We start from the raw sequence: 230,686 nt of genomic DNA, 5'->3' as shown, positions 1-230,686 counted from the left end.
TCACGTCGCCGTCGTGGACGACATATTCCTTGCCTTCGGAACGCAGCTTGCCTGCGTCGCGCGCGCCGCTCTCGCCCTTGAACTGGACATAGTCCTCATAGGCGATCGTCTCGGCGCGGATGAAGCCGCGCTCGAAATCGGTGTGGATCTCGCCCGCGGCCTGCGGCGCCTTGGCGCCGACCTCGACGGTCCACGCGCGCGCTTCCTTCGGGCCGACGGTGAAGAAGGTGAGCAAGTGGAGCAATTTGTAGCCCGCGGTGATGACGCGTGCGAGGCCGGTCTCCTCAAGTCCCAGCTCGGCGAGGAACTCACTGCGATCTTCAGCGGGCATCGTCGCGATCTCGGCCTCGATCGCCGCCGACACCACGACGGCTTCTGCGCCCTCGGCCTTCGCCTTTTCGAACACCTTGGCGGAGAGTTCGTTGCCGTTGGCGGCGTCTTCCTCATTGACGTTGCAGACATAGAGGACGGGCTTGCCGGTGAGCAGCTGCGCCTGCGCGAAGACACGAGCTTCCTCGATATCTCTCGGCTGGGTGAGGCGCGCGGGCTTGCCCTCGCGGAGCAAGTCGAGCGCCTGGCCGAGCACCGAGGCGGCGACCTTGGCTTCCTTGTCGCCCTGCGTGGCTTTCTTGGCAAAGGCGGGGACGCGCTTCTCGAGGCTTTCGAGATCGGCGAGCATCAGTTCCGTTTCTACGGTCTCGGCATCGGCGATCGGATCGACCTTGTTGTCGACATGCTGGATGTCGTCATTCTCGAAGCAGCGCAGCACATGGACGATCGCGTCGACTTCGCGAATGTTGCCGAGGAACTGGTTGCCGAGGCCCTCGCCCTTGCTCGCGCCGCGGACGAGGCCGGCAATGTCGACGAAGCCGAGCTGGGTCTCGATGATCTTGGCCGAACCGGCGATCTCGGCGAGCTTGTCCAGTCGCGGATCGGGTACCGCGACGTTGCCGACATTGGGCTCGATCGTGCAGAACGGATAGTTCGCCGCCTGCGCCGCGGCCGTCTCGGTCAGCGCATTGAAGAGCGTGGACTTGCCGACGTTCGGAAGCCCGACAATGCCGCAGCGGAAACCCATGAAGCGCGATCCTGTGTTGAAAGAGCCGGGCGATGCCGGCAAGTTGCGCGCTCGATAGGCGCAAAGCGCCGCGGTTTCCAGTCCGGAGCAAGCCCGCCTCGCCGCGCGTTGAGCTGGAATGCTAGTCAAGCTTCTCGATTCCGCCGCCGCGCGACTGATGGGCATCGAAGGTGCCGATTTCCGCGAGCCCGCGGGCGAGCCGGCGATGCTTCCACCGGATTCGGTATCGTGGCGCGTGTTCCGCAATCCGGTGACGATGTATATCGGCGGGATCGCCGCGGTTTTGCTCGAACTGGGCGAGCCGCGCGTGCGCCACGGCGTGTGGGACCATAGCAGCTTCAAACGCGATCCGGCCGGCCGGCTGCGGCGTACGGGGCTCGCGGCGATGATCACCGTTTACGGCGCGCGCAGCCAGTTCGAGGCGCTGGCCGCGCGGGTTCGGCGCATGCATGCGCGCGTGCAAGGCGAGACCGACGATGGCCGCTTTTATGCCGCCAATGACCCCGAGTTGCTGCTTTGGGTGCAGGCGACCGCCAGCTGGGCGTTTCTCGAAGCGTATAGTCGCTATGCCGCGCCGCTCGGGCAGGTGGAGCGAGACCGTTATTATGCCGAGGCCAGGCCGGGCGCGGCACTCTATGGCGTCGAGGCGCCGCCAGCGAACGAGGCCGGGATGCAGGCGCTGATGGCGCGGATACGGCCACAGCTCGAACCGTCGCCGGTGCTCGACGAACTCATCGCGATCCTGGGGACTGCGGACATCCTGCCGCTGCCGCTGCGGCCGCTGCAAAGGCTGGGCGTTCGCGCCGCCGTGGACCTGCTGCCGTCGGTGATGCGCGGCCAGCTCGGACTGACCGGTCACCGGCTCCGCCGGCACGAACGCGCGTTGCTCGGGCTGCTCGCGAAGGGCGCTGGACGCTTCGAACTGCCGTCGAGCCCCGCGCGACAGGCTGCGGCACGCCTCGCCAACGTCCGGCGATGCGGACCGGCCGGGTTGGCTACGTCTTAGTATTGTATGGTTGCTTGACGCACCCCCGTTCATCTGCGGTACAGGGGCGCCGGGCCTTGTCAGGCATAGAGTATTCAAGGAGCAGGGAATGATTCGCCGTCACATGATCATGAGCGCCGCCGCGGCGACCTTCGCGCTTGCGAGCTGCAGCGGGAGCGATGATCCCACTCCCACCCCGTCTCCCACGGCCACCCCGACACCAACGCCGACTGCGTCGCCTACCTATACGGCGTTCCCGCTGGCGGCCGCGGCCTCGTTCAACACGATCAATGCCTCGACCAGCTATACCGGTGATCCGGCCGGGGCAGTGACGCTGGGCGTCGCGACCACCGAGGTGGGCCTGTCGAGCCGTCTGAGCCTCGCCACCAGCAACGCGATCGCCACGGCGACCTATGTGATCAACGAGAATGGCGAGGAATCGCGTTTCGTCAACGCCAACGTCACCACCGCTCCCGCGCCGGGTGTGACCGAGTTCGTGTTCCGCACCACCGACACGGCGACTGCGGGCAAGTTTTCGCAGCTCGAGTTTCTCAACAACACCATCCCGTCGCAAGTGACGAGCAACACCGCGCTGCAGCTGACCAATCTCAGCTACGCCAATTGGTGGCGCGGCGATTCGACGACGGGCGCCAAGCGGATCACCACCTCGGTATTCGGCTACCAGACCGTGCTGACCGATATGCCGAAGACCGGCACGCAGGCCTATACGTCGACCGTCGTCGGCCGGCTGGTTGGCGTCAACGGCGGTGTCACCACCGTCGCGCGGATCGGCGGCACCGTCACGGTTTCGGTCAACTTCTCGACCGGCCTCGTCGATATCGCGCTCACGCTCGACCAGACTCCGCAAGGCGGCGCGACGACTGCGTACGGCACCTTCACTGCCCAGGGCGGGATTTCGACCGGGCAGAACCAGTTCCAGGGCAGCTTCACCGGCAGCCCGACGCTGTCGGGCACGCTCACCGGCGGCTTCTTCGGCTCGCAGGGCAAGGAGATCGGCATTGCCTTCGCAGCTAACGGTACCGTCGGCGGGGGCAATCAGCGCCTCGTCGGGGTGATCGTCGGCAAGAAGTAAGCTTCGATCAGAACAGCGAAGGGGCTCCGGGAAACCGGGCCCCCTTTTTCTTGCGCTCAGTCCTGCAGCCGCAGCGCCACGTCGCTCATGAAGCGCGCATCGTTGCCGCTCGCGAGCCATGACGCCTCCGCGGCGATCGCACCGAGCAGGTCGGTGAGCGGCTCGATCTCGGCCTTGGCGTAGTTGCCCAGCACATAGCCGGTCACCCGGTCCTTGTGCCCGGGATGGCCGATCCCGATCCGCACCCGGCGAAAATCGGGGCCGATATGCGAGTCGGTCGAGCGCAGCCCGTTATGCCCCGCGGTGCCGCCGCCGATCTTCACCTTGACCTTGAACGGCAGCAGATCGAGCTCGTCGTGGAAGACGGTGACGTCGGCGGGCGCCAGCTTGTAGAAGTCCATCGCCGCGCGGACGGCGCGGCCGCTCTCGTTCATGAAGGTGCCGGGCTTGAGCAGGGTCACCTTGTCGGGGCCGATCCGTCCTTCCTGCGTCCAGCCCTGGAACTGCTTCTTCGGTGCCGGGAAGTCGTGCACTTCGGCGATGGCGTCCGCCGCCATGAAGCCGACATTGTGCCGGTGCATCGCATATTGCGGTCCCGGATTGCCGAGACCCACCCAGAGCTGCATGCCTAAACCCCAAAACAAAATCGCCCCCGCACCTAGGATGCGGAGGCGATTTTTTCACCCAGGAAAGTTCGTGCGAGCGATTACTCGCCCTCGGCCTCGCCGGCTTCGCCCTGGCTGTCGCCTTCGCTCGACTTGAGCGCGGACGGCGCCACGATCGTCGCGATGGTGAAGTCGCGATCGGTGATCGCCGAAGTCGCACCCTTGGGCAGCGTGACTGCCGAGATGTGGATCGAATCGCCGACTTCGACGCCCTTGAGCGAAATCTCGATCTGGTCGGGGATCTCGGATGCGTCGACGACGAGCTCGAGCTCGTGACGGACGACATTGAGCACGCCGCCGCGCTTGATCCCGGCCGATTCTTCCTCATCGATGAACACGATCGGCACGTTGACGTGCACGCTGGCATGCTCGGAGATGCGCAGGAAGTCGACATGGACCGGACGATCGGTCACGACGTTGAAGGTGACATCCTTGGGCAAGGTGCGCTCGCCATTGACCATGACGACCGAGTTCATGAAGTGCCCGGTGTTGAGCAGCTTCATCAGCTCGCGTTCGCTGACATGGATGCCAACGGGGTCTGCCTTGCTGCCGTAGATAACGGCGGGGACGCGGCCTTCACGACGAAGCGCCCGGGAGGCTCCCTTGCCAACCCGGTCGCGCGTCTCGGCCGACAGCGTAAGCGATTCGCTCATGTGTCGTTCCAATGCGCTAAAGTGTTTCAGTTCATGCCGGGCAGGCCTCCAGGGATGACCCTGCCCGGGCAAGCGCGCGCCTCTAGCGGAAATGCGGGTAAAGTGCAACCGATCCAATCCTCCCCCCTCCGGGGGAGGATCAGATCTGGAATAGTCCCTCCGCTACACCAGTTCGGGCAACAGCGCCTCGAGCTTCTCGAAGCTCTGGCTCCAGCCTTCCTCCATGCCCGACAGCGCCGGCAGCAGCTTTTCGCTCACCTGCTTGATCACCGTCGTCATGTGCATCGTCGTGCCGCCGCCGGCCGCGTCCTCGAACACGAAAGTGGTGACATGCTCGATGCCCCAGCTGCCGTCCGCTTCCTGGAAGGCGCGCAGCATTATCGAGAGCCGGTCGGGTCGCTCGACCTCGAGAAATTCACCGAAGCACGGATTGGTGCCGTGCGGCTCGGGCCCGCGCATGTCGATCCGGATCTTGCCGCCCGGCCGCACGTCGCTCTCGCAAAAGGGTACGTCGAAATGGTGCGGCCCCCACCAGCGCGCGAGATGCTCGGCCTTGGTCAGGCAATCGAAGACGAGGTCGCGCGGCGCGGCAAAGGTTCGGACGATGACTAATTCGGAGCCCACGCCGGACTCGGTCACAATGGCGTTCATTCTTGCTCTCCTTCTTCCTGCAATCGCTTCAAATAGCTGTCGAGATCGTCGAACTTCTCTTCCCAGAAGCGGCGATAGGCAGTGAGCCAGTCGCTCGCCGCCTTGAGTGCTTCCGCCTCGAGCTTCGCCGGACGCTGCTGCGCCGTGCGGCCGCGCGAGATCAGCCCGGCGCGTTCGAGCACCTTGAGATGCTTGGTCACCGCCGGCCCACTCATCGCGAACGGGCGGGCGAGTTCGCCGACAGAGGTTTCGCCCCGGGCCAGCCGGGCGAGGATCGCGCGCCGGGTCGGATCGGCCAAAGCGGCGAAGGTGGCGCTTAGCGGGTCGGGTGCGAGAATCATATAACCTCCTGGTTAAATAACCTATCAGTTAAATGAGGAGTGGAGTCAAGCTGCAAAACTCCGCTTCCTACAAGGAGGGACAGGGGGGCGACCCGGGGGAGCCCATCGAGCCGCAGCAAAGAAAAGGCCGGGCATCAGCCCGGCCTTTTCTACCACCCCGAACCCTCCCTTGCAGGGAGGGGCAGGCTCAATAGTCGACGCGCTCCGCCTTGAGCCCGCGCTTCGCCAGCTCGGCCTGCACGCCGGCATTACCGGCAAGGTGCCCCGCGCCGACCGCGACGAATACCGTGCCCGGCGCCTTCATCCGCTGCGTCAACCAATCCGCCCATTTGGCGTTCCGCCGGGCGAGCAGCGCGTCGGCCAGCTCGGGCGCGCGGGCCAGATCCTCGTTCATCAGCCGGGCGAGCCCGTCGGCATCGCCCGCGCTCCACGCCGCAACCATCCGGTCGATCGTCGCGCCGGCCTTGGGCAAGTCGTCCAGCGTATCGATCAGCAGCGCGCGTTGCGCCGCGATCGGCAGCCGATCGAAATAGCCGAGTTGCTCGCGCGCCGTCTCGAGGCCGTTCACGCGCTTGCCCGCGGCGCTCGCCGCGGCGGTAAGCACGGCCTCGGCGCCGTCCTTTTCGTCATAGCCGAGCCGGCGCAGCGGTGCCGCCGACAGCATCGTCGCGGCCAGCCACGGCTCGGCGCGATCGAGCGCTTCGGGCGACAGCCCCATCTCGGCAATCGCGGCGCGGAACCTGGCGGCCTCGGCGGGCGGCAATTGGTCGGGCAGGGCAGGGCCCGCATTCGTCATGCCGAGTTCGCCGACCAGCGCCTGCATCTCGGCCTCGGGCGGCATCATCAGTTCGAGCACCAGTTCGTTGCTCGCGTCGAACGCGGTCTTCACGCCGTCGTCGAACCAGCTGAGCCCGGGCTTGAGCATATGCACCGTCCCGAACAGATAGATCGTGGTGTCGGCGTCCTTGACCACCCACAAGGCAGGGTCGGCGTGGTTCGCCGCCTTCTTCGCCTCGCACCCGCCCAGCGCCAGCAGCGCCGCTCCAATCAGCAATTTCCGAAACATCGCGCGACAGGAGGGGATCACTGCATCCTTGTCAACGTGGGCATCGCGCGCCAAAGCACGGCGCATATGTCCGAACCTCTCAGCTTCCAGCGGATGATCCTGAAGCTCCATGATTACTGGAGCGAACGCGGCTGCGTGATCCTCCAGCCCTATGACATGCGTATGGGCGCGGGGACCTTCCACCCGGCGACGACCTTGCGCGCGCTCGGCCCCGATCCGTGGAATGCCGCCTTCGTCCAGCCCTGCCGCCGCCCGACCGATGGCCGCTATGGCGAGAACCCCAACCGGCTCCAGCATTATTACCAGTACCAGGTGATCCTGAAGCCGAGCCCGCCCGATCTGCAGGAGCTCTATCTGGGTTCGCTCGCGGCGATCGGGGTGGACTTCACGCGCCACGACATCCGCTTCGTCGAGGACGATTGGGAATCGCCGACGCTCGGCGCGTGGGGGCTGGGCTGGGAAGTCTGGTGCGACGGGATGGAAGTCACCCAGTTCACCTATTTCCAGCAGATGGGCGGGTTCGATTGCAAGCCGGTGGCGGGTGAGCTGACCTACGGGCTCGAGCGGCTGGCGATGTACATCCAGAACAAGGACAGCGTGTACGACCTCGCGTTCAACGATGGCGGCGTGACCTATGGCGACGTGTTTCTCGAGAACGAGAAGCAGATGTCGAAGTACAATTTCGAAGTTGCCGATACCGAGACCTTGTTCGAAGGGTTCCGCAAGGCTGTTGCCGAGTGCGAGAATTGCCTGACGCAGAACGTGCCGATCGCCGCCTATGAGCAGGCGATCGAAGCCAGCCACACCTTCAACCTGCTCCAGGCCCGCGGCGTCATCTCGGTCGCCGAGCGCCAGGCCTATATCGGCCGGGTCCGCGATCTCGCGAAGGGCAGCTGCGAGGCGTGGATCGCCCACATGACGCCCGTCTGGGCCGAGAAGTATCCGGAGTGGTCGCTGTGACCGAAGACTTCCTTCTCGAACTCCGCTCCGAAGAGATTCCGGCGCGGATGCAGGAAAAGGCGCGCACCGACCTCGCCGCCTTGTTCGACGCGCGATTGAAGGCGCTCAACCTCGCCTTCGACAGCATCGAGAGCTTCGCCACCCCGCGGCGTCTCGCATTGATCGTCCGCGGCGTCGCCGAGACCACCACCGCGGCAACCGAAGAGCGCAAAGGCCCCCGTGCCGACGCGCCCGACGCCGCGATCCAGGGCTTTCTGCGCTCGACCGGTCTCACCCGCGACCAGCTCGTCGCGCGCGACGACGGCAAGGGCGGGCAGGTGCTGTTCGCAGTGATCGAGCGGCCGGGGATCGTCGCCGGCTCGGTGCTCGCCAGTGCCACGACCCACGCGATCCACAATTTCGCCTGGCCCAAATCGATGCGCTGGGGAGATGCTTCGGTCTCGACCGAGAGCCTGCGCTGGGTCCGCCCGCTGCAGGGCATTGTCGCCTTGCTCGGCGACAAATTGGTGCCGATCGAAGTCGCCGGGCTCAAGAGCGGCGCGCAGACCGTAGGCCATCGCTTCCACCATCCCGGCGTGATCACCATCGGGTCGGCGAACGACTATGTCGAGAAACTGCGCGCCTGCCACGTGATCGTCGACGGCGCCGAGCGCCGCGCGATCATCGCGGTCGGCGCCAAGCTGGCCGCGCGCAAGGCGGGGCTGGAATTGGTCGAGGACGAAGGCCTGCTGTTCGAGAATGCCGGCCTGACCGAATGGCCGGTGCCGCTGCTCGGACGCTTCGACGCGGATTTCCTTTCGGTGCCCCCGGAGGTGATCCAGCTCACTGCGCGGGTGAACCAGAAATACTTTGTCTGCCGGGATGGCGAGGGCAAACTCGCCAACGCCTTCGTCTGTACCGCGAACATCGACGCGAGCGACGGCGGCGCGCGGATCGTCGAGGGCAACCAGAAGGTCCTCGCCGCACGGCTGAGCGACGCGCGCTTCTTCTACGACACCGATCTCAAGACGAAGCTCGACGACCTCCGGCCCAAGCTGGAAAAGATCGTTTTCCACGAGAAGCTAGGGACGGTGGCGGACAAGGTCGAGCGTATCTCGAAGTTCGCTCGCTGGCTTGTCGACGTGGAGGTCGTGCGAGCACAAGATCAGAGCCCGCAGGCGAAAACCACGCTTTACAACGACACGTTCAAGGCTGCGAGCTGGTCCAAATCAGATCTAGTCACCGGCATGGTCGGCGAGTTTCCCGAACTGCAGGGCCTGATGGGCGGTTACTACGCCGCTGCGCAGGGTGAGTCAGCGACGGTCGCTGAGGCGATCCGCGACCATTACAAGCCGGTCGGGCAGGGGGACGAGATTCCAACTGCTCCAGTCACTGTGGCGGTGTCGCTTGCGGATAAGCTGGATACGCTAGCGGCTTTTTTCGGCATTGATGAACGGCCTACGGGCTCGCGTGATCCTTTCGCGCTTAGGCGAGCCGCACTCGGGATCATTTCTATCATTGTCGAAAACGGGCTTCGGGGTTCGTTGCGAAAAGCCTGCACGAACTTGCCCATTCTCGGTCCGGCTACCGATGCATTCGTAATCTTCGAACGAATTTACGGGCACGGTTTTGAGGAGCGTGGAAATAGGCTGCAAGCTGCGGAGAGTGATAATCAGAATCTGTTGGCAGTTGCCAATCAGATCATTGATTTCATTGTCGACCGCCTCAAGGTCCAGCAGCGCGAAGCCGGCGTACGCCACGACCTGATCGACGCGGTGTTCGCGCTCGGCGGTGAGGACGATCTCGTCCGCCTGCTCGCCCGCGTCCACGCGCTGCAGGCGTTCGTTACCACCGGGGACGGCGCCAACCTCCTCGCCGGCTACAAGCGCGCCGCGAACATCCTCAAGAAAGAGGGTTTCGACGGCACTGATGTCGATGTCGGCGGCAATATCTACGAGGCCGCGCCCGCCGAATCCGATCTGATCGAGGCGCTCGACGCCGCCGAACCCCGCGCCGAGGCGGCGATCGCAGCGGAGGATTTCGAAGCCGCGATGGCCGCGCTCGCCACGTTGCGCGGGCCGATCGACGCGTTCTTCGAACAGGTGACGGTGAACGATCCCGATCCCGACAAGCGCATCGCCCGGCTCGGCCTGCTCGCCCGGGTTCGTGCCGCGGTACACAAGGTTGCGGACTTCTCGCGGATCGACGGATGACGCCGGCAGGAGGGCATGAGATGATCCATCCGGCGATCTTCATCCTGTTGTTCCTTTTCGCCTTTCCGTTCTTCTGGATCGCGGTCATCGGCTTCATCGCGCGGCAGGGCTGGCGCGAGATCGCCGCGGCCTATCCGGCGACCTCGGATGCGCCGCCGTCCGCCCGGCGCGTCCGCTTCGGCAGTCTGAGCATCGGCGGCAAGCTGATGTCGCCCAATTATGGATCGAGCATCGACGGCTGGTTCGCGCAAAGCGGGTTCTGGCTGCGGCCTTTCCTGCCGTTTCGCCCCTTCCATCCGATGATCTTCATTCCCTGGGCGCGGGTGGAGTCGGTCGAGCAGGAGCGCAAGATGCTCAGCAAGGCGGTCCGCGTCCGGCTGGCCGGAAACATGCCCGATCTGTTGCTGCTGGGATCGCTCGGACGCGCTGCGCTCGAGCGCAGATAGGGGCAGAACCGCTGCCGTCGTTCGATACCGGACTCGCCTGCGCGCCGGTTCGTGTTGCGACGCACAAAGTTGCGGATTCTTTCGAAGATCGAAGGCTGATTTATCTGACTTATTGCGCACCCGAAACGGACGATTTCGCCTAACCTTTCCCAGCCTTTGGCCGTCCGGCGCGGGCGGGGCACCTGACAACGCAATCAGAGCTTCCGCCTTGTTCGCAGCCGCGGTAGGCGCCTTCCATCCTGGGGCAGTGCCTCCAGCAGAAGGACCAGGGATGACGCAGTACGTGTACCGCTTCGGCGGCGGGGTTTCGGACGGCGGTCAAGGCGACAAGAATCTGCTCGGGGGAAGGGCGCCAATCTCGACGGCATGGCCGCGATCGGCCTGCCGGTCCCTCCCGGCTTCACGATCAGCACCCCGGTCTGCGCGCTCTATTACGACGAAGGCGAAAGCTTCCCCGACAGCCTCAAGGCCGAAGTCGCCACCGGCATCGTCCATATCGAGGCAGTGACGGGCAAGAAATTCGGCGACCCCGCCGATCCGCTCCTCGTTTCGGTCCGCTCGGGCGCGCGCGTGTCGATGCCCGGCATGATGGACACGGTGCTGAACCTCGGGCTGAACGATGCCACCGTCGTCGGGCTCGCGCAGATCAGCGGCGACGATCGCTTCGCGTGGGACAGCTATCGCCGCTTCATCCAGATGTATTCGGACGTCGTCCTCGGGCTTGATCACGATCGCTTCGAGGAAGCGCTCGAGATTGCCAAGGAAGATAATGGCTTCAGCCTCGATACCGAGCTGACCGCCGCGCATTGGCAGAAGCTCGTCGCCGAATACAAGGCGATCGTCGAGGAGCTTTGGGGCAAGCCCTTCCCGCAGGACGTCCACGATCAGCTCTGGGGCGCGATCGGCGCGGTGTTCGGATCGTGGCAGTCCGAGCGCGCCAAGGTCTATCGCCGCCTCAACGACATTCCCGGCGACTGGGGCACCGCGGTCAACGTCCAGGCGATGGTGTTCGGCAATATGGGCGAGACGTCGGCCACCGGCGTCGCCTTCACGCGCGATCCCGCCAAGGGCGACAACGCCTATTATGGCGAATTCCTGATCAACGCGCAGGGCGAGGACGTCGTCGCCGGCATCCGCACCCCGCAATATTTGACGCGGGCGGCGCGCGAGGCGGCAGGGGCCAAGCCGCTGTCGATGGAAGAGGCGATGCCCGAGGTCTACGCCCAGCTCGCTACGGTCTTCGAGACGCTCGAGACGCATTATCGCGACATGCAGGACATCGAGTTCACCGTCGAGCGCGGCAAGCTCTGGATGCTCCAGACCCGCTCGGGAAAGCGCACCGCCAAGGCCGCGCTCAAGATCGCAGTCGACATGGCGAACGAAGGGCTGATCACGCAGGAAGAGGCAATCCTGCGCGTCGATCCGATGGCGCTCGACCAGTTACTCCACCCGACGCTCGACCCCAAGGCAGTGCGCGACGTGTTGACCAAGGGTTTGCCGGCGTCACCCGGCGCCGCATCGGGCTATGCGGTGTTCGACAGCGACACCGCCGAGAAGCGCGCCGCCGCGGGCGACTCCGTGATCCTCGTCCGCGTCGAGACTTCGCCCGAGGACATTCACGGCATGCACGCCGCCAGAGGCATCCTCACCGCGCGCGGCGGGATGACCAGCCATGCGGCGGTGGTTGCGCGCGGAATGGGGCGTCCGTGCGTCTCGGGTGCGGGCACGCTGGGGATCGTCGCCAAGGAGAAGCTGTTTCGGGTCGGTGGCCGCGAAGTGCGCGAAGGCGACACGATCACGATCGACGGCACCACCGGCGAAGTGATGTTCGGCGCGGTCCCGACGGTCCAGCCCGAGCTGTCGGGCGATTTCGGCACGCTGATGCTTTGGGCCGATGCCAAGCGCCGGCTCAAGGTGCGCGCCAATGCCGAGACGCCGCTTGATTGCCGTACCGCGCGCGAGTTCGGCGCCGAGGGGATCGGGCTGTGTCGCACCGAGCACATGTTCTTCGAACAGTCGCGGATCACTGCAGTGCGCCAGATGATCCTCGCCTCGGACGAGAAGGGGCGCCGCGCCGCGCTCGATAAATTGCTCCCCGAGCAGCGCAGCGATTTCGTCGAGATCTTCGAAGTGATGGCCGGGCTGCCCTGCACGATCCGCCTGCTCGATCCGCCGCTCCACGAATTCCTGCCCCACGAGGAAGCTGAGTTCGAGGAAGTCGCCAAGGCTGCCAACATCGGCGTAGACTTGTTGCGCCGCCGCGCGGCGGAACTGCACGAGTTCAATCCGATGCTCGGCCATCGCGGCTGCCGCCTCGGCGTGACCTATCCCGAGATCTACGAGATGCAGGCGCGCGCGATCTTCGAGGCGGCGATCGAGGTGGCCGAAAAGTCGGGCGCGGCGCCGATCCCCGAAGTGATGATCCCGTTGGTCGCCACCCGCCGCGAGCTCGAGCTGATGAAGATCGTCGTCGACAAGGCGGCCGAGGCGGTGTTCGCCGAGAAGGGGCGTCGAATCGAATATCTGGTCGGCACGATGATCGAGCTGCCGCGCGCCGCCCTGCGCGCGGGCGAGATCGCCGAGGTCGGCGCGTTCTTCAGCTTCGGCACCAACGATCTCACCCAGACCACGCTGGGCGTGAGCCGCGACGACGCGGCGCGCTTCCTGACGACCTATGTCGAAAAGGGCATCTACGCCCGCGATCCGTTCGTCTCGATCGACGTCGAGGGCGTCGGCGAGCTGATCAGCATCGCCGCGGAGCGGGGCAGGGCGACGCGCCCCGACATAAAGCTGGGCATTTGCGGCGAACATGGCGGCGATCCCGCCTCGATCGCGTTCTGCGAAGCGACCAGGCTCGATTACGTCTCGGCCTCACCCTATCGCGTCCCGATCGCGCGGCTGGCTGCGGCGCAGGCGGCGCTCACGGCAAAGTGACTCTGGGCTCCTGCGAAAGCAGGAGCCCAGAGTCAGAGGCGATCGCTCGCGGCCGGGGCCTCATGCTTTTGCAGGAGCCCCGAGTTTCAATAGGGATCGACCGTACGTGTCGGCGTCACCACGGTCGCGCCGGTCGCAGCGCGAAGCCGGGCATTCTCCGTCTCGAGTTCGCGCAAGCGGCGTTGTGATTCGCGCAGCTCGGCGCCGGTCTCGTCGCGATAGGTGCGGTGGCGCAGCTCTTCGTCCTGATAGCGATCGCGCCACTTGCTGCGCCCGGATCGCGCGGCCAGCCCGAAGAAAAATCCCGCCACGAGCGTGATGCCCAAAGCGATCAACTGCGTGGCCGTGTCGAAAGGCAATCCTTGCATCGCTCGATCTCCTGTGGCGGCGGGCAGGCTAGTCCGCCCGTGCCGCCGATGCCACCGTAACGATCGAAGCGCGAATTAGCTCATTAGCGCATCGTTGATCGAACAGGCCGCCGGCCCGAGGATCACGATGAACAGCACCGGCAGGATGAACAGGATCAGCGGGATCGTCATGATGGCGGGCAGCCGCGCGGCCTTTTCCTCGGCGCGCATCATCCGCTCGTTGCGGAACTCGGCGGAGAGCACGCGCAGCGCGGACGCGAGCGGCGTGCCGTATTTCTCGGTCTGGATCATCGTGGTGACCACGCCCTGGATCGCATCGAGATTGATGCGATTTGCCAGATTCTCGAATGCCTGGCGGCGATCGGTCAGAAAGCCCAGCTCGATACCGGTCAGCGAGAATTCCTCGCCGAGCTCGGGATATGCCTTGCCGAGTTCCTTGGAAACGCGCGCGAAGGCAGCGTCGACGGTGAGTCCCGCCTCGGCGCAGATCACCAGCAGGTCGAGCGCGTCGGGAAGCCCCTTGCGAATCGCGTGGCTGCGCTTGGTGATCTTGTTCTTGAGATAGATGTCGGGCGCCTTGTAGCTCAGGATGAAGCTGACTGCGACGAGGCCGTATTTCTTGAACGCGCTCCAATCGGCGAACATGTCGGTGCCGTAGACCAGATACAGGATCGGCCCGCCGATCACGATCGGCAGCACCAGCCGGCCGAAGATCACTGCGACGGCCCATTCCTTCGAACGGATGCCGGCCTGGAGCAGCTTGGTCTGGGCGACCTTGATCTGGCTCTCCTGCAGCACCTTCATCGAGGAGAGCAGGGCGCGGATCCGGTCGGTCGTCTCGTTCTTCGTGACGAGCTTGGCCCGGCGCTTCGAAGTCGAGGCGGTGATGCCCGCCTTGAGCTGCTCGCGGCGGTCGTTGAGCGCCTTGACTCGCTTCGCCATGGGATCGCGCACGGTCGTCGCAGTGTAGATCGCGAACACGACTGCCGATGCGGCGACGGCGCTGAGGATCGTTGCGACCCAGAGGACGTCGACGCCGAGCAGAGTGGGGCCAGTGGAGGGTGCCATCATCAGATCTCGAAATTGACCATTTTGGCCATGATGAAGGCGCCGAGCGACATCCAGATCAGACCGCCGCCGCCTGCGACCATCAGCCGCTCGTCCTTGAAGAAGTTGAGCATGTAATTGTTGTTGATGAACCAGACGAGGCCGAAGACGATGAACGGCAACGAGCCGACGATCAGCGCCGAGGCCTTGGATTCCGACGACATCGCCTTGATCTTGAGCTTCATCTGCGCGCGCTTGCGCAGCACTTCGGCGAGGTTGGCGAGCGTCTCGGCGAGGTTGCCGCCGGTTTCGCGCTGGATCGCGATGGTGATCGTGAAGAACTGGAATTCGGGGGTGCCGAGCCGGTCCGCGGTTTCCTGCAGCGCTGCATCGAGCGTGCGGCCGATCTTCATCTTGTCGGAGACCGCGCGGAACTCCTCGCCCACCGGGCCGGCGACTTCCTGGCCGACAACGCCCATCGTCTCGGTGATCGGCAGGCCCGAACGCAGACCACGCACGAGCAGGTCGATCGCGTCGGGAAATTTCGAGGTGAACTTGCTGATGCGACGCTTGATGAAGAAGCTCACCACCTTGTGCGGCAGTCCGACGCCGACGAACAGGCCGAGGAACAGCGCCAGCCAGATCGGCGCGCCCTTGAGATAGAGCAACGCGCCGGGAATCAGGATCAGCCCCAGCGTGACCATGCCGTACTGGCTCAGCGACCAGCCCTTGCCGGTCATGTTGAGGCGCTTCTGGAGCAAGGCCGGGTTGGGCAGGAAGCGCGAGGCGGCGAGGTCCATGCCGCTCGTCCCCTTGTTGGTGACGCGGCGAATCTGTGCTTCCATCGCCACCGCGCCGGCGGTGCCCGCATGACGTTCGCGCACGCCGGTCAGTCGACGCGCACTCGCGCGCGCCGTCGACGGCCCGGAAAGGGCGATCACCATCAGCGACAGCACCAGGAAGGTGCCTCCACCGAGCATCAAAACCGGCAGCAATTCCACGCCGAGGTGCCTCCGAACCCGTTATTCCGCGCCCAAAATTGGGCGCGGAACGATTACTTCTTTGCCTTTGACGGCATCTTGACCCGGATCTTGTCGAACAGCGAGCTGCCCTTCGATCCCTTGGCCGGCTTCGCGGCCTTGTCGTCGCGCTCGCCCGAATCGGTGATCGCGGTGATCCGCGTCGCCAGTTCGGCCAGCGGCGCCAGCGATTTGGCCGACTTGCCGACTTCGGCAAGCGGCTTGCCGAGCTTGGCGGCCTGCGCCGCGACCTTTTGCTCGAACGGGATCAGCACATCGATCTTGCGCTCGATCGAGCCTTCGAAGTCCTTGCGGCTGATCTCGAGCATCGCCTGCGGCTGCACCTTGTTGGCGACGACGATCACCTGGGTCTGCGGCGCGTTCGATTTGAACCAGCTGAGGATGCGGATCGCGTCGCGCGCAGCGGCGAGGGTGAACTCGGTCACCAGCACCGCCACCTGAATGTCGGTGATCAGATGCGGATGGTTGACCAGCATATTGCGCGGCAGATCGACGACGGTGCATTCGAAGGCACTGCGCATCTCTTCCTGCAACTGATAGAATGCCGCGCCATCGGTGAGGACGGGCGCGTTGATCGGGGCCTCGGCCGAGAGCACGGCGAGACGCTCCGACGCCTTTACCATCGCGCGTTCGATGAACAGCCCGTCGATGCGGCTCGGATTCTCGATCGCGTCGGTCAGGCCACGGCCCGGCTCGAGGTCGAGCGCGAGCGCGCCGGTGCCGAAATGCACGTCAAGATCGAGCAGTGCGGTCGTCCGCACATGCTTGTCGCTCAGGAGCCAGGCCAACGAGGTCGCGATCGTCGATGCGCCGCAACCCCCGCGCGTTCCGATGACCGCGACCGCGCAATGCGGCACATCGCTGCCGGTTTCGGTCAGCTTCGGTGCGTTGAGGGCGGCCTGGGCTTGCGCGAAGGTGTCGCGCAGAGCGTCGGGGTTCAAGGGCTTGAGCAGGTAATCGTGGATGCCGCTTGCCACCAGATCGCGATAGAGACGCACGTCGTTGACCTGCCCCGACGCGATCACGATCGTGCCGGGCTCGCAAACCTCGGCGAGCGCGTTGATGTCGTTGAGCGGATCGCCTGATTCGGAAAGATCGACGAACAGCACGTTCGGGCTCGCCGAGACCGACAGGGTCTGGACCGCATTGCGCAGCCCGCCCTTGTTGACCTTTTCGGGAGACCAGCCGAGCTCGACGGCGATCGGCCGAAGCGCCTCGGCGGTCGTCTCGTCGCAGACGAAGGCGATGAAAGGTTCGCGATGCGCAGTGCGCGAGGGATTGAAGGGCGCGTTCACTGCTTGCCTCCAGCGCTGTCGCCCTTCACGGCGCCGCCGGCTCCCGACGGCGTTGCGCGGCGATAGGCGTTGACGGCCTTGGCCGAGGTTGCCGTATCAGAAAGTGGCGAGCCGGGCGCGCCGCGCACCAGGTCTATTGGATCCGCTATCATCGCGGCGAGATTGCTGTTGGTCGCGCAGCCGAAGTTCGCGCTGGTGCTGGCCGAATAATCCGGCTGGAAGTCGGGCGAATGATCCGGGCAGTTCGGCACGCTGGCCGTGGTGCGGGTGACGACGACGCGGGCAGTGCCCGGCCGGATTTCGCCCACCGTCACCGGCGCCTGATCGGAAAGCACCAGGCCGTAGCGATCGGCGTGCGCGGCTATCGCGTTTCGCACCGCGTCGTTCTGGCTGGCCTCGTCAACGGCGATACGGTCGCCGTAGCGAAGCCCCATCGACCCGAGCCAGCCGGCGAGACGCTGGCCTTCGCCTTCGGCAAGCCCGTTCCCGGCGGTCTGCACGTCGAACACATAATCATTGCGCTCGACGACGGGCTGATACACCGAGTCGAGGCCGTGATTATTCGTTCCGCACGCGCTCAACAGCGCGAGCGGGACGAAGAGGAGGGGGGTGAAGCGCGACAACATTGCGATCTCCTCAGGACATCAGAAGCCGAAGCCGGGGGCGGCGGTTGCGCCCTTCTTCGGCCTGGACGGGGCGGGCGCGGCCTGGGCAGGCCGGTTGGTTCGATCGATCGGTGCGGGCATCGTCTGGCCGGGCGCGAACGCACCCACCGCGGGCACAGCGCCCCCGGGTGGGGCCATCATGGGCTTGGGTCGATCGCCATTGGCACTGCTGCCGCTGAGCTGTCCGCCGATGATGCGTTCGAAATCGTTGGGCGAACGGTAGCCGTCGGTCGGCAGCACGATCTGGTTTGCGTTCACCGGCTTGACCAGATACGGCGTGATCACGATCACCAGCTCGGTCTCGTTGCGCTGAAAACCGTTCGACCGAAACAGCGTCCCCAGGATCGGGATGTCGCCAAGACCGGGAGTCTTGCTGATCGAGTTGTTGTGCGAGTTCTGCAACAGACCGCCGATCACCATGCTCTCCCCCGAGCCGAGTTCGACCGTGGTCTCGCTGCGACGGGTGGTGAGCGCGGGGATGCTGGTGCCGTTGAACTGAACGGCACCCGCGGAGGATAGCTGCGACACCTCGGGCCGGACGCGCATCGAGATGCGGCCGTCGGCGAGCACCGTGGGCGTGAAAGCCAGGCTGACGCCATATTGCTTATACTCGATCGTCGTCGTGCCGAGGCCCTGCGCGATCGGAATCGGGATTTCGCCGCCGGCGAGGAAGGTTGCCGTCTCGCCGGATAGAGCAGTCAGGTTCGGCGTGGCGAGCGTGGTGACCTGACCGATGGTCTCGCCGAGGTCGATTGCCCCGAGCACGTCGATGCCGAACAGCTTTCCGGCAAGGCCGAGCGTTGAAAAGTCGGATCCCTTGGCAAAGTTGGTCACCGAGGTGCTGCGCGGGTTGATGAATTGGCCGGTCGTCGGATCATAGGGGCCGGTGATCGTGCCGCCGCCGGGAACCGGGATGGTCGCGGTGGGGAACTGGGCGAGATCGGCCGCAGTGAACGAGCCCGGATTCCGGCCTGAGGCGACGCCGAAGCCGAAGCCGCTGGTTTGATCCCGTGTGGTCACGTTGACGCCGACATTCTTCATGAAGCTGCGGCTCACTTCGGCGAAGCGCACTTGCAGATTGACCTGCAGCGGCGTCGCCGTCTTGAGACGGTTCATCACCATGTATTTGAGCTGGGCGCCCGGATCAGAGACGTTGACACCGGGATTGAGTGCGGAGAGCACGAAGCGCTGCGCCTGTTCGCTATCGGCGGGGGAGGCGACCGTGCCGTTGAGCACCGCCAGCTGACCGACCGTGGTGACCGTGATGTCCGCCTCGGGCATCGCCGCTTTCATCATGCGATCGATCGATGTGACGTTCTGCGCGACGCGAACGCTGGTCGAATAGACGACGGCGCCGCTGGCGGCGGTCGCGAAGATCGTCGCTTCGCCGAATTCCTTGCCGTACAAGTGAATCTGGCGCGCATTGGCGACGTACACGTCGGCCACGCCCGGGTTCGATGTCCAGACATTGGCTACATTGGCAGGCAAGGTGATCAGTTCGCCCTCGCCGACCGACAGCAGGACCTCGCGGGTCGGACGCTGGGTCCCGACCGGAAGGTTCGCCACGCGCGCCTTCTGACGCGATTGCGCCATCACTTCGGCCGGGAGGCTCATCGCCATCCCCGCCATCACCGTGGCGCCGAGCGCCCGGTTCAGGAGAGTCTTGGTGCGCATGTTATTTGTTTCCCCCCAGCTCGACTTCGGTCGCGCTGCTGCCGCGGACAACATTGACCACCGGCCCCTTCTTCTTCTCTGCGCCACCCGGATAGCCGGGCATCGCCATCACGGCCTTTGCCGCGCCGTCATCGGCCTTGCCGGGGACGGTGCTGCGCTGGAAGCGCGACACGTCGGCGCCGGTGGCGAAGCCGCCACGGCCCTCCATCGGACGTGCGGCGGCACGCGCCAGCATTTCCTTTTCCTTCTTCGGATCCCCGTCGGCGGGCACATCGACGTCGCCATTGGCGATCGCTTCCTCGAGCTCGCCCTGATTGTCGGCGATCGAGCGCAGCGACAGCGAGAGCTGGCCTACCGTCTGGGCGACGGCGAGCTTCTCGGCGATCTTGGGAGTCGCCTCGACAGTGACCGTCGAGAAAGTGACGACGACAGAATTGCCCTTGTCGTCGGTCTGCTTGTCCGTCCTTTGATCGGTGGCGAGCACGCGCAGGTTGCGCAGGATCGTCTCCGATGCCTTGAGCGGCGGACCATCGCCGCCGCCGGAGACCGTCTGGGTGAGCATCAGGTCGATACGGTCGCCCGGAAAGACGAAGCCCGAAACATTGGCGCCCTGCGCGGAAACGGGAACCGTGACGGCACGCATGCCCGGCCCGAGTGCGGCGGCGAGGAAGCCGCGATCACCGGGCTTGACCAAGGCGCCCTGGGTGATCGGCTGCCCGGCGGTGATTGCGAAACGGACGACCGTGCCCTGCAGCTTGGCGGGTTCGGATTCGCCCTTGATGTAATAGGCGCCCTCAATGAGCTCCTTCGGCCACGCCACGTACTTGAACGACGTGGCGTCGAGGATCGTGCCCACCGGCAAGGCGCGGGTCGCGACCATCACTTCGGTGGTGCTCTGCGGCGCAGCGACCGGAATCGCACCGGCGGTCGGCGTCGGCGCGCCGAGCACGAGGCTGCGCGCCATGAACGCGGTGATCGCAGCGACAACGAGTGCGCCTACGAGCAGAATGAGCTTGCGTGCATCCATTTCGCTTCAAGCCTTTTCAATAACATGGCCGGTCGAGGCGCCGGCGTTAAGCATCACGTAAACTGGTTAAAAATCGGTTCGCGAAGAATCAGCAGCGTCGAAATGGCGATCGCCACCCCGTACGGCGTCTCGGGAAGGATCCCGCCGCGCCGCGCCGCGCGCATCGCGCCGATCAGTCCCACGCCGATCGCGCCGAGCACGATCATTACGCCCAGTCCGGCGAACACCGGCTGGCTGGCGGCCAGCGCTACGAAGCCGGGCCACCCGGCCCAGCCGAGCGCGAGCAATATTGCGAACGCGAGCGCAACCGGCGCGATCGTCCGCCACGGAAGCGCAGTGATTCCGCCGCGAAGCTGCGTCCAGCGCTCCGCCAGCATCACCACGGTCAGCGCGCCCCCGACGAGCGACATCAGCACCAGCATGCCGAGCAGCGGCTGTGCGGGCAGCCACAAGGCCAATGCGGCGAGCAGCTTGACGTCGCCGCCGCCCATTTGTCCCAGCGCATAGGCCCCGACGAAAAAGGTGAGGACGAGGCTGGCGATGCAGAGCTGGATGGCCACGTCGGGCCAAAGTCCCAGCCCGTTGGCCCACCACCAGAGCGGCGCGAGCAGTGCGATCGCGGCATTCTTCCAGTTGGCGATGTTGCGCGAGCGCGCGTCCTCGATCCCGGCCGAGACGAGAAGCAGGCCGAGCGCGCTCAGCAGCAAGGTAAGAAAGACATCCCCCATCCCGCCTGAGACCTAGACGGGATGGCTTATCAAAACGTAACCAACCCCCATGGCAACTTCCCGTATACACCGCCGTTCCATTCCCGCCGGCGCCCGCATCGACCGCTGGACTGCGCCCGATGGCTGGGAGCATCGAGTATTCGACTGGCGCGCCGACGGGGCGGCACGTGGCTCGATCCTCTTCCAGGGCGGGCGAGGCGACATTTTCGAGAAATATCTGGAGAGCTTCGCGCATTGGCATGCGGCAGGCTGGAACATCACATCGTTCGACTGGCGCGGGCAGGGCGGCTCGGGCCGGCTCACGCCCGCGAAGAACTGCGGCCATATCGAGCACTATGCCGATTATGTCCGCGACCTGGGCGATTTCTGGGCGGGGTGGGCGCCGGGCAACCCGGGGCCGCGCGTCGCGATGGGCCATTCGATGGGCGGCCATCTGGTGCTGCGCGGCCTGGTCGAAGGCGTGATCGCACCCGACGCCGCCGTGCTCGTCGCGCCGATGCTGGGGTTCAAGCCCGGGATCTTCGGCCCCTTCGCCGAACGCGCGGCGCGGCTGCTCGGCGGCCTCGGCAATCCCGCGCGCCCGGCCTGGAAGGGCAACGAGAAGCCCTATACCACCGAGACCCGCGCGTCGCTGCTCACCCATGATCCCGATCGCTATGCCGACGAGATCTGGTGGCAGACGCACGATCCGTCGATCCTTACCGGCCCGCCGAGCTGGCGCTGGGTGATCGAGGGCTTCCGCTCGATGCGCGAGCTTGCCGCCGATCCGCGGCTCGCCCAGATGCGCGTGCCGACGCTGATGCTGGTCGCCGAGCATGACGGGCTGATCGACGGGCGGGCCGCACTTGCACTCGCCCCGACCCTTTCCGACGTCCATCTGGTGCGCTTCGGCAAGGAGAGCGCGCACGAGATCCTGCGCGAGGTCGATGCGGTGCGCGACCGTGCGCTTGGCGAGATCGATGCGTTTCTCGAGAAACGAGCACCGCAGGCGTGAGCCGATACGACATTGCCATCATCGGGGCAGGGATTGCCGGGGCCAGCCTTGCGGCCGAGGTGGCGCCGCATGCGCGCGTGCTGTTGCTCGAAGGCGAGGACCGAGCCGGCTATCACGCGACCGGGCGCTCGGCGGCATTCTGGTCGGAAACCTATGGTGGGCCGGACATTCAACCCCTCACCACTGCCTCTGGCCCGTTGCTGGCGGCGGGCGGCTTCCTCGAGCCGCTCGGCTCGCTGCATCTCGGCCGCACTGCCGAGCAGGCGCAGATCGAGACGTTTCTCGCCCGGTTCGCAGGCTCGGGCGTCGCGCTCAGCGCGATCGACCCGCGCGAGATGCTGCCGGGGCTGCGCCCCGAATGGACGCTCGGTGTGTACGAGCCGAGCTGCGAATATATCGATGTCGGCGGGCTTCATGCCGCGTGTCTCGCCGCCACGCGTCGGGCGGGTGGCGCGCTCGTTCTATCGGCCGGGCTGGAAGCGGCCGCTCGCGAGGACGGCCGCTGGCTGCTCGAGACCCGCGCCGGGCGCTTCGAAGCCGACATCCTCGTCAACGCCGCGGGCGCGTGGGCCGATCCGATTGCGGCGATGGCGGGCGCGCGGCCGCTCGATATCCAACCCTATCGCCGCACCATGCTCCAGCTGCGTACCGAGCCCGCGCCGCCGCAGCGCTGCCCGCATGTCGCGCATATCGGTGGCAGCTTCTACTTCAAGCCCGAGGCGGGCGGGCGGCTATGGCTGAGCCCGCACGACGAGATCGCCAGCGACCCCTGCGACGCCGCGCCCGAAGAGCTCGACGTGGCGATCGCGATCGATCGGTTCGAGCAGGTGGTCGACTGGCGAGTCGCCGCGCTCGAGCACAAATGGGCCGGGCTGCGGAGCTTCGCCCCCGATCGGCTGCCGGTCTATGGTTTCGACCCCACGGTCGAAGGGTTTTTCTGGTGCGCCGGGCAGGGCGGTTTCGGCATCCAGACCGCGCCTGCCGCGGCGAAGCTGGCGGCGGCGCTGCTGCTCGGGCGGGCGCCGGACGCGGAAGTCGCGCGGATCGACGCGGAGCGATATTCCCCGCGGCGGTTTTGATCTATGTTGGGGTTCCGAAACGATAGCTGGAGTCGACCATGGCGCATAAATTCGTGATCGAGCAGAACAAGGCTGGCGAATATGTCGCCAAGTTCAAGCACAATGCCGAGACGATTTTCTGGACCGAAGGCTATTCGTCCAAGGCGTCTGCCAAAAACGCGATCGAATCGATCCTCAAAAATGGTCCGGCAGCGCCCGTCGAAGAGGACTGACGCTCGCCAGCGAACATCGTTCCCGTTGGGGCGCTCGCGCGCTTGCCGTTACGGAAACCACGCTTCCGAGTGAAACGCCGGATTTCTGTGGTTCTCGACGGATTTCGCTCGCTGCGAATCGCGCGCGGTGATAGATGCACGCATCATGCAAGGTACTGCGCTTCCGTATCAATTTCAGATCGATGTCGCCCGTGAGGACATCGATTTCATGGGGCATGTCAATAATGCCAGCTATCTGAAATGGGTGCAGGAGGCGGTGATCAGCCACTGGCGGGGGCTCGCGCCGCCCGACGCGGTTGCGGGCCATCTCTGGGTCGCGCTCAAGCACGAGATCACTTATCGCCGCCCGGCTTTCCTCGACGACGATGTCGTCGCTACCGTGCTGCTTGAGAAGGTCCAGGGCGCGCGCGCCTTTTACGGGACCGTGATCAAGCGCGGCACCGAAGTGCTCGCCGAGGTCAAGTCCAGCTGGTGCTGCCTCGATGCGGAGACGCTGCGTCCCGCGCGTCTTACGCAGAATGTCATCGAGCGCTTCTTTCCGAAGTCCGACGATTAATGATTGCACCCTGAAAAGTTGTCCGTAGGGCACCCTGCTGCTCTCGAAAGTCGCAACCCATCCACCGAATGGAACTTGTCCCGCCCGGTGCCACAAGTTGTCCGGGCCTTGAGGGGCGTGCGAGCGTGCTGCGCGGACTGCTCACACGCAGCTAAGCACGGTCAATCTATCAGTGAAGCCAGCTCAGTGATTGAACAGGTGAGTTCTCAATGAGGGCGATTGAATTCAGCGAGCCGCGTCCAGCAACTCGTTGACGCTCGGGAAGGGGGTCGGATGGCCAGCTCGATAGTGATCAGGATCATGTCGAGGAGCGAATAGTGACACATTGGCCTCTCGCGGCCTTCGCTCGCGTTGACGAGCTGCTTGATTCGAACCTCTTTCCGAAACCTCTGGGTCCGCAAACGGGATCCAGAACGCTGGCCCGTCAGCCCTATGAATTTGGACGCGTGGTTGGCGAAGGGTATAATAAGTCACTGGTTTATAGGACGCAAAACTCGGGTAGAGCGGTGCTGAACGCACAGGGTATCCGCGAATCACTTCAGCGTCAGCGACATGCCTTGCAGGAAGTGGCGGCGAAACAGCACGAAGAGCAGCACCAGAGGCAGGGTCTGGAGGACGGCACCGGCCATCACTGGGCCGGCATAGCCACCATATTGCTTGCTGAAGGTCGCAAGTAACACCGACAGCGGCATTCGTTCCACGTCGGAAATGACGATCAATGGCCACAGGAAGTTATCCCAGGTACCGGTAAAGGTGAACAGAGCGACGATCGCGATGATCGACTTGTTGAGCGGCACCACGACCTTCATCACCGTCTGCCACAGGCTTGCTCCATCGAGCCGGGCGGCGTCGAAATAGTCCTCGGGCATCGACTTGAACGATTGCGACATCATGTAGATGCCCCAGCCCGACATCATCGAGGGCAGGATCAGCGCGCCGAGAGAGTTGAGCAGGCCCAGCTGTTTGACCAGCACGAACAGCGGCAGGATGAACATCGTCGTCGGCACGACCATCTGGAGCAACAGGAAGCTGCCGAACAGGCCGCGCCCCGGAAAGCGCAGCCGGGCGAGCGCGAAGGCGATGAATGCCGAAGAGAGCAGCACCGAAGCCGTCACGCTGAGCGTGACGACGGCAGAGATCGCGAGCGCCTGCAGGAAGGGGCGGTCGAGCTTGTCCGCAGTCGCAAAGAGAAACCGGAAATTCTCCAGCGTGAAGTCGCCCTCGAACAGGCCGGTCGTGTAGATTTGCGCGGTGGGCTTGAGCGACGCTGCAACCATCCAGGCGAAGGGGTACAGCCAGGTCAGCGCCAGCGCATAGATGGCGAGCGTCATCGCCCAGCCGCCGATGCTTCGCGTGCGGACGATCGCGCGCAATTGTTCGATCATGCGAGCACCACCTTTCTCTCGAACAACCGCCGGGCGAGCACCACCAGCAGATAGCTGATCAGCGACACGAGGATGCTCATCATCGCGGCGTGGCTGGGCTGGAGCCGGCGGAACGCCGTCTCGTAGATCATCATCTGCGGCGTGACCGTGCTGTCGCCAGGGCCGCCGCCGGTGATCAGAAACGGCTCGGTAAACAGCCCGAACGACACCAGGATCGCGAAGACCAGCACCATCATCAGCTGCGGGTTGATCATCGGCAGGGTGATGCGCACCAGCCGGGTGAGCGGCGAGGCATGATCGAGCCGCGCCGCATCGTAGATTTCCTTCGGGACCGCCAACAGTCCAGAGTAAAGGATCAGGCCGTAATAGCCGACGAATTTCCACGCGACGACCAGCGCGATCGCCAGCATTGCCAGTGTCGGATGGTTGGTCCAGGGGATGCGGATTCCGGTCCCATCGAAGATCAGGCTGTTGAGCGGGCCGGTCGAGCTGAAGATCTTGGTGAAGACCAGCGAGAGCGCGACGCCCGACGAGACGTTCGAAAGCAGGAAGCACAAAGCGATGAACGCCCTGCCGCGGCCGACATGCTGGAGCCCGAAAGCGACGAGCAGCGCGCCGCCGAGCGCGATCGGCACATACATCGCCAGAAATCGCAGTACGTTCCACAGCGCCTGGAGGAATTGCGGATCCTGCACGCTGGTCACGAGATTGTGCGCGCCGGTGAACACCGGCTCGTCGAAGAAGCGCCACTGGGTGACGGACAGCTTGGCGAGCCAGAAGAACGGATAGGCCCAGAAGATCGCGGCGAACAGCAGATAGACGCCCGCGAGGGCCAGCCCCACCGCCGCCTCGCGCCGGAAGCGCGGCCGCCCGCTCACATCCGCACCGCGAGCATCTTGTTCGTCTGCGCAACCGCCTGCGCCAGTGCCGCAGCCGGGCGCTGCTGCCCGGTCATCAGCGGTTCGACGAGCTTCGCGGTCATGATCTTCTGGATGTCGATGGTGTGCTCCGACAAGGCTGGCGGCCGCGCGCTCGCCACATGTTCGGCATAGGCACGGGCGATCGGGCTGGTGCGGTAGTAATCGGCGAAGCGCGGATTATCGAGCAAGTCGCCGCGCGCCGGCGACAAGCCGGTACGCCGCAGCCAGAGCAGGTTGAGATCCTCCTCGCCCAGCACCCAGGCGAGAAACGCGAACGCCTCGCGCGCCACCAGGCTAGTCTTGAAGATCACCACGCCCTTGCTGTCGGAGAAGGTCGAGCCCGGGCCGCCTGACGCAGCCCGTGCGACCATCGGCCCGACTTCAATGCGCGACAGCGTCTGCGGATAGAGCTTGGCGAAACGCTCGACATCCCAAGGACCGCGCACTGCACCGGCCGCGAGACCCGAAACCAGCGGTTCCTCGGCGTCGAAGTCCAGCGCCGTCCAGCCGCGGCGGAACATGGCATCCATGAACGTCGCCGCCTCGAGCCCCGGCTGATTGTCGTACAGCGCCCGCGCGCCCTCCAGATAAGGTCTTCCGCCCGAAGCGGCGTAGTAGAAGGAAATGAAGTCGAACCAGCGATCCGCCCAGGATCTGCCCGCGACCACCTGCATGCCGTAGCGCGATCGCGATCGGGCATAGCTTTGGCAAAAGCGATAGACCTCGTCATAGGTGCGCGGCGGTGCGCCGAGACCGTGTGCCTCCAGCAGGTCCGCGCGCCACCACAGCAAGGTCGGGCTCGAATAGATCGGCAGCGCGCAGACCTTACCGTCCTGGGTCCAGCCTGCCGTGATCGCCTGCATGTGGCGCTTGGCAATCAATTCGGCATAACCCGGCATCGCCGCCAGATCCTCGACCTGGCTGAGCGCCGCGAGCTGGACCGCGAAGCCCGAAAAGATGTTGGTCGACAGGTCGGGCTCGGTGCCCGCGACCAGCGCGGAGAGCACCGTATCTTCCGAGCTGCCCGCGGTGGGGATCGTCGTAAAATGGACGGGGAGCCCCATTCCCGACGCGTTCCAACGCGCCACGGCAAGCTTCCAGAACCCTTCTTCCGCGTCGTTGGGGGCCACCCAAAGACGAATCCTGTCGGTCCGCTTCTCGGCGTGTTGCGGCGAACAACCGGCGAATAACGCCGCGCCGCCGCCAAGCGCCAGCCGCAGCAGGTCGCGCCGGGCCGTCATGGTAGCCGCGTTCCCTGGAGCGCGCGCAGAGCGAGCAGCCCCTCGACCGTCGACTCGGCGCCTGAATCGAGATTGGCGGAAAGGGGCGCGTTGATCCCATCGAGCACGCGCCCGGTCGCCGGATCGTACATCGCGCGGCCCGCCTCGTTGCGACCCGACAGCCACGACCCCAGACGACGCGCGGTGTCGCGGTAGCGCGTCCGGCCTGTCTGTCGATAGGCCTCCATCGCGGCGATAACCATCGGGCTGATGCCATAAGCGATCTGGGGAAAACGCTGTATTTCAACGGCTTCGGTGCGATCCTTCACTGTGCGCAACGAGAAGCTGGCCAGCATCCCGTGCTCTAACAGGTATGGATAGAAGTAATCGATTTCGCGCAACGCGCTCGCGCGAAAGTCGCGCCGGCCGAGCAGTTCGCCGGCGCGCAGCAGCGCATAGGCCTGCGCATTGCCCCAGCCATGCCACTGGTTGCGCCAGCTCAGATGCGCGCCATAGGGGAAGGTTGCGGCGTCGCCGACCTGCATCGCCATCAGTCCCTCGCCGAGCCGCTCGATTAGCGCGCGGGTGCCCGCGTCACGCGTGCGCCGATAATGCGGGATCAGTCCGAGCAAGGCGGTTGAGGCGGCATCCGCGCCCGAACCGAAGGGCAGCCAGTTCGGGACGGCGATGCCTTCGGCGTCAACCAGCGCGCGGCGGTCAACGGCCAAGTCGCGCTTCAGATTGGCGACAAGGCGATCGGTGGCGCGCCGCGCGCGATCGGCCGTCGGCCCGCCGGCGGGCAGGCGCTGGAGCGCCGCTTCGAGGCCCCAGAGAGCCCGCAGAGACCACCAGTTGAGCTCCGCGCGCGAAGTCCGGTATTCGCGGTTGATCCGCCCGTCCGCCCAGATGAAGTTGTAAAAGTAGCCGTTATCGGCCTGCATCTGCAGCACGAAGCGGGCCATGAGATCGAGCTGGTGCAGACGAAGCGGTTTGACGCTCGGCGCCGCGGCCAGCAGCAGCATTCCGCGCGCCACGTCGTCGACGCAGGCATAACCTTCGTTGGGCTCGATCGCGAAGCGATAGTCCGGCGCGGCGCTGTAGATGTTGAGCACGCCCACCCGCTTGCCCCCGACTTTGGTCTCGGCGAAGAGATGGTCGAAATGGTCAAGCGTGATCCTGGTTTCGCGGCGCTCGGTCGAGAGGGCTGCCTGGGCTGTAGTCTGAAGCGCGGGAGCGGCGCCGAGCAGCAGGAGCGCCGCGGAAAAGGCGAGGCGAGTTCCGGCAAACACGCCGGTTCTCACTGCGTTAGCATTGCTTTGCGGGGCTTCGGACGTGCCGAACATCAGGTGCAGATAGCCCCTCTCAAACCCCCGAATAACGAGTGGCTGTTAAACGATAAACAGTCGCGGTTGTGCGTGTCAATCGGGCGGGCTAGGCTCGGCCAGAGCAAGGATATTGGAGAGAAAGGTGCGGGCGAAGCGGGCCACCCTCAAGTCGATCGCCTCCGCGCTTGGCGTGACCCCGACTTCGGTGTCCAATGCTTACAACAATCCTGCCAAGGTTTCCAGGGAACTCCGCGAGCGCATCATCGAGCATGCGCACTCGGTCAATTATGATGGTCCCCATCCGACCGCGCGGTCGCTACGCACCGGCCGCTGCGGAGCGATCGGCGTGCTGTTCAACGATCCACTGAGTTACGCCTTTACCGACGCACATGACATCACGTTCCTGCGCGGCATCTCTTCGGTGTGCGAGGAAAAGGGCGCGAACATCGTCCTGATCCCGCTCAAGAACAGTCGTCCCGAGCAACGCGACACCCTGACCGCGATGGTCGACGGCTATATCCTCAACGCGCCGTACAAGAGCCACCCGACGATACGCGCAGCGCTAATGCGCGGGCTGCCGACGGTGGTGGTCGACTTTGATGCACCCGAATTCGCCAGCGTGCAGACCAACGATCGCGAGATGATGCGCGCGGTGACCGCGCATCTGCTGGCACTCGGTCATCGTCGGGTAGCAATCGTCACCTTTCCCCGTTCGGAAGGCGATGGCGAGATCGTGTCGCTCGACCGCAATTTCTCCGAAGAGAATTATGTCGTGCACGAGCGCATCGCGGGCTGCCGGGAGGCATTCGACGCCGGGCAGGTTCCGCTGGAGGGAATATTGGTCTGTGAAATGCAGAACAACGAGGACGGCGGAAAGCAGGCGGCGGAACGGTTGCTGCACCGTCGCCCAGACCTGACCGCGCTGATCTGCTTCTCGGACAGGCTGGCGCGCGGCGCCATCGCCCATTGCCTGGCGGCTGGCCTCGCCGTCCCGCAACATATCTCGGTGACCGGTTTTGACGGACTCGACCCGCCTGGGCACCAGCCCCAGGCAATCCGCCTCACGACAGTGCGGCAAAACGCCTTCGAGAAGGGCCGCAAGGCTGCCGAGCTGCTGATGCGCGAAGGCGGTGCGGGCGTGCTGAAAGCCTGGATCCGCGCCGAGCTAGTGATTGGCGAAAGCAGTGCCCGGGCCTGGGAGTCGCGCGACCAATGACAGCATTGGTCCTGGCAGGCGTTGGCAAGAGCTACGACGGCGTCGAGACGATCCGCGGGATCGATCTGGAAGTCGCGGCGGGCGAGTTCGTCGTCCTGGTCGGCTCGTCGGGCTGCGGCAAGTCGACGGTGTTGCGCATGATCGCAGGGCTGGAGGACGTGTCGGCCGGCACCATCCGGATCGGCGAGCGCGACGTCACCTATGCGCCGGCCGCGGCGCGCGGCGTGGCGATGGTTTTCCAGTCCTACGCGCTCTATCCGCACATGACCGTGCGCGAGAATTTGAGCTTCGGCCTGCGCAACATGAGGACGCCGCGCGCCGCGATCGCGGCGCAGGTCAATCGCGCGGCGACGATCCTCGAGCTCGACGAACTGCTCGATCGGCTCCCGCACCAGCTTTCGGGCGGACAGCGGCAGCGTGTGGCGATCGGCCGCGCCATCGTCCGCAATCCCACGCTCTTCCTGTTCGACGAGCCGCTGTCGAACCTTGACGCCGATCTGCGGGTACGGATGCGGCACGAGCTCTCGCGGCTCCACAAGCGGCTGGGCAGCACGATGATCTACGTCACGCATGACCAGGTCGAGGCGATGACCCTTGCCGATCGGCTGGTTGTGCTCGACCAGGGGCGCATATCGCAAGTCGGCACGCCGCTCGAAATCTACGACCGCCCGGCGAACCTCTTCACCGCCGCCTTCATCGGCAGCCCGCGCATCAACCTGCTCGAGGCGACTTTGATCGAGCAGCAGGGGAGGGCGGGGCTGTTCGAGCTGGCGGGCGGCACGCGGTTCGCGAAGCGATGCAGCGGGCTGCGCATGGGCGACCGCACGACGGTCGGGCTGCGGCCTGAACATGTCCGCAGCGATCCGGTTGCGGATGGCTTCGCGCTTGAGCTCGAAGTCGAGGCGATCGAGGCACTCGGTCACTCGACCTTCGTGTACGGGCATCTGGATCACGGCGCCGAGTTCCGCGCGAGGCTCGAAGGTCATCAAGATGTCCGCACGCCCGGACGGCTGACGATCTATATTGATCCCGCGCGGCTCCTGCTGTTCGACGCGGACGGCAACGCGATCACGACCCTGGACACCTGAGCGCGAGGTCACGGCGACCTGTTTTCGCAACTTGCTTGATTTAGGTTGATCGTTAAACGTGAAGTATCCCGTGGCTCGAATGCTCGCACAGATGGGCAGCGCCACAGCGGAGCAGAGGAGGATGCGCCCCATGAAAGCCCCGGAACGATTCCGCCTGATCGGCATGACCGCCATGGCAACGATCCTGATCGCTGCGGCACCTGCCGGCGCACAGGCGCTGGAAGACAGCCAGAGCAACGGTCCTGCCGCGCAGACCGGCGACGCAGCGAGCCAAAGCGAGGATGACATCGTGGTCACGGGGCTGCGCGAGAGCCTGCGGCGCGCGACAGACATCAAGCGGTCGGCCGACAATATCGTCGATTCAATCGTCGCCGACGATATCGGCAAATTGCCCGACCAGAACATCGCCGAGGCGATCCAGCGCATCCCAGGCGTCACCATCTCGCGCGACAATGGCGAGGGACAGTTCATCACCGTGCGCGGCCTCGGCCCCGCGTTCAGCACCGCGCTCTACAATGGCCGTATTCTCGCAACCGAGAATCAGGGCCGCGAGTTCAGCTTCGACATCCTGCCGGCCGAACTGATCAATCGCGTCGATGTCTCCAAGACTCCAACCGCCGCGCAGGTCGAGGGCGGCATCGCCTCCACCGTGGACATGTACACCGCACGACCGTTCGATCTGGGAACCAAGCTCGTCCTTTCAGCCCAAGGCAATTATGACAAGCTGCGCGGAAAGGTCTCGCCTCAGGCGTCGGGCCTGTTCAGCACCACCTTCGCCGATGGCGGTCTCGGCATTCTCGCCGCCTTCTCCTACATCGATCGCAAGATCGAGGGCCGCCGCATCTTCACCGATGGTTGGGAAGCCAATCAGAGCCTCGACTTCAACCGCGATGGCACGCCCGAATATACCGGCGTCTCGCTTCCGACCTATGTCGAATATGGCGCCAACTCGACCAGCCGCAAACGCATTTCCGGGCTGCTCAGCGGTCAAGCCAAGCTATCGGATGCGCTGACATTCACGGTCGACGGGCTCTATTCGAAGCTCGACGTCAACGACGATAACAAGGTGTTCTTCGTCTATGGCGGACCCGGCGACGTCCGCGCCGGGACGGTCGACGCGAACAACACTCTTACGAGCTATACCGGCATTGCCTCCGGGCCCATGATCACCAATCAGATTCGTCCCCGCCTCGCCGAAACCTACCAGGTTGGCGGCAATCTGGAATGGAAGCCCGATGGCCCGCTGTCGGCATTCCTCGACGTGTCCTGGTCCAAGGCGACCGACGACACCGGCGGGAACCAGGCATGGTTCGAAAGCAACCTGGCTGCGCCCGGCTATTCGGCTGCGGCGGTGCAGATGCAGCTACAGGACGGTCTCCCCGTCTATTCAGGGTTGGGCAATTTCCTCGACACCTCGAACGCACGGCTGGGTTACATCACGTTCGAAGGCGTCAGCATTTCGGACGAGATCTACCAGATCAACTCGCAGCTCAAATATGAGGCCGAGGCCGGGCCGCTGCGTCGGATCACGGCCGGCTTCAACTATTCTGATCGCAAGAAGCAGCGCTTCTCCTACAAGACGCCGGATGGGCTGCAGAGCGTGTTTGGCGGCATCCCGGTGCCGCAAAGCGTGTTCGGCGAGCCGGCGGACGCGAGCGATTTCCTCGGCATCGACATGTTCCCGAGCGGCTTCCCTGCCTACAGCGCGCGAGAGATCGCGGCCTATCTGCTCACCGATGCCGCGATCGCCGCGACGGCGAATCCCACTGCCACGCGCGCCGCATTGGCAGCGAACGGCGGCAGCCTGGATGTTGCGCTGATACCCAGCAACAGCGGCTCGGCGCAGGAGCGCACGATCGGCGGCTTCCTCCAGGCGTCGCTTGGGGGCAGCTTGGGCGCACGCAACTGGTCGGGAAATATCGGCCTGCGCTACACGCGCACCGACGTCACCTCGCGCGGGTTCGGGCAGGAAATCCTCAGCATCACCACGCCGCCGGGATTGGACCCGATCGTCAACCTGTCCGCGCCGCAGCCGCTGACCGAAAAGGGGTCGTATAGCGAGTGGCTGCCGAGCGCCAATTTCAAGATCGACGTAGTAAGGAACCTGGTATTCCAAGCCGCGGTGGCGAAGACGCTCACGCGCGCGACACTGAGCGATCTTCTGCTCATCCGAAACATCAACCCGCGGCCGCGCGAGCGCGCGATCACCGACGGCAATCCTGACCTTCAGCCGATGGTGGGGTGGAATTACGATGCGGCGCTGACCTGGTACATCGACCGTTCGAGCTATCTGAGCGTGGCCGTGTTCCAGAAGGATCTGAAGAATCTGAGCGAGTCGGTCACCACCACCATTCAGGTTCTCGGCCTCGATTTCCGACGGACCCGCCCGGAAAATGTGGGCGATGACCGGATCCGCGGCCTGGAACTGTCGGGCCAGTACACCTTCACCGGACTGCCGGCGCCGTTCGACGGCCTGGGCTTGCAGGGGAATGTCAGCTTTGTGGGGGACGAGGGCAACACGTACAACGTCGTCGGCTTCTACGAAAAGGGGCCGCTGCAGATGCGGCTCGCCTACAACCACCGCGAGGCGTACGAGCAGACCGCCCAAGGCAATCGCGGTCAGCCTGTCAACGTCGCGGCCTACGGGATCTGGGATGCCAGCATCAACTTCGCGTTGAACGACCGGCTCACCCTGTTTGCGCAGGGGCTCAACCTCTTCAATGAGAAGACCTTCCTTTATTCGGTCTTCGAGGAGCGGACGATCTCCTACGAGACTTATGGCCCCCGCTACGCGCTCGGCGTCCGGGTGAACTTCTGACGACTACGGCAGCGCAGGCGTAACTTAACACGAGCGCGCATAGCCGCCGCCAGGAGTGGATATCGCGTCGGACTAGCCGCCAAAGTCACCCACGCTGGATCTCCTCCAGCGACGCATAGGGCGTATCGCTCCGCGCGGCTACGATCGCGGCCCCATCCGCGTTGGGCAGATCGCGCACCATCCGCAGGCCGAGCCGGACCGCCTTATACTCGCCGTTCGCGCCCTCGAGCGTGCAATCCCAGCGACCGGTATTCACATCGATCGGCCGAATCTTGACGTCGTACGCCCTCGCGTCGCGTACGATTTGCGCTGGCGCATAGACCGCGCTTGTCTTGGTAAGCCGTCGCACTATCGTCGCGATATGGCCCGATTTTCCTCGATGCTGATGCAGGGACGGTTGCAGGACATGGTGCGTATCGTTTCGCGCGAGGGGAGGATAAAACATGCAGATCGCTCGCTTGAGTCTCGGCGCGCTGTTGCTGACGTCGGCGGCAGCACCCGATAGCGGCCATGGAGTCTACGACGCGTCTGGCATCGAGGCGCGTGTCGTCGCCCGCTGCTCAGCGTTGGTGGCGCGGGAATTTGGCGACGATGTTCAGATCATCTCGGCCGTACATGTTGACGCGGCAGCGCCCGGAACCGTTTCCAGCGGATCGGGTCGGTCGTTCGCGTCGGGCATTCCCGCGCATTGTCGCATCGAGGGCATGATCAACGCTCGCATGGGTGCCGAGGGCAAAGCCTATGGCATTGGTTTCGCAATTGCGCTGCCGGACCAATGGAGTGGGCGTTTCCTGTTACAGGGGGGCGGGGGGCTCAACGGCAGCGTCGCGCCACCGCTGGGCAATGTCGCCGCCGGCGATGTGCCGGCGCTTGCGCGCGGCTTCGCCGTCATCAGCCACGATAGCGGGCACAAGGGCGCGGTATTCGACGCGAGCTTCATGGCCGATCAGCGCGCAGCGCTGGACTTCGCCGAGGCATCGGTGCGCACCGTGACCATTGTCGGCAAAGCGATCACTACCGGATACTATGGGAAGCCGATCGGGCACAGCTACATGGCCGGCTGCTCGACTGGCGGGCGCGAAGGGATGCTGGCATCGCAGCGCTACCCCGAATTGTTCGACGGGATCGTCGTCGGCGCGCCGGCGATGCGTACCGGCGACTCCAATCTGGCGATCGCCTGGTCCGCGGTGCAGTTCAATCAGGCCGCGCCGCGCGATAAGGACGGGCTGGCGATCGTCCCGCAAATCTTTCCATCTTCGGATCGCAAGCTGATCCTCAAGGGCATGCTCGATCAGTGCGATGCGCTGGACGGGCTCGCCGACGGAATGATCATGAACCAGGCCCAATGCCGTTTCCAGCCCGCCCGATTGCGGTGCAAGACAGGCAAGGCTGAGGGGTGTCTGAGCAAGGCACAGGTCTCGGCGCTGGATCGCGCCTTTGCCGGGCCAAAGGACGCGGCGGGCTACCCGGTCTACACACCGGTTCCTTATGATACGGGTATCGTCGATGCGGGAGGTTATCTTCCAACTGGTGCACCAGGCGTGTTCGGTCCGGCGCCGCGCGAACTGACGATCGATCTCGATGCGCGTCTCCAGGCAATCCGAGCCAACGCGGCCCAGCGTCTGACCGACACACATGTCTGGACCAACCTGAACACGTTCCTCGGGCGCGGCGGGAAGATCCTGTTCTATCACGGCGTCAGCGACGCCTGGTTTTCCGCACTTGCGACATGGAACTATTGGCAGCGCGCCCGGGTGACGAACGGCCCGGCATGGGACGCCGCAAGCCGTTTCTACATGGTGCCCGGCATGGGGCATTGCGGGGGCGGCAATGCATTCGACAATTTCGATCTGCTCGGGCCGGTGGTCGACTGGGTCGAGAAGGGCAGGGCGCCTGGCGCAGTGCTGGCCTCGCGCCGCGGACCCGCGAAGGAAGAACGGCCGATGTGCCCGCACCCGAGCTATCCGCATCATGTAGGCGGTGACCCGACCAGACCCGACAGCTTCGAGTGCCGCGCGCCAAAGAGCTGATGATGGCCGTTTGACCCAGGCGCCGAATATGCGCCGTGGGCCGGGGAAGCGCCGTCGATTGTCCCAACTGCGTGTCCGCATTATGACGCGAGCGGCGCCTGACATGGGGCAGGCCGTGCCGGCTGACCGCCGATCTCTGGTGTCGAAAATAGAACGACATGCCGAGGGCTATGTCCAGGTTATCAGCACCTTTACGTCAGCGCCACCGCTACGCGCTACAATGAAGGAATGAGGGTCTTCCAGCGCTGATCGAGCTTGGACCGGGCGTTCTCCGGAGTCGCCCGCGAGACGAAGGAGAGGCCGCGCAGTGCTACATTGTGTCCGCTGAGCAGGCGACCGGTCACGGTGTAGCCAAGATCGTAAAGTGCAACATCCTCATGCGGTACGCCGTCGGTGAGAAACCGCGTGATGATCACCACGGGTAGCCGCTCGTCGCCGCGGCTGTCGTCCGGCATGTGCGCCGCCTCGCGCGCCTTGATGAGGGCGCTCTCGAACCATTTTGCTTCGATGCGAGGCTCTCCGGTGGTTTCCACCGGCGCCACTTTCAGTGCGCCCGGAAGTAGGATCTTCTGGCTCTGTATGGACTGCCCGGTGGAAGCGGGTCTGAGTGCGAGCTCCCGCCTTCCGCTGTCTCCGGCGAGGAGCAGCAGCGTCGCTGCCTTGGCCGATGTCTGCTTGGCTTCCGCGCTCTTTGCTGCCTTGCTCTCGCTTCGCTCGCTCCAGCCGTTCCAAAGAGTCAGAGCCGAGATCGTGACAGCGATCACCCCCAGGACTTCACCCAGCGTGATCCAGCGGCGCCGGATCGCAGCTGCTTCTAACGCGCGCTGCTCGGCACGTATGCCGGAGTTCGCCTGTTCGGCCGCTTGCTCGCCAGGAATATCTTCGCTCACAGCGGCGTTCCACCATCTGCGGGGGGAGCGGTCAAGCGTCACGCGAGGCGATCGGTCGCGCGCACCCACCTGTTTCTCTGTTCGCCTGAACTGGCATCGTGCCTTTGGGCCGAAGCAGCGTTAGCCTGTCGCCCTGCAGGTTCCTGGATACTCCCCTGGCATTTCTCAACGCCCGCTTTCCATCATAACGAACACCCGGTGGGAAGCGGATGCCAGCCTCGCTCGGTCAATTTCGCGAGTACGAACACGCTTGCATCGTTACTCACGAGATCAGGAGGTCAGGTGCCAATCAACACGCCTTGATATACCGGGTCTTCCAGAGCTCGCCCCGCACCCATTGCTACGCACATCAGCGCATTTTCCGCGACCGTGACGGGAAGCCCGGTTGCCGTTGATAGTACGACATCGAGGTGGTCAAGCAGGCTGCCGCCACCCGTCATGACGATACCCTGACCATGAATGTCCGAGGCCAGTTCAGGCTCTGCCTTTTCGAGCGCGGAAAGCGTCGCTTCTACGATCTGCGCAGTCAGTTCGGCAAGGAAGTGGGAGATTTCTCCCTGGCTGACCTCGACCTCTGCGGGCATGCCGTTGACCAGATGACGCCCCCTGACCGTCGTTATCGCTCCAACACCATCTCCCGGTGTTTCGGCGGTTCCGATTTCCATTTTTATCCGTTCGGCGGTGACTTCGCCAATCATCAGGTTGTGCTTGCGCCGGATACCCAACGCAATCGCGTCATCCATCCGATCGCCGCCGACGCGAACGGACGCGCTATACGCCAGTCCTCGCAAAGAGAGGATTGCGACCTCGGTCGTGCCTCCGCCAATGTCTACAACCATGGCGCCGATCGGCTCGGTTACGGGCAAACCGGCGCCAATCGCGGCAGCCATAGACTCTTCAATCAGGTACACTTTACGGGCGCCAGCGTTCGTGGCGGCCTGCTGGATTGCACGCCGCTCCACCTGGGTAGCACTGCTAGGGATGCTGATGGCGATCTCGGGGCTGCGCGCGAACCTGCGCGGTCCGCCGCGGGCCTTGTCGATGAAGTACTTGATCATCTGTTCCGCCACTTCGATGTCCGCGATCACTCCGTCGCGAAGCGGACGGATTGTACGGACATTGTCAGGGGTTTTGCCCAGCATGAGCTTTGCCTCCGCACCGACCGCGCGCACGCGGGAGATCCCGTTGATCGTCTCCATCGCCACGATCGAAGGCTCGCTGAGAACGATCCCTTTATCGCGCAGATATACCACCGTGTTCACGGTGCCGAGGTCGATCGCAAGGTCGTAGGAGGCACCAGGAAAAAAGCGAGGAAACCGCATTGAAGTCAATCTGTTGCGTCGCCAGAGGCTCGAGGTCGAGCGAACTGCACATCGACCGCGTGAAAGCATCCGGTGGGCCCGCACCGAAGGCTGGTCAACCCGGTTAGCGGCTGCCTGAGGCGCGGTGGCGCTCACTTGAAGTGTTTCCACCCGTCAACGTGGCCTTCCGACGCAGCCCCCCGCGCGGATGCCGCTTGGCCTCGTGGAGGTCTACGTCTGCGCTTCCTGCTCTGGTGGGGAAAGCGGAAGGGTCGTGAGCGACTCCGCGAAATCCGGCGCGCAGGTGGAAGCCCGTGGCTTTTGGGCCGCCCCCCCGCGCGAATTGCCGTCCGTTTTCGTGTTGGAACCACGACGCGATCGACCAATTACGATCTGTCGCTGGAGTGGTATCTGTCACCGGTCAGTTATCTGAGCACCGGCGGCTTCTACAAGAATCTGAGTGACTTCCTCGAGCTTCAGACGCTGCTGGTCGAGCGGTTCGGGCGTGTGTTCCAGGACACCCGCACGCGCAACGGCCAGACGGGCTATATCCGCGGGATCGAGGCAGGCGGCCAATATTCGCTCGATTTCCTGGGCGGTTTCGCCTCAATCTGGTGGACCGATCCGTGCCTACAACACGCGAAGCACATGCGACCTTTCGGGCGCAACGGAACGCACAGACGGGTGGACGCCTGGGGCCGGTGGCTGTGGCGGCGCGTCGTTGACGTTCTTCAAGCGGCAATGCAATAGAGCGCGTCGTGACGCCATCATCGGTGCCCGCTGGGCGAGGGTGCGGCCAATGCGGGCATGATCGGGCGTCCATCGACTATCGCTGCCGAAAGCCAGATGTGGGCATGAAATGTTGAATGGCGGCGGTCTCATTTCACTGTTCGCCGAATTGCGTCCGGCGTTGGCGCGCTTTCTCCAGAGTCGCGGCGCTTCGCCGGACGAAGCGGAGGACATCCTCCAGGACGTGAACATCAAATTGCTGGCGGAGCTGCCCGGCCCCGTTTCGCAGCCGCGCGCCTATCTCTATAAAATGACCAACAATCACTTCCTGCTGCATAGACGCACGGCTGGCCGGCGTGAGCGCCGCGAAGAGGATTGGATGAGCGCGCATGGCGGCAACGGAGAGGCGGATGGCCAACCGTCGATCGAGACCGAACTCATCGCCAGGGAGCAGCTCGCAATCCTGCAGCGGCTTCTGGATGACCTGCCGGAACGGACGCGGATCATCTTTCGCCGCTTTCGGATCGACGGAGAGCCGCAGCGAGTGATCGCGGGCGAACTCGGCATCAGCGTCAGCGCGGTCGAAAAGCATCTGGCGCGCGCCTATGAAGCGATTTCGGCCGCGAAGCTTCGGTTGAATGAGGATCATCCGGGCCGGCGGAGTCTCACAGGGGAAAGAGGCCGCCATGTCATCTGAGACGTCGGAGAGCATCGAGGCGCGCGCGATCGAGTGGCACATCAGGCTACGCGACGGCGATGACGCAATCTGGGAGGAATTCGCCGAATGGCTCGCGGAAAATCCGTGCCATGCGGCTGCCTATGACGCGATCGAGCAGGCCGATCTCGCACTCGATCCCCTGCTCCCGCACGTCGTCATCCGCGAGGCGGCAAATGATTCCGAGCACCATGTGGAGGCGGAGCCGGAGCTTCCGGCGCGCGGCGGATGGCGCTGGGGCCTGGCGGGCGGTACGCTCGCGGCCTCCATCGCCGCGGCTTTCCTGTTGCTCTCCCAGGCCGGATCCAGCCGCTACGAGGTCGCGACCCGACCGGGCGAGCGGCAAGTGGTCCAGCTCGATCCGGCCACGCAGGTCACCCTGAACGGCGCTACGCGCATGACCTTCGACCGCGAAAATCCCCGCTTCGCCTCGTTGGCCAAGGGGGAGGCGCTCTTCCAGGTCCGGCACGACAGCGCCCGGCCGTTCCGGCTCGAGGTGGGCGACAACATCGTCGAGGACGCTGGGACGGTGTTCAATGTGGTTCATGAGACCGATGAAGTCCGGGTGGCGGTTGCCGAAGGGAAGGTTGTCTACAATCCCGGCCGGGGCGCAGTGCCATTGGACGCCGGTCAGGCATTGGTGGACCGGGGCGCCTCTGAATCCGTCGCCGTAACCCCCATTCCGGTCGAGCGCGTGGGCTCGTGGAAAACCGGATCGCTGGTCTATTCGGTGGCCCCGCTCTCGCGAGTCGCGGCCGATCTGAGCCGTGCCATGGATGTACCGATCACCGTTGCGTCCGGCCTGGCCGATCGGCCGTTTTCGGGAACGATCATGCTGGATGGCAGCGGTTCCGAACAGCTCCGGCGCCTGCAGCTGGCCCTGAACGTGCACCTCGACAAGGGGCCTGGCGGGTGGGTCATGAAACCGGCCGGCAGTGCGGGGCAATAAGCGGGCGGCGGCCGTCGTCGCTATCGCATTTGGTCTCGGCGCAGCCGATGCCGCCCGGGCGGAGACGTTCAACATCGCGCCGGGTCGGCTCGGCGAAGTCGCAGCCGCCATTGGAGCGCGGGCAGGGATCACCGTCGCCGTCACCGACCCCGAGCTCGCCGGGCGGCTCTCTCCCGGAGTGCGCGGCACCTTTTCCGTGCGCGCCGCGCTGGAGCGCGCGTTGCGGGGAACAGGCGCCGAGGCCGTGTTCTACGACAGAGTCACCGTCAGGATCATAAGGGCCCGGGCGAAACCGCGCCCGGTCAGGCAGAAGCCGGCAGTGATCCCACTGCCAATGCCCGATCCGCCCGCCGTACCGGACGAGATCGTCGTCACTGCCAGCAAGCAGAATATATTGCTCGAAAACTATCCGGGTTCGGCCAAGATAATCGATTTCGAGCCCGCCTGGCTTTCGCGAAACGGGGCGAGAGGAACCGCCGCGCTGACCGAGACGCTGCCGACTCTCAGTTCGACCAATCTCGGCCGCGGGCGCAACAAGCTCTACGTACGCGGCATCTCCGACAGCAGCTTCAACGGACCCACACAGGCGACGGTGGGGCAATATCTCGGCGACGCGCGGCTCAACTACAATGCGCCGGATCCCGACCTGAACCTCTACGACCTGAAGCGCGTCGAGGTGCTCGCCGGCCCGCAGGGAACGCTGTATGGCGCGGGTTCGCTGGGGGGGGTCGTGCGGCTCGTTCCCAACGCGCCGGACAGCGCGGAGGCCTATGCGACAGCGTCGACCGGAGTCAGCGCGACGCGCTTCGGCGGCATTGGCGGCGACGCCGCCGCGATGCTCAACCTTCCGCTCGCCAAAGGCCGGATGGCGCTGCGTCTCGTCGTCTACGGCACGCGCGAGCCCGGCTATATCGACGATCCCTCGCGAAATCTGCGCGACATCAACGACAGCCTGAGTTTCGGCCAGCGGCTGATGTTCCGCATGGAGGATCTGGCGGGATGGACGATCGACGCCGGGATGGTGGTCCAAAACATCAAGACCGACGACGGGCAATATGTCTTGCGTGGCGATCCGCCGCTCGAGCGCAGCAATGCCCTCGCGCAGCCATTCCGCAACGACTACCGCCTGGCCTATGTCACTGCGCGGCGCCCGGTGTTCGGAGGCACCGAACTCGTCTCGACGACATCCTTCGTCCTGCACGATCTGAAGACGGTATTCGACGCCACCGGCTCCGACGGAACGACTTCGCCCCGGCGTTTCGAAGAGAAAAACAATATCGCCCTCCTCTCCAACGAGACACGGCTCTGGGGCGGCGGTCGGCGGACGCCGTGGGTGGCGGGGATGGCGGGAATCTACAGCGTGAGCCGTCTCTCGCGCTTGCTGGGATCGCCTGACGATCCGAGCCAGATCGCGGGCGTGCGCAACCGGCAAGTGGAATTCTCGTTGTTCGGACAAGCCTCGCATCCGATCGCCTCGTCGCTGATCGCGACCGGCGGCGGGCGATTGACGGTGTCTGACGGCGCGGGAACGCTGCTCGACGCTGTCGGTGGCGGAGAGGAGGAGTCGTCGCGCGCGCGAGTGCGTTTTGCGGGGAGCGCGGCGCTCGACTGGCACCTGTCACCGTCGCTGTCGGCCTTCCTCCATTATCAGCAGGGGTTTCGCCCCGGCGGCTTCGCGGTGGCATCCGGATCGGTCGTAGAGAGCCAGGAATTCGAGGCCGACGACCTGAGCCAGATCGAACTCGGCATTCGCTGGCGAGACAAGGCGCGGGACCGGCTGTCGATCCGCGCCGCGATCTTCGGTGTCGACTGGAACCATGTCCAGGCGGATCTCGTCGACGATTCGGGGCTTCCCGCCACTGCCAATATCGGCAGCGGCAGGGTCTACGGGCTGGACGGCGAAATTACGTGGCGCGCGCTGCCGGCCTGGACGCTTACGGTGGCCGCCTTCCTGAACTACAGCAATTTGATCGGGACTGCCTCGGCGGCCGCGAACGCCGATGCAATCACGCTGCCGAACGTCCCTCGGGACGGGGTGCGGGTTGGCAGCCAATGGCGGTTCGAACTGGCACGCGATGTCACGCTGACGGGCGAGGCTTCGGCGCATTATGTCGGCCAATCGCATCTGGGCGCGACCCCGCCGCTGGACGTGATGCAAGGGCAGTATCTCGTCAGCGCAATCGGCGCCCGGATCGACTTCGCGCGCTTCGGCATCTCGCTGGACATCTCGAATATCGGCGATGCGCGCGCGAACACCTTCGCGTTCGGCAATCCCTTCGGGCTTGGCCGTCAGAACCAGGTCACGCCGTTGCGGCCGCGGACTATCCGGCTGGGGCTCGATGCGCGCTTTTGAGAGCCCGTAAGCTACTGAGTTAGCAAGGCGCGGGCGCGCTCCGCATTCGCGCGCAAATACACCCGCATTTTTTTGGTGAGGGTCTTCCGACCTGTCGGTGTCTCAGGGCGGAAGGAGAAAGCCCTGATGTCCGAAGAACTGACGCCGCTCGAAAGGGCGGTGGTCGCCTTGTCGCGCAAGGATCCGGTCTCGAGCCTGCGGCCGAACAGTCGCAAGCGCGGCTGGATCCTCGGACTTCCGACCGCTCCGCTGCCGCTCGCCAATCCGCGGCTCGAGGCGCTGCGCCGCTATGCGATCCTCCGCCGGGTGCACGGCGCTGCACGGATCGGAGCCGAGCGTGAGCGGCTCCAGGAAACGGGCTTCAGCCGCCAGAAAATCGAAGAAGTCGATGAGCTGGTTGACCCATCCCGGAAGGAGCGACGCGCGCGATCCAGGGCCGAGGGAAATCTCTTCATCTTCGATGGAAGCTGTTTCCCGGCGGTCCGCTGGAACTGAACTGACAGAAACAACCAACGTGGTGAGACTATTCATGAACTTTACAAAGACGATGTCCTGCGGTGCAGCGGTGATCATGGCTGTTCCGCCGTTCCTGTGGTCCGGTGCAGCGTTGGCTCAGACCGAGATTCCGGCAGAGGCGGAGGCCGCGGTCCCGGTACAGCTTGAGAGGTCCGGGTCCGAGGAAGGCGGAGATCATTTCTCGATTGGGGTCGGGGCGGCCTACATGCCGGTCTATCAGGGGGCGGAGAAATATCGGTTCCAGCCCTTGCCGGCGATCGACATTCAGGTCGGACGCTTCTTCGTCAATTTTCAGGACGGGATCGGCGCCAATCTCTTCGACAGCGAGAGCGTGACAGTAGGCGTGGGCCTGACTCCCGCGGACGGATATCGCAAGAAGGATGCGCCGCCGGGGATCGGCAAGCTTTCGATGGGACTGGGTGGGCGCGGCTTCGTGAAACTTCGCCAGTTCGGCTTGGAGGCGACGCTCGGCGGCACCAAGATCCTCACCGGCAGCACCAAGGGCGTCCTCGTCGATGCGAGCCTGTCCTACCCCGTGATGATCAGCGAGAAGCTGACGCTCAATCCGTCGATCGGGACGACCTATGGCGATCGAAAGCACAATAATCGCTATTTTGGAGTAACTTCTCAGCAATCGGTCGCATCAGGTCTTCCGCAATTTCGCGCTGGAAGCGGCTTCATCGATGCGAAGGCGGACCTCGCCCTCCGTTATCGTCTGACCGATCGGATCGGTGTGGGTGTCGTGGGCGGCGTCACGACCCTGTTGGGCGACGTCAAGGACAGCCCGATCGTCAAGCGGAAGACGCAGCCCTACGGCATCGCGTTCGTCAGCTACAACTTCTGAAGCGGCCGTTCGGGGCGCTCCCGTTTCCCCCCTTGCGGGGGCGCCCCTCCTGTTCTGCTGGCGCATTCCCAAGAGCGGCGCGTCCACTTCCAACGTACCGACGTGCGGAGTTCCTTTCTGGTGGTTAGACGGTTTTCGGGTTTCATGCTGGTGCCTTTCGCATTGATCGGCGGATGCACGCTGCAACCCGCATATCAGCGCCCGACCCTCGATCTGCCGGGCGCCTGGAGCAATGCTCCTGCCGAAGCGCCGCAGCCGGCTACGGTCGAACGTGAGGGCTGGTGGGCTCTGCTCGGCGATCCGGCCGTCGACCAGCTCGTGGCGGCCGGCCTGCACGATAATCCGACGCTCGCGGAGGCGGCGGCGCGTGTCGATCAGGCGCGGGCGGTGGCGAGCGTGGAGAATGCGCGCCGGAAGCCGAGCCTGGGCGTCACGGCAAACCTGTCGGGCGCGCGGGACCGCGCCGGCTCGGGCAGCGCGACCGTGGCGCAGGCATCCGGAGACGTCGGTGCCAATCTGGCGTGGGAGCTTGATCTCTGGGGTCGACTCCGCGAGACCGCGACCGTCGCGCGGCATCGCCTGACCGCGCGTACCGCGGATGCCGAGGCTGCGCGTCTGTCGATCGTCGCGGAGATTGCTGACACGACGCTCGCGCTTCGCGCATGCACGCTTATCCATGCGATCCGCGAGCGCGACATCGGCTCGCGCGAGGTGGAAGTGAAGATCATCCGGGCGCGGCTGGAATTCGGCTATGTCGCGCCGGTGGCGGTCGCCACCGCGCAGAGCAATCTGGCCTCCGCGCGGACCGAGAGGATCGCGCAGGAAGAGATTTGCCGGCGTCTCGTCGACGCGCTGGTCGCGCTCTCGGGTCTGGATGCCGCGACGATCTTGTGGCTTCTGCCCGGAGACACGCGGGCGCAGGACGCTATGCAGATGCCGGCGCCGCCACCCTTCGCACCCGCGTTGCCCGCCACCATCCTCCTCGGGCACCCCGGAGTCGTCGCTGCCGAGCGCGAAGTTGCGGCCCGTTGGTCGGAGATTGCAGTGGCTCGCGCCGAGCGGCTTCCGCGGATCGACCTCACCGCACTGCTCACCGGGCAGTGGCTTCGGGCGCTCGGATCGAGCGATTCCTATGCCAGCGGTTCGATTGGCGCCGGTGTCACGGCTCCGCTCTTCGACGGCGGTGCCGGCGCCGCGAACGTGCGGCTTGCCGAAGCGGCGTACCGCGAGGCGGTGGCGCAACTCGTTTTCGCGCTCCGAACCGCCATCCGGGACATCGAAGATGCCCTGGCCGCACAGCAATCGGCTATCGCGCGCATCGAGACCGCAGGCGAGGCGCTTGCGGCCGCGCGGTTCACGCTCTCGGCCAGCGAAGCCCGCTGGCGCGCAGGTTCGATCGCACAACTGGAGCTCGAGGAGGCGCGCCGCCAATCCAGGCGGGCGCAGGAGAGCGCCGTCGTTGCCGCGGCCGACCGGGCGCGAGCGTGGGTCGCGCTCGTGCGTCGGACCGGAACCCCCTGGCAGGACGCCGGCCGCGTGCCGGCTGATATTGTCGACTCTGGAAACGGGAAGGGTCGTCAATGAGCGACAAGATGGTTGTGATCGAACGGGGGACCGCTGGTTCGCGATCGATTGCCGGGCGCGTGATAGTGATCGCCGTCCTTCTGGCAGCGCTCGGCCTTGGAGGGTATCTGCTGTGGCCACAGGCCTCGCCGCCGGCCGCGGCCGCGCCACGACCCAAGCTGACCGTCACCGTCGTCACGCCGAAGCGCGTGACCTTGCCGCGACGTCTCACCGCATCGGGCGTCGTCGCGCCTTGGCAGGAAGCGAGCATCGGAACCCAGATCGGCAGTTACCAGCTGATCGACGTGCGCGTGAATGTCGGCGACGAGGTCAGGCGCGGCGAAGTGCTCGCCCGGCTCAATCCCGCTTTGTTGCGCGCCGAGGAGGCGCAGCTGCTGGCGCGCCACGAGCAGGCGGTAGCGAATGACCGGCGCGCCAGGGGGCTGCAGGCAAACGGTGCCATCAGCGACCAGGAAGTGCTCCAGTTCGCGACCGAGGCGAAGACCGCCGCGGCGCTCCTCGCTGCCAAGCGCCTCGAGCTGCGCTACACCTTCGTCCTTGCCCCGGACGACGGCGTGATCACCGCGCGCACCGCTACTCTGGGCGCGGTGGTACCGTCCGGGCAGGAACTGTTCCGCATGATCCGCAAGAACCGGCTCGAGTGGCGCGGCGAACTGACCGCCGCGCAGCTCAATGCCGTCGCCAGGGGGCAGCGGATCGCGCTCGTGCTTCCTGACGGGAGCAGGGCGAGCGCGGTGGTCCGCCAGACCGCGCCGGCGCTGGATGCCGGCTCGCGGCTCGCCATCGTCTATGCCGATCTCGTGCCGGGCAGTCGGGCGCGGGCGGGGATGTACGTGACCGGCGAGATCGCTTTCGGGACGTCGCCGGCGCTCGCGGTGCCGGCCGAATGCATCGTGATCCGCGACGGACGCAGCTATGTCCTGCAAGTCGCCGGGACGGTCGCAGCCCCGCAGGTCGTGCTACGGGGCGTGACGACCGGCAGACGCGATGGCGAGACGGTAGAGATCCTGCGCGGCCTGCGCGGCGAGGAGCGGCTCGTCCTCAGGGGGGCGGGGTTCCTCGGCGACGGAGATGTCGTTCGCATTGCCGGCGCGCGTGAGGCCCGGCCATGAATTTCGCGGCCTGGTCGATCCGCAACCCGATCCCGTCCATCCTGCTGTTCGTGTTGCTGGCCATTGCGGGCGTTCGCGGGTTCAGCATGCTGGCGGTGCAGGACCTGCCCGACATGTCGCTGCCGTCGATCTCGGTCGTCGCGGCGCTTCCGGGCGCCACGCCGGCCCAGCTCGAGACCGAGATCGCACGCAAGGCCGAGGACGCGCTAGCCGCGCTGGACGGGCTGCGGCACGTCACCACCTCGATCACCGACGGCAATGTGCGGATCGAGGCGGCGTTCGATCTGGATAAGCCGCTGTCGGACGCGCTGATCCAGACCAAGGACGCGATGGACGGCATCCGGTCGGATCTGCCGGCCGACATGCTCCAGCCCACCGTCAGCGCCGTCACCTTCGCCGCGGCGCCGGTGGTCGTCTATGCGGTCGCATCCTCCCGCCTGGACGAGGCGGAACTCTCCTGGTTCGTCGACGACAGCCTGACCAAGGCGGTCCGCGCGATCCCCGGGGTTGGGCGCGTCGAACGGCTGGGCGGCGTCCAGCGCGAGGTGCGGGTGACAGTCGATCCAGCGCGTCTGATCGCGATGGGTGTGACGGCGGGCGATGTTTCGCGTGCGCTGCGGGCAGTGCAGCAGCAATCATCGGGAGGCCGTACGCAATTGGCTGGCGCCGAACAGGCGATCCGGACGGTCGCGATTGTCGGGCAGGCATCCGAACTGGCGGCACTGCCGATCGCCTTGCCCGACGGACGCCGTCTGCGCCTCGATCAGGTCGCGACCATCGATGACCGCCCCGGCGAACGCACCCAGGCGGCGTCGCTCAATGGAAAGTCCGTCATCGGCTTGCGGGTCTATCGCGCGCGCGGGGCAGGGGAGACCGAGGTGGCGAAAGGCGTCACTGCGGCTCTCGACAAGCTGAAGAGCCGCATTCCGGGTCTGACCCTGACGCCGGTCGGCGGATCGGTCGACTATACGATCGAGCAATATGAAGGCTCGATGGCGATGCTCTATGAGGGCGCGTTTCTGGCGATCCTCGTCGTCTGGTTGTTCTTGCGCGATTGGCGGGCGACGCTGATCGCCGCCACCGCATTGCCGCTTTCGATCCTTCCGACCTTCGCCGCGATGCAATGGCTAGGCTATTCGCTCAACACGCTGACGCTGCTTGCCCTCGCGGCGGTCGTCGGGATCCTCGTCGACGATGCGATCGTCGAAGTGGAGAATATCGAGCGGCATCGGCGGATGGGCAAACCGGTCATGGAGGCTACCGAGGAAGCGGTTGCCGAGATCGCCAAGGCAGTGATCGCGACGACGATGACGCTCGTCGCGGTGTTCCTGCCGACTGCGATGATGTCCGGCTTCGCCGGGCTCATCTTCAAGCCCTTCGGGTGGACGGCGGTGATCGCGGTGCTCGCGTCGCTGCTGGTCGCTCGCCTGCTGACGCCTATGATGGCCGCTTATCTTCTGAAAGGAGACGCGGCGCCCGAGCCCGAGAGCCAGCGCTTTATGCGCCCGTATCTCGCGGCGGTGCGCTGGTGCCTCGACCATCGGAAATCCACCATCGGGGCGACGCTCGCTTTCCTTGCTGCGTCGATCGCGCTGCTGCCGTTGATCCCGACGGGATTCCTGCCCCCGGACGACCGCAGTACCACCGAGCTGTCGATCGAGCTCCCGCCGGGCGCCGCGCTTGGCACGACCGTCGCGGTGGCCGAGGAAGTGGGCAGGGCGCTCGGGGACGTGCCGGGCATCAAGGGCATCTTCACGACAATTGGGCAGGCGGGAAGCGACGGAGATGACGCCAGTGGGATCCGTCTCGCATCCTCGACGCTGCTGCTGGCGCCGCGCGGATCGCGGCCCTCAAAGTCTGCGATCGAAGCGATGGTTCGCGACCGGCTGGCCAAGATACCCGGCGCGCGCTTCACCGTCGGCGACGGTACCGCCAGGCTCGAGCTGATCCTCGCCGGCAGCGATTCGCGTGCCCTGGCGGCGACCGCACAGCGGCTCGAACGCGAATTGCGAGAGGTTGGCAGCCTGTCGAATATCGCCTCGACCGCCAGCCTCGACCGGCCTGAGATCGTGATCCGGCCGGATCTCCAGCGCGCGGCCGAGCGCGGCGTCACCACCGACGCGATCGGCGAGGTTGTCCGGATCGCGACGAGTGGCGATTTCGACGCGCAGGTGGCGCGGCTCAACCTCGACAACCGGCAATTGTTCATCCGCACCCGGATCGCCGACGAAGCGCGGCGGGACCTGGAGACGCTCGGCAATTTGCGCGTGGCCGGGCGCGACGGGCCGGTGCCGCTTGCAAGCATCGCCGTCATCGCGATCGAGAGCGGCCCGTCGCAGATCGATCGCTATGATCGTGAACGCTACATCACGGTGACCGCGGATTTGAACGGGATGGCCCAAGGCGATGCGCTGGCGAGAATCAACACGCTTTCGGCGATCACTTCCATGCCGTCGGGCATTTCGCTCGACACCGCCGGGGGCGCGGAGATCGGCGAGGAGATAGCAGTCGGCTTCCTCACCGCCCTGATCGCGGGGGTCCTGTGCATCTTTTGCGTGCTGGTGCTGCTGTTCAAGGACTTTCTACAACCGATCACCATATTGTCGGCGATCCCGCTTTCGGCAGGCGGCGCGTTCGTGGCGCTGTTGCTGGCCGGCAGCGCTCTCGACCTGCCAGCGATGATCGGACTGGTCATGCTGATGGGGATCGTCACCAAGAATTCGATCCTGCTGGTCGAATATGCGATCCTCGGGATTGCCGAGCGGGGCTTGTCGCGTGCCGATGCGCTGCTGGAGGCCTGTCGCATGCGCGCCCGTCCGATCATCATGACGACGGTAGCGATGATCGCCGGAATGGCCCCCATCGCCTTGGGCTTCGGCGCCGATGCGAGCTTTCGTCAACCCATGGCGATCGCGGTGATCGGGGGACTGCTCACATCGACCTTCCTCAGCCTGCTCGTGGTGCCGGTGGTGTTCACTTTCGTAGACGGGTTCGAGCACCAGGTACGGCGGACTGTCGCCCGCCTCCGCATCCGTCGAGCCGAGCCATCGCGACTGCGGGATCATTATCCGTCCTGAGTGAGGATTTCCCTGCCTCCGGTGTCTTAGGGTGGAAAGGAGATAGCCCCCTTGGCTGCGAAACATCGGGCATATCTCGGCTGGGCGTTGCTATGGCTCGCCGGCCTGCTCACCCTCATCAAGATCGCTGTTTCGGTTGCGCAGGAGTTGCGCTCCGCGCAGCTTGGCGTGATGGCCGCGGGATTGACGTTGCTCCTGGCTCTCGCACTGCGGGCTTCGCTCACTTCGCGGCGGCGGTGAGCCTGCGTCCAGCGTGCCTTGAAGATCCACGCTGATCGGGCTGGCCGAAAGCTTGGTGGTAACCGCTACATCTTGATTCGCTCGGGACAAGTTGTGGGGTCAGATGGACAACTTATAACCGCACTATCAATTAACGCTGCGCCAGCGCTGCGTCGCTGGCGAGCTTGTCGGCGCGTTCGTTGTCTGGATGGCCGGCATGGCCCTTGACCCACACCCATTCGACACGGTGCGGTTTCGATGCGGCGAGAAGCTCCTGCCACAGCTCGGCGTTCTTGACCGGCTTCTTGTCCGCCGTCCGCCAGCCGTTCTTCAGCCAGCCATGGATCCACTTGGTGAGGCCGTCCATGACATAGCGGCTGTCGGTCGAGAGCGTGACCCGGCACGGCCGCTTGAGCGCGTTGAGGCCCTGAATCGCCGCCATCAATTCCATGCGGTTGTTGGTGGTGTGGGGTTCCCCGCCCGACAATTCCTTCTCGACACCGCCCATGCGTAGCAAGACGCCCCAGCCGCCGCGCCCGGGATTGCCTTTGCACGCGCCGTCGGTGGCGATTTCTACATGCTGGAGTTCGCTCATGCGAAGAGCGCGTCGCCGTTCGCGGCGTAGAAGTCCAGCCGGCGCAGATAGGCGAGCGGATCTTTCCGCGTCACCATCGCGTTCGCGGGCGTGTTGAGCCAGTCCCATGCCCGGCTCAGCAGGAAGCGCAGCGCAGCGCCTTCCGCGAGTATCGGCAAGGCGGCGCGCTCGTCGGAAGGAAGCACGTTGGCGCGCTGATACCCCTGCAGCAGCGCGTTGCCGATCGCGGCATCGTAATGATGGCCGGAAGCATCGAAAGCCCAGGCGCCGTGCGTCACCGCGAGATCGAAAGCGCGGACGTCGGTGCAGGCGAAGTAGAAGTCGATCAGCCCGGTGACCTCGTCGCCGAGCATCAGGACATTGTCGGGGAACAGATCGGCGTGGATCGCGCTGGGCGGCAGATGGCGGGGCCACTGCGCGATAATCCGCTCCAGCGCACGCGATACGCGATCGAACAGTCCGGGTGCGATCGTGTCTAGATCGCGACCACAACGGTCCAATTGGGCCTGCCAGGTGTCGACGCCCATCGAGTTGGGGCGATCCAGCAGGAAGTCCTCGAGCGCCCAATGCATCTGGCTGAGCGCCTCGCCGGCGGCGCGGGCTTGTGCCGGGGTTGGCGTCGTCACCGACACGCCCGGCAGGAACTTGATCAGGCAGGCCGGGCGCCCCTCGAGTTCATGTATCTCGTGACCGGCGCGATCCTTGATCGCCGGGGGCACCGGTAGCCCCTTTGCCGCGAGGTGATCGAGAAGGGCCATGAAATAGGGGAGATCGTCGGCGGCGACGCGCTTCTCGTAGAGCGTCAGGATGAAGCGGCCCCCGGTCGTGTCGACCAGATAGTTCGAATTCTCGACGCCTTCGGCGATGCCTTTGGCCGATACGAGCGCGCCCGCATCGAACTTCGCGAGGAAGTCTGAGAGCGCCTCGGCCGAAACCTGTGTGTAGACCGCCATGCCCGCCCCTGTCGTCATCCCCGCGAAAGCGGGGACCCATCTCCCGGATGCGCCGCGCGCGCAACTGCAGTTGTGCTTGGGGAGCCAATAGGAGAGGGACCCCGGCTTTCACCGGGGTGGCGAGAACAGGTCAGGCCGCCTCGAGACCGCGGGGCAATTTGAAAGCGATGTTCTCGGCGACCGTCTCGACTTCGCGTTCGGTTACGGCGAAGCGTGTGCCGATTCGCTCGACCACTTCGCGAACCAGCAGTTCGGGGGCCGATGCGCCTGCCGTCAGACCGACTTTGCGCACTCCGTCGAACCACGCGAAATCGATATCGTCGGCGCGCTGGATCAGCGTCGCGCAGGTGCCGTTGCGCACCGCAACCTCGACCAGCCGCATCGAATTGGACGATTTAGGCGAGCCGATCACCAATACCAGATCGACCTGGTCCGCGAGCACCTTGACTGCGCCTTGGCGATTCGAGGTGGCGTAGCAGATGTCGTCGGCGCCGGGCGCGAGGATCGTGGGGAAGCGCCGCTTGAGCACCGCGAGCACCGCGGCGGTATCGTCGACCGAGAGCGTCGTCTGCGTCAGAAAGGCCAGATTTTCGGGATCGGCGACAGCGGCCTGCTCGGCGTCTTCCACTGTCTCGACCAATGTCATCGCGCCTTCGGGAACCTGGCCGAAGGTGCCGATCACTTCGGGATGCCCGGCATGGCCGATGAACAATATGTGCCGACCCGCCGCGACCAGCCGCTCGGCCTGGCGATGAACCTTGGAGACCAGAGGGCAGGTGGCGTCGAGATAGGAGAGCCCGCGCTCGGCCGCCTTGGCCGGCACCGCCTTGGGAACGCCGTGTGCCGAGAACACCACCGGCACCCCGTCGGGCACCTGATCGAGTTCCTCGACGAAGATCGCGCCTTTTGCCTTGAGCGTATCGACGACATATTTGTTGTGGACGATCTCGTGCCGGACATAGACCGGCGCGCCGTATTTCTCGATCGCCAGCTCGACGATGCGGATCGCGCGGTCGACGCCCGCGCAGAAGCCGCGCGGGGCGGCGATGAGCAGTTCGAGCGGCGGTTTGGTGGTCGCGTCCATGGCAGAGCGGGCTCTACGCGATTGCTTGCACGCGCGAAAGGCGGTTCCTATGGTGCCGCCGTTTCCGGGCCGCGCGTGCGTGGCCCGTTGTTCCGTCTGAAAGGTGTACCGCCCGTGTCGCTCGCCAAGCTCGCCGTCCCCGCCCTGATCCTGCTGGTCGCCGGCGGCTGCTCCCGCACCGGCGATATCGCCGAGGGCGGCATCACCGCGGTACGTTCGGCATGCCCGCATGTCGGCGTGCCCGCCGGCACCGGTGACGTCACTCTGTTCAACCCGGCGAACAGCCGCGAGGCGAGCGCGATCGACGTGGTCGCGGTTCTCACCAACGTCCAGGCTACCTGTGACGAGGCGGGCCCCCAGATCCTGACCAACCTCACTTTCGACGTGCTCGCACGGCGCAACCAGCCCGGACCGGCCCGCGACGTGACCTTGCCCTATTTCATCACCGTCGTGCGCGGCGGCACAGCGGTGACCGCCAAGCGCCTCGGCCAGGTTACCGTGCGCTTCGCCGAGGGCCAGATCCGCGCGCAGGCGACCGGGCAGGCGACCTCCAGTATCGATCGTGCCGCGGCGACGTTGCCCGAGGAAGTGCGCAAGCGGCTGACCGAGAAGCGCAAGGCTGGCGATCAGGCGGCGGCGATGGATCCGCTCGCCGATCCGGCGATCCGTTCGGCGGTGCTCGCCTCGACTTTCGAGGCGCTGGTCGGCTTCCAGCTGACCGAGGACCAGCTGAAGTACAACGTCACGCGCTGATCGCGATTGACTCGCTTCGGCGGCGCGGCCAAGGCTGCGTGCGTCGATGGCGGGCAACCGGCATAGGCACGCGCGGGAGAGTGGCGGTCCTTGAAGGGCTGCCCGCCGAAGGAGCAACCGCCCCGGAATCTCTCAGGCATCAGGGACCGCGCGCGCTGTGACACTCTGGAAAGCGCCGCTCGAGAAGCGGCCACCGAAGGGGTAAGCGGGTCCGCCCGTGAAAGCTCTCAGGTTCCGTGACAGAGGGGGCGAGGGACTTGGCGCGCACGAGCTGCGTTCGGACTCTCGTTCTATCCTATGTGCGGAGTGCCCAGATGAGCCGAGACGTCCACAATGGTCCCACCGACGAGTTCGCCCAGGCGCGCGGCACGGCATATAGCCATGACGCCGATGCCGGCGAGGAATCGATCGAAATTCAGCAACTTCCGCTCGACAGCTGGCACCGCGCGCGCGGTGGCCGGATGGTGCCGTTCGCAGGCTATGAGATGCCCGTCCAATATGAAGGCATCATGGCCGAGCATCTGTGGACGCGTGCGCATGCCGGGCTGTTCGACGTCAGCCATATGGGGCAGCTGCTGTTCTCCGGGCCCGATGTCGATGCCGAACTCGAAACCCTGCTCCCGGGCGATATCAAGGGTCTGGGCGACGGGCGCATGCGCTACTCGCTGCTGCTCGCCGAGAATGGCGGGATCCATGACGACCTGATGGTGACGCGGCTCGGGCAAGATAATGCCTTCGAGATCGAGCGCGGCGCCTTTTACATGGTCGTCAACGGCGCGACCAAATGGGACGATCTCGGGGTGCTGCGCGAGCATCTGCCGGATGAAATCTCGATCAACCATCTCGATGAGCAGGCGCTGCTGGCGCTGCAGGGTCCCGAGGCGGTAACCGCGCTCGAGCGCGTCGTGCCGGGCGTGGCGAGCCTGGTGTTCATGACGGCCGCGGCGTTCGAGTGGAACGGCAACCCGCTCTGGGTGAGCCGCTCGGGCTATACCGGCGAGGACGGGTTCGAGATCTCGCTGCCGGGCGATGCGGCCGAAGCATTCGCCGAGGCGCTGTGCGCGCAGCCCGAGGTCAGGCCGATCGGGCTGGGCGCGCGCGATTCGCTGCGGCTCGAGGCGGGGCTGCCGCTGTACGGGCATGATCTCGATCTGGAGACGACGCCGCTGGCCGCCGATCTCGGCTTCGCGCTGTCGAAGCGTCGCCGCGAAGAAGGCGGCTTCCCCGGCCATGCGCGGATCATGCAGGAGCGTGAGGGCGGCGGGATCGTCAAGCGCGTCGGGCTGATCGTCGAGGGGCGCCAGCCGGTGCGCGAAGGCGCGGCGGTGGTCGATGCCGACGGCACCGAAGTCGGCAAGGTGACGAGTGGCGGGTTTGCGCCTTCGGTCGAGAAGCCGATTGCCATGGCCTATGTGCCGGTCGCCCTCGCCGCGCCCGGCACCCGCATCACGCTCGCCCAGCGCGGCAAAGTTCATCACGCGGAGGTCGTCCAGATGCCCTTCGTCCCCCATCGCTATGTCAGAAAGGGAAGCTGACCATGAGCCGTTATTTTACCGAAGATCATGAATGGCTCGACGTCGATGGCGACGTCGCGACCGTCGGCATCACGGATTATGCGCAGAGCCAGCTCGGCGACATCGTGTTCGTCGAGACTCCCGAAGAGGGCAAGACCGTGAGCAAGGGCGACGACGCGGCTGTGGTCGAGAGCGTCAAGGCTGCCTCGGACGTCTATGCGCCGGTCGCCGGCACGGTGATCGAAGGCAATGCCGCGCTTGCCGACAACCCGGCGTTGGTCAACGAGGACCCCGAGGGCGAGGGCTGGTTCTTCAAGCTGACGCTCGCCGATGCGGGTGAACTCGACGGGCTGATGGACGAAGCCGCGTATGAGGATTTCGTCAGCAAGCTCTAAATCCCCCTCCCGCTTGCGGAAGGGGTTAGGGGAGGGCGTGGCCGTGAGCGGCCGGTTCTCCGATATTTTCAGCCCCTCCCCCGACCCCTCCCGCAAGCGGAAGGGGAGAAGGAAGAACAATGCGCTATCTGCCCCTTACCCCGTCCGACCGGACAGCGATGCTCGCCACGATCGGCGCCAAATCGATCGACGACCTGTTCATCGACGTGCCCGAAGTCGCGCGGCTCGACGGGCCGGTCCACGGCCTGCCCAATCACGCCAGCGAACTCGCGGTCGAGCGACATATGTCGGCGCTGGCCAGGAAGAACCTCGCCGCCGGCGACGTTCCCTTCTTCCTCGGCTGCGGCGCGTACAGGCATCATGTGCCGGCCTCGGTCGATCACCTGATCCAGCGCGGCGAGTTCCTCACTGCCTATACGCCGTACCAGCCCGAAATCGCCCAAGGCACGCTGCAGGTGATGTTCGAGTTCCAGACCCAGGTCGCGCGGCTGCTCGGCTGCGATGTGGCGAATGCGTCGATGTACGATGGCTCGACGGCGTGCTGGGAAGCGATCACGATGGCGCGGCGCGTGACGAAGCGCGGCAAGGCGATCCTGTCGGGGGGGCTGCACCCGCATTATGTCTCGGTAGCCAACACCATGGCGAAGTTCACTGGCGACGTGCTGGTCACCTCGCTCCCGACCTTCAGCCCCGAGCCCGACACGCTCGACCTGATCAACGCGATCGACGACGAAACATCGTGCGTCGTGGTCCAATATCCCGACATCCTCGGCCGCATCGAGGATATGAGCGCGCTCGCCGAAGCATGCCACGCGAAGAAGGCGCTGCTGATCGCGGTGGTGACCGAGCCCGTCGCGCTGGGGGCGATCAAATCGCCGGGCGAGATGGGCGCGGACATCGTCGTGGGCGAGGGCCAGTCGCTCGGCGTCGGGCTGCAGTTCGGCGGTCCCTATGTCGGGCTGTTCGCCTGCTCGGAGAAACTGGTGCGGCAGATGCCGGGTCGGCTCTGTGGTGAAACGGTGGATGCAGAGGGAAAGCGTGGCTTCGTGCTGACGCTGTCGACCCGCGAGCAGCATATCCGCCGCGAAAAGGCGACGTCGAACATCTGCACTTCCTCGGTGCTCTGCGCACTGGCGATGTCGGCGCATATGACTCTGCTGGGCGAAGCGGGTCTGCGCCGTCTCGCCGAGCTCAACCATGTCGCGGCGAGCGCAGCGGCCGACCGGCTGGCGGAGGTCGACGGCGTCGAACTGGTCACCGACCGCTTCTTCAACGAATTCACGCTGAAGCTCTCGAAGGAAGCGCGCCCGGTCGTTCGCGCTCTCGCGGACAAGGGCATTCTGGCCGGCGTGTCGCTCGGCCGGCTCTATCCGGATGCGACGGAGCTGCAGAACGGGCTCGTCGTCGCGGTCACCGAAACCACCACCGAGGAGGACGTCGAGACGCTTGCCTCCGCGCTCGAGGAGGCGCTGGCATGACGATCAACCAGAGCGGCTGGCGCCCCACGACCCCGCAGGCGGGCGAAGCTTCGGGGGCGACCTTTACCGGCAACCGCGCGCTGATGCTCGAGGAGCCGTTGATCTTCGAGATCGGTTCGACCGAGACCACCGGCGTTGATTTCGCCGAGGCGCCTTCGGGCAAATCTCGTCTGGGCGGGCTCGAGCGGTCGAAGACGATCGGGCTTCCCGGACTGTCCGAACCTGAGGCGGTGCGGCATTACACCCGGCTCAGCCGTCAGAATTACGCGATCGACCTCGGACTGTTCCCGCTCGGCTCGTGCACGATGAAACATAATCCGCGGCTCAACGAGCGGATGGCGCGGCTTCCCGGCTTCGCCGATCTCCACCCGCTGACTCCGGTCGATGCCTGCCAAGGCGCGTTCGAAGTGATCCATCAGCTCGCGCATTGGCTGGTGACGCTGACCGGCATGCATTCGGTGGCGATGAGCCCCAAGGCTGGCGCGCATGGCGAATTGTGCGGCGTGCTGGCGATCCGCGCGGCGCTCGACGCGAAGGGCGAGCAGGGCCGGAAGGTGTTGCTGGTGCCGGAGAGCGCGCACGGTACCAACCCGGCGACCGCGGCTTTTGCGGGCTTCTCGGTCGAGGACATCCCCGCGACCGAGGCCGGCCGGGTCAACCTCGAGGCGCTCAAGGCGCGACTCGGGCCTGACGTTGCCGGCGTGATGATCACCAACCCCAACACGTGCGGGCTGTTCGAGCCCGACATGCGGGCGATCTCGGACGCGGTGCATGCGGCGGGCGGCTATGTCTATTGCGACGGCGCCAACTTCAACGCGATCGTCGGCCGCGTGCGCCCGGGCGATCTCGGCATCGACGCGATGCACATCAATCTTCACAAGACCTTCTCGACTCCGCACGGCGGCGGTGGACCGGGTTCCGGGCCAGTGGTGTTCTCCGAGGCGCTGACGCCGTACGCGCCGCTCCCCTTCGTCGAGAAGCAGGGCGATCAGTTCGTGCTGGTTGAGGAAGAGACCGCGGGCGAGCATCACGCGTCGAGCTTTGGCCGGATGGTCGCTTTCCACGGCCAGATGGGCATGTTCACGCGGGCGCTGACCTATATCCTCAGCCACGGCGCCGACGGGCTGCGCCAGGTCGCCGAGGATTCGGTGCTCAATGCGAATTATATCCTGCGTTCGATGGAGGATGTGCTCGACGCGCCATTCGCCAAATCGGGTCCGTGCATGCACGAAGCGATCTTCAGCGACAGGGGCCTGCCCGAGGGTTTCTCGACGATCGACGTGGCCAAGGGGCTGATCGACGAGGGTTTCCACCCGATGACGGTCTATTTTCCATTGGTCGTCCACGGGGCGATGCTGGTCGAGCCGACCGAGACCGAAAGCAAAGCTACGCTCGATCAATTCATCCACGCCTTCCGTTTTGTGGCCGAAAAGGCTAAGGGCGGCGATCTCGCGATCAAGACCGCGCCGCATTACGCACCGCGGCGGCGACTCGACGAGACGCTCGCCGCGCGCAAGCCGGTGCTGGTCTACAAGGAGCCCGAACGGGCGCAGGCGGCGGAAGTGCCGCTCAGGAGCTAGAATACCGAATGACGTACAACGATACTTTCAGTGACCGCGCCGGACGCTCGGCCGATGCCAAGAAGGCGCTGCTCGAAAAGCTCAAGGCCGCTCCCAAGCTGAGCGAGGCCGAGCTGGCCGAGCGCAAGGCGGCACGCCTCGCCCGCGAGCAGGCCGTCGAAGACGAACGCGCGGCGAAGCTGGCAGCAATCGAGGCCGAGAAGGCCGCGATCGAGCAGGCCAAGGTGGACGCCGAGGCAGCGCGCCTGGACGCGAAGCGCCAGGCCGAGGAGCAGGCTGCGGCCAAGGCGGCCGAGAAGGCTGCCGCCGCCGAAGCCGCCAAGGTGAAGCTTGCCGCATCGTTCATGCTTCCCGCCAAGGGCAGCGAGAGCCGCTACCCCGCGCGCAAGGGCAAGAAGTAATCGTTTCGGCGGTGCGCCGGAGATGAGCGCCCGCCGCCACGCTCCGGCCACTGTGCGCAATCGCGAGTCGATCGCCGCGGTGCTCGAGGTGGAGCTGCCGGCAAGCGGACTGGTGCTCGAGATCGCGAGTGGCAGCGGCGAGCATTGTGCTTTCTTGGCCGAGCGATTCGCCGCATTGCAGTGGCAGCCGAGTGACCCTGAAGACGCCGCGCGTGCTTCGATCGCCGACTGGTGCGCTGGCCTGCCCAATGTCCTGCCGCCGCTTGCGCTCGACGCGGCGGCGGAGACCTGGCCGATCGTGGCCGCGGATGCGATCCTTTGCGTCAACATGGTCCATATCAGTCCGTGGGAAGCCACTTTGGGGCTGATTGCAGGGGCGGGGCGGCTGCTGGCGCCGGGTGCGCCGCTGATCCTCTATGGACCCTATCGCCAGCGCGATGTGCCGACGGCGGAATCCAACGAGGCGTTCGACGTGTCGCTCCAGGCGCGCGACTCGCGCTGGGGCTTGCGGCATGTCGAGGAAGTTTCGGCCGCCGCCGCTGCACACGGGCTCGCGCTTCAGTGCATAGTGCCGATGCCCGCCAACAATCTCAGCCTGGTGTTCCGCCGAGCCTGAATATGGCAACTTGCGGTCCCTTTCCTTTGAGGGAGGTGTGAGCCTTTATCAGCATTCAACCGAGTGACTCCCCTCCCTTGCAGGGAGGGGAGGAATCAGGGTGTATCGCCTTCTGTCCCGTTCCCGGCTCCGCCAATTGCGCAACGCTTGCAATGTAGGATTTCGCCTGCTTGGCTGGCGCCGTCGGCTTGTCACCGGGCGCTCTTTCAATTGTTTGGAACAGGATCAGCGCGCGCGACAACGTGCGCAAGAATATTGCGAGATGAATCGCATTTCCGCAAAGTGAGTCAACTCAAGGCCGTCAAACCCCGATTTTGGCTATTTGTATCGGTGCGATCCGGACGTAGACTCTGCAAGCAGGGACGGGAGCGGCAGTCTACGAAGCCGCGGCGTCGCTGACGCTTTCGGTGTTGCGGACGTGGAGCACGCGCTCGCGCCAGACGATGTAGAGCCCGCTGGCGATGATGATCGGCGCCCCGAGCCACGTCCACGGCGTCGGCCAGGCGCTGAAGATCAGCCAGCCGTAGAAGGTTCCCCAGAGCAGGCTCGAATAGTCCATCGGGATGACGGTGGAGACCGGCGCGAAGCGGACCGAAGCGGTGAGCGCGAGCTGCGCCACACCGCCGACGAGGCCGATCGCGACGAGGTTCGACCAGGTCACCCAGTCGTGCGACTGGAGCTGGAAGGCGTAAACGATGCCGAGCGGCGGAAGCGACAGCACCGAGAACCAGAAGACCGTGGTGCCGGCGCTTTCGGTCTTGCCGATCTGGCGCAGCGTGATCGCGACGATCGCGACGAACAGCGCCGCGATCAGCCCGACCACCGCTCCGAACAGCGGGAACTGGCCGCTGCCCGGCTGGGCGACAACGAGCACCCCTGCGAAACCGATCACCACCGCGCCCCAGCGATGCCAACCGGTCTTCTCGCGCAGCACCAGCGCGCCCAGCAGAGTCGCGAAGATCGGGACGGTGAACTGGAGGGTGGTCGCCTCGGCAAGCGGCAGCAGCAGCACCGCGCCGAAAGTGAAGACCATGCCGGTGAGCCCGATCGCGGTCCGCGTCACGTGCGCGCCGAAGCGTTTCGTGCGGATCGAGCCGAGGCCGGGACCCATCATGATCCATGCCGCGACGATCGGCACTGCCCAGAGCTGGCGGTGGAACATCGTTTCGACCAGAGTCGCGCCGCGCGTCTCGGCGAGCTTGATCAGCGCCGACATCGTGGAAAGACACAGAATCGCGATAAGACGCAATCCCAAGCCCTTGAAGACGCTGTCGGTTCGGGAGGTCGTCACGCGGCCCGGTTAAGCGGCGGTGCTGCGCCGCACAAGCCCGTATAGATGCTACCCAGCGAGCGATTCCCCCGCTAATCGGCTGATATGATCAAGCACGCCCTCAACGTCACCCGCGAAGCCGATTTCGCCGCCTGGTACCAAGCCGTCATCTCCGAGGCCGATCTGGCCGAAGAGAGCGGCGTACGCGGATGCATGGTCATCCGGCCATGGGGATACGGCATCTGGGAGCGGATCCAGCGGCTGCTCGACGATCGCATCAAGGCGACCGGCCATGAGAATTGCTATTTCCCCTTGTTCATCCCGCTCTCGTATTTCGAGAAGGAGGCCGAGCATGTCGACGGCTTCGCCAAGGAGATGGCGGTCGTCACCCACCACCGGCTGATCCAGAAGGACGGCAGGCTCGTCCCGGATCCGGAGGCGAAGCTGGAAGAGCCGCTGGTCGTGCGGCCGACTTCGGAGACAGTGATCGGCGCTGCCTTTTCGCGCTGGATCCAGTCGTGGCGCGATTTGCCGGTGCTGATCAATCAATGGGCGAACGTGGTGCGCTGGGAGATGCGCACGCGGATGTTCCTGCGGACCAGCGAGTTCCTGTGGCAGGAGGGACATACCGCGCACGCCAGCGAGGCCGAGGCGCGCGAAGAGACGCTCAAGATGCTCGAAGTCTATCGGTCGTTTGCCGAGGATTGCCTCGCAATGCCGGTGGTCGCGGGCGAAAAGCCCGAGAATGAGCGCTTCCCGGGCGCCGTCTCGACCTACAGCATCGAAGCGATGATGCAGGACGGCAAGGCGCTGCAGGCGGGCACCAGCCACTTCCTCGGCACCACATTCTCGACTGCGCAGAACATCAAGTTTCAGAACGCCGAGGGCGAACTCGAGCTGGCGCAGACGACGAGCTGGGGCGTCTCGACTCGTATGATCGGCGGCGTGATCATGGTGCACGGCGACGACGACGGCCTGCGCGTGCCGCCGCGGATCGCGCCGTGGCAGATCGTGATCGTGCCGATGCTGCGCGACCAGCCCGAGGACCAGGCGATCGTCGATTATTGCAAGACGCTGCAGCAGGAACTGGCGGCGCTGAGCGCGTTCGGCGAGCCGGTGCGCGCGCTGCTCGATTTGCGTCCCGCCAAGGCGGCCACCAAGCGCTGGGGCTGGGTGAAGAAGGGCGCACCGATCGTGATCGAGGTCGGCGGACGCGATGTCGCGGGCGGCAACGTCTCGGTCATCCGGCGCGACCGACTGTATCGCGAGGACGGCAAGCTCGACAGCGCAGTGGTGCCGCGGGGTCAGCTCGTCGACGAGGCGACGCAGATGCTGGAGAGCATCCAGCAGGGGCTGCACACGCAGGCGCGCGAGCGAATGGATGCCAACATCCGTCGCGACATCACCGACTTCGCCACGCTTGAAAAGGCGTTCGACGGCGCGAAGCCGGGCTGGGTCGAAGTCAGCTGGTCGAAGCCGGGCGGTGCCGAACTCGACAAAGTGGTCGAGCGGCTCAAGGCGCTGAAGCTGACCTTCCGCAATGTGCCCAACGATGTCGTGGCTGATGGCGGAACCTGCATCTTCACCGGCGCGCCTGCGGTCGAGCGCATCGTGGTCGCGCGGGCCTATTGAGGCCGTGGCGGTCCGGTCGCTCTTCGCGTCGCTGCTCTATCAGGCGGCATTGGGCAACGACGCGCTGATCGAGGAACTCGAGGCCTCGTGCCTCCAGCTCGCCCATGACGATCGGGCGGGGCGCGGCTGGGCGAAGGAGCATGGCTATCAGGGCTATACCTCCTATGCCTCGCTCAACGATCTGCCGATCCGTGATCCGGCGTTCGCGGATCTCAAGCGGCTGCTCGACCGGCACGTAGCCACGTTCGCCGACGCGTGCGGTTTCGATCTGGGTGGAAAGAAGCTCAAGCTCGACAGCATTTGGGCAAATGTCCTGAACGGCGGCGGTGGGCATAGCTGGCATATTCATCCGCACAGCGTGATCTCGGGGACGGTCTATATCACGCTGCCGCCGGGGTCGCGCGGGCTGCGGCTCGAGGATCCGCGGCTGGCGATGATGATGGCCGCTCCGCCGCGGCAGCCCGATGTGGCCGAGGCGCTGCGCAGCTTTATCGAGATTGTGCCCGAGCCGGGCACCGTGCTGCTTTGGGAAAGCTGGATGCGCCACGAGGTCGCGGCGGGATCGGGCAGGGGCAAGCGGATCAGCGTGAGCTTCAATTATCGCTGGTAGCGGGGAGGGGACATGATCGATCGACGGACGGCGCTGGCCGGCGCGCTGATGCTGCCGCTGGCGGCGCGGGCCGAGGAGCGATGGGACGCGATCGTCGATCCGCGTACCGGGACGCTCGGAAAGGCGCTCGATCAGGCTGCCGCGGCGGGGGGACGGCCCTTCCGTATTCTCGTGCGTGAAGGCGTGATGATCGAGAAGTTGACGATCACTGTTCCGAACGTGACGATTGTCGGGAGTGGACGGGGCACGGTCCTCAGTTTCGGCACCTATGCCGGACTCAAGCACCCGGACGGCAACAATTGGGGGACCGGGCGGACGGGGACGCTGACCGTCGCCGCGCCTGGGACGACCGTGCGCAACCTCACCATCCGCAACAGCTTCGACTATATCGGCGCGAAGCGCGACAGCACCGGCAACGGCGCGCAGGCAGTAGCGCTGGTAATCGGACGCGAGGCAGACCGAACTCTGGTCGAGCATTGCTGGCTCGAAGGCTATCAGGACACGCTCTACGTGCAGGGCCGCTCACGGATCGCCGATTGCCGGATCGTCGGAGGAGTCGACTTCATCTTCGGCGGCGCAGCGGTATGGTTCGAGCGCTGCGAGATCGTCACGCGCTATGTGCCGAATGTACCCGAGTTCGGGTATCTGACCGCGCCGAGCACGCCGGCGGTGCAGGAATTCGGTCTCGTCTTCTCGCGCTGCCGGCTGATGCGCGAGCCCGGCGTGCCCGCCCGCTCGACCTGGCTCGGGCGGCCGTGGCGGGCGGGCGGCAACATGGCGCTGACCGGGCAATCGGTGTTCCTGAACTGCTGGATGGACGCGCACATCAAGCGCGAGGGCTGGACGTGGATGGGCTATAAGGGTCCGGAAGGTGACCAGCGCCGACTGACCCCGCAGGAAGCGCGGCTGTTCGAAAGTGCCAGCCGCGGGCCGGGAGCGGGGCCAGCCTCCGCTACCCGGCGGACGTTGAACGCGGCCGATGCGGCGCGGTTCACCCGCGCGAGCGTACTCGGCGACTGGAACGGGCTCGGCGGCTGAGCTTCAGCAGATCACCAGGGTGAGCGAACGCATCAGGCTGCGTTCGATCGGCGCATCGAAGCGGCAGCCGATATTGTCGCCGTCGTTCCACACCACCGTCGCGGCGATCGGCAGGCCGCCCTGCAGACGCAACCACAGACGCTCGCCTTCGGGATGTTCGCTCGCGCAGGCGAGGCGGCAGCCATAGACCGAGAGATCGCCGAGAGTGGCTTCGACCGCGGCATTCCCCTGCTTGCGGACGGTGGCGCGGCTGACGAGGATGCGGTGGCGCGGCGCGCTGCGCTGCTCGACGAGCGCAGGGCTTACCGTCCGATACTGCGAAAGCCTCGTTGCCATATTCGTCCTGCCCCCGGCGGAAACGCTAGGGAGCAGTTATCAACAAGTGGTTAAGCGAATGTTGCAGTCCACCACCGGGTAAATGCGTCGCGCTCGACGCTCGTCAGGTGCAGTCCCAGCTTCGAGCGGCGGAAGAGCGCGTCATCGGCAGAGCGCGCCCATTCGCGGTCGTGCATCCAGCGGGCCTCGATCTCGGTCAGGCCGGCGCCGAACGACTGCCCCATCGCCGCCTCGTCGCGGGCATCGCCGAGCAACTCGCCGATCAACGTCCCATAAGCATGCGCCATTCGCCGGGCGCGATCCGCGCCGAGGAAGGGCCAGCGGCTCCGAACATGTTCGAGATGCAAGTCGAACCCGGCGATCATCCCACCGGGAAAGGCACGGGCTCGGGTGCGGCAGCGCGGTGCGATGCCGAGGAGGGGGCCGATCTTTTCCATCGCCTCTTCGGCAAGCGCGCGGGCGGTGGTGATCTTGCCGCCGAAGATCGAAAGCAGCGGCGCGGCCTCTGCGTCGAGTTCGAGCACGTAATCGCGCGTCACTGCCTGCGCCCGGGCGGCGCCGTCGTCATGGAGCGGGCGGACGCCGGACCAGTTCCACGCAATATCGTCGGGCGAGACCTGCCGCGTGAAATAGCGATTCACCGCGTCGCAGAGATACTGGATCTCCTCTTGCGAACAGATCGCATCTTCAGGCTGCTCGACGGGCACGTCGGTGGTACCGATCTCGGTGAAGCCGCCCTCATAGGGGATGGCGAAAACGATCCGCCGGTCAGGCTGCTGGAGGATATAGGCGTGGTCGCCTTCGAACAGCCGCGGTACGACGATGTGACTGCCTTTGACCAGGCGAACCTGCGAATGACTCGTAACAGACAGGCTATTGAGTAGCGTTCGCACCCAAGGGCCGGCAGCGTTGACGAGGCCACGAGCCTCGACGGTGCGCCCGTCGGCGAGCGTCGCCCGCCAATGGTCGCCCTCGCGGCTTGCCGAGAGGAGCTCGGTTCGGGTGGCGATCTCGGCCTCGTGCGCGGCGGCGTCCAGTGCATTGGCGAGCGTGAGCCGGGCGTCGTCCACCCATGCGTCCGAATAGACGAAGCCGCGATGCTCGCCCGCCAGGGGACCGGTGAAGGGGGTGTCGGTGGAGTGAAGGCTACGCGAGCGGGGCAGCGAAGATTGGCCGGCGAGCAGATCGTAGAGCCAGAGCCCGGCACGCACCATCCACCAGGGACGGACCGAATGCGCATGGGGCAGCACGAAGAGCATCGGGCGAATCAAGTGCGGCGCGGCGGCGAGCAGGCGCTCGCGCTCGTGGAGGGCCTCGCGAACCAGGCGGAATTCGTACCTCTCGAGATAGCGCAGGCCGCCATGGATCAGCTTGGTCGAAGCCGAGCTGGTGTGGCTGGCGAGGTCGTCTTTCTCGACCAGCAATATCTTCAGCCCCGCCAGCGATGCTTCGCGGGCGATCGCGCAGCCGTTGATCCCGCCGCCGACGATGAGAAGGTCGTAGCGCATGGGGTCAGTTACGTGGTTGGACAAGTTGCCGCGAGTCCCTATCTTCAGGATCAATGACAAGACAAAAGACAAGAACGGGTCTGCCCACAAGGGAGCAGATCCTCGATTTCATTTCCACATCCCCGACCCCTGCGGGCAAGCGCGAGATCGCCAAGGCGTTCGGGCTGCATGCACAGGACAAGATCGCGCTCAAGGCGCTGCTCAAGGACATGGGCGACGAGGGGCTGATCGACAGCGCACCTGGCCGGGCCTTCCACAAGATGGGCGGCGTTCCCAAGGTGACCGTACTGCGGATCACCGACGCCGACGGCGATGCCGTGTGGGCAGTGCCCGAGCGCTGGGAGGCCGAGGGCATCCCGGTGCCGCGGCTGCGCGTGCGCGAGCAGCGCGGAAAAAGATCGGCGTTGGGCGTCGGCGATCGCATCCTCGCGCGCACCGAAGAGGCTGGCAAAGGCTGGATTGCGCATCCGATGAAAAAGCTCGCAGGCGGCGAAGAGCAGATGCTCGGCGTCGTCCACGAGGAGGGTGGGCGCCTGTATCTGCGCGGCGTCGACAAGAAGGAGCGCAACAGCTACCCGATCTCGGAGCGCAACGGCGCCGAACCGGGCGATCTCGTGCTCGCCAACAAGGCCGGCAAGCCACCGCGGATCTTCGCCCATGTCGTCGAGCGGCTGGGCGATCCCTTCGCGCCGCGCAGCTTCTCGTTGATCGCGATCCATCGCCACGGCATCCCCAATGTCTTCTCCGACGAGCTGATCGCCGAGGCCGAGCGCGTCTCGAAACAGCCGCTGGGCGAGCGCGAGGATCTGCGCGACTTGCCGATCGTGGCGATCGATCCCGCCGATGCGCGTGATCACGACGACGCGGTCTGGGCGGCGCCCGACGACGATCCCAAAAACGAAGGCGGCTGGAAGGCCGTGGTCGCGATCGCCGATGTCAGCTTCTATGTCCGTCCCGGCTCGGAACTCGATCGCGAGGCGCGCAAGCGGGGCAATTCGGTCTATTTCCCCGATCGGGTCGTGCCGATGCTGCCCGAAATCCTTTCGGCCGAAATATGCTCGCTCAAGGAGGGCGAGGACCGTGCGGCCTTGGTCTGCCACCTACAGGTGGGCAAGCAGGGTGAGTTGAAGTCGTGGCGCTTCAGCCGTGCTGTGGTGAGCATCGCCGCGAATATCGCCTATGATGATGCGCAGACGATCATCGACGGGCCGGGTTCGCCGCGGGCACTGCTCGACGACGCGTATCTGCCGGGCACCGCGAAGCGCGCAACGATCGAAGCTGCGCTGCGGCCGCTGTGGGACTGCTGGCGGGCACTCAACAAGGCGCGCGAGAAGCGCGAGCCGCTCGACCTCGATTTGCCCGAGCGGCGGATCGTGCTCGATGAAAAGGGCCGGATCCTCTCGGTCGCGCCGCGTGAGCGCCTCGATGCGCACAAGCTGATCGAGGATTATATGATCGCAGCCAACGTCGCCGCGGCCAAGGCGCTGGAGGCGAAGAAGGCGCCGGTGATGTACCGCGTCCATGAGCCGCCGGCGCGCGAGAAGCTGGTCGCGCTCAAGGAATATCTCAAGACGTACGACATGGAGTTCGCGCTGGGGCAGGTGATCAAGCCCGCGACCTTCAACCGCATCCTCGAACTGGTGGGCGAGGCGGACTTCCGCGATGAAGTGATGCAGCAGGTGCTGCGGACCCAGACCCAGGCCTATTATGGGCCGCAGAATGCCGGGCATTTCGGGCTGTCGCTGGGAAGCTACGGACACTTCACCTCACCGATCCGCCGTTACGCCGACCTGATCGTCCACCGCTCGCTGGTCGATGCCTATAAGCTCGGGCCAGGCGGTCTCACCGCCGAAGAGGCCGGGTCGATGGATCGGATCGGCGAAAGCATCTCGACACTCGAGCGCCGGGCGATGGAGGCCGAACGCGAGACGATCGACCGCTACGTCGCCGCCTATCTCTCCGCGCATGTCGGCGAGGTGATGGATGCGCGGATCACCGGGGTGCAGAATTTCGGCTTCTTCGCGACGATCGACGGCATCGGGGGCGACGGGCTGGTCCCGGTGCGCGATCTCGGCACCGAATATTTCCGCTACGACGAAGCGAGCCAGCGGCTGATCGGCGAGGATACCGGCGAATTCTTCGCGATGGGCCAGCGGCTCAAGCTACGGCTGGCCGAGGCCAATCCGATCTCCGGCGCGCTGCGCTTCGAGCTTCCCGACGGCAAGGGCTCGGCATCGAGCAATGGCGGACGCGAGGAGCGCGGACGCGGACCCAAGCGCGTCATCAAGCATCGCGGCCGACCGGCGAACATCCGCCACCAGGGGCGCAAGCGATAGGCAGTTGAGCTCGCCCGTTTCCCGTGTCAGCCTCCGCGCTGCACAGGGGGGCGAGCATGGCCGCAGTGTCACCGGGTCTGTCGATCATCGCGGGGATGACGATGCGCGCGCGGCGCAAGATCGCCGCGCACTTCTTCGTCCATCATGCGATCAGCGCAGAGGATGCCGTCGCTTATGTGCCCCAGAACCCTGTCGCGCAGCGCCAGTTCGAACGGATGCAGCGCAAGGCGTGATCCGCGAGGCGGGCGCGGGGCGCTACTGGCTCCATCGCGCCGCCTATCAGGCCGAGATCGACTCGCGGCGGCGTGTACTGGTGCCGATCGTGATCGTGTTTTGTGTCGTCGCGGCTGGCGTGATCCTGCTCGGCTATCAAGGCTGACGCGGCTTAGGTTGACTCGGTTTGCGGAAATGCGATTCATCTCGCAACATTCTTGCGCGCCAGTCTCGCGCAATCGATCCCATTTCTCCAACAATTTGAAAGAGCGGCGGCGCGAGCCGGCCGCTCGATCCCAGCACTCGAAATCCTACATTGCAAGCGGTCAGTCGATCGTGAAGCTGAGCCCGGCATTCGCTTCGAGCCGTTTCTTGAGCGGCTCGGCCATCAGCGCGCCTGCGGTCCAGATGCCGCCTTCGCCCTGAACGTCGCGGATCAGGCAGAGCGCGCTCTCGGCGATCATCTTGCTGGTCGAGCCATAGCCGGGGTCGCGATCGCCCTTGACCGTGGCGGTGAGGCGCTCGCCCGAGGGCATCTCGGCGACGAAGGCGATGTCGTAATAGCCGGTCTCGCGCTCTTCCTTGCCAGGGCCTTCGCCGGGAGCGGGGCCCTTGTCCGAGTTCATCGGGTTCATCCTGGCGATCGCCTCGGCCGCGGCCTTGCCGATATCGCCCAGACCCGGCGCGACCATCATCTCGTCATATTGGAAATCCGCACCGTACGGATGCCCGGCGAGGAAGTTGGTGCGGTGGACGTTCTTGGTGTTGATCACCGCCATCATGAACGGCGCGACCCAGCCGCCCACGGCCTCGTCATATTCGGGCAGCACGCCCTTGGGCTGGGTCGGTCCCTCGAAGCCGGGCGTGAGCGCGAACGGATCGATCAGGGCCTTAAACACCGCAGGGTCTTTCATCGCGGCAGCCGCGGTGGCCTTGCCGCTGGCGAAGGTGCCGCCCGAGAACGTGCCCTTCATCGCGCGGACGCGACCCTTGACCCGCGGCGCGGGCTTGCCGAAGCGGCGGATCGCTTCCTGCTCGACGGTCCATACGCCGAGATCGAACGGGATCGAATCGAAGCCGCACGAGAAGACGATCCGCGCCCCGCTGACCTTGGCGGCGTCGTGATATTTGCCGATCATCTCGTGCATGAAATTGGGTTCGCCGCACAGATCGACATAGCCGGTGCCGGTTTCGACGCACGCTGCGAGCAGGGGCTCGCCATAGAGCTGATAGGGGCCGACAGTGGTGATCACCACCTGCGCCCGGGCGGTCATCGCTTTCAACGCGGCGGGATCGTCGGCGTTGGCGGTGAGCAAGGGCGTGTCGGCGGGCGCCCCGATCTCGCCGCGGACCTGTTCGAGCTTGGTCAGCGAGCGGCCGGCCATCGCCCATTTCACATCAGCATGCCTGGCTGCGAGATATTCGGCGACGAGGCGGCCGGTGAAACCGGTGGCGCCATAGACGATGATGTCGAACTCGCGATCAGCCATTTTTCTCTCCTGCCAAGCTTTGCGACTCACCATACCCGATCTTCTGAAATCGGGAAGCAGGTGCGTGCCGCGGGGCAGGGGTGAGATTGGGGCGCTCAGGCTTCGTTGAACTGCAGCGCCGCGAGCCGCGCATAGAGACCGCTTGCGCCGACCAGCTCGGCATGCGTGCCGGTCTCGACGATGCGGCCGTCGTCCATGACGATGATCCTGTCGGCAGCGCGCACGGTTGCCAGCCGGTGGGCGATCACCAGCGTGGTGCGATTCTCCATCAACCGCTCGAGCGCGTCCTGGACGAGACGCTCACTCTCGGCGTCGAGCGCGGAGGTGGCTTCGTCGAGCAACAGGATCGGCGCGTCGCGCAGCAAGGCGCGACCGATCGCGATCCGCTGGCGCTGGCCGCCCGACAGGCGGGCGCCGGCCTCGCCGAGGAAGGTGTCGAGGCCCTGCGGCAGCTCGCGGAGGAAATCGCCGGCATTGGCGGCCTCGGCCGCTGCCCAGATCGCGGAATCGTCCGCATCCCACGCGCCGTAGCGCAGATTGTCGCGTGCCGAGGCGCCGAAGATCACGGTGTCTTGCGGGACGATCGCCATGCGGCCACGGATTTCGGCCGGATCGGCCTGGCGTACATCCACACCGTCGACGCGAACCACCCCAGTTTCGGGATCGTAGAAGCGCTGGAGCAGCTGGAACAAGGTCGACTTGCCCGCGCCTGAGGGACCGACCACGGCGATGGTTTCGCCGGGGCGCACGTCGAGCGAGAAATCGGCCAGCGCGGAGACTTCGGGGCGAGTGGGGTAGCGGAAGGTGACCTGCTCGAAGGCAACTGCACCCCGCGGCGGCTGTGGGAGGGGCAGCGGGTTGGCGGGAGCGGCAATGTCGGGCTCCTCGCGCAGCAGCTCGGCGAGGCGGCTGGCGGCGCCCGAACCGCGGAGCAGTTCGCCATAGACTTCGGTCAGCGCGCCGAACGAGCCGGTGACGAGCCCGGCGGTGATCACGAAGGCAGTGATCGAGCCTCCCGAGATGCGGCCTTCGGCGACGCCATATACGGCGTCCCACATGATCAGCGTGATCGCAGTGAACAGCAGGCCGATCACTGCCGCGGTCATCACGGCGCGGAGCGCGAAGCGGCGCTTGGCGGCGGCGAAGCTGCGTGTGACGGCGCCCTCGAAGCGCTCGGCCTCGCGCTTCTCCTGTCCGAAGGCCTGGACGATGCGCATCGCGCCGAGCGTCTCCGAAGCGATCGCGCCGATATCGGCGACGCGGTCCTGGCTCGACCGCGACAAATTGCGGACCCGGCTGCCGAGCCAGACGATCGGCAGCACGATCACCGGGATGCCGACGAGCAGATAGGCCGCGATCGCGGGCGCGAGCGTGAACAGGTAGATAATGCCGCCGATGCCGGTGAGCAGGTTGCGCAGCGCAGTCGAGACGGTGTTGCCGACCACCATCTCCACGATCGCGGTGTCCGATGTCAGGCGCGAGGCGATTTCGGAGGGGCGGTTCTCCTCGAACCATTTGGGCGGCAGACGCAGCAGATTGCGGTGCACTGCCATGCGCATGTCGGCGACGGTGCGCTCGCCGACCCACGAGACGAAGAAGAAGCGCACCGCGGTGGCCACCGCGAGCGCTACGACGACGAGCAGCAACCCTTGGAAATAGACGCCGATCTTGCTGGTGTCCGCGCCCGCGGCGAAGCCGTTGTCGACGATCTGCTTGAAAGTGCGCGGGATCCACAAAGTCGCCACCGAAGAGGCGACCAGCGACAGCGTCGCCACTGCCAGCTGGAGCGGGTAGCGGCGGGTGAAGCTCCAGACGACGAGCAGATTGCTGAGCTTGCGCCGGGACTGTGGGGCGGGCGCAGGGACGGGATCGGGCATGGCGCGCGGACTAGCGTGATTGAAAGGAGAGGGGAACCTTCTCTTGCTCCCGCTCTCTCCCGGGCGGGAGAGGGAAGGGGCCCGCCGCGCAGCGGTGGGAAGGGTGAGGGTGACTGCGGAAGAAGGTCGTCACCCTCACCCTTCCGCCGACTGCGTCGGCTCCCTCCCTCTCCCGACGGAGAGGGAGAAATGGGAACTCGTCCCAAATTTGGAACATTTGGTATGACAACGTTGCACCGCAACACGGCGCGCTATATTAGTATGATAAGTCGCCGCCGTTCCAACGGGTGACGGTGGAAGGAATTTGATGCTCTACGACGCGTACGAGATTCAACGGTCACTCCTCGCCGGCGCCAGTGCCTGGGCCAATTTCTCCGCGGGGCTGCTCAACAATCCCGCCAATCCGTTCGCCTATTTCGGCGGCGGACCGGTGCTCGCCTCGGCGCTCGAGGTGTTCGCGCACGCCTCCGCGCCGCGCGGCAAGCCGGATTTCGCGCTCGATCACACTACGATCGACGGAAAGCAGGTCGAGGTGCACGAGGAGGTCGTGCTGCGCAAACCGTTCGGGCAATTGAAGCGCTTCGTACGGAACGGCGTCGAAGGCGGCCCCAAATTGCTGATCGTCGCGCCGATGTCGGGCCATTATGCCACGCTGCTGCGCGGCACGGTCGAGCGTATGCTCCCGGTGGCGGATGTCTATATCACCGACTGGCGCGACGCGAAGCTGGTGCCGCTGAGCGAAGGCCGCTTCGACCTCGACGATTATATCGACTATCTGGTCGAGTTCCTCGCCCATGTCGGGGCTGAGGGTAACGCACGCCCGCACATGCTGGCGGTGTGCCAGCCTTCGGTCCCCGCCTTCGCCGCCGCGGCGCTGATGAGCGCGGACAAGCATCCCAACCGGCCGAAGACGCTGACGATGATGGGCGGCCCGATCGACACGCGCGAGGCGCCGACCGCAGTCAACACGCTGGCGACCGAGCGGCCGCACAGCTGGTTCGAGAAGAACGTCATCGCGACGATTCCGGTGACCTATCCGGGGGCAGGGCGGCGGGTCTATCCCGGCTTCCTGCAGCTTGCCGGGTTCATGACGATGAACCTCGGCAGCCACATGGTCAGCCATTGGGAGATGTTCCGGCATCTGGTCGACGGCGACGGTGAGGGCGCCGATTCGACGATGAAATTCTACGAGGAATATCGCTCGGTCTGCGACATGACCGAGGAATTCTACCTTCAGACGATCGACGTGGTGTTCCAGGCGCATGCGCTTCCCAAGGGCGAGATGCTGCACCGCGGGCGCCGGGTCGATCCTTCGGCGATCACCGACGTCGCGATCCTCGCGATCGAAGGCGAGCGCGACGACATTTCGGGGCTGGGCCAGACGAGGGCGGCGCTGACCATCGCGGATAAATTGCCGGCGAAGCTCAAGCAATATTACATGGCGCCCGAAGTCGGCCATTACGGCATCTTCAACGGCTCCAAGTGGCGCACGAAGATCGCGCCGGTGCTCGAGCAGTGGATCGCCGCGCACGACTGATCAGTCATAGGCAGTCACCAGCGCGCTCCACGCCAGCAGCGCGAGCAGCCCCCAGATCGTCAGGACGATCAGCACGCCGCCCCAGCTGACCGGGCGGCGAGTGGCGATCTCCGCTTTGGCGCGATGCTCGGCGAATTGCTCGGGCGCGATCATCTTCTCGAACAGCCATACGCCGACCGGAATCAGGATCGCGTCGTCGACCAGCCCGAGGACCGGAATGAAATCCGGGATCAGGTCGATAGGCGACAGTGCGTATGCCGCGACCAGCAAGCCGAACAGCTTCGCGTAGATCGGCGTGCGTGGGTCGCGCACCGCGAGGTACACGGCATGTGCTTCGGTGCGGATGCGGTGCGCGAGCGAGGGTCCCATGGCTCAGGACCTCGCGTGCCGTGCCCGCCTGGTCAATTCCGCATTAGCCCTCAGCGGTAGTGCTCACCACCGCATGGCTGCCTTCCTCGCCGCTTTTGATCTTGCCGCCGAACAGCATCTTGAGCTTGCCCGACACCGATATGTCGGTTTCCCACAATTCCGCGCTCTCGATGTCGAAGCGCAGCAAAGCGAGGTTGGGGTCATCCTTGCCGCCGGGAAACCACGCCTCGACATGGTTGTTCCACAGTTTGTCGATCATCGCGAAGTCGTTGTCGATCCGCGCGGCGCCGTCGAAACAGGCGAAATAATCGTGCCCCTTCGAAACGAAATGCGCCATCGCGCGGCCGCCGGGGGCGAGTCGATTGTCCTTGCCGATGAAGAAGAACAAGGTGTCGACCTGATCCTCGTCGAGCTGGGCGGTGAGCGGGATATGGTGCTCGGGGCTGTCCATCAGCCCGACCATCACGAACGGGCTGGCGGCCAGTTTCGACCAGAGATCCTTCTTGAGTTCGGCGGTGTCGGCCATGTTTCACTCCCGGATTGCGTTCGGGAGAGTAACGACGTGCCGGTTCAGGCGTTCCCGAGCGCGGCGGCGGCGCCGAGCAGTTCGAGGTCGGTGCGATTGACCAAGGCGACCGGCACTTCGGAAAGCTGGCGGCGGAACGCGGCCTTGCCCTCCATGCGGCGGCGGAAGCCCGGATCCATCAATTGGGGCTGGAGCGCGCGGGCGATCGCGCCGGTGAGGAACACCCCGTCCCACGCGCCATAAGCGAGCGCGAGATCGCCCGCGAAGGCACCGAGATGCTCGACGAACATGCGCACCACCGCGGTGCTCACCGGATCGCGGCCGACATTGCGGGTGACGTCCTCGGGTCTTTCGAGCTTCTTGCCGCCCGACAGCGCCTCGTACGCGAGGAGCAGGCCGGGCGCGCCGAGCAGCGTCTCGATGTCGAAGACGATGCCCTTCGAAGTACAATATTGCGCGAAGGTGCGTTCGTCCGTGCTGCCGGGCGAGAAGGACATGTGCCCGGCCTCGGTCTGCAGCGCGCTGAGTTTCCCGCCCGCGGTGATCAGTGCAGCGACGCCGAGCCCCGTGCCGGTGCCGATCACCACATAGTTTCCGCCGGCCTCCACCAGCCGCGGCGGTGGCCCCTGCAAGGGCGTGAAGGCCGCGATCGGCAGCATCGTGAGCGCGAGCGCGTTGGCGGCGCATTCGTTGAGCGCGCGGGGACGGACGCGCAACACGGCCTCCACGCCAGAAAGCGAGATGTACCAGCGGCTGCCGGTGAGGTTGATCAAGTCGCCGCGCACGGCGCCCGCGACGGCGAGCACGCTTGGCAGCCGTGCTTCCTGAAGCCCGACACCGTTCAAATAGGCGACCAATGCGCTGGTGAAGGTGGGGTGCTCGGCAGTCATGAACTTGCGCACGTCGCGCGGGATCAGGCCCGCATCGCCGCCGGTCAGCCCAAATCGAACCGATTGGCGGCCGATATCGGCTACCAATGCCACGTCTCCTGCCATTGCGGCCCCTCCTTCACGGCCTCCTTTGGCGGAAGCTCGGCGTTGGTATCGCTAACATAACTTACGGAAACAACAATGAGAAAGATGGCGCGTTGTCATCAGCTTAAAGCTGCAGCTTTGTATGCAAGCGGCAACGAATAAAGGCCAGATTATTGCGCAGGCGCCGTGAGCGGACGGGGATCCGGGCCGTAGCGATTGGAGCCTTCGGAGGGCGTCCAGAGCGCAAGTCCCCAGAAGGCGAGGATCGCAATAAGCCGGATCAGGTCGTAAAGTCCAGGAATATCAATCTCTTGCTGCCCGGGCAGTTCTCCGGCCCACCACAGCGTTCCGAGTAGGACCAGCACGGGGGCCCAGCCGACCCACCCCGGCGCATCGCAATCGTGTGCGCGTCGCGCCATCAGCGCGAAAAGCGGCAATATCTGCGCGGCCAATACCAGCCAATTCAGCGGTAGGGCGGCGGGTGAGTCGGTCGGAACCAACGCACGGCCCCCCCAGCCGAGAAGCATGAACGTCAGCCAGACGAAGATCAGCGCCTCTGCGCGTGTCGAGCGGCCGCTGAATACTGCGATGTCGCAGAAAGGTTTGCCGACGAGCTTCAGCTCTTCCCAAGGTTTGCGCGCGGTCATTGACGTCGAGGGTGCCGTTGCGACACCCTCCCGTCAATCGATCACAGCACCTCGAACAGCCCTGCCGCGCCCATGCCGCCGCCGATGCACATCGTCACCACGACATATTTCGCGCCGCGGCGCTTGCCTTCGATCAGCGCGTGGCCAGTCATGCGCGCGCCACTCATGCCATAAGGATGCCCGATCGAGATCGCGCCGCCGTTGACGTTGAGCAATTCACCCGGAATTCCGAGCGTGTCCTGGCAATAGAGCACCTGCACCGCGAAGGCTTCGTTGAGCTCCCACAGGCCGATATCGTCCATCTTTAGGTTGAAGCGTTCGAGCAGCTTGGGGATCGCGTAGACCGGGCCGATGCCCATCTCGTCGGGCTTGGTGCCCGCTACCGCCATGCCGACATAGCGGCCGAGCGGTGTCAGGCCGCGCTTCGAGGCGAGCGATTCCTCCATCAGCACGCTGGCCGAGCTGCCGTCGGAGAGCTGGCTGGCATTGCCCGCGGTGACGGTGCCGTTGGGGAGCACGGGGTTGAGACCCTTCAGGCCCTCCAGCGTGGTGTCGGCGCGATTGCCTTCGTCCTTCGCGAGCGTGACTTCCTTTTGAGTGACCTCCTTGGTCTCCTTGTTGACCAGGTTCATCGTCGCGGTGACCGGGACGATCTCGTCGTCGAACTTGCCTGCGGCCTGCGCGGCGGCGGTGCGCTGTTGCGACTGGAGGGCATATTCGTCGCAGCGATCGCGCCCGATGCCATAGCGCGCGGCGACCACCTCGGCGGTCTGGAGCATCGGCATGTAGATGTCGCCCTGGAGCGCGAGCAATTCGCGATCAGGCTCGACGCGCATTGCCGGGGTCTGGACGAGGCTGATCGATTCGACGCCGCCGCCGATCGCGATGTCCATATTGTCGACCATGATCTCCTTGGCCGCAGTGGCGATCGCCATCAGCCCCGACGCGCACTGGCGATCGACCGACATGCCGGCGACCGAGACCGGCAGGCCGGCGCGGAGCAACGCGGTGCGAGCGATATTGCCGGCTTGGCTGCCCTGCTGGAGCGCGGCACCGAAGATCACGTCCTGCACCTCGGCGGGATCGATTCCGGCGCGCTCGACCGCGGCCTTGATCGAATGGCTGCCGAGCGTGGGGGCGGGGAGCGCGTTGAACGCGCCGCGATAGGCGCGGCCGATGGGAGTGCGGGCGGTGGAGACGATGACTGCGGAGCGCATTTTCTTTCCTCTCAGACGTAAATGAGCGCGATCCATTCGGCGATCAGCGCGGGTTTTTCCTCACCCTCGATTTCGAGGGTATATTCCTGAACCTGCTCCCATACGCCGGGCTTGCGCTCGATGAATCGCAGCAGCTTGAAGCGGCCGCGGACGCGTTTGCCCGAGCGGACCGGGGTGAGAAAGCGGACTTTGTTGCCACCATAATTGACGCCCATCTTCACGCCGGCGATCTTCGGCGCATCGGTCTTGGCGGCGAGCATCGGCATCAGCGAGAGCGACAGAAAGCCGTGCGCGATCGTGCCGCCGAACGGAGTCTGCGCCGCACGTTCGGGGTCGACATGGATGAACTGATGGTCGCCCGTCGCCTCGGCGAACTGGTCGATCATCGTCTGGGTCACTTCGACCCAGTCGGACACGCGTTCGGTGCCGATGCTCTCGGTCATCTGCTCGACGGTGATCGGTCCCGTGGTCACTGAGGCTTTCTCCCGCCACTTTCAGCGTGACTAGGCACCATCTAGGGAAGTCAGGGGGGCTATCGCAAGTCTCACCCGACCGAGAATTTGAAAATGCCGATGGACGTAGCGTCCGGCTCTCGTGGCGGCGCGGGGAGGGCGGTCGATCGAGCGAACCCGATGTTCAAAAGCGCTCCGAAAGGCCCGTGTACGGCCCCGACTCGGCCGGGGTGTCAGGTCTCGTCGGGCTCCTTGTCAACGCGCCGCACGGGCTGAACCTCCGGATATGGCATGATCAGCTTTCCGTCCGGCGCGGCCGTGAAGCTGGCCTGGGCAGGGTAGGGCATGTCGATCCCTTCCTGCGCGAAGCGGCGCAGGATCGTCGTCGCGAGCTTGTCGCGGATCCGGTTCGCCGCCGTCCAGTCGGTGCCGTCGATCTCGACGATGAATTCATAGTCGAGCGTACTGGGGCCGAAATTGGCGAAACCGTTGCGGGTCGTGCGAGCACCGCATGCCTCGGCAATCTCGACAAGGATCTGCGGCAGCCGGTCGAGCAGGTCGGGCGGCGTTTCATAGGCGACGCCTAGCATCCAGTTGAACCGGATGAGGCGGCGGTCGCTGAAATTCTGGATCTCCTTGTCGAGCAGCTGCCGATTGGAGATGATCCGCAATTCGCCCGTCACCGAGCGCAGCCGCGTCGATTTGAGCCCGATCTGCTCGATCGTCCCGTCGGTGCCGTTATATTTGATGTGCTGGCCGACGCGAAAGGGGCGGTCGAAGATGATCGACAGCGCGGCGATGAGATCGCCGAAGATGCCCTGCGCCGCCAGACCGATCGCGATGCCGCCGATGCCGAGACCGGCCACCAGACCCGTCACGTTCACGCCGACATTGCTGAGCACCATCACCGTGGCGATCGCGAACAACACGATCGAGACGAGCAGCCGAATGATGCCGATCGCGCTCGCCAGCCCCTCGCCATTATAGTTTTCGGAAGTGGTGCGGTGCTCGATCGCGCCGAAGATCAGCTCGCGCACCCAGATCGCGACCTGGAACACCGCGGCGATGGTGAACAGGAAGCCGATCGTGGTCGCGACCATCTGCGGCGGATTGGCATAGCCTGCGACCAGCCGCAGCGCCGTCATGATGATGAAGAAGTTGCCGGTCTTCGACAGCGCGCGGCCGATGACCGAATACCAGTTCGCAGTGCCGGCACCGCGCTGGCACAGGCGCATCGCCCAGGCACGGACGGCATGGAGCGAGGCGACGATCAGCACCGCGACGCCCGCCGCGATCGCGATGTTCAGCCAGTGGCTTTCGATCCAGATCAGCGAATCGTCGAACAGCGTCCTTGCCTGCGCCTCCATGTCCGGACCCGCGGGGATGAGCGGTTTATTGGCCGTGCTATTGGTCATCGAGTCGTCAGGCTGCCTTGGCTTGGGGAGCGGCGACCTCTTCGAGGAAGGTGATCAGACCGCGTTCGTAACGGTTGAGGTAGCGGGTGGCGCGCGGCAGCCGCAAGTGCTCGCGGAACTCGGCCTGTGCCTCGCGGCTCTTCGCCAGATCGATCAGCCGCGGATGGACATAGGATTTGCGGGCGATCGAGGGTGTATTGCCGAGCGCATCGGTGACCGGCTCGAGCATCGTCTTGACGCCAAGATAAGATTTCGCGTCGGCGAGCGCTTCGAACGCGATCACGCTGGCGCCCCAGGTGCGGAAGTTCTTGGCAGTGAAATCGTCCGCCATCGCCTCACGGATGTAGCAATTGACGTCGGTCGAGGTGACCGGATGCGCCTCGCCCGCTTCATCGACCCAGCGGAACAGATGCTGGCCGGGCAGGTCCTGGCAGCGCTTGACGAAGCGCGACAGCGTCCGGTCGGTGATCGTCATGATCCGCAGCTTGCCCGATTTGGCGCGGAACTGGAGCTTGAGCGTCTCGCCCTTCACCTTGACGTGGCGCTTGCGCAGCGTCGTCGCGCCGAAGCTCTTATTTTCCTGGGCATAGGCTTCGTTGCCGACACGGATCGTGCCGAGATCGAGCAGGCGGACGACGGCTGCCATTGCCTTCTGCTTGCACAGGCCGCGTAGCTTGAGGTCTGTCTCGACCCGTTCGCGCAGCTTCGAGAGACGATGACCGAAGCCCGCGCAGCGATCGTATTTCGCCGCCTCCTGCGCCTCGCGGAAGCCGGTGTGATAGCGATATTGCTTGCGGCCCTTGTCGTCCCAGCCGACCGCCTGAATGTGGCCGTTCGGGTCGGGGCAGAACCACGCGTTGCTATAGGCAGGGGGCAGGCCGATCTTGTTCAGCCGATCGATCTCGTCGCGATCGGCGATGCGCTTGCCTTGCGGATCCCAATAGCCCCAGCCGTGGCGAACCTTGCGCCGCGTGATTCCCGGTTCATGATCATCGACATAGACGATGGCGTCGAGCGTCATCGGGCCTCCCTCGCTTGTCGCACTGAATGCGCAGCCCATCGCTTCGTTCCGGAACCTGCGCGGGGTTGCAGAGGTTTGACGACCAACTTCTCGGAAATATGAGGAATCTCTCCATGGTCGACTTGTCCAGGGCGCGCGTGTTGATGCTGGCTACCGACGGTTTCGAAGAATCCGAGCTGTTTGAGCCGCGAAAGGCGCTGCTCGATGCGGGGGCGGAAGTGACGCTGGCTTCGCTCAGACCCGATCCGATTACCGGCGAAAAGGCCGGCCGGAAAGGCGAGAGCATCACGCCCGATACGACGATCGAGCAGATCGAGACCCAGGGCTATGACGCGCTGGTGCTGCCGGGCGGCGTCGCCAATCCCGATAAGCTCCGCATGGACAAGCGCGCGGTGGAGATCGTCCGCGAGTTTTTCGAGACCGACCGGATCGTCGCGGCGATCTGCCATGCGCCGTGGCTGCTGATCGAGGCCGATGTGGTCGACGGCCGGCGCGCGACGAGCTGGCCATCGGTGCGGACCGATCTCGCCAATGCCGGGGCGAGCGTGCTCGACGAGCCGGTGGTGGTCGACGGGAAACTGATCACCAGCCGCAAGCCCGACGATATTCCGATGTTCAACCGGGCGATTATCGACTGCCTGGCGAAGGAACTGGCGGTGCCCGCCTGAACGCCAGCCCGTTAATCCAGCGCTGCGCCGGCCGCTCTACCCCATGGTAGAGCGCTGCCGAACTCGCCAACACCAGCGCGACATATAACGCGATCAGCGGCCAGCCGACGGCGTGCGGGTCGCGGACCAGGACGAGCTTGAAGGCGAACCACAGCAGGAAATGCGCGAGATATGTCGCGTAGCTGATCTCGCCCAGATAAGGGAGCGGCGCGATTTCCAGGGGGTTGTGCGGCCGTCCTGCGGTGAGTGCGAGGGCGAGCAGCAATGCGGCAAATGCGGCGGGAACCGCCAGCGTTTCGGGCAGCAAACCCGCGATCCAGCCGCCGAACAGCAGCGCCGACACAGCGAGCGAGAGCAAGGCGGGCGCGTGCCATTGGTCCCGCCAGCGAAGCCACAGCGCGCCGATCGCGGTTCCGCTCGCGAATTCGAGGATGCAGCGGATCAGCCCGAACCGCGGAATCTGCACGCCGAGCGTGCTGACACCCTGCGAGGCGAAGACGGCATGGAGCAGGATCAGCAACGCACCGATTGCGGCGAGGATCGCGGGGGTCGGAACCCTGCGCCAGTCGATGGTGAGGACCAGCAGCGGGAACAGCAGATAGGCGGCGAACTCACACGAGATCGACCAGGCGGGATCATTCCACGAAAGCGCCGACGTGAACCCCCAGTTCTGGAGCAGGGCGACGTGGAGCGGCAGCTCGGCGAGGGGGAATTGCGGCGTCTCGCGTCCGGTCGCCCGCATGAGCAACGCCAAAGCGAGGCCGAAACCGAGGACGAACAGATGGAGCGGCCAGATCCGGGCGATGCGGCGCTTGAGAAACGCCGGGATCGCCGCCGCGCCACCACCGCGCAGGCGCTCCGACCAGCTCATCCAGATGACGAAGCCGGAAAGCAGGAAGAAGAAGTCGACCGCCAGATAGCCCTTGGCGAGAACAGCCTCGGCGGTGTCGGGCAGGGCCGGCAGCGACAGGCGGATGTGGAAGAGCACCACCAGCCACGCCGCAATGCCGCGCGCCGAGGTGAGCGCCCGTAGCTCGGCCTTCACGCAATCGCCGCCCGCGGTTTGCGCAAGGGCCGCCATGCGTTCTCGGCGCGTTTCCGCGAACAATAGGTGTCGAGCCCGATCTGCGCGCCGATCAGCATGTAGACGAAAGGCTGGAAGGCGATGGCGATGAACACCGCCCCGAGCAGATAGATGAAATGCGCGCTCTGCAGCGCCGAGGCCAGCGGGGCGATCCATTCCTGCCCCGGTTCGGGCTTGCGATAGCGCCGGCGCAGCACTTCCATGCGGAACAGTCCGGCCACGTTGATCAGCAGCCAGATGGCGAGGCCGGGATAGCCCTGCTCGCCGAGCATCTCGAAATAGGCGCTGTGATAGGCCCGCGCCTTGTCGACCTCGAGGCTGCGATCGATCCTGGCCGAGCTGCCGTCCTCTTGCTGGACCGCGACCTTTTCGTAGCGGATCTGGTTCTGGCGATAGGCTTCGAAGCCGCCGCCCAGCGGGTGGGTCTTCACATAGTCCATCGTCCACTGCCATACCGCGATCCGCGTCGAGGCCGAGGCGTCGGCCTGATAGCTCTTGATCGTCTCCATCCGCTCGGTGAACGCCGAGGGGAGGAAGGGGATTGCTGCGAGCGCCAGACAGCCGAGTGCGCCGAGATAGACGAGCTTGCGCTTCGCATCGCGGATCATCAGCAGAGCGAGCAGGCCGATGCACAGCAGCCCGGTGCGGGTGGAGGTGCCGACCGGGATCAGCAGACAGGCGAAGATCAATGCGTAGGAGAAGGCCTTCACCCGCCAGTCGGGCGCGAAGATCGTGCCGTAGCGGGTGAACCAGACGATCAGCGGGATGATCGCGATCGCCACGGTGGAGATGGTCGAGCCCTCGTACAGCCCCGAATTGTTGGTCACCATCAGGTTCAATTCGCCATAGCCGCCGCCCGAGCCCACCGTCTTGATCCCGCCGACGATGATGATCGACGCCGCCGAAAGCACCATGAACAGCAGCAGGGATTCGATCCGCAGCCGGGTGCGCAGGGTGAGCGGCAGGAAGGCGGCGAAGGCCAGCGCCTTCCACACCCATTCCCATTTGTCCTTAGCCTCGAGGGGGAAGTCGGCGTGGAGGGTGGTGTAGAAGCAATAGCCGAGCAGCAGCACGATCAGGAATTGGCGCGGGGCGACGCGGACATCCTTCTTGTCGTCGAACGCCAGCCAGCCGAGCACCGCCAACGCCACCGCGAGCATCGAGATCGGCACCGAATTGAGCAGCAGATAGGTCAGCCGCTGCGGCGAGACGATGTCGATATAGGCATAAGCCAGCACGAACAGGAACGGCCGGCGAAAGCCCGTTCCCAGCAATGCGGCCAGAAATGCGATGAAGGCGAGATCACGCACCGGGCTTTCCCCAGCGGCTCTTCTTCGGATTGGCCGGCCGATCGTCCGGCCCGGGCTCGTGATCGAGATCGGGCCGGCGCAGCAGCAAAAAGGCCGCGAGCAGCATCAGCCCATGCGAGAGCCCGAGCGATAGATTGTCGATCATGTCCGCCCGCGCGCTCCTTTATGAGGGCGGTGTAGCGTGGTTCGGTTGACGCGGCGTAAACTAGGAGACCGGCGCATGCGGTTGACGTGGTTGACTCGCGGACGGGATTCTGTCGTCCGATGGATGCATCAGGTAATTGATATTATGGAATAAAATCAGAAGAGCGCTTGACTCGGTACGCGCTGTGCGCCGGGCAGGCGACACCGAAGCGCCGGTTTCGCGCCACGAAGGTCACAATCGCGCGACACGAGGGGCACACTGGCGCGACCGTCTGGCGCCACCAAGGTCACCGGCGCGCTACGGTTTTGCGTCTTGTGAGGGGAATCGAGCCTGCGATGTCAAGGAGCGGGCCTGTTCAGGCCAGACCATGATCATGGAAGCAGGCGAAATCCTACATTGCAAGTAGCGGGCAGGATTCGTCAGTGGAGTGATCATCCCGTCCGCGCCCCTACAAAGGCAGGAGCCGTGGATGGCGGGAAGTGGTGGAAAGCAGCCGTTCGTTAGCGGGCGTAATACATGTTGCTGATCTCCGCTGAGCAGCCGTCGATATGCATTTGCAGGCCTCCACCGCCAGCGCGCACTGTCACTTTGTTGAGATTGCGAATGCGAGGCTCCGGTAGCGCCTGAGAAACCGTCCAACTTCCTTCTCGCTCAGTGTCGGGCTGGACAATGAGCCGATATTTCCTTGAGATTCTGGACGACTGGCGGGCCGCTATGATCGCCACTGCAATGGCTCGCGCGGTTGCCAGATCAGGCACCGCAGCGCCTAATGGCGACCGGCATCTCGTTTGCGTGGCGTTCGCGGAGATGGGTACAGAAACGAGCATCGCAGCGAGAGCAAAAGCCTTCATTCCCGGAGTATGGGCTGCAACGCGGCTGTCCGCAATTGGGGCAGCTGCCGACAGGCGGATTTTCCCGATAAGAGCGGACGGACGGTTTTCGGGCAGATATCGACGTCAAATGGCGCTCTGAACGGCTCCGCTTGGCGGCTCGCGGACAGGCCGCATTTCGGGCGGCGGGGAGAAAAGCAGTCGTCCGGGACTCCGTTCAAAGGCACGCCGGCTTCGATCCTTTGCGGACTTTCGCCGCGCGGGTTAGCCAGCACTCGGATGCAAATTGAGGACAAAGCATGCTTCTGCCATTAGACCCGAACGCGCTTCACGAGGCGCAGACTCGTCTCGATCGGCTGGGCTATGCGCTGGTCCGGGCTGCCTTCGATCCGGTTGCGATCACAGCCGAAGTCGATTGGGCGATCGAGAAGGGGTGCGGCTCGGGTTTTCGTCTCGAAAGCGAGCGGCTCACCGTGACCGCGTCCTATGTCCCCATGACCACGGCGGAAACCCGCGCCAGCCTCGCACTGCTGCTGAGCGGCGCGCCTCTGGCGGGTCAGATGCTTGGGCGTCCCGTCATTCCGTTTCGCGCCAAGGGTACCGTGTATTCACAGGAAACCTCGTGGCATCGGGATACCTATCTGGACATCTCGGCCGTGAGCCTGCTGGCATATCTCGATCCGCTGGATGCCGAAACGGGCGCGCTGCGGGTCTTGCCCGGCTCGCACCGGGAATCCGAAGCGGGGCCGCCGATCGACGACAGGTCGCAAGCAGAGATTCTGTCCACTCTGCCGGGCGACCTCATCGTGCTCAACGAGCGCACCAGACACGCGAGCGCTGGCGGAGCGATTCGCCGCCAATGGCGCGCGGATTACGTCGCAATTCCCGAAACACCTCAGGAAGAGGAGATCGTGAAAGCCTATGCGGCGGCGACCTTCTCCCCCGGCTGGGACGGCGGCTATGATGTCAGTCGTTTCCCGTCTTTTGGTCGCGGCCTGCAGGAGGCGCTCGATCCCCGATCGCTCGCCGTACTCGAGCGATGCGGCGCTCTGGCAGCCGCCGAAGAGGAGGAAGATTTTGTCCGGGCCACTCGTGGCCGAGCTTGACTGTTTAGCCTCAGGGCGTCCCGAACGTGGCGGGCCCGCTTCGATCACACTGTCCGTTCATTTTCCGCGTTGCGGATAGATCGTCTCGCCGCGTTTGAGCATCTCTACGAACCCGTCGATCTTTCGCTTTCGCGCTGCCTCGGTTTTCAGGTTGTGAACACGAAAGGCGAGCGCGAAACGATTTTGCGCGCTTAGCCTTGCGAGCATTGCTTTCGCCTCCGGCTCCGCATCGATTGCGATTTGCAGGTCGTCCGGAATCGCCAGCTCCTTGCCGCTGCCATAGGCGCGGTCCCACCGGCCGTCCGCCTTGGCGGCCTCGACGTGCTTCAGGCCATGCCCGGTCATCCGTCCTTCGCGGATCAGCCGCGCGACATTGTCGACGTTGATCCGGCTCCAGATGCTCTTTGGCCGACGCGGCGTGTAGCGCTGGAGATAGCTCTTCTCGTCGAAACCTTTCCGGATGGCGTCGATCCAGCCCCAGCACAGGGCGACATGGATTGCCTCGACGGGCGTGATCGATTTCAATCCGGAAGCGGTCTTGTGGATTTTGATCCACACCTCGTCCTCTACGTCGTGGTGCTCGCCGAGCCACGCGTAGAAAGCGTCTGCATCCTCAAACGCATGGACTTTGCCGGGATCGACTTTGACTTGGGCCATCGAGACGCCTCTTACCGCGCCTCCGGGCATTTGTCGTCCTGTGCGGCGAGCAGCGAGAGACCTTGCGCCGGGTTCCGGTTGACGCGGCGTTAAGTGCTCGCGTGGCAGGGAAGCGCGATGCGGATTCTCCATGTCCTCGATCACGGCCTGCCTTTGCACAGCGGCTACACTTTCCGTACCCGGGCGATCCTCAAGGCGCAGATGGCGCGTGGCTGGGAAGTCGCCGCGGTCACCGGATCGCGGCACGGCAAGTTCGATGCCGACGAAGAGACGATCGACGGGATTCGCTTCCATCGCACGCCGCGAGTCAATTCGGGTCCGCCGGTGATCGGCGAGTTGCGCGAAGTCGCGGCGTTCGCGCGGCGAATCGCGGCAGTGGCGCGCAAATGGCGGCCGGATGTGCTTCACGCCCATTCGCCGGTGCTCGACGCGATGGCCGCGCAGCGCGTCGCCGACCGGCTCGATCTGCCTTTGGTTTATGAGATCCGCGCCTTCTGGGAAGATGCCGCGGTCGGCAACGGCACCGGGCGCGAGGGCAGCCTGAAATACCGCGCCACCCGCGCGCTCGAGACCCGCGCAGTGCGCAAGGCCGATGCGGTGGCAGTGATATGCGAAGGGCTCAAGCGCGACCTCGTTGCACGCGGGATCGATCCGGCCAAGATCTTCCTTTCGCCCAACGGCGTCGACCTCAGTCTGTTCGGCGAACCTTTGCCTTATGATCAGGGGCTCGCCGCAGAACTCGGCCTCGGCGACGCCGAGACCATCGGATTCATCGGCAGCTTCTACGATTATGAAGGACTCGACGTCCTGATCGACGCGATGCCGGCGCTGGTCACGGCGCGACCCTTGATGCACCTTATCCTGGTGGGGGGCGGACCGATGGACGCGGCGTTGCGCGCGCAGGCCGAGGCCTCGCCCGCCGCGGATCGCATCCGTTTCGTAGGTCGCGTGCCGCACCAGGAGGTCGAGCGCTATTACAGCGTGATCGACCTGCTCGTATATCCGCGCAAGCACATGCGGCTCACCGATCTCGTCACGCCGCTCAAGCCGCTCGAGGCGATGGCGCAGATGCGGCTGGTGGCGGCGTCGGACGTCGGCGGGCACCGCGAACTGATCCGCGACGGCGACACCGGTACCTTGTTCGCCCCCGACGATCCGGCGGCGCTGGCAAGTGCCGTGGCGCGAGTCTTTGTCGAGCGTGACCAATGGGACGCCCGGCGGGCGCGGGCGCGGGCGTTTGTCGAGGAAGAGCGCAACTGGGCGGTCAACGTCGCGCGCTATCAATCTGTTTACCAGAATCTGACAGAGTCGCTTCCCATGAAGGACTCGCGGCCGCACGCATCTCCGGTGAACCTGTGAACCTGCCGATCGCGCCCGTCATCGCCGGCGTGCTGGGCGGCGCGGTTGCGCTTGCCGCGCTGGCGGTGCCGATGCCGGTGCTCGAAGCGCTGGTGATGGGCAGTGGTCTTCCCGCCGTCTTCGCCGCCGCCGAACCGCCGCTCGGCTTCACGGCGCGCGCCGTCGTCGCACTGGGTTCCGGCGGGTTTGCCGCGCTGTTCTGCTGGTTCGGCCTTTCCGTGCTTGTCGGCGCGCGGTCGGTGACCGTGGGGCAGACGGCCGCCCCCGCATCCGATGCCGTCGCGACGCCGGTGATCCGGCGCGCCGACGCCCATCCCGACGCACCGCCGCGCCCGCCGCTGCTGGCGACTCGCGATCTGGGCGCGCCGTTCCGCGATCCGCCGGCCGTTGAGCCCGAGCCGGTAGCTGCCGCGGTGCCTGCGCGTCCCATCGAACAGCCTTTGCCGACCGACCTCGATCAGCCGCTCTCGGCCTTCGACCCCGAAGCAGTGCCCGACGAGCCGATGCCCGCGCCGGTGGCGCCGCCGCCGCTGCGCCGCACGTCGCGGCCGCCCGTGTTCGAAGAGACCGAGCGTTTCGAAATATTCGAACTCACGCCGTCGGTGCGGGCGAAACCCTCGCTCGTCGTGGAAGAAGTGGAAGAATCTGCCCCCGCGCCGCGCGAGGAGGCGATCACCCGGCCCGAGACCGAAGCCACGGTCCACGCCTTGCTCGAGCGTCTCGAACGCGGCGTGGTGCGCAAGGCGACGGCCGCGACGCCCGCGCCGGTGCCGATGTCCGCGCCGGTGTCCATGTCCGCACCGCGCGTCGAACGCCGCGCCAGGCCGCGCGGGATCGAGGATACTTTGGTCACGCTGCGCAACCTCGCGCAGCGCGCCTAACGCTCCTCCACCGTCAGCGCCTCGATCGTTACGGTCACCAGCTCTCCCTCTCGCCGCATCCGGGTGACGTGGATGTCGGCCACCAGATAGCCGCGCAACGCGAACTCGACCTCGCTCAGCCCGACCAGCCAATGGTCGAGCATCGGGCCGGGGCTCGCCGTGAGCGTCAGCGCATGCCGTGCGCCGGTGAAAGTGGCGCTCGCCCAGCGCGTCCAGTCGGCGGTGGCGATGGCGACCGGGCAGCCGGCCGCCGCGGCGGTGGCCACCAATGCGCGTTCGAGCTGAGTCGCCGCGTCGGGACCCCGGCTCATTGCCCGGCATCCTGCGCCGCGAGGAACGCCTCCAGCCGCGCCACTGTCGGCGGGCGCAATTCCCGCCCGTTGCGCAGGTCGAGCACCAGCCGCGGATCGCCGAGCGCCAGCCGGCCGAATTTGGTGGCGGGCATCTGCGTCCGCCGCAGATACTTCTCGATCTTGCGATGCACCGACATGGACCTTCTCCTAACGCGAGTCGCTGACTATGATCCTGTTTTGTTCTTCATTTCCTACTTGTCTAGGAAAATTCCTATGCGTATAGCCAAGGCATGGAACCGGCCGCGCAACGAGCCGCGCTGGAAGCGCTGATGGCGGAGCAGGGTGCGAGCTTCGCCGAGCTGTCGCGCGTGATCGGGCGCAACCCCGCCTATCTCCAGCAATATGTCCGCCGCGGGTCGCCACGCGAACTGGGCGAGCACGACCGCGAATTGCTTGCGCGCTTCTTCGGAGTGCCCGAGGCGCGGCTGGGCGGACGCGAGGCTGAGGGTCTAACCGAGATTGCGCGGCTCGACGTGCGCGCGTCGGCAGGCCCCGGGCGGCTGGCCGAGGACGAGGCGGCGCGGCGGCCCGCCACCTTGTCGCAGGCGCTGCTGCGCGAGCTCGGGGTCCGCCCCGCCGCGGCCTCGATGATTTGCGTCGAAGGCGAGTCGATGGAGCCAACGCTCTCCGACGGCGACGAGATCCTCGTCGACCGCGACCGCTGCGAAGTGCGCGGCAAGGGAGGGATCTTCGTGATCCGGCTCGATGGCACGCTGATGGTCAAGCGGCTGCGTGTCGCTTTGGGCGGGCTCGAGGTGGTCAGCGACAACCCGGCCTGGCCGACGCGCCTGTGCCGGGGAGGGGAAGTGGAAGTGATCGGCCGCGTCGCGTGGCTGGGCCGGGCGCTGCTCTAGTCGAAGCGCTTATGGCGCGGGGCGACGGCTTCGGCGAAAACCCCGCGGTACATCATGGGAGATCAGCTATGCTCGCGATCGATGGCGGCGGCTCGGTCGGCGCGTCTTACGCGCGTGGACCTGCGCCGGTCACCGGCGGACCCGACCCGAAGCAGGTCGAGCGTAATTATCAGGTGCCCGACGACAAGGTGATCGAGTGGAGCCCGAGCCTGTTCGGCTTCATTCCGCTAGGCGGCCTCGGCGGCACGCGCACGATCACCCAGACCGAGGGCAAGCTGCTCGACAATCTGACCCGCGACCGCGGCCTTGTCGGGCTCAACGATTTCAAGAATATCGCCGATGAGGCGTTCACGGTGTCGGAACAGCGCGTACCGGCGCCCGGGAGGATCCCCGTCGAGGCGCAGCGCCAGATCGACGCGCTGCCGCCCGAAGATCAGGCGCTGGCGGCGCGGGCCTATCCCAAGAATGACGGCCATACCGACGCGTTCCGCCACGCTTACTGGAACGCGCGCCTGACCGCGGAGTTCGGCGAGAACTGGACGAAGGAGTTCACCACGGCGCATGAAGGGCTGCCGGGCAACGGCGCAGTGCGGGAGGCGATGGATTTGTACAATAACGAAGTCGGCCGCCGCATCGCAGTCGAGAACCCGAATGCCTCTCCGGCGGAGCTGGCCGATCTCGTCCAGAAGGCGCTGGACCATGGCGAGTTGATGGTAGTCGACCGCAGCGGCCATCTGGCACCCAGCGACGATGTCGCGCGCGGGCAGCACGGGATGGCCGACCCGACGCCGGCGAACGGCGTGATGAACACGCCCAAGGGCGATGCGAGCGCCAACGGTTCGTGAGAGGCCGCGCGATGCTGCCCGGGATGGTATTGGCGCTGGCGTTGGCCGGTTGTGGAGGGGGGCATATGAGCTTCGACAAAGCGGGCTGGGCGGCCGAGCGCGGCAATTACGATGGCGAGAGCCGTCGCGGCGGGATGGTGGCGCGGCTCGACGATGCCGGGATCGTCGTCGGCGCACCTCGCGAGACGGTGCGTGCGCTGCTCGGCGAGCCCGATTCGACCGGGCCGGCGGCGGACATCTATTTCCTCGGCCGCAGCGCGACCGGGCCGAGTTTCGAGAGCTATCGGATCGAGTATGACGCCGCGGGCAAGGTAAGCGCGGCGCGGGTGCAGCGAAGCTAGTTCCGGGGGCTCCGCGCCCGATCGACCAGCCAGACGAGCAGCAGCAGCGCCAGCCCCACGCCGAGACCCGCGACGAAACCGATCGAGGCCTGGCCCCGGCCCGCGCCGAGGACGGTGCCGGCGAGCAGGCTGATCGCGAGCAGGAATCCGCCGGCCATCGGCGTGCGGGAGGGGGAGTTTGCCATTCGCGGCCCTTACCCTGTCGCGTAGCGGCGCGCCATGGTTACCGGCGCTTCACCTTGCTGAGCCGCGAAACCTTTAGATTCCTGTGAGAAAAGCGGCTGTCGGTCTGCCGGACCGCGCGTAGCCGGAGTCTCTATGCAACATCTGCCCTATCTTGCCGACACGCGCGAAGTCGCCGACGCCGCCGAGCTGATCCGCGCATTCGGCGAGGAGGCGGGCTCCGAAGCCGCGGCGCGCGCCGATCGCAGCCGCGATCTCGGCAACCATGTCCATTTCTGCCGCTGGCGCCAGATCGAGCGACTCGTGGTGCTGATGTCGATCCCGCGCGCAGTGGGAACGGTGCACTAGGAACGGTGCACCAGGCGGCCGTTTTCGACACTCTTGCCTTGTATTCGCAGCCGCGCGAGACCATCTTATATGCGCTACAGTCGCATTTGAACGGTCTTTGGGCGCTTTGCGGCTCCTTTTTTCCTTCTCCTAGCCTCCGCAGCACGAGGTCCGTCCACACGGGGCGCGCCGACAATGAAGGAAAAATACCATGAGCCAGCAGGGCACCGTCAAATTCTTCAACGCCGACAAGGGCTATGGCTTCATCGCCAGCGACAATGGCGGCCCGGACGCGTTCGTCCACATCACCGCCGTCGAGCGTGCCGGCCTGCGCTCGCTCGAACAGAACCAGCGCGTGACCTATGATCTCGAGCCCGACAAGAAGGGCAAGATGGCCGCGGTGAATCTCCAGGCGCAGTAAGGTTGAAGCGGCGTCCGCGTGTCTGCGGGCGCCGCGTCTCTTGACCTTGCCCTCGCGGAGAGACCCATGACCGATCTCGCAGTTACTTATCGCGGCTATGCCGAGCGAGCCCAGGCGGAAGCCGACGCGGCGACGCTCGAGAATGTGCGCGAGCGCAACCAGCGCGCCGCCCAGGCATGGATGCAGATGGCCGAGCGCCAGGAGCGCACCGATCGCGGTCGCGCCGTCCGCGAAAACGCCGCCGCCGCGGCCCGGGCCGACCTGCGGCCCGAACCGCAGACCAGCTGAGCCCGGCCGGCCGCGCGCCGGCATCGGATGTTTCCCGAGGAGCCTAAAGCAGGCTCGTTGGTTGAGGGTGTCCCTCCAGGAACCCCGGGCCATCGATGACGCTTCCCCAGATTTTGTCGGTCGCAGTGCTCGCCGGCATGATGTTGCTCTTCGTCTGGGGACGCTTCCGCTACGATCTGGTCGCGATCATGGCGCTGCTCGCGGCGCTTGCCACGGGCATCGTCGATCCCAAACACGCCTTTAGCGGCTTTTCCGACGATATCGTGATCATCGTCGGCTCGGCGCTGGTGCTCTCGGGCGCGGTGCAGCGTTCGGGGGTGATCGAAGGCGTGATGTTGCTGCTGCAGCGCCGGGTGCGCCGGATCCGCTCGCAATTGCTATTGCTCTGCGCTTCGGTGGGCTTCGCCTCGGCGCTGGTCAAGAATATCGGCGCGCTGGCGATGATGATGCCAGTCGCGTTCCAGATGGCCAAGCGTTCCAACGCCACGCCTGCCGTATTCCTGATGCCGATGGCGTTCGCTTCGCTGCTCGGCGGGCTGATCACGCTGATCGGCACTTCGCCCAACATCATCGTCAGTCGCGTGCGCGAGGAGATGACCGGCGAACCGTTCAAGATGTTCGATTATGCCCCGGTCGGGCTGGGGCTGACCCTGGTCGGGCTGATCTTCCTGCGGTTCGCTTATCGGCTGTTGCCGCGCGGCCGCCGCGCTACGCCGACGCTCGGCGAGGCGATGGACATCCAGGATTATGTGACCGAGGCTGAAATTCCCGCCGGATCGCCGGCGATCGACGAGACGGTCGCTGCGTTCCGCGCACGGCACGATCACGAAGTGACGGTGACTGCGATCCTGCGGGCGGGGATCCGCAGCACGCCCTTTCCTGACACCACGCTCAAGCCCGAAGACCTGCTGATCCTCGCCGGCGCTCCTGACGCGCTGGAGCGTGTCATCGCCGCGGACGGTCTCGAGCTCGAGGGGCAGCATCGCGACAAGCCGGAAGGGTCGGGCAGGGACGTCGGCGTGCTCGAGGCAGTGATCGGCACCGACAGCCCGCTGATCGGGCGGACTGCGGGCCGGCTGGGGCTCCACGAGCGCTTCGGCGTCAATCTGATTGCCGTATCGCGCCAGGGCGAGCGGCTGGCGACACGCCTCGGCGACATCGAACTCAGCGCCGGCGACGTGATCGTGCTGCAGGGGCCGCTCGAATTGCTGTTCGAACGGCTGGGAGAGCTCGGCTGCCTCCCGCTCGCCGAGCGCACCCTGCGGCTGGGCAGCGCGCGCAAGGGATTGCTGCCGCTCGCGATCCTGGCCGTGGCGATGTTCGCGACCGCGACCGGATATGTGCCTGTGGCCGTGGCCTTCTTCGCCGCGGCGGGGCTGACGGTGCTCAGCGGCGCGCTGCCGGTGCGCGAGGCCTATGACCATATCGAATGGCCGATCCTGATCATGCTCGGCGCGCTGATCCCGGTGAGCGACACGCTGCGAACTACCGGCACCACCGAGCTGATCGGCGACGGACTCTCGCATTTCGCCGCGACCTTGCCGCCCTGGGGTGCGGTGGCGCTGATCCTCGCCGCTGCGATGGCAGTGACGCCGTTCCTCAACAACGCCGCGACCGTGCTGGTGATGGCGCCGATCGCGGCGACCTTCGCGACCGGGCTCGGCTATCGGCCGGAGGCATTCCTGATGGCGACCGCGGTCGGCGCAGGGTGCGACTTCCTCACCCCGATCGGGCACCAGTGCAACACGCTGGTGATGGGCCCGGGAGGCTATAAGTTCGGCGATTATGCCCGGCTGGGTGCACCGCTGTCGCTGCTCGTGCTGGTGGTGGGTACGCCGCTCATCCTATGGACGTGGCCGGTGCATTGAGCGGAGGCAATATGGCGCGCGTGGCGAGGATCGAGCGGACCGGCGGTCCGGAAGTGATCGGTTGGGCAGATATGGAATTGCCGCCGCCGGGTCCGGGCGAGGTGCGCATGCGCAACGCCGCGGTGGGGCTCAATTTCATCGACACCTATCACCGCTCCGGCCTCTATCCGGTGCCGCTACCCGGCGGACTCGGCCTAGAGGCGTCCGGCGTGGTCGAGGCGGCGGGGGAGGGCGTCACCGATTTCGCGCCCGGCGACCGTGTGGCGACCTTCAGCCCGATCGGCGCCTATGCGACCGAACGCAACCTGCCCGCCGCGAGCCTGTTCAAGCTCCCCGACAGCGTCGACCACGAGACCGCGGCCGCGGTGCTGCTCAAGGGATTGACGGCCGAGTTCATGGTCGAGCGCGCGGCGAAAGTGCAGCGTGGATGGACGGCGCTGGTCCACGCCGCCGCCGGTGGGGTCGGGCAGATCCTCGTTCAATGGCTCAAGGCGGTCGGGGCCGAAGTGATCGGTACCGTCGGCAGCGAGGCCAAGATCGCGGCTGCAAAAGCGGCGGGCGCCGACCATGTGCTGCTCTCGCGCTCGGAAGACATCGCCGCGCGTGTCCGCGAGATCACGCAGGGCGAAGGGGTGCCGGTGGCATTCGACGGCGTGGGGGCGGCGACCTGGGCTGCGTCGCTCGCTGCGACCAGACGTCGCGGGCTGATCGTGAGCTACGGCAATGCCAGCGGGCCGGTCGAGGGTGTCGCGCTGGGCGCGCTCAACACGCACGGCTCGCTGTTCGTCACCCGGCCCAAGCTGTTCGACTATTATGTCACGCCCGAAGAACGCGCGGCCGGCGCGGCACGGTTGTTCGCAATGCTGGACGACGGAACAATACGCCCCGAGATCGGCCAGCGTTTTCCGCTCGAACAGGCTGCCGAGGCGCATCGATTGCTCGAAGCGGGAGAGACGACCGGATCGACACTCTTACTCCCTTAAGAAGGATGTCCGGCGCGGGATCTTGCGCGCTTCTGGACAGCGATAGTTTGTTAAAATAGACTGCTAATGTGATAATAAAAAAGAATTAATCTTCACATCGATTGACTCTCGCACGGATAGAAGATCACCAATCACATCTTAAACCTGTCGGTAGATCTACTTAGCTCTCGCTTGTTGCAGATATCGCCCTGTGCTAGTCCTCGACCGAGGTGTCGCCCTTGGGTTCGATAATGTCCGCGTAGACGGGCTTGGGAACGCGCACGCTTGATGGGGGCGTCGGCTGCTGATCGCGGCTGGCGGACGGGGGATGAAATCGATGCGCAAGTCCAGCAAGGCACGCCTTTTTTCGACGTGCCTGACCGGGGCGATCCTCGCCGCGGCTTCGCCCGCGCTGGGGCAGACCAGCGACGCGCCCACCTGGAAGCCGCGGGCCGAAGTCGATGCGCAGGTCGGCAAGGATATCGGGGTCTCGACTTCGCTGTTCGCGCCGATCGCGCAGAACGACTCGACATTGGTCTATGTCGACGGACGCATCGGCTATGACCCGCGCTTCGACCGCAACGGTTCCGCCACCGTCGGCGCACGCTTTCGCGCCGGCGAGGACATTGCGATCGGGGCCAATATCGGCGCCGATTTCTATCGTTCGGACATCGGCTCGCGCGATCAGGCGGCGCTGTCGATGGGGCTCGAGGGCTTCTCCTCGGTGTTCGACGTGCGAGTCAATTACCGCCTGCCGCTCAGCAAGACCCGGACGATCGGCTATATCGATCCCGCCGCCGCGGGTGCGGGTGCGCTGGTGCTGGAGAATAATCGGCTGATCGAGCGCTATAGCGGCTTCCGGCTCGAGGCGATTCCGCTCCAGGGATTCAACGGCGAGGCCGGCGTGCGCCTGCCGATCGGCAACAATGCCAGCATCCGCGGCTCGGTCGGTGGGTTCGATTATTGGGACAAGGACGCCGACGAGAACTACCGCGGCTACCGCGTCGGGCTCGAGATGGACGTCGAGGACAAGGACAGCGGCGCGCGCTTCACCTTCGGTGGCACGCTGGAGCACGACAATCGCTTCGGCACCGATGCGCGCGCGACGGTGCGGTTGTCGGTCCCGTTTGGCGGGCGCGGGGGCGATCGCGGCGCGGCGCCCACCGGGCTCGACCGCCAGATGGGCGACCGGGTGCGCCGCGATTATGTCGCGCGCTCGGGCAGCCGGTACACCGATCTGACCAGCACCCGTTTCGCCGTAGATGCCCGGACGGGCAACCAGTTCGGCGGCTTCTATTATGCCAGCGGTACGGGCGCCGCCGGCGCAGCAGGCACGATCGCGACGCCCACCACGCTCGTCGATGCAGTCACGCGCGCGGGCACCAACGGCGTCGTCGTCGCCCTCGGCAGCGGAGGCAACATCGCTACGCCGGGCGTGACGCTGGCCACCGACCAATATCTGCTCGGCGGCGGAAGCGCAGTCGATGTGCGGCTGCGCAATGGCAGCACGGTCGCGTACGGGCTGGGCGGCACCAACGGCATCATCGTCGGCACCGCGGCGGGCGGGGCGGCAGTGACGCTCGGCCAAGGCTCGGTGGTGCGCGACGTCACGGTGCGCGGCGCGGGCGCGGGGATCGCCGCAAACGGAGTCGGCGGCTTCGCGCTCGACCGGGTGATCATCGAGAATACCGGCGGCGCGGGGCTTTCGCTCACCAACACTTTGGGCGCTGTCGCGCTCACCGGGCTCACCATCCGCGGCGGCGCGGGTGCGGGCGTGCTGATCAACGGCGGCAGCAGCGTGAGCCTCGCCAACTCGACGATCTCGGGCGGCGCGGGCGCAGTCGACATCAACGACGGCGGGGCGAACCTTGCCGTTTCGCTGTCGAACCTGACGCTCTCCGCCACCGGCGGCAATGTGCTCGACATGGACGGATCGGGCGCCGGCACGGTCACCGTCACGGGAATGTCGGGGATCACGATCCGCGGCGGCACCGGCGAAACCGGCGGCGTCAGCGTCCGCTCCGCGACTTTCGACGCTAGCACTGCCACGGCGGGCATCCAGGCGGTCAATGCCGGGCGGATGGAAGTCGGCACCACCGCCGCGCGAGTGAACGGCCAGGGCGTCTTCCTCACCGACGTCACCGGCAGCCTGAGTTTCGCCGATCTCGACATCGCCAACAGCGGGGCGACGGGCCTCCGCGTCGTCAACGCGAAGGTCAACAGCTTCACCCTCGCCACCCTCGACGGCACGATCGATACGGTCGGCGGCACCGCGGCGGACCTCGATCCGCTGGTGATCAACCTCAATTTCGCCAGCGTCAGCTCGGTCGGCGCAGGCGGACCGGGTGTGATCCTCAACACGGTCCAGGGCGGCGGGACCGGCGGCAACGCGCTCACCATCGGCACGCTGACGATTTCGAACAGCGGCGGCGACGGACTGGTCGTCCTCAACTCGACCGGACTGGTGCGCGTCAATGGCGGCGCGATTTCGAACAGCGGCGGCAATTCGGTCCGGATCGGCGAACAGGGCGTCGCCGGGAGCGGCGGCAGCGTCGGCCTGATCTTCGCAGGATCGATCACCGATCCGGCCGGGGCCTCGCCGATCGTCGCGATCTTCAACAGCACGGGCACGATCAGCTTCACCGGGCCGATCAGCGGCAGCGGCCGCATCCTCGTCGAGGACACCCTTGCGGGTTCGGCGATCAGCTTCGGCGCGATCACCCTCACCGGCACCGTCGGCGATGCGATCACGCTAAACCGGCTCGCCGGCTCGATCCGGTTCAATGGACTGGTGACGATCGCCAATCCGGGTGCGAACGGCATCGTCATCGGCAACGTGTCGGGCGGCGTCACCTTCGCCGATGTCGACATTACCGGACTAGGCGATTTCACCGGACTCGACGTGCGCGGCGCGCAAGGGAACGTGCTGTTCAATACGCTTGACATCACTGGCACCGGCGTCGGCACGGGTATCGATCTGACCGGATCGACCAACGCCGGCAACGTGATGATCCTCGGCGGGAGCGTAATCCAGGGCGTCGACATCGGGGTCGATCTGACTCAGGCCAATATGACCGGCCAGTTCCGCTTCGGCGACGGCGATGCGACTGCGATGGGCAGCCGCATCACTGCCAATGTTCCGATCATCATCGAACTGATGAACGCCGGCCATGGCAGCTATAATTTCGCCGACGTCGTGCTGCAGGGCGACACCAGCAATCTCACCGGCGCCGGCTTCACGGCGTATTACGCGCAGGTCGGCGCGACCGGCGCAGGCACGCGCGACGATCCGGGCAGCCTCGCCGGGGCCGACGCCTCGACCGCACAATATATCGTCCTGCTCAACGATGCAGCGGGCGGGCAGGACGTGTTCGACGCGGCAAGCGCGGGCGGATCGTTCGATCTGGCCGCCGGACAATCCCTGGTCAGCTTCCTGAACGGCGATTTCTTCGCGGCGAGCGGCGGCGGCATGCCGGCCAACCTGATCGTCAGCGGGATCGGGCCGAGCGGGATCACCAACGTCTATGCCGGGTCGGGCGGCGCGGTGCTGACGACCAGCATTGCCGGATCGGCGACAGTCAACCTCGCCAGCAACAGCACGATCGACGGGCTGATCATCCGCAACGCCGGCGGCGACGTTGGCGTCGAGGGCAGCGGCGTCAGCAACGTCCGGATCCAGAATTCGAACATCAGCGGCGCGAACGGCGCGATCGCGATCAGCGACGGCGGCACGACAAGCTCGGTCCAGCTGACCCATCTGGACCTCGCTTCCGCCGCGGGCACCACGCTCGCGCTGAGCGGGGCCGGGGCGGGGACGCTGACCGTGTCGGGCGCCGACGTGGACATCGCCGCCACGGGCGCCAGCGCGGCGCTGTCGCTTGCCGACATCATTTCGGGCGGGCTCGGCTTCGGCTCCGTCTCGGCCGGCACCTCCGCGACCGGCGCGGTATCGGCGCAGAACGTCACCGGCGGCAATCTCGTCTTCGGCAGCATCGCAGTGGCGGGAACGGCGGCGGGCGCCGGCGTGTCGGTCAACGGCAGCAGCAGCGCCGTCCTCGTCCAGTCGATCGGCGTGAGCGGCAGTGCCGGCGACGCCGTCCAGCTTGCGAACAACAGCGGCGCGATCACGATCGGCACGATCACCGCGAGCGGCAGCGGCGCGAACGGCGTCGGGCTGGCCGGAAACGGCGCGGTCACGATCGGCGGGCTCACGGTCAGCGGCGCCGCGGGCGCCGGCCTCGAGATTCAGAACAGCCTCGGCACCGTCGCCGTCGGCGGCGGTGCGATCAGCGGCGCCGCCACCGGCGTTTCGATCAACGGCGTCGCGACGGGCGCGAGCGTGTCCATCGGCAGCCTCTCGATCAACGGCGCGGCCAACGCGATCGTGCTCGCCGACATCGACGGCAGCGTCGCGTTCACCGGGACCACCAGCATCTCCGGCGTGGGCGTTTCGGGCGTCGTCTTCGGCGCGGGCAGCACCGGCGCGATCGCGTTCGGCGACGTCGACATCGCCGGTCTCGGCGCCGGGCGGAGAGGCGTCGATGCGCGCGCTGCCTCCGGCACGATCAGCTTCAACACGCTCGACATCACCGGCAGCTCGACCACCGGCACGCGCGGCATCGATCTGACCGGCGCGAGCTTCGCGACCGATCTCATCATCGCCGAGAGCAGCAGCATCACCGGCGTCGGCGTGGGCGTCGATCTCACCAACGCCGCGATCACCGGCAGCTTCCGCTATGGCGACGGCTCGAGCACCGATGCCGACGGTGCGGCCTCCACGATCAATGCCGTGACGCCGATCGTCATCACCGGCGTCAACGCCGGGGTGGGCCGCTATGACTTCCTCGACGTGGTGCTCACCGGCGATACCGCGACGCTGACCACCTCGGCGACGCTCTATTTCGTCAAGGCGGGCGCGACCGGGATCGGCACGCTCGCCGATCCGGGCAGCCTCGCCGGCGCCGAGGCCTCCGCCGCGAGCACGATCATCCTGCTCAACGATCCGACCGGCGGGCAGGACCTGCTCGACGCGGCGGGCGCAGGCGGATCATTCGATCTTGCGGCCGGGCGCGATCTGCTCAGCTTCCTCAATGGCGACACTCTGATGCTGCCCGGCGGGGCGCCTTCAAACCTGCTGCTCTACGGCATGCCACAGGGGCAGATCGGCAACCCCTATGCCGGCTCGGGCGCGCCGGTGTTGACGACGACCGTGGCAGGCGCGCACGCCGTTTCACTGGGCGGGTCGAACACGATCGACGGCCTCTCGATCCAGACGCCGGTCGGCGGCGGGTATGGCGTGCTGGGCGTCGGGCTGGCCAATGTCACCATTCGCAACAGCACCATCTCCGGGCATATGGGCGCCATCTATCTGGGTGACGGCCCCGCCGCGTCCAGCGCGGCGCTGAGTAACCTGCAACTCGCATCGAGCGGCGGCACTGCGCTCGAGCTCAACGGCTCCGGCACCGGCACGCTCACCTTGACGGCGTTTACCGGCATCACCGTCAGGGGGGGCAATGGCGAAACGGGTGGATTGTCCGCTGCCGACGTGACCTTCGACGCCGATCTGGCGATTGCGGGCGTGCAGACCGTCGTCGGCGCGGTGACGATCGGCGCAGCGGGCGCGCGGGTCGATGGCACGGGCTTTGGCATCATGGGCGATGGCAGCCTCGAACTGACCAGCCTGAACGTTTTCAACGCCAATGGCGTCGGTGTGGAGCTCACTGGCGGCGGATTGACCACCACCGTGCGCGGGGCTCGATCGACACTGCAGGCGACGACGCGCTGGTCACCGCGGCTGGCGCGCTCACGCTCAATTTCGGCAGCATCACCGCCACCGCTGGCGGAATCGACATGGTCGATGGCATTGCAGCCGATGCGGGCCAACCCGTGCTCAACGTCGGCAGCCTGAGCCTTACCGGCGGCGGGCTCCACCTGGCCGGCAGCGGCGACTATGTGTTCACCAACGCATCGATCACGCACGATAGCGATTACGCCGTCGAACTGGGTGGCACCGTCAATCTCGATTTTGCCGGCGACATCACCAGCACTCCGGGCGCCGGCGCGACATTGTGGGCGTTCAGCCACACCGGCACGGCGAACTTCCACGACGGCACGATCGACGTAGCCGGCGGCGAAGGACTTTTCTTCATCGACGCCGACGGAAGCTATTCCTTCACCGGCACGACGACGATGCACGCCGACGGCGGGATCAGCATCGTGTCCGGCTCATCGGGCAACATGTTCTTCGGCGCCGGGACCAGCGCGACAAACAACACGATCTCCAATTTCTTCCTGCATAATTCGGATGCCAACGTCACCTATCTCGGCAGCCTCAGTCAAACCACCGCTGGCGACAACTTCGGCGTGATCGGTCAGACCGGCGGCACGCTCGACTTCTCGCAGGCGACAATCAGCGCGAGCACGGGCGCGGGGATGACCTTCACCGATGCCGACGGCAACACCATATTGGGCGATGTCCAGCTCTCCGGCGGCGCGGGCATCAGCATCACCAGCGGTTCGGCCGGCGCGATCAGCTTCGACAACGTCGACATCACCGGGCTCGGCGCGGGCCAGACCGCAGTGGACCTGACTGGGGCGACCGGCAACGTGACGTTCCAGACGCTCGACATTACCGGCACAGGCGGCACTGGCATCGACCTGACCGGATCGACCACCGCAGCCAACATCAACGTCAACGAGAGCAGCAGCATCACCGGCGTCGATGTGGGCGTCGATCTCACCAACGCGGCGATCACCGGCACTTTCCGTTATGGCGACGGCTCGAGCACCGATGCCGACGGCGCTGCATCGTCGATCAGCGCGATCACCCCGATCGCGATCGGCGGGCTCAATCCGGGCGTCGGGACCTATGACTTCGCCGATGTCGCGCTCAGCGGCGACACCAGCGGTCTGCAGACCAACAAGACGGTTTACTGGGTGCAATCGGGCGCAGTCGGCGCCGGCACGCGCGCCGATCCCGGCAGCCTTGCCGCGGCAGAGGCCTCGGGCGCCGACGTCATCATCCTGCTCGATACGCAGGTCGGCGCCGGCCAGGACGTCCTCGACGCCGCCTCGGCCGGTGGTAGCCTCGATCTCATCGCGAACCAGAGCCTGTTGAGCTTCCTCAACGGCGACACGCTCAGCGTCGGCGGCGGCGCGCCGGCGAACCTGTTGCTCTTCGGTCTTGCTGGCGGCACCGTCACCAATCCCTATGCGGGTTCGGGCGCGGCTTTGCTCACCACCAGCCAGGCGGGCGCCAATACGGTCACGCTCGCCTCGGGCACGCTGATCGACGGCGTCCAGATCGGCAATCTCGATGCGCGGGGCGTGTACGGCGCCGGCATGACGGGTGTCAGCATCCGCAACAGCGCGATCTTCGGCAGCATCAGCGCGATCGAGATCATCGACAACGGCCTCGCCGCCGATGTTGCGCTGAGCAACCTCGCTCTGTCGGGCGGCAACCTCGGCGGCCTTTCGACGCTCTCTCTGATGGGCAATGGCGGCGGCCAGCTCACCGTCACCCAACTTACTGGCATCACCATCGCTGGCACCACCGCTGGCGGGTTCCTGACCGGGGGCGTGTACGGCCAGGATGTCGTCTTCGACGCGGATTTGTCCGCGGCAGGGATCCAGACGGTGACCGGCACGGTCGACATCGGCAGCGCAGCCGATCGCGTCGCGGGCTATGGCTTCATTATGGAACGTGCGACGGGCGCGCTCAGCCTCGCGACGACCATCTTCAACACAGGAGCAGTCGGGCTCTTCGCCAGTGGCGACGCCGGCGGCTTCACCCTCGCCATCACCGGCGGGACCATCGATAGCATGAACGCCCTCAACTACAATGCGATCGCGCTGGACAATCTCTCGGCCGATATTCAACTGACCAGCGTCGATTATGCAGGTTCCGGTATCGCCGTAATCGCCAACGACGTAACCGGTGTGGGGGCGGGCGGGCGCGCGCTCGATATCGGCACGCTGACTGTCACTGGCAACCCTGCCGTCGGCGTTGTGCTGGCTGGCACGACCAGCGGCAATTTCAATTTCGGCAGCGGCTCGTCGATCGTCGGGAGCACGACCGCGGCCATCGAGCTGTCCAACACGGGCGCGGGCAACTTCAGCTATGCCGGCGACATCACCGGGATCACCACGGGCGCGTTGGTGCTGGTCGGCAACGGCAACATCAATGCCGCGACCTTCAGCGGCACGCTGAGCGCGACGGGCGGCACCGGGCTGCAGTTCGACGATGCCGACGGCAGCTATAATTTCACCGGCACCACCACGCTGAACGGCGGCGATGCCGGGATCGACATCGTCAACGGCTCGGGCGGCGCCTTTGCGTTCGGTACGGGGACGTCGATCACCAGCCCCACTGGCGCAGGCATCAATATCGCCAACTCGACCGCCGGGGTGACCTATAGCGGCAATCTGACCTTCGCTACTGCCGGGCAGGCAGCGGTGAACGTCGTCAATCACAGCGTAGGTACGATTCTCTTCCAGACCGGCACGCTCAACGTCACCAATGGCACCGGCCTGCAGTTCAACAATGCCGACGGCAGCTATAATTTCACCGGCACCACGACGCTGAACGGCGGCGATGCCGGGATCGACATCGTCAACGGTTCGGCCGGCGTCTTCAGCTTCGGCACCGGGACATCGATCACCAGCCCGAGCGGCACGGGGATCAACATCGCGAACTCGACCGCCGGGCTGACCTATAGCGGCGACCTGACCTTCGCGACCTCCGGGCAGGCAGCGGTGAACGTCATCAATCACAGCGTGGGCACGCTTACCTTCCAGACGGGCATGATCAGCGCCACCGACGGCACCGGCGTGCGATTTGATAACGCTGACGGTACCTACAACTTCACCGGCCCAACCACGCTGAGCTGGGCCTCGGCAGGCATCCGGGTCGCCAACGGTTCGGCCGGCACCTTCAGCTTCGGCACCGCCACGAGCGTCACTTCGATGATGGTCGGACTCATTGCCATCACCTCACAGGCGAACATCACCTATTCGGGCACGCTCGTGGCCAACGCCCCTGCCGCGTCCGAAGTGGTTCACGCCACATCCGATCAGAGCGCGATCAACCTGAGCGCGGCGACCTTCGACGTCACCAACGGCTTCGGCATCAGCTTCGACAATGCCGACGGGACCTACACGTTCGGCGCTCTGGCCCTGTCGGGCGGCGCGCGGATCGCGATCTTCAACGGATCGAGCGGCGCCTTCACCTTTGGTGACGTCGACGTCACCGGCCTCGGCGCGAACCAGACCGCAGTCAATCTGACCGGCGCGACGGGCATTGTCACGTTCGACACGCTCGACATCGCCGGCACCTCGGCCGTCGGCAGCAAGGGCATCGACCTCACCGGCAACACTGGCACCGGCAACATCGTCATCACCAACAGCAGCGCGATCACCGGCGTGGGCGTGGGCGTTGACCTGACTAACGCCTCGCGCACCAGTCTCTTCCAATATGGCGACGGCAGCGCGCCGACTGCCTCGACGATCGCCGCCACCACGCCGCTGGTCATCACAGGCCTCAACGGCGGCGCGGGCACCTATAATTTCGCCGATGTGAGCCTGATCGGCGACACCAGCGGGCTCGCGACTTCGGCGACGGTCTATTACGTCCTGGCCGGCGCGACCGGCGCTGGCACGCTCGGCGATCCAGGCAGCCTCGCCGGCGCCGAACTGGCGACCGCCGACTTCATCATCCTGCTCAACAACCCCACCGGCGGGCAGGACGTGCTCGACGCACTCGGCTCCAACGGCAACGATTCGCTGGTGCTCGACGCCAATCAGGCGCTGCGCAGCTTCCGCGACAACAATACGATTATCCTGCCCGGCGGCGCGCCGGCCAACGTCATCCTGACCGGCGTGACGACGGGGCAGGTGGTCAACCCGTACGGTGTGCTCGGCGACACCGCTACCGACCGCGCTCCGGTCGTGACCACCACCGGCGCGGCCAACACCGTGACGCTGGCCAGCAACAGTCTCGTCGACGGTGTGTTCGTGCAGAGCGTGGCCGGCTTTGCCGCGATCCGTGGTGCCGGCCTCACCGGCGTCACGGTGTCGAACGCGACGCTTTCGGGAGCCGGCACGGCGCTGCGCCTCACCGATGGCGGCGTCGTTGCGACGGCGACGCTCACCAATCTCAGCCTTGCCGCCTCGGGCGCCGATTCGGCGCTGGAGCTGAGCGGCGCGGGTGCCGGCATGCTGACGGTGGCCGGGTCGGGCATCAATATGTCGCATAGCGGTTCGGGCGCGCTGCTGACGCTCGCCGACATCGTCATCGACGGCGCCAATCTGACCTTTGGTACGGTCTCGGCGACCACAGCGGGTGCGGGAATCGATCTCGGCACGATCGGCGGTTTCGGCACGCTCGGCTTCGGCAGCATCACCGTTGCCGGCGCGGCAGGTTCGGGAGTCTCGCTCCACAATTCGAGCGCGCCGGTGAACCTCGGCAACGTCACGATATCCGGCGCCGTGGGCGCCGGCATTGCGCTGACGACGAACAGCGGCGCCGTCGGCATCGGCACGGTGAACATCAGCTCCAGCGCCACCGGCATCGCGGTCACCGGTCTCACCAATACGCTGACCGTCGGCAACACCGTGATCGACGGCGCCACCGTCGCTGGCATCCTCTTTGGCGCCGGCAATACCGGTGCGATCAGCTTCGCCAATGTCGACATCACCGGCTTGCAGACCGGGGCGCGCGGTGTCGATGCGCGTGCATCAATGGGCGGGAACCTCAATTTCACGACGCTCGACATCAGCGGTGCCACGGCCACGGGTACGCGCGGCATCGATCTCACCGGCAATACCAGCAGCACCGGCTTCATCGTCGGCGATAGCAGCACGATCACCGGGGTCGGCATCGGCGTCGACCTCACAAATGCGTCACGCACCGGGCCCTTCCGCTATGGCGACGGCTCGAACATCGACTTCGATCTGGCCGCCTCGACGATCAACGCCACCACGCCGATCGTCATCGCCGGGCTCAACGGCGCGACCGGCACCTATGATTTCCGCGACGCTACCCTCGTCGGCGACACCAGTCCGCTCGAGGTCAGCGCCTTCTTCGTCCGCGCCGGCGCGAGCGGCGTCGGCAGCCGGTCGGATCCGGGGAGCCTCGCCGCGGCCGACGCGTCGAGTGCGAGCTACATCGTTCTGCTCGATACGCAGGCGGGGGCGGGCAGCTTCGACACGCTCTCGGGCACGCTCACGCTGGCGAACAATCAGTCGCTGCTCAGCTTCCGTGACACCGACAGCTTCAATGTCGGCGGCGGTGCGCCGCCCAACGTCTTCGTCTTCAACGTCACCACCGGTACCATCACCAATCCAAACAGCGGCTCGGGCGCGCCGCTGCTGACATCGGCGGACGCCACCGGCACCGTTCAGCTTGGGGGCACCAGCGTGATCGACGGCGTCGTGGTGTCGAACACCGGCACTGGCGCGGGCATCTTCGCCAACGCCAATGCCGGCACCGCGACGCTCCGCAACAGCACGATCTCGGGCGGCGGCGCGGCGATCGATCTGCGCTCCGGCGCATTCGCGCGCATCGTCAACCTGCAGAATCTGAGCCTCGCCAATGCCGGCAACCAGGCCGGCGCGTTGCTCAACCTCGACGGCACCGGCGGCACGCTGACCGTTACCGGCATGTCGAACCTGAACATCGGCACCGCCGGCGGCGAGACTGCGGGCCTGGTGTTCAACACCGTGACCTTCGACAGCGACCTCGCGACCGGCGGGATCCAGGCCGTCAACGGCGGCGCGTTGACCATCGGCACGACCGGCGCGCGTGTGCAGGGCGGCGGCCTCAGCCTGACTAACGTCTCGGGGGCGCTGACCTTCAGCGATCTCGACATCGCCAACACTGGCGGCACCGGCCTGCTCGTCGCCAATTCCAAGGCGAACAGCTTCCTGCTGACCACGCTCGACGGCTCGACCGACACCACCGGGGGCACCGCGGTCAATCTCGATCCGCTGACCGTCAACATGACGCTGGCGAGCGTCACCGCGAATGGCGGCGCCTATGGCATCTTGCTCGATCAGGTCGAGGGCGGCTTCACTGTCACCGGGGCAGTCACCGTCACCGGCGCCACCACCGCCGGTATCGCGATCCAGGACAATACCGCCCAGACCGACGCGCTCGACGCGACGTTCAACGGCGCGGTATCCATCAACAACACCAGCGGCATCGGCCTGTCGTTCACCAACAATGCCGGCGCGACGATCAGTTTCGCAGGCGGCGGCGCCGGTGTCGATGTGGTCACCACCAGTGGCGCGGGGCTGATCGCCTCGGTCGGCGGCACGATCAGCGTCGCCGGGGCGGGCAATTCGATCGCCACGACGACCGGCTCGATCGTCAATCTCGACGGGGTGACCGCGGGCGCCGGCGGCATCGCCTTCGCCTCGCTCGGCAATTCGGGCACCGTCGCCAACACCGCGATCCGGATCAACAATCTCGATGGCGGCGCGTTCAACGGCGGCACCGTATCGGTCGCGGGCACCAGCGGCGCGACGAGCGACGGCATTTTCGTCGGCGGCGGTTCCAGCTCGGCGGTCAGCTTCGGCGCCACCACGATCGCCGGCACCGGCGACGAGGGCATCGAAATCAACGGCGCGGGCAACGGCGCGATCAGCTTCACCAGCGTCACCATCGACAACACTGCCAGCGACGGCGTCCTGATCACGGGTTCCGACGGGACGGTGACGGTCGGCGGCGGCGACATCGGCAACCTCAACGATCCGACCGGCAGCGGCGTGGTCATCGATGGCGGCAGCGGCGCGATCACGATCAACGCGGGGATCCTCAAAACCACTGCGGCGCGCGCGATCGATATTCAGAATCGCACCGGCGGCAGCATCGACTTCGGCGGCTTCATCTCTTCGGGCGGCGCGGCCAGCGGCTGGTCGATCATGAACAACAGCGGCGGCAGCACGATCACCTTCTCGGGCGCCAATAACGCGATCAACGGCGGCGCCACGATCGGCGTCGAATTGCTCAACAATACCGGCGCGACGATCAACTTCACCGGCGGCGGGATGGCGATCACCAGCAGCGCCAGCGGCCTCTTCGCGCAGGGCGGCGGCACGCTGAACATCACCGGCAGCGGCAACACGATCAGCGCCACCGGCAACCAGGTCATCGTGCTGGATGGCGTGACGGCCGGCGCCGGCGGCATCAACTTCGCGAGCGTGAACACCACCAATATCGCCACCGGCATCGCGCTCACCAATGTCGGTTCGTCAGGCGGCGGCGCGATCACGCTGGGCACGGTCAATCTGCAGGGCGTGCTGTCACGCGGTATCGACGTCACCGGCACGCTCGGCGCAGCACTGACGATCGGCGATCTCGACATCGGCCTCAACAATAACGCTGCCATCGCGGTTGACCTGAACGGCGCCACGCTGTCTGCGGCGATCACCGCGGGCGATTTCGACGTGACCAATGCGGCCGCGGCGGGGATATCGGTTGCCGTCGACCTGCGCGGTACCACCGGCGGGCAGGTGATCCGGCTCGGCGACTCGGCCGTCGGCGGCGCCGCGTCGACCATCTCGGGCGTCGCCACCGGCGTCTGGCTCAATGCGGCGACCAACGCGACCTTCACCTATGGCGACGGCGAATCGGCCACCGACGGCACCTCGACCATTTCCGCGGCGACCGGGATCAACGCCGCGGCGGCGCCCGTCGCCGGCACCTACAACTTCACCGACGTCACGTTCGGCGCGAGCCCGGGCCTCGGCTTCGGCGTCGGCCGTACGTGGTTCGTCGATTCGAACGGTGCCACCGGCGGCGGCAACGGATCGGGGGCAGACGGCGCCAATCCGATGACGCTCGGTGCGGCAGAGCTCGTGCTGGCCGCCACCGACGTGATCGTGCTCGTCAACGACGGCAACGCGATCAGCGCCGCGGGCTCGAACGGCAACGATACGCTTGCCTTGCTCGCCGACACCCAGGTGCGCGGCTTCGGCCAAGGGCCGCTGGCGCTTACACTGGTCGTCCCCGCGACGATCCAGCTATCGAGCAACACGATCAATATCGCCGATCCCACCGGCAATGGCGCGGCGACGCTCACTTCGGCGGCTGGCGCCAATGTGATCACGCTGGGCGCGAGCGGCAACCGCATTTCGGGCTTCATCCTCGACGGCGACCCTGCCGGCGCGTTGCGCGGCATCGTCGACAATGGCGGCGCCACCGGCACGATCGTCAACTTCATGACGATCCGCAATTTCGACGCGGTGGGCGGCTATGGCATCGAGATCACGCCGTCGACCAACACCACGATCGACAACGTGACCTTCACCGGCAACACCAACGACGCGTTCCTCAACGCCGCCGGCAGCACGATCACCAACGTGACCGCTTCCGGCGCGACCGGCACTTCGATCATCATCGACAATGCCACCGGCACGACGACGCTGACCAACGTCAGCATCACCGGCGCGGCGACCGGCCTGTCGTTCACCAATGCGGCCGGCACGATCAACGCTACCAATGTCGACATCGCAGGCGCGACGACCTCCGCGCTGACCGTCAGCGGCGGCACCGCCGGCTTCAGTTTCGACGGCGCGAGCTCGATCGTTCAGGCGACAGGCGGACTGACGCTGAACTTCACCGGCAACCACACCGCCGGGACCTTCGCCTTTGCCGGCCTGATCAATGCGACCAACGGCGCCGGCATGCAGTTCAACAACGCCGACGGCACCTATAACTTTACCGGGATCACGACGCTCAACGGCGGCGGTGCCGGCATCGACATCTTGGGCGGCGCGACCGGAACCTTCGCCTTCGGCTCGGCAACGGCGCTAACCCATAATGCCGCGGGCAATGCCTTCGTGCTGCTCAGCAGCGCCAACGTCACTTTCGACGGCACGATCACCGACAATGACGGGACTGCAGTCGAGATCGACGGGCACGACGCGGGCACCGCCACGTTCAACGGCGCGATCAGCAGCAGCATCGCCAATGCCAGCAACGTGATCTCGGTCGCCAACAGCAATGGCGGCGTAGTCACCTTCACCGGCCAGATGGCCATCTCCAGCACTGGCACGGCAGTGAATCTGTCGGGCAACGCGGGCTCGACGATCACCTTCAATGCGGGCGGCACCGGGCTCGACATCACTGGCACGACCAGCACCGCGATGATTGTCACCGGAGGCGGAACGGTGAACGTCCAGGGCAGCGGCAATTCGATCACGACGACGAGCGGAACGCTGCTCAGCGTCACCGATACCGGCGGCACCACGACCGCGGTCAACCTCGCCTTCGCCTCGGCGAGCAATACCAGCGGCGCCAACGGCATCTTCGTCCAGCGCACCGGGGCGGGCACGATCACCGGCACGGTGAACATCGCCGCCGGCGCGATCACCGCCACGACCCGCGGCGTCTCGCTCAACGGCGACGCGCTCAACTTCACTTATGGCGGCACCCTGACCACCAGCGGCGGCGCGTCGCGTTCGGTCGAGGTGACGAACCGCACCGGCGGCATCGCGACCCTTTCGGGCAACCTCACCGATACCAGCCTCGGCATCAGCATCGCCAACAACACCGGCGGCACGATCGCCTTTACCGGCCAGACGATCAGCCTCAACACCGGGGTTAATGCCGCCGTGACGCTGAACAACAATAGCGGCGCGACGGTCAACTTCGCGCCGCTGGCAGGCGGCAACGGGCTCGACATCGTCACCACCAGCGGCACCGGCTTCGACGCGACCGGCGGCGGTACGATCACGGTCGCGGGCGGCGGGAACAGCATCCAGACAGACACGGGGCAAGTCATCGACCTCACCGGGGTGAGCGCGGGCGCCAGCGGCATCAACTGGGCTTCGCTGCAGAGCACCGGCGTGGTCACGACGATCGCGATCAACTTCAACAATTTCGACAGCGCCGGGGGCGCGTTCATCGGCGGCACCACTTCGATTGCCGGCACGGGTGGCGGCAACGACGCGATCTTCATCGGCAACGGTTCGGCCGCCAATGTCAGCTTCGGCGCGACGACGATCGGCACGGGCACGATCAGCGGCGACGGTATAGAGATCAATGGCTCCGGCAACGGCACCGTGACCTTCACCAGCGTCGACATCGACAACACCACTGCGCATGGCGTCTCGATCATCGGCGCGGCCGGGGCGACCGGCGCGATCGCGATCAACGGCGGCACGATTGGCGCCGGCGGCGCGGGCAGCATCACCGGCGACGGAGTCAATGTCACCGGCGGCAGCGGCAGCGTCACCGTGGCGGCATCGATCGCCAAGACCAATGCCGGCAACGTCGTGGAGGTGAGCGGCCATACCGGCGGCACGGTCACCTTCTCGAACACCATCTCGGCCACCGGAGGTGCGGCAAACGGCATCTTGCTCAGCAACAATAGCGGCGGGAGCATCGTCTTCTCGGGCGCGAGCAAGACGCTCAGCACCGGCGCCAGCAACGCACTCCAGTTCGACAACAATGCCGCCACCGGCGCGGCGGTGTCGTTCACCGGCGGCGGTCTCGATGTGGATACGACGAGCGGACGCGGCATTACCGGCACGTCGACCAATGCGGGTGCGGGCTCGCTGACGATCACCGGCGCCAACAACACGATCGCCTCGGCCGGCGGCATCGCGCTCAACCTGGTCAACACCAACATCGCCGGTGGTGGGCTCGACTTCCTGTCGATCTCGGCGAATGGCGGCACCCGCGGCATCGTGCTCAACACCACCGGCGGCGCGGGGGGCTCACCGTCACCGGCACCGGCACCACCGATGGCTCGGGCGGCACGATCCAGAACATCACCCAGCGCGGGATCGAATTGCTCAACACCGCTTTGGTCAACATCAGCAATCTGAACCTGACCAATGCCAGCACCACCGGGCAGGCCGCGGGCCAGGATCTCGATCTCACTACGGCGAATGGCGCGATCTATATGAGCGGGGTCGCCACCGCGGTGTTCAACAACATCAACATCACCGGCACGATCGCCGACAACGGCATCACCGGGATCAACGTGAGCAACTTCCAGCTCAACAACAGCCTGATTACTGGCGCCGGCGACGGCGCAAACGAAAGCGGGATCGAGTTCAGCAACCTCTCTGGCACGTCGTCGCTGACCAATACCGAGATCGCGCTGTCGGAGACCAACAGCCTCGACATCGTCAACACCGACGTGAACCTCAACCTGACGCTGAACAACGTGATCTTCCGCGACACGCAGAGCAGCGGTATCGGCGAGGGTGGCCTCCAGTTCCGCAGCTTCAGCGTCGCCGGCGGCACGCCGACGACCAATATCGACATCGTCGACAGCGACTTGCTGCGCCTGCGCACCCAAGCGGTCCAGATCATCGGCGAAGACGATTCGGTGGTCAGCGTCGACATCACCAACAGCGTCATCGACAGCCAGACCGATATCGGCGCCGGGATCGACATCAACGGCAACGACACCGCGACGGTGCGGTTCAACATCATCGGCAACCCGACGATCCGCGCGAGCGGCGGCGCCGCGATCAACATCACTTCGTTCATCAGCGCGAACGTGATGGGCCGGATCGCCAACAACGCCGATGTGGAAGTCTATAGCCAGCTTCCCGCCGGCAGCGGTGCATCGGGCAGCAGCGTCCGCCTGCTGGCGCAGGAGAATTCGCACCTCACCGTCGCGGTCACCGGCAACACCTTGACCCAGGGTGCCGGCAACAACAGTGCGGCGGTCGACGCGATCGCGCGTGAGGGCAGCGCCCGCCTCGATCTGACGCTGACTGGCAACGTCATCGACTCGACCGACGTGAACACGCTTGCGGATATCAACATCCAGAGCGGCTCGTCGTCGGGAACGGCCATCGAGACCAACCAGATCTACGCCAACATCGCGAACAACAACCTGACCGCCACCGCATCACCCACTCTGCTGCGCCTGCGCGTATCCGAGCTCGACAACACCCACGATCCGCGGATCTTCCTGCAGGGCTTCCTCGACGGCGGCCCGGGAATCGAGGACGATGCCGTCGCCACGTGGAACGCGAACGGCAACACGCCGGGGGCCAGTGCGGCCAACATCGCCGTAAGCCTGACGGGTACCGCGACCGGACCGAGTGCCGGGACCGCCCAGACGCCGAGCAACCCGCTACCCTGACCGCAGTCAGGGTCCGGACTCATTTTTGTCCCTTGGGGAAGGCCGGGGGCCAAGCTCGACGGAGTCGATCTGTGAGGATGGATCTCTCGAACATCATTGTACCTGCACCCCGCTTTCGCCCCAAAATGACGGGATGCATGGATTAGCGGGCGCGCCGGTAATGCATGGCGACGGCGCCGCTGCGGAACGGGGTGGCCGAGATCAGCTCGAGCCGTCGCGTGCCGGTCAGCCCGCTCTGGTAGAGGGTTGGGCCGTGGCCGGCGATCCTGGGGTGGATGAGGAGATTATACTCGTCGATCAGATCCAGCCGGTCCAGCTCGGTCGCGAGCTTGCCGCTACCCAGGAGCACGCCGGCGGGGTTGGCGTCCTTGAGCCTCTGCACGCTCGTGCGCAGGTCGCCGGCGATGTGGTGGCTGTTGATCCACGGGAAGGCCTTTCGCGTCGACGACACCACGTATTTCGGCTTGGCCTCCAGCTTGACCGCCCACTCGCGTATCGCCGGCGGCGCCTCCTCGTCGCCCCGGACGACTGCCGGCCAGTAGCTCTCCATCATCTCGTAGGTGACGCGACCCCACAGCATCGCCCCGCTCTCGTCCATAAGGCGAGTGAAGAAGGCGTGCGTCTCGTCGTCGGCAATTCCCTCCTCGTGGTCGACGCAGCCGTCCAGGGTTAGGTTGATGCTGAAGGTCAATAGTCCCATGCGGCGAATCTAGACCCTACAATTGGAGAACACCCAGGCGGATCTGGTTATTTCGGTTTTGCCGGCGCGGGCTCGGGCGCGGCCGGCTTGGGCACGGCGGGCAGGGGGCTCTTGTCGAGCGCGGCGAGCCCCGCAGGGAAATCCTTGAGCGTCACCGGCACGATGATCCGCTGGCCGTTGCCGGCGGTGAAGCCGATCTTGAGCGTCTTTCCGCCGCGCAGCGCGGTCAGCAATGCCGCATCGACCGCGGTGCCGGTATAGGCGCCGTTCTGGTCGCTGGTCTGCACCACGAGCGGCTTCTCCGCCGTCTCGTCGACCTGAAGGCTGACGCCCGGAGGGAACAACACGCCGTGCGGCAGCGCGACGGTCATATTGTGCCCGGCCTGCGGCGTGCGCTGGAGGATAACCGTCAGCAGCCGCTGCTTCTGTTCACCGGCCAGCAGGTTCTGCACGAGGCTGCACGGCTGGCTCGCAGCCGGAGCCGGCGAAGGCGTGGGACTTACGGAGGGCGCGCAGACCAGCTGCCACGCCGGTCCAGCGGGCTGCACAAGCGCCTTGGAGGGGGCAGGGGCTTGCGCAGGCGCGGTCTGGATCTGCCCGGCATTCACGGCCATCCAGCTCGCCCCCGCCGCTAGCAATGCTGCGATCTCGTTCATCTCATTCTCCCCTCGGGAGCAACCTAGTCGCCGCACGTTGCCGGTCAACGCCGAACTGCTCCAATCGCGCCGGCGGCATCTTCGCATTGGTCGTTGACACGCCTCAGATTTCCCCACAATCATCAGACAATTCATAAGGAGAGAATGCTTGGCGGGCGTACAGCTGGCCGAGGTCGGCAAGGCATATGGTGCCGTCACGGTGATCGAGCGGCTGTCGCTCGACATTCCTGCGGGCGAGTTCGCGGTGTTTCTCGGCCCATCGGGCTGCGGCAAATCCACGCTGTTGCGGATGATCGCGGGGCTGGAGACCGTCGACAGCGGCGAGATCCGTATCGGCGAGCGGCGAGTCGATCACTTGCCGCCCGGCGCGCGCGGCGTCGCGATGGTGTTCCAGCATTACGCACTTTATCCGCATCTCAGCGTGCGCGAGAACATGGCGTTCGGGCTGCGCAATATCCGCGTACCTGCACCCGAGATCGCCAGCCGAATCGCGGCCGCCGCGGCGAGCCTTGAGATCGAGGCTTTGCTCGAGCGCAAGCCGGGGCAGCTTTCGGGCGGCCAGTGCCAGCGCGTCGCGATCGCCCGGGCCATCGTCAAACAGCCCGAGCTGTTCCTGCTCGACGAGCCGCTCTCCAACCTCGACGCGGCGCTGCGCGTCCGCACCCGGCTCGAGCTTGCCCAGCTTCACCGCCGGCTGGGCGCGACGATGATCTTCGTCACGCATGATCAGGTCGAGGCGATGACGCTCGCCGATCGGATCGTCGTGCTCAATTCCGGCGGGATCGAGCAGGTCGGCACTCCGATGGAGATCTATCTGCGGCCACGGACCCAGTTCGTCGCGGCCTTCGTGGGGTCGCCCCGGATCAATCTTCTGCCCGTCGCGGTCAAAGCCGGTGTGTCGGGCGCCGCGAAGGTGCGGCTGGGCGACGGCACGATCATCGATACCGCCATTCCTTTCGAGCGCCTGCCTCAAGGGCCGATGACGCTCGGGCTGCGTGCCGAGACCGTGTGCGTGACCGCGGGCGAGGACGCAGCGATTCACGGTATCGTCGAAATCGTCGAGCGGCTCGGTGAGCGCACGCTCGTCCACACGCTGCTGAGCGACGGTTCGCGGCTGGTCGCCGAGGATGCCGGCGTGTCCTCGGTCCGCGCGGGCGATCGCATCGGCCTCACGATCGACGCGGCCGCCGCGCATCTCTTCGACGCCGCCGGGCTTGGCCACCACCGCGCGGAGATGCGCTGATGGCCACGATCGTCGCGTCCGTGCCCGCTCCGAAGCTGCGCGGGAGCGGGGACTGGCGCAACGCGCTGTTCGTCGCGCCTTATCTGTTCGTCTTCCTGGTGATGTTGGTGATCCCGCTGGCGATGGGAATGTGGCTGTCGACCACCAAAAGCGACTTGTTCGGAACCGAACGCTGGGTCGGCCTCGCCAATTTCGTCCGCCTGTTCGGCGATGCGATCTTCCTCCAGACGGTGGCCAACACCTTCATTTTCGTGCTGCTGACCGTCCCCTTCCTCACGCTCGCCGGGCTCGGGCTGGCGCTGGTGCTCAACCGGCAGGAACGCTGGGCGGCGGTGCTGCGGACGATCTTCTTCGCATCGACCGTGCTGTCGGTCACCGTCGTCACTTTGGTGTGGCGGCTGGTCTTCCTGCCCGATGGCGGGCTGCTCGGCGTGACCGCGGAGGCGCTCGGCAAAACCCCCATCGCCTTCCTCAACGACGAAAAGCTGGCAATGCCGGCGATCGCGGTGACGACGATCTGGTGGTGCATCGGATTGCCGATGGTGCTGTTCCTCGCCGCGCTCCAGCAAGTGCCACGCGGTCTTTACGAGGCCGCCGCGCTCGACAATGCCTCGCGCTGGACGACACTCACGCGGATCACCCTGCCGGCGATCCGCCGGACCTTCTTCCTCGTCATCATCATCGAAGTGATCCTGCAGTTCCAGCTGTTCGGCCAGGCGCAGTTGATGACGCTCGGCGGGCCCAACAATGCCACGCGGCCGATCGTATTGTTCATCTACGAGACCGGCTGGCGGCAATGGGAGCTCGGTTATGCCGCGGCGGCGGCACAGGTCCTGTTCGCGATGATCCTGATCGCCGCGATGATCCAGTACCGCATCTCGTCGCGGAGGGAAGTCGCGTGAGGCGGAGCCGCCTCGCCGTCGCGCTGGTGGCGCTTGCCGCGGTGCTGATGCTCGTGCCTTTGCTCTGGGTGTTCGCGCTCTCGCTCAAGGCCAATAGCGAACTGATGGCGGACACCGCCTCGGTGTTCAACGGGCGCTACACGCTCGATAATTATCGCAATCTGTTCGGCAACGGCGCGGTGTTCCGCTGGATCCTCAACAGCCTGATCGTCTCGCTGGGGATGACCGCCGGCGTGCTCGTGCTGGCGTCGCTTGCCGGCTACGGCTTCGCTCGGCTGGAATTTCGCGGGCGCGACGTGCTTTTCGTGGTGGTGCTGCTCGGGCTCGCGGTGCCCGAACAGGCAGTGATCATCGCGCGGCACCAGATGTTCAGCTGGCTCAGCATGCACAACAGTTATCCGGCGCTGATTCTGCCAGGCCTCTCCGCGCCCTTCGGCGTGTTCCTGATGACTCAATATTTCCGCGCGATCCCCAAGGACATCGACGAGGCGGCCTTGCTCGATGGCGCGTCGCGCTTCACGATTTTCTGGAGGCTGCTGCTGCCGCTAACGATCCCCGCGCAGGCCACGCTGGGCATCTTCACCTTCCTCCATGCGTGGAACGATTATTGGTGGCCGCTGATCTCGGCGACCAACAAGGACATGTTCACGCTCACCGTCGGTGTCGCCTCGACGCAGATGAACTTCGCGCAGACCGAGGGGCTCGGCTTTCTGATGGCGCAGGCGGTGTTCGCCGGCGCGCCGATGCTGATCGTCTATTTGTTCTTCCAGAAATACATCGTCCAGGCCGTGGCCGGGGCGGCGGGGCGATGAGACTGGGGTGGCTGTTGGCGCTGGCGGCCTTGCTCGCCGGTTGCACGGACGCGAAGCCGGACAAGACGCGGCTGGTGATCCAGCGCTTCTTCGGCGCATGCGAGGCCGAATATGGCCGGGTCACCGACATCGCCAGGGCCGAGGGCGAATGCGGCATCATGACCGCGATGATCAATCGCTTCGAGGCCGAGAATCCTGATATCGATGTGGTCGAGAATATCGTGTTCTGGCCCGGCTACGACCAGCTGACCGCGCAGCTCGCGGCCAACGACGCCCCCGATCTGGTGACGATGCATGGCTCGGTGATCCCGGACTATCAGGCACGCAATCTGCTCGAGCCGCTCGATGCGGAGCTTGCCGCGATCGGCGCCCCGCCGGCCAGTTTCACCGGCGCCGCGCGCGCTGCCGTTACCGTCGACGGCCATGCCTGGGGTCTGCCGATCGATACCTGGGCGCCGCTGTGGCACATCAACATGAACCTGTTCCGCAAAGCGGGGCTGGTGCGGCACGGCACGCCGATCCTGCCGCGCTCTCCGCAAGAACTGTTCGCGCAGGCAGAGCAGTTCCGCGCGCGCACCGGAAAACCCTATCTCGTCCAGGGCGCCGCCAACGAATATGCCGGCTTCACCCGCAACTTCTACACCTTCGTGATGCAGCAGAACGGCCAGCCGTTTGTCGGCGGACGCGCCAATTTCCGTACGCCGGAGGCGCGCAACGCGATCCAGTTGTTCAAGACGATCTACGATCGCGACTTCACCACCAAGAACCAGGATTACAGCGCCGCGGTGTCGGGGTTCCTGGGTGGCGACGGCGGCGTGTTTCTCGTCGGCACCTGGATGGTCGGCACCTTCGACGCGGAATCGCGCAAGACCAGCGGTGCGCTCGCCAATGGCGGCTACACCGTCATGCCCTATCCCCGGCTGTTCCAGCGCGAAGCCACCTTTGCCGACGGGCACAATTGGGTGATGCCGCGCAACAGCCGCCGCAGCCCTGCGCAGCGCGCCGCCGCCATACGCTTCCTCAAATTCTTCGCAACCCATGCAAAGCATTGGGCGCGGACCGGCCATCTGCCCGCGTTTCAGGCGATCATCCAGAGTGCCGAATGGCGCGCATTGCCGCACCGCGACAATCTCGCGATCCTCGCCACCACCGCGCAGCCTTTGCCCAAGGACGTGCGTCGCCAGTTCCCGATCGAGACGATCGTCGGCACCGAGGCCGCGGCGGCGATCTCCGGTGCCAAGCCGATCGATCGCACCCTTTCCGATATGGAGCGCCGCGTGAACGCCGTGCTCGACAACCTCTGAAGCGGAGCCCCGAATGCTCAAGTCCCGCGTAATCGCCGATCCCGATTTCACTGTCGCTTCGCTCGACCGGCGGGTGTTCGGCACCTTCGTTGAGCATCTCGGGCGCTGCGTCTATGGCGGCATCTACGAGCCCGGCCATCCGACCGCGGACGAGAACGGCTTCCGCCGCGACGTGCTCGATCTCACCCGTGAGCTCGGAGTCACGATCGTGCGCTATCCCGGCGGCAATTTCGTCTCGGGCTATAATTGGGAAGACGGAGTGGGGCCGAAGGAGGAGCGGCCGGTGCGCCTCGATCTCGCTTGGGGTTCGACCGAGACCAACCAGTTCGGCACCAACGAGTTCATCGACTGGTGCCGCCTCGCCGAGCTGGAACCGATGTTCGCAGTCAATCTCGGGACGCGCGGGCCGGCCGAGGCGCAGCAATTCCTAGAATATTGCAATCATCCGGGCGGCACGCACTATTCCGACCTGCGCCGCAGCCACGGCTATGAGGCGCCGCACGACATCAAATTCTGGTGCCTCGGCAACGAGATGGACGGGCCGTGGCAGACCTGCAGCAAGACGGCGCAGGAATATGGCCGGGTCGCCGCCGAGACCGCCAAGATGATGCGCTGGACCTGCGACGGGCTCGAGCTCGCCGCCTGCGGCTCCTCACATCTCGACATGCCCACCTACGCGGCGTGGGAATATACCGTGCTCGACCACTGCTTCGAGCAGGTCGACTACATCTCGCTCCATCAATATTTCCGCAACGACGATGACGACATCGCCCGATATCTGACCGCGGTCGATCATCTCCAGGCATTCATCACCGAAGTGACTGCCATTGCCGATGCGATCGCCGCCAAGCGCCGGTCCTCGAAGCGGATCATGCTGTCGCTCGACGAGTGGAACGTCTGGTACAAATCGCATCACGGCGAGCATCTGCGCAAACCCGGCTGGCCGCAGGCGCCGGACCTGCTCGACGAGATCTACAATTTCGAGGACGCGCTGGTGATCGGCGGCGCGCTGATCACGATCATGAACAATGCCGATCGAGTGAAATCGGCGTGCCTCGCCCAGCTGGTCAATGCGATCGCGCCGATCCTCACCGAGACCGGCGGGCCGGCGTGGCGCCAGACGATCTTCCATCCCTTTGCACAAGCGGCCCGCTGGGGCCGCGGCGAAGTGCTGCGCGCCAAGGTGGTCACCGACAGCTTCTCCGCCGGCAAATATCCATCGGCGCCGATGCTGGTGACTTCGATCCTCCACGATCCCGATACCGGCGCCTTGACGGTGTTCGCGCTCAACCGCAGCCTCGACGAGGAGATGACGCTCGACGTCGAGCTTCGCGGCATGGGCGCGCGCATGCTCGGCGAGGCGCACGAACTGCATCATGAGGATTTGAAGGCGATCAACAGCAAGGAGGAGCCCGACGAAGTGGCGCCGGCGGCACATCCACGCGCCGGGTTCGAGGAAGGTGTTCTCCGCGCCGTGCTCAAGCCGCTTTCGTGGAACGTGTTCGTGACGTGGCCGCAATGATCCTTATGTTGTACCCGGCCCCTTCGCAGCGCTAGGATCGAGCGATGGTTGCAAAGGTCAAGACTGCCAAACCGCTGAACGTCCGGGCGCGGCGCAAATCGCTGCGCCTGCACGGGACGATCGCGCGCGATCTCGGCATCCTGATCGTCTCGGGGCGCTACAAGCCCGGCGAGATACTCAACAACGAAGTGGCCGCGAGCGACCGGCTCCACGTCTCGCGCACCGCGTATCGCGAGGCATTGCGCATCCTCGCCGCCAAGGGGCTGGTCGAGAGCCGCCCGCGCACCGGCACCCGGGTCAGCGACCGCGAGAAATGGCATCTGCTCGATCCCGACGTGCTGTCGTGGATCTTCGAATTCGAGCCCGACGACGAATTGCTGTTCAGCCTGTTCGAGCTGCGCAAGATCTTCGAGCCCGAAGCCGCGGCATTGGCCGCCGACCGGCGGTCCGACGCGCAGCTGGAGCGCATGGCCGAAGCGCTGGCGGGCATGGAGAAGCATACGCTCGCGGTGGAGGAGGGGCGGATCGCCGATCAGGATTTCCACGCCGCCTTGCTCGAAGCCTCGGCCAATCCGTTCATCACTTCGCTCACCACCAGTGTCAGCGCGGCGGTGGCGTGGACGACGATCTTCAAGCAGCGCAACAGCCCGCTGCGCCGCGATCCGGTCCCCGATCACCAGCGCGTGTTCGACGCGATCGCGGCGAGCGACCCCGAGGGTGCGCACGCGGCGATGGCGCATTTGGTCGACATGGCGTTTCTGGATACGACGCGCAGCAAAGCCCCCAAGCTCAAACTCACCAGAGGTTCCCGCCGCGAGACCGCGGCGGGATAGTCCCTCTTATTCGGCGGCTGTCGCCGGCTCGTCGGCGAGCGCATTGGTGACCCTCGATCCCCACAATGCATAAAACAGCACGTAGAGCTCGCAGATCGCGCAGATGATGAACGAGGTCTGGAGACCGTAAGCGTCGGCGAACTCACCCTGAAAATAGACCAGAGCGCCGCCGGCGATCGCCATGATGAGCAGGCCCGAACCCTCCTCGGTCAGCGGGCCGAGGCCCTTGATGCCCAGCGTGAAGATCGTCGGGAACATGATCGAGTGGAACAGACCCACCGAGATCAGCGACCACATCGCGATCGGGCCGTGCGCGAAGGTGGTGATCATCATCACCACGAAGGCCAGCGCGCTGGCGACGGCGAGTACCGTCTCGGGCTTGACCGAGCGCATCAGGAAGGCGCCGAGGAAGCGGCCGACCATCATCCCGCCCCACAGCAGGAAGAGATAGTGACCAGCCTGCTCGTGGGTCAGATTGCCGATCTCGGGCTGTGAGACGAAGTTGACGAAGAGATTGCCGACGCCGATCTCGGCGATCAGGTAGATCGCGATCGCGGGCACACCGAAAACGAGGTTGCGGTGCTGCCACAGCGAGTGGTTCTTGCGGGCTTCGCGCGAGTGGCGCGAGACCGCGGCACCCATCGCAGGGAGCTTGAAGCGCGCGATCACGACGGCAAGCACGATCAGCACCACCGCGACGATCAGATAGGGAAGCTGCACCGTCTGCGCGTCGGCGAGACGCTGCTCCATCGTCAGCGCCGCCGCGCCGCCTTCGGTGGTGCCCGAGACGCTGCGACCGAGGATCAGATAGGCGCCGAACAAGGGCGCGAGCGTAGTGCCCATCGAGTTGAACGCCTGGACGAGGTTCAGCCGCGACGACGCGCTATCGGCCGGGCCGATCACTGCGACATAGGGATTGGCGGCGACCTGGAGCAAGGCGATGCCCGATGCGATGATGAACATCGCAGTGAGCACGACGTAATAAGAGAGCAGCATAGACGCCGGAATCATGATCAATGCGCCCACGGCCATCACGATCAGCCCGGTGACCATCGATTTCTTGTAGCCGATCCGCTCGATGATTTTGGCCGAGGGGATCGAGGCGACGAAATAGGCGATGAACCATACGCTCTCGATCAACGTCGTCTGCGCGTAGCTGAGCACCATTACGCTGCGCAGATGCGGCAGCAGCGTGCCGTTGATGACGGTGATGAACCCCCACATGAAGAACAATGTGGCCAGCATCGACAATGCGGCCCCATAGGGCGCGCCCGCGCCCGAGGCGCCGGCACGGGGTTGAACGGGAACGGCTGGCATGGGCTTGTTCTTCTCCTGAAGGCTTGTTCAGAGTGCTACCGGCCAGCCGTCGTCCGTCCAGCCCAGCGGCTGGATGCGGAGCGTCGGCACGCCGGAGCGTTGCGTATCATAAGCATGGTATACGATGTAATCCTGCTTTGCCTCGCGCAGGATCGCGACATGTCCCGGCCCGACGAAGCGCTTGCTCCGGTCGAGCTCGGCGTGGAGCACGAGCAGCCCGCCGCCGTCCATCATGCTCTTGCCCTTCAGATCCAGATAGGGACCCGTCGGATCCTTCGAACGGCCGACCATGGTGTAATAGGTGCTGGCCGCGCGCCGGCAGCAAAAGTCGAACGACGCGAACAGATAATAGAAATCGCCGCGCCGGATCACGAAGGGCGCCTCGATCGCGCCCGGGCTGGGGCGGCGGGCGATCGCGTGAACCTTGGTGTCCTCGGCCGAACGCAGCCCCGTCTTCGGATCGAGCCGGACCAGCTTGAGCCCCGACCAGAAGCTGCCGAACGCCAGCCATTGGCGCCCTTGCGCATCGTCGAACACATTGGGGTCGATCGCATTGAAATCGTCTTTCTGGCTCGATCGGAGCACCGGGCCCTTGTCGGTCCAGACCGGGTTGTCGAGCGAAGGCGTGGTCACCAGCCCGATCGCGGAGCGGTTCTTGCCGAAGGTCGAGACCGAATAATAAATGCGATATTCGCCGCCCGCGAAGTGGACATCGGGCGCCCAGATGCCGGCCGCACCGGGAACCGCGTCCTTCACCCATACCGGCATCTCGGCGAAGACGGGCGCGGCGCGCGTCCATTTGGCGAGATCCGTTGAGGTGCGGATATGGATCAGGCCCTTGCCTGCGCCTGCCTGGCTCGTCGTGAACAAATACCAGCTGTCGCCCTGCCGGATGATCGCGGGATCGTGCACCTGCGCGATGTCGCCGGCGAGGCGCGCGTTGAGCGATGCCGGCGCAGACGGGCTGGTCTGCGCCGGTGCCTGAGCCGATGCCCCGGCGAGCAACGCCGGGAGCAGGTAGCCGAGGCGGAAGATGCGGATGGTCCTTGTCTCCTGTCCGATCAGTCGAACGAGAAACGCAGGCCGAGCGCGAAAGTGCGCCCGAGGACCGACGAGCCGAAATTATGAGTGTCCGGCCCCCCCGCGTCACCGAAGGCATAATAAGACTGGCTCAATTCCTCGGTCAGGTTCACTGCATCCAGCGTGACCGCCAGCCGGTCGTTGACCTTGGCGGTCAGCTGGAGGTCGAGGCTCTTCTCGGGGCGCCGCCAGATGCCGATCGGATTGGCGAACAGCGACGCCTCGTTGTTGTTGAGGAACTCCTTGCGCCAGACGTAAGAGAGCCGCGCGCCGACCGGACCGTTATCATAGGCCAGCGTGACGTTGTAAGAGAGATCCGACACGCCGAAGAACGGCGTCTCGACTTCGCCGGTCACTGCGCCCGCCGCGTCCTGGATCGGGATGTTCTGCTTCGAATCGAGGAAGGTCACGCTGCCCTGCACGCCCAGCCCGTTGAGCAGGCCGGGCAAAGTGGGGAAATAGACCAGCCCGATTTCCGCGCCCTTCAGCACGCCTTCCGACGCGTTGGTCGGCCGGTTGATGATGAAGGTCGTGGTGTTGAGCCCCGTCCCGGTGACTTGCTCGATGCTGCGGAACGGCACGACCAGCCCATCGATCTCGCGGCGGAACAGCGTGGCGTAGATCGCGCTGTCATTCTCGAAATACCATTCCAGCGCGGCATCGTAGTTGGTCGCCCGCGTCGGCGCGAGGGCGGGATTGCCGCCGGTGCCCGAACCATAGCCGACATTGGTGAGATCGCCGGTCAGCGTCAGGTTCGGGTTGAGATCGACGAAGTTCGGGCGGCGCAGCGTCTTGCCGTAATTGAAGCGCAGCCGGAGATTGTCGGTGATGTCATAGCGCAACGTCGCGCTCGGCAGGAACTCGTCGGTGCTCGCCGACGCCGAGGTCGCGTCGCCGGAGATCGAGTCGAGGAAGTTCATGTCGGTCTTGACGTTGACGTAGCGCACGCCTGCCTGAACCTTCAGCGGCCCGAGCTCGAAGTCGCCCTGGAGATACGCAGCCCAGGTCGTCTCGCCGATGTTGAAATTCTCGTTGAGCGCGAGCGTGTCGCTGGTCTGGATGCCAGGGTCGACCGTGCCGCGATAGAGCGCGCGGACATCGTCGGCATGATCGAACAGATAATAGCCGTTCGCCACCACCCAGCTTCGCGGCACGTTCGACCGGCCGTCGAAGAACGGCTTGTTGTAGAAACGAAAGCCCGGGTCGAGCGACGAAAACGGCCGGTTCAGCCCTGGCGCGTCCTGCGCGCGCGAGGCTTCGCTGGCATTGCGCTTGTCATAGCGCGCGCCGAAGCTGAGCGTCCTGAGGAACGATCCGACATCATAGTCGCCGTCGATCGTCGCGGTCCAGGCATTGCCCTTGTTGCGATTGGCGCTGTCGTAGAGTTCACCGACGTTCCACTGCCCCGGATCGCGCAGCAGCAGGTTGTTGTCGAACTGGAAGGCAGTGAGGCCGCCGCCCTGGTTGAAATCGACGAACACCGAATTCGCCACGCGCGTGGTGCGCATTGCGAGGAAGGCGGTGTTGAATTCGCTCTTCTGATACGCGGCGTCGGCGGCGAGCTTGAATTTTTCGCCGATGTTCCACTTGCCGCTCAGCGCGTAGACGAAACTGTCGGTACGCTGCTTCGTCGCGTCGCCGCTGTTGAACTGGAACGGTGCGCCGACCGTCCGGGTCTTCATGATGTTGGTGCCGTCGTAGAGCGTGAAGCTGTTCGCCGGGTTCGGACCCAGAGTCCCCCACCAGTCGACGAAAGTGAAGGCAAGATTGTTGAACGTCGTGTTGCGATAGCCGTCCCAGAAGAACTCGAAAGTGTATTCGGAGCTGTCATTGGGCGCCCATTGCAGCGCGGCGTTCACCGCCGGCCGTTCGCGCTCGCCATAAAGATCGCTCATGAACACGGCATCGCGCGAGAGGTAATAGGGCACCTGCGCGCCGTTGATCAGCAGCGTCGAGCCGACAGCGGTTGGGAGGCCGGGCTGCAATCCGGGGGTCCAGAGCTGCTGCAGATCGGTGAGGTTGGCGGCCGTGGCGAGGTTCGGTGCCCGGCAGTCGGTCGGCTGGATGCGCTCGAGCGGAGTCCAGCCGCCCGGATTCGAGGGATTGCAGATATTGGCTGCCCCCGAGCCCTGCGGAAGGTTGGTCGTGCCGGCGAACGGCAGCATCGCGCCCGCGGTCACGCTCTGGTCGCGATATTTGGTCTTGGCATAGCTGACATTGACCAGCACACCGATGGCGCCTGCGCCGGTTTCCCAGCGGTTGCTGACCAGCGCGCTGATATTGGGGTTAAACGTGTCCGCCTGCTCGTTGTAGATCCCGCGCGCCGAGGCGGAGAAGACGAAGCCGTCGAAATCGAGCGGACGGCGCGTGAACACGTCGACCTGGCCGGCGATCCCGGTCTCGATCTGCTCGGCGGCACGCGTCTTGTAGACGTCGATCCGCTTGACGAGGTTGGCGGGGATATCGGCGAGCGCGAACTGGCGGCCCGACGCAGTGAAGATGTTACGGCCGTTCCACGTCGTGGTGATGTCGGAAAGACCGCGGATCGAGATCACTGAGGCCTCGCCGCCGGTGCGGTTGGTCACCTGGACACCGGTTACCCGTTGCAGCGCCTCGACGACATTGTTGTCGGGCAGCTTGCCGACATCCTCGGCGACGACCGATTCGATGATCTGTACGGCTTCGCGTTTGTTCTGAAGGCCTTCGATCAGACTGGCGCGGACGCCGGTCACGACGATCTCGTCCTGCGTTTCCGGATCGATCGGACCGTCGGCGGCAATGTCTGCCTGCGATGCCGCGGCGTCGGTCTGCGCGGCTGCCGGTGCCGCGAAAGAAGCCAGCGCGACGAGCGATGCCGAACAGAGAATTCTACGCTTCAGAACCATAATATTTCCCCTCTCCTGTCTTGCTTCCCGGCGGGTGGACCCGTTCTGATGAAGCGCTTTTGATTAGTCAGACAAAATACGAAAGTCGAAAATTCGTGCAAGCGCTTTGTGCGGGGGTGCTGCGGCTTTTCGGCAAGTTGTGCAGAGATCGTGGCTTTTCCGCCGCACTTGACGGCATGCCCCAAGGGGCTAGCCCGGGCAGCAGACGGATTGATCCCGCCGAAAGGCGCATATAAGTCTGACTATTATTCGAATCGGAAGAGGATCCAGTGGTTATGGCGTTCAGGCTCGTGCAGTTTCGTGATTCCACCGGTGTGCGCGGCGTGGCGGCGTTCCTCGAAGACGGCGCTGCGGTGCGGCTGAACGGCGTTGCCACCACCTACGAACTCGCGCTCGCGGCGATTCGCGAGAATGCGTCGCTCGAGGGGGCGGCGCGGGCGCGGGCAGGGGAGCCGGTCGACCTCGCCGTCGCCGAGGCCGAGGGCCGGCTGCTCGCGCCGATCGACCATCCCGATGCCGCGCATTGCTATGTCACCGGCACCGGGCTCACCCATCTCGGCTCGGCCGAGGGGCGCGATCAGATGCACAAGGCAGCGGCCGGCGGCACGCTCACCGATTCGATGCGGATGTTCAACATGGGCCTCGAAGGCGGCAAGCCAACCGACGGCAAGCCCGGCGTCCAGCCCGAATGGTTCTACAAGGGTGATGGCTCGTCGCTGGTCGGCCCGGGCGAACCTTTGCCTTCGCCCGATTTCGCGCTCGACGGCAGCGAGGAGCCCGAGATCGCCGGGATCTACATCATCGACGATGAAGGCCGCCCGCGCCGGCTGGGCTTCGCGCTGGGCAACGAATTCTCGGACCATATCACCGAGCGCGGCAATTATCTGTGGCTGGCGCATTCGAAGCTGCGCCACGCCTCGCTCGGCGCCGAGCTGCTCGTCGGCGAACTTCCGGCCGATGTGCGCGGCACCAGCAAGATCGTTCGGGGCGGCGAGACGATTTGGGAAAAGCCCTTCCTCTCGGGCGAGGCAAACATGTCGCACGCCATCGCCAACCTCGAGCATCACCATTTCAAATATGGGCTTTTCCGTCGGCCGGGCGATCTGCACGTCCATTTCTTCGGGACCGCGACGCTCTCCTTCGCCGACGGCGTGCGGACCGAGGAAGGCGATGTCTTCGAAGTCATCGCGGCGCCGTTCACGCTGCCGCTGCGCAACCCGCTGACCACCGTCCCCGGCGGGGAGGCGCGCGTGATTCCGCTTTGAGTCCAGCCACGACTCAGAGATAGTAAGACAAATGGATGCCCGGGAATGGGCGCCGACAAAAAGGGAGAGTTGCATGAAGCATTGGAAACTGGGGCTGTTGCCCTTCGCGGCGACGCTGATGGCGGCGCCTGCCTTTGCGCAGGCGCCCGTCAACGTCACGGTGACGGTCGACACCGGCAAGGCCGGGCCGAAGATCGAGCCCGCAATCTATGGCCAGTTCGCCGAGCATCTCGGTCGCGGCATCTATGAAGGCGTCTGGGTCGGCCCGGATTCGAAGATCCCCAACACCAATGGCTATCGCAACGACGTGCTCGCCGCGCTCCGCCACATCAAGGTACCGGTGGTGCGCTGGCCCGGCGGCTGCTTCGCCGACGAATATGACTGGCGCGACGGTATCGGCCCCAGGGCGAAGCGCCCGGTGAGGATCAACCGCCATTGGGGTGGGGTGACCGAGGACAATCAGTTCGGCACCCACGAGTTCATGAACTATTCGGAACTGCTCGGCACCGACGCCTATGTCGCGGGCAATATGGGCTCAATGGGTCCGCGCGACATGAGCCAGTGGGTCGAATATATGACCGCTGAGCAGGGCAGCTTGGCGGAAGAGCGCAAGAAGAACGGCCGGGAAAAGCCGTGGACGGTCAAATATTTCGGTGTGGGCAACGAGACCTGGGGCTGCGGCGGCAGCATGCGTCCGGAATATTCGGCGGACCTCCACCGCCGTTATGCCGAGTTCGTCAACGCGCCGGCGGGGAAGCCCAAAATCGTCAAGGTCGCCAGCGGCGCCAATGCCAGCGACTATAATTTCACCGACGTGATGATGCGCCAGGCGCGCGATCGGATGAATGCACTCAGCGTCCATTATTATACGCTTCCGACCGGCAAGTGGGACAAGAAGGGCGCCGCTACCGGCTTCTCCGAGGATGAATGGGCTTCCACGCTCAGCCGCGCGACCTTCATGGACGAACTGATCGGCAAGCATGCCGAGATGATGGACAAGCACGATCCCGAGAAAAAAGTCGCGATGTACGTCGACGAATGGGGCACGTGGTACGATCAGGAAGCGGGCTCGACCCCGGGCTTCCTCTATCAGCAGAACAGCCTGCGCGACGCCGAAGTCGCGGCGCTGACCCTCAACATCTTCCACCGGCATACCGACCGGGTGAAGATGGCCAATATCGCCCAGATGGTGAACGTGCTGCAGGCGATGATCCTGACCGACAAGGGCCGGATGGTGCTGACTCCGACCTATCATGTCTTCGACATGTACGTGCCGTTCCAGGGCGCGACGCCCTATGCCGCCGAGGTGAAGGGGCCGACTTACGAGAAGGCCGGGTTCAAGGTGCCGATGGTCGACGTGTCGGCGGCGCGCGGGACCGACGGCAAGCTCTATCTGTCGCTCACCAACACCGATCCGAACAAGCCGGCGCGGGTGACGACCAACCTCAGCGGCACGGCGCGCGGGCGCATCCTGACCGGGCCGGCGATCGACACGCACAACACCTTCGACAAGCCGAATACGATCATGCCGGCCACCTATTCGGCACGAAGCTCGGGCGGCAAGCTGACCTTCGACCTGCCGGCCAAGTCGGTCGTCGTGGTCGCCATCGACTGATGCTGACGCGGCGGTTGTTCCTCGGTTCGGCGAGCGCGCTTGCGCTCGCCGGCCCGGCCGTCGCCCGCAGCAGCGTCGAGGAAAAACCGATCAAGGTCCGGCCGCTGCCGCTCTCCGCGGTGCGGCTCGGGCCTTCGGTGTTCCGCGACGCGGTCGAGGCCAATCGTCGCTATCTGCTGTCGCTCTCGCCCGAGCGGCTGCTCCACAATTTCTACGCCAGCGCCGGCCTGCCGACCAAAGGCGAGACCTATGGCGGCTGGGAGGCGCGCGGGATCGCCGGGCATACGCTGGGCCATTATCTCTCCGCCTTGTCGCTTCTCTTCGCGCAGACGGGCGACATCGCGGTCCGCGATCGCCTGCGCCATAGCGTGGCCGAGATGGCGCGGATCCAGGCCGCGCATGGCGACGGCTATGTCGGCGGCACCACCGTCGAGCGCGAGGGCAAGGTGATCGACGGCAAGATCGTCTTCGAGGAGATTCGCAAGGGCGACATCCGCACCGGCGGATTCGACATCAACGGGGGCTGGGTGCCGCTCTACACCTGGCACAAGGTCCATGCCGGCCTCATCGACGCAGTTCGGCTCGGCGACGTGGCCGAGGCGATGCCGGTCATGCTGGCGATGGCGGGCTATCTCGGCACCATATTGGAGGGCCTCGACGACGCGCAGATGCAGAAGCTCCTCGCCGCCGAACATGGCGGCCTCAACGACAGCTATGCCGAGACCTGGGCGCTGACCGGCAACCCGCGCTGGCGCCGTCTCGCCGAGCGCATCTATCACCGCAAGGTTCTCGCGCCGCTCGCGGCTGGCAAGGACGACCTCCCCGGCCTCCACGCCAACACCCAGATCCCCAAACTGATCGGCCTTGCCCGGCTCTACGAACTGACCGGCGAGCAACGCCACGCCGATGCCCCGCGGTTCTTCCACCAGACCGTCGCGCAGCATCACAGCTATGTCATCGGCGGCAATAGCGAGCGCGAGCATTTCGGCCCGCCCGACCTGATCTCGACCCGCATCACCGAGCGCACCTGCGAGGCGTGCAACAGCTACAACATGCTCAAGCTGACGCGGCATCTCTACGGCTGGCAGCCCGACGCGGCATTGTTCGACTATTACGAGCGCATCCACCTCAACCATCTGCTCGCACACCAGCATCCAGAGACGGGGATGTTCGTCTATTTCATGCCGCTCAGCGCCGGCGCCCGGCGAACCTATTCAACGCCCGAAGACAGCTTCTGGTGCTGCGTCGGCTCGGGGATGGAGACCCACGCCAAGCATGGCGAGAGCATCTATTGGCACGACGACGCGACCTTGTTCGTCAACCTGTTCATCCCCTCCACCGCCGAGTGGAAGGAGCGGGGCCTCGGGCTCGCGCTCGACACCGGCTATCCGTTCAGCGAGCGGGTGACGCTCCGCGTGACCAGGGCGCCGCGCGCCGCGACGGCGATCGCGCTACGCCTGCCCGGCTGGTGCGACGCGCCGGCATTGATGCTCAACGGGAAGCCCCAGCCGCTCGACCGTGCGACCGGCTATGCCCGGCTCGATCGCCGCTGGCGGGCGGGGGATCGGATCGAGCTCACTTTGCCGATGCGGATCCGCACCGAGCCCACGCCCGACGATCCGCGGACGCTGGCTTATCTGAGCGGGCCGCTCGTCCTCGCCGCCGATCTCGGTCCCGCCGCGGCGCCGTTCGACGGGCCTGCCCCGGTATTGGTGAGCGAGGATCCTGCCGCGGCACTCGTCCCGACCGGCCCCGCCGAGCATCGCTACCGTCTCGCCGACGCACGGCCGCAGGCGCTAACTCTGATGCCTTTCTTCCATCAGTACGACCGCCGCACAGCAGTCTATTTCCCGCGCTTCACCGAGGCGCAGTGGAAGACCGAACAAGCCGCCTATGAGGCTGCGCAACGCGAGAAGGCGGCGCTCGACGCACGCACCATCGATGTTCTGCATCTCGGCGAGATGCAGCCCGAGCGCGACCATGACTATCGCTCGAACCATGGGGATCTTTTCTCGTGGGGCGGCCGCAGCGCACGGCAGCTTCCGTGGGGCATGGGCAATTACATGGAATTCACGCTCGCGGTGCGGCCCGGTCCGATGCTGCTCAGCGCGCTTTATTGGGGTGAGGAAGTGAACAAGAATTTCGACATCTCGGTCGAAGGCACGCGCATCGCCAACGAGCGCCGCGCCGCGCCGCCGGTGAAGCGCTTCGTTGGCGTGGACTATCCGATCCCCGAGGAACTCACCCGCGGCAAGGACAAGGTGACGGTGCGCTTCGAGACCAGGGGCACCGACGCGTTCGTCTACGAAGCGCGGACACTGGCGAAATGAGCGGGGTCAGCCGCCGCCACGCGCTCGGTTTGCTCGCAGCGGCACCGATCGCTGCGCACGCCAGGCCGCAGCGCAACTTTCGCGACTTCGCGCCGCGCCCGCCGATGGGCTGGAACAGCTGGGACAGCTTCGCCGCGACGATCAACGAGGAGCAGGCACGCGCCAATGCCGTGGTGATGGCGGGCAAGCTGCTGCCGCACGGCTATGACGTCTTTACCGTCGACATCCAATGGTACGAGCCCGGCGCCACGGGGTTCGAATATCGCGTCGGCGTCGAGCTGGCGATGGACGGCAATGGCCGGCTGCTGCCCGCACCCAATCGCTTTCCGTCGGCGGCGGGGGCAGGGGGTTCAAGCCGCTCGCCGATTTTGCCCACCGCCTCGGGCTCAAATTCGGCATCCATCTGATGCGCGGCGTCCCGCGCCTCGCTGCCGATCGCAACCTGCCGATCCTCGGCACCCGATATCGCTGCGGGGACATCGCCGACCGCGTGAACATCTGCCCCTGGAATTCGGACATGTACGGCGTCGACATGGCGAAGCCGGGCGCCCAGGCATATTATGACAGCGTCTTTGCTCTGATCGCCTCGTGGGACGTCGATTTCGTCAAGGTCGACGACATCGCGCGGCCCTATCACCGCAACCAGCCCGAGATCGAGGCGGTGCGCCGCGCGATCGATCGCAGCGGCCGGCCGATGGTGCTCAGCATCTCCCCGGGCGAAACGGCGCTTTCCGCCGCGGCGCATGTCGCCGATCACGCGAACCTCTGGCGGATCAGCGACGATTTCTGGGACGAATGGCCGCTATTGCTCTCGCAGTTCAAACGCCTCGCGGACTGGGCGCCGCATCTGCGCCCCGGTGCCTGGCCCGATGCCGACATGCTGCCGCTCGGCCTGCTCGCTCTGGGCAAGCGCCGCACGCGCTTCACGCCCGACGAGCAGCGCACGATGATGTCATTATGGTCGATCGCTCGCTCGCCGCTGATCATGGGCGGCGACCTGCGCGCGCTCGACGCCGAAACGCTGGCGCTGCTCACCAACGACGAAGTGCTTGCAGTGAATCAGTACGGCACTGCCGCGCGCCAGCTATTCCGCACCGGCACCCATGTCGGCTGGACCTCGCGCGACACCCGCTCGAGCGCGCGCTATCTCGCTTTGTTCAATATCGGCGAGACTGCGGAGGCGATTGCCGCCGACCTGTCTGCCATGGGCATCTCGGGTGGCGTCCAGGTCCGCGACTTATGGGCGGGCCTCGACTTAGGCGAAGCGAAGACCCGCTTCGCCGTCACTCTGCCGCCGCACGGATCGGGGCTCTACCGACTAAGCTGAATCCACGTCATCCCGGCGAAAGCCGGGATCTCAGGCGCCGCGCGATACGGCTCGAGATCCCGGCTTTCACCAGGATGACGGTTATGGTTGGCGTCAGCTGGTTTCCTTGCCCGTGCATTCGCCGGTGCGGCGGGCGTCCATCTTGAGCGTCATCGTATGCGCAGTCATCGGCTGCCCGGCCGCGCCGGCGCTCTTGGTGGTCATGGTCATCTGGTAATTGTCGCTCGAGAACTTGCCCGTCATCGTCGCGTCGACGGTCATGCCCGCGCTCTTGCACTGCATCTTGGCGTCCAGCCGCCCGTTCGCCATGCTGAAATGATCGTAGCGGCAATCCTTGTTGTCGCCCGAGAAGAAGTCCGCCGCCGGCTTCTTCGCCTGTTCGGGGGTCAGGCAATTGGCGAAGCTGTGGCCGGTGGCCATCGCACCCTTCATGCGCGCGGCCGCCTCGGGCGGCATGCCGGGAATCTCCATGTTGGTGATCGTGGCGGTGCCTTCCCAGCGCCCGGGCGAGAGCGACGGGGCAGCGCCGCTCGCCGCCACCTTCTCGGCGACTTCCTTGGCGCTGGCGTTGGTCGCCTCCACCGAGGGGCCGGAATTACACGCTGACAACGCAAGAGGCGCGAGCAATAACAGCTTCTTCATCGATTTCTCTCCCTGTTCATTCTTGCCAGCATATGGATCGGGCGGATTCCCGGCAAGCGCGCGATCAATGCCCGATCAATGGTTGTGGCGGGGCACGCCGAAGGTCTGCGCCAGTCTTTGATACTTGACCGCGGGCTCGAGCACCGCGCCGCTCTCGGCCTGGCCGTTGATCGCGCGCTGGATCTCCTGCCACGGCGTCTGGCTGGCGGGGAATTTGAAGCCGCCGCTCGCCTCCAGCGCCGCGCGGCGCTCCGCCAGTTCCTCGTCGCCAACCAGCATGTTCGCGGTGCCCTTGCGCAGATCGATCCGGACGCGGTCGCCGGTGCGGAGCAAAGCGAGCCCGCCCCCCGCCGCCGCCTCGGGCGAGGCATTCAGGATCGATGGGCTGCCGCTCGTCCCTGATTGCCGGCCGTCGCCGATGCAGGGGAGGGCGTGAATGCCCTTCTGGATCAGCTGTACTGGCGGCCGCATGTTCACTACTTCCGCTGCCCCCGGATAGCCGATCGGTCCGGCGCCGCGCATGATCAGCAAAGTGCGCTCGTCCACGCCGAGTGCGGGATCGTCGATCCGCGCGTGATAATCCTCGGGTCCGTCGAACACCAACACCGGCCCTTCGAACGCGTCGGGATCGGTGGGATCGGAAAGATAGCGCTCGCGGAACTCGGGCGAGATCACGCTGAGCTTCATGATCGCACTGTCGAACAGATTGCCGCGCAGCACCGAGAAGCCTGCGGCTTCCTTGAGCGGCGCGTCGTAGGGGCGGATGACCTTCTCGTCCTCGATCACGGCGTCGCGGCAATTGTCGCCGATACTGCGGCCGTTGACGGTGAGCGCGTCCTCGAAGATCAGCCCCTGGCGCATCAGCTCGGCGACCACCGCGGGCACGCCGCCGGCGCGATAATAATCCTCGCCGAGATACTCGCCCGCCGGCTGGAGGTTGACCAGCAACGGCACGTCGCGGCCATGCGCCTGCCAATCGTCGAGATCGAGTTCGACGCCGATATGGCGGGCGATCGCGTTCAGATGGATCGGCGCGTTGGTCGATCCCCCGATCGCCGAATTGACCCGGACCGCGTTGAGGAACGCCTCGCGCGTCAGCACGTCGCTGGGCTTGCGGTCGGCCGCGACCATCTCGACGATCTGCAGGCCAGTGCGATAGGCCGATTCCTGCCGGTCACGATACGGCGCGGGGATCGCCGCGGAGCCGGGCAGCGACATGCCGAGCACTTCGGCCAGCGAGTTCATCGTCGATGCGGTGCCCATCGTGTTGCAAAAGCCGGTCGAAGGCGCCGAAGTCGCGACCAGCTTGATGAAGCCCTGATAGTCGATCTCGCCCGCCGCCAGCAATTCGCGCGCCTTCCATACGATCGTGCCCGATCCGGTGCGCTCGCCCTTGTGCCAGCCGTTGAGCATCGGCCCCACCGACAGCGAGATCGCCGGGATGTTCACAGTCGCCGCGGCCATCAGGCAGGCAGGCGTGGTCTTGTCGCAGCCGGTGGTCAGCACCACGCCATCGATCGGATAGCCGTAGAGCGTCTCGACCAGTCCGAGATAGGCGAGGTTGCGGTCGAGCCCCGCGGTCGGCCGCTTGCCGGTCTCCTGGATCGGATGGACGGGGAATTCGATCGCGATCCCGCCGGCCTCGCGAATGCCGTCGCGGACGCGCTCGGCGAGCACGAGATGGTGGCGGTTGCACGGGCTGAGGTCGCTGCCGGTCTGGGCGATCCCGATGATCGGCCGGCCCGACTGAAGCTCGTCGAGGCTGATGCCGAAATTCATGTAGCGCTCCAGATAGAGCGCCGTCATGTCGGCGTTCGAGGGATCGTCGAACCACGCACGCGAACGAAGCTTGCGTGGCGAATTGCTGGAATCGTGAGTCATTTCGGTTGTGTCAGCCCCTGGGCACTGTGCCCTGATTAGTCAGACTATTTGGCAAAAAATCCCCTCAGGGACAAGAGTGAACGGCGCGCTTTTTGAAGCATAGTGCGCTCCGGACCTTCGACGCATGGGCGACCGGCGCGGTGCGCTGCAGCGGCGCGACCTCTTGGGACAGAGGATCGTGAGATGCATGCAGGGGCGGGGCACGCGGGTGTTCGACACTGTTGCCGTTCGGACACGGTGTGCCACCGCCTTCATGATGAGAACGTTCTCAGCCGTCACCAGGATTGACAGCATGCGTCAAAATCGATTTTGACATCGTTGTCGGACGTATCTGTCGATACGCAGAATTATGTAACCGGTTACAGAAGCCGGGATCAGGAGAGTGAGCATGAAACCCGATCGGGATTTTGAGGTGAATTCTCCGTGACTGCAGCAGGCCGTGCGCGCGCGCTTCGGCAGCGCGCGCCGATCAGCGTCAACGGCCAGAGCGGCATAACAAAAGCGTAAGAACGGGAAGGGATAGACTATGACGATCCATCAGGGAAAAACCTTCAGGGCATATCTCGCAGCGGCGACGATGCTGGCAGGCGGCGCGGTGATGTTGCCCGCGCCGGCGGCGGCGCAGGTCACCACCGGCTCGATCCGCGGGCACGTGACCGCGAGTGACGGCAGCGCCGCCGCAGGCGCGCAGGTTTCGGCGCGCAACACCGGCACCAACCAGACCTATCGCGCCACCAGCGCCGCCGATGGTCGCTACACGCTGAGCGGGCTGCGCCCCGGCTCGTACGAAGTGACTGCGACTGCGGGCGAGCAGACCAGCAGCCAGACGGTGACGCTCGGCGTCGGCCAGGCGGCGTCGCTCGATCTTGCAGTCGGCGCGGAAACCGTCGCTGCCGTCGACGAGGGCGAGAGCGAGATCGTCGTCACCGGTTCGCGGCTGGCCGAGACCCGCACCAGCGAAGTCGCGACCAATGTCAGCCAGGAGCAGATCCGCACCCTGCCGCAGACCGATCGCAACTTCCTGTCCTTTGCGGCGCTGGCGCCCGGGGTGCGCTACAACGACAGCGAAACCGACAAGGGCATCCAGTCTGGCGCCTCGACCGCCAGCCAGGTCAACGTGTTCATCGACGGCGTCAGTCTGAAAAACAAGTTGCGCGAGGGTGGCATCGCCGGCCAGCAGAACAGCCGCGGCAATCCGTTCGGCCAGCTGGCGGTGCAGGAGTTCCGCGTGCTGACGCAGAACTACAAGGCCGAGTACGAGCAGGCCGGTTCGGCGATTGTCACCGCGATCACCAAATCGGGCACCAACGAATTCCACGGCGAAGCATTCGGCCAATATACCGACAAGGGGCTTGCGCAGAAATCGTACTTCGACAAGCGCAACAATCGGCCCGAGCCCGATTTCGAGCGCAAGCAATATGGCGTTTCGCTCGGCGGCCCGATCATCAAGGACAAGTTGTTCTTCTTCCTCGCTTATGAGGGCAACGATCAGAATCGCGCGTTCAACGTCGACAGCACCGGCAATTCGGCGGCGATCGCCGAGTTCGAGCAATTTTCCGGACGTCGCCTCGCCGACTTCGAGGGCGCGTTCGTCAGCCCTTTCCGTGGGGACTTCTATTTCGGCAAATTGACACTGACTCCGGACGATCGCAACACGTTCGACCTGTCGTTCAGCCGCCGTCAGGAAACCGACATCCAGGGTTTCGGCGGTAATACCTCCTACGAATATGCCGAGAACAAACGCAATCAGGTCGACACCTATCTCTTCAAGTGGACGCATAATGGCGAGAACTTCATAAACGAGTTCAATGCGAACTTCCTCGATTACACCTTCAATCCGACGTCGTTGAACCCGGGGCTACCAAGCTTCGACTATGACGGCGTTATCCTGTTCGGCGGCAAGGATTCGACGCGGCGCGAGGTTCAGAAGGGCCACACGCTGCGCAACGATTTCACTTATACCGGTGTCGAGGGCCACGCCTTCAAGGTCGGTGCGCGCGTCGAAATCACCGATATCGACTTCGACAACCAGAACCTCATCCAGCCGCGTTACATCTTCCGGCGCGAGCCTCAGAACAACCTTAACTATTCCTTTCCGGCGGAAGCGCGACTCGGACTGGGCAGCGGATTGGTGCAGGGCTCCAACACGCAAGTGGGCCTGTACGTGCAGGACGATTGGGATGTGACCGATCGGCTCCAGCTCAATCTCGGCATACGCTGGGACTATGAGACCAACGGATTCAACAACGAGTATCGCACTCCGGCTGCCGCGGCTGCGGCGTTGCGGGCGTTGCCGACGACAGCCTATTTCGATCCCGAAAACTATATCACCGACGGCAATGATCGAAGCCCTTTCGCCGGCGCGATCGCACCGAGGCTCGGCTTCTCCTGGGATCTGAACGGGGATCGCTCGACGGTCATCTTCGGCGGCCTCGGCCGTTATTACGATCGTAATAGCTTTAACAACACGGTTGACGAACTCTCGCGGACGATCAACCCGGTTGGCGTGTTCCGCTTCTCAGTCGACGGTGCACCGCGTAGTGGGCTGCCGACGATCCAGTGGAACCCGTCCTACCTAACCCGGGAAGGTTTGCTCGCGCTGCGGGCGAGTGCGGCGGGGGCGGGTAATCCCGAATTGTTCGCGGTCAAGAACGACGCCAAGCCGCCGGTCAACGACCAGATCAGCCTCGGCGTACGCCAGCGGTTCGGCATTTTCCAGGCATCGGTTACCGGATCGTACCAGCGTGGCCGAAACGGCTATACGCATCTGTTCGCCACCCGGAACAACAACGGGCTCGGCGGCTGCTGCAACACCGCGCCGGTGGTGCCGTTCGGCTATGCCAACGTGTTGATCGGCTATGACGGGCTCGACACGCGCTACAAGGCTCTCTTCGTCACGCTCGACAAACCCTACAGCCCCGCCTCGGGCTGGGGGATCAATATCGCCTACACGCTCTCCAAGGGCGAGCAGAATGGCGGCGATCTGTTCAGCCTCGATGCGATCACTCCCGACGATTATGGCTGGCGCCCGCGCAACGGCGACGAGCGTCATCGCCTCGTCTTCTCGGGGATCGTCGATCTGCCGCTCGGCTTCCAGTTCTCGACCCTGACCACGCTCGGCAGCGGCCAGGCATTCCGCGTGACCGATCAGACCAACGGCGCCGACTCCGGATTCAATCGCTTCACCGCCGCCTATCCGCAGAAAAACTGCATCGGCGGCGTGTTCGCCTATTGCGAAGTCAATCTGTCGCTAGCGAAGAAGTTCAAGCTGTTCGGCGGTCATCAGGTCGAGGCGGCCGTCGACTTGCTCAATGCCTTCAACAACAAGAATTTCGAAGGCTTCGACGACAGCTTCAACAACACGATCGACCCGACGACCGGCGAAGTGGTGAACCCGCTCGACCCCGCCGATATCGGTCGCAACCTGCTGACCCTGCCGCGGCGCATCCAGTTCCGCCTCGGATATCGCTTCTGACCTAACTCCCCGGCGGGGCGCCTTCCCCTTTGTGCGCCCCGCCACTTTTTGTGGGAATAGGATGTGCGTCCGCCAGGCCTGCGTAGGCGCCGCGAAGCCGTAGCCCCGCACCCCCTTCAATCGCGCGGCAGACTTCCCTAGGAACCATGCCGTGCCGAAACTGGAAATCTGCGTCGACGATCCCGCGGGCCTTCAGGCAGCTATTGCCGGGGGGGCGGATCGAATCGAATTGTGCGGCGCCCTCGAACTCGGCGGCCTCACGCCCTCGGCAGCCCTGCTGGAAGCGGCGCTGCGGAGCGGCTGCCCTGCCCACATGATGATCCGCCCCCGCGCGGGCGGCTTCGTGCTCGAGGAGGGCGAGGCGGCGCTGATGGTCGAGGAGATCGGGCTGGCGGTGTCGCGCGGTGTCGCCGGGGTGGTGGTCGGTGCGCTGCGGCCCGATGGCGGGCTCGACCTGGACGCGCTGGCCCGCTTCCGTGACGCCGCGCGCGATGCGGCGATCGTCCTGCATCGCGCGATCGATCTGGTGCCCGATCCAGTCGCGGCGGTGGGGCAGGCGGCGGCGCTCGGCTATGACAAGATCCTCAGTTCGGGCGGGGCACTGACCGCGGTCGAAGGCGCGGCGACGCTCGCGGCGATGGTCGGCGCGGCCGGCGAGCGACTGTCGATCATCGCCGGCTCGGGGGTCACCCCGGCCAATGTCGCACGCCTCGTCGCCGATACCGGCGTGCGGGAAGTGCACGGATCGGCCAGCGCGCCCGGCCCCGAACCCGACGCCGCCACGCTGCGTCTCGGCTTCGCCAGCGGCCCGCGCCGGCGGACCGACAGCAGGATCGTGGCGCAACTGCGCGCGGCGCTCGAAGGGGAAGCAGGATGAGCGCCATCACACGACGCGGCGCGCTGGGCCTCGGCGCAACCGCCGCCACCGCCTTCGCCGCGGGCGCGGCCGGCGCGGCGCCCGCCGACCCCATCGCGCTCGCCTCCACCTGGGACTTCGGCAAGGCAGCGAACGAAGCGGCCCTTGCCCGCTTCAAGGCTGGCGGCTCGGCGCTCGACGCGGTCGAGGCGGGCGCGCGCGTTCCCGAAGCGGATCCGACCAATCATTCGGTAGGCTATGGCGGCTATCCCGACCGCGACGGGCATGTCACGCTCGACGCGATCATCATGGACGAGGACGGTCGCGTCGGCGCGGTCGCCGCGCTCGAGGACGTCGTCCATGCCATCTCGGTCGCGCGGCTGGTCATGGAGAAGACTCCGCATACCCTGCTCGTCGGCGAAGGCGCCACTCGCTTCGCGCTCGATCAGGGCATGAAGCGCACCGCATTGCTCACGCCCGAGGCCGAACAGGCGTGGCGCGAATGGCTGAAGACCGCGCGCTACCGGCCCATCGCCAATAGCGAGAACCAGTTGCCCGGACCGCCTGGGTCGAGCCGCAACCACGATACGATCGGCATCCTCGCGCGCGGGCTGGACGGGCATCTGGCGGCGGCCTGCACCACTTCCGGCATGGCGTTCAAGATGCGCGGGCGCGTTGGCGACTCCCCACAGGCGGGGGCCGGCCTGTTTCTCGAAAAGGGCGTCGGTGCTGCCGCCTCGACCGGGGTCGGCGAGGAGGTGACTCGCATCGCCGGCACTGCCCGTGTCGTGGCGTCGATGCGCGCCGGCCTTTCGCCGCAGGCGGCGTGCGAGGAGGCCGTCAGGCACATCGCAAAGTTGCGCGGCGCGGCGATCAAGGGGCTGCAGGTCGGCTTCCTCGCGCTCGGCGCGGACGGTAGCGTCGGCGCCTATGCGCTGCTTCCGGGCTTCACCTATGCAGTGACGCGCCATTCGGGCGCGGCGGAAATACTGCCGTCGGCGAGCCTGTTCGTCGCGTGACGCTGCGCAGGGTCAGGCCTTGCCGAACTGCGAAGATTGGCGCCCGTAGCCGCGGTTGACCGCGCCGCGCAGGATCCGCCGGAAGGTCGGACATTCCATATGGCTCGGGGCAGGGCAGGCGGCGGCGTGGCGCAGCCCGTCGCGGACCGCGCCGAGCTTGCGGATCGTCGCATCGATCTCGTCGGCCTTGTCCGCCAGCACCTGCCGGTCGATTTGCGGCCCGCCGGGCCCGAACATGCCGGCGATCTCGTCGAGCGAGAAGCCGGCGGCGCGCCCCACGGCAATCAACGCCAGCCGCTCGAGCACTTCGGCATCGTATAGCCGCCGCAACCCGCGCCGGCCGATCGAGACGATCAGTCCCTTTTCCTCATAATGTCGCAGCGCCGATGCACGCACGCCGGAGAGTCGCGCCACTTCCGAAATATCGATATCGCGCATGCCCTTGACCTCAAGTCGACTTGAAGTGGCAAGGTGCAATTTCGAAACGCGAATCGCAAGCAAAAGGAAGCGGAAAATGCAGATAGAGGCACCGGAAGATCAGGCGGCATTGTGGAACGGAAGCGCCGGGCAGGCCTGGGTCGACGGGCAGGATCTGCTCGATCGATTGTTCGCGCCGTTCGAGCAATTGCTCGTCGAAGGCGCGCTCGCGCAAGTCGCGGACGACGTGCTCGACATTGGCTGCGGCACCGGCAGCACGACCGTCGCGGTGGCGCGAGCGCTCGCGGCCGCGCGCTGCACGGGGCTCGATATCTCGGCGCCGATGATCGAGGCGGCGCGCGCCCGTGCCGGTTGGGAAGCCCTGCCGGTCGATTTCGTCGTCGGCGATGCCGAGACGCATGGCTTCGAAGCGCGGCGCTTCGACAGGATCGTGTCGCGCTTCGGCGTGATGTTTTTCGCCGATCCGGTCGCGGCCTTCGCCAATTTGCGCGGCAGCGCGCGCGACGGTGCGGCGCTCGACCTGATCGTCTGGCGCAGTGCCGAGGACAATCCGTTCATGATCACTGCCGAGCGCGCCGCTGCGCCGTTGCTACCCTGCCTCCCGGCGCGCAAAGCGGGTGGGCCGGGCCAGTTCGGTTTTGCTGACCCCGATCGCGTCCGCACGATCCTCGGCGAGGGCGGATGGGGCGATGTCGCGGTGCGCCCGCTCGACATCCCCTGCGTGATGCCGGAGGCCGAACTGGTGCGCTATTTCACGCGGCTGGGCCCGGTTGGCCGTTTGCTCGGCCAGGTCGATGCACCCGCCCGTGAACGCATCGTGGAGACGGTCCGTGCGGCGTTCGATCCTTATGTGCAGCAAGACGAGGTGCGTTTCGCTGCCGCGTGCTGGCGGATCGGCGGGCGCGCGGGCTGACCCGGCTCAGCCGCTCAGCCACCCGCCGGTGAACCCCGCCAGCGTCAGCCCGCGGCGGATCGCCGGCTCCTCGCGCATCCGGCTCCAGACGAAGTCGTTCCGGTAATTGGCGGCTTGAACCAGGATCGGTCCCTGATCGATGCCAAGATGGTCCCTGGCATACCAGCCATGCACCGGATCGACTGTCCCGGTATCGAGCCGCACATCGGTGTATCGAAAGCTCGGATTGAATGAATCGCGGAAGCCATATTTGCCATAGAGCCGGTCGCCATGTTCGCGGCGCAGCGCCTCGGCGCAGGGAATGACGATCTCTGGCGCAAAGGGAAGCGAGCCGAGCGCGGCGGTCGGCGCCAGGGTGCCGTCGTCGCGCTCGTCGGGCTGGCCCAGCGGGCCCCGTGCGGCATAAGCGAAGAACTCCCGCATCCCGCCCTCGAACGGTCCCCGATAGCCGGCTGGTCCGTCGCAGGCGGTGAGGCCCCATATATCCTTCGACCAGCCGTCCCATTTCAGCGGATTGGCAATGCAATAGGCGCGATTGGCGAAGGTCGCGCGGCGGCTGTTCTCGAAATAGTCGAACCCCGCCTCGCGCGTCACGCGATCCTGGATGCCGCGGAAGTCGATCCAGACATGGCTGTATTGGTGTCCGAACAGGGGCGCGAAGGCGAGGTGGCGAGTCGCGCCTTCGCCGCGCCACGATCTGGGATAGGTGGCGGTCCACGCTTCCCAGCTGTCGGCGGGCAGCGGATGCTCTGGCGCGCCGAGGCCGAGCACATAGATGAGCATCCCCTCGTTGAAGCCGGTCCAGCTGGCCGGAATCAGTCCGCGCCCGGGGTGCCAGCCCATCGACACCGCCTTGCGCCCGTCCGCGCAAAAGAAGCTCCAGTCGGCGCGCGCGTAAATCGCCTGGGCGAGCCTGCGGATCTCGATCTCCGCCGGATGGTCAGCGTCATAATAACGTCCGGCGAACAGTACCCCCATCAGCAGCAGCGCGGAGTCAACGCTGGAGAGCTCGACATCGCGGAAGCGCGCGCCCGTCTCCATGTCGATGAAATGATAGAAGAAGCCCTTGTGCCCGGTCTTGCCGCCCGGCTCGGGTCCCTGCGGTGCGTTCCAGAAGAAGCGTAGCGTGGTCAGCGTCAGGTCGCGCGCCTCGGCCCGGGTACACCAGCCGCGCTCGACGCCGATCGGATACGCGGTCAGCCCGAACCCCACCGCCGCGATCGAGCAGAAGCTCGGCGTCGGCCAACGATCGGGGACCAGTCCGTTCTTGCGGTTAACGGTGTCCCAGAACCAGCGGAAGGTGCGCTCCTCGATATCCTCGTAAAAGGCCGGAAGTCGATTGCCCGCGGGAGCACCTGGGCCAGGCCGGGCCACCGGCGCGCAAGCGGGAAGGGCGGCCGTCGCAGCGAGCAGCGAGGCGTGGGAGAGCAGTGCGCGGCGTTCGATCATGTTCGTTCTCATACCCCAAAAAGGAGGGAGGCGGCGCGGGAGACGCCGCCTCCCAGGAGGGATGTCCTGAAACCGGTTACAGTGACGATGTGCAAAAGCCGCTCAGCCATGCGCGGCGCCGTTCACTCGCGCGGCAGTGGTGGCGCGCGCGATCAATTGTGGCTCGTGCAGCTCGGTGCGCGTGTCGGCGCCTTTGCCTTCGAGCATGTCGATCAGCCGCGAAACTGCCCGCGCGCCGATCTCGGCGATGCGCACCTCGATCGTGGTGAGCGCCAGGTACCGCGCCAGCGGCACGTCGTCGAAGCCCGCCACCGCGATGTCCTCGGGCACGCGCTTGCCCGCCTGGCGCAGCGTGTGGAGGCAGCCGATCGCCATCATGTCGTTGGCCGCGAACACCGCATCGCAGGGCGCGCTGCTCGCGACAATCTCGCGTGCAGCCGCTTCGCCGGCCTCCTCGTTGAAGTCGCCGGAGATGATCCGAACCGGCATGTCCGGTGCCAGTTCGGCCAAAGCGTCACGGAAGCCCTGGGCACGTTCCTGCGCGTCGACATTGCCTTCGGGACCCGCGATGTGGACGATGTGGCGATGGCCACCGCCCAGAAGGTGCTCAACCATCGCCCGGGCGCCGGCGCGGTTGTCGAGCCGCAGCGCCGGTCGTGAGGCGATTTCGCCGGGCGCGTTGATCAGCACCGCGGGCAGCGTCGCGGGCAGGGCGCGTTCGAGCGCTTCGAGCGGGATGTGCGGCGCCATCACCAGCAGGCCGTCGACGCGCCCGCGCATGGCCCGCAGTGCCACCGCGGCCTGCTCGCTGTCGTCGTGCATGTTGGAGAGCAGCAGCAGATAGCCGCGCCGGCTCGCCTCGCGGTCCATGCCGCGTACGCATTCGGAGAAGAATTCGCCATGCAGGTCGGGCAGTACCACGCCGATCGCGTGGGCCCGCGCGAGGCTAAGACTGCGCGCGCCGGCATGGGGGACGTAGCCCAGCTCCTTGGCGGCGGCCATGATCCGCTCGCGCGTCTCGCCGCGGACGTTGTTGAGGCCGTTCAGCGCGCGCGACACCGACGCCACCGAAACCTCGGCGCGGCGTGCGACATCGCGGATGGTGGCCTCGCCCATTTTTCTCCTGCTCCCGGTCCCGCGCATGTTTCCTTCGTTTCAGACCGCAAGGGCGATTGCAATCCTTGTCCCGCAAAGGTTATGTAACCGGTTACGGACGCTTGCGACAAGCACATAAAGTTTGGTGCGCATGTGCGCTTCAGGAGAGGACCCAGATGCTCGACACCAGGATTTCGCGACGTGCGGCTTTGCTCGGAGCAGGTGCTGTTGCGGCCTGGGTCTCCGGCCCGGCGCGTGCATTGTTCCAGGCTGCGGCGCAGCTGCCGGTGCCGGCATTTATCGACGGGCTGATCGCGAAGATGACGCTCGCCGAAAAGGCCGGCCAGCTCACGATCATGCCAGCCGCGTGGAGCGGCGGCGTCGCGGCCCAGCTCAATCCCTCCGCCAACGGCCCCGGCTTCGAGCAGCAGCTCGAGGAAGTGCGCCAGATGCAGCTCGCCGGCGTGTTCAACGGCAACGGCGCCGAGATGGCGCGCCGGATGCAGAATGTCGCGATGAAGGAATCGCGGCTCAAGATCCCGTTGCTGTTCGCCGCCGACGTGATCCACGGCCACCGCACGATCTTCCCGGTCCCGGTAGGCGAGGCGGCGAGCTTCGAGCCCGATCTTGCCGAACGCACCGCACGGATGGCCTCGTATGAAGGCGCAGCATCGGGGATCGACTGGACCTTCGCGCCGATGGTCGACATCGCCCGCGACCAGCGCTGGGGCCGCACGATGGAGGGCGCCGGCGAGGACGTCCATCTCGGCAATCTGATGGCGGCGGCGCGCGTCCGCGGCTTCCAGGGCAAGGACCTGCAGGCGATCGACGCAATGATGGCCTGCGCCAAGCATTTCGCGGCATATGGCGCGGCCGAGGCCGGGCTCGACTACAACACCGTCGACATTTCGGAGCGCACGCTGCGCGAAGTCTATCTGCCCCCGTTCAAATCGGCAGTGGATGCCGGGGTGATGTCGTTCATGGCCTCGTTCAACGAGCTTTCGGGCGTGCCCGCCACCGGTAACGAATGGTTGATGCGCGAGCTGCTGCGCGGCGAATGGGGCTTCGAGGGCTTCGTCGTCTCCGATTACACCGGCGACATGGAGATGATCGACCACGGCTTCGCCAAGGATTCGCGCGAGGCGGCGAAGCTCGCCTTCCTCGCCGGAGTCGACATGAGCATGACCAGCGGCTTCTATCGCAAGCACCTCCCCGAGCTGGTCGAGGCCGGCGAAGTGCCGGTCGCCCGCGTCGACGAATCGGTGCGGAAAGTCCTCGCGATCAAGGCCGCGCTCGGGCTGTTCGACGATCCCTTCCGCCGAATCGACGTCAAGCGCGAAAAGGCGCGTTCGCGGAGCAAGCCGGCGCTGGCCTTGTCGCGCGAGGCGGGGCGCAAGTCGATCGTGCTGCTCAAGAACGATGGCGATCTGCTGCCCTTGCCCAAATCGGGCAAACGGATCGCGATCGTCGGTCCCTTTGCCTCGGGCAAGCACGACCTCAACGGCCCATGGGTCGTCTATGGCGCCAACGACTATGCCGTCGACCTCGCCGAGGGCGTGCGCGCCGCGGTGGCCGACAAGAACAGCGTCACGGTGGTAGCCGGCTCGGGTGTCGAGGAAGCCATTCCCGGCGGGATCGACGCCGCCGTTGCCGCCGCGCGCGCCGCGGACGTGGTCCTGCTCGCGATCGGCGAGAGCGAAGGCATGTCGGGCGAGGCGCAATCGCGCGCCGAAATCGTCGTCCCCGCAGCCCAGCAGGCGCTCGCCGAGGCCGTCGCCGCGGTCGGCAAGCCGGTGGTGGTGGTGCTCAAGAACGGCCGCGCGCTCGCGCTGCAGGGGGCAGTGGCCAGCGCGCCCGCGATCCTCGTCACCTGGTTCCTCGGCACCGAGAGCGGCAACGCCACCGCCGACGTGCTGTTCGGCGATTACAGCCCCTCGGCCCGCCTGCCGTGCAGCTTCCCGCGCTCGCCCGGCCAGCAGCCTTATTATTATGCGCACAAGCCCACCGGCCGTCCCAACCCGTCCGATGACAAGCTCGAGCCCTATAAGGCGCATTATCGCGGTATCCCGAACAAGGCGCTCTATCCGTTCGGCCACGGCCTCACCTACGGCAAGATCGACTATGCGAACCTCAAGGCGGCACCCACCCTCGCGTGGGACGGCGACCTCGCCGTCACTGCGACGGTCACCAATCGCGGCACCCGCGCCGCCGAGGAAGTCGTCCAGCTTTACATCCGCGATCGCACCGCGAGCATCACGCGCCCGGTCCGCGAGCTGAAGGCATTCCGCAAAGTGAAGCTGGCGCCCGGGGCGTCTGAAACGGTGACCTTCAAGCTCACCCGCTCGCTGCTGATGTTCATCGGGCGCGACAACAAGCCGATAGTCGAGCCCGGCACCTTCGACGTCTGGATCGCCCCGTCCGCCGAGGCGGAAGGCGTGCATGCGCAGTTCGAGCTGATCGCCTGAAAAATCCTCCCTCGCGAAGCGGGGGAGGATTTCAGTTACCGCTCCAGCCCCTTCACGATCCGCGCATGGGCGCCCTTTCCCAGCGGGTTGAGCAGCATCAGCGCGCACGAAACCGCCAGTGCCGTCAGCGGCACCAAAGCGATCGTCCCGCGCATCGCCGCCAGCGTCGCCTCGCTCTGCGGGACGTTCGCGACATAACCGGCGCTGTCGAACCCGAGCCCGAGGATCGCCGTCGCCAGCCCGATCGCCACCCGCTGGAGCAGCGCCGCCGCGCCGAACACCGCGCCCTCCACCCGCAGCCCGGTAGTCTGCTCGCCATATTCGATCGTGTTGGGCAGCATCGCCCAGAAGGCGAAGTGCAGCCCGACGATCGCCGCCTGCATGCCCACGAGGAACAGCTGCATCGCCACCGGCCGATCGATATGCACCGCCGCGAACAGGGCCAGCCCCGCGATGCATAGCGACGCCGCGACGAACCACAGCGCCCGCGTTCCCAATACCCGCTGGAGCAGCATCCACGCCGGCACCGCCACTGCGCTCACCACACCCATCCACGCCAATGCGCTCTGCCCGGCGTCGTCGCTGCCGAGGAAGTATTTGAAATAATAGAGTACCGATTTGTTGAGCACGGTCACCGCGACGATCATCGCCATCATCGCGAGGTTGAGCGTCACGAATGCCCGGTTGGCGATCAGGCTGGCTACGCTGGCACGCACCGAGGGCGGGGCAGGAGCGATTGGTACGGCGTCTTCGCGATAGGTCGCGCCGACCAGCATCAGAATCGCAGTGCCCAGCACCGCGAACAGCACCGCCGCCCACAAATAGCCCTGCGCCGCCGCTGCGCCGCCACCGATCCACATGCCGATCGGCACGGTCCCGCGGGCCACGACCACCCAGGCCAGCGTCCCGAACAGCATCCGCGCGCCCGCGACGAACGCCCGATCGCGGCTGTCGACGCTGATCCGCGCGCCCATCGCCAGATAGGGCACGTTCAATGCCGCATAAGCGGTGCGGAACAGCAGATGCCCGATCACCACCAGGGCAAGCCCCGCCGCCCCGGTGCCGAGCGGCGCATAGGTCAGGACGCACGCCAGCCCCAGCGGTACGCTCCCCAGGATCAGCACCCGCCCATAGCCGTGCTTCGGCCGGCGCCGGTCGGTCGCTGCCCCCGCGACGAAATTGGCGATACCGTCCCAGATCGACGCAGCGGTGTAGATCGTCGCCGCGGTCGCCATCGGCAGCCCCAGCGCGTCGGTGTAGTAAAACAGCAGGAAGAGCATGATGCTCTGCCAGTAGAGATTGAACGCAAAATCCCCGAAGGCGAACAGGATCAGCCGGGCCTTCATCGGGAGGGGCGGGAGCGTCATCGAACCGGAGTAGGAGAGGCGCGGCGTCAAGTCACCTGCACCCCTTCTGGCGCTTCGCGCCTCCTTCCTCTCCCGACGGGAGAGGGAAGGGTGCGGGCCACATTCCTCAAAACGCCTGGGACGTGTACCCCGACGCACATGAAAACTCTCGCCGACCCCGCCAACCGCCTGTCGCACGGCCTCGCCGCGATCCGCACGCGCTTCCAGGTGCCAGAGGGCTTCTCCCGCGCGGTGCTCGCGGCCGCCGAAGCTGCGGCAGCCCGCGCCCCGACCGGACACATCGACCGGACCGACCGGCATTTCGTCACGCTAGACCCTGCCAGCGCGACCGATCTCGACCAGGCCTTCGCGGTCGAAGCGGCCGGGCCTGACATGCTGCTTCATTATGCGATCGCCGATGTCGCGTGGTTCGTCGACGACGGCGACCCGATCGACCTCGAGGCATGGCGCCGCGGCACGACTTTCTATCTCCCGGACGGCAAGGCCGGGCTTTATCCGCCGGTGCTCAGCGAAGGCGCCGCGAGCCTGCTCCCCACCGGCCCGCGGCCGGCAGTGATCTTCACCGTGCGCGTCACGCCGGATGGGGCGGTGCATCTCGACGGTGCCGAACGCGCGGTGATCCGCAGCGCGGCCAAGCTCGCCTATGACAGCGTCCGCGATACGGATCTGCCGCCGGGCTTTGCCGACCTTACTGCCCGCCTCCAGCACGCCGAGAGCCGTCGCGGCGCTGCCCGCGTCGATCCGCCGGAACAGGAAGTCGCCCTGCGCGACGACGGCAGCTTCGCATTGGTCTTCCGTCCGCGCCTCGCCTCGGAGGAGCGTAACGCCGCGCTCTCGCTCGCTGCCAACATGGCGATCGCCGATGTGCTGCGGGCGCACCAGACCGGGCTGTTCCGGGTGATGGCCGAGCCCGACGACCGTGCCGTCGCGCGCCTGCGCCAGACCGCCGTCGCCTTCGGCCTCGATTGGCTGCCCGTGGCGACGCTCGCGCAATTCGAGGCGACGCTCGATCCCGGCGATCCGAAGCAGGCGGCCTTCATGCTGGCGATCCGCCGCGCGGGGCAGGGCGCGTCGTACCAGCCCTTTCAGCCCGGCATCGTCCCGTGGCACGCGGCAGTTGCGGCGAGCTACGCCCATGCCACCGCGCCGCTCCGCCGCCTCGCCGATCGCTATGTGATCCGCGCGACGCTGGCGGTGGCCAACGGCCAGCCGGTTCCCGAAATAGTGACCGCGGCGTTCGACAAGCTTCCGGTGGTAATGGCGCGCGCCGATGCGATCGGCGGCCAGATCGATCGCGCGGTGATCGACCTCGCCGAGGCAGTGATGCTGCAGGGCAGGGAAGGCGAGGTATTTGCCGCGATCGTCACCGACGCCGACGATCGCGGCGCACGCATCCAGCTGTGCGATCTGCCGATCGTCACCCGCCTTGCGCTGCGCGGGGCAGAACCGGGCGATGCAGTGCGCGTGCGGCTCGTTTCGGCCGATCCGGATCGCCAGCGGATCACATTCGAGCCAGTGGTGTGAGTCGCTGACTCACGCTCCCTTTTTCGTCACCCCAGCCCCGCCAAACTCGCCGCCAGCTCGTCCTGCCGAAACGGTTTGGCAAGCCGCGGCAGGTCGGGCGAGATGCTCTCGAGATCGGCATAGCCCGAGACGATCAGCGCCTTCACTTGCGGATAGCGCTCGCGCACCGCGCGCACCAGGTCGGTGCCGCGCATGCCCGGCATCAGATGATCGGTCACCAGGAAGTCGACTTGGTTAGCGGCCAGATGGTCGAGTGCCGCACGCCCGCTTTCCGCCTCGACCACCCGATAGCCGAGATCGCGCAGCAATTCGCCGGTCGCCGCGCGCACCGATGCTTCGTCGTCGACCAGCAGCACCGTGCCTGCCGCGACGCCCGGCCCGCAGGACGTGCCAACGTCTCGCGCCGCGACGGGGCCGCCCGCCACGGGGAGGAACAATTCGACGAGGGTACCGAGCCCGGGCTTGCTCGACAGCAGCATCGCGCCGCCGAGCTGCGAGATCAGCCCATGGACCATCGACAGCCCCAGGCCGGTGCCCTTGCCGACGCCCTTGGTCGAAAAAAAGGGCTCGACGGCACGCGCCATCGTCTCCTCGCTCATGCCCTCGCCGCTGTCGGCGACCGTGAGCCGCACATAGCAGCCCGGAGACAGATCGGAGCGATGCCCTGCCTCCAGCACCACCGGAGATGCGGCGAGCGTCAGCCGCCCACCCTCGGGCATCGCGTCGCGGGCGTTCACGCTGAGGTTGAGAATCGCCAGTTCGAGCTGGTTGGCGTCGGCCAATGCCGGCGGCAGGTCGTCGGCGATGTCGACGCTGACCTTGATCTGCGGACCCGAGGTACTCGCGATCAGATCGGACATGCCGTGCACCAGTGCGGCGAGGTCGACCGGGCCGGGCTGGAGCGGCTGGCGTCGTGCGAAGGCGAGCAGCCGCTGGACCAGGGTGCGAGCGCGCTCGGCGGATTCGAGCGCGGCGCCGATCAGCCGGCGCTCGCGGTCGCTGGCATTCTGGCTGCGGCAGAGCAAGTCGAGGCTGCCGATGATCGGCGTGAGCAGATTGTTGAAATCATGCGCGACTCCGCCGGTCAGCTGCCCGAGCGATTCCATCTTCTGCGACTGGCGCAACGCCTCCTGCGCGCGCTCGAGTTCCTCGCGGCGCTCCACTTCCCCGGTCACGTCGCGGCCGATGACATAGGCTTCGCCGTCGCCGGGCGCCGCGGTCCACGCGAAACGCCGCCATGATCCATCCTTCGCGCGCAGCCGGGCGACGAAGTCGCGCAGCGGCCCGGTTGCCGCGGCGCGAACCGCGTCGGTCATCGCCTGCGACTCGTCGGGATGCAGGAAGCGGTCGAGGCGCTGGCCGAGCACGTCCTCGGGCGCATAATCGAGCAGTGCGCCCAGCGCCGGATTGACCGCGCGGATTTCCCGGCGGCGCCCGACCACCAGCATGAGGTCGCCGCTCAGTCGCCACATGCGGTCGCGCTCGGCAGTGCGCCGGGCGACCTGATGCTCGAGCGTCTCGTTGAGTGCGCTCAGTGCCTCCTGCGCCTCGCGCCGCTTGGTCACGTCCCGGACGATGCCGGTGGTGCGGATGGCCTTGCCGCGCGCGTCGCGCTGTACCACCCCGCGCGAGGCGATCCAGCGGACCTCCCCGTCGGGGCGGACGATCCGGTATTCGGTCGAGAATTCCTCGCCCGAAAGGACCGCGCGCCGCACTTCGGCGAGCACGCGTTCGCGGTCGTCGGGATGGATGGTGCGGGCGCGGTCATCGACCGTCACTTCCTCGCCGCTTGCGACGCCGAGGATTTCGCAGGTCCGCGCCGACCAGCTGCCCCGCATCGTCTTGAGGTCCCAATCCCATGTGCCGATCCGCGCGCCTTCCACCGCGAGCCGCAGTCGGCTCTCGCTCTCGCGCAATGCCGCCTCCGCGCGCACCCGCTCGACATGCGCCCAGCTGCGTTCGGTAACTTCGCGCACCAATCCCAGTTCGTCGGCGGTCCAGCGCCGCGGCGTGGAATCGTGGATCGCCATCAAAGCGGTGAGCCGGCCCTCCTTGAGGAATGGCATGCAGATCGTCGCCTGGATGCCGATGTCGAGGAATGCCCTGGCGCCGTCCGCTCCCAGCTGGTTGGCATCGTCGATCACCAGCGGGTGCCCCGCCTTCAGGCTGGCCACCGCGAGACTACCGAAGCTGGCGAGGCTGTAGCGCCCGACGATGCTCGGCACGTGCGCGGCGTGCCAGTCGCCGCGGATGTTGAACATATCCTCGTCAGCTTCCATGTCGGCATAGGCGCAGTCCGAGCCGCGGAGATGCTCGCCCAGCATCCGCGTGGTCACCGCCATCACTGCGTCGGCATCCGTCGCCCGCGCCGTCGCCACCCCTAGTGTATCGAGGAAGCGCAGCCGCCCCTCGTTCTTGCGGAGCGCCTGCTCGGCCTCGCGCCGCGCCACGGCATCGCGGGTCCGCTCGGCGACGTCGCGGATCAAGGCGAGTTCGTCCTCGCTCCAGTCGCGCGGGTCCGCGTGGTTGAGGAACAGCAAGGCGACGAACCCGCCTTGCTCGGTCACCGGCATGTTGACGAACGATCGCGCGCTGATCGCGGCGAGGCTCGCCGCGGTGGCGGCGGTGCGCGGGTCGCGCTCGGCATTGGCGACGACGACCGTGCGCCCCGCTTTCAGATCGTCGATATAGGTGCCATAATCGCGGAAATGGAGCAGCCCGGCGAGGCTCTGGACGCCCGGCGCGTTCCAGTCGCGCTCGATCCGGACCGTCTCGGCCTGCTTGTCGATCGTGCCATAGCCGGCGCGGCTCACTCCCAGCCGCTGCCCGAGCATCGCCGCTGCGGCATAAGCGATCGCATCGGGGTCCTCAAGGTCGCGAATGCGGTCGGCAAGCTCGGCGAGTGCCTCGTACCGCAGACTCCCGTTACCGGCTTCGTTCACCGCAAGCCCCCTCATTCACTCGACAAATCCGTCTGAGCAGCCCCGCCCGGCCGAGAATACAGCCGGGCGGAGGTAAAGCCAGCGATTTGGCGCGGCGATCCAAATAGCCATATGAGAACGTTCTTGAGAACGCTCTCAATTTATGCTCTAAACGCGTCATCCGAGGCGCAAGACTTCGGAAGAGGGGTGTTGGAAGGTGATCGCAAGCGTCGCAAAGGGCGCTCCGCGTTTCGCTTCGGCCAAGGTTTAGACAGCGTTGTCAGCCTAGGAGCCGCCCCCTGCATAAAGATGTTCGCCGTCCCGAAAGGTGCGGCGCAGGGAGCGAGGGGCAGGATGCAATCGAGGTTGGCGAGCACGGGGCGGCTGTGGGCGATGATCGCCTTGTTCGCGACCGCGCCGGTGCACGCGCAGGATTCCCCTGCACCGCCGGCCACGCGCCCCTGGACCGACGCGACGCTCCCGCCTGCGGCCCGCGCCGAGATGCTGCTCGCGGCGATGACGCTCGAGGAGAAGCTCGCGCTCGTCTATACGTGGTTTCCGCCGATGGCGAAGGACCCGGCCGTGCCGAAGGATTTGATTCCCTCGGCCGGCCACCAGCCCGCGATCCCGCGGCTCGGCATCCCGGCGCTCCGCGAAACCGATGCCAGCCTCGGCGTCGCCAACCAGGTCGAGCAGCGCAAAGGCGACGTCGCCACCGCACTCCCCTCGGGGCTCGCGCTCGCCGCCAGCTTCGACCCGCAGCTCGCTTATGACAGCGGCGCGATGATCGGCAGCGAGGCGCGCGCCAAGCGCTTCAACGTCATGCTCGCCGGCGGCGTCAATTTGACCCGCGATCCGTGGGGTGGGCGCAATTTCGAATATCTCGGCGAGGATCCGTTGCTCGCCGGCACGATCGCGGGCGAATCGATCCGCGGCATCCAGTCGAACCGCATCGTCTCGACGATCAAGCATTTCGCGCTCAACGCGCAGGAGACCGGCCGCTTCGTCATGGACGCCCGCATCGACGAAGCGGCGTTTCGCGAGAGCGATCTGCTCGCCTTCCGCATCGCGATCGAACGCGGCCGGCCGGGCGCGGTGATGTGCGCCTACAATCAGGTCAACGGCGACTATGCCTGCGAGAATGACTGGCTGCTCAACCGGGTGCTCAAGGGCGATTGGGGCTATCGCGGCTGGGTGATGTCCGATTGGGGCGCGGTCCACTCGACTGTAAAGGCGGCGCGCACCGGGCTCGATCAGCAATCGGGCGGCGAGCTGGACACGCATCCCTTCTTCCGCGCCGACCTCCGCAAGGCTGTCGAGAGCGGGGAACTTCCCGCCGCGCGGCTGGACGACATGGTCCGCCGCATCCTGTTCGGCAGTTTCTCTACCGGGGTGATGGACGCCCCGGTGGTCGAGGCGCCTCAGCCGATCGACTATGCGAAAAACGCCGAGGTGGCCCAGCGCGCCGCCGAGGCGGGCATCGTGCTGCTCAAGAACGATCGTGGCCTCTTGCCGCTGGCGAAGACGGCGAAGCGCATCGTGCTGATCGGCGGCCATGCCGATGTCGGCGTGCTTTCAGGCGGCGGCTCGTCGCAGGTCCGCTCGGTCGGCGGTGCGCCGATCGAGATCCCGCTCACCGGCGGCGCCGCCGCCTCGTTCGTACGCCGTACCTGGCACGCCTCATCGCCGCTCGCCGCGATCCGCGCGCTTGCGCCGCGTGCGCAGGTGCAGTTCGTCGATGGCAGCAATCCCGCCGCCGCTTCCGCCGCGGCCCGCGGTTCTGACGTCGCAATCGTCGTCGCGACCCAGTGGACCACCGAGGCCGAGGACCCGCAGGGCATCGCGCTCGACGGCAATCAGGATGCGCTGATCGCCGCGGTCGCCGCTGCCAATCCGAAGACGGCCGTGGTGCTCACCACCGCCGGCCCGGTGCTGATGCCGTGGATCGATCGGGTGCCAGCGGTGCTCGCCGCCTGGTATCCCGGCCAGCGCGGCGGCGAGGCGATAGCGCGGGTACTGTTCGGCGAGGTCAATCCCTCGGGCCGGTTGCCGATCACTTTTCCTGCCGCCTCGTCGCAGGCGCCGCGCCCGCAAGTGCCCGGAATGGAGCAGGTGCTCGCCGATCCGAAGCGCGGCGAGGACGCGCGGGCGATCCGGCCGTTCGAGGTCCAGTATCGCGAAGGCTCCGACGTCGGCTATCGCTGGTATGCGCGCCAGCGGCACAAGCCGCTCTTCGCCTTCGGCCACGGGCTTTCCTACACCCGCTTCGATTATGCGAAGCTGCGCGTGGAAGGGGGCGACGGCCTCAAGGTCGGCTTCGAAATCACCAATCGCGGCAAGCGGGCAGGGGTCGACGTGCCCCAGCTCTATGTCGCGCCGCGGGACGGCAGCCGGCCGCTGCGCCTTGCCGGTTTCGAGCGGGTAACGCTCGCGCCTGGCGAAACGCGCCGCATCACGCTCACCGCCGAGCCCCGGGTGATCGCCGACTATGACGTCGCGAACCCCGGCTATCGGGTCGCGCCCGGAAATTACCGTGTCTCGATCTCGCGGGACGCCAGCCAGCCAGTGCTCACGGGAACGGTGGAATTGCGGGAGCGCCGGCTGGCGCCCTGACGACAAGCAACCCTGGAAGCGGGACGCAGCAGAACACCCGCCAGGCAATTTTGGGAGGAAGACGGAATGAACAAGGGGTTATCAGGGGTAATCGTCGGCCTGTTGGCTAGCACCGCAATGGTGGCGCCGGCATGGGCGCAGGATGCGGCCACGCCCGCGCCCGCCGCGCAGGACGATCAGGTCGCGGCCGAGGGCGAGGAAATCGTCGTCACCGGCATCCGCGCGTCGCAGGAAGCCGCGGTCGACATCAAGCGCAACGAGACCGCGATCGTCGATGCGATCTCGGCCGAGGATATCGGCAAGCTGCCCGACGTCACCATCGTCGACGCGCTCCAGCGGATTCCGGGCATCCAGATCCAGCGCAATGCGGGCGAAGGCACCAACGTCAACATCCGCGGACTGCCGCAGGTCGTCACCTTGTTCAACGGCGAGCAGTATCTCAGCCCGGGCAATCTCGGCGAGGCGCGCCCGAACCTGAACGACGTTCCCGCCCAGCTGATGAACCAGGTCGTCGTGTTCAAGTCGACCGACACCCGCAACGCCCTTTCGGGCATCTCGGGCACGATCGACCTGCGCACCCGCCGCCCGTTCGATCTCGCCAAGGGTCTCACCGTCTCCGGCCAGGCCGAATATTCGCGCGGCGATTATACCAAGAAGAACGACTATCTGGTCAGCGGGCTGGTCAGCTGGCGCAGCGACAATGTCGGCGTGCTGCTGTCCGCGGTGAAGAGCAATTCGAACCTCGGCAACAACTATGCGGGTATCGCCGGCAGCGTCTTCGGCAACAACGACTGGAGCGGACCCGGCGCTACGGACCCGAACTGGATTGCGCCGCACGGCTACGAGTTCTTCAACCGCGTCGTCGAGCGCGATCGCCTCGGCATCAGCGGCGCCGTGCAGCTCAAGTTCGGCGAGGGATTCACGCTCACCGGCGAAGCGTTCCATACCGAGTTCACCGAGCATAACCGCGCCGCCGGCATCAACATCTCGAACCGCTGGAGCGGCCTCGGCTGGACCAACCCTACCGTGTCATCGGATTCGGGCCAGGTCGGCGGCCCCAACGGCAAGCCGTGGCTCGACGTCGACGAATATGATCTCGACGTGTGGTGGCTCAACAGCTTCTCGGTGAACCGGACCGCCAAGTCCAGGGCGACCAACTACAATCTGCAGCTCGACTACGATACCGGGAGCAACTTCAAGTTCACTGCGCGGGCCTTGCGGGCGGATGCCAATTTCCGCAGCGTCAATGGTCAGGTGCAGGGCGACATGAGCAACTGGCGCCAGACCAACACCTTCACGTTGTTCCGCGACGCCGCCGATCCCACGCGCGGACCGTTTTTCCCCGCCAACATCGCGTCGCAGTTCCCGGCGTCGCGCTACACCAACGCCGTGGTGGGCGCGAACGGTGGGCGCTACATCGATCCGAACCCCCTGGGTTATGGGCAGAACCCGCAGATTCACATGGACATCAGCGGCGACCATCCGGTGTTCAGCGGCTTCGACAATCCGATCAGCGGCGGCCTCGGCACCCGCCCGCTCAAGGATTATATGGCAAATCTCGACAGCTACGCCGTCGGTGCCTTCTCGTCCGAAGGCAATCAGGAGAATAACTCCGATCTTGGCGTCTTCCGCCTCGACGGCAGCTACGACTTTGACGACAACGGCCTGTTCGGCGTCCTCAAGCGCGTCGATGTCGGGGTCCGTCGCAGCGATCGCAGCGTTCAGATCCGGGCCTTCCATTTGTTCTCCAACTTCTACGGCGGCAACGGCGCGACATCGTCCGAAGGTTGCTCCGCGCAGTGGAAGGCGATCGACGTCGTGATGAACCAGGCCGGGTGCCAGGCGGGCGAGCAAGTGCCGAACCCCGCCTTCAACCCTGGGCTGCCGGTCAGCGCGACCAACCCGACGACGGTGTTCCAGGGCTATACGGTCAACAAGCCGACCAAACTCAACGAGTATAACAACGTTTATTTCCTCACCGATCTGGGCGGGGTGAGCTCGGGAATTCCGGGCTTCTGGGTTGCCGATCCGCGTGATTTCGATGACGCTAAGGCGTTCCACGAGCGCGTGTTCGGCGGTGCCGACGAAGTCATCATTCCGGGCCGCACCTACGACGTCGATCTCGTCGAGGAGAGCGCATACATCAATACCGCTTTCGAGGCCGGCATCTTCACCGCGGCGATCGGTGCGAAGATCATCAATACCAAGCTCACGGTAAAGCAGAACATCACCGGGCCGACCCGCAGCTATGGCGATACCAATACCGACGAAGGTGACACGGTCAGCAGGCGCGATTATATCGACGTGCTGCCGGCGGTGAACCTGGCGTTCAACTTCACGCCGAACCTTCGCCTGCGCGGCTCGTACAGCAAGACGATGATCCCGCTCGATCTCGCCAATTATGGCGGCGGGCTCACCATCTCGACTGCCGACTCGCAGGGGCCCAGCGCCGCCGATCCGAATGCAGCGCCGCTCGGCGTTCGCCAGGTGACCGGAGCCAACTCGAGCGGCAACCCGTATCTCAACCCTTGGCGTTCGCATAACTTCGATGTCGCGCTCGAATATTATCTCGGCCGCGGCACGCTGTTCAACCTGGGGCTGTTCAAGCTCGACATCGTCAGTTTCGTCGGCACCGACACCACGTTGACGGGCCGCTTCCCGGATCAGGACGGCGTAATCCGCCGTACCGTGCCGGTAACGCAACCGGCGCAGAAAGAAGGCGGTTCGCTGCAGGGAATCGAGCTTGGCGCGAAGATTTCGTTCAGCGATTTCGTCCGCGGCGGCCTCCTCGGCAACTTCGGTCTGGACGCGAACTACACCTTCTCGGACAGCAAGCAGAATGGCATCGGCCTGGACGGCGACCGACTGCCGTTCCAGGATAACTCAAAGCATCAGGTGAATTTAGTCGGCTGGTATCAGGATGACGCGCTGCAGGTCCGGGTTGCGTACAATTACCGCACGCCGCGACTGCAGGGGAATTTCGGGTCCATTCCGATCTTCCAGGATACGGCGCAATATGTCGACGCGAACGTGACGTTCAACGTCAACGATAACATCGCGATCTACGGCAACGCTTCGAATTTGTTCGGTGAGATTGAACGATATTATTTCCAGTTCGACAAGGACTCGAAGCAGTTCCACTCGCAGAACGAGTTCGAGCCGCGCTATTCGGTGGGCGTGCGCGCCCGCTTCTAACGAGCCAACCCTCCTGAGCCGGCGGCCTTGGGCCGTCGGCTCATTTTTTGACGTAGTCGTAGACCGCATGGTTTCGCTTGCGGTGCCGCAATCAAGAAGATCAGATACCGAGATGGTCACCGGGGGAAGCGCAGCCAACGCGATTGAGCGTGTCGTCATTGTCGGCGGCGGTACCGCCGGCTGGATGGCGGCCGCGGCTTTGTCTGCCCATCTCGCCGGAAGCGGCGTCTCGATTACATTGGTCGAGAGCTCGGACATCGGCACGGTCGGCGTCGGCGAGGCGACGATTCCCACCATCCGCCGTTTCTACGGTCAGCTCGGCATGTCCGACGCCGAAGTGATGCAGGCTTGCCAGGCGACCGCCAAGTTCGGCATCCGCTTTGTCGACTGGCTGCGCGACGGGCACGATTTCGTCCATCCTTTCGGCCGCTTCGGCCAAGATCTGAAGGGAGTCGATTTCCACCATTATTGGCTCAGGGCGCGGGCCGCCGGAGATCGCGCGCCGCTCGGCGATTACTCGCTCGGGAGCCTGCTCGCAGGCGAGGGGCACGCCACCTTGCCGGCGCCGGATCCGGGCTCGCAACTCGGCATCTTCGATTGGGCGCTGCACTTCGACGCGGCCTTGTTCGCGCAGCATATGCGCCGCTTTGCCGAGCGCATGGGCGTGGCGCGGGTCGATGCGCGGATCGCCCATGTGTCGCTGTGGGGCGAAGACGGCTTCATCGAAGGTCTGACGCTCGACAACGGCGCCCGGATCGGAGGCGATCTGTTCGTCGATTGCTCGGGCTTCCGCTCGCTGTTGCTCGGCGAGGCGCTGGGCGTCGGGTACGAGGATTGGTCGCACTGGCTGCTCTGCGACGGTGCCTTCGCAGTGCAGAGCGAGCGGGCAGGGCCGCCGCCTTCGTGCACCATCGTCACTGCGCGCCGCGCCGGCTGGCAGTGGCGGATCCCGCTGCGCACGCGCGAGGGCAATGGTCTCGTCTTTTCGAGCCGCTTCCAGAGCGACGACGATGCGCGCGACGAACTGCTCGCGCAGGTGCCGGGCAAGCCGGTGATGGAACCGCGCCGTCTGCGCTTCACGCCCGGCCGCCGCAAGGTCGCCTGGACGAAGAATTGCGTAGGGCTCGGCTTGGCCTCGGGCTTCCTCGAACCGCTCGAATCGACCAGCATCGCGTTGATCGAGACCGGCATCGAGCGGCTCAAACAGCTGTTCCCGGACAAGGATTTCGATCCCGCGGTGATCGCGGAGTATAACGAGCAATCGGCCGAGGAAATCGAGCGTGTCCGCGACTTCCTGATCTTGCACTACAAGCTCAACGGGCGGCCCGGCGCGTTCTGGCAGACGTGCCGGGACATGGAGCTGCCCGACAGTCTGAACGCCAAGCGCGCGCTGTGGCGGGCCCGCGGCGCGTTCATCCGCTATCGCTGGGAAATGTTCTCGCCAGCGAGTTGGCTGGCGATTTATGCGGGCTTCGAGAATATTCCCGCTCGCATCGACCCCGCGATCGCCGGCCTCGACACCGATCAGCTTCGCCGCTCGCTGGAGGCGATGCGCCGCTCGGTCCGCGAGACGCTTGCCGATACCCCCACGCATCAGGAGTTTCTCGAGATCATGGACGGCGCCGCGGCGAAGGGGCGGGCAGCATGAGGGCGTCCGACGCGCTCCGTAAGGTCTGCATCGTCGGTGGCGGCACCGCCGGCTGGATCGCGGCCGCGCTGATGGCCCATCATTTCAAGGGAAAATTGTTCGAGATCGAACTGGTCGAAAGCGACGATATCGGCACGATCGGCGTCGGCGAATCGACCATCCCGCCCTTCATGGAGCTGATCGCCAGGCTCGAAATCAACGAGCAGGAATTCGTCCGCGCGACCCAGGCGAGCTTCAAGCTCGGCATCGAGTTCGAAGACTGGCGCCGTAAGGGCGAGAGCTATTTCCACCCCTTCGGATCGATCGGCCAGCCGGTTGAGCTCAGCGAATTCTATCAATGCTGGCTCAAGGCGCGCCAGGCCGGTCAACCGTTCGAACTGATGGACTTCGCCCCCGCCGCGGCGATGGCCCGCAACGGCCGCTTCATGCTGCCTTTCAAGGCCCAGAAGACGCCGATCGGCGGCGCGGCCTATGCGCTCCATGTCGATGCCAAACGCGTCGCTCAGTTCCTTCGCGCGCATGCCGAGGAGCGCGGCGTGACGCGCACCGAGGGCATGGTCGCCGACGTCCGCCTCGACGATCGCGGCTTCGTCGACACGCTCGTGCTCAAGGACGGCCGCGAAGTGACGGCCGACTTCTTCATCGATTGCTCGGGCTTCCGCGCCCTGCTGATCGAGAAGACGCTCGGGGTCGGCTATGAGGACTGGTCGCAATGGCTGTTCTGCGATCGCGCCATCGCCGCGCAGACCCGGAATGTCGGCCCGCCGCGCCCCTACACATTGGCCCAGGCGCAGGACTATGGCTGGCGCTGGCGCATTCCGCTCCAGCACCGCACCGGCAACGGCCATGTCTTCTGCAGCGAATTCCTGTCCGACGACGAGGCCACCCGGATCCTGCTCGATCAGGTCGAGGGCGAGGTCGTCGCCGGGCCGATGGTGGTGCCGTTCAAGACCGGCGTCCGCGACAAGATCTGGCACAGGAACGTGCTGTCGCTCGGGCTCGCTTCGGGCTTCATCGAGCCGCTCGAATCCACTGCGATTCATCTCGTCTATCGCGGCATGGACTTCTTCTTCCGCTATTTGCCCGACCGTAATTGCGATCCCCGCCTCGCCGGTGAGTATAATCGCCGCATGACCGCCGATTACACCGAGATCCGCGACTTCATCGTCCTCCATTACTGCGCCACGCAGCGCAACGACACGCCGTTCTGGCGCAAGTGCCATGACATGGAACTGCCCGACAGCCTGCGTGAGCGGATCGAACTGTTCCGCGTCAACGGCGTGCTGCGCGAGGGGCATGACGAGCTGTTCCGCGCGGTCAGCTGGCATTCGGTGCTCGAGGGCATGGGCATCCACCCGGCGAGCTATCACCCGTTGGTCGATCGCATCGAGGAGGGGTGGCTGTTCGAAGGCATGAGCCAGGTCCGCGCGCAGCTCGCGCAGGTGGCAGGCACCTTGCCGACGCACCAGGAGTTCATCGATGCGCATTGCCGCGCCGAGGCTGTAGATCTCCGCTGATGCACAAGAAGCGCGCGATCACCATCAAGGACGTTGCGGCTGAGGCGGGGGTATCCTTCCAGACTGTGTCTCGCGTGATCAACGACGGCCCCAACGTCACGCTGGCGATGCGCGAGCGCGTGATGAACGCCGTCAACAAGCTCGGCTACGTCCCCAGCCTGGCCGCGCGGCGGCTGGGCGGATCGCGCTCTTACCTCATCCTCGCGTTCAACGATCGCCGCCCGACGCTCGATGGCTGGGAGTCGCGGCGCGGCAACGACTGGGTCGATCAGATGCTGTATGGCGGCATGCTCAAATGCGCCGAGCATGGCTATCGCATGCTGTTCGAACTGGTCGACTCGCACTCGGACGCGCTCGAGGTGCAAGTCCAGGCGGCTCTCTCGGCGCTCCATCCCGACGGCGTGATCCTGACGCCGCCGCACAGCGATGACGAGCGGATCACCCAGCTCCTCCATCGCAACGGATTGATCTTCGCCCGGCTAGGCTCGCGCCGCGAGGGGGAGGGCTTCGCGGTCTATATGGATGACGAAGCGGCGGCACGAGCGGCGACGAAATACCTTCTGGACCAAGGGCATACGCGTATCGCCTATGTCGAAGGGCATCCCGAATATGCGATCAGCGGCGATCGGTTGCGCGGCTTTCGCGGTGCGATCGAGAGCAGGGGGCTCGCGGTTCGCCCCGAATATCTCCAGCCCGGCGACTTCACCTATGAGGCGGGGACGCGGGCGATGGCGGCGCTGGCAAGGCTCGACAAGCCGCCCACCGCGGTGCTGGCGAGCAGCGATGAAATGGCGCTGGGATGCCTGCACGCCGCCGCGCCGCTGGGCCTGTCGGTCCCGGGCGATCTCTCGATCGTCAGCTTCGACGACACCCCGACGGTGCGGATGAGCGTCCCTTCGCTCACCGCCATCCGCCAGCCGATCGCTGCGATGACCGCCAGGGCCGCGGAGCTGCTGATCGAGGCCAAGGCGAAGGCTCTCGAGGGGAATAGCAGGCATCTTTTGCCGTTCGAATTCATTGTCCGCGACTCTACTGCGCCACCGCGATAACGGGGAACATGTGAACGCCGAAGTTGACACTGACAGGGCATCCACGTTCTCCAGCCGCGGCTTCATTGTCGTCTATGCGCTCGCTTATGCCGGGCTGTTCGTCAGCTTCATTCCCTTCGTGTCCGTCCTGCTCCCGCTAAAGGTGACTGCGGTCGCCGACCCGGAACACCGTATCGCGCTGCTGAGCGCGGCGGCTTTGGGCGGCGCGGGCGTGGCGAGCGTCGCCAATCTGGTCTTCGGCGCGCTCAGCGACCGCACCTTGCGCAACCGCGGCACAAGGCGACCCTGGATCCTCGCCGGGCTCGTGCTGCTGATCCTCGCTTATGCGCTGTTCCACTGGAGCAGCGACGCGATCCAGATGCTCGCCGCGGTCGGCCTGCTGCAAATCGCGATCAACATGATGTTCGCGCCGGTGGGGGCGATCATGGCCGACGAGGTTCCCGACGCCCAAAAGGGGCTGGTCGCCGGACTGATGGGCGCGGCGCATCCCTTTTCCTCGCTGATCGCAGTCGGCGTGACGCTTCAGGCGCTGGGAACGCAGGGGATGCGCTATGCGCTGATGTGCGCGGTCATCGTCCTCCTCGTTTTGCCGCTTTTGCTGTTCCTGCGCGAGCGGCGCGACTCGCTTCCCGAGCCGCCGCCGGCGCTCCGCATCCGCCGCCGCGCCGATTTCGCGCGGATCTGGGTCGCGCGGGTGCTGGTCCAGATCGCCGGCAACGGGCTGTCGACCTATGGGCTGTTCTACTTCCTCGCGGTGCTGGGCCAGAAGATCCCGGACAAGCATCATGCCGAGGCAGCGAGCGAAGGCGTCGCGGCGATCTTCGCCGGAGTGACGATCGTCGCCCTGGTGCTGACCATCGCGGCGGGGCGGCTCTCGGACCTGATGATGCGGCGCAAGCCGTTCCTTGCCGTGGCCGCGCTGGTGATGGCCGCCGGGCTCGCGATCATGGCGGCGGCGCCCAATTGGGCAGTGGCGACGCTTGGCTTCGGTGCGGCGATCTCGGGCATGTCGGTGTTCCTCGCGCTGCAATCGGCGCTGGCGATGCAGCTATTGCCCTCGCCAAGGCATCGCGGACGCGATCTCGGGATCCTCAACCTCACCAACACCCTGCCGGCGATGGTCGCGCCATTGCTGGCGCTGGCATTGAGCCCGGACAAAGCCGGCTATGCCCCGTGGCTGCTGGTGCTCGCGCTCGGGGTGCTCGCCGGCGGCGCCGCGGCGATGACGATCAGGACGCAGAACTGATCGCGCGTCCCTTGTCCGAGAGGCTGCGGAAGGTGATCGACCAGCGCGGCACGTCCATCGGCGCGATGCTGTGCTCCCATAAGTGTCGCGCCTCGCCGGAGAGGTGGTAGATCGAGCGCGGCGCCATCGGCGCGGCGAAGCGATCGAACCCGCCGGGCCGGCGCTTGCGGAAGCGCATCGTCGCGGAATTGCCGAGCGAAATGCCGATCACGTGCTCGAACACCGGGCGATCCTTGTGCCAGCCGATCCCGGCGCCGGGATCGTAGCGGATCAGCAGGGCATGTTCGAACTCGGCGGGTGCGAGCCCGGCAAACGCCGCAGCCTGATCGCGAAGCGGGAGTAGCCAATCGGGGAGCGGGGTGCCCTGGGTGAAGCTGGCATCGTCGAAGTCGTAGCGCCAGCCGAAGCTGGTGGTCAGCCGCTTGCCGAGCCATCCCTGGAACCGGAACGGACGGAGCTTGACCCCGTCGATCGCAGCGATCAGCCGGCCTTCCTCGTCAGGCGCGACGAATGCTTCTGAAGTGGCCAGCCCGGAGAGGCCGGGAGCGCCGAACAGGTCGGGAGAGGAGAGCGGGATCTGCACCAATGGTCTCGCAATGGGCCATGGGATTTGGGGTCTGCGTCTCGCTTTCCAACCCCCGCGGCACCATGGTTGCATTTTCTGCAACGACGATTTCTTATTAAAATCCGTTCGGATTCCGTCTCATAGCGGTTGCAACAAACGCATTACCCGCATAGCGGTGCGCGCCGTGAAAGACCAAATGATTGCTGAAATCGACCGCGCGTCGCTGTTCCTCAAGGCGCTGTCGGGTCGTAGCCGCCTGTTGCTGTTGTGCCATTTATGGGACGGCGAGAAATCCGTTGGCGAGCTCGCTCGGCTCACCGGCGCGCGCGACACTGCCGTCTCGCAACAGCTGGCGCTACTCCGCCGCGAAGGGATGGTCGCCGCGCGCCGCGCCGGCCAGATGATCTTCTATTCGCTGGCGAGCCCGGAAGCGAAGCGCATGCTCGAATCGCTTCACGACCTGTTCTGCGTCGAGCCCTTCGCCAAAGCCGCCGAGTAGAGCCGCTCGACATCCTCGCGCCGGGTCAGCTCGGTGCCAGGGGTAAGCAGCGCAGCCGCGCCGGCGGCGACGCCGTAGAGCAAGGCCTCTTCGAGGCTCTTTTTTGCGGCGAGCGCGAGCGTGAGCCCGGCGACCATCGAATCGCCGGCGCCGACCGCGCTGCCGGCGGGCACTTCGATCGCCGGCATGCGCAGCTCGGTCCCCTCGGCGACGAGCAAGGCGCCGCGTTCGGCGAGCGACACCACCACCACTTCCGCGAACCCGCGATCGCGCAGTTCGCGCGCGGCGGCGGTCTGGTCGGCTTCGCCGGCGAGTTCGCGGCCGACCAACTCCTCGACTTCGCGCAGGCTGGGCTTGATCAGCCACGCGCAGCCGCCCTCGAGCGCGGCGAGCGCCGGACCCGAAGTGTCGACCACCAGCCGCGCGCCGATCTTTCCGCCGAGGCTGCACAATTTGTGGAAGATCGCGGGATCGCAACCGGGCGGCAGGCTGCCGCTGGCGACGATATAGTCCGGCGGGCTATCCCCCCCGGTCACGGTCTGCAGCAACTGCTCGAGTTCGTTTTCGTCCAGCGTCGGGCCGGGGAGGACGAAACGATATTGCTCGCCGGTTTCGGTTTCGTCGACAGTGAAGCTCTCGCGCGTGGCGCCGGCGATCGGCACCGGCGCGACCGGCACGCCGGTATCGCGCAGCAGCTTCTCGAACGTCGCGCCGGTGGGGCCGCCGCACGGGAACACCGCAGTCACTTCGCCGCCGAGCGCATGAACCACGCGCGCGACGTTGATGCCGCCGCCGCCGGGTTCGAGCCGGGGTTCGGCGCAGCGCAGTTTGTGGGTGGGGCGGACCGTGTCGGTGCGCGTCGACAAATCGAGCGCGGGGTTGAGCGTCAGCGTCGCGATCCGCGCCATCAGCGCCGCCGTTCGAGCACGGCGCGTGCGGCGGCGACGATGACTTCGAGCGGACGATTGACTCGCATCCGGTGCCAGCCGGAAAGCTCGCCGATCGAGAGCCGCGATTGTTCGCGCACCACCTCGGGCGTTGCATCCGAAGCATCGCCGCTGCGCGCGGCGACCCGGGCGATCCGATCGCGCTCGGGCGCTTCGAGCCAGATGCCGGTGAAGGGCACGTCGATACGGAAGGCGAGTGCCTCGGCCACGTCGCGTTCGCTGCGGCTGAGGAACACGGCGTCGAGAATCACCGAGCTGCCGCAGGCGAGATGGTCATAGGCCGATTCGAACACGGCCTCATAGGTTTCCTCGTCATTGTGCCGGGTATAATGCGCTGGCGGCAGCCTGGTTTCGGGGGCGATCCCGGCGAGGCGCTTGCGGAAGATGTCGGAGCGCAGGACGCGCGCGCCGGGGCCGCGGCCCAGCCGCGCGCCGAGCAATCGGGCGAGAGTCGATTTGCCGGTGCCCGAAAGACCGCCGATCACGATGAGCCGTGGCGGGGAGGGCGCGAGCATGGCCTCGGCAAGGGCGATGTCGCCCGCTTCGGCGGCGTGGAGCGAGAGGAACAACGGCAGTGTCGCCCAGCCGCTCGGGCCTTGCGGGGCTATGTCGACATAGCGATTGGCGACGATATTGGCTTCGACCGGCAGGCGGCGCTGGAGGAAGCCCGTCAGGTGCGCGGCGAGATCGAACAGGGTGTCTTCATGGGCACCGCCCGGCAGCTGGCGCACGCGCTGCGCCCGGCTCCTGCGATCGAGATGCGGAAGCTGGCGGGACCATTCGCGGCGTTGGGCCTCCACCGCCGCCAGTTGCTCGATCCGGGCGAGGAACGCGGCGCCGGTGCCGGCCGGGGCCGCCGCATGGCCGGAGGCGATGCCGTCGGCGAAGCGGTGGAGCATGGACGCGTCGAGCCCGTCCGGTGCGAGCAGCACCTCAGGCGAAGCATTTCCCTTTGCAGCCACCGCGGCCATTGCCGGCTCTCCTTCACGCATCCCTTAATGGCGCTTTGCCGGGCTAGCACCGCTTTTCTGAACGGAAGCCGACAAAGGGAGGATTTCCGGGGGCGATCGTGGAGGCTGCGAACTCCGGGCGGTGGATGTCGGCTGTTGGCGGGCAGCGCGGACTGACGGCTCACGGGAAAGCATAGCTGATAGCGGCCATTTCACGACGACCCGGAACTCACCTGCGAGTTGTCGGGTATTTTCGCAATCCGGCAGTGTTCAAGGGTTGCACGACCGTGCGTCATCCGTTAGCTGTTCTCTATATGTTCCAATATTGGCTGGGGTTCAAGCATGTCTCTAAACTACGTGATGATCGGTTCGAATGATGTCGCCCAGGGGCGATCTTTTTATGATGCCGTGTTGCCGTTGATTGGAGGTACGATCTTTGCCGACTTCATGCCGCACGGTTTTTGCTACGAGCTGCGCGGCGGCGGGCGGATTTGGGTCGCGCCGCCACATAACAAGGATTCAGCAACTCCCGGTAATGGCAACATGGTTGGCCTGTTGTGTAAAAGTGAGACTGAAGTGCGCGCGGTGCATGCGGCGGCACTGGCTAATGGCGGAAGCAATGAGGGCGATCCCGGTCCTCGTCCGCAATATGGCCCTGATTTTTACGGTGCCTATGTCCGCGATCTTGATGGCAACAAGATGAGCTTCGTTTATTTCGGCGAATCTGCCTGACATTCGCGGCGGGCGACCGCCTGCGGGCGCCGTCGCACATCCCTTAGCGCTTGCCGGGCTAGCACTGCTTTTCTGAACGGAAGCCGGCAAAAGGGGTGGATTCTTTGAGCCGATTGGGAGGTTACAAACCCCAGGCGGCCGATGGAACCGCCTTTGGATTAGGGCAACTCGTCGCGCTGCGGTGGACGAAGGTAAAATGCGGGGACAACCTGTTCTGTGGGGAGGCCTTTAGTAACTGAAAGGGCTCACAAATGCGCCTTCTTAAGGTCGTAACTGCGTCAATGCTGACGTTCGGCGTGACGGCAGTACCCGTCGCTCAGGCATCGGCATCTATGTTATCGCTACAGCGCGCATCTACCGCGGGCGAGAAATCGAGTAATCTCGACGGATCAGTAACGATTATGCTCATCGCTGCCGCCGCGATCATCGGCACGGCCGTTTACGTGTCGACGAATGACGACGACCCCGACAGCCCCTGAACGCAGCCCCTCTGATACTCCGGAGCCGGCGGCGTAGCCAGGTGCGCCGTCGGTTTCTCCTCGATCCGGGGATTGCTCCCGGCGGCACCGCGCTCCATCCGCGTCGGCATCGCACAGCCCGAAGTGCAGGTGCTCGAAGGCCAGGCGGCGATTGAACCGGAATGGAGGCTGCTTCCGGGAATGGCGCTCACACCGGCCGCGCCGCCGCCGCGGCGAAGCGCCGGGCGAAGACTTCGCGCAGTGGCTTGGGGCGGAACTGCGCGTCATAGGGCGTGGCGCGTTTGACGGTGCCGTCGGCGCGCGGGCTGAAGCCGTTGAGCCAGCCATATTTGTCGCACATTCCCCAGACCAGCACGTCGCGGAGCTGCGGATAGGCGAACATGATCGCGAGATAGGCGTCGGCATAGGCCGCGACGGCGGCGTCGCGCACCTTGGGATCGGCCGGCAGATCCTTGTCGTTGACGTCGAACTCGGTGATCAGCAGCTTATAGTCCATCGCGACGACCGCATCGAGGAAGCGGCGCCATTCGGCTTCCTGCCGCGCCGCGGCCGCGCCCGGATTGCCGCCATAGACGCCGATATGCGATTGCACGCCGAGCGCATCGACCGGCACGCCCCGCTTGCGGAAGCCTTCGAGCAGCCTGAGCACGCCGGCGCGGTGCTTTTCGTTGCCCGGCTCCCAGCTCATATAATCATTGTAGACCAGTTGCGCCCCGGGGGCGTGCTCGCGCGCGGTGTGGAAGGCGAGGTCGACCATGGCATCGGCATCGCCGAACGCTTTCGACAGCGAGGTCTCGCGCTGGAGGCCGGTCTGCTCGTCGATCGTCTCGTTGACGACGTCGTAGCTGGTGATCCGGTCGCCATAGAGGCGGCACAGGGTGCGGATATGGTCGGTGAGCACAGCCTCGGCTTTGCCGCGCGGGTTCGGGCCGAAATCATAGCCAGTGAGCCATTTGGGGAAATATTGCGCCTTGTGCCACAGCAAGGTGTGGCCGCGCATCGCCATGCCCTTGGCCCCGGCATAATCGAGCATGTCGGTGAAGCGGGTGACGTCGAACTTGACCGGATCGGGACGCAGCCGCTGCCATTTGAATTCGTTCTCGGGAACGAGGATGCCGCATTCGCGCTCGAGCAACGCGGCATAATTCGGATTGGCGAACGAGCCGGCGTCGGCGCCGGGCGTGCTCCACGCCACACACGAGCCGAAGCGCATGCCCTTCGCTTTGGCGAGCGCGCCCAGCGAGGGCGCGCGGGTGGCGAGGGCAGGGCTCGCGACCGCGCAGGCCGCGGTGGCCGCCAGCATTTCGCGGCGCGTCAATCGCGTCATCGTCTCTCTCCTTGCGCGCGGTTGTGGCGCGTCTTCTGATAGCGCTACCATGGGCAAGCTGCTACGGACAGTCAACGCGCGGCGGGAGACCGGGGCGATGAGAGGATGAAAATGCGGCAGCTCCTTGCTTTTGTTCTGCTTCTGCTGGGTGCGGCGCTGCCGGCGAGCGTGCGCGCCGAGACCGGTTATGACTTGTGGTTGCGCTATCAGCCGGTCGAGGCGCAGTGGCGGGACCGCTATGCCGCGCTAGTGACGCAGGTCACTGCGGCGGGCGGGACGACGATGCTGGTCGCTGCCGGCGAGCTGCGGCGCGGCGTGGCGGGGATGCTCGGCTACGATCCAGTGCGGCGCGAGACAGTGATCGGCGACGGTGCGGTGGTGCTCGGGACGGCCCAGTCGCCGCTGATCGCGCCGCTCGGGCTGCCGCTCGCGAAGCTCGGGCGCGAGGGCTATCTGATCCGCAGCGCGGCGATCGGCGGCAAGCGGGTGACGGTGATCGCCGGCAATGCGGAAATCGGGGTGCTCTACGGGGTGTTCCGCTTCCTCAAGCTGATCCAGACGCGGCAATCGCTCGACGATCTCGACATCAGCGACGCGCCGAGGCTCGCGGTGCGGGTGCTCAATCATTGGGACAATCTCGATCGGTATGTCGAGCGCGGCTATGCCGGCCAGTCGATCTGGGACTGGCAGAAGCTGCCGGGGCACAAGGATTCGCGCTACACCGATTATGCGCGGGCCAACGCCTCGATCGGAATCAACGGCACCGTCCTGACCAACGTCAACGCCAATGCCGATGTGCTGCGGCCCGAATGGCTGGCCAGGGTCAAGGCGCTGGCGGAGGTGTTTCGCCCGTACGGGATCAAGGTTTATCTGACCGCGCGCTTCTCGGCGCCGATCGAACTGGGCGGGCTCAAGACCGCCGATCCGCTCGATCCGCAGGTGGCGCGCTGGTGGAAGGACAAGGTCGACGAGATATATCGGGCGATCCCCGATTTCGGCGGGTTCCTCGTCAAGGCCAATTCGGAGGGGCAGCCCGGGCCGTCCGATTACAAGCGGACGCATGCCGAGGGCGCCAACATGCTCGCCGACGCGCTGGCGCCGCACAAGGGCGTGCTGATGTGGCGGGCGTTCGTCTATGCCGCCGAGAATCCGGACGACCGCCACAAGCAGGCATATACCGAGTTCCAGCCCTTGGACGGCAAGTTCCGCGACAATGTGCTGGTCCAGGTCAAGAACGGCGCGATCGACTTCCAGCCGCGCGAGCCCTTCCATCCGCTGTTCGGCGCGATGCCAAAGACGCCGCTGATGATGGAAGTGCAGATCACCAAGGAATATCTCGGCTTCGCCACCCATCTCGCCTATCTGGGCCCGCTGTGGGAGGAGGCGCTGCAGGCCGACACCTTCCGCCCGGGCAAGGGCAGCACTGTCGCCAAGGTGCTCGAAAGCGGCGCGGCGACGGGGATGGCCGGCGTCGCCAATATCGGCAGCGACGTGAACTGGTCGGGGTCGCAATTCGATCAGGCGAACTGGTATGCGTTCGGCCGCTTCGCCTGGGATCCGCAAGCGAAGGCCGAGCCGATCGCCCGCGACTGGGCGGCGATGACCTGGGGCAACGATCCCGCCGTGACCGGGCCGATCGTGCGCATGATGATGGAGTCGCGCGAGGCGGTGGTCGATTACATGACGCCGCTCGGGCTCGGCCATCTGATGGCGACGGGGCACCATTATGGGCCGGGGCCGTGGATCGCCGATCTCGCGCGGCCCGAATGGAACCCGGTCTATTACCACAAGGCCGATGCGCGCGGGATCGGCTTCGACAGGACCGCGACGGGCACCAACGCCGTCGGGCAATATGCGCCCGAAGTCGCGGCGCGGTTCGGCGACCGCAAGCGAGTGCCCGAGCAGTTCCTGCTGTGGTTCCACCATGTACCATGGGACTATCGCACCCGTTCGGGGTGGACGCTGTGGGACGAACTGATCGTCCGCTACGATCGCGGAGTCGCGGCAGTCGAGGCGATGCAGGCCGCGTGGAAGCCGCTCGCGGGCAAGGTGGACGCGCGGCGCTGGGAAGAGGTGCGCGACTTCCTCGCGATCCAGCGCGACGAGGCGGGGTGGTGGCGCGATGCCTCGATCGCCTATTTCCAGTCGGTGTCGAAGCGCCCGCTTCCCGCCGGACATGCCGCGCCGGCGCACGATCTCGACTGGTACAAGGCGATCCGGACGCCCTACGCCCCGGGCAACGGCAAGTGATCGAGGCGGGGGCGGGGACACGCGCTGAGCGGGGAGACGCCTTCGGGGCGCCTGCCGGTAGATCTCGTACGGCAGAGGACCCCGTCTTGATCTGGCTATCTAACGGAAGGATGTATTTTTCACTTCATCGCCACCATTGTTCCGGCTTTCGGCGACTGAGAGACCATTGCGCTCCCGCCTATGGTGGAGTCGCGACATGTCTCGCTATTTTTTCAATGTGAACGTAACTCGGCCCGCGATCGAGAGCTCGTCGAACTGGAAAGCCTCGCCGCAGCGAAATGCGAGGCGGTACGATCGTCGGCCGCGCGGACCTGCCAATCCGCCAAGGTGTTTTGAGATAGGCAAGTCTCAACATGACCGGCTGGAATGCGAGCGGGCTGACCTTGTTCAGTCTCATTTTCATCGGCACGGACGCAGCGGCGATCAGGCGTCCTCACCCGGTTGCGGAATGAATCAGAAGCCGCAACAGGTATAGGGATAGCGGCACATCATTTAATCCTGCTGCGATATACCGATGCATAGGCTAATATTTGCGAAAATACAAATAAACTCACCCCAATGAAGAGAAGCCATATGCTTCTGTGTTGCTCGGAAAGTCCAGCAATACTAATGATAGATCCAATGACGGTAAGTATAAGTCTAAATTTTGAGTGATTTCTGTAATGTATCTCCGGAATTCCTGAGAATGCATTCGGCATCAAATTTGATATTCTCTCGAAAAATGCCCAATCTAAGCCAATACCTGCTAGGCAAGCGAGTAGGATTGACAATATATTAAAATCAATCATGGGCACACCAGCTTGGGGGCGCTGTTCTGGAAAGCGCTACCAGTCATGTCGGTCAAAGTGTGACCTGCTCTTTCTTGGCCTAAATTCGCACCAAAATGCTGGCGCGCGAATATATTGTTGAGCCCAACTTTGGTAGCTCGTTGGGCCGCGGAACCCGCAAAGATACCTACTGCATTGCCCCCCGCTGCACTCCAGTTGCCGTCCCACGCATTCGCACCCAAGGCCACCAAGTTCGACCCGGCAGATACGGTTCTCGCCGCAAGAGCAGTAACGCCAGCGGCTACTGGTCCCACTCCTGTAGGCGCAGTGGCAAGGCCGACAACGCCTGCGGCAACTGCCACTCCATCAGCTACAAGGCCGGTCGTTTCGGCTCCGGCGGCAATCTTGCTGGCAGTAGTCTCCTTACTAGGTTTGCATCTTTCCTGTGTTGTTTTCGGCATTTGACCTCGGCTACTACTTCCGCCGCCGCCGCCACTACGAGCTGGAACATCTCCGCGAAATGGGCCAGGCACTAAGACACACTGTCTATATTGTCCCACGTAGAACTCGTTCGTAGTAGAATTATAGCCGCTATAGGAACCGTTAAAACAGAATTCATCGAGGCCGCTCGGGTCGATTTTGTTAACGGGGTCGCTGCCAACGTAATTATACCAGTTCATCCCATCGCCGTATCCAATCGGATCGGTTTGCATGAAGCGACCCAAGGTGGGCGAGTAGATACGGGCCTTGTAATAATACATGCCGAGTTCGGGCAACCAAGCCTGTCCGGTGTACTGGAAGCGGCCGATATTAGTTGAAGCGGGAATGCCATATTCGTCGTAGCGATTGACGCCGATCACGTTGCCCGAGCCGTCACTCACCGCGACTACCGAGCCGCGCTCGTCGGCGTGCAACCAGCGACGGTCGTTGGTGCCCGAGCCTTCGTACCAGACGACCGTCTCGTCGACGCCTGGGCCGGGTACGTAGCGGCGGATACTCGTACTTACCCCGCCAGCCACATTCCGCTCGGACACCAATCGCGAGCCCGACCAGCCGAACCGGATGTCGGACGTGGCACCCGCGTAAATCTCCAGCAACTGGCCGCCCGCAGGTTCGTAGGCTATCAAAAGCCCCCCGGTTGTCGAGGCCATGCGATTTTCGGTGGTGTAGCCATATCCCAGACCGCCGGACGCGTTGAGGTTTCCGCGTCCATCATAGCCGAGGCTGGTCGCGCCTGCGGACGTCATCTGGTTCAGGCCATTGACGGTATACGGACGATCCACATTGTAGTGACCGCCCCAGGCATAGACATCGTTCGAGCGGGTCGCGCTGGCGATCTGACCCGCTGGATTATAACCGTTGAAGCTGTTCGTGAAATCATAGGCGCTGCCCCCCAGATCGTGGGTCAGCGAGGCGAGCCGCGAAACGGCATCATAGCCGTAGCCTGTGGTCGTCCCATTGCCGCGCGTGATGTTCGTCCGGCGACCGAGATTGTCATAGCCGTAGGTCGCGAGCACGCCGACGCCCGAGGTCGCGCCATTCTCGCGGATCGCTGTGACCTCGCCGGTGACTGCATGGTCATAGTCGACGTAGAAACCGTCGCCCCACGTCAGTCGCGTTTCCCGGCTCGCCAAGTCATAACGGTGATAGGTAGTTTCTTCGTAATTCTGCTCGGTCACCAGGCGTCCGAGTGCATCATAGGTGAAGGCGTTCGTGAGCCAACCGTCAGCAACCGCCCGCGTAGGCCGGCCCAACAGATCATACTGGTAGGTTACGTCCCAATCCTGATTGGCAGCACCCGGCGTGATCTTGCTGGTCACCCGATTGAGATTATCATAGCCGTAGGTGATCGTCTGCCCGTCACGCAGGCGCCGGCTGGTGACGTTGCTCGCCGCGTCGTAGCCGAGCTCCTCGTAATCGGTGGTAGAACTCGTGCCAGCGGCGACCGTCGTCACCGGATAACGCGTGAACTTCAGCCGGTCGAACCCGTCATATTCGTAGCTGGTCTTGTTCCCCTCGGCGTCGGTCGCCGTCTCGACCTGGCCGTTGGAGGTCCAGCTCGTCGTCGCGTCGTCGGACTGCTCCGCGGAACCGTATGCCGAGGTCACCTTGGTCTGCCGGCCGGCATTGTCATATTGCACCCGCACGATCCGGTCCGGTCCGGCGGCTCCGGTCGTGGCGAGGCTGCACGCGCCGGGCAACGCGCCCCAAGTTACGCTGTTCATCCGAACCGCGGTGCAATCGAGCCTGCCCGCCGCGTCGTAGCTGTACTGCGTCACGCCGGACGTCGTGCCGCCCGCCGATATTGTCGTCTTCACCTGGCGGTCGGCGCCGTCATAGTCGGTGGTCGCCTGTTGCAGCGCCACGAACCCCGGCCAATCCGCGTCGGACTGGCTGTTGACATTGCCCAGCTCGACCGAGGTCACCCTTCCTTTCGCGTCGCGCGTCAGCCGCTGCGCGCGCGGCTTGAGCGCACCGCCGCCATCCGGATCCGGGCTGACGACCCCCACCGGCTCGCGATTGGCATTGTAGCGATAGCGCACGGTGTCGGCCGAACCCGCAAGCGGTCCGTCGACGGTCAGCACATTGCCGATATCGTCATAGGCAGCCGTCGTCGTCGCCACCAGCGAGCCGTCGCCGGCCTGCCGCGTCATGGTGGTCGGCAAGCCATTGGCATTGTAGCCGATGCTCGTCCTGACTTCGTTGACGCTGTTCGCGCAGGACGCCGCAGTGACACAGATCGACGTTCCGCTCGGCATCTGCATGCCGTTGACGGTCGTGTAGCTGAAGCTCGTCGTCGCGCGGACGCCGTTGGCGTCCGCCGGCGCGACAATTGTGCTTATCATTCCCGTAGACGAATTATACGTATAATCGGTCTGGTTGCCCTTGGCATCCCTGGTCCATTGCGGCTTGTCGCACGTCGCCGTGCTCGCGCACGGATAACTGGCGGTCGTCACGATGTTGGGCAGGCCTGCCACGGCCTTGGCGACCCGCGTCGTCTGGGTCACATTGCCGTTACCGTCATAGGCATATTGCGCGTAATCGCCCTCCGGCGCCGTTTCCTGCGTCCGCCGGCCATAGGCATCGTGCAGCCAGCTCGTCGTCTTTCCCGTCGCGTCGGTCATCGACTTCATCCGCTGCGATGCGATCTCGAACACGTAGACAGTCGAATGCGTCAGAGGATCGGTTACCGTCGTCGTCCGGTACCCGGCATTGTCCGCATAGCCATAGGTCACCGCGCCCGCCGCGGTGGTCACGCTCGATACGCGGCTCGAGCCGTCATACGCCACCGTAACGTCCTCGCTCGAACTTCCTGGACGCGTGATGCCGGCTACCGATCCCGCCGTTACCCGATAGGTCATCACGCGCGCCGCCGGGTCGGTGATCGTGATGGTGCCGTTTGAGAAACTGTCGAGATTATTCGTCCTGCTCATCGATTGGTTCGCCGACGAACTGCTCAACGTGTTGGTCTGCGTCACGCCGATGACTTGATAGAAACTGCCAAAGGCGGCGCCATTCTGACCGGGGCTGCCGACTGCATACGAGAATTGCGTCTTATAGCCGGATGAGGATGTTATATTCAGCAGGCGAAAAACGGGCACTTCTATGAAGTCAACTTCGCCCGCGACGACCACTCTCTTGATGTAATGCTTTTCTTCGTAATTGAAGGTTATCTTGTAGCCGTTTGCGTAGGTCGCATCGATGGCCTGGCCGCCGTTGACATAGACCCGGCTGTTCGTGCCCAACGCCGGATCGAAACGGACGACCGTGCCGTCGCGAGTGGTGAAAATATAAAGACCGCCGCTTGCCACCAGCTTGGCACCGTCGCCATCAACCGACGTATAGGTCGATGTGCCTGAAAACGTGAATGTGCGGCCTTGCCACGTAACCTCGGCCTTGCTGGCGCTGACGTTGCGGTAGAGGTGGCTGGCGGTGTTGCTGCCCCAGCCATATCCCGAACGGAAATATTGATAATAGGTCGCCGCCTGGTCCCCGGCGCCCATCGTCAGCTTGTATGATTCAACGTTGAAGGCGCCGGAGAACAGGTCGACGCCGTTGCCGTCGATCGACTGTCGCGCGGGCGGCGGCTCCACAGCCTGTGCGAGCACCGGGCTTGCCATGCCCGAGCAAAGAACCGTGGTCAGGCTGAGCAGGGCGCGGCACGAAAGCGCGCGACGCAGGGCGACGGCCTTGCCGCCACCGGAGCGCAAGGCCCGGGCGTGAATCATCATTGTCCGGTCTCCGGATCTGGAATGGCTTGACTGGAAGGGAGGCTATGTAAGGGGTTCAGGGAGCGGGGTTGGGTGAGCCCGTCACCTTGACGTTCCTGCGATTGTCCGCCTTGTCGTGCGTGTATTCGGCTTTGACGCCGTTGTTCACCGTACCCGAGCGCTCGACTTTCACCAGGCGCCCCTTGGCGTCATAGGTGTAGGTCACGGTCTCGGAGGCCGCGGCTATTGTCGCGGAGAATAATGCTACGCTGCCAAGCACAACGACAGAAATACGCATGAACACCCCCTTTGACGCGGATTGCTTCCGCAGCATTATCGCCAGTTTACAGCTGGTTATAAGTTGATTCTGCTTGCTTCCGTGACAATGGTCTCGTTCACCATTTCCAACATTGCAAGATGATTTTATGGAAATTTACGTCAACGAAAGATCAACCATCGGGAAACAGGCGTTTTCCAGGTCGGAACTCACAAATGCGCCAGAGCTGACGTGGCGCGGTGGTTCTTTCGCCGGGGTCGCGCGCGGTACGCCGCTGCCGCTGAAAGAACGGGGTTCCCCTGGCCTGCGGCCTGATCCGGCGACTTAAGGCCCGGGTCCAGCACCTGACAGGACGGTGCGCGGCGCCGGGACGCGACGAAGGACAGCGGTCGAAAAAAAGGCGCCACCGGCAGAACCGGCGGCGCCAGGCAGGGTGTACGCCGATCAGAAGTTGAAGCGCGCGCTCATCGAGATGCGGCGATCGTTCATGAACCAGCCGCGCGGGATGACGCGGATGTCGTCGACGCCGTCCGGACCCTGGATCGCCACCGAGGTCTTGGTGATCGCATTGGTGAGGTTCACGCCCTGCACGCCGAGCCGCAAATTCTTCGAGACCTGATAGAATAGCGAAGCGTCGAGCTGGCCGTAATCCTCCTGGAACACCGGATCGAACGGCGTGATCACGTCGCGCGTGGTCAGCATGTAGCGCGAGCGCCAGCTGTACGAGGCACGCAGCGACAGGCCCTTGTAATCGTAGAAAGGCGTGATGTTAAAATTGTGCTTCGACAGGCCCTGCAGACCGAAGCCGCCGACATCGATGTTCGACACCAGTCCGCCGGCCACGCTGGGATCGCCCGGCGGGAGCGTCGGCTGGGGCACGCCCGAGCTGTCGACATAGGTGTAGTTCGCCTGCAGCCCGAGGCCGGAGAGGAAGCCCGGCAGGAAGTCGTAGGTCTGCTGATAGGCGATCTCGATGCCCTTCACCTTGCCGGTCTCGGGCGAATTGAACTCGCGCGACACCACCGCTTCGTAGGTCTGGCCGTTGTTGGTGAAGCTCTGGCGCTCGGTGTTGAACACCACCACGCCCTTCACTTCCTTGTAAAAGGCCGAGAGGGTCAGTGAACCCACCTGGTTGAAATACCATTCGGCGGTGAGGTCGAAATTGTTCGCGGTCACCGGCTTGAGGTCGGGCGAGCCGACCCGGATGCCGGCGCCTTCGATGCGGACGACATTCTCGCCCTGGATGATGCCGTCATTCGGGTCCGCAGTGGCGGTGTTCGGCACCACGGTGAGCGTCGCGCCGATCGGAGTCTGGGCGCCGAGTGCGATCGGGAAATAGTTCCGGATCTGGGTGGTGTTGGGGGGCGAGATCCCTTTGAAGAAGGCTGCGCGGAACTGGAGCCCGCCACCGACCTCGAGCTTCAAATTCACGCTGGGCAGCCAATAATCGTAAGTGAGTTCGTAATCGTTGGGGACGACCGCACCGTTCTGGAACGATCGCGCCGCCGCGCGCGCTGCCGGATTGGTGTAGAGGAAGGCGCAGCCTGCGGGCACCGTCGGCGGATTGGGCGGCGTCTGGCCGGCCGCCGGATTGACGATGGTCTGGATGGTGGCGCGGCAGTTCGCGTCCGAGGTGAGCGGATCGGTCGTCGCATATTGCACGAAGCCGCTGCTCGTCCGCCTGGTGGTCGAGTAGCGCACCCCGAGATTGCCGTTGAGGTTCCAGCCGTTCGAGAAGTCCTGCTGGATCTTGGCCATCACATAAGCGGCGTGGTTGATCTCCTCGATCGGGTTGATCTCACCCGGCAGATAATAGCTGCCGTTCACCGTGCCTGGCCGATCGGCCAACGACAGCCAGCCGCCCGCGCCACCGGTTGGCGCCGTGCCCGCCGGCAGCCATTCGTTGCGTACGGCATTGGCGAAGGCGATGTACGACGCATAATCGCTCGCCGGGCGGCCTGAATAATAAAGCCGGCCCTCGCCGCCGGCGCCAGAGGGATTGCTGGTCTGACCGCGGAAGAAATTGTTGAAGAAAGCCGGTTGATAATTGGCCGCCTGCGAAGTGGTGCCGAGCTGGTCGCCGCCGACGCCGCCGATATTCTCGTCGAGCCATACCGGGCCGCCATTGCCCCAGATCTCCGACAGGCCACCCCAATTATAGGTGGAGTTGCGCGCAATCTGGTCGCGATCGGCGTAGCGATAGCCCGCCTTTACCGACTTGAGGAAGCTGGTGTCGGGGAAGCTGAGTTCGGCGTCGATCCGGAAAGCATCCGAATTACCCGAGCTCTCCTCGGCATGATCCATCGCCGAGCGCCAGAAGCTGTTATACGGATCGAGGAAGCTCTGGTGCGTGCCGGTATAATAGGTCGGATCATTACCCGTCGAGCCCGGCGCGGCGGTGCAGACCCCTTGCGCGTTCGGCGCGACGCAATTCTGTGGCGCAACGAAGTTGACGGTGGGCACGTTGAGGCCGTTCAGGTCGATATAGACGTCCTGGAAGGTCGACGACCAGATGCCGTTGTCGAGGACTTCGCCCGACGATTCGACATGGTCATAATCCACGCTCAGCCCGAAGCGCTCGCTGACATCCCATTTGAAGTTGAAGCCGTAATCGTCGGTAACGCTGCGATCGACATGCTGGCGATATTGGTTGTTCGACTGGAGGCCGAATGCCGGGGTCCGGCGGCCCGCCAGCGCCGCGCCGGTGCCGGGAGCGACCTGCTGGTCCGATCGCCAGCCAGTCGGCCCGGTGATCAGGCCCTTGTCGAACAGCATATCGTCGTCGAACGACACCGAAGTGCCGGCGCGGGCGCGGCTGTCGCCGTTCGATGTGACGTTGTCGGTCGCGATCTCGATCGTGTTCTCGGTCCAGTCCTGGCGCGCGTCCGAACGGAGGAACTGGAAGGCAGCTTCCATCGACCCGTCGTTGCTGCGCCACTGGAGCGCGGCCGAATAGCCGTAGCGCTCGCGCTCGAATTCCTGCGTGCCCATCACTGCGCCGCGCGGGAAGATGCCGCTGCCTTGCTGCGTCGCGCCGGTGAACGGGACCACGTCGGTACGCGTGCCGTCCGAATAGATCGGCCGGACGCGGAAGCTCGACACCTGCAGGCGATCGTTGCGCGTGTAGAGTTGTGAATAGACGACGCTGCCGAGGATGCCGATCTCGCCGATCCCGGTATCCCAGCGCGTGCTGGCGAGCACCGAGAGCGTGGGCGCGGACTTGTCGACGAAATCGCCATAATTGAGCTCGAGCGCGCCCGCGACATAGGTGCCCTTCGAATCGAAGGGCAGGCGGGTGCGCAAATTGACGATGCCCGAAATGCCGCCCTCGATGCGGTCGGCAGTCGGCGTCTTGAAGACGTCGACGCCGCCGAGCAGTTCGGAGGCGACGTCCTGGAAGCCGAGCGAGCGGCCGTTGAGCGCCGAGAAGGCCTCGCGGCCGTTGAACTCGGAGCGGACATAAGTGAGGCCGCGGACAGTGGCCTGCGAGCCCTCCACGGCGAAGTGATCGGGATCGTTACCGGCAGCAAAGCGGCTGATCGACACGCCCGGGATGCGCTGAAGGGTCTCGACGACCGAACGATCGGGGAGGGCGCCGATGTCCTCGGCGGTCACCGAGTCGACGACGCTGTCGGAAGTGCGCTTGATCTGCTGGGCGCTTCGCAGCGCTTCGCGATAGCCCTGAACGACGATTTCGTCCTCGGCCGGGGCATCCTGCGCGGCGGCGTCGCTTGCATCCTGCGCGGGCGGCGGTGTCGGCGAGGCTTCGGTCTGTGCCCAGGCCGAACCGGCACCGAACAGGCACAATGCCGCCGCGGACACGCCCGCACGGAGCAGCCCGGACTTCAGTTTCGCCGGATTTTCAGATGCATGAATGGCGTGCTTGTGCATCAAGCGTCCCCCTCCTCCCCTATGGTAGCGCTACCATTATGTGGCGCCAATTGTTGTAGTTATTGGGCACGAGTAGAAACGATTCGCAGCAAAGATCAAGACACATAGTGACAATGCCACGCTTATGTGCTCGTTTTGCAACGATTTTGCTGCGGTGCAACGAGAAAACTTCCAGCTGGTGCTCAAATAGTCCCAGAATGTGGGAGCGCTAACATCTAGCGGGGGGAGGGAGGAATGCTGCGCGTGTCAAGCCTTGGCCAGAAAGCCAGCCGATGAATGCGCCAGCGATCCGCAGCGTCGTCATCGTCGGGGGCGGTACGGCGGGCTGGATGACCGCCGCCGCGCTCGCCCGGATGGTGCGCGCGGGCGTGCGCGTGACCGTGGTGGAATCGGATGCGATCGGGATCGTCGGGGTCGGCGAGGCGACGATCCCGCCGATCCGCGCCTTCAACGCGATGCTCGACATCGACGAGAGCCACTTCCTTGCGCACACCCGGGGCTCGATGAAGCTCGGGATCGAGTTCGTCGACTGGAACGCAAGCGGCCACCGCTATCTGCACCCTTTCGGGGAATTTGGCTTCAGCATCGAAGGCGTGCGGTTCCACCAGATCTGGCACAAATTGCGCGCAGCGGGACGGGCCGGCGCGATCGAGGAATACAGCATGTGCGCGGCGGCGGCGCGGCTGAACCGCTATGCCGCCCCCGCGGCGGAGCAGAGTTCGCCGCTTTCGCAACTGGTTCAGGCCTATCATTTCGACGCTTCGCTCTATGCGCGCTATCTGCGCGGCTATGCCGAAGCGCGCGGAGTGACGCGGCGCGAGGGCAAGATCGACCGGGTCACGCTGCGCGGCGAGGATGGCTTCATCGAGGCAGTGACGCTGGAGGACGGCAGCCGAGTCGAGGGCGAGCTGTTCGTCGACTGTTCGGGGTTTCGCGGGCTGCTGATCGAGGAGGCGCTGCACACCGGCTATGAGGACTGGACGCATTGGTTGCCGTGCGATCGGGCGCTGGCGGTGCCGACGGTCAGCACGGGGCCGCTGACGCCCTATACGCGGGCAACGGCGCGGGCGGCGGGATGGCAGTGGCGGATCCCGCTCCAGCACCGCACCGGCAACGGCTATGTCTATTCGAGCGCGCACCTCTCGGACGACGCGGCGGCGGCGGCGTTACTCGCCAATCTGGACGGCGAGCCGCTGGGCGATCCGCGCCCGCTGCGCTTTACGGCCGGGCGACGCAAGCTGGCATGGAACCGCAATTGCGTCGCGATCGGGCTGTCGAGCGGGTTCCTCGAACCGCTCGAATCGACCAGCATCCATCTGATCCAGGCGGGGATTTCCCGGCTGCTCGGACTGTTTCCCGATGCCGGCTGGGGCGATGCCGAGCGTGATACCTATAACGACCTCACCCGCACCCAATATGAGCAGGTCCGCGATTTCGTGATCCTGCACTACAAGGCGAATGGCCGCGACGAGCCTTTATGGCGGCAGGTTCGCGCGATGGCAGTGCCCCAGAGCGTGTCGCGCCGCATCGACCTGTTCCGCAATCGCGGCCGCATCTTCCGCCGTGAGGACGAGTTGTTCGCCGAGACGAGCTGGATCGCAGTGATGCTGGGGCAGGGGATCACGCCCGCCGGTTGGGATCCGCTCGCCGACGCGCTCGACTCCGATCAGCTCGCGGCGATGCTCGAGCGGGTTCGGTCGACCTTTCGCAACGCCGCCGAGGTGATGCCGGACCATGCGGCGTATCTCGCACGACATTGCGCTGCTCAGGGGTTTGCATGACCGACAATCGTATCCGCAACATCGTCATCGTCGGCGGAGGCACTGCCGGGTGGATGGCTGCCGCGACGCTCGCGCGCATTCTCGGCCGCGACTATGCCAGCATCACGCTGATCGAATCCGACGATATCGGCATCATCGGCGTGGGCGAGGCGACCATCCCGCAAATGGCGACGTTCAACCGGATGCTGGGGATCGACGAGAACGAATTCATGCGCGCCACCCAGGGCAGCTTCAAGCTGGGCATCCAGTTCGTCAATTGGGGGCGGCAGGGACACACTTACTTCCACCCGTTCGGCAAATATGGCGTCGACATGCAGGGGGTGTCGTTCCACGCCTATTTCCTGCGGCTGCACCAGCTGGGCGAGGCGCCGGATGTGGACTTATGGTCGCTGCAGGCGATGGCGGCGCGGAGCAACAAGTTCATGCGCGCGATCGACGCGGGGCGATCGCCGCTCTCCGACATCGCTTATGCCTTTCATTTCGATGCCGGGCTCTATGCGCGGTTTCTGCGGAGTTATGCCGAAGCGCGCGGGGTGGTTCGGTGCGAAGGCAAAATCGTCGACGTGAAACTGCGCGGCGAGGACGGCTTCGTCCAGTCGGTGGTGATGGAGAACGGGAGCGAAGTCGAAGGCGATCTGTTCGTCGATTGCTCGGGCTTCCGCGGGCTGATCATCGAACAGGCGCTGCAGGCGGGGTTCACCGACTGGTCGCAGTATCTGCCATGCGACCGGGCGATCGCAGTGCCGTGCGCGAGCGTCGAGACGTGGACGCCCTATACCCGCTCGACGGCGCACAAGGCTGGCTGGCAGTGGCGGATCCCGCTCCAGCACCGCACCGGCAACGGGCATGTCTTCTGCTCGGAATTTATGTCCGACGACGAGGCGACGGCGATCCTGCTCGCCAATCTCGACGGCGCGCCGCTGGCGGAGCCGCGGACGGTGCCGTTCAGGACGGGACATCGCAACCAGTTCTGGGTCAAGAATTGCGTGGCGATGGGGCTGGCCGGCGGGTTCATCGAGCCGCTCGAATCGACGGCGATCTGGCTGATCCAGAGCGGGCTGTCGCGCTTCCTGACGATGTTCCCCGACAAGCAGTTCAATCAGGCCGACATCGACCGCTACAACCGCATCATGGCCACCGATTACGAAGAGATACGCGACTTCATCATCCTCCATTACCACGCCACCGAACGCGAGGATTCGCCGTTCTGGGAGCATTGCCGGAACATGGCGATCCCCGAGCGGCTGGCGGAGAAGATGCGGGTGTTCCGCAGCCACGGCCGGGCCTTTCGCGAGAATGAGGAATTGTTCAACGACACCAGCTGGTTCGCGGTGATGCACGGCCAGCTGCTGCAGCCGCAGGGGTTCGACCCCGTGGCCGAGGTGATGAGCCTCGAGGAGACGCGGTCGCGGCTCGCGCATATTCGCGAGGCGATCGCCAATTCGGCGGACTATATGCCCAGCCATCGCGACTTCATCCGGGAGAATTGTGCGGCATGAGACTTTTCGTTCTGCTCGCCTTGCTGCTCGCCACCCCCGCGGCCGCCCAGCCGGTCGCGCGCTTCGACTGGTTCGAATATCGTGGCGAGGATGCCGTCGACCGCGCCAATCCGCCGGCGCCCGATCAGTATCGCAATCCGATCCTGCAGGGCTTCTATCCGGACCCCAGCGTCACGCGGGTGGGCAAGGACTTCTATCTCGTCACTTCCACCTTCGGCTATTTCCCCGGCATCCCGGTGTTCCACAGCCGCGATCTGGTCAGCTGGACGCAGATCGGCAATGCGATCGACCGACCCGGGCAGCTCGATTTCAAGCAGCTTGGGCTCTCGCGCGGGGTGTTCGCGCCGACGATCCAGGCGAAGGCGGGGATTTTCTACATCCTCAACACCTGCGTCGATTGCGGCGGCAATTTCGTGATCACGGCGAAGAACCCGGCAGGACCGTGGTCGGATCCGGTGTGGCTGCCCGATCTCGAGGGCGGGATCGATCCGTCCTTATTCTTCGACACCGACGGCAAGACCTGGATCCTCAACAACGGCCCGCCCGAGGGAACGCCCGAATATCAGGGCCACCGCGCGATCTGGATCCAGCAATTCGACCTGAAGTCGCTCAAGCCGATCGGTCCGCGCAAAGTGCTGGTGAACGGTGGAGTCGACTTCTCGACGAAGCCGATCTGGATCGAGGGGCCGCACATCTTCAGGAAGGATGGGTGGTATTATCTGAGCTGCGCCGAGGGCGGCACCGCCGAGGGCCACAGCCAGGTCATCCTGCGCTCGAAAAGCGTGACCGGGCCTTATGCGGCGAACCCGACCAACCCGATCCTGACCCAGCGCGGCTTGCCGGGGGATCGCGCCAATCCGATTACGTCCGCGGGGCACGCGCAGCTCGTCACCACGCCCGATGGCCAATGGTGGGCGACCTTCCTCGCCGTGCGACCTTATGCCGACGACTTCTACTCGACCGGGCGCGAGACCTTCCTGATGCCGGTGCGCTGGGAGAATGGCTGGCCGCGGATCACCGATCCGGGGCAGGTGATCCCGTGGACCCACGCGCGGCCCGATCTGCCGGCACAGCCCGCGCCTTCGGTGCCGACCAATGGCGGTTTTGCAGTGCGCGACGCGTTCGACGACGCGAAGCTGGCGCCATATTGGATGATGCTGCGCAACCCGCGCAGCAACTGGTTCACGCTGGCGGACGGCGCACTGCGGATGCAGGCGCGCGGCGTGGGGCTGGGCGACAAGGGCAATCCCTCGTTCCTCGCGCGGCGCCAGCAGCACCAGAATGCCAGCGCCGAGACGGTGGTGCGCTTTGCCCCGGAGAAGGATGGCGACCGCGCCGGAATCGCCGTGCTCCAGAATGACGATTACTGGTTCTTCCTCGGGCTGAAACAGATCGAAGGCAGGCTGGTGGTGGCGCTCGAGCGTCGCGAAGGCCCCGACGCGCCGGCGACGGGCGAGGTGGTCACCACGCTCGATGCCGGCACCTTCGGGATTGCGCCGGGTAACCCTCTGGCGCTGCGCATCGAAGTGCGCGGCAATCGCTACATCTTCTCTTATGCGCGGGTGCTCGGCAGCCCCGACGTGCCGATGATGGCGTGGCGGCCGTTGACCGAACACACCACCGACGCGCTGACGACGAAGACTGCCGGCGGGTTTGTCGGGTCGGTGTTCGGGGTGTTCGCGGGGAGGGCGGAATGATCGGTTCCCTAAATCCTTTATCGTCATCCCGGCCTTGTGCCGGGATCCACCAGGCCGCACCGGCAAGACATGAGCCGCTTCTCCGTTGCCGGCCTCGCGGTGGACCCCGGCACAAGGCCGGAGTGACGGGGTGAGGGGGCTACCAATGCGTGCCCCAATCCTCGCCGCGACCGCGCTCACCCTCGGCGCGGCCATGCCGCCACCGCTGCCGATCCATCTCAACCAGATCGGCTTCGAACCGGGCGATGCCAAGACGGCGATCGTCGAGGGCGGCTCCGCGCCGCTCGAATGGGTGCTGGTCCACGCGAACGGACGCGAAGTGAAACGGGGCAGGGCCAAGGTCTATGGCCCGGATGCCGCGTCCGGCGCCGAGGTTCAGCGGATCGACTTCAGCGAGGTGCGAACGCCGGGCGAGGGCTATCGCCTCGTCGTCGCCGGTTCGCGCAGCGATCCGTTCGCGATCCGCGAAGGGGTTTATGCGCCGCTGGCGAGGGATGCGCTCGCTTTCTTCTATCACCAGCGTGCAGGCGTGCCGATCGAGGCGCGGCTGGTCGGTGCCGCATGGGCGCGCCCGGCGGGTCATCCCAGGGAAGTCGCCAAATGCTTCGCGGGGCGCGACGAGCGCGGGATCGAATGGCCCGGCTGCGGCTATGCGCTGGACGTGACCGGCGGCTGGTATGACGCCGGCGATCACGGCAAATACGTCGTCAATGGCGGCATTGCGCTATGGACCTTGCTCAACGCCTATGCGCGCCGGCCGCTCGCCTTTGCCGACGGCAGCCTGAAGCTTCCCGAAGCCGGCAACCGGGTCAGCGACCTGCTCGACGAGGCGCGTTTCGAGATGGCGTTCCTGCTGAAGATGCAGATCGCCGACGGCGTGCGCGCGCGCGTTCCGGCCGGACCGCCCCGGCCGGCCAAAGCGGGCAAGCCGGCGTGGGAAACCGAACCCTCCGATTTCGCCGAGATTGATGCGGGCGGAATGGCGCACCAGAAGGTCGCCGACCGCAACTGGACGAAGCTGCCGACGCCGCCGCAGGATGACCCTGAGGAGCGGCTGCTCTATCCACCGACCACCGCCGCGACGCTCAACCTCGCGGCTACCGCGGCGCAATGTGCGCGGCTGTGGCGCGGCGCGGACGATGCGTTCGCCGCACGCTGCCTCGTCGCCGCCGAACGCGCGTGGCAGGCAGCGAAACGCAACCCGCAGGTCTACGCGACGAACAGCTTCACCGGCAGCGGCGGTTATGCCGATGGCGACGTGTCGGACGAATTCTACTGGGCCGCGGCCGAGCTGCTCGCGACGACCGGCGCGGCGGAATTTCGCGATGCGGTGACCGGCTCGCCGCACTTTCGCGCGGAACTGCGCGAGCCCGGATGGCCGAGCACCGCGACCTTGGGGTCGATCACGCTGGCCACCACGCGCAACGCCCTGCCCAAGACCGAGATCGATCGGTTGCGCGAGGCGATCGTCGCGGCCGCCGACCGCTTCCTCGCCGACGAAAAGGGCAATGGCTATGGCATACCCTATGTCGCGAGCGGCTATCCGTGGGGCTCCAATTCAAGCCTGCTCAACCGCGCGATGCTGCTCGGGCTGGCGTATGATTTGACCGGGGCGGCGAAGTATCGCGCGGCCGTGGTGGCGGCGATGGACTATGTTCTCGGCCGCAATCCGCTCGGCCAGTCCTATGTCAGCGGCTATGGCACCCGACCGCTGAGGAACCCGCACCATCGCTTCTGGGCGCACTCGCTAGATCCAAGGCTGCCGGGGCCGCCGCCCGGCGTGCTATCGGGCGGCCCCAATTCCACCTCGATGAGCGACGATGTGGCGAAGACGATGCGAGGGAAGTGCGCGCCGCAGCGCTGCTGGGTGGACGACGTGCATGCCTATTCGATGAACGAAGTGGCGATCAACTGGAACGCGCCGTTGTTCTGGGTGGCGGCCTGGCTGGATGGCGATTGAGCCTGAAAATCCTCCCCCGCTTCGCGAGGGAGGATTTGGTTGGCTATTTCACCGTCAGCGTGGTGCTCTTGAGCTTCACCGAATCCGGACCCGACGAGATTGTGAACGTCCCCGGTTCGACGACGCGCTTCATGTCGACGTTCCACAGCGACAGATCGCGCGGGGTCAGTTCGAATCGCACGGTCTTCTTCTCGCCCGGCTTGAGCGTCACCCGCTCGAAGCGCTTCAATTCCTTGACCGGCCGGGTGACGCTGGCAAGGTCGTCGCGGACATAGAGCTGGACGACTTCGTCGCCGGCGCGCGTGCCGGTGTTGGTCACGTCGACGCTCACCTTGACGTTGTTGTACCGCCCGATCGTCGGGGTCGCGAGCACCGGGGCGGCCATTTCGAACGTCGTGTATGAAAGGCCATAGCCGAACGGGTAGAGCGGGCTGGTCTCGGCGAAGAGATAGCCGCGGCGCGCGCTCGGCTTGTGATTGTAGAACATCGGCAGCTGTCCGACGTCGCGCGCAATCGTGACGGGCAGCTTGCCGCCCGGATTGGCGCGCCCGAACAGGACATCGGCAACCGCGTTGCCGGTCTCCTGCCCGAGATACCAGCCCTCGATCAGCGCGGGCGCGTTCTCCGAGAGGTATTTGACCGACAGCGGCCGGCCGTTGAGCAGCAGCACGACCACCGGCTTGCCGAGCGCGAAGATCTCTTTGGCGAGCTGGTTTTGCGGGCCGATCAGCTCAAGGCTGTTGCGGTCGCCGAGATGGTTGTCGGCCCAGGCTTCGCGGCTGAGCTGTTCGTTGTCGCCGAGCACGAGGACGATCGTGTCGGCGCTTTTCGCAGTCTCGATTGCCTCGGCGCGGAGGCGATCGTTGGTGGCATCGTCGACCAGTTCGACCGCGTCGGCGGCCCAGGCGCGGCTCTTGGTGAGTTTCACGCCTTCGGCGAAATCGACCTGGAACTTGCCCTTGCCTTCGTTCTTGAGCCCCTCGAGCACGCTGACCACCTGGCGCGGCACGTCGCTATAGCCGCCGATCGGGGTGTCGCTGGCATGGGTGCCGATCACTGCGAGCCGCTTGATCTTGCCGGCGTCGAGCGGGAGCAGACCCTTATCGTTCTTGAGCAGCACGATCGCCTGCCGCGCGGCTTCGCGGGCGAGCGCGATCGCATCGGGCGTCTCGGTCTTGGCGGCCGCGGCCTTCGCATCGACATAGGGAGTTTCGAACAGCCCGGCGTTGAACTTGAGCTTGAGGATGCGGCGGACGGATTCGTCGATCTGCGCCTGGCTGACCCGGCCCTCGCGGACCAGTTGCGGCAGCAGCGCATAAGCCTCTGCATCGGGCGTTTCGAAATCGACCGTCGCATCGAGCGCGCGGACCGCGGCGTCGCCGAGATTGTCGAAGAGGTGGTGGCGCGTGTTGAGCTCGCGGATCGCGAAATAGTCGCTGAGCACGACGCCCTTGAAGCCCCATTCCTGGCGGAGCACGTCATGGAGCAGCCAGCGATTGGCGTGGCTGGGGATTCCGTCGATCTCGTTATACGACGGCATCACCGACATCACCGGCAGCTCGGTCACCGCGCGCTCGAAGGGCGGGAAGAAGAATTCGCGCAGCGTGCGTTCGGAGACGGTGGCGGGGCCGATATTGGTGCCGCTTTCGGGCGCGCCGTGGCCGGTCATGTGCTTGAGGGTGACGTAGACCTTGTCCTTCGCCAGCGGCAGCGTGGTGCCCTGGAAGCCGCGAATCGCGGCGAGACCCATTTCGCCGACCAGATAGGGATCTTCGCCATAGGTCTCCTCGATCCGGCCCCAGCGCGGATCGCGGGCGACGTCGACGACCGGGGCGAGCGCGAGATTGGCGCCACGCGCGCGCATCTCGCGCGCGGCGATCGCGAAGATCTGCTCCTGCAGCCTCGGGTTCCATGTGCTGGCGAGCGCGATCGCCTGCGGGAAGCTGGTGGCGCCGGGGGCGACATAGCCGTGCAGCGCCTCCTCGTGCATGATCAAGGGAATGCCGAGCCGGGTCTTCTCGACCGCCCATTTCTGCGCGGCGTTGATGTAGCGGGCGGTGTCTTCGGCGCTGCGGTTGACTGTGCCGGCGGCGGCGCCCGCGGCGGGACCCTGGGTGATCGCGCGGCGGTCATAAGGGCGCGAGATCTGGCCGAGGCCGTCGGGGAAGTTTCGGCTCGCCTTGGCGGCGTCGAACTCGCCGTCGGGGGTCTGGATCTTCTCCTTCTGGAGCCAGATCGCGACCATCTGCTGGACCTTTTCCTCGAGCGTCATGCGGCCGAGCAGATCCTCGACGCGGGCGTCGATCGACCGGGAGGCGTCCTTGTAGAGCGGCTTGTCGGCGCGGCTCGTCTGCGCATGCGCGGCGGGCAAGAGCGACGGAGTCAGCGCGATCGCAGCGACGGCGGCGAGCGCCGCGGCGCGGAACCGGCGGGAAATGAGCATGGGCCTCTCCTGGTCTGGCGCTCGGGCGCCTTTTGTACGTGTTTTGGTAGCGCTATCAGCTATCGCCGGGCGCTAGCGGGGTCAACCGTAAGGAAACCGGTTTCATGCCGATTGCATTCCGCGAAACCGCATCTTATGCCTCGGGCGCAAAGGACGGGGATGAGCAAGCCTAGCCGAAGAAGCCGCGGGACGGTCACCGTGCAAGACGTCGCCCGCGTTGCCGGGGTGTCGGCGATGACGGTGTCACGCGTCGTCAACGGCGGCACCAATGTGCGCGAGACCACGCGCGAAGCCGTGCTCGCCGCGATCGCACAGCTCAATTATTCGCCGAACAGCGCCGCGCGCAGCCTTGCCGCGGGCGATGCGACGCAGATCGGATTGCTCTATTCGAACCCGTCGGCTGCCTATCTGTCGCAATTCCTGATCGGCGCGCTGGCGGCGGCGCGGCGGGCCGGATGCCATCTCGTGCTCGAGGCGTGCGAGAGCGAGCGTCCGGACGAGCAGGCCGAGGCGACGCGGAGCTTCGCCTCGACCAGCGTCGAGGGCGTAATCCTGCCGCCGCCGCTCTCCGAAGCGGCGCCGGTGCGCGCCGAGCTCGAGGCGGCCGGGATTCCGTGGGTGTCGGTCGCGATGGGACTGCCGCCGGCGCGCAGCCTCAATGTGCGGATCGACGATTTCGAAGGTGCCGCGGCGATGACCCGGCATTTGCTGGATCTGGGACACCGCAAGATCGGGTTCATCCGCGGTAATCCCAACCAGACCTCGAGTGCCGAGCGGTATCGCGGCTTCGCCGCCGCGCTCGAAGAGGCGGGGATCGACATCAAGTCGGCGGCGGTGGAGCAGGGCTATTTCACCTTCCGTTCGGGGATCGTCGCGGCCGAACGGCTGCTCGACCGGGCGGATCCGCCGACGGCGATCTTCGCGAGCAACGACGACATGGCCGCGGCCGCGGTAGGCGTCGCGCATCGTCGCGGGCTGCACGTGCCGCAGGATCTGAGCGTGGTCGGGTTCGACGATACGTCGCTCGCCACCACCGTCTGGCCCGAGCTGACCACGGTGCGCCAGCCGATCGCGACGATGGCCGAGGAGGCCCTGGCGCTGCTGCTCGCCCGCATCCGCGCGCATCGCTCGTCGGTGACCGACAAGCTCGAGGAGCAGGTGCTCGATCATGAACTGATCGTCCGCGAATCCTCCGCGCCGCCCAAGGGCATGGCCGCGGCGCGCAGTGACGGGCGTCGTGGCGCCGGTGCCGCGGGCAGTCCCAGGCCGCGCTAGCGCTTGCATTTCCTGAGCGTCCGGGCCACCGTTACCGCTAACACGCTGTGCCGGTCGCGCACGGGTGACCAGGAGAGGAAGTGGGGATGAACCAGACCGCCGAGAGGGCCAATATCGGCCTGATCAGCGCCATCGTCGCAGTCGCGACGATCGGCGGATTGCTTTTCGGATATGACAGCGGCGCCGTGAACGGCACCCAGCCGGGGCTCAAGGCGGCGTTCGCGCTCGACGATGCCGGGCTGGGCTTCACCGTCGGCTCGCTGCTGATCGGCTGCTTCATCGGCGCGTTCTTCGCCGGCACGCTCGCCGACAAGATGGGCCGCCGCAACGTCATGCGGCTGGCGGCGATCCTGTTCCTCGTCGGCGCCCTGGTTCAGGGGCTCGCGCACGACCACACCATCTTCGTCATCGCCCGGATCCTCGGCGGGATGGCGGTGGGCGCGGCTTCGGTGCTCTCGCCAGCTTACATCTCCGAAGTCGCGCCGGCGAACATCCGCGGGCGGATGACGACGGTCCAGCAGATCATGATCATCACCGGCCTCACCGCCGCGTTCGTGGTCAATTACTATCTCGCCGGGGCAGCCGGATCTTCGACCAACCCGTTCTGGGGCGGGATCGAGGCATGGCGCTGGATGTACCTGATGCAGGCGCTGCCGGCCGCGGTGTTCCTGATCGCCTTGTTCTTCATCCCGGAGAGCCCGCGCTATCTGGTATCCAAGGGGCGCAACCCGGACGCGCTTCGCGTTCTCACCGCGCTGTTCGGCCCGACAGAGGGCGGGCTCAAGCTCGCCGAGATCCAGGCGAGTTTCTCGGTGGACCATCGCCCGCGCCTCAGCGACGTGCTGACTCCGGCGGGCGGCCGCGGCTTTCTAGGCATTCGCGCGATCGTCTGGGCGGGGCTGCTGCTCGCGGTGTTCCAGCAGCTCGTCGGGATCAACGTGATCTTCTATTACGGCTCGACCCTGTGGCAGGCCGCCGGCTTCAGCGAGGCTGACTCACTGCTGATCAACATCGTCTCGGGCTTCGTCTCGATCGCGGCGTGCTTCCTTACTATCGCCCTGATCGACAAGATCGGCCGCAAGCCGCTGCTGCTGATCGGTTCGGCGGGGATGGCGGTCACCCTGTTCGCGATGGTCTATGCGTTCAGCCAGGGCGCGCTGGTAGACGACAAGCTCGTCTTGCCGGGGCAGAGCGGGATGATCGCCGTAGTCTCCGCCAATCTCTACGTGATCTTCTTCAACGTCAGCTGGGGCCCGGTGATGTGGGTGATGCTCGGCGAGATGTTCCCCAACCAGATCCGCGGCTCGGCGCTGGCGGTGTGCGGCTTCGCGCAGTGGTTCGCCAATTATCTGATCGCGCAGGCGTTTCCGATCATGCTGGCGGGCATCGGGCTCGCCGCGAGCTACAGCTTCTACGCGATCTGCGCGGTGATCAGCTTCTTCCTCGTCCAGCGTTTCATCCAGGAGACCAAGGGCAAGGAACTGGAGGCGATGGAAGGCTGAGCCTTGCCGCGCCGACACTTTGAAGGGGGGCGCGGGCCGCGAGGCTCGCGCCCCTCTGCACGACAAGAGGACGATATGACCCGCACTCCCGCCCGCCCGTTCCGCTCGCGCGAATGGTTCGCCGCGCCTGGCCGCAGCGACATGGCGGCGCTCTATCTCGAGCGCTTCATGAACTACGGCATCACCCCCGACGAATTGCGCGGCGGCAAGCCGATCATCGGCATCGCGCAATCGGGCAGCGACATCGCGCCGTGCAATCGCATCCACCTCGAGACGGTCAAGCGCGCGCGCGAGGGCATTCTCGCGGCGGGCGGCGTGCCGATGGAGTTTCCGCTGCACCCGATCTTCGAGAATTGCCGCCGCCCGACCGCGGCGCTCGACCGCAACCTGGCCTATCTGGGGCTGGTCGAGATCCTCAACGGCTATCCGATCGACGCAGTGATCCTCACCACCGGGTGCGACAAGACCACGCCGTCGTCGCTGATGGCGGCCTCGACGGTCGACATCCCGGCGATCGTGCTGTCGGGCGGACCGATGCTCGACGGCTGGCACGAAGGCGAATTGGTCGGATCGGGCACGGTGATCTGGCGCAGCCGGCGCAAAATGGCGGCGGGCGAGATCGACGAGGAGGAGTTCCTCCAGCGCGCTATGGAGAGCGCGCCATCCTCGGGCCATTGCAATACCATGGGTACGGCATCGACGATGAACTCGATCGCCGAGGGACTGGGGATGAGCCTGCCCGGCTGCGCGATGATCCCGGCGCCCTATCGCGAGCGCGGGCAGATGGCGTACGAGACCGGCAAACGGATCGTCGAGATGGCCTATGAGGATCTGCGGCCCTCGAAGATATTGAGCCGCGCGAGCTTCCTCAACGCGATCAAGTTGCTCACTGCGATCGGCGGATCGACCAATGCCCAGCCGCATCTGGTCGCGATGGCGCGGCATGCCGGAATCGAGATCACGCCGGACGACTGGCGCGCGGGCTATGACCTGCCGTTGGTCGTCAACATGCAGCCAGCGGGCGAATTTTTGTCCGAGCGCTTCCACCGGGCCGGGGGAATCCCCGCAGTGCTCACCGAGATGCTCGCCAACGGCGCGCTCGACGGCAATGTGCTCACCTGCACCGGCAAGACGCTGGCGGAGAATATCACCGCCGCGCAGGTCCGCGACCGCGCGGTGATCTTGCCCTGGGATGCGCCGCTCAAGGAAAAGGCCGGGTTCCTCGTGCTCTCGGGCAATCTGTTCGACATGGCGATCATGAAGACCAGCGTGATCTCCGACGATTTCCGCGCGCGCTATCTGTCACGTCCGGGCGCCGAAGGCGTGTTCGAGGGGCGGGCGATCGTGTTCGACGGATCGGACGATTATCATCACCGGATCAACGACCCCGCGCTCGAGATCGACGCGGATTGCATATTGGTGATCCGCGGCTCGGGTCCGATCGGCTGGCCCGGCTCCGCCGAAGTGGTCAATATGCAGCCGCCCGATCACCTCATCCAGCAAGGCATTATGAGCCTGCCGACCCTGGGCGACGGGCGTCAATCGGGGACTTCGGACAGCCCGTCGATCCTCAATGCCTCGCCGGAGAGCGCCGTGGGGGGCGGGCTTTCGTGGCTACGGACCGGCGACACGATCCGCATCGACCTCAATGCCGGCTCTTGCGACGCGCTGGTCGAGCAAGCCGAGATCGCGCGGCGCAAGACCGAACCGGCGCCTCCAATCCCCGAGAGCAATACGCCGTGGGAGGAATTGTACCGCGAGAAGACCGGACAATTGGGCGAGGGCGGAGTGCTCGACTTTGCGCTGAAATACCGCCGGACCAGCGAGAAGGCGCCGCGGCACAATCACTGAGACGCGCCTTCGTCATCCGGCTGTCGCTGAACGATGGTTGGAAAGATCGCGCCTTCACCCTAGACTGGGCGACATGACGCACGCGTTGGACGGGCCCGCGTGGACCGCGCTTTGCACCCGCCAGCAGGCGCTGGCGCATGGGGAGGGGGCGGCGCTGCGCTATGACCCCGAATATGCGATCTTCGCCGCTGTCGGCGATCACGCGCCCGGATCGCTGGCGGCGCTGGGAACGCTGATCGGCGCCACCGGCCCGGCGATCGTGCTGCAGAAGGACCCGCTGCCGCTTGTGCCGGGAACGCGCGTGGCGAAGCATCGCATGGGCGTGCAGATGGTGGCGGAGACGCTCTCGGGCACCGGCGATCTCGATTTCGTCGAACTCGGCGACGCCGACGCGGGCGAGATGCTCGCGCTGGCGACGCTGACCGAGCCCGGGCCGTTCTTCGCACGCACACATCGACTGGGTGACTTTATCGGCATCCGCGATTCCGGGCGGCTGGTGGCGATGGCCGGCGAGCGGATGAAGCCGGCGGGGTTCACCGAAGTCAGCGGCGTCTGCACCCACCCCGACTGGCGCGGCCGCGGCTATGCCGGGGGACTGATGCGCGTGGTAGCCGCGCGGATCGCCGAACGCGGCGAAACACCGTTCCTGCATGCTTATGCCGACAATCGCGGCGCGATCGCATTGTACGAGAATTTGGGGTTCCGGCTGCGGTGCGAGGTCCATGTGACCGTGCTGGCGCCGGCCGGATAGCGTCCGCTCGAAGCGCTTCCGCCCTGGCGCGGGGCTTGTCAGCGAGGGCGAGGTGCCGCATCGAAGCAATACAGTTCTTTTCGGGAGCACTATCTTGCGCGTTCACCTTTTCATCGCCGCATCCGCAGCGGCTCTCGTCTCTGCCTCTGCGACTGCGAACGGCATCGAGGCTCCCGTCGCGCCGAACGTGGCCGCCGCCCCGACGCAGGCGGAAGCGTCGGCAGCGCTCCACGCGCTCTTCAAGGAGAGCGACGAGGACAATCTGCGCCGCAATCCGATCGAGGCGCTGTTCCGCGGCGACATGCGCTACGCCGACCAGCTCGGCGACAATATCAGCGACGCCTATTTCGATGCGGAGCGCGCGGCGGGCGAGAAGGACCTCGCCGCGCTTGGCCGGATCGATCGCGCGGCGCTGTCGCCTACCGACCAGCTCGCCTATGACATCTTCAAATGGCAGACCGAGCTCGCGCTGCGTTCGTTGAGCGCCGAGATTCTGCCGCTCACCGTCGTCCGCCCGATCGATCACTTCACCGGCCTCCACGTCTTCTATCCCGATCTCGCCTCGGGGCAGAGCGCGGCGCCGTACAAGACGGTGAAGGACTATCAGGACAGCATCAGCCGCCACCATCGCTATGCGTGGTTCATCGACGCGGCGATCGAGCGCTTTCGCCAGGGGATGAAGTCGGGCGTCGTCCAGCCAAAGCTGGTCGTGCGGAACGTCACCGACCAGCTCGATCTTCAGCTTGCCCAAGGCGTCGAGGGATCGACTCTGTATGCGCCGCTCAAGGCATTCCCGGCCGACATTCCCGCGGCTGACCAGGCGCGGCTGCGCGCCGAGACCGCGGCGGTGATCCGCGACGAGATCCATCCGGCCTATCAGCGCCTGCGCGACTTTCTCGCCAAGGAATATCTGCCGGCAGCGCGCGAGGGCGTCGGCCTCGTTCATATGAAGGGCGGACCGGCGCTCTATTCTTTCCTGATCGAGGAGAACACCACCCTCAAGCTGTCCGCCGACGACGTGCACAAGCTCGGGCTCAGCGAAGTCGCGCGCATCCACCGCGAGATGGAGACGGTCAAGAACCAGACCGGCTTCAAGGGGAACCTGCAGGATTTCTTCGAATTCCTCCGCACCGACGGCAAGTTCCGCCCGGCGAGCAAGGAAGCGCTGCGCGACGAATATTACGCGATCGGCAAGCGCGTCGACGCCCGGGTTGGCACTATCTTCTCGACCTTGCCCAAGACCAGGCTCGAGATACGCCCGGTTCCCGAATATCGCGAGAAGAACGATGCCGGCGGCTCGTACATGCAAGGCGCGCCCGACGGGTCGCGGCCCGGCGTCTTCTACTACAACACCTATGATCTGCCCTCGCGATCGACCTGGGGACAGGAGACGCTCTATCTGCACGAAGGTGCGCCGGGGCATCATTTCCAGATCAGCCTGGCGCAGGAGAATGAAGCGCTCCCCAACTTCATGCGCTTCGGCGGCAACACCGCTTATGCCGAGGGCTGGGCGCTCTACGCCGAGACGCTCTGGGACGAACTCGGCATGGAAACGGACCCCTATCAGCGCTTCGGCGGCCTCAACGACGAGATGCTGCGCGCGATGCGTCTCGTCGTCGATTCGGGCATCCACGCGAAGGGCTGGACCCGCGACCAGGCGATCAAATACATGCTCGACAACAGCTCGATGGGGCGCACCGACGCGACCAGCGAAGTCGAGCGTTACATTGCGATGCCGGGGCAGGCGCTCGCCTACAAGATCGGGCAGCTCAAGATCCTCGAGCTGCGTGCCAGGGCGGAGAAGGCGCTGGGTGCCAAATTCGATCTAAAGGAATTCCACGCGCAGGTGCTGATGACCGGCGCGTTGCCGCTGAACATCCTCGAGCAGAAGATCGCGCGCTGGATCGCGTCCAAACGGCCCTGATGACGGTTCACCGCGCATGGGAGCGCGGTGGCGACCTCACGCCTGATCGCCGGCCATCAGGTCCATGAAGTTGCGCGCGGCTTCGCGGTCGGCTTCGTCCTTGAACGCCACGTCGAGATCGGGCGCGTTGCCGAGGATGTGGAGCAGCGCCCAGAGCGCGAAGCGGCGGTTGCGGTCCTTTTCGAGGCCGAGATCGACGCGGATGCGATCGGTGCCGTCGGCGAGCGTGTCGGGGCTGAGCGTGGCTGGGTCGGCAGTGCCGAAATAGCGGCGGAGCTGGTCGTCGAAGTCCATGACCTTTTGCCTAGGCAAAAGTGACGCCGAGGCAAGGGCGTTGCGTGGTACCGGCCTCCGTCGATAGCGACCGGGTGAGGGGTGTACGCGCGCGCGGCCGTCTCATTTGCCCGTGGGGAGGCGCGTCACCTGGATGTGCACCGCCTGCCAACGTCCGTCGATCCACCGGAAAATATCGGTGAAGCGGATGGCGCTGACGAAGCGCTTTCCGTCCGAGATTCCGGTGAGCCGGGCCTCGGCGGTGACCAGAAAGGCTTCACGGCCGAGCGGCACGAGGCGGCGGTCGACCAGAGTGACCGGATCGAAGCTGTCGCCGGGGGCGGTCCAGCCGGCGATGAAGGTCTGCTTGTTCGAACGTGTTCCGCTCGCTTCGATGAACACCAGATCGTCGGAGACCATGTGATCGAGTGCGGCGGCATCCTTGCTGAGCTGGGCGCGATCGAACCTGTCGGCGGCAGCGAGCAGTTGTCGTGGCGCCGTGGTCTGCGCCGCCGGGACCGCGGCGAAGAGCCCGGCGACGAGCGCGATGCCGTTAACGAGGACCGGCGTCATCCTTTTCCTCCGCTGTTTGCGGGCCGAGCTTAGCGAGGGGGAGAGGAGTGACAAGGCGATTGACCGGCCTTGGCGGGTGGAGGTCGGGGCAGCGGAAAATGCTTGCCAAAGGACTAAAAACACGGAGAAATAGAGTTCTGGCGGCCGCAAAACCCACAAATAGCGAGCAGCCAGACCTTTTGCCCGCGAGACAAATAACTTGACTTCGAGATAAGTGTCTTATCTTGGAGGCATCCATCTTTTCGTCGAGTTTCTCGACGTCGAGATATATGTCTTGATGGCGAGATAGCATGGCCGAAACCGACCCTGTCGACCAGTTGATCACCTTATGGTCGGCGGCGATGCCCGATGTCGATACGCGCGGGCTTTCGGTGCTGGGGCGGGTGCGGCGGATCGCGCTCAAGGCGCGGCTCGCGGTCGAGCCGCTGCTCGCGCAGCATGGCATCGACGGAGGCGGCTATGACGTGCTCGCGACCCTGCGCGCCGCGCCGCCGCCGCATCGGATGCGGCCGACCGAACTCTATCGCGCGCTGGGCATATCGTCGGGCGGGCTGACTGCGCGGCTCAACAGGCTGGAGGTCGCGCGGATGATCCGGCGCCCTGCCGCAAGCGACGATAAACGCAGCGTTTTCGTCGAACTGTCGCCCAAGGGCAGGGGGCTGGTCGAGCAGGCGTTTCGGAGCGAAATGGCGCTTCAGGCGCGACTGCTGGCCGGGCTTGCCGACAAGGAGCAATGGGTGCTTTCGACCTTGCTCAAGAAGCTCGAAGCGACGATGGATTGCTAATCATTCGCAGCTTTATTGCTAATCTATCGCAATAAGGCGCGGGTCAGACGCCTTCGCGGATCAGCACGCCGCGCTGGCCGGGGACGCTGACTTCGAAGCGGAACAGGTCGCCGGCATGGGGCTCCTTCGCCAGATCGGCGGGGGCGATGTGCTTGTTGGCGGTGGTCGCGAACACGGTCTTGAGGTCGGGGCCGCCGAACGCGATCTTGGTGATCGCGCTGACCGGAAACTTGACTTCCTCGAGCAGTTCGCCGGCCGGCGAATAGCGGCGCACGCCCCAGCCGGCATAGAGACCGACCCAGACGCAGCCTTCGCTGTCGACCGTGGGGCCGTCGGGAAAACCCTCGCCATAGGGAATGCGGACGAATTCGCGGCGGTTGACCAGCATGCCGGCGGAGTCGACGTCGCAGGCGTAGATCACTCCGCCCAGCGTATCGACGTGGTAGAGTATCTTGCCGTCGGGGCTGACTGCGGGGCCGTTGGTGATCGCCACCAGCGGGCTGGTCGCGATGCAATGGCCGTCATCGCCGAGGCGATAGATCGCGCCGCTGATGGTTTCTTCGCTGTCGTCCATGCTGCCGAACCACAGGCGGCCCTGCGGATCGACGGTCGCGTCGTTGAGGCGATTGCCGGGCTTTTCGGGCTCGGGCGCGCAGATATGGGTGAAGCTGCCGTCGCGCTCGTCGAACCTGCTGAGCCCGGTCTGCAGGCCGGCGACGAAGCCGCCGCTCGCGATCGGCAGGATGAAGCCGATCTGGCCGGGGGAATCCCAGCTGCGGGTCGCGCCGTTTGCCGGATCGAGGCGGTGGATCTTGTGGCTCTTGATGTCGACGAACCAGAGTGCCTGGTCGCGCTCGACCCAGACCGGGCCTTCGCCGAGCGGCGCCCCGAGCTGCCAGATGCTGACCGGCTCGGAAATCGCCACTTTGCTCATCTCATCGCCATCCTGCGTCCACGAAATATTCGTGGCCCGTTACCAGCCGGGCGTCGTCCGAGGCAAGGAACAATGCCATCGCGGCGATGTCGTCGGGGAGGAGGCGACCCTCGAGGCACTGCGCCTTGACGATCTCGGCCTCGCCCTCGGGGGTGTACCATTGCATCTGGCGCGGCGTCTTGACGTTGCCGGGGACGATGCAGACCGAGCGGATATTGTGCGGGCCGAGCTCGCGCGCGAAGCTGCGGGTCAGGCCCTCGATGCCCGCCTTGCAGGTCTGGTAGAGCGTGAGTTCCTCGAGCGCGAGATGCCACGAGATCGAGCCGAGGTTGACGATCACGCCGCCGCCCTGCGCCTTCATCCCCGGTATCACCGCCTGCGCGGCGAAGAACAGGTGGCGCAGGTTCACTGCGATCCGATTGTCCCAATATTCGGGGGTGACCTGCTCGATCGTGTGGCGATCGTCGTTGGCGGCGTTGTTGATCAGCACGTCGAAGGCGCCATGCTCGTCGATCAGCGCATGGATCGCGGACTGGATCGCGGCGACGTCGGTAAGGTCGAGGCGCTGGAAGACCGGCGGGATATCCGCATCCTTCAGGCTCTCGACCAGGGCCGATGAATCTTCCTCGGCGATGTCGAAGAAGGTGACCTGCGCGTCCTGGCGGACAAAGCCCTCGACCATGCCGGCGCCGATCCCCGAGCCGCCGCCTGTGACCAGCACGCGTTTGCCACGAAGACTGGGATAAGTGGCTCGCTGATCGCGTGCGAGCGGCGAGTGCGTGGGATCAGCTTCGGACATGGAGCGGGCGGGTTCCTGGGAGCGCGCGGAGCGCGTGAGCATGGTTGCCATGAAGAGGGGGAGTCGATTCGCTAGTGAAGGAAATTTTCACGCGAGCAGGCCGCGCGCCACGAGGTTGCGCATCAGGTCGCGGATGCCGAACTCCCAGGGCGGTGCAGCCTTCGAGGTGGTGACGCGATTGACCAATGCGCCGAGCTTCGGCGTGGCGATGCGAACCATGTCGCCTTCCTTGTGCGTGAAGCCGCGGCCCGGATGGTCGCGATCCTGCACCGGCGCGAACAGCGTGCCGAGGAACAAGGCGAAGCCGTCGGGATATTGGTGCTCGCTCAGCGCCTGGCGGACGAGATCGGTCGGATCGCGGCTGATCTCGCTCATCTTGTTGGTGCCCGAGAGGCGATAGCCCTCGGGTCCTTCGATCTGGAGGTCGACCACGGCGGAGCGGACATCGTCCATCGTGAAGCTCGCGTCGAACAGGCGGATGAAAGGGCCGAGCGCGGTCGAGGCGTTATTGTCCTTGGCCTTGCCGAGGAGAAGAGCGCTGCGCCCCTCGAAATCGCGCAAGTTCACGTCGTTGCCGAGCGTGGCGCCGCGAGGATTGCCCTTGCTGTCGACGATCAGCACGACTTCGGGTTCGGGATTGTTCCAGTCGCTGTCCGAGCGGATGCCGACATCGTCGCCCCAGCCGACCGCGGAGAGGACCGGCGCCTTGGTGAACACCTCCGCATCGGGGCCGATCGCGACTTCGAGATATTGCGACCACATGCCGGCGTCGATCAAGGCGGTCTTGAGGCTGGCGGCCCCGGTGCTGCCGGGGACGACCGAGCGGATGCCGGATCCCACCTTCGCCTCGAGATCGCCGCGGATTTCCGATGCCTTGTCGGCGTCGCCGCGGGCACGTTCCTCGATCACCCGCTCGATTGCCGAGAGTGCGAAAGTGACGCCGCAGGCCTTGATCACCTGAAGGTCGACGGGGGCGAGCAGGCGGGGCCCGTCGGCAGTTCCGAGTGCCGCGACGCCGCAGATCCGGGGACCGGTGACGCCGGCGAGATCGTCGCGATCGAGCAGATCGGCGGCGGTCGGGGCGGTGCCGGAGACGTCGAGCACATCCCCGCCGCGGACCAGCACGGGCGTGGGCCCGGCATCGAGCAGGACGCGCCCGACCAGGGTCGCCTGTGCGTGATCGACAGGCAGCAATTCCATCGTAGAGGCTTCCAAGATCCCTCGCCTTGCAGGGTTTCGGTTCTGATAGCGCTACCATTGGGTTGCGCTGGAAGCGCTGTCAAGCCGGCAGCGCCGCGCGAGCCGCCATATGTCAGATAATTCGAGAACGCTGTCCAATCCGCCCGGCGAGGATCGCCCTGGCGCGCCGCCGGGGCGACACAGCGGCCGTCCCAATTAGCCCCCGGCGCGAGCATATATGCAGCTCTCTGCAGCGTTATTGATAGTGACTCGCAACAGCTTTAATATTAGTGCGCCGCAACGAATCAAGAAAAGGGGTCGTTGCGTTGCGTATTGTGAACCTGTTGCTGGCCAGTGTTGCTGCTGCCGCTTTCGCATTTCCTGCCTATGCGAAGGAGGATCCGGTTCCCGCCGACGATGCCACACAGCAGCGGTCCGAGGACATCATCGTGGTCGGCAAGAGCTATGGCCAGGAAGTCGGCAAGACCGTCACTCCGCTCAAGGACGTCCCCAACACCATTACCGTCATCGACCGCGAACAGATCGAGGCGCAGAACCTCCAGACGCTCGAGGATGCGCTGACCGCCACCAACGGCATCACCGTCAACGGCGTCGGCAGCGAGGATCCGTCGTATTTCTCGCGCGGTTTCGTGATCAACAACTATCTGGTCGACGGCGTGCCGACGCTGGCGTTCAACTTCCCGTCGGTCGTGCCCGACCTGTTCTTCTACGAGCGGCTGGAAGTGCTGCGCGGCCCGGCGGGCCTCTTCAGCGGGTCGGGAAATCCGGCGGGCAGCATCAACCTGGTCCGCAAGCGCCCGCTCGACGGCCTCCGCGTACAGGCGAGCGCCGGCGCCGGCAGCTGGAACAATTTCCGTGGCGAACTCGACGTCTCGGCACCACTCGGCGCTGGCGTCGGCGTCCGCGGCGGCATGATGGTGCAGGATCAGGACCAGTTCTTCGATGTCGCGCACCGCTTCCGCCTCGCCGCGTTCGGCACGCTGTCGGTCGAACTCGGTCCCGACACGACTTTCACCGTCGGCGGCAATTATGACCGCTATCAGCCCGCGATCCAGTCCGGTCTGCCGGGCTATGCCGGTACGACGACCGGCGGGGAGGGGCGGCTGCTCAACGTCGATCGTTCGACCTATCTCGGCGCGGACTGGAATAGATTCCGCTCGGACACCTGGACCGCTTATGCCGATCTGACGCACCGGATCAGCGACCGCTGGACGCTGCGCGCGAGCGGCCTTTACAGCGATGTCGAGCGGATCGACGTCTACAGTTATATCGGCAGTCAGGCAGTCACCACGCCTTCGAACCCTCCGGCCACCGGCGCACCTAACAACGGCGTGACCAACCATATTGCCTATCGCGGCGACAGCTACGCCAAGACCACTGCGTTCGATTTCAATGGCATCGGCAGCTTCCCGCTGTTCGGGCGCGACCAGACGCTGATCCTCGGCGCGGACTATCAGGCGCAGGATTACGACAGCTATTACACCCGCCTGTCCAATTATGCGCGGATCAACGTGTTCGATCCGGTGTCGCCTGCCGAGCCGCCGCTCGATCCCTATGGTCCGCTCAATTATTATCCGGTGCAGGGTTCGGGCGCGACATGCCCAGCGACCAGCACGCCGATCGTGCCGGCGCCCGCGAATTGCGTGCTTCAGGTCTATGGCGGCACCAACACCGTGGTCGAGCAATATGGCCTATACGGCCAACTGCGCCTGTCGCCGCTCGAGGGACTGACAATCACCGGCGGCGGCCGCCTGACCTGGTGGGAGAGCAACAACCAAGTGTTGCTGCCGACGCGCGGGAACCGCACCCGCCAGGGGATCGAGGGCCGGTTCACGCCCTATGCCGGCGTGGTCTGGGACGCGACCGACAATCTCAATTTCTATGTCAGTTATGCCGACAGCTTCTCGCCCCAGGCGGCGCCCAGTGGCCGTCGCAAGCCCGATGGTTCGGACGTGTTGCCCCTGATCGGCGCGCAGTTCGAAGCCGGCACCAAATTGTCGCTGATGGATGACACGCTGCTGCTCTCGCTCGCCGCCTATCAGATCGAGCAGACCAACCGCCTGTTCAACGATCCCGACGACGCCACCGTCTATCTGCAGGTCGGCAAGGTCCGCGCACACGGAATCGAGGCGGAGATCGGCGGCGAGATCCTGCCGGGGTGGCGCATCAACGGTGGGTATACCTACACCAAGACCAAATATCTTGAGAACGCGACCACTGCGTTCGAAGGCATCCCGCTCACTCCGATCATTCCGGAGCATATGGTGAAGCTGTTCACCAACTATGCGCCGATCGATGGGGCATTGCGGGGCTTCAGCCTCGGCGGCGGCGTTACTTGGTTCGACGCGACCTATGGTGGCAACCCGTTCTACATCAACGCGGCGAACCAGCCGGTGATCTCCACGATCGTGCGCCAAGGCGCCTATGCCGTGGTCGACCTGCGCGCGGGCTACAAGCTGAGCGAGCAGATTGCGCTCTCGATCAACGCCAACAATCTGCTCGACCGCAATTACTACGCGCGTATCTCGGCAACCGGGCGCGGTAATTATTACGGCGCCCCGCGCAGCGTGTTCGGCACGATCCGGTTCACGTTCGAATGAGCGGCGCCGGCCGCCTTTCCGGCAAGCCCTGGGCACGGCGCGGCGACATGGCGCTGCGCGTGCTCGCGGCGATCCCGCTGGGCTATGCCGTCGGCAGCCTGTGGGCGATGGCGCTCGCCCGAGTGATCCCGGGCGCGCGCTCCGAGGCGACGGTGATCGCCACCTTGGTCGCGTTCGTGATCTGCGCGGCCGCGGCGATGTGGGCCTTCGCGGCGCGCAGCGGCTGGCGGGCGGTGTGGACGCTGGCATTGCTCGGCGCCGTTGCCGGCGCGACTGCGTGGGCGTCGATCGAAGCGACGGGGCGGCTGTGAACAAGGGCTTTCGCCAATCGCAGGCGTTCCTGCACACCTGGTCCGGGCTGCTGCTCGGCTGGCTGCTGTTCGCGGTGTTCGTCGCGGGCACGATCGCCTTTTATCGCGAGGGATTGAACCGCTGGATGCGGCCCGAACTGGCGCGGGTCGAGCAACCGATGCAGGTGCTCGCCGGCGCACAGCGCTTTCTCGACAGGAAGGCGCCCGACGCGAAGAGTTGGTTCATTCCGATGCCGAACGCGCGCAGTCCCGGGACGCAGATCTTCTGGCAGCCCGAGCCGAAGAAGGGCGAACCACCGCGGCGGCGCGGACGGCGCAACAACCAGGCGCTGATCGGCTCCGATGGCGAGCCCGCCACGGTGCGCGAGACACGGGGCGGCGAGTTCTTCTATCGCTTTCATTTCGACCTTTATTACATGCCGGTGATCTGGGCGCGCTGGCTGGTCGGCTTCGCGACGATGATGATGCTGGTCGCGATCCTGAGCGGGATCGTGACGCACAAGAAAATCTTCAGGGATTTCTTCACGCTGCGGCGTGCGAAGGGGCAGCGCTCGTGGCTAGACGGGCACAATGCCAGTGCGGTGCTGGCGCTGCCCTTCCATCTGATGATCACCTATACCGGCCTCGTCACGCTGATGGCGATGCTGATGCCGTGGGCGGTGGTCGCCAATTACAGCGACGATGCGAAGATGTTCGAGACGCTGTTTCCCGAGGCGCCCGAAGTGGAGCGGACCGGGCAGCGCATGCCCATGGTGCCGCTGACGTCGATCGTGCAGGACGCCGAGCGCCGGCTGGGCGCACCGGCGGGCTTTATCGACGTGGCCTTGCCCGGCGACGCGGCGGCGCGCGTGACGATCAGCCGTAGTTCGTCGTCGATGCTCTCTGCGCGCACCCCGAGCCTGACCTATGAAGGCGCGACCGGCAAATTGGTCTGGCAATCGCCGGCCCCGGGCGGGGCGTCCGTAACCGCGGGCGCGATGATCGGGCTGCATGCGGGGCGCTTCGCCGATTATGGGATGCGCTGGATCTATTTCCTGTGCGGCGTGGCGGGTAGCGTGATGGTGGCGAGCGGGCTGGTGCTGTGGACGGTCAAAAGGCGCGAGAAATTGCCCGATCCCGCGCGGCCGCATTTCGGCTTCCGCCTGGTCGAGCGGTTCAACGTCGCAGTAATAGCCGGCTTCCCGCTCGGGATCGCGGCGATGCTGTGGGCGAACCGGCTGCTGCCGGTGGCGATGAAGGGGCGGGGGGAGTGGGAAGTCCATGTCCTGTTCCTCGCCTGGCTGGCGGCGCTGCTCCTCGCGCTCGTCCGGCGGCCGCAGATCGCCTGGACGATCGTGCTCGGCACCACCGGGATCCTGCTGGCGGCGATCCCGTTCTACAATCTCGCCGCCACCGAACAGGGAATCGCCGCGACGATCGCGCGCGGGGACTGGCTGATGGCGGGGACCGATGCCGTGATCCTGGGCTTCGGACTGGGGTTCGTCGCGATCGCGGCGCGCGTCGGCCGCTATCGCCCGGCGGCGCGAAAACCACGGCGGCAAGTGGTCGAGCAATCGGCGCCGGTGCTGGAGCCGGCGGAATGAGTCTGATCACGCTGCTCCTGGCGCTTGCGGGGTTCCTGCTGTTCGCGCTCGCCACCGACGAGCACCATCAGCGTCGTCTCGGCCGGCGCCCCGATGTCGGCACGCGGCGGCGGATGCGGCTTGCCGCATGGGTGTCGATCATCGCAGCCTTTCCTCCGGCCATCATGGCTTATGGCGCGGTCTTTGGTCCGATCCTGTGGGCGGGCATGCTGATGCTCGCGGCCGGCATCGTGTTTCTGGCACTCAATTTGTCGCCGGCGTGGCGACGCACCGACCGGCGTTCGTGATCTGCGTGCCGGCACATTCTGGAGGGAAGCGATGAAGCGACTGATATTGGCGGCTCTGATGCTCGGCTTTGCAGGTGCGGCGCAGGCGCACGAAGTGTGGATCGAGCGCGACGGCAACGGCCCGGTGCGGATCTATCTGGGGGAGCCGGGCGATCCGCTTCCCGAAGGCGGGGATCCGGAATTCGTCAAGCTCAAGGCGCCGAAGCTGCTTTCGGGCGGCGATGCGGCACTGGTGCGCAAGGCCGGCTATCTCGAAGCCGCGGCGCCGGCGGGCGACGTGCGCGCCTGGGACGACAATGTCTTCGCGCCGTGGGACGCCGAAGGGAAGAAGGAAGGCGTGGTCTATTATGCCCGCGCCGGCCGCAGCGATCCGCGCGCCTTGCTGCCGTTCGAGATCGTGCCGGCGGCCGCGAGTTCGGGCCGCTTCGTAGTGACGCGCGACAGCAAGCCGGTCGCGGGGGCAAAGGTGGTGGTGATCACGCCTGACAAATGGTCGAAGACGATGGTCGCGGATGCGGCAGGTGCGATCGAGGTGCCGGTGCGCGAGAAGGGACGCTATCTCCTGTCCGCGACGCAGAAAGAGGGCGCGGCGACGCTACCGGGCGGCGCAGTGGACGCAGTCCATCGGATCACGACTACGACGTTCGTGGTGGGGTGATGGCCTGGCCGGCGCGCCACGCGTCGATCGCATCAATCGCGCGCGCGCGCACTTCCTCGGGAGTGCCGCGCGCGTCGACCACGACGTGGCGGCTGGGGTCGCGCCTGGCCTGATCGAGATAGGATTGGCGGATGCGGCGGTGGAAATCCACGTCGAGCGTCTCGAACCGGCCCTCGTCGATCGCGCCGGCGCTGAGCCGCTGCCGGCTCCGCGCGAGGCCGATCGCCGGATCGAGATCGAGGACGACGACCAGGTCGGGCCAGACATCGCCGACCGCTTCCTTGTGGAGGTGGCGGATATAGGCGTCGGTCATGCCCCGGCCGGCGCCCTGATAGGCGATGGTCGAGCCGACATAGCGGTCCGACACCACCGAGATGCCCTGCGCGAGCGACGGCAGGATCACTCGGCGGACATGCTCGACGCGGGCGGCGGTCATCATCAGCAGCTCGGATTGCTGATCCCACGCATCGTCGGCACCCGACAGCAAGAGCGCGCGGATCCTTTCGCCCTGCGGCGTGCCGCCTGGCTCGCGCGTGGCGATCGCCGGAATGCCCTGGTTCGTCAGATGCGCGAGGATACAGGTCACGATGCCCGACTTGCCGGATCCGTCGACCCCCTCGACTGCGTAGAAGCAAGCAGCTTTGCCCATGCGCCACGCCTTAGCATGGCGGCGGGCGTTGTCACGGCGTGGCGGAGCGGGCCTCGGGCGGCATGGCCGGCGCGTCGTGGCCGAGATGATGCGCCGCGCGCGCCATTTCGAGCGCCGCTTCGGCCTCGACCGCGTGGCTGTAGAGGAAGCCCTGGCCAAACTCGCAGCCGAGACCTGCGAGCAGCACCGCGCTCTCGTCGGTCTCGATGCCTTCGGCGGTGACCGGAAGGCCGAGGCCTTCGCTGAGGCTCAGGATGGCGCGGACGATCTGGCCGTTGTCGCCGGCGCGCATGTCCTGGACGAAGCTGCGATCGATCTTGATCCGGTTGAACTGCAACTCGCGCAGATGCTTGAGGCTGGCATAGCCGGTGCCGAAATCGTCGAGCGCGATCTGGATGCCGGCATTGCGCAGCGAGAGGAGGATCACGCGCGCCGCCTCGATATCCTCGACCAAACGAGTCTCGGTGATCTCTACGATCAGTCGGGCAGGGGCGAAGCCGGTGGTGCACAGCACCTGGAGGATGCGCTGGGGGAGCCACGGATCGTTGAGCTGGAGCGGCGAAATATTGACCGACAAGGTCAGATGCTGCGGCCATCGCCGTGCCTCGATACAGGCGCGGCGCAGCACGGCGAAGCCGAGATCCTGGATCATCCCTGCATCCTCGGCGATCGGGATGAACAGATCGGGGCCGATCAGCCCGCGCGTCGGATGGTTCCAGCGGGCGAGCGCCTCGAAGCCGATCATCTCGCCCGAAGCGAGCATCACGATCGGCTGGAAATAAGGGACGAACTCACCACGATGGATGCCGGCGTGCATGTCGAGCTCGAGCTCGGCGCGTTCGCGCATCTCGGCCTCGATCTCCGCCGCGAAGACGCAATAGTTCGAACGGCCCGATCGCTTGGCGTGGTACATCGCGAAATCGGCGGCGCGCAGCATCTCTTCGGCGTCCGATGCGCCGGAAGCGCACGTGACCAGGCCGACCGAGGCGCTGACTTCGGCGAGCCCGCCGCGCAACTGGACCGGCCTGGCGACCAACGCCAGGATCGCCTCGGCGGTCTCGACCGGTTCGAGCGAGCCTGCCGGATATTCGAGAACGCAGGCGAATTCGTCGCCACCGATCCGCGCGACCAGCCCGGACTCGCCCGTCAGCTGTTCCAGCCGGCGCGCGATCGTGACGAGCACGGCGTCGCCGCCTTCATGGCCATAGGTGTCGTTGACCGGCTTGAAACGATCGAGATCGAGCACGAAGACGCTGATCTCGGTCGCGGGCGCGAGCCTGGCCGCGCGGTCCGCGATATGGGCCACCAAGGTGCGGCGATTGGCGAGGCCGGTGAGCGAATCATTTCGGGCGAGCTGATTGGCTTCGCCCTCGGCGCGCTGGCGCCGCAGCAGTTCGTGCCGCAGCCCCCGCGTCCGGCCGACGAGCAGCACCATGTAGAGCAGGCCGGCGATGCAGAAAGCGGGAAAGATCTCGTCGAGCTGCCAGCGTTCGTGCTGGATGGCGAAGGCATGGAAGCTCTCGCTCAGATCGAGCAGGGCGCCGAGCAGCAGCATCGCCGCCACCGGGGCAACAATGATCACATAGTCCCGATAGCTGACGAACCACCGCCGCAGCCAGCCCTTCATTGCCTAACTCCCTGAGGCGCGATGCCTCCAACATACTTTATAGGAGGTTATTCAGGGCTTTGGGCGCGAGCGTATTTGCGGCTTCAAGGAAAGATCGCGCCGACCAGGGCGGCGAGGCGCGCGGGATCGCAATCGTCGAGGACGATCTCGAGCTCGGGATTGCTGCTATAGCCGATCATGCGTCCGTCGCGATCGGACCCGACCGAGAGCAGCCGCCATCCCGCTTCCTCGCGCAGTGCCGCGAGGCTGCCGGGGGAGGGGAAGCGATCGGGGTCGACGATCACCACGGCCTGGCCGGGAAGGCCGCCGCCGAGCGTGGCGCGGCAGACCTTGAGCCCGAAGGCGCGCGGGCCAGCGGCGTGCGGCGCTTCGGCTTTCTCGGGCGTCGGCGTATCGGCGATCAGCCCCTGCGCGAGCGGGGCGCCGAGCACCGGGACCAGCCTGATCGACACTGCACCCGTCACCGGCAGCGGCGCCACGACCGGATCGGGAACCGCGTCACTGGTCTGAAGCGCGGCCGAGATCTCGGCGATCCGGGCGCGCGTCCGCTCGTGGCGGGCGGCAGGGCTGGCGATGTGAGCGAAGAAGTCGTCCAGCGCGCCGCTGGCGTGCAGCGCGGCGACGGACTGGCGCAGCTCGGTCTCGTCGGGGACGCGGAAAAGCTGGTACAAGGTGTGTTGCGTGGCGGCATTCCAGCGAGCGAACGTTTTCTGCGCGTTTTCGATGCGCGACAAATTGACCGGGGCGAGGCCGTAATCGCGTTCGATTGCGGCGATGGTCAGCGCCGGATCGCCGACGCGCCGCGCGCGCAACGCCGCCGCGAGCAGCACGGCGAAGTGCTCTTCTGCGAGATCGTTTGGCGTGCCGTCGAGGAACGGCTCGGCCCACAACGCAATGTCGAAGCCGGGCGCGTCGACGTCGAGCAGCAAATCGGCAGGCGCGATGGCGAGCGCCGCGGCGATGCGACGGATTTCCTCGGCGCGCGGAACCACTTCGCCGCGCTCGATCTTGGACAGGCGGATATAGGGGATGTCGGGGATCGTCGAGGCAAGGCGCAGCAGCCTGACATGCCCGGCTGCGCGGCGCTGCTCACGCATGCGATTGGGGAAGACGAAGCAGCGATGCATGTCGACCGGCACAACGCCGGTCGCTGCGCGGGCGCCGCCCTGCCGCTTTCCCTTCCCCTTTGCCATCGCCATGCCGGTCCTCCGCGGACTAATGCCGCTTGTGAACCCTCATGAAGCGAAACAAGAATAATGCAAGGTTAACGCCGTATCCTTTAATAGAATGAGCGTCCGTTTAGTGGAACTTGAATCCAAACTTAATGGAGCGAGCTTTCCCGTCGCTGGGCGAGCAATGCGCAGGGGCCGGACGGATCGAGCGCCACGATCGCGAGCAGCGGGGCGCTGCCGGTCGCTTGGCGGAGCAGCCAGCCAGACGCCGAAGGCGCGGGGTGATCGGGGGCGAACGCCACGCCGGCGCCATCGGTGATCACACCGAAACCCGCGGGGGGGCTCGGCCAGCGGCCGGCGAGATATTCGAGGAGTTCGGCCGCGGCTTCCTGAAGCGCACCTTCTTCGGTGTCGACTGCGCAAAAACCCGCGGGCGAGGCGCTGATCTCGGCGACCTTGGCGAAATCGTCCGAGCGCCACCAGAGCAGGTGAATGGCGCCGGCCGCATCGGTCTCGAGACCCATGAACAGGCCCGCGCCTTCGGGCAGCAGCGGCAGCGCGCAGCGCGCCACTTCGCGGGCCAGCGCAGTCAGGCGGCGATTGGGACGAGGCATCATTGCCCAGCCGCCATGCGTGCCTTCGCCCATCTCGATCTCGCCGTACATAGAGCCTCTCCAGCTATCTGCCTACATTATAGGAAGAATACGGATGTGCGGGTGGTCTGGCGAAATTAGTGCAGAATGGCGGTCGAAGGGGCAGCGGCCTGAGCGATGAGCACCGCCTCGACGCGCTCGACGCTCTCGACCGGGGCGGCCAGCGCGACGTTCAGCTCGGCCGGCTGGATGGCGCGGACGCTGGCGAGGCGGTTGTGCGGCTGATCGGCATCGGGCAGCAGCGAGGTGGTCGCCGGTGCCGGCTGGCGGCGCTTGGTCGCGGCGCGGCCATATTCCGCCATCACGGCGAAGCGCGGATCGGCAGCGGCGATTTCGGCGAGCGTCTTGGCGGCGCGCTTGGTGATCTGACGGACGCGCTCCTTGGTGACGCCGGTCTCGAGCGAGAGATCGTCGAGGGTCGAGGCCTGGAACACGCGGCGGACGACGATGTCGCGGTCGCGGCTCAATTTGGCTTCGAGCTTCTCGAGCTCGGCGGGATCGATGCCGTAGGTGGCGGTGCGGAGACGCGGGCCTTCGCGGCGGAGAGCGGCTTCCTCACGCTTCGGACGGGGACGGCGGCGGAGCGCCTCGATGCCGACCTTGCGGAGGTGATCGACATAGGCGTCGACCAGCGAGGCGATCGCGCCTTCCGAGAGATAGTCCGATGCGGCGGCTTCGGTCCGGGCGAGGGCGTCCTCGTCCTCGATCAGCGTCTCGGGCGACATTTCCTCGCCGTCCATGCCGACGGAGAGCGCGTTGAGCGACACGGTGGTCGCCTCGACCTTCTTCGCCGAGGGGCGCTGATCGGTCATCAGGCGGAAGCGGAGGCTCTGGAGCTCGCCGCGGATCTGCCAGTTCACGAAAGTGGTGAACTGCGCCTTGGCGGGGTCATAGGCCTCGATCGCGCGGTGAACGGCGATGGCGCAGCACTGCTCGGCATCGTCCCAATGGGCGACCAGGCCGTACTGGCGGATGAAGTGGCGGATGCGCGGGGCGATCAGCTTGAGGATCTGGGCGAAGGCACGATCGACATACACGCGCTGACGATTGCTGCGGTTGCCGTCGGCGGGCGTGTTTTCGATGACGGTGGCAACGGCGGCTTCGAGCGCGATCGTGATCTTCGACATTTTGCAATCCCCTGTTTCGTGGAGGCCGCCCTGAGGCTGCCCTTTCGACAGGGACACTGATGCCAGTTAATCCTTTAACGGATGTAAACCGCTCCTATATGTAAAATTACGCAGTGGGGATGGCCCGTAGGTGGGGCGGAACCCGCAGAAATCTACGATCTACAATGGTTTACGGGTTGCTAACCGCGCCATGGCGCATGGTAAACAGTGATTTCGTTATAGGAAGAAATCTACGCCGCGAACGCGTCGGGGCGAATTTTCCGATCGATGAAGCCCAGCAGCCACTGGCGATGCGCCTGGGTGGCGTTGCCCGTGCTGGCGATGCGCTGCTCGGCCGCCGACGACCCGATCTGGGCCGAAAGGAGCATGCGGGCGCGGCCCGCGTCGATCCCGCCGCTCAGGAACTTCCTGGCGTCGCCAAGCCCGAGATGGTGGCCGAGATAGGCGGCTTTGGCGAGCGTCTCGGCATCGGTGCGGACCCGGACCCCGACCTGTTCGAGCCGATCGAGATTGCATTTGGCGAGATCGGCGACGCCGAGGATCGAAGCCTGCGGATCATAGCGCAATGCGAGCAGTTCGGCGCGGTTGCCGGTCTGGAGCCGCCCACGGCCGTCGAGCCAGCCGCGATCGGCGGCATACGTGTTGAGCCAGGTGCCCTGGGTCTGTGCCAGATCCTGCCAGGTACCGCTGAGGAACTGGCCGAGCCCGGCGGCGCTCGAGCGCGGGTTGCGCGAATGGGTGTTCCAGCTGCCGTCGCCGGTCTTGGCGGCTTCGGCATCGACGATCGCGGCCAGCGCGGAGGCGGGGATGCCGGTGCGCGCTTCGGCCATTGCGAAGGTGCCGGCGTAGCGCGCATTGGCGCCGAGCTGGAGGTTGCCGTTGCTGCCCGCCGCGCCATCGCCGGTCGACAATCGCACGGGCGTATAAGCGGTGCGCGGCTCGTCGGGATCGATCGTGCCGGCGCCGGTGGTGCCGATACCGACTTTGGCCGGCTGACTGACCGGAGCCGCGTCGGCCGGCTTGTGGCAGTTGCATGCGCAATGGCAGGCGCAGGGCGCCTGCGCGCCGGCCATGCTTTCGCGGCCGCCGAGCAGGCCGAGCAGCGAATCCATGTTCATATTGTTGCCGCCGAAGGGCGAGGCGTCGCGCGCGTCTTTGCTGTCGCCGTCGCCGAGCGCGGCGCGCCACAGCCGGCTCGAGAGCTGCGACTGTGCCTCCGCATAGATGACTTGCGCGCGCTTCTGCGGAGAGAGAGCGGCGAGTTGCGTCGGATTGATCATGCCGGGCGACGCTTGCTGACGGCGCGGGCGCGCAGGAAGCGGGCGGCGGCGATGTCGTCGATCGCGCTCTGTTCGGCGAGCGCAATGGTGCGTTCGGCCTCGTCCTCGTAGCGTTCGGCCGCGCCTTCGATCGCGCGCATCGTGCCATAGGCTTCGATGGCCTTGTCGCGCAGTCGGACGAGCCGGGCCTGGGCGAGATAGGCTGCCTCGTCGAGGCGGGCGCGTTGGGCCTTCATCCGCGCGGTCCATGCGTCGCTGGCGAAAGGAAGAGCGGAAGCGAGCGCGCGTTCCTCGCGCAGCGTGGCGTCATGTGCGCGGGTCTGGGCTTCGAGCGTGGTGATGCGCTCGACCTCGACGCTGATCGATACCTTGACGGCGTCGACTTCGCGGCGGTGGACGCGCAGTGCTGTGTCGAACGGAGTCATGCGGCGATCCCGAGAGGCTCGGCGGCGAAGAGCTCGCTGCCCAGGATTTCCGCGAGAGCGGCGAAGCCGGCATCGGCGTTGCCGCGCTCGTTCTTGCCCTGGTTGATCAGCGCCTCGATCTGCGGAGCGAGTGCCACCGCGCGATCGACTTCTTCGGACGAGCCGGCTTTATAGGCGCCGAGGCGGACCATCTCTTCCATATCGGCATAGGTGGACAGCAATTTGCGCGCGGCGATGCGCGTCGCGTTCTGCTCGTCGTTCATGCAATGGGGCAGGGTACGCGACACCGATTTGAGCACGTCGATCGCTGGATAGCGGCCGCGCTCGGCGATTGCGCGGCGCATCACGACGTGGCCGTCGAGGATGCCGCGAACCGCATCGGCGATGGGCTCGTTATGGTCGTCGCCGTCGACGAGGACAGTGAACAGGCCGGTGATCATGCCCTTGCCGGGCTCGCCAGGGCCGGCGCGCTCGAGCAGGCGGGGCAATTCGGCGAAAACGGTTGGGGTATAACCCTTGGTGGCAGGCGGCTCGCCCGAGGCGAGGCCGATCTCGCGCTGTGCCATCGCGAAGCGAGTGACCGAATCCATCAGGCAGAGGACGTTCAGACCCTGATCGCGGAAATGCTCGGCGACGGCGAGGGTAGTCCATGCGGCCTGGCGGCGCATCAGTGCGGGCTCGTCCGAGGTGGCGACGACGACGACCGAGCGGGCCATGCCCTCGGGGCCGAGATCGTCCTCGATGAATTCCTGAACCTCGCGGCCGCGTTCGCCGATCAGGCCGATGACGGCGACGTCGCACTCGGTCCAGCGCGCAAGCATCGAGAGGAGGACCGACTTGCCGACACCCGAGCCGGCGAACAGGCCGAGCCGCTGGCCGACGCAGAGCGGCGCGAACAGGTCGAGCGTTCGCACGCCGGTTTCGATGCGGCGACCGACGCGCGCGCGGTTGGAAGCGGCGGGGGGCGAGGCCTTGATCGGCTGCGGATCGGCGCCGTTGTGAAGCGCGCCGAGACCGTCGACCGGGCGGCCGAGACCGTTGATCATGCGGCCGAGCCATGCGGTCGACGGGCGGATGCTGAACTGGCCGGCGGCGAGTTCGGCACGCGAACCGAGACCGACGCCTTGCGGATCGACAAAGGGAAGGCAGAGCGCGACGTTGCGGTCGAGCGCAGTGACTTCGGCCTCGACTTTGCCGCTGGAGCCCTGGATTTCGACGCGGCTGCCGATCTGCGCGACTCCGGCGAGCCCCTCCACTTCGATCAGCGCGCCGCGAACCGCGACGACGCTGCCGAAGCGGCGGTCGGGCACCATATTGCGGATCGCGCGGGCGGCGCTGGGGAGAGTCTGCACGCGCAGCGGTCCTTACGCGGCCTGAGCTTCGGTTACGACGTCCTCGAAGCCGATCAGCTCGCGCGCGGCCGAGAGCGCCTTGTAATATTCGCCTTGGGCGATGTCGTGCGCGAAGCCGATGCAGGCAGTCCGCGCCTCGGGAGCAGTGAGCGTGGCGACCAGATTGCCGATCAGCGTGACGATATTGTCCTGGTGCTGGCTGCGATTGGCCGGATCGATATAAGCGAGCATCGCAGTGAAATAGAGCTGGCGCGCCGGGGTGGTGGCTTCCTCGGGCTGCATGACTTCGCGGCCGCGCAGGATCGACACCTGGTTCTCGACCGCGATCTGCGTGCGGCCGACCGCGCGCAGGACGGCGCCGTTGACGATCGCCTTCTCGCCGTCGCGAAGCGTGATGCGGAGCATGGGGACAAACCTTTCGTATGCGTTTCTCCCATTATAGGAGCGACGCGGCCGACAGGTTTTTTGGTAGGCAAATTTTGCCGGGCATTTGGTTCGGTCTGCGGTCCTCCTAGAATACAGCTGTGGCCTGCGCGATCGATCCGCGGGCGTCGTCAGGAGTGTATGACTTGAGCCTTTATTCCGCTCTCTACGCCGGTGTATCCGGCCTCAGCGCTCAGTCGAGCGCAATGGCGACCGTCGCCGACAACATCACCAACATCAACACCGTCGGCTACAAGGGCGTCGAAGCCCAGTTCCGCACCATGGTCACCGACGGCCGCGCCAAGAGCAACTATTCGGCCGGCGGCGTCGCCGCGGCGCCGATGTCGATGGTGTCGAAGCAGGGCCTGCTCCAGGCTTCGGGCAGCAGCACCGATCTCGCGATCGACGGCGGCGGCTTCTTCGTGACGCGTGCCACTTCGGACTCGAGCGGCGACGTTGCCTATACCCGCGCAGGCGCATTCCGTCCGGACGAGGAAGGCTTCCTCCGCAATCCCGCCGGTCTCTATCTCTATGGCTGGCCCCTCGACGCCACCGGCGACTATACCAACACCGGCAGCATCGGCGCGCTCGAGCCGGTGCGGGTGAGCGACCTGGTCGGCACCGCTTCGCCGACCACGCGCATCCAGGCGCGCATGAACCTGCAGTCGACCACCACGACCTACGCCGGCGCCTATACCGCCGGTAACATGGCCTCGGGCACGGTCACGCCGCAATTCTCGCGCTCGTTCGACGTGTCGGATGCGCAGGGTGGCACGCACCGCGTGACGATGGGCTTCATCAAGACCGGCCCGAACACCTGGCAGAGCGAAGTCTATGCCAATCCGGCCAGCGACGTCACCGCCGCCAATGGCCTGCTCGCCAGCGGCACGATCAGGTTCAACGGCGACGGCAGCCTCGACCGGACCGGTTCGAGCCCGGCATTGTTCGCCCCGCTCAACGTCACCTGGACCAACGCTGCCGGTTCGGTGCCGATCACGCTGGCGATCGGCAGCGACGACGGCATCGATGGCATCACCCAGTCCGGCGACGAAAGCTCGCTGATCTCGTCGAACGTCGACGGCGGCATGCTCGGCAACCTCTCGTCGGTCGAGATCGACAAGCAGGGCGTGGTCAACGCGATCTTCTCCGACGGCTCGAGCCGTTCGGTGTTTCAGTTGCCGATCGCGACCTTCCAGAACCCGGACGGGCTCACGCGCGTGTCGGGCAATGCCTATACGATCAGCCGCGCCTCGGGCGGCATGACGCTCAATGCGCCGGGCCAGCTCGGCGCGGGCAGCATCGCTTCCAACTCGCTGGAGGCCTCGACCGTCGATCTGGCGGGCGAGTTCACCAACATGATCCGTTTCCAGCGGGCCTATAGCGCATCGTCGAAGATCATCACCACGGTCGACGACATGCTTCGCGAAGTGAGCGACCTGAAGCGTTAATCCTCCAATATCCGAGACCTAAGCGATGTCGCTCAATCACATTCTCGGATCCGCGGTTTCCGGCCTGGCAGCAGCCCAGGCCGGACTCCGCTCGGTTTCGAACAACATCGCCAATGTCGGCGTGTCGGGGTATGCGCGCGAGCGCGTCAACCTCACCACCGGCGTGGTCTCGGGCCAGGTGGCCGGCGTCGTGGTGGGCGAGCCCAGCCGCGTCGCCGACCGCTTTCTCGAAGCCAATGTCTATCGCCGCGCAGGCGATTATGGCCGCGCGGACGTCACGGCAGGCTATCTTGATCGGCTCCAGGCACTGCTCGGCCAGCCGGGCGCGACTTCGGGCCTGCCGGCGCGGCTCGACGCAGTCACTGCCTCTGCGGTGGCGATGACCGGGTCGCAATCCTCGGCGCAGACCGTCGCGGTTTTCACGTCCGACGTGCAGGACGCGATCGATTCGATGCAGCAGATCCAGACCGACGTGAACGGGCTGCGCGGCGACGTTGAATCCGAGGTTGGCTATTCGGTCGACAAGATCAACAGCCTGCTCAAGCGCATCCACGATCTCAACGGCACCGTTTCGGCGGCGACCGGGCTCGGCAAGAATATCGGCGGGGCCGCGGATCAGCGGATGAGCGCGATCGAGGAACTGAGCGGACTGATCGCAGTCAATGTCCGCGACCAGCCCGACGGCCGCGTCTCGATCGAGACCGCCAATGGCGGTGTGCTGCTCGACAAAAGGCTGCGCCAGCTTTCCTATCCGAATGGCGGAGGCGGCGGCACTTCGCAGGCCACCTATCCGACAATCGAAATCCGCTTTGCCGAAGACAGTGGCGCGATGGGTGCGGCGACGGGCGAGAAGCTCGATTCCGCGGCTGTCGGCGGCAAGCTGGGCGGATTGCTCGACTTGCGCGATCGCGCCCTTCCGGCCTTTTCCGAACAGATGGGCGTGCTCTTCTCCGGACTGTCCGAGGCACTCAATTCGGTCTCCAACGCAGGCAGCACCGTGCCGCCTCCCGTGAGCCTCGACGGCCGCCAGACCGGATTGGTCGGCAGCGACCGGCTGGGCTTCACCGGCGCTGCGACCTTTGCGGTGACCAAGGCGGACGGGACGCTGGTCGCCAAGACCAGTGTGGATTTCAGCGCGATGCCCGCCGGGGCGACGATCGACGACATGGTCACGGCGATCAACACCGGCCTTGGCGGCGCGGCCACTGCGAGTTTCACCGACGGCAAGCTGAGCATCAAGGCGAACGGCGCCGGCAACGGTGTGGTCGTCGCGCAGAACCAGGCCAGCCCAAGCGCGCGCGCCGGGGTCGGCGTCTCGCAATATTTCGGCCTGAACGACATGGTCCGCAGCGATTCGAGCTCGCTGGTCCCCTCGGGGCTCGTCCCGGGCGACGCGCATGGCTTCGCCACCGGCGAGACTGCGCAAGTCGTGCTGCGCGACGCCACCGGCCGCGCGCTGACCAGCTACACGCTCAGCCCGGCGTCGGGCGGTAATGTCGGCGATCTTGTGTCCGAACTCAATGCCAGCCCGTTAGGCGATTTCGGCGATTTCAGCCTCGACGATCGTGGTCGCATGCGCTTCGAGCCGGCGGGTGCCCTGTCGGGTGCGACACTTTCGGTCCCCTCGGACTCGACCGACCGCTTCGGCACCGGACGCGGCTTCACCGCGATGCTCGGCCTGACCGGTGCGTCGAGCGGGCTGCAAAATGCGCAAGTGCGTCCCGAAGTGCTCGCCAACCCCACCAAGCTTCCGCTCGCGCGGTTTCAGGAGACGGCGGCGGTGGGCGCAAAGGCGCTCGGCGCGGGCGATACGCGCGGTGCGACTGCGTTCGTCGACAAGCTGGCCACCGGAATCGACCTCGGCAAGGACGGCACCGCCACGGTCGAGCGCTTCTCGAGCCTGCTGCTCGGCCGCGCCGGACTCGAGGCGAGCCAGGCGGAGGACAATCTGCTCGACTCCGCCGCGCGGCGCGACGATGCGATCAACCGCCGCGACAGCTTCTCGGGCGTCAACATCGACGAGGAGCTGGCGCAAATGGTGATCCTGCAGAACAGCTATTCCGCCGCCGCGCGGATAATCTCCACGGCGTCGGAAATGTACGACACCTTGCTCAACATGGTCTGATCGGAAACAGAATGACTCGCGTAGCCTCCATTCCGCTCCAGCGTACGATGTCGGGCGCAATCCAGCGCGCGCAGGAGAAGCTGGCGATCACCCAGCAACAGCTTTCGACCGGCAAGAAGGCGGCCGACTTCGCCGATCTCGGCACCGAGACGGTGCGTAACCTCTCGGCCCACAGCCTGCTGGCTCGTCAGGGCGCGCAATCGACCGTGTCGAAGCGGGTCGAGACGACGCTGTCTCTCTACCAGGGCCATCTCGACGGCATCGAGAAGGCAGTGGGCGATCTCAAGACCGACATCCTCAAGGCGATCGGCACCGGCGACGCCGCCGGACTGCAGGAAGCGGTCGAGACCGCGTTCAGCCAGTATCGCAGCTCGCTCAACGGCGGCGAAGGCGGCGCGCCGCTGTTCGCCGGCTCGCAGACCGGCAGCAATCCGTTCACGCCGGATACGCTTGCCGATGTCGCCACGACCAACGTCGCCGACGCGTTCCAGGACGACGGCGTCCGTTCGACCGCGCGCGTCGCCGACGGCGTCGACGTGACCTATGGCATCACCGCCAGCGCAGTGGGCAAGGACTTGTACGCAGCATTCAAGACGATCGCTCAGGCCGGCGCAATCGGCGCCAAGCCGACCGACGCGCAGCTCGATGCGCTCAAGCAGGCGGTAGGTCAGCTCGGCACGGGGATCGACAGCCTGCGGGCAGTCAATGCGGACAATGGTCGCAAACAGAACCAGGTCGAGACGCTGACCACGCGCGGCCAGCAACGTGCGTTGCTGCTCGAGAGCGTCATCGAGACCAACGAGGATGCCGATCTGGGCCAGGTCGCGCTCGATCTCGCGCAGCAGAAGACGATGCTGCAGGCGAGCTATTCGGTGTTTTCGCAGCTGTCGGACCTGAGCCTGGTCAACTACATCCGCTAATCGCGTTTTCGAACGCCGGCGCTATCCACCGTCACCCCGGCCGAGTGCCGGGGCCACTTCGCCATTGGGCGAGACCCTCGAGAGGCGCGGCTACGTAGCAGCGCGTCCTCAGAGTGCCTCGCCTGCGGAGACGTGGACCCCGGCACTTCGGCCGGGGTGACGATGTTCAGGGGTGCTTTTACGAAGCCGCGTCGAGCAGGTCGCCGGTCGAGCCGGCGGGGCTGGCTTGCGGGATTGCGGCCATCGCCGCGCCGATCGCGGCGGGATCGATACTGCCGACATCACGAGTCAACACGTCGAATGCCTGTCCGCTGGGCAAGGCCTTGAACGCGGCGGCATAACGCGTGCGCAACAGCTCGAGCTGATCTTCGCGGCCAAGCATTGCGAGCGCGACGGCCTGACGGAGGATTGCCGCCTGCGCAGGTTCGCTCAGAACGCCTCTGGGGGCGGAGAGGGTGTTTTCAGTGACGAAGCTGCCCCAGTCCTTGACCTGCCAGTGCATCTCGGCGCGGATCGTGTGCGCGTCGGGCAAGCCGTCGAGCGCGGCCATTGCGGCGTCCATCTTGCCGAGCCGAAGCAGCGCTACGGCCTCGACGCGCTTGCGATCGTACCGCATCGCGTCCGAATAACTAGGCTGCTCGGTGGTGCGGATCGCGTCGAGTGCCCGGTCGGGGCGGCCCGAAAGGATATGGAGCGCCGCCACCTTCACCGAGAGCGGACCTTGCGCCACGTCCTGTGCGCGCTGGGTGAGCTGATATTGCAGCAGTTCGGCGGCGCGGGCGTAGAGCGACGCATCCTGCAACCGGATGGCGAGACGGAGCACCAGCGCATCGCCTTCGGCACCGGCGGGAGCCAGCTCGCGATAATCCCAATAGAGGCCGGCGGCCTCGGGCAAAGCGACGCCGCTGTCGGGCGCGAGCGCTGCGGAGAGCGCCGCCTGCAACTCGGCGAGCATCGGCGCGGCCTTCATGCCGAGCTTGAAATAGCGGATCAGCGCGGCGCCGGCACGGAGCTGGCCGCGCAGGTCATGCGCCTCGTTGGCGACACGCAGCTGGATCTCGAGCGCGCGCTGCTCGATCGCACCCCCGCGCCAGCCGAAGCGCAGCGCGTCGAGCTGCTTGAGTGCCTCGGCCGGGGCAAGATTGTGCAGAGCGAGGCCGGCCTCGATCGTGCCGAGCTTCGCCTGCGCCTTGATCTCGATGCCGCCGGCCAAGGCCGCGCGTTCGAGACGAAGCTTGCCGGCCTGCGGATCGCCGGCAACGAGGAGCGCGCGGCCGCGCAGGACATTGGCCTGCGGGTTATGATCGCTGAACAGATTGAGCCAAGCGAGGGCCGGCCGCGGCTGGCCGGCGTCGATCGCGGCGGCGGCGGCGGCGAGCACGAACGGCGTGCGCGCCTCGGGGCTGCGGCCGTTGATCGCGGGGAGCGCGCAATTTACCTGACGGACCGCAGCCTGCGGATCGCCGGCATGGGCGAGCGCGCGCATCCGCCACGCACAGGCCTCCGGGTTGACGGCGAGGTCGGCGGCGGCGAGCGCCGATACGGCATCCTCATCGCGTTCGACCAGAGTCAGCGCGACGCCGCGGGCCAGCAGGAAGGGGGCGACGAGGCCGAGATCGCGGTCGCTCGTTTGCATCACGTCGAGCACGCCGAGCGCATCTGCGCCGCGGCCTTCGCCGATCAGGCCGAGCGCATAGTTCCATCGGCGCAGCTGACGGTTGTCCGGGCGCGAGGCGGCGAGCAGCGCCCAGCCGGCGTCGCCGGTCTCGCCATGCCAACTCGACGCGCCGGTGATCATCGGCAGCTGCGCGAGTTCAGCCGCAAAGGGAGGGAGCGTGGCAGGTGCGGCGTTGACCCCGGGCGTATTCGCAGGCGTGGCTTCGGGAGCGGCCGCATGCGGCGTGACGGTGGCGGCACCGGCGAGCAAGGCGATGAGTGCGGTCCGCATCAGCCGAGGCCCAGCGGACGAATGACCGCGACCAGCACGCCGCCCGCCGCGCAGGCCAGCAGGAACAGCCCGGCGGGGAGCAGGGGAAGGGTGCCCTTGCCGGCAGCGGCGCCGGGATTTTCGGCAAACGCAGTCGCCGCGCCGCCGCTGACTTCGAACGAATTCGGGTCGACGTCGACCGCGACCGCGTTGCCGCGACGGCGGTCGGATTCTGACGGATCCTTGACGACGCGCATCCGTCCAGGGCGTTGATCGTGACTCACTGGGACACCTTCTGGCTCATTTCATTCTATTATAGAGGCATGGGGGCGCACTCGACCGCCCGAGCCATGGAGTTTCGATTGTGCGTAGAGGTCTGGCCACGCTTGCGCTGATGACGGCGCTGGTGCCCTTCCCGGGCGGCGGGGCGCAGGCGTCCGGCGGCGGCGGGGGTGATGGCGCCGACGCCAGCGGGCTCAACCTCGTCTCGATGGAAGAAGTGATCGTGCCCATCATCGAGGCCGATCGCGTCGCCGGCAACATGCGCTTCAAGCTGGTGCTCGAGGCGCACGACGCCGCGACCGCCGCCAAGGCGACCGCCGAGATGCCCGCGCTACGCGAGACGACCGTGGCCACCGCGCTCGAATTCGCCCGGCTCAATGCCTCGGGCATGCGTGCGGTCGATGCCGGGCGGCTCAATCACGATATGAACGCCGCGCTGAAGGCCGCCGAACCGGGGCTGACCCGGGTGCTGATCGTCGAGATCGCCGCCGCGCATAACTGATCCTTGCGGCGAGCCGTAGCAGGTCGTGCCCGGATTTCCTGACACTGGAGCCTGCGTCCGCTATTGGTGGACAGCAGCTTGTCGGCTTGTGGCTCGCGGAGAGGAAGGGTTGCCGTTAGACGCGACGGCAGGGCGCTCTCACGCTCCCGCCGGGAACCAGACCTACCTATGCTACATCACCTCTCGATTGCCGTAACCGATCTCGATCGCGCGGCGACCTTCTATGATGCCGTACTCGCCCCCCTTGGCTATGCGCGCGTCTTCACCGGTGATGAATCCGTAGGCTACGGATATGCGGGGCAGGGCGACCTGCTGCTCCTTAATCTCGAGGACAGCGTAAACGTCCCCGGAGAGGGCTTTCATCTGGCCTTTGCGGCAACCGAACCGGAGCATGTCGCGCGCTTCCATGCAGCCGCGCTGCAGCATGGCGGACGATGCAATGGGCCGCCGGGCCCTCGTCCCGACTACGGAGACCATTATTATGCGGCCTTCGTGATCGATCCTGAGGGATACCGGATCGAAGCAGTGATCAATCAGCCGCACTCTAGCGAGCCGCCGGAAGAGATCGGACATCCTGAACAGCAAGGCTGAGCCACAGAGAGGGAGCCTGGCAACCAACGCCCATAAGCGGATCGTTTGGTGTCGTTCGCCGGGTTTCGGAGCGAGCGGCTGTGGCGTGGAAACGCCTTACTTTCGCGCGCGCGGCCCCCCCTGCGGTGGCGGCGTGACGGCTGCGATGCGCGCCGATTTCCGCGCCAGCGCCATGCTCAATGCGGCGGCGGCCTTGGGGGTCATCGCGGCCATGACCATCGCAGTCGAGCGCTCGCGCATGCGCTGCGCGACCTTCATCTGCACTTCCATGTCGAGCTGTTCAAAGACCACTGCGGCGGCCTTGGGCTTCATCGCCTGATAGATGCGTGCGAGCTCGTCGAACTGCGCCTCGGGCGCCTCGGCGACGCCGCTGGCGGTACCCCCGGGCGCAGCGGCGCCCTGACCTTCCTTCTGGCGTACCTCGAGATCGGCCTGGAGGCGCGCCTGCGCCGCCTTGGTCGCCTGCTCGCGCAAGTCTAGGCCGCGCTTGCGGCGCGCGGCGGCGGTGTCACGCTCGGCGATGTCCTGATCGATCGAGCTGCCGAGCCGGGTCTTCGATGCGTTGTTCTGGGTCGCGGTCGACGCGATCGTCGAGGCATTGGCGACGATCGCGAGCGCCGAAGCGGCGGCGGTCATCAGGAGGAGAGAGGGGCGGGCCATCAAGCGAGCTCGGCTTCGGGCTTGGCTTCGGCCTCTTCAGCTTCAGCCTCGGCATCCGCCTCGGCCGAGCGGACTGAATTGGCGAGGCCCACGGCGTTGACGACGCGCTCGCAAGCGGCGTCGGCGATGCCGATCATGTCCGAAAGCTCATCGCGCAGGCCGCGGGCCTGGTCGACGAGACGCGCGTGCTGGGCGCTGTCGGTGAGCGTGGCCTTCATCTCCGAGAGAACCGAGCGGGCACCGGCGGTGGCCTTTTCGAGCGCCGTCACTACTTCGGTGAGCGCGCCGTCCTTTACGGTGCGCAGGCTGCGCATCATGCGGACGCTCTGCACGAGCACGGCCATGCACAGGATCATCGTCAGTGCATTGGCGAGAATGGCGAAGCTCATGATTTCATCTTTCCCTGGGAAACATCGTTGATCAGGCGCACGGCAACCTTGCCGCGGCGCTGGCCGATCTGGGCCTGGGCAAGCGTGACGCCGCCGCAGGCGAGGTCGAGCGCGTCGTCGGGGCTCTTGTGCAGCGCGATGGTCTGGCCGACCTCGAGCGCCTTCAGCTCGGCGATGGGCATGGCCTTTTCGCCGAGGACGACGTTGACGCTGACATTGGTCTTACGGATCTCGGAGGCCATATGGGCCTCCCAGATGCTGTCGCGGCCGCTCTTTTCGCCCATGAAGCGCTGGAGCAATTTGTGGCGGACCGGCTCGAGCGTCGCATACGGGAACACCATGGTGAACTCGCCGCCGCGGCCGAGCATGTCGACGCGGAAAGTGGCGATCGCGCAGATGTTCGACGTGCCGGCGATCGCGGCAAAGCGCGGATTGCTCTCGATACGCTCGAGATCGATGTTGATCGGCTCGATCGGCTCGAACGCAGTCGAGAAGTCCTTGAGTGCGAGCCCGAGCATCCGCGAGACCAATGCGGTCTCGATGGTGGTGAAGGCGCGGCCGTCGATCAGCGTCGGCGCACCGCCGCCGCGACCGCCGAGCAGCGCATCGACCACGGCATAGATCAGGCTCGATTCGACCGTGACGAGGCCGAAGCTCTCCCATTCCTGAACCTTGAACACACCGACCATCGCCGGCAGCATCACGCGGTTCATGAATTCGCCGAAGCGGATCGAAGTGACGTTCTCGAGGCTGACGTCGATCGCGTCGGTGGTGAGGCTGCGCATCGAGCTGGCAAAGGCGCGAACCATGCGGTCGCAGACCACTTCGAGCATCGGCAGACGCTCGTGGCTGATGACTGCGGACTCGATGACCGCGCGGAGGCCCTTCTTCTTCGCGACCGGACCGTCGAAATCGCCGAACAGCGCGTCGATGTCGGATTGGTCGAAGCGGACATCGCCATCGGCGCCCATCGGCGCGACGGGGGGCTCGGGAAGGTCGAAATCGTCTAGATCGATCATTGCTGGACGAGGTCCTGAATGAGAATGTCCTTGATCACGCCAGGGCCGGTCTTTTCGGTGGCGCGGACCAGCATCTCTTCCTTGATGCGGAAGACCGCGGCCGAACCGGCGAGATCCTCGGGGCGCAGTTCGCGCAGGAAGGGCTGATAGGCGTCGAGGATCAGCGGCAGCTTGTCCTTGATGCCTTCCGGCGTGCCCTTCGGGCCCGGCACGATCATGAAGTGGATCTTGAGGAAGCGCGAGGCGCCGTCGGGCGAGCGCAGGTTCACCACGATCGCCGGCACGTCGACAAAAGCTTCCTTGCCCGCCTCCGCGCCATGGCCGCTTTCGCTCTCGGCCGCGGCTTCGCCATGCCCTTCGGCCGTAGCCTCGGCCTTGGTCGACCCGCCGGAAAGCATCATCGCAGCGCCGCCGCTGGCGCCGAGCACCAGCACGCCTGCAGCGGCTCCTATAATGATAAGCTTCTTCTTCGACTTCGGCGCCGCGGGCGTTTCGCCCTCGGCACCTTCCTCGACGATCTCGGGTGACGACATTTCCCTGGCACCTTTCGAAATCAACGTACCGGCAACCGCGCCGGCTGATTTGCTTCTATTATAGGATGGTCACCCGGCAATTTCTGCCTAGCGACAAATTTCTGAAGGGACCGTCCGGTGGACATCTCATCTTATGTATTGCTGAGCCAGGAACAGGCGCTTCGACGCCGGCTCGATGTTGCCGCCAACAATCTCGCCAACATGAACACGGTGGGATTCAAGCGCGAACGACCCGTGTTTCGTGAATATATCGAACAGGGCGAGACCACGGTCACGCCCGACGCGAAGAAGACGTCGTACGTGCTCGACTACGGCGCGATGCACGATCCCTCTTCGGGTGGTTTCCAGGTGACCGACAATCCGCTCGACGTGATGATCGAGGGACAGGGCTATCTGAGCGTCGAGGCGCCCGGCGGCGGCACCGCGTACACGCGGGCAGGCTATATCAAGGTGTTGCAGAGCGGCGAGCTTGCCACTTCGGGCGGGCAGAAGATCCTCGGCGAAGGCGGCAAGCCGATCACGGTTCCGCCCGAGAGCGCCGGCCGGCTGAGCATCGCCCCGGACGGCAGCGTGATGGGCCCCGACGGCCCGCTCGGCCGCCTGACCGTGACCGTGTTCGACGAGGCCAGCCTCGATCCGCGCGGCGACGGCATGATGAACGGCAGCAACGGGCGTGAGCTCACCGCCGCCGAGACCAAATTCAGGTCGGGGGGCGTCGAGGGATCGAACGTCAACGCGATCGTCGAGACCACCGACATGGTCGAGATCCTGCGCGCCTACCAGACGAGCACGAACCTCAACGAAAGCATGTCCGACCTTCGCAAGAAGGCGATCGACCGGCTCGGCCGCGTCGGCTGATATTCCTGAAAGGACCCAATTAAATGCGTTCGCTCTCCATCGCTTCGACCGGCATGCTCGCGCAGCAGACCAATGTCGACGTCATCTCGAACAACATCGCCAACATGAACACCACGGGCTTCAAGCGCCAGCGCGCCGAGTTCCAGGACCTGCTCTACGAGCAGATCGAGCGTCCCGGCACCGCGACCGGTCCCGACACCAAATCGCCTTCGGGCATTCAGATCGGCGCGGGCGTCAAGACCGGCGGTGTATTCCGCATCCAGCAGCAGGGCGCGCTGCAGCAGACAGAGAACCGTTACGACGTCGCGATCACCGGTCGCGGCTATTTCCAGATCACTTTGCCCTCGGGCGATACGGCCTATACCCGCGACGGTTCGTTCGGCGTGTCGGATCAGGGCGAACTGGTGACGCAGGACGGCTATCCGGTGCAGCCGGGGATTACCATCCCGCAGGCCGCGGTCGATGTGACGATATCCAAGACGGGCGAGGTCCAGGTAATCGTGGCGGGCGATCCGCAGCCGCAGACCGTCGGGCAGCTCGAACTCGCCACCTTCATGAACGATGCGGGCCTTGAGGCGAAGGGCGACAACCTCTTCCTCGAGACCGCCGCTTCGGGACAGGCGACGGTGGCCAATCCCGGCGAGCCGGGTCTCGGCACGCTGAACCAGGGCTATATCGAGGGCTCGAACGTCAATTCGGTCGCCGAGATCACTGCGCTGATCACTGCGCAGCGCGCCTATGAAATGAACAGCCGCGTCGTGAAAACCGCCGACGAGATGCTGGCGACGACCAGCCAGCTTCGCTGATGAGCGTGCTGCTCGCACTGATGCTGCTCGGCGCCGGGCCGGCCGAGGACGTGCAGGTCGCCGTCCTTTCGCACCCGATCGAAAAGGGCACCCGGCTCGAGCGCGGCGACTTCGACAGCGAAGCCCGTGCGCCGGCGGCGGCACGCGGTGCGCTTTCGGCCGACGACGCGTCGGGCATGGAAGCCGCGCGCAACCTGACCGCGGGCAATATCGTGCGGCGCTCCGACCTCATGAAGCCGCAGCTCGTGCGGCGCGGCGAGCCGGTGACGATCCGCATCGTCTCGGGCGCGCTGGTGATCACGTCCTCGGGCCGTGCGCTGAACGGCGGCGGGCAGGGCGAAATGGTGCGGGTGGTGACCACCACCACCAACCGCACGCTCGATGGAACGATCGATGGCTCCGGCTCCGTCCGGATCGCCGCACCGTAATTCGTAGAGGGAATACACATGCGTAAGGTCATTCTTCTCGTGGCGCTCGGCGCCACGCTGTCCGGCTGCGGCGCGGTCGGACGCCTCCAGCAGGTCGGCAAGGCACCCAAGCTTTCGGGAATGGATCCGGTGGCGACGCCCGAATTCGAAGCGTCGCTGGCGATGCCGTCGGATCGCAGCGGGGGCCGTTCGGCCGCGGCAATGCAGCAGCCTGCGGCGGCGCCGACCGCGTCGCTGTTCCGCACCGGCGCCGGCGCGTTCTTCCGCGATCAGCGTGCAGCCAAGATGGGCGACATCCTGACGATCAAGATCAATATTCAGGACAAGGCCGACCTCGGCAACAACACCTCGCGCTCGCGCGGCGGTACGGAGACGGGCGGCCTCGGCAATCTGCTCGGTATCGCGCCGGTCGCCAAGCTGGTCGGCGGCGACGCGGCGAAGGTGTTCGAGACCGATTCCGGCTCGAAATATTCGGGCGGCGGCACCACGGCGCGCTCCGAGACGATCAACATGACGATGGCGGCGATCGTCACCCAGGTGCTGCCCAACGGCAATCTGATGATCCGTGGCAAGCAGGAAGTCCGCGTCAATTTCGAGATGCGCGAATTGCTGGTCACCGGCATCATCCGCCCCGAGGACATCTCCCGCGACAATTCGATCCAGCATTCGCAGATCGCCGAGGCGCGCGTGATCTATGGCGGAAAGGGCCAGCTCACCGATGCGCAGCAGGCGCGCTGGGGTCAGCAGATCTACGACGCCCTGTTCCCGTTCTGAGCAACGGCCGCCGCTCGAGGTGAGAATTTTGGGGAGGGCAGGGCAACCTGTCCTCCCCTTTTCTTTGTTCAATTGAAAACGACTAGGCAAAACTTGCCTAGTACTAGAATTAACACGCTGCTAACCAACATAATTTCGCCGGTAATTTGGTTGGTCGCAGAAATCTTCCCATGATGAACTTGCAGGGCGCGAAGGCGCCAGGTCGCGGATCGGCGCTTCCGATCCGGGCCGCAGAAGCGGCTCTTGTCCAAGAAGGAAATTATCATGGGTTTCTCTGTCAACACCAACACCGGCGCGATGGCGGCTCTCCAGAGCCTCACCGAGACGAACAAGGGCATGTCGCAGGTTCAGAGCCGCATCAACACCGGCCTGAACGTGTCTTCGACCAAGGACGACTCGGCTTCGTTCACGATCGCACAGGGCCTTCGCGGCGACATGGGCGGCCTCAAGGCCGTTTCCTCGTCGCTGAGCCGCGCCAAGAGCGTGACCGACGTGGCGGTTGCAGGTGCCGAGCAGATCTCCGACGTCGTCAACCAGATGAAGGCCAAGGCCTATCAGGCTGCCGACGCGGGCATCGATACGGCTACCCGCGATGCGTACAACAGCGACTTCGTGGCTCTGCGCGATCAGATCACCACGATCGTGAACTCGTCCGACTTCAACGGCACCAACCTGCTGAAGGCTTCGGGCGGCGGTAGCGTCAGCGCTCTGCAGTCGCTGAAGGATTCGGACACCAGCTCGGCGACGACCTGGAATCCGGACTCGCTCAGCGTTGCAAACCAGGGTCTCGACCTTGGTGGCGCCGTCGTGACCGTTGCGGCCAGCGGCAACATCAGCAGCCAGGGCGCAGCCCAGGCTATGATCGACACGCTGACCACGACTCAGGAAAACCTGAAGGGGACCCTGAGCACGCTCGGCGCGGCATCGCGCAAGATCGACGCTCAGTCGACCTTCACCAGCAAGCTGTCTGACACCATCGAGGCAGGCATCGGCAATCTCGTCGACGCCGATCTCGCCAAGGAATCGGCTCGCTTGCAGGCGCTGCAGGTCAAGCAGCAGCTCGGTGTGCAGGCTCTGTCGATCGCCAATCAGGCGCCGCAGACCATCACGTCGCTGTTCCGTTAAGGTCAAGCTTTTTCCCTGGAAGCTTACCTGACGACAGAGAGAGGCCGGGACGGCAACGTCCCGGCCTCTTTTTTGTGCGCGCCGCTTGCACCAAACGCAACGAAATCCGCGGATCTCCGCCGCCCAAATGGTTGAGCCATCTATAATGATGGCAAGGAGATAGTCCCTTGTTCCCACGTATCCGAGAAATCACCGACGCCTTTGGCGGCAAGCTGCGCGTCAGCGTCGAGGAGCATCCCTCGGGGGCGCTCGTCGTGCTTGAGCGGCCGGACGTGGTCGGCCAGCCACGCATCCTGCTCGACGGATATGGCACCGATGTACTCGCGGGCTACATCATGTCGGCACGGCTCGCCGTGCCGCATTCGCTTCCCGAGGAGCATGTCGACGGCACGTTCGGCACGCGCTTCGAACTGGGGCTCGAGCCGCGCGCCGCGCTG

General features: G+C 65.7%; 188 protein-coding genes, 2 pseudogenes and 1 riboswitch (2 of these 191 cut by a window edge). Of the genes and pseudogenes, 106 read left to right on the top strand and 84 right to left on the bottom strand.

All coding sequences use genetic code 11. The annotated features are described in order from the left end of the window. Positions 1–1,078, bottom strand: partial view of a redox-regulated ATPase YchF gene (ychF, locus tag CVN68_RS09825; protein WP_100282045.1) — the 5' portion only. The gene continues 23 nt to the left of window position 1, outside the view; 1,078 of the gene's 1,101 nt are visible here — the first part of the coding sequence; the start codon lies at positions 1,076–1,078; the stop codon falls past the left edge of the window. 118 nt (positions 1,079–1,196) lie between these two features. Between ychF and CVN68_RS09820 the strand changes: the two genes are divergently transcribed. Together CVN68_RS09820 and CVN68_RS09815 are read left to right on the top strand one after the other, a co-directional pair. Further along, positions 1,197–2,084 (top strand): oxygenase MpaB family protein, encoded by an 888-nt coding sequence (locus CVN68_RS09820; RefSeq protein WP_199560253.1) that lies wholly within the window; start codon positions 1,197–1,199, stop codon positions 2,082–2,084. An 88-nt stretch (positions 2,085–2,172) separates the two neighbouring features. Further along, positions 2,173–3,156 (top strand): HupA family protein, encoded by a 984-nt coding sequence (locus tag CVN68_RS09815; RefSeq protein WP_100282044.1) that lies wholly within the window; start codon positions 2,173–2,175, stop codon positions 3,154–3,156. A gap of 56 nt (positions 3,157–3,212) precedes the next feature. Here the strand turns inward: CVN68_RS09815 and pth are convergent, their stop codons facing one another. The 5 genes from pth to CVN68_RS09790 all read right to left on the bottom strand — a co-directional run bounded on the left by pth (position 3,213) and on the right by CVN68_RS09790 (position 6,532). Next, positions 3,213–3,782: an aminoacyl-tRNA hydrolase gene (gene pth, locus CVN68_RS09810; protein ID WP_100282043.1), complete on the bottom strand. Its 570-nt coding sequence runs from the start codon at positions 3,780–3,782 to the stop codon at positions 3,213–3,215. Positions 3,783–3,862: 80 nt separating this feature from the next. After that, positions 3,863–4,474, bottom strand: coding sequence for a 50S ribosomal protein L25/general stress protein Ctc (locus CVN68_RS09805; protein ID WP_100282042.1), 612 nt, complete (start codon positions 4,472–4,474; stop codon positions 3,863–3,865). Positions 4,475–4,636: 162 nt separating this feature from the next. Next, the gene (locus CVN68_RS09800) at positions 4,637–5,125 is read right to left on the bottom strand and encodes an SRPBCC domain-containing protein (protein WP_100282041.1); all 489 of its coding nucleotides are present in this window, start codon (positions 5,123–5,125) and stop codon (positions 4,637–4,639) included. After that, complete coding sequence (locus CVN68_RS09795) at positions 5,122–5,466, bottom strand: ArsR/SmtB family transcription factor (protein WP_100282040.1); 345 nt, start codon at positions 5,464–5,466, stop codon at positions 5,122–5,124. Before CVN68_RS09795 ends, CVN68_RS09800 begins: the two co-directional genes overlap by 4 nt. A 187-nt stretch (positions 5,467–5,653) precedes the next feature. Continuing rightward, positions 5,654–6,532, bottom strand: a complete 879-nt coding sequence (locus tag CVN68_RS09790; RefSeq protein ID WP_100284327.1) for a TraB/GumN family protein — start codon at positions 6,530–6,532, stop codon at positions 5,654–5,656. A gap of 93 nt (positions 6,533–6,625) precedes the next feature. On the opposite strand from CVN68_RS09790, the gene CVN68_RS09785 reads away from it, so the two are divergent. The 4 genes and pseudogenes from CVN68_RS09785 to ppdK all read left to right on the top strand — a co-directional run bounded on the left by CVN68_RS09785 (position 6,626) and on the right by ppdK (position 13,064). Further along, positions 6,626–7,492 carry a glycine--tRNA ligase subunit alpha gene (locus tag CVN68_RS09785; RefSeq protein WP_100284326.1) on the top strand — a complete coding sequence of 289 codons (867 nt, stop codon included), beginning with the start codon at positions 6,626–6,628 and terminating at the stop codon, positions 7,490–7,492. A gap of 47 nt (positions 7,493–7,539) precedes the next feature. Next, positions 7,540–9,684: a glycine--tRNA ligase subunit beta gene (gene glyS / locus CVN68_RS09780; RefSeq protein ID WP_233503705.1), complete on the top strand. Its 2,145-nt coding sequence runs from the start codon at positions 7,540–7,542 to the stop codon at positions 9,682–9,684. A gap of 20 nt (positions 9,685–9,704) precedes the next feature. Continuing rightward, positions 9,705–10,130: a hypothetical protein gene (locus CVN68_RS09775; protein ID WP_100282038.1), complete on the top strand. Its 426-nt coding sequence runs from the start codon at positions 9,705–9,707 to the stop codon at positions 10,128–10,130. A gap of 271 nt (positions 10,131–10,401) precedes the next feature. Then, positions 10,402–13,064: pseudogene (gene ppdK / locus CVN68_RS09770) on the top strand (pyruvate, phosphate dikinase). Between the two features lie 86 nt (positions 13,065–13,150). Here the strand turns inward: ppdK and CVN68_RS09765 are convergent. The 8 genes from CVN68_RS09765 to CVN68_RS24290 all read right to left on the bottom strand — a co-directional run bounded on the left by CVN68_RS09765 (position 13,151) and on the right by CVN68_RS24290 (position 20,908). Continuing rightward, entirely contained in the window at positions 13,151–13,432 is a 282-nt protein-coding gene (locus CVN68_RS09765; protein WP_100282037.1) for a hypothetical protein, read from the bottom strand. A gap of 75 nt (positions 13,433–13,507) precedes the next feature. Then, on the bottom strand, positions 13,508–14,500 hold the full coding sequence (locus tag CVN68_RS09760; protein WP_100282036.1) for a type II secretion system F family protein: 993 nt from the start codon (positions 14,498–14,500) through the stop codon (positions 13,508–13,510). Positions 14,501–14,502: 2 nt separating this feature from the next. Further along, positions 14,503–15,480 (bottom strand): type II secretion system F family protein, encoded by a 978-nt coding sequence (locus CVN68_RS09755; protein WP_100282035.1) that lies wholly within the window; start codon positions 15,478–15,480, stop codon positions 14,503–14,505. Positions 15,481–15,533: 53 nt separating this feature from the next. Further along, complete coding sequence (locus CVN68_RS09750) at positions 15,534–16,814, bottom strand: AAA family ATPase (RefSeq protein WP_100282034.1); 1,281 nt, start codon at positions 16,812–16,814, stop codon at positions 15,534–15,536. Next, the gene (locus tag CVN68_RS09745) at positions 16,811–17,440 is read right to left on the bottom strand and encodes a CpaD family pilus assembly protein (RefSeq protein ID WP_100282033.1); all 630 of its coding nucleotides are present in this window, start codon (positions 17,438–17,440) and stop codon (positions 16,811–16,813) included. Before CVN68_RS09745 ends, CVN68_RS09750 begins: the two co-directional genes overlap by 4 nt. Positions 17,441–17,458: 18 nt before the next feature. After that, positions 17,459–19,153, bottom strand: coding sequence for a type II and III secretion system protein family protein (locus CVN68_RS09740; protein ID WP_100282032.1), 1,695 nt, complete (start codon positions 19,151–19,153; stop codon positions 17,459–17,461). A 1-nt stretch (position 19,154) separates the two neighbouring features. Then, the gene (gene cpaB / locus CVN68_RS09735) at positions 19,155–20,180 is read right to left on the bottom strand and encodes a Flp pilus assembly protein CpaB (RefSeq protein ID WP_100282031.1); all 1,026 of its coding nucleotides are present in this window, start codon (positions 20,178–20,180) and stop codon (positions 19,155–19,157) included. Positions 20,181–20,233: 53 nt separating this feature from the next. Beyond that, a complete protein-coding gene (locus CVN68_RS24290) occupies positions 20,234–20,908 on the bottom strand; it encodes a prepilin peptidase (protein WP_100282030.1) in 675 nt (224 codons plus the stop codon). A 49-nt stretch (positions 20,909–20,957) separates the two neighbouring features. Between CVN68_RS24290 and CVN68_RS09725 the strand changes: the two genes are divergently transcribed. From CVN68_RS09725 to CVN68_RS09710, 4 genes are all read left to right on the top strand, one after another. Further along, entirely contained in the window at positions 20,958–21,902 is a 945-nt protein-coding gene (locus CVN68_RS09725; RefSeq protein ID WP_100282029.1) for an alpha/beta fold hydrolase, read from the top strand. Then, positions 21,899–22,981: an NAD(P)/FAD-dependent oxidoreductase gene (locus CVN68_RS09720; RefSeq protein ID WP_100282028.1), complete on the top strand. Its 1,083-nt coding sequence runs from the start codon at positions 21,899–21,901 to the stop codon at positions 22,979–22,981. Before CVN68_RS09725 ends, CVN68_RS09720 begins: the two co-directional genes overlap by 4 nt. Before the next feature lie 38 nt (positions 22,982–23,019). Then, entirely contained in the window at positions 23,020–23,193 is a 174-nt protein-coding gene (locus CVN68_RS09715) for a YegP family protein (RefSeq protein ID WP_100282027.1), read from the top strand. Positions 23,194–23,338: 145 nt separating this feature from the next. Beyond that, entirely contained in the window at positions 23,339–23,749 is a 411-nt protein-coding gene (locus CVN68_RS09710) for an acyl-CoA thioesterase (RefSeq protein ID WP_100284325.1), read from the top strand. 533 nt (positions 23,750–24,282) lie between these two features. Here the strand turns inward: CVN68_RS09710 and CVN68_RS09705 are convergent. From CVN68_RS09705 to CVN68_RS09690, 4 genes are read right to left on the bottom strand one after another with little or no spacing between them, the layout of a single operon-like run. Then, a complete protein-coding gene (locus CVN68_RS09705; RefSeq protein ID WP_199560252.1) occupies positions 24,283–25,134 on the bottom strand; it encodes a carbohydrate ABC transporter permease in 852 nt (283 codons plus the stop codon). After that, positions 25,131–26,012, bottom strand: a complete 882-nt coding sequence (locus CVN68_RS09700; protein ID WP_100282026.1) for a carbohydrate ABC transporter permease — start codon at positions 26,010–26,012, stop codon at positions 25,131–25,133. Before CVN68_RS09700 ends, CVN68_RS09705 begins: the two co-directional genes overlap by 4 nt. Next, a complete protein-coding gene (locus CVN68_RS09695; protein WP_100282025.1) occupies positions 26,009–27,295 on the bottom strand; it encodes an ABC transporter substrate-binding protein in 1,287 nt (428 codons plus the stop codon). Before CVN68_RS09695 ends, CVN68_RS09700 begins: the two co-directional genes overlap by 4 nt. Beyond that, entirely contained in the window at positions 27,292–28,563 is a 1,272-nt protein-coding gene (locus CVN68_RS09690) for a glycoside hydrolase family protein (RefSeq protein ID WP_158298817.1), read from the bottom strand. The genes CVN68_RS09695 and CVN68_RS09690 overlap by 4 nt, the downstream gene beginning before the upstream one ends. A 382-nt stretch (positions 28,564–28,945) precedes the next feature. On the opposite strand from CVN68_RS09690, the gene CVN68_RS09685 reads away from it, so the two are divergent. The 3 genes from CVN68_RS09685 (at position 28,946) to CVN68_RS09675 (ending at position 33,721) form a co-directional block, all read left to right on the top strand. Beyond that, a complete protein-coding gene (locus CVN68_RS09685; protein ID WP_233503664.1) occupies positions 28,946–29,815 on the top strand; it encodes a substrate-binding domain-containing protein in 870 nt (289 codons plus the stop codon). Further along, positions 29,812–30,903: an ABC transporter ATP-binding protein gene (locus CVN68_RS09680; RefSeq protein ID WP_100282022.1), complete on the top strand. Its 1,092-nt coding sequence runs from the start codon at positions 29,812–29,814 to the stop codon at positions 30,901–30,903. The genes CVN68_RS09685 and CVN68_RS09680 overlap by 4 nt, the downstream gene beginning before the upstream one ends. 130 nt (positions 30,904–31,033) lie before the next feature. Next, the gene (locus tag CVN68_RS09675) at positions 31,034–33,721 is read left to right on the top strand and encodes a TonB-dependent receptor (RefSeq protein WP_158298815.1); all 2,688 of its coding nucleotides are present in this window, start codon (positions 31,034–31,036) and stop codon (positions 33,719–33,721) included. Between the two features lie 91 nt (positions 33,722–33,812). On the opposite strand, the pseudogene CVN68_RS23900 reads toward CVN68_RS09675, so the two are convergent. Beyond that, positions 33,813–34,040, bottom strand: a pseudogene (locus tag CVN68_RS23900) (helix-hairpin-helix domain-containing protein); the annotation flags it as partial. A gap of 124 nt (positions 34,041–34,164) precedes the next feature. Here CVN68_RS23900 and CVN68_RS09665 point away from each other — a divergent pair. Then, positions 34,165–35,751, top strand: coding sequence for a tannase/feruloyl esterase family alpha/beta hydrolase (locus tag CVN68_RS09665; RefSeq protein WP_100282019.1), 1,587 nt, complete (start codon positions 34,165–34,167; stop codon positions 35,749–35,751). A gap of 215 nt (positions 35,752–35,966) precedes the next feature. Here the strand turns inward: CVN68_RS09665 and CVN68_RS09660 are convergent, their stop codons facing one another. Then, positions 35,967–36,641 carry a hypothetical protein gene (locus tag CVN68_RS09660; RefSeq protein ID WP_233503663.1) on the bottom strand — a complete coding sequence of 225 codons (675 nt, stop codon included), beginning with the start codon at positions 36,639–36,641 and terminating at the stop codon, positions 35,967–35,969. Between the two features lie 278 nt (positions 36,642–36,919). After that, positions 36,920–37,963 (bottom strand): rod shape-determining protein, encoded by a 1,044-nt coding sequence (locus CVN68_RS09655; protein WP_100282018.1) that lies wholly within the window; start codon positions 37,961–37,963, stop codon positions 36,920–36,922. A 300-nt stretch (positions 37,964–38,263) separates the two neighbouring features. On the opposite strand from CVN68_RS09655, the gene CVN68_RS09650 reads away from it, so the two are divergent. The 10 genes from CVN68_RS09650 (at position 38,264) to CVN68_RS09605 (ending at position 50,061) form a co-directional block, all read left to right on the top strand. Next, complete coding sequence (locus CVN68_RS09650; protein ID WP_100282017.1) at positions 38,264–38,692, top strand: TonB-dependent receptor domain-containing protein; 429 nt, start codon at positions 38,264–38,266, stop codon at positions 38,690–38,692. A 109-nt stretch (positions 38,693–38,801) separates the two neighbouring features. Further along, positions 38,802–39,368 carry an RNA polymerase sigma factor gene (locus tag CVN68_RS09645; protein WP_100282016.1) on the top strand — a complete coding sequence of 189 codons (567 nt, stop codon included), beginning with the start codon at positions 38,802–38,804 and terminating at the stop codon, positions 39,366–39,368. Beyond that, on the top strand, positions 39,358–40,335 hold the full coding sequence (locus CVN68_RS09640) for a FecR family protein (RefSeq protein ID WP_158298814.1): 978 nt from the start codon (positions 39,358–39,360) through the stop codon (positions 40,333–40,335). The genes CVN68_RS09645 and CVN68_RS09640 overlap by 11 nt, the downstream gene beginning before the upstream one ends. Further along, a complete protein-coding gene (locus tag CVN68_RS09635) occupies positions 40,322–42,688 on the top strand; it encodes a TonB-dependent receptor domain-containing protein (RefSeq protein WP_100282014.1) in 2,367 nt (788 codons plus the stop codon). The genes CVN68_RS09640 and CVN68_RS09635 overlap by 14 nt, the downstream gene beginning before the upstream one ends. Before the next feature lie 126 nt (positions 42,689–42,814). Beyond that, positions 42,815–43,183 carry a hypothetical protein gene (locus CVN68_RS23145; RefSeq protein WP_158298813.1) on the top strand — a complete coding sequence of 123 codons (369 nt, stop codon included), beginning with the start codon at positions 42,815–42,817 and terminating at the stop codon, positions 43,181–43,183. Beyond that, positions 43,149–44,048 (top strand): MipA/OmpV family protein, encoded by a 900-nt coding sequence (locus CVN68_RS09625; protein WP_158298812.1) that lies wholly within the window; start codon positions 43,149–43,151, stop codon positions 44,046–44,048. Before CVN68_RS23145 ends, CVN68_RS09625 begins: the two co-directional genes overlap by 35 nt. A gap of 144 nt (positions 44,049–44,192) precedes the next feature. Then, on the top strand, positions 44,193–45,632 hold the full coding sequence (locus CVN68_RS09620; RefSeq protein ID WP_100282011.1) for an efflux transporter outer membrane subunit: 1,440 nt from the start codon (positions 44,193–44,195) through the stop codon (positions 45,630–45,632). Positions 45,633–45,697: 65 nt separating this feature from the next. Continuing rightward, positions 45,698–46,744: an efflux RND transporter periplasmic adaptor subunit gene (locus CVN68_RS09615; protein WP_233503662.1), complete on the top strand. Its 1,047-nt coding sequence runs from the start codon at positions 45,698–45,700 to the stop codon at positions 46,742–46,744. After that, positions 46,741–49,821, top strand: coding sequence for an efflux RND transporter permease subunit (locus tag CVN68_RS09610; RefSeq protein WP_100282010.1), 3,081 nt, complete (start codon positions 46,741–46,743; stop codon positions 49,819–49,821). The genes CVN68_RS09615 and CVN68_RS09610 overlap by 4 nt, the downstream gene beginning before the upstream one ends. A 51-nt stretch (positions 49,822–49,872) precedes the next feature. Then, a complete protein-coding gene (locus tag CVN68_RS09605; RefSeq protein WP_100282009.1) occupies positions 49,873–50,061 on the top strand; it encodes a hypothetical protein in 189 nt (62 codons plus the stop codon). A gap of 130 nt (positions 50,062–50,191) precedes the next feature. Here CVN68_RS09605 and rnhA read toward each other — a convergent pair whose 3' ends face one another. From rnhA to ispH, 3 genes are all read right to left on the bottom strand, one after another. Next, positions 50,192–50,635 (bottom strand): ribonuclease HI, encoded by a 444-nt coding sequence (gene rnhA / locus CVN68_RS09600; protein WP_100282008.1) that lies wholly within the window; start codon positions 50,633–50,635, stop codon positions 50,192–50,194. Continuing rightward, positions 50,632–51,588: a homoserine kinase gene (gene thrB, locus CVN68_RS09595; protein ID WP_100282007.1), complete on the bottom strand. Its 957-nt coding sequence runs from the start codon at positions 51,586–51,588 to the stop codon at positions 50,632–50,634. Before thrB ends, rnhA begins: the two co-directional genes overlap by 4 nt. A gap of 130 nt (positions 51,589–51,718) precedes the next feature. Continuing rightward, on the bottom strand, positions 51,719–52,672 hold the full coding sequence (gene ispH, locus CVN68_RS09590; RefSeq protein WP_100282006.1) for a 4-hydroxy-3-methylbut-2-enyl diphosphate reductase: 954 nt from the start codon (positions 52,670–52,672) through the stop codon (positions 51,719–51,721). Positions 52,673–52,786: 114 nt separating this feature from the next. On the opposite strand from ispH, the gene CVN68_RS09585 reads away from it, so the two are divergent. The 7 genes from CVN68_RS09585 (at position 52,787) to CVN68_RS09555 (ending at position 59,409) form a co-directional block, all read left to right on the top strand. Beyond that, positions 52,787–53,425: a hypothetical protein gene (locus CVN68_RS09585; protein WP_199560250.1), complete on the top strand. Its 639-nt coding sequence runs from the start codon at positions 52,787–52,789 to the stop codon at positions 53,423–53,425. 63 nt (positions 53,426–53,488) lie between these two features. Beyond that, positions 53,489–53,584, top strand: a riboswitch (glycine riboswitch). Between the two features lie 155 nt (positions 53,585–53,739). Further along, positions 53,740–54,960, top strand: a complete 1,221-nt coding sequence (gcvT, locus tag CVN68_RS09580; protein WP_100282005.1) for a glycine cleavage system aminomethyltransferase GcvT — start codon at positions 53,740–53,742, stop codon at positions 54,958–54,960. A gap of 2 nt (positions 54,961–54,962) precedes the next feature. Next, positions 54,963–55,334 (top strand): glycine cleavage system protein GcvH, encoded by a 372-nt coding sequence (gcvH, locus tag CVN68_RS09575; RefSeq protein ID WP_100282004.1) that lies wholly within the window; start codon positions 54,963–54,965, stop codon positions 55,332–55,334. A 119-nt stretch (positions 55,335–55,453) separates the two neighbouring features. Further along, the gene (gene gcvPA, locus CVN68_RS09570; RefSeq protein WP_100282003.1) at positions 55,454–56,812 is read left to right on the top strand and encodes an aminomethyl-transferring glycine dehydrogenase subunit GcvPA; all 1,359 of its coding nucleotides are present in this window, start codon (positions 55,454–55,456) and stop codon (positions 56,810–56,812) included. Then, positions 56,809–58,392, top strand: a complete 1,584-nt coding sequence (gcvPB, locus tag CVN68_RS09565; RefSeq protein WP_100282002.1) for an aminomethyl-transferring glycine dehydrogenase subunit GcvPB — start codon at positions 56,809–56,811, stop codon at positions 58,390–58,392. Before gcvPA ends, gcvPB begins: the two co-directional genes overlap by 4 nt. Before the next feature lie 8 nt (positions 58,393–58,400). Beyond that, positions 58,401–58,793 (top strand): DUF6481 family protein, encoded by a 393-nt coding sequence (locus CVN68_RS09560; protein WP_100282001.1) that lies wholly within the window; start codon positions 58,401–58,403, stop codon positions 58,791–58,793. 22 nt (positions 58,794–58,815) lie between these two features. Continuing rightward, positions 58,816–59,409: a DUF938 domain-containing protein gene (locus CVN68_RS09555; RefSeq protein WP_100282000.1), complete on the top strand. Its 594-nt coding sequence runs from the start codon at positions 58,816–58,818 to the stop codon at positions 59,407–59,409. 376 nt (positions 59,410–59,785) lie between these two features. Here CVN68_RS09555 and CVN68_RS09550 read toward each other — a convergent pair whose 3' ends face one another. After that, the gene (locus CVN68_RS09550) at positions 59,786–60,625 is read right to left on the bottom strand and encodes a DMT family transporter (RefSeq protein WP_407695540.1); all 840 of its coding nucleotides are present in this window, start codon (positions 60,623–60,625) and stop codon (positions 59,786–59,788) included. A 159-nt stretch (positions 60,626–60,784) separates the two neighbouring features. On the opposite strand from CVN68_RS09550, the gene proS reads away from it, so the two are divergent. Genes proS through CVN68_RS09535 form a run of 3 tightly spaced genes read left to right on the top strand, consistent with a single transcriptional unit; the run spans position 60,785 to position 63,959 of the window. Further along, positions 60,785–62,311, top strand: coding sequence for a proline--tRNA ligase (gene proS, locus CVN68_RS09545; RefSeq protein ID WP_100281998.1), 1,527 nt, complete (start codon positions 60,785–60,787; stop codon positions 62,309–62,311). A 4-nt stretch (positions 62,312–62,315) separates the two neighbouring features. Further along, complete coding sequence (locus tag CVN68_RS09540) at positions 62,316–62,921, top strand: TIGR02466 family protein (RefSeq protein ID WP_233503661.1); 606 nt, start codon at positions 62,316–62,318, stop codon at positions 62,919–62,921. Between the two features lie 12 nt (positions 62,922–62,933). Next, a complete protein-coding gene (locus CVN68_RS09535; protein ID WP_100281997.1) occupies positions 62,934–63,959 on the top strand; it encodes a pectinesterase family protein in 1,026 nt (341 codons plus the stop codon). 3 nt (positions 63,960–63,962) lie between these two features. Here CVN68_RS09535 and CVN68_RS09530 read toward each other — a convergent pair whose 3' ends face one another. Both CVN68_RS09530 and glpD read right to left on the bottom strand, forming a co-directional pair. Beyond that, positions 63,963–64,295, bottom strand: coding sequence for a PilZ domain-containing protein (locus CVN68_RS09530; RefSeq protein WP_100281996.1), 333 nt, complete (start codon positions 64,293–64,295; stop codon positions 63,963–63,965). Between the two features lie 50 nt (positions 64,296–64,345). Further along, positions 64,346–65,803, bottom strand: a complete 1,458-nt coding sequence (glpD, locus tag CVN68_RS09525) for a glycerol-3-phosphate dehydrogenase (RefSeq protein ID WP_100281995.1) — start codon at positions 65,801–65,803, stop codon at positions 64,346–64,348. A 53-nt stretch (positions 65,804–65,856) separates the two neighbouring features. Between glpD and rnr the strand changes: the two genes are divergently transcribed. The 3 genes from rnr to CVN68_RS23135 are packed head-to-tail and all read left to right on the top strand — an operon-like array spanning position 65,857 to position 68,518. Next, a complete protein-coding gene (gene rnr / locus CVN68_RS09520; RefSeq protein ID WP_100281994.1) occupies positions 65,857–68,139 on the top strand; it encodes a ribonuclease R in 2,283 nt (760 codons plus the stop codon). A gap of 56 nt (positions 68,140–68,195) precedes the next feature. Continuing rightward, entirely contained in the window at positions 68,196–68,372 is a 177-nt protein-coding gene (locus CVN68_RS23140) for a hypothetical protein (RefSeq protein WP_158298811.1), read from the top strand. Continuing rightward, positions 68,369–68,518, top strand: a complete 150-nt coding sequence (locus CVN68_RS23135; RefSeq protein WP_158298810.1) for a hypothetical protein — start codon at positions 68,369–68,371, stop codon at positions 68,516–68,518. Before CVN68_RS23140 ends, CVN68_RS23135 begins: the two co-directional genes overlap by 4 nt. A 160-nt stretch (positions 68,519–68,678) precedes the next feature. Here CVN68_RS23135 and CVN68_RS09515 read toward each other — a convergent pair whose 3' ends face one another. After that, the gene (locus CVN68_RS09515; protein ID WP_100281993.1) at positions 68,679–69,842 is read right to left on the bottom strand and encodes a saccharopine dehydrogenase family protein; all 1,164 of its coding nucleotides are present in this window, start codon (positions 69,840–69,842) and stop codon (positions 68,679–68,681) included. A gap of 95 nt (positions 69,843–69,937) precedes the next feature. Then, on the bottom strand, positions 69,938–71,719 hold the full coding sequence (locus CVN68_RS09510; protein WP_100281992.1) for an ABC transporter transmembrane domain-containing protein: 1,782 nt from the start codon (positions 71,717–71,719) through the stop codon (positions 69,938–69,940). 307 nt (positions 71,720–72,026) lie between these two features. Between CVN68_RS09510 and CVN68_RS09500 the strand changes: the two genes are divergently transcribed. Next, on the top strand, positions 72,027–73,256 hold the full coding sequence (locus tag CVN68_RS09500) for a polyhydroxyalkanoate depolymerase (protein ID WP_100281990.1): 1,230 nt from the start codon (positions 72,027–72,029) through the stop codon (positions 73,254–73,256). Here the strand turns inward: CVN68_RS09500 and CVN68_RS09495 are convergent, their stop codons facing one another. The 8 genes from CVN68_RS09495 to CVN68_RS09460 all read right to left on the bottom strand — a co-directional run bounded on the left by CVN68_RS09495 (position 73,257) and on the right by CVN68_RS09460 (position 79,877). Beyond that, entirely contained in the window at positions 73,257–73,625 is a 369-nt protein-coding gene (locus CVN68_RS09495) for a YkvA family protein (RefSeq protein ID WP_100281989.1), read from the bottom strand. 43 nt (positions 73,626–73,668) lie between these two features. Then, positions 73,669–74,151 (bottom strand): pyridoxamine 5'-phosphate oxidase family protein, encoded by a 483-nt coding sequence (locus CVN68_RS09490; protein WP_100281988.1) that lies wholly within the window; start codon positions 74,149–74,151, stop codon positions 73,669–73,671. Between the two features lie 44 nt (positions 74,152–74,195). Then, on the bottom strand, positions 74,196–75,146 hold the full coding sequence (locus CVN68_RS09485) for a glucokinase (protein ID WP_100281987.1): 951 nt from the start codon (positions 75,144–75,146) through the stop codon (positions 74,196–74,198). A gap of 149 nt (positions 75,147–75,295) precedes the next feature. Beyond that, positions 75,296–75,772, bottom strand: a complete 477-nt coding sequence (locus CVN68_RS09480) for a DUF805 domain-containing protein (protein WP_100281986.1) — start codon at positions 75,770–75,772, stop codon at positions 75,296–75,298. A gap of 41 nt (positions 75,773–75,813) precedes the next feature. Then, positions 75,814–76,989, bottom strand: a complete 1,176-nt coding sequence (locus CVN68_RS09475) for an acetyl-CoA C-acyltransferase (RefSeq protein WP_100281985.1) — start codon at positions 76,987–76,989, stop codon at positions 75,814–75,816. 11 nt (positions 76,990–77,000) lie between these two features. Beyond that, positions 77,001–77,432 carry a MaoC family dehydratase gene (locus CVN68_RS09470; protein ID WP_100284319.1) on the bottom strand — a complete coding sequence of 144 codons (432 nt, stop codon included), beginning with the start codon at positions 77,430–77,432 and terminating at the stop codon, positions 77,001–77,003. A 242-nt stretch (positions 77,433–77,674) separates the two neighbouring features. Continuing rightward, positions 77,675–78,856: a mechanosensitive ion channel family protein gene (locus CVN68_RS09465; protein WP_199560248.1), complete on the bottom strand. Its 1,182-nt coding sequence runs from the start codon at positions 78,854–78,856 to the stop codon at positions 77,675–77,677. Positions 78,857–78,863: 7 nt separating this feature from the next. Further along, positions 78,864–79,877, bottom strand: a complete 1,014-nt coding sequence (locus CVN68_RS09460) for a DNA topoisomerase IB (protein WP_100281984.1) — start codon at positions 79,875–79,877, stop codon at positions 78,864–78,866. Between the two features lie 113 nt (positions 79,878–79,990). On the opposite strand from CVN68_RS09460, the gene CVN68_RS09455 reads away from it, so the two are divergent. Further along, positions 79,991–80,545, top strand: coding sequence for a type 1 glutamine amidotransferase domain-containing protein (locus CVN68_RS09455; RefSeq protein ID WP_100281983.1), 555 nt, complete (start codon positions 79,991–79,993; stop codon positions 80,543–80,545). Here the strand turns inward: CVN68_RS09455 and CVN68_RS09450 are convergent. Genes CVN68_RS09450 through CVN68_RS23650 form a run of 3 tightly spaced genes read right to left on the bottom strand, consistent with a single transcriptional unit; the run spans position 80,505 to position 83,084 of the window. Further along, entirely contained in the window at positions 80,505–81,626 is a 1,122-nt protein-coding gene (locus CVN68_RS09450; RefSeq protein ID WP_100281982.1) for an acyltransferase family protein, read from the bottom strand. The two genes, CVN68_RS09455 and CVN68_RS09450, sit on opposite strands and share 41 nt — an antisense overlap. After that, entirely contained in the window at positions 81,587–82,939 is a 1,353-nt protein-coding gene (locus CVN68_RS09445; RefSeq protein WP_100281981.1) for a putative O-glycosylation ligase, exosortase A system-associated, read from the bottom strand. Before CVN68_RS09445 ends, CVN68_RS09450 begins: the two co-directional genes overlap by 40 nt. Next, positions 82,932–83,084, bottom strand: a complete 153-nt coding sequence (locus CVN68_RS23650; RefSeq protein ID WP_199560247.1) for a hypothetical protein — start codon at positions 83,082–83,084, stop codon at positions 82,932–82,934. Before CVN68_RS23650 ends, CVN68_RS09445 begins: the two co-directional genes overlap by 8 nt. Before the next feature lie 1,129 nt (positions 83,085–84,213). Between CVN68_RS23650 and CVN68_RS09440 the strand changes: the two genes are divergently transcribed. Further along, complete coding sequence (locus CVN68_RS09440; protein ID WP_100281980.1) at positions 84,214–85,020, top strand: phytanoyl-CoA dioxygenase family protein; 807 nt, start codon at positions 84,214–84,216, stop codon at positions 85,018–85,020. A 57-nt stretch (positions 85,021–85,077) separates the two neighbouring features. Here CVN68_RS09440 and CVN68_RS09435 read toward each other — a convergent pair whose 3' ends face one another. Then, entirely contained in the window at positions 85,078–85,821 is a 744-nt protein-coding gene (locus CVN68_RS09435) for a YdeI/OmpD-associated family protein (protein WP_199560246.1), read from the bottom strand. Between CVN68_RS09435 and CVN68_RS09430 the strand changes: the two genes are divergently transcribed. Further along, the gene (locus CVN68_RS09430) at positions 85,795–87,036 is read left to right on the top strand and encodes a TIGR04063 family PEP-CTERM/XrtA system glycosyltransferase (RefSeq protein WP_100284317.1); all 1,242 of its coding nucleotides are present in this window, start codon (positions 85,795–85,797) and stop codon (positions 87,034–87,036) included. The genes CVN68_RS09435 and CVN68_RS09430 overlap by 27 nt on opposite strands. Further along, a complete protein-coding gene (locus CVN68_RS09425; protein ID WP_100281978.1) occupies positions 87,033–87,917 on the top strand; it encodes a hypothetical protein in 885 nt (294 codons plus the stop codon). The genes CVN68_RS09430 and CVN68_RS09425 overlap by 4 nt, the downstream gene beginning before the upstream one ends. Here the strand turns inward: CVN68_RS09425 and CVN68_RS09420 are convergent. Together CVN68_RS09420 and CVN68_RS09415 are read right to left on the bottom strand one after the other, a co-directional pair. Beyond that, a complete protein-coding gene (locus CVN68_RS09420) occupies positions 87,914–88,228 on the bottom strand; it encodes a hypothetical protein (RefSeq protein WP_233503660.1) in 315 nt (104 codons plus the stop codon). The two genes, CVN68_RS09425 and CVN68_RS09420, sit on opposite strands and share 4 nt — an antisense overlap. Beyond that, positions 88,225–88,407: a hypothetical protein gene (locus tag CVN68_RS09415; RefSeq protein ID WP_100281977.1), complete on the bottom strand. Its 183-nt coding sequence runs from the start codon at positions 88,405–88,407 to the stop codon at positions 88,225–88,227. The genes CVN68_RS09420 and CVN68_RS09415 overlap by 4 nt, the downstream gene beginning before the upstream one ends. Positions 88,408–88,500: 93 nt before the next feature. Between CVN68_RS09415 and CVN68_RS09410 the strand changes: the two genes are divergently transcribed. The 3 genes from CVN68_RS09410 (at position 88,501) to CVN68_RS09400 (ending at position 90,310) form a co-directional block, all read left to right on the top strand. Further along, positions 88,501–89,124, top strand: coding sequence for a S24 family peptidase (locus CVN68_RS09410; protein WP_100281976.1), 624 nt, complete (start codon positions 88,501–88,503; stop codon positions 89,122–89,124). A gap of 68 nt (positions 89,125–89,192) precedes the next feature. After that, the gene (locus tag CVN68_RS09405; protein ID WP_100281975.1) at positions 89,193–89,969 is read left to right on the top strand and encodes a DUF6973 domain-containing protein; all 777 of its coding nucleotides are present in this window, start codon (positions 89,193–89,195) and stop codon (positions 89,967–89,969) included. A gap of 65 nt (positions 89,970–90,034) precedes the next feature. Then, positions 90,035–90,310, top strand: a complete 276-nt coding sequence (locus tag CVN68_RS09400) for a hypothetical protein (protein WP_100281974.1) — start codon at positions 90,035–90,037, stop codon at positions 90,308–90,310. Here the strand turns inward: CVN68_RS09400 and CVN68_RS09395 are convergent. Next, positions 90,307–90,495 carry a hypothetical protein gene (locus CVN68_RS09395; RefSeq protein WP_100281973.1) on the bottom strand — a complete coding sequence of 63 codons (189 nt, stop codon included), beginning with the start codon at positions 90,493–90,495 and terminating at the stop codon, positions 90,307–90,309. The two genes, CVN68_RS09400 and CVN68_RS09395, sit on opposite strands and share 4 nt — an antisense overlap. Before the next feature lie 133 nt (positions 90,496–90,628). Between CVN68_RS09395 and CVN68_RS09390 the strand changes: the two genes are divergently transcribed. The 8 genes from CVN68_RS09390 (at position 90,629) to CVN68_RS09355 (ending at position 112,469) form a co-directional block, all read left to right on the top strand. Then, positions 90,629–90,841, top strand: a complete 213-nt coding sequence (locus CVN68_RS09390; protein WP_100281972.1) for a hypothetical protein — start codon at positions 90,629–90,631, stop codon at positions 90,839–90,841. A gap of 190 nt (positions 90,842–91,031) precedes the next feature. Continuing rightward, on the top strand, positions 91,032–91,241 hold the full coding sequence (locus CVN68_RS09385) for a cold-shock protein (protein WP_100281971.1): 210 nt from the start codon (positions 91,032–91,034) through the stop codon (positions 91,239–91,241). A gap of 66 nt (positions 91,242–91,307) precedes the next feature. Beyond that, the gene (locus CVN68_RS09380) at positions 91,308–91,529 is read left to right on the top strand and encodes a hypothetical protein (protein ID WP_100281970.1); all 222 of its coding nucleotides are present in this window, start codon (positions 91,308–91,310) and stop codon (positions 91,527–91,529) included. 95 nt (positions 91,530–91,624) lie between these two features. Continuing rightward, complete coding sequence (locus tag CVN68_RS09375) at positions 91,625–93,397, top strand: SLC13 family permease (RefSeq protein WP_100281969.1); 1,773 nt, start codon at positions 91,625–91,627, stop codon at positions 93,395–93,397. A gap of 11 nt (positions 93,398–93,408) precedes the next feature. Then, positions 93,409–94,380, top strand: coding sequence for a quinone oxidoreductase family protein (locus CVN68_RS09370; protein WP_100281968.1), 972 nt, complete (start codon positions 93,409–93,411; stop codon positions 94,378–94,380). A gap of 316 nt (positions 94,381–94,696) precedes the next feature. After that, a complete protein-coding gene (locus CVN68_RS09365; RefSeq protein ID WP_158298808.1) occupies positions 94,697–100,267 on the top strand; it encodes a beta strand repeat-containing protein in 5,571 nt (1,856 codons plus the stop codon). Then, positions 100,210–111,192, top strand: coding sequence for an S-layer family protein (locus CVN68_RS09360; RefSeq protein ID WP_100281966.1), 10,983 nt, complete (start codon positions 100,210–100,212; stop codon positions 111,190–111,192). Before CVN68_RS09365 ends, CVN68_RS09360 begins: the two co-directional genes overlap by 58 nt. Beyond that, complete coding sequence (locus tag CVN68_RS09355) at positions 111,156–112,469, top strand: hypothetical protein (protein WP_158298807.1); 1,314 nt, start codon at positions 111,156–111,158, stop codon at positions 112,467–112,469. The genes CVN68_RS09360 and CVN68_RS09355 overlap by 37 nt, the downstream gene beginning before the upstream one ends. 142 nt (positions 112,470–112,611) lie before the next feature. Here CVN68_RS09355 and CVN68_RS09350 read toward each other — a convergent pair whose 3' ends face one another. Both CVN68_RS09350 and CVN68_RS09345 read right to left on the bottom strand, forming a co-directional pair. Beyond that, positions 112,612–113,160: a dihydrofolate reductase family protein gene (locus CVN68_RS09350; RefSeq protein ID WP_233503659.1), complete on the bottom strand. Its 549-nt coding sequence runs from the start codon at positions 113,158–113,160 to the stop codon at positions 112,612–112,614. A 56-nt stretch (positions 113,161–113,216) separates the two neighbouring features. After that, positions 113,217–113,825 carry an invasion associated locus B family protein gene (locus tag CVN68_RS09345; RefSeq protein WP_158298806.1) on the bottom strand — a complete coding sequence of 203 codons (609 nt, stop codon included), beginning with the start codon at positions 113,823–113,825 and terminating at the stop codon, positions 113,217–113,219. A 148-nt stretch (positions 113,826–113,973) separates the two neighbouring features. On the opposite strand from CVN68_RS09345, the gene CVN68_RS09340 reads away from it, so the two are divergent. From CVN68_RS09340 to CVN68_RS09315, 6 genes are read left to right on the top strand one after another with little or no spacing between them, the layout of a single operon-like run. Then, entirely contained in the window at positions 113,974–115,068 is a 1,095-nt protein-coding gene (locus CVN68_RS09340) for an ABC transporter ATP-binding protein (protein ID WP_100281963.1), read from the top strand. Then, entirely contained in the window at positions 115,068–115,970 is a 903-nt protein-coding gene (locus CVN68_RS09335; protein ID WP_100281962.1) for a carbohydrate ABC transporter permease, read from the top strand. Before CVN68_RS09340 ends, CVN68_RS09335 begins: the two co-directional genes overlap by 1 nt. Next, on the top strand, positions 115,967–116,782 hold the full coding sequence (locus CVN68_RS09330) for a carbohydrate ABC transporter permease (RefSeq protein WP_233503658.1): 816 nt from the start codon (positions 115,967–115,969) through the stop codon (positions 116,780–116,782). Before CVN68_RS09335 ends, CVN68_RS09330 begins: the two co-directional genes overlap by 4 nt. Beyond that, positions 116,779–118,086 (top strand): extracellular solute-binding protein, encoded by a 1,308-nt coding sequence (locus CVN68_RS09325; protein ID WP_100281960.1) that lies wholly within the window; start codon positions 116,779–116,781, stop codon positions 118,084–118,086. The genes CVN68_RS09330 and CVN68_RS09325 overlap by 4 nt, the downstream gene beginning before the upstream one ends. A gap of 13 nt (positions 118,087–118,099) precedes the next feature. Next, positions 118,100–119,608, top strand: a complete 1,509-nt coding sequence (gene arfA / locus CVN68_RS09320) for an arabinosylfuranosidase ArfA (protein ID WP_100281959.1) — start codon at positions 118,100–118,102, stop codon at positions 119,606–119,608. Positions 119,609–119,652: 44 nt separating this feature from the next. Then, on the top strand, positions 119,653–120,441 hold the full coding sequence (locus CVN68_RS09315) for a FadR/GntR family transcriptional regulator (protein WP_100281958.1): 789 nt from the start codon (positions 119,653–119,655) through the stop codon (positions 120,439–120,441). 6 nt (positions 120,442–120,447) lie between these two features. Here the strand turns inward: CVN68_RS09315 and CVN68_RS09310 are convergent, their stop codons facing one another. From CVN68_RS09310 to CVN68_RS09300, 3 genes are read right to left on the bottom strand one after another with little or no spacing between them, the layout of a single operon-like run. Continuing rightward, positions 120,448–121,758 carry a sugar MFS transporter gene (locus tag CVN68_RS09310; protein WP_100281957.1) on the bottom strand — a complete coding sequence of 437 codons (1,311 nt, stop codon included), beginning with the start codon at positions 121,756–121,758 and terminating at the stop codon, positions 120,448–120,450. Between the two features lie 27 nt (positions 121,759–121,785). Further along, positions 121,786–122,763 (bottom strand): arabinan endo-1,5-alpha-L-arabinosidase, encoded by a 978-nt coding sequence (locus CVN68_RS09305; protein ID WP_233503657.1) that lies wholly within the window; start codon positions 122,761–122,763, stop codon positions 121,786–121,788. Between the two features lie 56 nt (positions 122,764–122,819). Then, a complete protein-coding gene (locus tag CVN68_RS09300) occupies positions 122,820–125,723 on the bottom strand; it encodes a TonB-dependent receptor (RefSeq protein WP_100281955.1) in 2,904 nt (967 codons plus the stop codon). A gap of 275 nt (positions 125,724–125,998) precedes the next feature. Between CVN68_RS09300 and araD1 the strand changes: the two genes are divergently transcribed. The 5 genes from araD1 to CVN68_RS09280 all read left to right on the top strand — a co-directional run bounded on the left by araD1 (position 125,999) and on the right by CVN68_RS09280 (position 132,260). Continuing rightward, positions 125,999–126,988: an AraD1 family protein gene (gene araD1, locus CVN68_RS09295; protein ID WP_100281954.1), complete on the top strand. Its 990-nt coding sequence runs from the start codon at positions 125,999–126,001 to the stop codon at positions 126,986–126,988. A 73-nt stretch (positions 126,989–127,061) separates the two neighbouring features. Then, positions 127,062–128,603 carry an alpha-N-arabinofuranosidase gene (locus CVN68_RS09290; RefSeq protein WP_100281953.1) on the top strand — a complete coding sequence of 514 codons (1,542 nt, stop codon included), beginning with the start codon at positions 127,062–127,064 and terminating at the stop codon, positions 128,601–128,603. Next, positions 128,603–130,933, top strand: coding sequence for a glycoside hydrolase family 127 protein (locus CVN68_RS09285; protein ID WP_100281952.1), 2,331 nt, complete (start codon positions 128,603–128,605; stop codon positions 130,931–130,933). Before CVN68_RS09290 ends, CVN68_RS09285 begins: the two co-directional genes overlap by 1 nt. Continuing rightward, positions 130,930–131,340, top strand: a complete 411-nt coding sequence (locus tag CVN68_RS24285) for an alpha-amylase family protein (protein WP_324871645.1) — start codon at positions 130,930–130,932, stop codon at positions 131,338–131,340. Before CVN68_RS09285 ends, CVN68_RS24285 begins: the two co-directional genes overlap by 4 nt. After that, a complete protein-coding gene (locus CVN68_RS09280; RefSeq protein WP_324871643.1) occupies positions 131,340–132,260 on the top strand; it encodes a glycoside hydrolase family 27 protein in 921 nt (306 codons plus the stop codon). The genes CVN68_RS24285 and CVN68_RS09280 overlap by 1 nt, the downstream gene beginning before the upstream one ends. A gap of 93 nt (positions 132,261–132,353) precedes the next feature. Here the strand turns inward: CVN68_RS09280 and CVN68_RS09275 are convergent, their stop codons facing one another. Together CVN68_RS09275 and CVN68_RS09270 are read right to left on the bottom strand one after the other, a co-directional pair. Further along, positions 132,354–132,902, bottom strand: a complete 549-nt coding sequence (locus CVN68_RS09275) for a DUF3617 domain-containing protein (RefSeq protein WP_100281951.1) — start codon at positions 132,900–132,902, stop codon at positions 132,354–132,356. Positions 132,903–132,977: 75 nt separating this feature from the next. Next, positions 132,978–134,783: an IlvD/Edd family dehydratase gene (locus CVN68_RS09270; RefSeq protein ID WP_100281950.1), complete on the bottom strand. Its 1,806-nt coding sequence runs from the start codon at positions 134,781–134,783 to the stop codon at positions 132,978–132,980. A 526-nt stretch (positions 134,784–135,309) separates the two neighbouring features. Between CVN68_RS09270 and CVN68_RS09260 the strand changes: the two genes are divergently transcribed. The 3 genes from CVN68_RS09260 (at position 135,310) to CVN68_RS09250 (ending at position 140,133) form a co-directional block, all read left to right on the top strand. Next, positions 135,310–138,258: a TonB-dependent receptor gene (locus tag CVN68_RS09260; RefSeq protein WP_100281948.1), complete on the top strand. Its 2,949-nt coding sequence runs from the start codon at positions 135,310–135,312 to the stop codon at positions 138,256–138,258. 151 nt (positions 138,259–138,409) lie between these two features. Beyond that, a complete protein-coding gene (locus tag CVN68_RS09255) occupies positions 138,410–139,135 on the top strand; it encodes a copper homeostasis protein CutC (protein ID WP_100281947.1) in 726 nt (241 codons plus the stop codon). Beyond that, a complete protein-coding gene (locus CVN68_RS09250; RefSeq protein WP_100281946.1) occupies positions 139,132–140,133 on the top strand; it encodes a N(4)-(beta-N-acetylglucosaminyl)-L-asparaginase in 1,002 nt (333 codons plus the stop codon). Before CVN68_RS09255 ends, CVN68_RS09250 begins: the two co-directional genes overlap by 4 nt. 12 nt (positions 140,134–140,145) lie before the next feature. On the opposite strand, the gene CVN68_RS09245 is transcribed toward CVN68_RS09250, so the two are convergent. Continuing rightward, positions 140,146–140,571, bottom strand: coding sequence for a helix-turn-helix domain-containing protein (locus CVN68_RS09245; RefSeq protein ID WP_100281945.1), 426 nt, complete (start codon positions 140,569–140,571; stop codon positions 140,146–140,148). A 76-nt stretch (positions 140,572–140,647) separates the two neighbouring features. Here CVN68_RS09245 and CVN68_RS09240 point away from each other — a divergent pair, with 76 nt between their 5' ends. After that, entirely contained in the window at positions 140,648–141,484 is an 837-nt protein-coding gene (locus tag CVN68_RS09240) for a class I SAM-dependent methyltransferase (protein ID WP_100281944.1), read from the top strand. Between the two features lie 6 nt (positions 141,485–141,490). On the opposite strand, the gene CVN68_RS09235 is transcribed toward CVN68_RS09240, so the two are convergent. Then, complete coding sequence (locus CVN68_RS09235) at positions 141,491–142,933, bottom strand: glucoamylase family protein (protein ID WP_100281943.1); 1,443 nt, start codon at positions 142,931–142,933, stop codon at positions 141,491–141,493. A gap of 102 nt (positions 142,934–143,035) precedes the next feature. Then, positions 143,036–144,049 carry a LacI family DNA-binding transcriptional regulator gene (locus CVN68_RS09230; RefSeq protein WP_100281942.1) on the bottom strand — a complete coding sequence of 338 codons (1,014 nt, stop codon included), beginning with the start codon at positions 144,047–144,049 and terminating at the stop codon, positions 143,036–143,038. 155 nt (positions 144,050–144,204) lie between these two features. On the opposite strand from CVN68_RS09230, the gene CVN68_RS09225 reads away from it, so the two are divergent. Beyond that, positions 144,205–146,493 carry a glycoside hydrolase family 3 N-terminal domain-containing protein gene (locus tag CVN68_RS09225; RefSeq protein WP_100281941.1) on the top strand — a complete coding sequence of 763 codons (2,289 nt, stop codon included), beginning with the start codon at positions 144,205–144,207 and terminating at the stop codon, positions 146,491–146,493. A gap of 35 nt (positions 146,494–146,528) precedes the next feature. Here CVN68_RS09225 and CVN68_RS09220 read toward each other — a convergent pair whose 3' ends face one another. Beyond that, on the bottom strand, positions 146,529–147,860 hold the full coding sequence (locus CVN68_RS09220) for an MFS transporter (RefSeq protein ID WP_100281940.1): 1,332 nt from the start codon (positions 147,858–147,860) through the stop codon (positions 146,529–146,531). Between the two features lie 138 nt (positions 147,861–147,998). Here CVN68_RS09220 and CVN68_RS09215 point away from each other — a divergent pair, with 138 nt between their 5' ends. Beyond that, complete coding sequence (locus CVN68_RS09215; RefSeq protein ID WP_100281939.1) at positions 147,999–149,384, top strand: RNB domain-containing ribonuclease; 1,386 nt, start codon at positions 147,999–148,001, stop codon at positions 149,382–149,384. Positions 149,385–149,410: 26 nt separating this feature from the next. Here the strand turns inward: CVN68_RS09215 and CVN68_RS09210 are convergent, their stop codons facing one another. Beyond that, positions 149,411–152,326 carry a PAS domain-containing protein gene (locus CVN68_RS09210; RefSeq protein WP_158298805.1) on the bottom strand — a complete coding sequence of 972 codons (2,916 nt, stop codon included), beginning with the start codon at positions 152,324–152,326 and terminating at the stop codon, positions 149,411–149,413. 333 nt (positions 152,327–152,659) lie between these two features. Between CVN68_RS09210 and CVN68_RS09205 the strand changes: the two genes are divergently transcribed. From CVN68_RS09205 to CVN68_RS09180, 6 genes are all read left to right on the top strand, one after another. Further along, positions 152,660–154,918, top strand: a complete 2,259-nt coding sequence (locus tag CVN68_RS09205; protein ID WP_100281937.1) for a beta-glucosidase — start codon at positions 152,660–152,662, stop codon at positions 154,916–154,918. Between the two features lie 102 nt (positions 154,919–155,020). After that, positions 155,021–158,113, top strand: coding sequence for a TonB-dependent receptor (locus CVN68_RS09200; protein ID WP_233503656.1), 3,093 nt, complete (start codon positions 155,021–155,023; stop codon positions 158,111–158,113). Positions 158,114–158,180: 67 nt separating this feature from the next. Next, the gene (locus tag CVN68_RS09195; RefSeq protein WP_199560244.1) at positions 158,181–159,761 is read left to right on the top strand and encodes a tryptophan halogenase family protein; all 1,581 of its coding nucleotides are present in this window, start codon (positions 158,181–158,183) and stop codon (positions 159,759–159,761) included. Next, a complete protein-coding gene (locus tag CVN68_RS09190) occupies positions 159,758–161,278 on the top strand; it encodes a tryptophan halogenase family protein (RefSeq protein ID WP_100281934.1) in 1,521 nt (506 codons plus the stop codon). The genes CVN68_RS09195 and CVN68_RS09190 overlap by 4 nt, the downstream gene beginning before the upstream one ends. Then, positions 161,278–162,327, top strand: coding sequence for a LacI family DNA-binding transcriptional regulator (locus CVN68_RS09185; RefSeq protein ID WP_100281933.1), 1,050 nt, complete (start codon positions 161,278–161,280; stop codon positions 162,325–162,327). The genes CVN68_RS09190 and CVN68_RS09185 overlap by 1 nt, the downstream gene beginning before the upstream one ends. Positions 162,328–162,337: 10 nt before the next feature. Then, positions 162,338–163,573, top strand: a complete 1,236-nt coding sequence (locus CVN68_RS09180) for an MFS transporter (RefSeq protein WP_158298804.1) — start codon at positions 162,338–162,340, stop codon at positions 163,571–163,573. Here CVN68_RS09180 and CVN68_RS09175 read toward each other — a convergent pair. Next, complete coding sequence (locus CVN68_RS09175) at positions 163,557–164,156, bottom strand: alpha-ketoglutarate-dependent dioxygenase AlkB (protein ID WP_233503655.1); 600 nt, start codon at positions 164,154–164,156, stop codon at positions 163,557–163,559. The two genes, CVN68_RS09180 and CVN68_RS09175, sit on opposite strands and share 17 nt — an antisense overlap. A gap of 166 nt (positions 164,157–164,322) precedes the next feature. On the opposite strand from CVN68_RS09175, the gene CVN68_RS09170 reads away from it, so the two are divergent. After that, positions 164,323–164,637, top strand: coding sequence for an ArsR/SmtB family transcription factor (locus tag CVN68_RS09170; RefSeq protein ID WP_233503654.1), 315 nt, complete (start codon positions 164,323–164,325; stop codon positions 164,635–164,637). Here the strand turns inward: CVN68_RS09170 and CVN68_RS09165 are convergent. Both CVN68_RS09165 and CVN68_RS09160 read right to left on the bottom strand, forming a co-directional pair. Further along, entirely contained in the window at positions 164,592–165,545 is a 954-nt protein-coding gene (locus CVN68_RS09165) for a 1-phosphofructokinase family hexose kinase (RefSeq protein ID WP_100281930.1), read from the bottom strand. The two genes, CVN68_RS09170 and CVN68_RS09165, sit on opposite strands and share 46 nt — an antisense overlap. Further along, complete coding sequence (locus CVN68_RS09160) at positions 165,545–166,555, bottom strand: AAA family ATPase (protein WP_100281929.1); 1,011 nt, start codon at positions 166,553–166,555, stop codon at positions 165,545–165,547. Before CVN68_RS09160 ends, CVN68_RS09165 begins: the two co-directional genes overlap by 1 nt. Positions 166,556–166,894: 339 nt before the next feature. Between CVN68_RS09160 and CVN68_RS09155 the strand changes: the two genes are divergently transcribed. Together CVN68_RS09155 and CVN68_RS09150 are read left to right on the top strand one after the other, a co-directional pair. Then, positions 166,895–167,266: a VOC family protein gene (locus CVN68_RS09155; protein WP_199560243.1), complete on the top strand. Its 372-nt coding sequence runs from the start codon at positions 166,895–166,897 to the stop codon at positions 167,264–167,266. 251 nt (positions 167,267–167,517) lie between these two features. After that, the gene (locus tag CVN68_RS09150) at positions 167,518–167,745 is read left to right on the top strand and encodes a hypothetical protein (protein WP_100281927.1); all 228 of its coding nucleotides are present in this window, start codon (positions 167,518–167,520) and stop codon (positions 167,743–167,745) included. A gap of 187 nt (positions 167,746–167,932) precedes the next feature. Here CVN68_RS09150 and CVN68_RS09145 read toward each other — a convergent pair whose 3' ends face one another. After that, positions 167,933–169,072 carry an endo-1,4-beta-xylanase gene (locus CVN68_RS09145; protein WP_100281926.1) on the bottom strand — a complete coding sequence of 380 codons (1,140 nt, stop codon included), beginning with the start codon at positions 169,070–169,072 and terminating at the stop codon, positions 167,933–167,935. A gap of 111 nt (positions 169,073–169,183) precedes the next feature. Here CVN68_RS09145 and CVN68_RS09140 point away from each other — a divergent pair, with 111 nt between their 5' ends. Beyond that, on the top strand, positions 169,184–171,322 hold the full coding sequence (locus tag CVN68_RS09140; protein ID WP_100284313.1) for an alpha-glucuronidase family glycosyl hydrolase: 2,139 nt from the start codon (positions 169,184–169,186) through the stop codon (positions 171,320–171,322). A 784-nt stretch (positions 171,323–172,106) separates the two neighbouring features. Here the strand turns inward: CVN68_RS09140 and CVN68_RS09135 are convergent. The 3 genes from CVN68_RS09135 to CVN68_RS09125 all read right to left on the bottom strand — a co-directional run bounded on the left by CVN68_RS09135 (position 172,107) and on the right by CVN68_RS09125 (position 180,468). Continuing rightward, positions 172,107–176,321, bottom strand: coding sequence for an RHS repeat-associated core domain-containing protein (locus tag CVN68_RS09135; protein ID WP_100281925.1), 4,215 nt, complete (start codon positions 176,319–176,321; stop codon positions 172,107–172,109). Positions 176,322–176,376: 55 nt separating this feature from the next. Then, positions 176,377–176,598, bottom strand: coding sequence for a hypothetical protein (locus CVN68_RS09130; RefSeq protein WP_100284312.1), 222 nt, complete (start codon positions 176,596–176,598; stop codon positions 176,377–176,379). 423 nt (positions 176,599–177,021) lie between these two features. Next, complete coding sequence (locus tag CVN68_RS09125) at positions 177,022–180,468, bottom strand: TonB-dependent receptor (RefSeq protein WP_100281924.1); 3,447 nt, start codon at positions 180,466–180,468, stop codon at positions 177,022–177,024. Between the two features lie 272 nt (positions 180,469–180,740). On the opposite strand from CVN68_RS09125, the gene CVN68_RS09120 reads away from it, so the two are divergent. From CVN68_RS09120 to CVN68_RS09105, 4 genes are all read left to right on the top strand, one after another. Then, on the top strand, positions 180,741–182,249 hold the full coding sequence (locus CVN68_RS09120; RefSeq protein ID WP_100281923.1) for a tryptophan halogenase family protein: 1,509 nt from the start codon (positions 180,741–180,743) through the stop codon (positions 182,247–182,249). Continuing rightward, the gene (locus CVN68_RS09115) at positions 182,246–183,748 is read left to right on the top strand and encodes a tryptophan halogenase family protein (protein ID WP_100281922.1); all 1,503 of its coding nucleotides are present in this window, start codon (positions 182,246–182,248) and stop codon (positions 183,746–183,748) included. The genes CVN68_RS09120 and CVN68_RS09115 overlap by 4 nt, the downstream gene beginning before the upstream one ends. After that, entirely contained in the window at positions 183,745–185,445 is a 1,701-nt protein-coding gene (locus CVN68_RS09110) for a glycoside hydrolase family 43 protein (protein WP_100281921.1), read from the top strand. The genes CVN68_RS09115 and CVN68_RS09110 overlap by 4 nt, the downstream gene beginning before the upstream one ends. Before the next feature lie 145 nt (positions 185,446–185,590). Beyond that, positions 185,591–187,405, top strand: coding sequence for a glycoside hydrolase family 9 protein (locus CVN68_RS09105; RefSeq protein ID WP_100281920.1), 1,815 nt, complete (start codon positions 185,591–185,593; stop codon positions 187,403–187,405). A 43-nt stretch (positions 187,406–187,448) separates the two neighbouring features. On the opposite strand, the gene CVN68_RS09100 is transcribed toward CVN68_RS09105, so the two are convergent. After that, positions 187,449–189,848: a glycoside hydrolase family 3 N-terminal domain-containing protein gene (locus tag CVN68_RS09100; RefSeq protein ID WP_100281919.1), complete on the bottom strand. Its 2,400-nt coding sequence runs from the start codon at positions 189,846–189,848 to the stop codon at positions 187,449–187,451. A gap of 159 nt (positions 189,849–190,007) precedes the next feature. On the opposite strand from CVN68_RS09100, the gene CVN68_RS09095 reads away from it, so the two are divergent. The 5 genes from CVN68_RS09095 (at position 190,008) to CVN68_RS09075 (ending at position 197,151) form a co-directional block, all read left to right on the top strand. Beyond that, on the top strand, positions 190,008–191,123 hold the full coding sequence (locus CVN68_RS09095; protein WP_100281918.1) for a LacI family DNA-binding transcriptional regulator: 1,116 nt from the start codon (positions 190,008–190,010) through the stop codon (positions 191,121–191,123). Between the two features lie 86 nt (positions 191,124–191,209). Further along, on the top strand, positions 191,210–192,625 hold the full coding sequence (locus CVN68_RS09090) for a sugar porter family MFS transporter (RefSeq protein ID WP_100281917.1): 1,416 nt from the start codon (positions 191,210–191,212) through the stop codon (positions 192,623–192,625). A 75-nt stretch (positions 192,626–192,700) separates the two neighbouring features. Further along, on the top strand, positions 192,701–194,476 hold the full coding sequence (locus tag CVN68_RS09085) for an IlvD/Edd family dehydratase (protein WP_100281916.1): 1,776 nt from the start codon (positions 192,701–192,703) through the stop codon (positions 194,474–194,476). 73 nt (positions 194,477–194,549) lie between these two features. Then, positions 194,550–195,227, top strand: a complete 678-nt coding sequence (locus CVN68_RS09080; RefSeq protein WP_100281915.1) for a GNAT family N-acetyltransferase — start codon at positions 194,550–194,552, stop codon at positions 195,225–195,227. A gap of 94 nt (positions 195,228–195,321) precedes the next feature. Continuing rightward, positions 195,322–197,151 (top strand): DUF885 domain-containing protein, encoded by a 1,830-nt coding sequence (locus tag CVN68_RS09075; RefSeq protein WP_100281914.1) that lies wholly within the window; start codon positions 195,322–195,324, stop codon positions 197,149–197,151. A gap of 36 nt (positions 197,152–197,187) precedes the next feature. Here the strand turns inward: CVN68_RS09075 and CVN68_RS09070 are convergent, their stop codons facing one another. Both CVN68_RS09070 and CVN68_RS09065 read right to left on the bottom strand, forming a co-directional pair. Continuing rightward, complete coding sequence (locus CVN68_RS09070) at positions 197,188–197,445, bottom strand: hypothetical protein (RefSeq protein ID WP_100281913.1); 258 nt, start codon at positions 197,443–197,445, stop codon at positions 197,188–197,190. Positions 197,446–197,547: 102 nt separating this feature from the next. Then, the gene (locus CVN68_RS09065) at positions 197,548–197,997 is read right to left on the bottom strand and encodes a nuclear transport factor 2 family protein (RefSeq protein ID WP_100281912.1); all 450 of its coding nucleotides are present in this window, start codon (positions 197,995–197,997) and stop codon (positions 197,548–197,550) included. A 290-nt stretch (positions 197,998–198,287) separates the two neighbouring features. Here CVN68_RS09065 and CVN68_RS09060 point away from each other — a divergent pair, with 290 nt between their 5' ends. After that, positions 198,288–198,782, top strand: a complete 495-nt coding sequence (locus CVN68_RS09060) for a MarR family winged helix-turn-helix transcriptional regulator (protein WP_100281911.1) — start codon at positions 198,288–198,290, stop codon at positions 198,780–198,782. 43 nt (positions 198,783–198,825) lie between these two features. Here CVN68_RS09060 and CVN68_RS09055 read toward each other — a convergent pair whose 3' ends face one another. The 3 genes from CVN68_RS09055 to CVN68_RS09045 all read right to left on the bottom strand — a co-directional run bounded on the left by CVN68_RS09055 (position 198,826) and on the right by CVN68_RS09045 (position 201,715). Continuing rightward, positions 198,826–199,716 carry an SMP-30/gluconolactonase/LRE family protein gene (locus tag CVN68_RS09055; RefSeq protein ID WP_199560242.1) on the bottom strand — a complete coding sequence of 297 codons (891 nt, stop codon included), beginning with the start codon at positions 199,714–199,716 and terminating at the stop codon, positions 198,826–198,828. A gap of 1 nt (position 199,717) precedes the next feature. After that, on the bottom strand, positions 199,718–200,515 hold the full coding sequence (locus CVN68_RS09050; protein ID WP_100284310.1) for an SDR family NAD(P)-dependent oxidoreductase: 798 nt from the start codon (positions 200,513–200,515) through the stop codon (positions 199,718–199,720). An 87-nt stretch (positions 200,516–200,602) separates the two neighbouring features. Beyond that, positions 200,603–201,715, bottom strand: coding sequence for a fumarylacetoacetate hydrolase family protein (locus CVN68_RS09045; protein ID WP_199560241.1), 1,113 nt, complete (start codon positions 201,713–201,715; stop codon positions 200,603–200,605). 314 nt (positions 201,716–202,029) lie between these two features. Here CVN68_RS09045 and CVN68_RS09040 point away from each other — a divergent pair, with 314 nt between their 5' ends. The 5 genes from CVN68_RS09040 to CVN68_RS09020 are packed head-to-tail and all read left to right on the top strand — an operon-like array spanning position 202,030 to position 207,154. Next, positions 202,030–204,315, top strand: coding sequence for a TonB-dependent siderophore receptor (locus CVN68_RS09040; protein ID WP_233503704.1), 2,286 nt, complete (start codon positions 202,030–202,032; stop codon positions 204,313–204,315). Further along, the gene (locus CVN68_RS09035; RefSeq protein ID WP_100281909.1) at positions 204,312–204,626 is read left to right on the top strand and encodes a hypothetical protein; all 315 of its coding nucleotides are present in this window, start codon (positions 204,312–204,314) and stop codon (positions 204,624–204,626) included. The genes CVN68_RS09040 and CVN68_RS09035 overlap by 4 nt, the downstream gene beginning before the upstream one ends. Then, positions 204,623–206,209, top strand: a complete 1,587-nt coding sequence (locus tag CVN68_RS09030) for a PepSY-associated TM helix domain-containing protein (protein WP_100284308.1) — start codon at positions 204,623–204,625, stop codon at positions 206,207–206,209. Before CVN68_RS09035 ends, CVN68_RS09030 begins: the two co-directional genes overlap by 4 nt. Further along, positions 206,206–206,496, top strand: coding sequence for a DUF3325 domain-containing protein (locus tag CVN68_RS09025; RefSeq protein ID WP_100281908.1), 291 nt, complete (start codon positions 206,206–206,208; stop codon positions 206,494–206,496). The genes CVN68_RS09030 and CVN68_RS09025 overlap by 4 nt, the downstream gene beginning before the upstream one ends. 31 nt (positions 206,497–206,527) lie before the next feature. Next, positions 206,528–207,154 (top strand): nickel uptake transporter family protein, encoded by a 627-nt coding sequence (locus CVN68_RS09020; protein ID WP_100281907.1) that lies wholly within the window; start codon positions 206,528–206,530, stop codon positions 207,152–207,154. Here the strand turns inward: CVN68_RS09020 and tmk are convergent. From tmk to CVN68_RS08975, 9 genes are all read right to left on the bottom strand, one after another. Beyond that, a complete protein-coding gene (gene tmk / locus CVN68_RS09015) occupies positions 207,132–207,803 on the bottom strand; it encodes a dTMP kinase (RefSeq protein ID WP_100281906.1) in 672 nt (223 codons plus the stop codon). The genes CVN68_RS09020 and tmk overlap by 23 nt on opposite strands. Positions 207,804–207,834: 31 nt before the next feature. After that, positions 207,835–209,430, bottom strand: coding sequence for a putative bifunctional diguanylate cyclase/phosphodiesterase (locus CVN68_RS09010; protein WP_100281905.1), 1,596 nt, complete (start codon positions 209,428–209,430; stop codon positions 207,835–207,837). An 83-nt stretch (positions 209,431–209,513) separates the two neighbouring features. After that, positions 209,514–210,629 (bottom strand): XRE family transcriptional regulator, encoded by a 1,116-nt coding sequence (locus CVN68_RS09005; RefSeq protein ID WP_233503653.1) that lies wholly within the window; start codon positions 210,627–210,629, stop codon positions 209,514–209,516. Between the two features lie 122 nt (positions 210,630–210,751). Beyond that, positions 210,752–211,267, bottom strand: a complete 516-nt coding sequence (locus CVN68_RS09000; RefSeq protein WP_233503652.1) for a hypothetical protein — start codon at positions 211,265–211,267, stop codon at positions 210,752–210,754. Positions 211,268–211,332: 65 nt separating this feature from the next. Next, positions 211,333–212,382: a sigma factor-like helix-turn-helix DNA-binding protein gene (locus CVN68_RS08995; RefSeq protein WP_100281904.1), complete on the bottom strand. Its 1,050-nt coding sequence runs from the start codon at positions 212,380–212,382 to the stop codon at positions 211,333–211,335. 230 nt (positions 212,383–212,612) lie between these two features. Beyond that, complete coding sequence (locus CVN68_RS08990) at positions 212,613–213,662, bottom strand: peptidoglycan-binding protein (RefSeq protein WP_100281903.1); 1,050 nt, start codon at positions 213,660–213,662, stop codon at positions 212,613–212,615. Further along, entirely contained in the window at positions 213,659–214,087 is a 429-nt protein-coding gene (locus tag CVN68_RS08985) for a hypothetical protein (RefSeq protein ID WP_100281902.1), read from the bottom strand. The genes CVN68_RS08990 and CVN68_RS08985 overlap by 4 nt, the downstream gene beginning before the upstream one ends. Continuing rightward, a complete protein-coding gene (fliI, locus tag CVN68_RS08980) occupies positions 214,084–215,439 on the bottom strand; it encodes a flagellar protein export ATPase FliI (protein WP_100281901.1) in 1,356 nt (451 codons plus the stop codon). Before fliI ends, CVN68_RS08985 begins: the two co-directional genes overlap by 4 nt. 12 nt (positions 215,440–215,451) lie before the next feature. Continuing rightward, complete coding sequence (locus CVN68_RS08975; RefSeq protein WP_100281900.1) at positions 215,452–215,844, bottom strand: flagellar biosynthesis repressor FlbT; 393 nt, start codon at positions 215,842–215,844, stop codon at positions 215,452–215,454. A 224-nt stretch (positions 215,845–216,068) separates the two neighbouring features. On the opposite strand from CVN68_RS08975, the gene CVN68_RS08970 reads away from it, so the two are divergent. The 3 genes from CVN68_RS08970 to CVN68_RS08960 are packed head-to-tail and all read left to right on the top strand — an operon-like array spanning position 216,069 to position 220,355. Then, positions 216,069–217,310, top strand: a complete 1,242-nt coding sequence (locus CVN68_RS08970; protein WP_233503703.1) for a flagellar hook protein FlgE — start codon at positions 216,069–216,071, stop codon at positions 217,308–217,310. Positions 217,311–217,335: 25 nt separating this feature from the next. Further along, on the top strand, positions 217,336–219,435 hold the full coding sequence (locus CVN68_RS08965) for a flagellar hook-associated protein FlgK (RefSeq protein WP_100281899.1): 2,100 nt from the start codon (positions 217,336–217,338) through the stop codon (positions 219,433–219,435). An 11-nt stretch (positions 219,436–219,446) separates the two neighbouring features. After that, positions 219,447–220,355, top strand: a complete 909-nt coding sequence (locus tag CVN68_RS08960) for a flagellin (protein ID WP_100281898.1) — start codon at positions 219,447–219,449, stop codon at positions 220,353–220,355. Positions 220,356–220,533: 178 nt separating this feature from the next. On the opposite strand, the gene CVN68_RS08955 is transcribed toward CVN68_RS08960, so the two are convergent. Together CVN68_RS08955 and CVN68_RS08950 are read right to left on the bottom strand one after the other, a co-directional pair. Next, on the bottom strand, positions 220,534–222,303 hold the full coding sequence (locus CVN68_RS08955) for a hypothetical protein (RefSeq protein ID WP_100281897.1): 1,770 nt from the start codon (positions 222,301–222,303) through the stop codon (positions 220,534–220,536). Beyond that, entirely contained in the window at positions 222,303–222,566 is a 264-nt protein-coding gene (locus tag CVN68_RS08950) for a hypothetical protein (RefSeq protein ID WP_233503651.1), read from the bottom strand. Before CVN68_RS08950 ends, CVN68_RS08955 begins: the two co-directional genes overlap by 1 nt. A gap of 80 nt (positions 222,567–222,646) precedes the next feature. Here CVN68_RS08950 and CVN68_RS08945 point away from each other — a divergent pair, with 80 nt between their 5' ends. Continuing rightward, on the top strand, positions 222,647–223,066 hold the full coding sequence (locus CVN68_RS08945; RefSeq protein ID WP_233503650.1) for a hypothetical protein: 420 nt from the start codon (positions 222,647–222,649) through the stop codon (positions 223,064–223,066). Between the two features lie 168 nt (positions 223,067–223,234). Next, positions 223,235–223,657 (top strand): VOC family protein, encoded by a 423-nt coding sequence (locus CVN68_RS08940; RefSeq protein WP_100281894.1) that lies wholly within the window; start codon positions 223,235–223,237, stop codon positions 223,655–223,657. A 96-nt stretch (positions 223,658–223,753) separates the two neighbouring features. Here CVN68_RS08940 and CVN68_RS08935 read toward each other — a convergent pair whose 3' ends face one another. Genes CVN68_RS08935 through CVN68_RS08920 form a run of 4 tightly spaced genes read right to left on the bottom strand, consistent with a single transcriptional unit; the run spans position 223,754 to position 226,258 of the window. After that, a complete protein-coding gene (locus CVN68_RS08935; RefSeq protein ID WP_233503649.1) occupies positions 223,754–224,293 on the bottom strand; it encodes a MotE family protein in 540 nt (179 codons plus the stop codon). Between the two features lie 23 nt (positions 224,294–224,316). Then, positions 224,317–224,706, bottom strand: coding sequence for a DUF6468 domain-containing protein (locus CVN68_RS08930; RefSeq protein ID WP_100281892.1), 390 nt, complete (start codon positions 224,704–224,706; stop codon positions 224,317–224,319). Beyond that, positions 224,703–225,725: a flagellar motor switch protein FliM gene (gene fliM / locus CVN68_RS08925; RefSeq protein WP_100281891.1), complete on the bottom strand. Its 1,023-nt coding sequence runs from the start codon at positions 225,723–225,725 to the stop codon at positions 224,703–224,705. Before fliM ends, CVN68_RS08930 begins: the two co-directional genes overlap by 4 nt. Then, complete coding sequence (locus tag CVN68_RS08920; RefSeq protein ID WP_100281890.1) at positions 225,722–226,258, bottom strand: flagellar basal body-associated FliL family protein; 537 nt, start codon at positions 226,256–226,258, stop codon at positions 225,722–225,724. The genes fliM and CVN68_RS08920 overlap by 4 nt, the downstream gene beginning before the upstream one ends. A 117-nt stretch (positions 226,259–226,375) precedes the next feature. On the opposite strand from CVN68_RS08920, the gene CVN68_RS08915 reads away from it, so the two are divergent. The 6 genes from CVN68_RS08915 to CVN68_RS08890 all read left to right on the top strand — a co-directional run. Further along, the gene (locus CVN68_RS08915; protein WP_100281889.1) at positions 226,376–227,116 is read left to right on the top strand and encodes a flagellar hook-basal body complex protein; all 741 of its coding nucleotides are present in this window, start codon (positions 226,376–226,378) and stop codon (positions 227,114–227,116) included. Positions 227,117–227,139: 23 nt separating this feature from the next. Next, positions 227,140–227,922 (top strand): flagellar basal-body rod protein FlgG, encoded by a 783-nt coding sequence (gene flgG / locus CVN68_RS08910; RefSeq protein ID WP_100281888.1) that lies wholly within the window; start codon positions 227,140–227,142, stop codon positions 227,920–227,922. Next, a complete protein-coding gene (flgA, locus tag CVN68_RS08905) occupies positions 227,922–228,350 on the top strand; it encodes a flagellar basal body P-ring formation chaperone FlgA (RefSeq protein ID WP_100281887.1) in 429 nt (142 codons plus the stop codon). The genes flgG and flgA overlap by 1 nt, the downstream gene beginning before the upstream one ends. Positions 228,351–228,368: 18 nt before the next feature. Beyond that, the gene (gene flgH, locus CVN68_RS08900) at positions 228,369–229,124 is read left to right on the top strand and encodes a flagellar basal body L-ring protein FlgH (protein WP_100281886.1); all 756 of its coding nucleotides are present in this window, start codon (positions 228,369–228,371) and stop codon (positions 229,122–229,124) included. A 264-nt stretch (positions 229,125–229,388) separates the two neighbouring features. After that, positions 229,389–230,249 (top strand): flagellin, encoded by an 861-nt coding sequence (locus tag CVN68_RS08895; RefSeq protein WP_100281885.1) that lies wholly within the window; start codon positions 229,389–229,391, stop codon positions 230,247–230,249. Positions 230,250–230,416: 167 nt separating this feature from the next. Beyond that, positions 230,417–230,686 carry the 5' portion of a hypothetical protein gene (locus CVN68_RS08890; RefSeq protein WP_100281884.1) on the top strand. 132 nt of this gene lie beyond the right edge of the window, so only the first 270 of its 402 coding nucleotides appear in the window; it begins with the start codon at positions 230,417–230,419; the stop codon falls past the right edge of the window.

This window comes from Sphingomonas psychrotolerans (genome assembly GCF_002796605.1).
In the GTDB taxonomy this organism is placed as follows: domain Bacteria; phylum Pseudomonadota; class Alphaproteobacteria; order Sphingomonadales; family Sphingomonadaceae; genus Sphingomonas; species Sphingomonas psychrotolerans.
The sequence above is the reverse complement of the archived record's forward strand: the minus strand, read 5'-3'. Positions and strand labels throughout refer to the sequence as shown.

What these genes read in the sequence shown, in the direction of transcription:
- CVN68_RS09705 (WP_199560252.1), bottom strand. Translation starts at nt 25,134, where the DNA reads ATGATCGAACAATTGCGCGCGATCGTCCGCACGCGAAGCATCGGCGGC.
- CVN68_RS09475 (WP_100281985.1), bottom strand. Translation starts at nt 76,989, where the DNA reads ATGCGCTCCGCAGTCATCGTCTCCACCGCCCGCACTCCCATCGGCCGC.
- CVN68_RS09560 (WP_100282001.1), top strand. Translation starts at nt 58,401, where the DNA reads ATGACGTACAACGATACTTTCAGTGACCGCGCCGGACGCTCGGCCGAT.
- CVN68_RS09285 (WP_100281952.1), top strand. Translation starts at nt 128,603, where the DNA reads ATGCTGACGCGGCGGTTGTTCCTCGGTTCGGCGAGCGCGCTTGCGCTC.
- CVN68_RS09535 (WP_100281997.1), top strand. Translation starts at nt 62,934, where the DNA reads ATGATCGATCGACGGACGGCGCTGGCCGGCGCGCTGATGCTGCCGCTG.
- CVN68_RS09380 (WP_100281970.1), top strand. Translation starts at nt 91,308, where the DNA reads ATGACCGATCTCGCAGTTACTTATCGCGGCTATGCCGAGCGAGCCCAG.
- CVN68_RS09130 (WP_100284312.1), bottom strand. Translation starts at nt 176,598, where the DNA reads ATGCGTATTTCTGTCGTTGTGCTTGGCAGCGTAGCATTATTCTCCGCG.
- CVN68_RS09205 (WP_100281937.1), top strand. Translation starts at nt 152,660, where the DNA reads ATGCAATCGAGGTTGGCGAGCACGGGGCGGCTGTGGGCGATGATCGCC.
- CVN68_RS09410 (WP_100281976.1), top strand. Translation starts at nt 88,501, where the DNA reads ATGGAACCGGCCGCGCAACGAGCCGCGCTGGAAGCGCTGATGGCGGAG.
- flgH (WP_100281886.1), top strand. Translation starts at nt 228,369, where the DNA reads ATGCGTAAGGTCATTCTTCTCGTGGCGCTCGGCGCCACGCTGTCCGGC.
- CVN68_RS09620 (WP_100282011.1), top strand. Translation starts at nt 44,193, where the DNA reads ATGCTGGTGCCTTTCGCATTGATCGGCGGATGCACGCTGCAACCCGCA.
- CVN68_RS09815 (WP_100282044.1), top strand. Translation starts at nt 2,173, where the DNA reads ATGATTCGCCGTCACATGATCATGAGCGCCGCCGCGGCGACCTTCGCG.
- CVN68_RS09010 (WP_100281905.1), bottom strand. Translation starts at nt 209,430, where the DNA reads ATGAAGGGCTGGCTGCGGCGGTGGTTCGTCAGCTATCGGGACTATGTG.
- CVN68_RS09395 (WP_100281973.1), bottom strand. Translation starts at nt 90,495, where the DNA reads ATGGCAAACTCCCCCTCCCGCACGCCGATGGCCGGCGGATTCCTGCTC.
- CVN68_RS09550 (WP_407695540.1), bottom strand. Translation starts at nt 60,625, where the DNA reads ATGTCGGCGCTGATCAAGCTCGCCGAGACGCGCGGCGCGACTCTGGTC.
- CVN68_RS09365 (WP_158298808.1), top strand. Translation starts at nt 94,697, where the DNA reads ATGCGCAAGTCCAGCAAGGCACGCCTTTTTTCGACGTGCCTGACCGGG.
- CVN68_RS09085 (WP_100281916.1), top strand. Translation starts at nt 192,701, where the DNA reads ATGACCCGCACTCCCGCCCGCCCGTTCCGCTCGCGCGAATGGTTCGCC.
- CVN68_RS09195 (WP_199560244.1), top strand. Translation starts at nt 158,181, where the DNA reads ATGGTTTCGCTTGCGGTGCCGCAATCAAGAAGATCAGATACCGAGATG.
- CVN68_RS09300 (WP_100281955.1), bottom strand. Translation starts at nt 125,723, where the DNA reads ATGGTTCTGAAGCGTAGAATTCTCTGTTCGGCATCGCTCGTCGCGCTG.
- CVN68_RS09110 (WP_100281921.1), top strand. Translation starts at nt 183,745, where the DNA reads ATGAGACTTTTCGTTCTGCTCGCCTTGCTGCTCGCCACCCCCGCGGCC.
- CVN68_RS09335 (WP_100281962.1), top strand. Translation starts at nt 115,068, where the DNA reads ATGGCCACGATCGTCGCGTCCGTGCCCGCTCCGAAGCTGCGCGGGAGC.
- CVN68_RS23650 (WP_199560247.1), bottom strand. Translation starts at nt 83,084, where the DNA reads ATGATCGACAATCTATCGCTCGGGCTCTCGCATGGGCTGATGCTGCTC.
- CVN68_RS09005 (WP_233503653.1), bottom strand. Translation starts at nt 210,629, where the DNA reads ATGGCGATGGCAAAGGGGAAGGGAAAGCGGCAGGGCGGCGCCCGCGCA.
- CVN68_RS24285 (WP_324871645.1), top strand. Translation starts at nt 130,930, where the DNA reads ATGAGCGGGGTCAGCCGCCGCCACGCGCTCGGTTTGCTCGCAGCGGCA.
- CVN68_RS09400 (WP_100281974.1), top strand. Translation starts at nt 90,035, where the DNA reads ATGAGCTTCGACAAAGCGGGCTGGGCGGCCGAGCGCGGCAATTACGAT.
- CVN68_RS09135 (WP_100281925.1), bottom strand. Translation starts at nt 176,321, where the DNA reads ATGATGATTCACGCCCGGGCCTTGCGCTCCGGTGGCGGCAAGGCCGTC.
- CVN68_RS09710 (WP_100284325.1), top strand. Translation starts at nt 23,339, where the DNA reads ATGCAAGGTACTGCGCTTCCGTATCAATTTCAGATCGATGTCGCCCGT.
- CVN68_RS09115 (WP_100281922.1), top strand. Translation starts at nt 182,246, where the DNA reads ATGACCGACAATCGTATCCGCAACATCGTCATCGTCGGCGGAGGCACT.
- arfA (WP_100281959.1), top strand. Translation starts at nt 118,100, where the DNA reads ATGCTCAAGTCCCGCGTAATCGCCGATCCCGATTTCACTGTCGCTTCG.
- CVN68_RS09640 (WP_158298814.1), top strand. Translation starts at nt 39,358, where the DNA reads ATGTCATCTGAGACGTCGGAGAGCATCGAGGCGCGCGCGATCGAGTGG.
- CVN68_RS08935 (WP_233503649.1), bottom strand. Translation starts at nt 224,293, where the DNA reads ATGACCGCCGCCGCTTCGGCGCTCGCGATCGTCGCCAATGCCTCGACG.
- CVN68_RS09280 (WP_324871643.1), top strand. Translation starts at nt 131,340, where the DNA reads ATGCGCGGCGTCCCGCGCCTCGCTGCCGATCGCAACCTGCCGATCCTC.
- CVN68_RS09715 (WP_100282027.1), top strand. Translation starts at nt 23,020, where the DNA reads ATGGCGCATAAATTCGTGATCGAGCAGAACAAGGCTGGCGAATATGTC.
- CVN68_RS09440 (WP_100281980.1), top strand. Translation starts at nt 84,214, where the DNA reads ATGCTTCTGCCATTAGACCCGAACGCGCTTCACGAGGCGCAGACTCGT.
- gcvT (WP_100282005.1), top strand. Translation starts at nt 53,740, where the DNA reads ATGAGCCGAGACGTCCACAATGGTCCCACCGACGAGTTCGCCCAGGCG.
- CVN68_RS09055 (WP_199560242.1), bottom strand. Translation starts at nt 199,716, where the DNA reads ATGAGCAAAGTGGCGATTTCCGAGCCGGTCAGCATCTGGCAGCTCGGG.
- proS (WP_100281998.1), top strand. Translation starts at nt 60,785, where the DNA reads ATGATCAAGCACGCCCTCAACGTCACCCGCGAAGCCGATTTCGCCGCC.
- glyS (WP_233503705.1), top strand. Translation starts at nt 7,540, where the DNA reads ATGCAGGAAAAGGCGCGCACCGACCTCGCCGCCTTGTTCGACGCGCGA.
- CVN68_RS09760 (WP_100282036.1), bottom strand. Translation starts at nt 14,500, where the DNA reads ATGGCACCCTCCACTGGCCCCACTCTGCTCGGCGTCGACGTCCTCTGG.
- CVN68_RS09225 (WP_100281941.1), top strand. Translation starts at nt 144,205, where the DNA reads ATGCTCGACACCAGGATTTCGCGACGTGCGGCTTTGCTCGGAGCAGGT.
- cpaB (WP_100282031.1), bottom strand. Translation starts at nt 20,180, where the DNA reads ATGGATGCACGCAAGCTCATTCTGCTCGTAGGCGCACTCGTTGTCGCT.
- CVN68_RS09430 (WP_100284317.1), top strand. Translation starts at nt 85,795, where the DNA reads ATGCGGATTCTCCATGTCCTCGATCACGGCCTGCCTTTGCACAGCGGC.
- CVN68_RS08970 (WP_233503703.1), top strand. Translation starts at nt 216,069, where the DNA reads ATGGCGACCGTCGCCGACAACATCACCAACATCAACACCGTCGGCTAC.
- CVN68_RS09385 (WP_100281971.1), top strand. Translation starts at nt 91,032, where the DNA reads ATGAGCCAGCAGGGCACCGTCAAATTCTTCAACGCCGACAAGGGCTAT.
- thrB (WP_100282007.1), bottom strand. Translation starts at nt 51,588, where the DNA reads ATGGCGGTCTACACACAGGTTTCGGCCGAGGCGCTCTCAGACTTCCTC.
- CVN68_RS09480 (WP_100281986.1), bottom strand. Translation starts at nt 75,772, where the DNA reads ATGACCGCGCGCAAACCTTGGGAAGAGCTGAAGCTCGTCGGCAAACCT.
- gcvH (WP_100282004.1), top strand. Translation starts at nt 54,963, where the DNA reads ATGAGCCGTTATTTTACCGAAGATCATGAATGGCTCGACGTCGATGGC.
- CVN68_RS09625 (WP_158298812.1), top strand. Translation starts at nt 43,149, where the DNA reads ATGGAAGCTGTTTCCCGGCGGTCCGCTGGAACTGAACTGACAGAAACA.
- CVN68_RS08990 (WP_100281903.1), bottom strand. Translation starts at nt 213,662, where the DNA reads ATGATCAATCCGACGCAACTCGCCGCTCTCTCTCCGCAGAAGCGCGCG.
- CVN68_RS09185 (WP_100281933.1), top strand. Translation starts at nt 161,278, where the DNA reads ATGCACAAGAAGCGCGCGATCACCATCAAGGACGTTGCGGCTGAGGCG.
- CVN68_RS09235 (WP_100281943.1), bottom strand. Translation starts at nt 142,933, where the DNA reads ATGATCGAACGCCGCGCACTGCTCTCCCACGCCTCGCTGCTCGCTGCG.
- CVN68_RS09500 (WP_100281990.1), top strand. Translation starts at nt 72,027, where the DNA reads ATGCTCTACGACGCGTACGAGATTCAACGGTCACTCCTCGCCGGCGCC.
- CVN68_RS09420 (WP_233503660.1), bottom strand. Translation starts at nt 88,228, where the DNA reads ATGAGCCGGGGTCCCGACGCGGCGACTCAGCTCGAACGCGCATTGGTG.
- CVN68_RS09655 (WP_100282018.1), bottom strand. Translation starts at nt 37,963, where the DNA reads ATGCGGTTTCCTCGCTTTTTTCCTGGTGCCTCCTACGACCTTGCGATC.
- CVN68_RS09460 (WP_100281984.1), bottom strand. Translation starts at nt 79,877, where the DNA reads ATGACGCTCGACGCCATCGTCTATGTCGATGATCATGAACCGGGAATC.
- CVN68_RS09165 (WP_100281930.1), bottom strand. Translation starts at nt 165,545, where the DNA reads ATGGCGCGGATCGCGACGCTGACGCTCAACCCCGCGCTCGATTTGTCG.
- CVN68_RS09060 (WP_100281911.1), top strand. Translation starts at nt 198,288, where the DNA reads ATGGCCGAAACCGACCCTGTCGACCAGTTGATCACCTTATGGTCGGCG.
- CVN68_RS09360 (WP_100281966.1), top strand. Translation starts at nt 100,210, where the DNA reads ATGGTCGATGGCATTGCAGCCGATGCGGGCCAACCCGTGCTCAACGTC.
- CVN68_RS08930 (WP_100281892.1), bottom strand. Translation starts at nt 224,706, where the DNA reads ATGAGCTTCGCCATTCTCGCCAATGCACTGACGATGATCCTGTGCATG.
- CVN68_RS09190 (WP_100281934.1), top strand. Translation starts at nt 159,758, where the DNA reads ATGAGGGCGTCCGACGCGCTCCGTAAGGTCTGCATCGTCGGTGGCGGC.
- CVN68_RS09025 (WP_100281908.1), top strand. Translation starts at nt 206,206, where the DNA reads ATGAGTCTGATCACGCTGCTCCTGGCGCTTGCGGGGTTCCTGCTGTTC.
- CVN68_RS09390 (WP_100281972.1), top strand. Translation starts at nt 90,629, where the DNA reads ATGCAACATCTGCCCTATCTTGCCGACACGCGCGAAGTCGCCGACGCC.
- CVN68_RS09245 (WP_100281945.1), bottom strand. Translation starts at nt 140,571, where the DNA reads ATGCGCGATATCGATATTTCGGAAGTGGCGCGACTCTCCGGCGTGCGT.
- pth (WP_100282043.1), bottom strand. Translation starts at nt 3,782, where the DNA reads ATGCAGCTCTGGGTGGGTCTCGGCAATCCGGGACCGCAATATGCGATG.
- rnhA (WP_100282008.1), bottom strand. Translation starts at nt 50,635, where the DNA reads ATGAGCGAACTCCAGCATGTAGAAATCGCCACCGACGGCGCGTGCAAA.
- CVN68_RS09140 (WP_100284313.1), top strand. Translation starts at nt 169,184, where the DNA reads ATGCGGCAGCTCCTTGCTTTTGTTCTGCTTCTGCTGGGTGCGGCGCTG.
- CVN68_RS09470 (WP_100284319.1), bottom strand. Translation starts at nt 77,432, where the DNA reads ATGACCGAGAGCATCGGCACCGAACGCGTGTCCGACTGGGTCGAAGTG.
- CVN68_RS08975 (WP_100281900.1), bottom strand. Translation starts at nt 215,844, where the DNA reads ATGCTCCGCATCACGCTTCGCGACGGCGAGAAGGCGATCGTCAACGGC.
- CVN68_RS09665 (WP_100282019.1), top strand. Translation starts at nt 34,165, where the DNA reads ATGCAGATCGCTCGCTTGAGTCTCGGCGCGCTGTTGCTGACGTCGGCG.
- CVN68_RS08985 (WP_100281902.1), bottom strand. Translation starts at nt 214,087, where the DNA reads ATGACTCCGTTCGACACAGCACTGCGCGTCCACCGCCGCGAAGTCGAC.
- CVN68_RS09790 (WP_100284327.1), bottom strand. Translation starts at nt 6,532, where the DNA reads ATGTTTCGGAAATTGCTGATTGGAGCGGCGCTGCTGGCGCTGGGCGGG.
- CVN68_RS09095 (WP_100281918.1), top strand. Translation starts at nt 190,008, where the DNA reads ATGAGCAAGCCTAGCCGAAGAAGCCGCGGGACGGTCACCGTGCAAGAC.
- CVN68_RS09080 (WP_100281915.1), top strand. Translation starts at nt 194,550, where the DNA reads ATGACGCACGCGTTGGACGGGCCCGCGTGGACCGCGCTTTGCACCCGC.
- CVN68_RS08920 (WP_100281890.1), bottom strand. Translation starts at nt 226,258, where the DNA reads ATGTCGTCACCCGAGATCGTCGAGGAAGGTGCCGAGGGCGAAACGCCC.
- CVN68_RS09375 (WP_100281969.1), top strand. Translation starts at nt 91,625, where the DNA reads ATGACGCTTCCCCAGATTTTGTCGGTCGCAGTGCTCGCCGGCATGATG.
- CVN68_RS08960 (WP_100281898.1), top strand. Translation starts at nt 219,447, where the DNA reads ATGACTCGCGTAGCCTCCATTCCGCTCCAGCGTACGATGTCGGGCGCA.
- CVN68_RS24290 (WP_100282030.1), bottom strand. Translation starts at nt 20,908, where the DNA reads ATGGGGGATGTCTTTCTTACCTTGCTGCTGAGCGCGCTCGGCCTGCTT.
- CVN68_RS09215 (WP_100281939.1), top strand. Translation starts at nt 147,999, where the DNA reads ATGAAAACTCTCGCCGACCCCGCCAACCGCCTGTCGCACGGCCTCGCC.
- CVN68_RS09310 (WP_100281957.1), bottom strand. Translation starts at nt 121,758, where the DNA reads ATGCCAGCCGTTCCCGTTCAACCCCGTGCCGGCGCCTCGGGCGCGGGC.
- CVN68_RS09315 (WP_100281958.1), top strand. Translation starts at nt 119,653, where the DNA reads ATGGTTGCAAAGGTCAAGACTGCCAAACCGCTGAACGTCCGGGCGCGG.
- CVN68_RS09765 (WP_100282037.1), bottom strand. Translation starts at nt 13,432, where the DNA reads ATGCAAGGATTGCCTTTCGACACGGCCACGCAGTTGATCGCTTTGGGC.
- CVN68_RS09745 (WP_100282033.1), bottom strand. Translation starts at nt 17,440, where the DNA reads ATGTTGTCGCGCTTCACCCCCCTCCTCTTCGTCCCGCTCGCGCTGTTG.
- CVN68_RS09125 (WP_100281924.1), bottom strand. Translation starts at nt 180,468, where the DNA reads ATGCACAAGCACGCCATTCATGCATCTGAAAATCCGGCGAAACTGAAG.
- CVN68_RS09325 (WP_100281960.1), top strand. Translation starts at nt 116,779, where the DNA reads ATGAGACTGGGGTGGCTGTTGGCGCTGGCGGCCTTGCTCGCCGGTTGC.
- CVN68_RS09160 (WP_100281929.1), bottom strand. Translation starts at nt 166,555, where the DNA reads ATGGCCGCGGTGGCTGCAAAGGGAAATGCTTCGCCTGAGGTGCTGCTC.
- CVN68_RS09610 (WP_100282010.1), top strand. Translation starts at nt 46,741, where the DNA reads ATGAATTTCGCGGCCTGGTCGATCCGCAACCCGATCCCGTCCATCCTG.
- CVN68_RS09450 (WP_100281982.1), bottom strand. Translation starts at nt 81,626, where the DNA reads ATGGCGGCCCTTGCGCAAACCGCGGGCGGCGATTGCGTGAAGGCCGAG.
- CVN68_RS09405 (WP_100281975.1), top strand. Translation starts at nt 89,193, where the DNA reads ATGCTCGCGATCGATGGCGGCGGCTCGGTCGGCGCGTCTTACGCGCGT.
- CVN68_RS09050 (WP_100284310.1), bottom strand. Translation starts at nt 200,515, where the DNA reads ATGTCCGAAGCTGATCCCACGCACTCGCCGCTCGCACGCGATCAGCGA.
- CVN68_RS08940 (WP_100281894.1), top strand. Translation starts at nt 223,235, where the DNA reads ATGCTACATCACCTCTCGATTGCCGTAACCGATCTCGATCGCGCGGCG.
- CVN68_RS09530 (WP_100281996.1), bottom strand. Translation starts at nt 64,295, where the DNA reads ATGGCAACGAGGCTTTCGCAGTATCGGACGGTAAGCCCTGCGCTCGTC.
- CVN68_RS09105 (WP_100281920.1), top strand. Translation starts at nt 185,591, where the DNA reads ATGCGTGCCCCAATCCTCGCCGCGACCGCGCTCACCCTCGGCGCGGCC.
- CVN68_RS09035 (WP_100281909.1), top strand. Translation starts at nt 204,312, where the DNA reads ATGAGCGGCGCCGGCCGCCTTTCCGGCAAGCCCTGGGCACGGCGCGGC.
- CVN68_RS09805 (WP_100282042.1), bottom strand. Translation starts at nt 4,474, where the DNA reads ATGAGCGAATCGCTTACGCTGTCGGCCGAGACGCGCGACCGGGTTGGC.
- CVN68_RS09490 (WP_100281988.1), bottom strand. Translation starts at nt 74,151, where the DNA reads ATGGCCGACACCGCCGAACTCAAGAAGGATCTCTGGTCGAAACTGGCC.
- CVN68_RS09230 (WP_100281942.1), bottom strand. Translation starts at nt 144,049, where the DNA reads ATGGGCGAGGCCACCATCCGCGATGTCGCACGCCGCGCCGAGGTTTCG.
- CVN68_RS09120 (WP_100281923.1), top strand. Translation starts at nt 180,741, where the DNA reads ATGAATGCGCCAGCGATCCGCAGCGTCGTCATCGTCGGGGGCGGTACG.
- rnr (WP_100281994.1), top strand. Translation starts at nt 65,857, where the DNA reads ATGACAAGACAAAAGACAAGAACGGGTCTGCCCACAAGGGAGCAGATC.
- gcvPA (WP_100282003.1), top strand. Translation starts at nt 55,454, where the DNA reads ATGCGCTATCTGCCCCTTACCCCGTCCGACCGGACAGCGATGCTCGCC.
- CVN68_RS09145 (WP_100281926.1), bottom strand. Translation starts at nt 169,072, where the DNA reads ATGACGCGATTGACGCGCCGCGAAATGCTGGCGGCCACCGCGGCCTGC.
- CVN68_RS08965 (WP_100281899.1), top strand. Translation starts at nt 217,336, where the DNA reads ATGTCGCTCAATCACATTCTCGGATCCGCGGTTTCCGGCCTGGCAGCA.
- CVN68_RS09495 (WP_100281989.1), bottom strand. Translation starts at nt 73,625, where the DNA reads ATGGGACCCTCGCTCGCGCACCGCATCCGCACCGAAGCACATGCCGTG.
- CVN68_RS09680 (WP_100282022.1), top strand. Translation starts at nt 29,812, where the DNA reads ATGACAGCATTGGTCCTGGCAGGCGTTGGCAAGAGCTACGACGGCGTC.
- CVN68_RS09065 (WP_100281912.1), bottom strand. Translation starts at nt 197,997, where the DNA reads ATGACGCCGGTCCTCGTTAACGGCATCGCGCTCGTCGCCGGGCTCTTC.
- CVN68_RS09045 (WP_199560241.1), bottom strand. Translation starts at nt 201,715, where the DNA reads ATGGAATTGCTGCCTGTCGATCACGCACAGGCGACCCTGGTCGGGCGC.
- CVN68_RS09485 (WP_100281987.1), bottom strand. Translation starts at nt 75,146, where the DNA reads ATGGCAGGAGACGTGGCATTGGTAGCCGATATCGGCCGCCAATCGGTT.
- fliM (WP_100281891.1), bottom strand. Translation starts at nt 225,725, where the DNA reads ATGATCGATCTAGACGATTTCGACCTTCCCGAGCCCCCCGTCGCGCCG.
- CVN68_RS09740 (WP_100282032.1), bottom strand. Translation starts at nt 19,153, where the DNA reads ATGCGCACCAAGACTCTCCTGAACCGGGCGCTCGGCGCCACGGTGATG.
- CVN68_RS09510 (WP_100281992.1), bottom strand. Translation starts at nt 71,719, where the DNA reads ATGCCCGATCCCGTCCCTGCGCCCGCCCCACAGTCCCGGCGCAAGCTC.
- CVN68_RS09240 (WP_100281944.1), top strand. Translation starts at nt 140,648, where the DNA reads ATGCAGATAGAGGCACCGGAAGATCAGGCGGCATTGTGGAACGGAAGC.
- CVN68_RS08895 (WP_100281885.1), top strand. Translation starts at nt 229,389, where the DNA reads ATGGGTTTCTCTGTCAACACCAACACCGGCGCGATGGCGGCTCTCCAG.
- CVN68_RS09775 (WP_100282038.1), top strand. Translation starts at nt 9,705, where the DNA reads ATGATCCATCCGGCGATCTTCATCCTGTTGTTCCTTTTCGCCTTTCCG.
- flgG (WP_100281888.1), top strand. Translation starts at nt 227,140, where the DNA reads ATGCGTTCGCTCTCCATCGCTTCGACCGGCATGCTCGCGCAGCAGACC.
- CVN68_RS09675 (WP_158298815.1), top strand. Translation starts at nt 31,034, where the DNA reads ATGAAAGCCCCGGAACGATTCCGCCTGATCGGCATGACCGCCATGGCA.
- CVN68_RS23145 (WP_158298813.1), top strand. Translation starts at nt 42,815, where the DNA reads ATGTCCGAAGAACTGACGCCGCTCGAAAGGGCGGTGGTCGCCTTGTCG.
- CVN68_RS08995 (WP_100281904.1), bottom strand. Translation starts at nt 212,382, where the DNA reads ATGTCGAAGATCACGATCGCGCTCGAAGCCGCCGTTGCCACCGTCATC.
- CVN68_RS09220 (WP_100281940.1), bottom strand. Translation starts at nt 147,860, where the DNA reads ATGACGCTCCCGCCCCTCCCGATGAAGGCCCGGCTGATCCTGTTCGCC.
- CVN68_RS09645 (WP_100282016.1), top strand. Translation starts at nt 38,802, where the DNA reads ATGTTGAATGGCGGCGGTCTCATTTCACTGTTCGCCGAATTGCGTCCG.
- CVN68_RS09090 (WP_100281917.1), top strand. Translation starts at nt 191,210, where the DNA reads ATGAACCAGACCGCCGAGAGGGCCAATATCGGCCTGATCAGCGCCATC.
- CVN68_RS09290 (WP_100281953.1), top strand. Translation starts at nt 127,062, where the DNA reads ATGAAGCATTGGAAACTGGGGCTGTTGCCCTTCGCGGCGACGCTGATG.
- CVN68_RS09515 (WP_100281993.1), bottom strand. Translation starts at nt 69,842, where the DNA reads ATGGCTGATCGCGAGTTCGACATCATCGTCTATGGCGCCACCGGTTTC.
- CVN68_RS23140 (WP_158298811.1), top strand. Translation starts at nt 68,196, where the DNA reads ATGGCCGCAGTGTCACCGGGTCTGTCGATCATCGCGGGGATGACGATG.
- CVN68_RS09275 (WP_100281951.1), bottom strand. Translation starts at nt 132,902, where the DNA reads ATGAAGAAGCTGTTATTGCTCGCGCCTCTTGCGTTGTCAGCGTGTAAT.
- CVN68_RS09415 (WP_100281977.1), bottom strand. Translation starts at nt 88,407, where the DNA reads ATGTCGGTGCATCGCAAGATCGAGAAGTATCTGCGGCGGACGCAGATG.
- CVN68_RS09455 (WP_100281983.1), top strand. Translation starts at nt 79,991, where the DNA reads ATGGTCGACTTGTCCAGGGCGCGCGTGTTGATGCTGGCTACCGACGGT.
- CVN68_RS09820 (WP_199560253.1), top strand. Translation starts at nt 1,197, where the DNA reads ATGCTAGTCAAGCTTCTCGATTCCGCCGCCGCGCGACTGATGGGCATC.
- CVN68_RS09725 (WP_100282029.1), top strand. Translation starts at nt 20,958, where the DNA reads ATGGCAACTTCCCGTATACACCGCCGTTCCATTCCCGCCGGCGCCCGC.
- gcvPB (WP_100282002.1), top strand. Translation starts at nt 56,809, where the DNA reads ATGACGATCAACCAGAGCGGCTGGCGCCCCACGACCCCGCAGGCGGGC.
- CVN68_RS09150 (WP_100281927.1), top strand. Translation starts at nt 167,518, where the DNA reads ATGCGCCTTCTTAAGGTCGTAACTGCGTCAATGCTGACGTTCGGCGTG.
- CVN68_RS09800 (WP_100282041.1), bottom strand. Translation starts at nt 5,125, where the DNA reads ATGAACGCCATTGTGACCGAGTCCGGCGTGGGCTCCGAATTAGTCATC.
- CVN68_RS09370 (WP_100281968.1), top strand. Translation starts at nt 93,409, where the DNA reads ATGGCGCGCGTGGCGAGGATCGAGCGGACCGGCGGTCCGGAAGTGATC.
- CVN68_RS09260 (WP_100281948.1), top strand. Translation starts at nt 135,310, where the DNA reads ATGACGATCCATCAGGGAAAAACCTTCAGGGCATATCTCGCAGCGGCG.
- flgA (WP_100281887.1), top strand. Translation starts at nt 227,922, where the DNA reads ATGAGCGTGCTGCTCGCACTGATGCTGCTCGGCGCCGGGCCGGCCGAG.
- CVN68_RS09795 (WP_100282040.1), bottom strand. Translation starts at nt 5,466, where the DNA reads ATGATTCTCGCACCCGACCCGCTAAGCGCCACCTTCGCCGCTTTGGCC.
- tmk (WP_100281906.1), bottom strand. Translation starts at nt 207,803, where the DNA reads ATGGGCAAAGCTGCTTGCTTCTACGCAGTCGAGGGGGTCGACGGATCC.
- CVN68_RS09695 (WP_100282025.1), bottom strand. Translation starts at nt 27,295, where the DNA reads ATGACGGCCCGGCGCGACCTGCTGCGGCTGGCGCTTGGCGGCGGCGCG.
- araD1 (WP_100281954.1), top strand. Translation starts at nt 125,999, where the DNA reads ATGGCGTTCAGGCTCGTGCAGTTTCGTGATTCCACCGGTGTGCGCGGC.
- CVN68_RS09000 (WP_233503652.1), bottom strand. Translation starts at nt 211,267, where the DNA reads ATGTACGGCGAGATCGAGATGGGCGAAGGCACGCATGGCGGCTGGGCA.
- CVN68_RS09100 (WP_100281919.1), bottom strand. Translation starts at nt 189,848, where the DNA reads ATGCTCATTTCCCGCCGGTTCCGCGCCGCGGCGCTCGCCGCCGTCGCT.
- CVN68_RS08955 (WP_100281897.1), bottom strand. Translation starts at nt 222,303, where the DNA reads ATGCGGACCGCACTCATCGCCTTGCTCGCCGGTGCCGCCACCGTCACG.
- CVN68_RS09465 (WP_199560248.1), bottom strand. Translation starts at nt 78,856, where the DNA reads ATGACCAATAGCACGGCCAATAAACCGCTCATCCCCGCGGGTCCGGAC.
- CVN68_RS09020 (WP_100281907.1), top strand. Translation starts at nt 206,528, where the DNA reads ATGAAGCGACTGATATTGGCGGCTCTGATGCTCGGCTTTGCAGGTGCG.
- CVN68_RS09345 (WP_158298806.1), bottom strand. Translation starts at nt 113,825, where the DNA reads ATGAACGAGATCGCAGCATTGCTAGCGGCGGGGGCGAGCTGGATGGCC.
- CVN68_RS09250 (WP_100281946.1), top strand. Translation starts at nt 139,132, where the DNA reads ATGAGCGCCATCACACGACGCGGCGCGCTGGGCCTCGGCGCAACCGCC.
- CVN68_RS09555 (WP_100282000.1), top strand. Translation starts at nt 58,816, where the DNA reads ATGAGCGCCCGCCGCCACGCTCCGGCCACTGTGCGCAATCGCGAGTCG.
- glpD (WP_100281995.1), bottom strand. Translation starts at nt 65,803, where the DNA reads ATGCGCTACGACCTTCTCATCGTCGGCGGCGGGATCAACGGCTGCGCG.
- ispH (WP_100282006.1), bottom strand. Translation starts at nt 52,672, where the DNA reads ATGGACGCGACCACCAAACCGCCGCTCGAACTGCTCATCGCCGCCCCG.
- CVN68_RS09070 (WP_100281913.1), bottom strand. Translation starts at nt 197,445, where the DNA reads ATGGACTTCGACGACCAGCTCCGCCGCTATTTCGGCACTGCCGACCCA.
- CVN68_RS09155 (WP_199560243.1), top strand. Translation starts at nt 166,895, where the DNA reads ATGATCGGTTCGAATGATGTCGCCCAGGGGCGATCTTTTTATGATGCC.
- CVN68_RS09785 (WP_100284326.1), top strand. Translation starts at nt 6,626, where the DNA reads ATGATCCTGAAGCTCCATGATTACTGGAGCGAACGCGGCTGCGTGATC.
- CVN68_RS09270 (WP_100281950.1), bottom strand. Translation starts at nt 134,783, where the DNA reads ATGACTCACGATTCCAGCAATTCGCCACGCAAGCTTCGTTCGCGTGCG.